We start from the raw sequence: 230,686 nt of genomic DNA on the forward strand, positions 1-230,686 counted from the left end.
GGGTTACGTTCTCAGAAACATAATCTGCAGGCAGGTTTTCTTTATTTTCCCACAGAAAAGCCACTGCCTGGCTATTATTTATTATAGTCCTGAGCAGTTTCTGCATCTCAAAAGATTCCCTGAGGGCTTCCTCCTTATCTTTCCTTTCGGTTATATCGAGGACAAGCCCCTGTAAGTGGGTTATCTCTCCTTCTTTGTTTCTCTGGATAAATGCTCTTTCATTTACCCAGCGCAGGTCTCCGGCTTTTGTAAATATTCTGTACTCCATATTGAAGTCGACTTCACCCCTTCGGATACGTTTTTCAAGCGCTTCTTCGACCCTATTCCGGTCATCAGAATGGATGATATCATCGTAAAGGAAATTGCCGGAAATAAAATCCTCAACTGTATATCCGAACTGAACAACATTTTCCGAAACAAATTCCGAAGGCCTTTTTTCTTCATTTTTCCACAAAAAAACAACTGCAGGGCTGTTATTAACCACAGTCCTGATTATTTCCTGCATCTTAAGGAGAGAAAGGAGATCAACGATTCCTATTGCTGCAATAACTCTTCCGTCCTCAGAGAATATAGGAGAAACAACCACATTTCTGCCGAGGTATGTACCTTCCTTCGGGACTCCACGCACAGTCTTTCCGGTCCTGAGCACTTCTTCGAGTACCGGTCCTGTATAGTCTCTGTCAATTATTTTTCCATTTTCCAGACGAAGCCCTTTTTTCTTTGAACTGCGGATTGTGGTAGGAAGCCCGATAAGGGAATGTACTGCCACTGCTATTGCTTCAAGTTCTTTGGGTCCTGCGTCTTCGGATATTAATGAAGTAATTCTCTCACCCCCGGGAAAGATTCTGATATGTCTTACAACTAATTGATTGAAGTATCTCAGAAAATAATGATAATAACTAAATATTTTTTTTCTGGCTTTATTTTTTCCCTATTTCAGTACCTTTTCTAATGGTTATATAATTACTCTTAATTTATATAATTGAGATTTCCTTTGAATTTTCAGGTTTCCAATCTTTAAGAAACTGCTCTTTCTGGTTTATTTTTGAAAATAATACTACAGTTAAATACCGTATCAACGAGTTTCACGTTTCTGCAACTGGTTTCAGGTTAAATCAAAATACTGTTTCAACCTAGGGATTGCTGAACTTCAATGGATCTGGAGTTATAACATGAGTAGTAAAATTTTGAAAGTACAAAATAAAATAATTGACAAAGTAACTGCATTGTTATCTTTACTTTTATTTCTGTTTGTACTTATTACGTTTATTTGTCCAGCTACTGCTGCCGAATCTATTGAAATTATAAACATTAATGAATTTAATACGGGTGAATTTAATGGCAATAAATGGCTTGAAGAGAACATTAACTTATCCGCAAATGAAAAAATAGAACTGGGAAATTATGTTATAAGTTATTACCGTAATTTCCAGGAAAACGGAACCAGTTTTGTTGAGCTGGTTACGTTTGATAAAAAAGTCGGTTTTAAGGGTTCTGAAAAATTTTACCAACTAAGGTCCTTTAGCGGGTCTAAGGAAATTAGAGAACTTGAAGACAAGATCATTTTTTTAAATTCGTCAATTGCCCTCAATGCCGATGATGCAGGACTTGGCAAACTCAAATTGAAAGTCTGGTCAAAAAAAGATCTTTTTTCAGAAATCAACATGTCAACAACTGCTCCTGAATTTCTACTCACATATCAGGACGAGATTATCAATATCCCTCTAAAAATCAGCAACGATGGCTGTATAGACGAGTTAATTTGCCTGGATGCAGGTGAATCGGAGTTTTATACACATAAGTTTACTTATGGAGATTACAGGATTAATAAAATAAAATTGAGTCCGAAAGAAACAAAAGATGTTAATATTGAGCTGAAAATCGATAACGATTGCACTCCGGGAGAACATAATTTTTCTGTAAATGCTTCCGGAAGGTCATCAGCTGTTCTAACTTTTCCTTTCATTGTAGAAGAGAATTCCAGCAAATCTATTGAAAAAATTGCTATTCAGTTGTCAAAGCTCTATGTTTCAGGCAAGAGCGGATCCGAGATTGTGGTACCTGTAAGGATCTTCAATTCCGGTGATGTAGACCTGAAAGATATTGGACTTGATATCAAATCGCCAATGGAGAACTGGGAAATCGATGTTTCAGAGAAAAAAATTGATCTCATAAAGTCAAAAGAATATGAAACTGTAGATTTGACAATTCGTATACCCTCTGAAACCGAAAACGGGGATTATTTTGTGGACATAAAAGGAGTGGCTGATAATGTAAAGACTGAAGAAACGAAGTTAAGAGTTAATGTAAACTCGCGATCAAACTCAGCCTGGATTGGAATACTAATTATTGTTTTAGTAGTCTCAGGCTTGTTTTTTGTGTTCAAAAAGTACGGGAGGAGATAAACATGGAGAAAGTTCTTGAAATTAAAAATCTCACCAAGAGATATGGGGACTTGACGGCGGTGGACAACGTATCACTTGATATTTACGAAGGTGACTTGATCGGGCTTTTAGGCCATAACGGGGCAGGTAAAACAACACTTCTTGTAATGCTTGCAGGATTAACGATGCAGACTTCCGGAAGTATAAAAGTTTGTGGTAAGAGTATTGAAAAAAACATGATGGAATTAAAAAAGAATATAAGTTTTCTTCCGGACAACACTCTTTATTATGAAAATTTAACCGCAAAACAAAACCTCGAATACTTCTCTGAGCTTGCAGATGCTGATAAATCCAGAATCCCCGAACTTCTTGAAATTGTCGGTATGAGCAGGTGGGCAGATAAAAAGGTTGGTGAATTCTCGAAAGGAATGATACAGAGAATCGGTTTTGCACAAGCTCTTGTTAAAGATCCGAAGGTAATCTTTCTTGATGAGCCTACATCAGGGCTTGATCCCAAAGCTCGAATAGAGATGAATATGCTTTTAAAAAGTTTAAACGAGAGAGGAGTTGCGATAGTAGTCTCTTCTCATGTTTTGTCCGAGATTAAAGAAATCTGCTCGAAAATTGCTATTATGAAGCAGGGAAAATTAGCAACATATGACACACTCGAGAACCTTTGTAAGCATGAAAAAAGTAATTGTATACTCCTAGAGACTAAAAACATTGAAAAAACGGCATCAATTCTCAAATCCATAAAAGATATCTCATTTTTTCAAAGGGGTACTGTGTTTAAAATCACCTCCGATACAGACATCAGGGAATCTCTTGATTCCTTGCTGAATGAAAATAATGTTCATGTTCTGACTCTTGAGTACGAGAAGGAAGATATGTATGATATTTTTGAGGAATATTACCAGGTGGCTTAAATGGTAAATAATAAAATCGCTGTAATCGCAAAAAAGGAGTTTTTTGATAGTTTAAAGAGTAAAACATTCCTGATTATATTTGGAATATTCTTAGTGCTGATGCTGGTATCTTCTATAACGGGTATCAATAATTATGACAAGCAACTTGACCAGTATCAAAAACTCCAGGCTGACACTCAGGGTATCGAAGAAAACGATGTCTTCAGTTATTTTCCCGAGCCTAAACTAACAGCAGTGATATTTCGGGAAATGGTATCAAATATAGGGATAATAGGGGCAATAATGGCGATAATCCTCGGATATAATGCAGTTTCAGGAGAAAAAGAAAGAGGCAACTTGAAATTACTTTTGTCCTATCCCCTGTACCGGGAAGATGTTATTAACGGTAAATTCCTTGGGAAAATCGGGGTATTAATATTAACACTTGCCATCACATCCATACTTTCAATCGCTTGTGCGCTGGTTATGGGGGTGAACTTAACAGGATCTGACCTTATTTCTATTACGCTGTTTATGGTAATATCAACACTGTATCTCATTACTTTTTTAGGAATAAGCATATTCTTCTCAACTGTTTCTAAAAATGGGACCAGCTCTATACTTTACTCATTCATGTTCTGGGTAGTAAGTACAATGATAATAACTTCCTTTTCAGCCGTGGTTTCAGATGCAATGGTTCCAATAGATGATACGGTATTTTACGGTGGAAAAGTTACTTCTACTGATTCTTTTTCGATTACCTTTAGCAATACCGATGGAGAAAATGTAAGTGAAGATGGAGGAGAAAGCTCATTTAATAAATATCAAAAAAAATGGAAGATTCAAAACACGATAGAATCTTTCCTATCCCCAACTCAAAATTATGAGCAGATTTCCGGTGCTGTTTTAGGAGATGATTTTGTAAATATAATGGTGACCGATTCTTCGATTCAGAGTGAAACCGATATGTTGGAAGTTCTATCGGGCAAGATAAGCAATATTATCTCTATGCTTGTATGGGCGATAATTTCGCTTATAGCAACATATCTGGTTTTCATGAGACAGGATATCAGATGAGTTAAATATAAAGATGAAAAGTACTGCAAAGATGAAAAATACTGCAAAAATGAACGGTACTGCAGGTTCTGAGGCTATTCAAACTTTGCAGATCCTTTATATTTTTGAAAGAGCGGTTAATAACGAAATATATACAGTATTCTTACATATTTTAATCATATCTATATTCTTTTTAATTATTGTATATAAACATATGAAAATTAATCTTGCTTGCCAACTGTTACGATATTTAATATCTGAGAGATGATTTTGTTATGAAAGCATATAAAGCTAGTGCGGTAGTCTTTTTGCTGGCAATATGTATAATTGCTATTGCACTTGGTTATGCAGGTAGTAAAAGCATTCCTGAGGAAAACAGCACATTTGTTGCGATAGAAGCAAATTCTGCCGGAATGATTATTCCACAGTATCTTATCACCAGTGAAGTGAAAAATGTATTGTCGGAAATTAAAAATAAATATCCTGACAATGTTTTATTAGATGACAATGAGGTAACATTGATAGGTTCCGAAACTGTAGATTCCTTTAAAAATTCCCTAAATGAAAACAACATCTATTTTGATTGGACTGCTGTATATTCATTCTATCAGCTGGAATCCCCGCTTGTTACGGCTGGTCCCTACATAGTATATTCAACATCATGTTTAGCATCATATAATTCGGTAACTATTTCGTATGATGAACTGGAAAAGATACTAAACGGTGACAATGAAACAGTTTCATATTACAGAGAACTTTTGAATAACAGTGACCGCGAAAATAACAGCGAAAGCCGCATTCGTGTAGAAGGCGAGTATGCTCCTGTGGTCTCTGTAGTCGTACTGGATAAAGATAACTCCTCTCTCCAAGCCAGCGGATTTATAACTATCAGTTCATCGGGGAATTACAGTGAATAAGAAAGAACTTGTGTATGCAATAATTCTTGCAGCTTCATTGTTTTCTCTCTCTTTACTTCTCTTTTCTCAAGGAATCACAAGTCTTTCTGTTTCTTTGAGCGATGAACAGCCTTTTGCCGTTGCTGTCCCAACAATGTTCACAATGAATAAAGTACTCATCATGCTTGTTCTAACTTCTATAGGAACATATAGCCTGACCATGCTTACTGCAAGCATGGAAGTAACTCAAAAAACAACAAATCCGACAGTTACAGAAACAGTAATTGGAAATCAGTTTCCACTTTATCAGGAAGAAGATACAAATAAAGTAGACTATAACAAAGCAGACTATAACAATGTGGCTGGTAACAACGATACTCCTCAAGAAGAAACCGAAACTCCTGAAGAACCGGAACTTGACTTTGAAAAAGCAGTATCATTACCATATAAAGCTGATACATTTTCATTTCATGAAACTGGTCAGTTCTCATTTAATAGAGCCGAACACAAAAGAAAAATTGCATCCGACCTGCTTGAAGGAGATGAAAAAAAATTATATTTAATCGTTTACGAAAAAAAACAGATACTGCAAAGCGAACTTGTACTTGAGTCCGGTCTTTCAAAAGTAAAGGTAAGCAGATTATTACAAAAACTGGAAAACAAATCACTCCTTATAAGAAAACCTTATGGTAATACTAATAAGGTAATGATTATCGAATAAACTTGAACAAAAGTAAAGTTTGAAGATTGTATCTCCAATCATGGGAAGTCCTCGAAAAAGCAATACTTATCGTGCGGCCAAAAAATAGAAGAGTATTGCAAGATCTGGGCAATATTGAATTCGAATATCTGATGCTCAAAGATGCGGATCTGTCTCAATGCCACGGCTGCTTTGTCTGTTTTACGACCGGTGAAAACCACTGCCCGTGTAAAGATGATGCACCTGCGATTGAACAAAAGATGCATTCTGCAGATGGAGTAATCTTTGCAACGCCCGTATATGGTATGAATGTTTCCGCACTCATGAAAACTTTTATCGACCGTTTCTCTTATATTTTTCATCGTCCTCGCTTTTTCGATAAAAAAGCCCTTCTTCTCTCCACTACCGGCGTTCCGGGCCTTAAAGAAGTCCTGGATTATCTGAAACTGGTAGCCGGAGTATGGGGATTTGAAATATCTTCACGTTCGGTATAGTAACTCCTCCTGGGCCAATATCCGGGAAAAAGAGCAGGAAAATAATCAGAAGCTTGAGAAAGCTGCAAATGTATTTTATAATTCCCTTTTGAAAGAACGCCGCTCTCCGGGGCTTAAAGATATATTTATTTTCCGTGCCCAGAAGGCAAGTTTTGGTGAACCTGGCCAGAGTTTTCCTGCTGATTATGTATGCATACTGGAAAGAAAAAGGCTGGCTCAATCCGGAAATAAAATATTACGTGGACGTACCGGTTAATCCTGTAATATAGTATAAAAATGAGGAATGTTCTGGATTTCAAGTAAAGGAACTTCCGGGCTTTTTGCTTATTTCACAGGAATCAACTTTATTAAAATCAACCTTTTCAAGATGATTGCGTTCCTGCAAGCAATGCTTCACTCCAAAGGAATTCTTTTCTCATAGGTTCATTCTGACTTACCTGTTCAATATATCCGTTATCAACATTAACATCGGATGTGGAATTTGCATATAAATAATTTCCACCTGTGTTGTTTGAAAGACAGTTGTTTTCCAGGATAAACGAATGGGTATTGTTCAACTTATTAAATATAGCATATCCTTTTCCGGCTGCATGGCTGGGCTGCGTATTAATTATTATATTGTTTTTTACAACAGTAGTATACCCTGATTCGGGAGCTGAAAATGCTCTAACTCTTTTATGGGCAATGGCTGCACCATAGCATCTGTCGAATAGATTGTTTTCTATGATAGTGTTCTGGAACCCGTTGAGTACTATGCCTCCTGCCCAATCAGCACCCTGATTGGTGCCGGTTTTGTAAAACCGGTTATTATGGATGTATATATCTTTTGCAGTGTCTTTAGAATATTTGGACCCGTAACCTGTAATCCAGATACCTGCAGCATTGGTTTCATACAGCAGATTATTGAAGATTTCTATATCATCCATAATGACTGATGAGCCATCTTTCTGGATCTGAATTCCTGCTCCTCCTTCTCCCTCGGAGTTAATAGTGTTGTTGTAAAATTTTACTTGGTTTGAGTTGTAAATCCTCAATCCGCTGTTTGTTCTGCATGTTATTCTATTGTTCCAGGCTTCTATGTTTGAAGAATAGATGACATAGAGGGCATCATGGCCTAGCTTATACACTGCATTGTTGTAGAACTGAATGTTTGAACAGCTTGTAACTTTCAGCCCGTCTCCGTGGCTGTCATGCATGTATACATCGTATACCTGTATATTTTCGGAATCAAGGAAATAAATCAGATTATGATATCCCTTTCCTCTCTCTTTTTCTGCATTGCCGTCATGATTCCCATCTATCTCAAAACCCCTTATAATAATATTATGATTTCCATAGCTGTTCATCTGCGTAATCATAGGCTTTTCTACTGGCCAGTCTGCTTCATCTTCAAGTTTGATTACAGCTGTGGAGTCTCCTTCCAGGACTGTGTTACTTCCAATAAGAATGCTGTCTGATATTATGTATGTAGTATTTCCTTCCAGATGAACAGTCTTGAACCGAGGGTTTTCTGCCACGTAAGCAAGGGCTTTGTTTATCTCAATCTGATCATCGATGCCATCGCAGTTGAACTCTCCACTGCCATTGGTAGTTACATAAACAACCTTGCCAGAAGGTTCAGCTGATAGGAAGAGAATTACAATTGCTATTAAAAGAATCAAAGTTAAGCTGGAAATTATTATTTTTTTTCTGTTTTTCCATCTGTCGACTTGCACCTTTTCTTCCATTTTGCATCCCCAAACGTGTTAAACTATAACTTTCATATATTAAAAAAATCTATCTGTTGAAAGTTACAAAATATCTTTTAAAGATGCCAGAATATGCAGCAGGTACTGGACCGGTATTACTGACCGGTAATAAAGTAAGTTCAGGGATTTAGCGCTTAAGGAAAAACTTGTGACATGGCCTGCAGTTCATGGTGGATTTGCTCGCAATAGCATCAAAGTAAATTAACCCTCACAAAGCATCACAGGATGTAAACTGCTTAATGCTGCCATCTCGTGCCGTGGATCAAAATAGAACTCGATATTTACTGCCGAATAAAAAGTGTTTATTTCTGCTTATTGCAAACATTTTAACTAACTAGTTTATGAAAATAGATTTACAAAGTAATAATGATAGTCCTGAGCGGATTCGAACCGCTGTCCCGGGCTCCAAAGGCCCGAAGGATTGACCACTACCCTACAGGACTGCACATGAAAGCTTTTACTAATAGCTTAATTCATGTACTTAATTTTTGTGCCATCTAGGAACTTTTTTGTGAGATTTTCAGGTCAGACACTAGATTTTACAAAAGTCGTGTACTGGCTTTAAAACTTTTCACATGGCAATACTTTTTGTTTCAAAACAATTTTTTGTATAATTAATTTAAAGTAATTTTACATTATTGGTATATTCTGGAGTTGGAAGAGATAGGTATGACTGAATAGCGAAGTATTAGCGGATTGTGAAAGAATTGCCCGGAGTTACCTGTTCCTGCTCTGGTAGCATGTTTGATGGGAACATATTTTCAGAGCTACTGTGTTGGGGGATGCAGTAAAGGATGAAGGTGGCACCGGGCTTCTTCTTGCATCAGGCATTTTTTATTTCTATCGTTTTTTTATCTGTAATTAATTTTTGATTAATATCGCCCCGTTTTCTCTATATCCATTTTTCTCTATATTTTTAGTACTCTTTTCTCTTCTATTGTTTTCCAATTTAAAACTAAAAGAGATGCATAACTTATGTTAGCCTCGAAATTTTTAGCGTAACAATATAATTTGCTATAGAACAATTTTTGGCATAATTAATTTAAGAGCCTATCCCAAAAGTAATATTATGCTGAAATTATAAATATAGTTATATGTCATTCCATGAAATCGATGACGTTCTATGGGAATCAATAGAGCCTTATCTTCCTCCTCAGAAACCACATACAGGAAGACCACGTGCAAATATGAGGAAGTTAATGAATGGTATTTTGTACGTTGTTATGACAGGTTGTACATGGAAAGATGTTCCTCGCCGCTATGGTTCTAAATCAACCGTTCATAGATTCCACCTCTACCTCTGTGAACATGGAATTTATCAGGAAATCTTTAATGAACTTTTAAACAAAGGTTATGATTTGAAGAAAATAGATCTCTCTCATTGTTTTACTGATACAAAGGATATTCCGACTAAAAAAGGGGGAATATCGGCTACGACGGTCATAAAAAAGTAAAAGGAATGAAATTAAGCGTTTTAGTAGACTTACAGGGTCTACCTCTCTATAATTGTTGTTCCCGCAAATGAGAATGATTCAACACTTTATATACCTACACTTAAAAATTTCAAGATAAAAAGACCTGTAGGAAGGCCTGTTAACAGGCCTTCAAAAGTAACAGCTGATGGAATGTATGATACAGCTAAAATTAGAAAATATAACAGAAAAAGAGGAATAAAGTCCAATATACCAGTAAATAAAAGAAATAGGAAGAAAAAGAAGGGCAGTGTGCCTGAATTTCTGTAAAATTCTCTATACCTTTTTCCTCTTCTTTTTTGATTACTGTTCCATTATTAAATACTTATTTCCTGTAATCCACTCTTCATTAATATCAATCAGTATTGAGACTCGGAGTCTCAGTACTGATTCCTGACTCGGGAATGCCCCTACTACCTTAGTTCTTCTTTTTATCTCCTTGTTAGTTCTCTCCATGATATTTGTTGTCCTTATTCTTCTCCAATGATTTTCCGGGAACTGCATATAATTCATTACATCATACTGGAAACTTTCAAGTGTATCAGCTGCGCTTTTATATCCCATTTTATCCAGTTCTCTAATCAATTCCTGTAACTTCTGACGGTCTACCAATGCTTCTTTTATTTTATCTGCTACTTCTTTTTGCTTCTTTTTTGGAACCTTTTTTAGGGCTTGTCTTATCAGATGGACATGACACATTTGCCAGCTTGATCCAACAAAGGACTCTCTAACTGCTTTTTGTATTCCTTTATGACCATCAGAAACAATTAACTTGACACCTCTTAACCCTCTTACTTTAAGGTCTTCGAATAGATCTTGCCAGAATAGAGAGTCTTCACTGTCTGCTAATCTTGCTCCAAGAATCTCACGATAACCGTCGTCCCTGACTCCGGCAACTATGAAAAGAGCTTTATTTTCATAGTGAAGTCCATCTCTCACTTTGAGATAAGTCGCATCGATAAACAGATAAGGAATTTCGTGTTCTATTGGCTTTGATAAGAACTCTTCAACCTTTTGATCAAGTTCTTTAGTAATCCTGGAAACAGAAGAGGCTGAGATTCCCTCTACTCCTAAAGCAGTCATGATCTTATCCACCCTTCGGGTGGAAACACCTTGGAGATAAGATTCACTCACGGCAGCTAAAATGGCCTTTTCAACTCTTGAATACTTCTCAAAAACCTCTGTTTCAAAGGGAAACTCACGGAACTGAGGTTTTAATAATTCAAGTTCTCCATACTTGGTCAGGAGAGTACGGGGTTTGTAACCGTTTCTACTAGCTTTGCGAGAATCAGTCCTCTCATGACGTTTTGCACCAGATTGGAGGAGGGCTTCCTCCTCCATTACAAGGTTTAAAAACCAGGTAATTAACTGGCGAATTCCATCTTCCTGATCGAAAAGATAATCTTTTATAAATGAGACGACATTAACCATTGACTCTGCATCCTGTTTTTTTTGTGGTGAAAGGAAAAGGATATAGAGTCAATCATATTTTACAGAACTTTCGGTACACTGCCAAAAGAAGATAGGAAGACCAATAAAGGTAGATCAGAAAGAATACAAAATGAAAAGTATAGTAGAAAGGTTCTTTAGCTGGATAGAGTCATGTAAGAAAGTATTTCCAAGATATGAAATAAAAGAGGAATCATATCTAGGAGTCGTAATGGTAGCAGCAGTAATTAGATTAAATGAAGTTTTGGGATAGGCTCTATTACTATATGTTGTAGGGAAATGAGATGGGGTAAACCAGCATAATCTACCACCAAAAAACCGCTTGGAGACCACTGATATTCTCTTCGAATAAATATGTTTGGGGAAGTGCAGAATTTCGAAGAGGCTGTGTTGGGGGACGCAGTAAAGATATGCAGTGTCTCCGGGCTTTTTCTCACAACTTTTTCTCACAACTCTTTAATGCTCTTTTCGACTGCTTTTTCTTTGATCTATTTCTAAGCAGTTTTTACGGACCCCGGACAACTGGATAGTTTCGAACCATTTTTAAGAGTTGTTTTGCTATTCCAGGCTCGAGGATAAATTCCAAACTTTAAAACTCAGCTAACTTTACTCGCTGTTCTTCTAAATCGTGCATTTTCTTGAGAATTGATGCAGTTAAAAGCACACTTATTGTTAAATTCTTTTCAAGCTCTGAATTGTTTTGTATGAAATAATATTTTTTCAGGAAACAATTTTTGATATAATTAATTTAAAGTAATCAAGAGCCAATTATATATTTGCAACGAGGAGTGAATAGATAGAACGAGTGAGTAATGGGTATAAATGAGTAAGTAAAAGAATTGCCGAAAGCCGCTGATCCTGTTCCGGACCACTATGCTTGGGGGAGCGTAATTCTGGGACAACTGTATCGGGGGCTACAGTCGGAACATAGTGCTTTCGGGCATTTTCTTACTTCGTCTCCGTTTGTTTTGCTTCCAGTTTTTCTTCCTGATTTCACTTTATTTCTCTTCTTTCTCTGCAGATTTTCTATTTTTTACATAAATCTGTAAGCTCTCCTTGAAATTTTCAATGTAAAATTAATTTTTTTTTAAATACAAAATTTAGAGTAATTAATTTAAAATAGTAATGATATAATGTTATACTTGTGGAGTTGGGAAGTGAGTAGGGTATTACAAAAAGAACTGCTTGGGGGCCATTGATCCTGCTCTGGACCACTATGCTTGGGGGAGCGTATCTTCAGGGCTGCTGTGTTGGGGGACACAGTATAAAGGATAATAGTGCCTCTGAGCTTCTTCTTACACCATATTTTTTATAGTGTCTTTTTCTCTTCAGAGCATTTTCCTCTTACTTTAAATGTTGTCAGAAACGGGCGTTTGATCGGAAGGGTAATGCCTTCTTTTTCGATATGAAACTCAACTGCTTCTTTCAGGTTTGAAACTGCTTCTTCAATCGTTTTTCCCTGGCTCGATATGTCCAGTTCCAGGCATGAGGATACATACCACTCGTTCTCCTTTTTCACCACTGCAGAAAACGTAAACATTTCTGTCATATTTTGTAATACTTCGGGTCTGTGTTAAAGATTTCGCAGCTATTATTCTCTTTTCCTGGACATGTGAAAGTCTAACTGGCACTTCCGAGAATTACTAAAAATAAAAATTTCGATTATTCTTTTTCGAGTTTCTATCCTTTTATGTTCCTGCAGGTTTGAATCCCATATTGTTAGACGCCGGATACGATTGAATCCGATAAAGGAGATCCTCTTTCAGTTAGAACTTCTGAGGCTTGTATTTATAAAAGTACTTTTATAGTGATATCTGGAAGCTTAAAAAAGGAGATCTTATTTGTGGAAACAAAAATGACATCAAGGGAACGTTTTATTGGCGCACTCGAAAGAAAAGATGTTGACAGGACCCCTTACGGCTACCTCTGGTTCGGAGCAGGGAACGCGGTACTGGAGCGAATGGGAGCAAGCCTTAAAGCTGTATACTGCTCTGCAGAAGGAATTGCAAGAGCGCAAATCCTTGCAAAGGAGATGTATCACCACGATAACGTGATGTCCCCCTGGGGGTGCCTTCTGGTGGAAGCCGAGGCGCTCGGGACGAAGGTAAATATAAAGGAAAATGCTTATCCCGTGGTTGCGAAATATGCCCTCAAATCCGCAACCGAGCATGAACTGATAAACCCAGATAACATCGACAGTTCCGAGCGAGTAAAGACTATTGCCGGATCGATTGAAATCCTGAAAAAGGAAATCGGGAATGAAGCCTTTATCACAGGAGCAGCAATGTCTCCCCTTATGCTTGCATCTCAGGTCATGGGAGGGAGCAGGCTCTGCATTGACATGCTGAAGGACAGGGATAATTTCCATGCCCTGCTGAAAAAACTCACGGAAAGTTGCATCCTGTTTGCTGACTCCCTGCTCGAATCGGGTGCAGATGGTATTTTTATTGAAAACGGGGAAAACACCGGCGACCTTTTCAGCCCGCAGATGGCTGAGGAATTTATGCTGCCATATACAAAGAGACTTTACGATCATATCAAAGCCGAAGGAGGATACGTAATCTCCCATAACTGTGCACCCCATGCCTTTTATGACCTGGAAATGAGACTTGAACCTCATGCCCTTAACTTTGCCTTCGGGGACGTCAGGCTGCTTGGGAAAAATTATGGGGTTGAATGTAAAAAACTTCATAATCACAACAATATCGGGTGTGGTCCGAGGCACTGCTTCAAGGAGTTTAAGGAATTCTCCAATGCCGGCATCTGCCTCATGGGAAACATTATTCCGGATTCCCCTCCCACCGGTTCCAGGATTGAGATCGGGCATGAAGTAAAAAGCTGTCTCTCCGCAGCCCCGGAAAAGGGTTTTATCCTGTCAACGGGCTGCGAGATCCCTCTGAATACGCCACTTGAAAAGATGGAAATGCTCTGGGATGAGATAAAAACAGGGATTTAAGGCTTTCCCTCATGGCTTTTAATTTTAAAATTTTTTCTCCAAAACGAGTCATAACGTTACAAAATATCCGATTATCTGATAAAGTCCGGTTACTCCATAAAAGTTCCCAGTTTACTAATATATAATTTAGTAATTTCTAATTTTCATATATATATTTCGAAAATTCCTGGGATAACTCTTTTTCCAGAGTTTTTTTTGAGATCTTTTTTCAAGTCTTAATTCTGAGAAAGTATGTATGGAAAAAAACAGACTTGTATATTTTTAAGATGACATTAGATACAAAATAGAATTACGTAGTTGCATTTTTTTCCCAACGTTGCATATCATTAGATGCCCATCTATGTACGAAATATTAAAATATAGTTTACCTTCTTTTTAAAACTGTGATTTAAACCCCGAGTAGATTTGAACCGATTCCGTTCTTGAAAATCTGCTCCCAACCCGAGGAATTTTCATGGAGAAGTTAAGAACAAAAACCCTAATAAAACTTTTAAGTGTTTTCTTCATTTTGCTGTTGACCGCCTCAGCAGCTTCCGCTGCCTGTTCGTACCAGCGTGGAAAACACTACTATAATAATAATTATGAATGGAATAATTCCCAGTATTCAGACTGCAGACAATACTCAGACTGGGACTACAAAACCTGTAATTCCAGAGAAAACACCGAATGTAGAACTTGTAACCAGTGTCCGGACTGGAACTGTGTAACTTGTAATTCCGGAGAAAATACCTGTCCCGGAACCACTGATCCTGGAATCCCTGATCCCGAGCCCACTGATCCCGGAACCACTGATCCTGGGAGTTCTGTCCCCCCTGTCACTCCAACAAATGCAACCGGCACAACTACTGTGAAACTATGTAGTAATAATGTCTGTACAGTTGGAGGAAATGGGCAAGTCCTGACCCTTACAAACTATAACAACGCGGTAAACCCTACCTATGACCAGCTCCTGGCTTTCCTGGAAGCTGACAAGACCGACGAACGACCTTATACTTCAACATATGTCTGCAGTGACTTTGCAAAAGCCCTCCACGATAATGCAGAAGCTGCCGGTATAAAAGCCGGTTGGGTGGGTGCAATCGGAGCTAATCACGCGTTCAATGTGTTTGAAACAACTGATAAGGGAACTGTGTATATAGACTGTACGGGTGTTCCTGGAGGAGCAACACTTCAGGATAAGCAACTGAATGTGGTAATTGGTCAGCCTTTGAGCGGAAAGTACCTGTTCAGACAGGGAACGCTTAATGGTATGGAAGGAACTGTTACAAGTTTACTGGTTTACTGGTAAACTTTCCTTCCTTTTTCTTGTTTCGTATCAGATTAATATGAGAAATTGTGAAATTCAACCTTTTAAAAGAGAAGTAAAAATTGTTAAATAATCTTCTTCTAGTTATAATTCTAATTTTCTTGTTCATGACTAAATTTCCATCATATGTTATCGATTAAGCATTAAATTATTTCTCTTGTAGACGTTTTTATAATTGAATATTCTTGGCATGAAGAAAAATAGAGTATTTTGTTCAGGAATTAAATAGAATACGGATACTGTTATTGTTTACTTTAGACTAAGTGCCTGGCAAAATGCAAAGATTTCATAGGAAAGTCTGTCAATGAATGCGTTGAAGGTTCTAGTAAGGTATAAAGGGAAGGATATAGACGGATATTTTCCCAGACTCCAGGTACTGCAAAATAGAGTTATATAGCTGCACTTTTCTGACATTGACTATCGTCCAATATATATTTTATATGTGAAAAATTCAAATACAGCTGGCTTCCTCTTCAAATTTGAGATCTAAATTCTGAGTATGGTCTGAAATTAAGCCTGCTCTTAAGAATCCGCTCTCAGTTTGAGGAATTTTCATGGAAAGCAAGGAAACAAACATTTTGCTGACTTTTTCCATCATAGGACTTTTACTGCTTGGAAATGTTGGTTCTGCAGTAGCTGTGAAAGACAATTTGAATAACAACTCTGATTTCAACGATTCCGTTAAATGCAAACCTGTTGCAGGGTCGGAAGCCAAAATAAAAAACGTTATTGTTATGGTCCCTGACGGATGCTCTCAGAGTGTCCAGACCCTCGCACGCTGGTATGGCGGAGAACCACTGCAGCTTGATGAAATGGTGGCTGGAACTGTATCCACTTACAGCGCCGATTCCGTTATCACGGATTCTTCTTCTGCCGCAACGGCATTTGCTACCGGGTTCAAGACAACTAACGGTTTTGTAAGTGTGGGTCCCAGAAATGATACTCTTCTGAGTATTGTCGCAGACCCGGCAGAGGAGTACAGTCCCCTTGCAACAGTGCTCGAAGGCTCAAAGCTCGAAGGTAGAGCTACCGGGCTTGTTGCAACCTCCAGGGTGACCCATGCAACACCTGCAGCTTTTGCATCTCACGTTGATAACAGGAATAATGAAAGCGAAATTATGGAACAGATGGTGTATGAAGACATCGATGTTGTTTTCGGTGGTGGTTCACAGTACCTCCTTCCCGTTGCCGACGGCGGCAAGAGAACTGACGGGGAAAACCTTACTGAAGTCCTTCTCGACAGAGGCTACCAGTATGTTGACAACGAGACCGAGATGCTCGCCCTGAGTTCAGGGAATGCATGGGGGCTCTTTGCCAGCGGCCATATGCAACCGGACATCGACCGCGCTGAGTTTGCACCTGAGGAACCTTCTCTTTCAAATATGACTGAAAAAGCCATCGAACTCCTCTGTGAGGACAAAGACGGCTTTTTCCTGATGGTGGAAGGCAGCCAGGTAGACTGGGCAGGGCATGCCAATGACCCGATTTACGAGGTAACTGACTTCCTGGCTTTTGACGAGGCTGTCAAAGTTGCGGTTGACTTTGCCAGAGCTGACGGGCACACCCTGGTCATAGTCTTCCCTGACCACAATACCGGCGGGATGACAATAGGGAGTTATTATGATTCGGAATATGATGATACCAGCATAGAAGACGTGGTAACCCCTCTTGAAGGTATGAATATCACTGCGGCAGGAGTAGCTAAAAAAATAGGAGAGGATCTTTCTTACGACAACATTAAATCCCAGCTGAAAACCTGGTGGGGAATTGATGCAACCGACGATGATGTAACTGAGATTCTTGAGCTATATAATAATGGAAAAGATCTTTCACTTGACTATGCAATCAGCAAGGTCATTAGCCGGAATCACACCGTAATCGGCTGGACAACCAACGGGCACTGCGGAGAAGACGTCCCCCTCTGGGCTTTTGGTCCTGATTCTCCTGCAGGGTATATGGATAATACCGAAATTGCGGAATATATTGCCGACAAACTTAAATTCGATCTGGCTGAGACAAACGAGCATCTCTTTGTTGAAGTCGGAGAGGTACTTTCTGAAGATAACGGGGATGGAACCCTTGAAGCCGATGAATATCTGCTTGACACAACCGATCCTGAAAACCCTGTACTCAAAATCGGGGATGCTGAACTTCCGGTAAACAAGAACCTTCTGATCAAAGACGGCGTAACCCATGAGCTCGATGGAATAGTTGTCTACGCTATGACTGATAAAGTCTATATCCCCACTGAAGCACTGTCACTTGTCTAATACAGTACTTCTGCAAATAAACCACAAATCTGTATAATAATATACATAACATACAATTTTCGAAAAAACCTGGGACAGCCCTTTCCCCAGGAATTTTTCGACCTCTTTTTTCAGGAGGCGGTATGTGCGAGCGCAGGAAATTTATACTTGCAAATATATCACATTCAAAGTTTATATTAATAGAATTCCGAAACTTATGTTAACCAGCTTGCGGGATTTATGGCAGCAGAGTCTTTGATCTCCTCTTTTGTGTCTTCGCCCGATCTTTCGGTGCTCGTCCTCCTTTGCGTCCTCCTGCTTACTGCTCTGAGGCAGATAGGGTCTTTGAGGCTGCAGATCTGGCAGGTTATGACTCTTGGGGCTCTCTCGGTGCTGCTGCTTGGAGAAATCTCGCCTCAAGAAGCTCTCCGGGCAATTAACCTTGATGTTCTCCTCTTTCTTTTCGGAGCCTTTTGTGTGGGTGAGGCACTTAACAGGAGCGGGTACCTTGCCTGGCTTGGGGGTCGGATAGTCTCAAAGGCGAAAAACACGGATCAGCTTGTTTTGCTTGTAATTTTCTCCACCGGAATTCTCTCTGCAGTCCTTATGAACGATACCCTTGCTATTATGGGTACTCCTCTGGTCCTTCGTTTTTCCCGGAAGTACGGGGTATCCCCAAAACTTATGCTCTTTGCCCTGGCTTTCGGAATAACCACAGGCAGTGTCATGAGCCCTATAGGAAACCCTCAAAACCTTCTGATCGCAATTGACGGAAAACTTGACTCCCCATTTGTGACATTTTTAAACTCGCTGGCTCTGCCAACTCTTATAAATCTAGCACTTGCTTATGCAGTTCTCAGACTTTTTTTCAGCCGTGAATTCGGGAGACCAGCTCTAGTTCATTCTGAAGAGGTCATCTCCGATCCTGACCTTGCAGAAATCTCAAAAAAAGCTCTTTTGCTTCTGCTGGCTCTTATTACCTGTAAGATCCTTCTTGTAGAATTTTTGCCTGCATGGGATTTCAGTTTGAGCTGGATTGCCCTGCTCTCAGCTTCTCCCATACTGCTCAGCAAAAGGCGAACTGAGGTCGTAATGAACATTGACTGGACAACTCTGGTTTTCTTTATTTCAATGTTTGTGATGATGGAAAGTGTCTGGATGTCAGGGACCTGCCAGGAGCTTCTCTACAGGATGTCTCCGCAGCTAGGCTCGGTTCCGACCATCCTGGCTCTTAGCATAGGACTCAGCCAGCTTATTTCTAATGTCCCCTTTGTTGCGCTCTATCTTCCTGCAATGGGAAGCGAAGTTTCTCAGGGACAGTTGATGGCGCTCGCTGCCGGAAGTACCATTGCAGGAAATCTTTTAATCCTGGGGGCCGCAAGCAACGTTATAATCCTCCAGAATGCAGAAAAAGAAGGTGAAAGCTTCTCTTTTATAGAATTCGCCAGAATTGGGATCTTAATTTCATTTTTAGATGCTATTATTTATTTTATATTTCTTTAAGCCTTAAAAGCAATGATATTTCTATAAATGGAGCTAAAAAACTCATTTTATCCTGAAATGCCGTTCTAAAATCTGTTAATCCTTTAATAGATTTTTCTAGTTAACCTCCTGAGTATATAAACGCTTCTTAACCCTCCGATAAACTTGATATACTGAAAGCACATACATTTTTTTCGGGAAGATATCTTATCATGACCCAGAATAATACCGATTCAAACTCAAGGCGCAAACGCGCTAAAGGTACCGTACAGACGAAAACCCTCGGGCCTGTTGAAGACCTTGAACCTCATGTCCGGTCCGACTGGTGGCAGACTCTTTTTAATTCCCTCTATCTCAAGACCGATGCCGATCTTCTGGATGACATGGACGTTACAAAGAAAGAGGCAGATCTTGTTGTCTCTATCCTTGGACTCGAACCTGAAGATGCGGTTCTTGACCTTTGCTGCGGTCAGGGTAGACATGTCCTGGAACTGGCAAGGAGAGGTTTTTCAAATGTTGAAGGTTATGACAGGTCCCAGTACCTTATCCGGAAAGCACGAACAAGATCTCAGAAAGAAAACCTGCAGGTCAGGTTCAGGGAAGGGGACGCAAGAAAACTGCCTTATCCCTCCGATACTTTCTCTGTGGTTACCATCCTTGGAAACAGCTTTGGATATTTTGATTCCACCCTGCAGGACCGAAAAGTGCTTGAAGAGGTTTTCAGAGTACTGAGGCCAGGAGGGAGGGTCTTTATTGACGCGGTAGATGGAGACCACATGAAAAAAAATTTCCAGCAAAGATCATGGGAATGGCTGGACAGGAAGTATTTTGTGTGCAGGGAAAGGGCTCTCTCTTCTGACGGTGAACGTCTTATCTGCAGGGAGGTTATAAGCCGCATTGATAGAGGAATAATTGCGGATCAATTTTACGCTGAGAGGCTGTACAATAGAGAAAGTCTTTTTGAACTGCTTACAGCGTCTGGTTTCAGTAGCCCGACTTTTCATACGACCTTTAGCCCTGTATCAACAGGCACCCAGGACGCAGGAATGATGGAACAGAGAATTCTCGTTTCAGCTACGGTTGAGAAAGCCTGGCCGTCTATGGCTTCTCCAGGTGCTGAGAGTAAAAAACCCCTTAACGTTATTGTAGTGCTCGGAGATCCGAGGAAGGAAGACCAGGTCAAACCTGCCTGTGTGTTTGATGATGATGACTTCGAAACAGTTAACAGGATGAAGAAAGCGCTTGCTGAAATTCCTTATATGAAATTTACTTTCCTTGACAGGCACGAAACCCTTTTCGAAGACCTCAAAAAGAGAGCAGGAAAATCTGACCTTGTACTTAACCTCTGTGATGAAGGTTTTTATAACGACCCTACAAAAGAGCTCCATGTCCCTGCCATGCTTGAGCAACTTAATATTCCTTATACAGGTGCAGGTCCTCAGTGCCTTGCTTACTGTTATGATAAGTCTCTTGTACGGGGAGTCGCCCGTGAGATGCACATTCCTGTTGCAAAGGGAGTTTTTGTTACCGGAGACTCTGATATTTCAAGGCTTAACCTCTCTTTCCCTCTGCTCGTAAAGCCCAATTCAGGGGACTCAAGTTTCGGAATTACGCAGAAAAGCATAGTCCACAGCAGAGAAGATATATTTGATATCATGAAATTGACTCGGGAAAAAATAGGGGCAGATAAGCCTTTCCTGCTGGAGGAATTCCTTCCGGGAAAAGACATCAGTGTTGGAATTATCGGAAACCCGCCTTTCTGTACTGTGCTGCCTATCACGGAAGAAGATTACTCTGCGGTTCCCGAGGAACTTCCCAGGATCTGCGGGTATGAGGCTAAATGGCTCCCGGACTCTCCTTATTGGAAGATCAGATCCGTACCTGCTGGTCTGCCTGAAAAGATCGAAAAGGAAATTGTAAGGAGCTGCCTTGCTCTCTTTGCAAGGCTGGGCTGCCGCGACTATGCTCGCTTTGACTGGAGACTTGATGCCGAAGGCAGGCCAAAGCTGCTTGAAGTTAATCCGAACCCTGGATGGTGCTGGGATGGACATCTTGCAAAAATGGCAGCTTATGCAAACATTTCTTATTCCGGTATGCTTGCAGCAGTTATTGAGGCTGCAAAGAAAAGATATGGTATCGGAACAGGTGGAAAGGTTGTTCTTCAAATGAAAGATCGTGAACAATCTCAAAGGAAAAGCCCGGCTGAATGTGCTGCTGAGTTCGAAGAAGAAGTCGAAGCTAAAAACTCTATTGAATCCGAGGACGATAGAAAAAGAAATATTTTCTCAGGCAGTTCTGAAACATTACGGGCTCTCTAAAAATAAATAAGCTCAAAAAATTGTCCTGAAAATTAAAGTGTCATAAAACTCCAAAATATCGGTTAAGAAAAAGGTCTGATTTGATAAAGTTGGATTTAAGAAAACTGGGTTTGGAAAAATAGTTAGATCTGAGTAAAATTTGATCCGTAAAAGATCAAACCCTTAAACGTTTTAAGAAATTCAGAAAAACTTGAACAAAATAATGGGATGCGAAAGATTGATCTCTTTTTTTCTTTCGCCTTCCTTTTTCTTTTACTTTTAAATAACTTTACGATAATCAAAGGCAGAATACCCGTCACTTTAGTGGCGGGATGAATGCCGTCAACTTTCCACAACTACTTTTGTAATTTACCCATGTTATATATGCGTGTAAAACTAATATAACTTTTAATGTTAAAAGCCTATAAGTACAGATTGAAACCTGCTAAAAAACAAGAAACGCTAATAAATAAGCACATCGGTAGCTGTCGGCTTGTCTACAATTGGGCTTTAGAACAGAAAATTAAGACTTATGAACAGACTGGAAAATGTATAAATCACATGGAGCTGGATAAGCTTCTTCCTGCCCTGAAAACTGAAAAACCTTTCCTGAAAGAAACTAGTTCTCAGTCATTTCAGGGAATGACAAAACATGTAGATGCGGCTCTTGTTAGATTTTTCAGAGAGAAGAACGGCTTTCCCAGATTCAAATCAAAGAAAAATCCGGTACAGTCTTTTCCTGTACCTCAACACTACTTTGTAGACTTTAAAAAGGGCATAGTCAAGCTCCCTAAAATCGGAGAGGTTGAAGTTCTATTTCATAGAACGTTTGAAGGTACTCTGAGAACAGCAACAGTTTCAAGATCATGTACTGGAAAATACTACGTCAGTATCCTTGTTGAAGATGGGAAAGAACTTCCTACAAAACAGAAGTATTCTGAATCTACTACAGTGGGTATAGATGTCGGGATTAAGGATTTTGCTGTACTCTCTACAGGCGAAAAGATTGAAAATCCAAAATACCTGAAAAATTCTCTTAAAAGACTTAAATGTCTCCAAAAAAGAGTGTCAAGGAAACAGGTCGGTTCAAAACGCAGAGATAAAACAAGAAAACTACTCTCAAAAATCCATGAAAAAATTAGTAATCAGAGAAACAATTTCCAGCACAAACTCTCTTCTAAACTTATCCGCGAGAACCAAGCTATTACACTGGAAACTCTGAATGTTAAAGGTATGGTCAAGAATAACTATTTAGCACAGGTTATAAGTGATTCTGCATGGCATAGCTTTTGTTTTATCCCGAAATTATTTCGCGCTAACTATGTTGGTTGCAATCCCTTATCTATCGTGAAACTTAACGGGAAAAAGATACGTTGGATCATTGCTCAAAAGTTGAAAGGAGAATCTACCTCGACGATAGCTGAGATCCAGGGGATCTCAGCTCGTCGAGTTCAGCAGATATATAAAGAATACGTTGACATTGATCAGCTTCCTCAAGTTGGTAATAATCTTGGAAGGCCACGTAAACAGTTATCCTCCGACGATAAGGAGATAATTGACCAAACTTACTCAGATTATAAGTTTGGAGCCTGTTATCTTGAAATTCTCATAGAAGGCAAGTATAATCGTAAAATATCTCATAACAGAATCCATAACTATCTACTCAGTATGAACCTTGCCAAGGAAAACCGAAAAAAGAAACAGAGAAGAAAATGGTGTAGATACGAACGTGAACATAGTATGTCTGCTGCACATATCGATTGGCATGAAAACCCTCTATTAGGGTTGCAAGTCTGTGCCATTCTTGATGATTCATCAAGAATGGTAATTGCAGGAGGAGAGTATGCTCATTGCAACACGGAAAACACCATTAAAGTGATCGATGAACTTGTCAGAGAGTACTGGGATATATGCCCTTTAAGGGAGCTCATCATGGATCATGGAAGTGAATTCGGAGCGCACAGGATTAATGAGGATGGTTCATGGGAAAGTGAATTTAAAACGAGAATTAGAGAACTTGGGATTAAACCAATACTTGCAAGGGTCAGACATCCTCAAACAAACGGAAAAATAGAGAAATGGTTCGATACATATCAGAGGTTTAGAGGAGAGTTTCAATCGTTCGAGGAATTCGTTCAATTGTATAACCAGAGACCTCATGGAGCTTTGAAACTTGAACAATTAGAATCACCACAAGATGCATTCTGGAACAGACTCCCAATTGAGGCAAAATTCAGAATAGGAACGAGATTGTTTGGGCTGTGAAAATATGGACAAAAGGAAAAAAGTTTCAAAGCGAAATTATTTCAGGATAAAACAGCATGGCATAGCTTTGTAACGAAGCTAGAATAATAAGGCTAAATGGTTCGGGAAAACGGTACTAAGGATTGGACAATTTGAGCCTTCTTCTAAACTTTGTAATGTTTGCGGTTATCATAATTCAGAATTGTCATTAAAGGATAGAGAATGGATTTGCCCTGATTGCAAGACTCCGCATGATAGGGATATTAATGCTGCAATTAATGTCAAAAAGTTCTCTCTCCTTGAGCAAAATCTAATAATTAATTGACACCTGCGGAACGCAGGGAAGAGCCTGGGGACTTGCTCTCAAAAGAGAGAGGGATGAACCAGGAAGCCTGCTATTTCAATGGCGGGTAGTTCACTTCTGGATGATTATCGTAAGGATATCTTCATCTTCCATCATATGCTCAAGCCCAACTCTCTGCCCCGGGTGTTTTGCAGATGGACCCCAGACCTGGGCATAGCGGAACTTCCTGCGGAAATCACGGTGCAGGCGGTCACAGATCTGGCCTATGTTCGTACCACCCATAACTATAAGTGGCTCTTCCATATCTGCTGGTTGTCCCTGAGGTTTGAGGTATACTCGAATAAAGCCCAAGCAGTCGTAAATAGCATCTTTGAGAGCCTCGATATTGGTGCCTTTATGGGCTGAGATAAAAATTGAGTTCGGGTACATTCGCCGGCATTCTTCTATCAACTGAGGATATGCAAGGTCGACTTTGTTGACCACGATCAAAGAGCGGACATAACTCCGGTTGCCCAGGACAACATCGATAAGCTGGTCTACATTGATATTTTCCCTTATCAGGACATGGGCATTGTGGATTTTGTATTCATCAAGCACAGCTTTGATAGTCTCTTCATCAAGGTCAAGCTCGATGGTTGAGTTAATCTCAATTCCACCCCTGTCTTTTCTCCTTATGGTAACGTCAGGGGGTACTTCATCTACCCGTATTCCAGCCTGATAAAGTTCATCCATAAGCACTTCATAGTGCTTTGGCTGGAAAACATCGAGCAAAAAGATAACCATGTCAGAGTTTCTGATGACTGAAATTACTTCTTTCCCTCGTCCGCGCCCGGAGGATGCACCTTTTACAAGACCTGGTACATCAAGGAACTGGATTGTTGCGCCTTTGTGTTCAAGCACGCCTGGCACGACAGTAAGAGTGGTGAATTCGTATGCGGCTACCTCTGATTTTGCGCCCGTAACCTTATTCAGAAGAGTGGATTTCCCTACCGACGGGAAGCCTACGAGAGTTACGGTACCGTCTCCCGACTTTTTTACCGAATAACCTTCTCCTCCACCCTTTGAGGAAGCTTTCTTCTCAATTTCGTCCCGCATGCGGGCTATTTTGGCTTTCAACCTGCCTATATGGTGAGAAGTTGCCTTATTGTACTGGGTCTTTCGGATTTCGTCTTCTACTTCCTGTATTTGCTCCTGTATGCTGCTCATCTGGAACCTGCCGATTTCGGGACTGAAGAAATGATTTTCATATTCCGTGAAAAAGAAACCGCATTCAAACGGTCTCTATAAACCTTTTTTGATCTAAAACAGATCCGTTATCTGGATATTTTATCCTGAATAGTTGGATGCAATATATATACCTATGGAATGGCTTTATTTACTGGTTTGGCAATAGTAATAGCATTCCGGTAAAGATACTCCAGTCTATTTGTATATCTTTATAATTATAATAATATTTAAAGTTTATTGAAAAAAGAGTTCCTGATAAACATTGCAAGCAGGACTTATGCGATCGAATTGGGAAGCCAATAGTACAAAATTTTCCCATATGATTGGAGTACTTCTTCCTTGTTTCTGTAGGAAACAGGGAGGGATGAGTTCACTGTTCCTGACTTTGGGACTCAAGTAAGTAAGTCCCATACATGAAAAATGAATAATTGCTTACTATGCAAACTATGGAATCAAGTATCTGCTGTAAGAACTATTTGATAGGCAAAGCTCGCTCATAGCAGCAAATGTACTCCAGTTGTCTCCGTTTATTCAATTTGCTTCATTCTGTCGCTTTACTTTCACGACTTTCCGGTGTAACTGAAAACCAGCGTACGCTTCGAAGTGGAATATGTCTGTTTCTATTGTCGGTTAACTTCATCCACAGAAGATCCAAACCAAATCTAACTTCTGTACAATCGAATGACTCATAATAGCCATCGATCCACCTGACATTTACCTTTATACTATCCATATATTGAGTCTCCTTTATCGCATTCTTTTCTCGATCCTTAGTTCTCTTTTTTTGGTTTTTTTCTTCTTTTTCGTACTTTTTACCTTACTCGATTTTCACATCAACTAATTTTTCTAAGGGCTGTTGATAAGGTACTGTGACTTTGAGTACGCCGTTCGAATAGTTAGCCACTGCTTTTTCCGGGACTACCGGGCAGTAGATCGGGTAGCTGTCTGTATATTCGACTCCTTCTTTGGTAGCTTTTATATAAAAGCCATTTTCGGAGATCTTAAAAGAGATATCTTTCTTTTCAACTCCCGGAAGAACGACTTCAATTTGAAGATTTTCACATTTATCGTCTGGATATGCGCATATAGCCGGCGACAATCTCAAAATATCTGCCATTTATATTACCCCCAAATAACAAACGTAGTTTCATACTTTGTGAGCTAGACCTGATGGGGATTATTTTCCTGAGTACAATTCCTGAATCCTGCGAAAAAAATCCCCGAATTTTTTCCACAATATTTTTTATTAATTCAACGAATAAAAGACGGATATATTTTTGGAAATTAAGTTTCTGAGATAATGTTTATTATAACCGGGGCTTCGTTCCCGGGCAATTTTACTTTCTCTGAAGTGTTGACATCCTGCAGGAACTATATTACCTGTGGAGTATGGGGAGAGCTTGAAACCTGTCTTTAAAAAAGAAAGAAGTGAACTCGGAAGCTCGTTATATCTTTAGATTTAGCGGGCAGTTCACTCAAAAGGAATTATCTCTCCTGTTCTCTCATAGACCTGTAGCCCTATCGGGAGCTTTGAAGCGAATTCTGCGGAGTTCAGGACTTGAAGGAACTTTTTGACTTCAGGAATGTCAAGAACCTCTTTTCTGATGAGGAAGTCATACTCTTCTTCTGCGAATTTTACGAATTTCAGGTCATTATTCTTTTCTGCACAGTTCCTTATACCCACTCCGGCATCAGCCTTTCCTGAAAGGACAGCCTCGCAGACTGCAACTTCGGATTTCGCTCCGGAACCGTACCCAGGGACTGATTCAGTCAACTCTTTTTTGCTGATTCCCTTTTTCTCTGCAAGTTCCTCTATTTTCATCTCAAGAATAGCCCTTGTGCCCGAGCCTCTGTTCCTGTTGATCAGCCGTTTACCGGGCAGGCTTTCAAGTCCGGAAATTTGGCTGTCCTGCTTTACAAGTAATCCTACTTCCCGCCTGTACCCTTTGATAAGTACGACTCTTGAAAGCCCCATATTCTCGATTGTCGGGGTATTGTACAGGATTTCGCCTGGTAGAGTCTCTTTCCGTCCTTCGGAATATCTGGAGGGCATGTTCACGCCTGCGATATCTGCCGTGCCTGCGGCAATTACACTGAAACCCCCGCTTGAACCGGTGTAAAGGGTTCTGAACCGAAGTCCGGTAAGGTCTTCCAGGACATCAAGTCCGGGGCAGAACCCGCCTGCTATGAGCAGATCCGGTTTTTCAACTTCTCCAAAAAGAGTTACTTCCACTGGAGTTCCAGCTTCCATAAACTCTGTCTCAGGTGGGATTTCTATAAAGCCGTCGGCTTCGGAAAGAGAGGTTATGGCCCCTGAGCCCCGGTCTGCAGGATAAACCCGTCCCCGAACCAGGCCTACGGGAAGGAGCTGCTGCCTTCCTTCGGAGCGGAGGGTCGTACTCAGAATTCCTGCTTCCGTTTTTCGGATTCCGACCTCTGCTCCAAGGGACTTTCTCAGGAAAGGTGCCACAAATTCATTAAAAATCAATAAGGCAGATGAAGGATTTCCGGGAAGCCCGATAATCGGGACCCCTTTTATCACTCCTATGACAACGGGTTTTCCCGGTTTTATGTTGATCCCGTGGGCAAGGGTCTCGCCTGCTTCGTCTATTATCCGGTACATCACATCCCCTGCCCCGGAAGATGTGCTGCCCGAAGTCAGGATCAGGGCACACTCCGAAACTGCGGTTTCAAGTGCCTTTCTCATCACAATTTCATCATCCATTACGATCCCGTAAAGCAGGGGAAAAGCTCCGCATTCCTGAACTCCTGCATAGAGAGTGTAAGAATTTGCATCATAGACTTTTCCTCGAGCCAGATTTTCTCCGGGATTGACAAGTTCGTCTCCGGTCGAAATTATCCCGACAGGCAGCCTGAGTACTGGAACTTCTTTTTTCCCTATGGAAGCGAGAACCCCGATTTCTCTTGTGCCCAGCTTCCTTCCCCTGCGTAGCACTCTTTCTCCTTTCAGAATATCAGAGCCTGCTTTCATGATATTTTCGCCCTCGGTCACGGGTCTGGAAATGAGTACAGTCCCGTTTTCTTCGGAACTGTACTCGACCATAACCACAGCATCAGCCCCTTCAGGGACAGGAGCTCCTGTTGCAATCTCCACAGCTTCCCCAGTCGAGACCGTGAATCGGGCGTCCGAACCTGCAGGGATATTTCCAAGTAGCTTCAGCTTTACAGGCTCCGTTTCACTGCAGGCGTAAGTATCCTCTGCCCGGACTGCATAGCCGTCCATTGTTGCTCTTGGGAAAGAGGGGACATTAATTTCGGTAACTATCTCCTCTGCAAGGATTTTTCCGTAAGCGTTTTCAAGGGCTGAGCTTTCTTTCTCAGGCCGGACTTGAAGGCTGTTTATTATTCTCCGCGCCTCCTCCACAGGGACAAGTTCCCGAAATTCTTTGCGTTTCATGAGAATCAAACCTGAAATCTTATCGGTTTTCAGATGGATTTTTCACCTTAATAGCGTTTTCCGGTGCATATCAATCTGTTCTTGCATTCGTAAACTCTCTTACAGTTGAAATGTGCCGGAACCCGCAGGAAAAAAATATACGGTTTTGATTGGAATGACTGGTTCGGAATATCGGAGAAATATAGGTATATAACTAAAACAGGTCTTAACCAAGGTTGAAAAAAGGTTTATGGCGGGAGGAGTCCCGCAGTTCTTATTTTTTTTCTTCAGAGTCATGCTTTTTTATTAAGCAAACTCTTGTTACTCAAATTCTTTTATTTATAAATAGGGGTGCCCGTACTCCGGGTTATTCTGTCAAAGGCTTCGACCATCTTCATTGTCAGGGGCCCGGGTTTGCCTGTACCTATGAGTCTTCCGTCAAGTTTGGTAACTGGAGCAGATTCGGCTGCAGTTCCGGTAACGAAAATTTCGTCTGCAGTATAAAGATCAAAGAGGCCAAGGTTTGCTTCGATAGCTTTGTATCCCATCTCGTCCAGAAGTTCGATAGCTGTAGCTCTTGTGATGCCTTTTAAATTGCTTATTGTAAAGGGTGTAAAGACCTTATCGTTTTTGACGATGAAGATATTGTCTCCCGAACCCTCGCACACAAAGCCGTTCTGGTCAAGGAAGATAGCTTCATCTCCTCCTTTCTCATTGGCTTCTATTTTTGCGAGAATATTGTTCAGGTAGTTCAGGGACTTGATGTTCGGGGAAAGTGCATCTGGCGCATTTCTGCGGACACAGACACTGACTCCTGTGAGTCCGACTTCGTAAAGGTCGCCGTACATGGCTCCCCAGCCCTGGGCAATAACGATGATGCTCGGCTTTTCACACTTGCGGGGGTCAAGCCCGAGATCACCGATTCCTCTTGAGACGATAGGGCGGATGTAAGCATCTTTGAGGTTATTTTTCCGGAGGGTCTCAAGGATTATCTCGGTCATCTCTTCTTTTGTAACGGGTATGTCCATTGCGATTGCTTTTGCTGAGTCATAAAGCCTGTCGACATGTTCCTTTAACTTGAAAACACGTCCGTTATATGCTCTTATGCCTTCGAACACACCGTCTCCGTAGAGGAAGCCATGGTCATAGACCGAAACTTTAGCTTCGGCTTTCGGGACAAATTTCCCGTCTAAATAAATCAGTAACTCACTCATTTGCAAATCATCCTTTTCAGTTTTTATTGCCTGTAGGGGTACCTAACCGGAGCTTTCGATCCGGTTCAATCTTTAATCTACAGGCTAATAGCCCATTTAACTTTTTCACTCTTTAGCAGTAAATACGTTCTATGCGAAGATCTTAAAAGAACTCAGAACTCGAGAAGAGCTGCCATTCTGAGATTCTTAAGAGACACTCCAAGTAAAGTGGGTAGATACTGAATATATATTACAATTCCGCTTCCACATAAATATTTTAAGATTTTATACTACCCGAATTCAGATGTTCATACAAAAGGCTTTTATCTTAGAAGGCGCATTTCGTATTCCGCAGTAGAATAAGCAAATAGGGCTCGTGGCTTAGCCAGGATATAGCGCTGGGCTTCTAACCCAGACGTCGGGGGTTCAAATCCCTTCGAGCCCGCTTTATTCTCCTTGCTCACTTTTTGATTAATTCTGATAACCAGGTAAACTTTCTTCCTGATATTCCGTACGTTTTACTAAAAAGTCTCATTCTTTATTGAGATTCTCGACGCTTTTAATTTTCTATATTTTACACTCCAATACTTCGGCGTTTAAACCCTACCATGCCGATTCCAGTAAATACTGCTGACAATAATATCAACCCCAGCAGTGAAGAAATGGACAGCTCATTGATTGGAATACTATAATGTGCATAGGCAAATGGAGTAACCTGCAGCACAGACCATCTTACAAGTCCGGCCTCCCAGAACATCTCTATAACAATAAACGAACCCAGTATAATCCAGCTTAAGACAGATGACGTGCGGGGTAGCCATCCGTAAAACATTGCGGAAATCCCAATAATTATCCAGACGGGAGGAATTTTGGAAAGGCTCATTATCAGGGCACGGGACAACAGTGCCGTATCTCCTGAGGCTAGACTCCATCCGAGTCCTGCAGCCATCCCAAGTGCAAAAAGTATAACAATACTTCCCGCAAATGCCATAATTAAGTAGCTGCCCATCCATTGGGTCCGGCTGACAGGTCTGGCCAGTACCATCTCAGCAAAATGCTCTGTTTCTTCCTTCTTTGCTTAAGGGCACAATAGGGCCAAGCCAGGCAGAAGCCAGGGGATTGGCGGAAAGTTCTGTGATGAATTCCTGCCAATCCGGCATTGCTCCTATAAAGGAAAGTTGCCCGGCAAAAATTAGCAGAGGAAGCAAGACCCAGATGGGCATTACAAGGCGGTCACGTCGAAATAATATACTGAGAATGACCCCTGTACCGGTGAAATTTCCTCCTTTTACTTTACTTCCTTTTACCTTGCCTTCTTTCACCTTAAAGCGCCTCCTTTAATCCATCGCCGTAATGACGCATGAATAATTCTTCCAGGGTCGCCGGTTCCGCTTTCAAGGATTTCAGTCCAAGAGGGGCCAGGATGCGCATAACTCCTTCCATGGCACTGGCGTCTACTGAAAATCGCCATTTTTCTCCTTCTTGGCTTGTATCGTATACACCGGGCAGCTGATGTAAATCGATATTTAAATTAGCAAATTCTGCAGTAACCGTAGTTCGGGTTAAATGCCGTAAATCTTCCAGTGTTCCCGATTCCACAATCTTGCCCTGCCGGATGATGCCCACGCGGTCACAGACAGCTTCGACCTCTGCCAGAATATGGCTCGATAAAAATACGGTTTTTCCGGCTTTCTTTGCTTTAAGAATATACTCCTGAAAAATGAGCTCCATAAGAGGGTCCAGGCCGGAAGTCGGTTCATCCAGAATCAACAATTCAGCGTTTGAAGATAATGCAGTTATCAAAGCTACTTTCTGGCGGTTACCTTTTGAATAGGCTTTAGATTTTTTTCTGAGGTCCAGTTGAAATCTCTCTACCAGTTCTCTGCGGAAGGACGAATCAAAGCCTCCGTTTAAGCGCCCTAAAAAGTCAATCACTTCGCCGCCTGTCAGGTCTGGCCACAATGTAAAATCACCGGGCACATAGGCAATGCGGCGGTGTAATTCTACCGCATCATGCCAGGGGTCGCCTCCCAGCAGTATAACTTCACCTGAGTCTTTGCGAAGCATGCCTAGAAGTATACGAATTGTGGTAGATTTACCTGCACCATTTGGTCCGATAAATCCATACACTTCTCCCTGTTTTACACTCAGGTCCACACCTTTTAACGCTTCCTGTTTGCCAAATGACTTTTTCAGGCCCCTGATCTCGATAACATTCATTCCGGCAGCTCCATTTTTATTTATAGAAACTTTTTCTAAGTTCGTCCAGGTAACTGTCAAATTCTATCTGTATCTCTTCAAAATCCAGGTCATTGATTTCTAAATTCCGGATTTCTTCCAACCGATAAGTCGAATAACCCATAATGGCCCAGAAAATAAGCTTTTTACATTTTTCAACGTCCAGCCCTTCTCTGAATTTAGAATCATCAATATTTTCAAACATTATTTCATAACCTGATGATTGCCCCGTTTTTTTTCTTTCTTCCAGCTCTTTTTTTACTTCATTGGTTTCCGTTAATAGAGCAACCTTGATAAATTCAAAAATCCGCGGATATTTATGGATCACATCAACTTTCAGAAGGTATGTTTGGCGGAATCTTTCAAGTATATCTCTTTCATTAAAATTAATTAGGTCAAAATACTCCTCTTTTAAAACCTGATTGCAGTAATCGAACAGAAACAGAAACAGATCCTTTTTGGTATTGATGTAATGGAACAATAAACCCTTAGAAATTCCGGATTCTTTTGCAATTACATTAGTTGATGCATCATCATAACCCTTGGATGCAAATTCCTTTAATGCAGCATTTATTATTGCATCTCTTCGTTTGGGTTCTAGATGTAACAATTTTGTAAACATTTTGTTCCCTTCTTTAAAATTTCTTTAACTGCCAAAAATAATTTGCCTGGCCGGTCAATGCTATCGGTCAACACTATAATACTGCTATTTATCTGATTGGTCAATACTATCATATCAGCATTTATCTGATAGGTCAATATTGATTGGAAGTGTTTACTCATAAAATTTTCGATATAAATGATCGCCGATCAAAATGCGCTAAGCATCTAATCGATGGTCGTTTTTCACCTGATTACATTAAATACTGTTTCTGCAAAAAAATTCAGGTTAACAGGCTGGAGCATCTCGAAGTTAGGGGTGTGCTGGATGGTTGGCCCGAAGAGGTCCTTGACTCGCAACCGTCGCCATAGAGGGGGATGGGGGGCGTGCTCCAATGGGACAAAAATAACAGCATGAACCCGCGGGCCAGATCAGGAGCAAGTTTTCGCTCCTGGACAACGACGGTATCTGGCGAGACAGGATCTGGCGATATCGTGTCCAGGTGTGTTCGAATGTTCTGTCGCTCTGTCACCCCTCTGTCATGCTTATGGCTCCGATCAATCTGATGGTCATAAAGGAATACAAAAAGCAGTTAGAAAATCCTTTATTGGATCAAGCTGGCAGATGTGTCACGTTCATCTGATAAGACAAACTCTGAAAAGGGTTCCAAAAAAGAAACAAAAAGAAGTAGCAGACAAAATAAAAGAAGCATTGGTAGACCGCCAGAAATTCAATGATCTGATAAGGGAACTGGATAGTATGGGATATAAAAGTGCAGCAGATACTCTTGAGAATTTTCAGTATGATGTAATGAATTATATGCAGTTCCCGGAAAGTCACTGGAGGAAAATAAGAACAACAAATATGATGGAAAGAACTAACAAGGAGATCAAAAGAAGAAGCAAAGTTGTGGGAGCATTCCCGAACCAGAAATCAGTATTGATATAAATGAAGAATGGATCACAGGAAACAGGTATATACTAATCGAACAATAATCAAAAAAGAGGAGAAAAAGGGTATAGAGCAAACTTTACAGAAAATTAGGCACACTGCCAATTTAGGTTAAATAGAAGATTTGCTAAAATAAGAGTAACGATTATGAAATCAAAAAAATCTGCACTACTACGAATGGACAATGTCGGCATTGTTGTCGACGACCTCAAAACTGCTATCGCGTTCTTTACAGAACTTGGTCTGGAGCTAGAAGGCGAAACGACAGTTGAAGGACGATGGGTCGACCGAGTCGTCGGGCTCGATGGTGTCCGAAGCGACATTGTGATGATGCGGACCCCCGACGGCCATAGCAGACTTGAACTGAGCAAGTTCCGGACGCCTCTGGCGCAGAGCGCCGAGCCAAACGCGCCGGTGAACACACTCGGTATACGTCGAATCATGTTCGCCGTCACGGACATCGACGACGTTGTTGCTCGCCTGCAGAAGCGCGGGGCCGAACTCGTTGGCGAGGTGGTACAGTACGAGGACATGTACCGACTCTGCTACCTCCGCGGTCCCGAGGGCATTCTCGTCGCGCTGGCCGAACAACTCGGCAATAAATCGGTAGCGGATGTTTTAGGAAATTTTTAACGAAGAAGTTGCTGCCAGAGAATTAACAATTAAATGAAGACATTCTGATCAAATCTAACCATCTTATTCTCTCCTAACTCTAAATTAACTCCTGCTCTTCCAGAAGGAACTTTATCAGTAGTAGAATGATTTTCTATAAAGTTATGCTGAATGACTATTGCCGTCATTAGAATGGGGACAGACCATAGAGCTTTCAATCCTCTAAATTGGTCGCGTAGCATATATCACCAAAATGCATGATGGAGCAGTATTGAGTGACGATATGATTCGCTTAAGGATTCCAGATAAAAAAACTCGTTTATACGTATATCATTTCTTACAAACTATGTATGCACAAGATCAAATGAAAATTAATGAGTATGGAGCTGTACAACAGCATTTAGAGCCTGAGCATTTAAGAGACTTACAAATACCGATTCCTGAAGACTGGAATACTGTTGGAAGTTTAATTAACGATATGAAACAACCGGTTGAGGTTAAAAATACATATTATGACTTGAAAACTCAAATTGAAAACGATTTAGATTCTAAGCTTAAAGAATTAATATCCGTAAACTCGAAAAATTTTGAAACCGATACCGAATCCGGTACCGAGTAGTCTATTGGAGATAAAATTTTTTTCAGCTATTGTCAGCTTATAAATAGTCTATCTTTGTATTCAATCTCTTGTTTCTGTTTTTCTCTTTTTCATTAACTTCTCTTCCGGATTTCGGGCATTACCTGACGCTATCTTCCTGGGGCATGATTATTGCCAGAATAATATATATGACAATTCCTATCCCGTCTATCAGGGCAAGAAGAGCAAAGGCAAGCCTTACAAGAGTAGGATCGACCCCGAAATATTTTCCAAGCCCGCCGCAGACTCCAAAGAGCATACGGTCAGTTTTACTTCTTGTCAGGCGCTTTTCCTTTGTATAACCCGTACTTTTCTCTTCTCGGGTTTCTTCCCCTGTCCCTATTCTGGCTCTCTCCCCTGTTCCTTCCATTGTTTTCTCGGGTTTTTCCCATGATTTCTCTGTGTAGCCAGTTTCAAGTTCCCCCGGAGGCTTGAACTCGCTTGCTTCTGGTTCTTTTCTTTCCTGGTAGGTGGACTCACCGGCTACTCCTGTTTCCATCGTCTTTTCAGGTTTTTCCCATGACTTCTCTATATAGCCAGTTTCAAGTTCCCCTGGAGCTTTGAAATCACTTTCTTTCGGTTCCTTTTTTTCCTGGAATTCGGGATTTTCCTGCATATTGATTATTTGGTCTATAAGGATTTATATTATTCTGGTATTTATCCCACTTTTTTTATTATTTTTCCACTTCCGTTTTTCTCTGCTCTCCCTGTTCTCCTTCAGTGGCATTCCGTACAGCTACACTCCTGTTCCCTGCGGAAGGCTCCGTAGGTCATTAGAGGGAGCAGGATGGCCGCAAATCCTAACTTCATGCTTTCGGGAAGTAGTTCTCCTGCACTTCCGAGAGTTGCAGTCACACTTATCCCCAGTTTTAAGTAAAGCCAGTCAAGAAGAAGTCCTGCCTCAAGTGCGCACAGGGAGATTACTCCCAGGTAGAGGGCTGCTGAACGCTTTCCAAGAAATCGGGCAACCATAGTAATGGTTGCCGCATTGGTTGCTGGCCCTGCAAGCAGGAAAACAAAAGCTGTGCCAGGGCTCATTCCTTTAGCTACAAGGCTTGCGGCAAGAGGAGTTGAAGCAGTAGCACAGATGTAAAGCGGGATACCCACTATGAGCATAACCAGCATTGACGCGATCCCGCCGCCGAGGTACTCCTGGATCAGGGTCTCGGGAACAGCATAGGAAATTATCCCTGCAAGCAGAATTCCAATAAGCATCCACTTCGAAATCTCTCCCGGAAGTTCTATGAAAGCATATTTCAGGCCTTTCAAAAACTCTTCTTTTACGGACTTTTTAATTCTTTCATCCGGAAATGGTTCGTTTTTCTCCTGCCCGCAGTGACCGCAACCGCATGAGGAAGCACTGTTTTCATAAACACATTCGTGTACATAAATTCCAGGTAAGAGTGTAAGAGGTCGGGTTTTTTCTCCTGATCCGTTCTTTAACTCCAGAGGTCTGGCTTTTGAGGGCACCATATTCAGGGTAGTATGTTCCCTTTTTCCGGGTTTTTCCTCTCTTCTTCTTTCTTTTTCTGGCTCTTCCCCTATCAGCAGGTTATCGGCAAGCCCTGCAAGAAGTGCGGTTGCAAGAGTTGCAAGAGGACGAAAAACAGTCATCAGGGGGTCAAGGAGAGCATAGGTAATTGCAATAGAATCCACTCCTGTCTGGGGAGTCGAAATCAGGAAGGACAGGGTTGCACCCCGGTTTGCCCCTCTTTTCCTTATAGACATGGCTGTTGGGATCACTCCGCAGGAGCACAGGGGAAGGGGAAGTCCTGCCAGTGATGCGTTAATTACAGAACGAATTTTTCCTGCTGACGTGCCAAGATAATCCACGATCTTCTGATCAGGTACAAGGACATTGAGGATACCTGCAACAGCAAACCCGAAAATCAGGTAAGGAGAAGCTTCTACAAAGATTTGCCATGAAGAAAGCAGGATTCCCGAAAGCAGGTCCGGGACAGAGCTGAGTATATCAGGGCTCATGCTTTTTCCTCCACGTGTTCAAGGCACATCTCTATGAGTGTGCGTACATGTTCGTCTGCAATATAGTAAACCGTAAATTTTCCTTCCCGCCTGACCCTTACAAGGTCAAGCTGCCTGAGGGTCCGAAGCCCGTGAGATATTGCTGATTGCGTGACTTCAAGCGCCTGCTCGAGTTCACATACACACATCTCTTTCTGCCTGAGTAAAAAAAGGATTTTCAGGCGGGTATCTGATTGAAGCGCCTGAAAGACCGCAGACATCCGTGTAATAATTTCTGCATCAGGAATCTTCTGCAATAGGGTTTTTGTCTGCTCAGGGTTTACTCGTTCGCACTTATCTTGCATGAATATATGAACAGTTGTTCATATATTAATCTATTTCTAAGAACTTCTCCGGCCTGAGATTACAAGATAAGAAGAATAGGACGGAAGAGAAGAGCAAAAGAAGAAATTAAGATTTATTATACGGGTATCTTCAGATAAACAGAGTTTACAAACACAGATTGCCTGTTCAAGTATTTCTTTAAAATCTTAGCATAAAAGCTGTAAGCAATCCCAGAACTAAAAGAGATATCCAGTCTCTTCTTTGCATTAAAAGCTCATGCATCGAGGTTCTGCGGGTTCCCTGATACCCTCTGTTTTCCATTGCGAGGGAAAGTTCTTCAGCGTCCCTAATCACACCTCTTATAAGGGGAACGGTAAGGGCAGGAACCGAATTGAAAGGGTTTTTCCCGAAATACATGCCCCTTGAAGCTTGGGCTGCTTTTGTCCGCTCAACCCTATCAAAGAGAAGGGGAAGAAATGCTATCGAGAGGTTCATCATTGTCGCAAGTTCATGGGAGTTCACACCCAGCCAGCGAAGGGGCAGCGGGCGCAGCATTCTCTCTATCCCGCATGTGATCGCGGACGGGTCAGTACTGGCTGTCATAAGGGCTGCAAAAAGCAGGAGAAGTATAAACCGTGCAGAAAGCCTGAACCCGTTCTGAAGCCCTTCCAGGCTTGGGCGCAGGATCCAAAAAGAAGCCAGCACCCGTCCTTCAGTGAAAAACAACTGCGCGAGGAAAATGAATATAATAAATAGTACCATGGGCCTAACTGCCCGAAAAAACACATTTGCTGGTAGCCCGGAGAATAAGGTAAGGGCAATAAAAAAGGTGAAGAGAATCCCTATTCCGAAAAAACTTTCAGTCCTGAAAGTCAGAATGCCCAGCAGCATTACAGCTGCAAGTTTTGTCCTTGGGTCAAGTGTATGCAGAAAGGATATCCCGGGCACGTAACTGAAAACAGGTTGTTGCATTCTCTTTCCTTGTCTCCTTACTTCTCACTTTTTACACTTTTTCTACTTTTTATAATTTTTAGACTCTCTTTTTGGGCTGTTTTTCAGCCTCTTCTTTTTCAATCGCTGCTTTCACTCTCAATATCTCTTCAAGGGCTTCCTCAACAGTAAAGACAGCAGGGTTTACCGGCACTCCTCTGGACTTAAGTTCTCTCATCATTGATGCCACTGGGGGAAGAGGCATATTTTCGGTTTCCAGGTACTCTTTTCTGCTTCCCTGAAAATTTATCCTTCCTTCCCGAACGAGCACTATCCTTTCCAGCAGGGGGAAGAACCCTTTAAGGTTATGAGTTATAGTAATAACTGCAGTTCCCTGATCCTTTACTTTTTTGAGAGTATCCAGAATTTCTTTTTTTCCGGCAGGGTCTAGCCCTGTTATGGGTTCGTCCAGCACAAGGTAGTCCGGCCTGAGGGCAAGGGCGCCTGCAAGGGCAACCCTCTGCATCTCTCCCCCGCTCAGGCTAAAAGGATCTCTGGACAGCATTGCGCGATCAAGAGAGACAGCTTCAACGGCTTCAAAGACCCTTTCTTCAGTTTCTTTTCTGGAATATCCAAAATTTAGCGGCCCGAATGCGATTTCCTCGTATACAGTCCTGCAAAAGAGCTGGTCTGCAGCCTGTTGAAAGACCATCCCTACCCTGCTTTTAACCTTTTTCGAGGAAGGGTCAAGTCCATCAACGGTTACTTTTCCCGAATCCGGATGCAAAAGTCCGTTAAACAGCTTTATGAGGGTGGATTTTCCTGCACCTTTTTCTCCCAGGATCCCTACGAATTCCCCTTTTTCTATGCGCAGATTAACATCCTTTAAGGCTGCAATTTCAAGAGGGGTATTCCTTGAATAGAAAACACTTACGTTTTCAAGAATAATCGGCATATTTCCTCCGCAAAGCTGGAAGGGGAAGAGGTCTTTTCCCAGGGGATAGGGACTCCGTGATTTTTCAGCTGCTCTGCAAGTTCTATAAGGGAAGGCGGAATAAGTCCGAGACTCCGGAGAGAAGGATCTGATAGCACATTTTCGGTTTCTCCCTCAAGCACTATTCTGCCTCTGTCCATTACTATAATTCTGTCTGCTGTATGAAGCTCTTCAAGATTATGTGTGGTGTATACTATGGTTTTTCCTTTTTCATGCAGCCTTTTTACGCGCTTAAGGACTGCTTCTCCGGAAGCAGGGTCAAGCATGGAGGTTACTTCATCAAAAACAAGGCACTCTGGCTCCATGGCAAGGATTCCTGCAAGAGCAATGCACTGTCCCTGTCCGCCACTCAGGGTTTTTGGAGAATGATATCTGTATTTCTCAAGTTTTATTTCAGCAAGGGCTCTCTCCACCCGCCTCCGTATCTCCGCAGGAGGAAGGCAAAGGTTTTCAGGTCCGAAGGCAAGGTCTTCTTCTACGGTCCTGCCAATAAATTGAGTTTCAGGGTTCTGAAATACGATGCCAACAATTTTCCTGATCTCCTGGAGCTTTGAAAAATCTCCTGTATCCATTCCCTTTACCATGACCTTTCCTTTCTGGGGTCTAAGGAGTCCGTTAAGATGGAGAGCAAGAGTGGATTTTCCGCTCCCGTTTCTGCCTATTATCCCCAGATACTCCCCCTTTCTTATTGCAAGATTTATGTTTCTGAGAGCAGGGGTTCCACCAGGATAATTGTAACTTACGTTTTCGAGCCTGATCATGCGGAATCGGGTTTAATTCTTTTTTTGGTTTAATTCTTCTTTATCAGTTAAATGAAATCACGGGACTCATTTCTTAGATACTGAGTCCCGAATTTTAGAGCTCATAGGTCGAAGCTATATATGCTGCAACTGAGGTTTTTACTATTTCTCCAGGAATGAAGGGAATGGCTCCAAGGGTAAGGGCTGTCCCAAGTCCTATTTCAGCTACCAGCATTAACTGGAAAACCCCCAGGGCATATATAATCAAAATTCCTGTGCTCATATTAAGGGCATTGATTGCAAGTCCGGATTTTTCGGTATCCTCTGCTTTCTCGGCAAGCTTGCCTGTAAGGAAGGCAGCCAGTATAAATCCGAAGATATATCCTCCTGTAGGTCCGAGGAGCACTCCTAACCCTGAACTGCCTCCTGCAAAAACCGGAAGCCCTGCAATACCAAGAAGGGTATATACAACCATGCTCAGGCTTCCCCATTTACTCTTCAACATGCTTCCTGCAAGCAGGACAAAGAAAACCTGCAGTGTAACAGGAACAGGTGAAAAGGGTATAGGGATCTGTATGTAAGCTCCTGCGGCAGTCAGGGCTGCAAAAAGAGATGCAAAAACCATTTTCCTGAGTTCTGGGGTATGGACGGAGTAAGAATGATTCTTTCTTATATGCATGCTTTTTCCTTTCTTGTTAATTTATTTCTTTACCCGGCTTTCTGTCAGGTTTTTCTTGTTTTTATTATTTGTTTGGATTTTTCTACCTGAAAAATGTCAGGTAAGTATTTTTTAAATATAGGTTAGATTGAAATTCAACAGTTTTAAGATATATTCGGAATAATAATTCAGCATATTGTTAACCATATTTTCCGTTAATCTCTGCCAGATAATTCTCTGTAATCCGAAACTCTTTGTTAACCTTACTGTAATCTAAAATTTATTGTTAACCTAGTGGTGTTACATGGTTTACATTGGATTTAAAACTTTCCAGAGGTATTCTCTGTAAGATATTCATCATAATGATAATGGCAGACTTTCTATGCTTCGGAGCGATAATTAAATATATATCTTATGCCGGTATTATGGATACTTCACTTGAAATACAGTTTTACTATACTGTTGTATCTGTGTTCAGGGAGTATACCGTGGGCGCGTGGCCTAGCCCGGATATGGCGGCAGCCTCCTAAGCTGTAAATCGGGGGTTCAAATCCCTTCGCGCCCGCTAAATTTCATCTTTTTATTAAATTTCGTCTTTTTATTTGTTGTCTGTTTTACCTGTTTTATCTCGTTTTTGTTCCACTTTTCTGTTTCACTTTATCTATTTTGTTTTCTGCTTTTGCAGGTATGTCCTGTAAATTATGGAAAAATTTCTTATTCAGAAATACAGTTATCTCCTATCTGCAGTACAGTAAATGTTTGTGAAGTAGAATAATTTCTATTAAAAAACACAATTACCGCCTCAGAGGAAACAGGAATTGATCAGAAAAGCCAGGATAAGTGATGTTGTTGAGATGAAACAGATCATCAACACTTACTCCAAGGACGAGCTTATGCTTGCTCGTTCCCTGAGTGAGATGTACGAAAACATAAGGGACTATTACGTATGTGAGATCGAAGGTGAAGTTATTGGATGCTGTGCCCTCCATGTTGTCTGGGAAGACCTTGCTGAAATCCTTGCTCTCGCAGTTAGACCTGACTGTTCAAGAAAAGGAGTGGGCACAAAGCTTGTCTCAGCCTGTCTTGAGGACGCAAAAAGCCTCGGCATGAAAGAAGTCTTTGCCCTTACTTACGTGCCTGGTTTTTTTGAAACCCTGGGCTTTAATATCGTTGACAAAAACAGCCTTCCCAGGAAAATCTGGTCTGGTTGTATCAGGTGCCCCAAATTTCCGGACTGCAATGAGATTGCGGTTCTTAAATCTATTGAAGTCTGAAAACATTTACAGTAGCTCTAAGAGAGTTTATGCTTCAAGGCTAAGGAAGCCTTTTGTTTTTTTCCTTTTCTTGCTGAGCTCAGGTGATAAAATCAGGTTTTAAAGTCTTTTTAGCCAGTGTTCATCTTAACAGGCAAAAAACAAAAACTATTTATTCAGTAATTATGTTTTTTAGGTTGTCCTAATTATCTGGCCTGAAGCGTTTCGGGTGTGCGCTGGTGCGCTTGTGGGATGGTGTTAATGCATACAGATCGACTTGAAGAGTATCTTGAAACTATTCTTTACCTTATTACAAAAAACCGGAGCCCTGCAAAAACCAAACAAATTGCAGAAGAACTTAATGTATCTTCACCCAGTGTGACGGAAATGATAAAAAAGTTGCATTCGATGGGGTTTGTCGAATATAAGCCCTATCAAGGGGTTGAATTGACTGAAAAAGGGACTGAAGAAGCCGTCCGGATCAAAAGGAAACACCAGGTGCTTGAAACTTTCCTGGCTGATGTCCTTGATTTTGACAGAAAGGAAGCTCACAGGGAAGCCTGCGAGCTTGAGCATGCGGTATCGGACTCGGTGCTTGAGAGACTTTACGATTTCCTTGGAAACCCTGAGTACTGCCCTGACGGGCACCCGATAAATATCGATAAAAGCAATTTGCAGCGAGAAGAAGGATTCATCCCCCTCGATGAGATGAGAGAGGGAAGTTCAGGCACGATTGTCAGGGTAACCCTTCCAAGAGAAACAAAAGAGCGTTTAACCTCTCTTGGCATCATAACCGGAGAGGATATTGAAGTCAGACGCAAGCAGAAACAGGGCTGTATTTCGGTGATGGCTGTCGGGTCTGAAATTGCTCTTGGAAGAGATATAGCAAAAAAAATTTTCATCACTCCTAAAGGCAAAAGCCTGTAAAAAATGGATAAATAAGCCATAATTTGCATGGAGCACATTTAACGGAGACGTGATAGAGATTTCCAGCTCATGCTGTAATTCAGGCGATAGAGGTAAAAAGAATTCTCCTTATGAAAAAAATCCTCCTTATGATTTGACACTTGCTTTTATAGGTAACCCCAGCGTTGGAAAAAGTGTTTTCTTCAGCAGGCTTACAGGAGTCGGAGTCGAGGTATCCAACTATCCGGGAACCACCGTTTCGCTTAAAACAGGAAATGTGAAAGTAAAAGACAGGACTATTGAAGTAGTTGATCTTCCTGGAATATATTCTCTTGGGGTTGCGAACGAAGATGAAAAAGTAACCAAAAGATTTCTTATTGAAGATTCACCGGATGTTATTATCAATGTCCTTGACGCAAGCAGGCTTGAGAGAAACCTGTATCTGACCCTTCAGTTGCTTGAACTTGATATCCCCATGGTTATTGCCTTAAATCAGGTAGACCTGGCCGCAGAGCTGGGGATTCTTATTGATACGGACAAACTTTCAGAACTCCTGGGCCTGCCTGTAGTTCCAACTGTTGCAACCTGGGGAGTAGGGCTTGATGAGGTAGTGCTTGTGGCTCTTGAAGAGGCAGGAAAAGTCCAGAAGCACCACAGGGTAAGATACAGCCAGTGGATTCGCCAGGCTTTATCCGGGATTGACCATGCTTTTCCGAATACGTCTCAAAGTGTTAAGATCGCAGCCCTATTAAACGATGCCGAATTTGTTGAACTCTGCTGCATGCCGCCTGAAGCCAACGCAATTCTCTCTTCTGCCAGGCGATTCAGGCAGAACCTTGAAATCGATCATGGAATTTCAGTTCCTGATACCGTTGCAAGGGATCTGTATGGAGAATCCGGGTTTATAGTCGACAGCGTGGTCTCAAGTTTTGAGCCAAAAAAAAGATTTCGCGACAGGATAGATAGAGTTCTTACCTCTCCTAACTTCGGGATTGCAGTCCTGATATCCGCGCTGCTCCTTACGTTTCTTCTCGTCTTCAGGATAGGGGGCTTTCTTGAAACCTGGATTGTGAACGACCTTTTTGAGCCTTACATAATCCAGCCCATCGAAGAAATGACTCTTGGCATGGCACCTGTCCTTAGAAACCTGATTCTCTATTCCTTGAGGGGTGTAGAGGCAGGATTTGCAATTGCAATCCCCTATATTGCAGTTTTCTATGCTATCCTTTCCATATTCGAGGACTCAGGCTATCTGACAAGGGCAGCTTTTATCCTGGACAACCTGACCCATAAACTCGGGCTTCATGGGAGAGCTGTTATCCCTCTGGTCCTGGGTTTTGGCTGCAATGTCCCTGCAATAATGGCTGTACATGCCCTTGGCACAAGAAGGGAAAAGCGGATAGCTTCGCTTCTCATCTCTCTTGTTCCCTGCTCTGCAAGGACAGTTATTATACTGGGGCTTGTAGGAACTTTTGTTGGTTTCTGGCCTGCTGTTTCTATTTATGTACTGGAGATCGTCATCATTGCTGCAATGGGCTGGATTCTCGGAAGAACCCTGCCGGGCCAGAAAAGCGGTTTCATTATGGAAATGACCCCCCTCAGGAAACCTGAACTTAAATCAACCCTCAGGAAAACCTGGATGAAAAGTCGTGAGTTTTTATACATCGCTTTTCCGTTGCTGCTTGCAGGAAGCGCAGCCCTTGGAATTGCCGATGCCCTGGGACTTCTTTCTATCTTCCAGGACTTCGTAGAACCCATATCTGTAGGACTTCTAGGGCTTCCGGCTTTTGCCGCAACAGCGCTTGTTTTTGGAATTCTCAGAAAAGAAATGGCACTTCAGATCCTGGCAGTGCTTGCAGGGACAGCCAATTTTGCAGCTGTAATGACCCCTCTTCAGATGTACCAGTTTGCGGTTATAACAACCATTTATGTCCCGTGCGTGGCAACGATTGCAGTCCTGAAGCATGAGCTTGGTACAAAGGATACGGCTATGATTGTCACCTTCACTATAGGTCTCGCTCTTGTAGCGGGTGTTTTAATCCGGATTTTCGGGCCCCTTTTCCTTTAACTTTTTTCCTTTTTTTAATTTTTCTTTTTTCCTTATCTCTCTTCTTTTTCCCCCTCGGACTTATTTCATGGAATAAACATCTGTACATCAGGCACAATATTTATATATTAAGAAACTTGTTTACCTCTTTTTCTTTTGTTCTCTTTTTATCGTAAATTATTAATACTTCATAGATCGTGTTTACTTCCGATGACTCGGATTACCGATCACTTACACAAAAACGTGTTCAGTGTTATTATGGATATCTTCGAAATGGACCATTTCCGAGAGCCAGAAGTTGAAGAGGTTCAACTTTTCCTCGAAAGCACCGGGACTCACGGTTCTATTGTTAACGAGAGTGCTCTTGAGATGGACTGCAGTACGTCCCCCAAAATTCAGGCGAGGCAGAGTGTACTTCTCAATTTCGATGAATCTATTCCATCCATTCAGTAACACTTTCCTCTAAAAAGTTTCCGACCCCTATTGAAATCCAACTCTTTAACTCCTTTTGTTTTAGAGTTAATTTTGGGTTTCATTCTCTATTTTGTAAATTTTCGGTTTGGATCTCTATTTTGTTTACATTAACTATCAGTCGTATCCTGCTTTCTGGGTTTTGTCGTGAATCTTATTTTCAATATATGGCCTTTATCATCTGCCTTTTATCCGTTTTTCCTAAAACCTAAACCTAACCTGAACACCTATTTAATATCTTTCATACAGACTTCATCGAAAAATATTTATTCTATTTTTCGGTTCCTTTCTTTCCTGAAAAATTATTTTTCTAGGGAATTCCCTGACCCTGGCCTGCAGTATTAAATACATCCTGAGGTGAGATATTTTATTATGCATATAATTATTCTAAGAAAAACTTAAGGAAATATATTTATTCTTTTTCAGAACATTTCCGAGCTGCCTCTCCTGTTTTTAATCATTTCCCTGATTCAAATCTTCTTTCTTCGGAAATTTAATGCTTTATGCTCTTTCTTCTGTTTTACTGTTGGTCTCTGTAATCGGTTTCAGAAAAGTTAATAAAGTTATCTTATTATAATATAATTTAAAGTCATTTAGAACCAGCTGAATACTATCGATTACCATATATATATAAAGTAAGATTACATCTACTTTATACATATTATTTAAATTTGTCTGACCGTATCAATTTAATTATATTATAATGACGTTTCACGCTAGCAGAAAGCTGCATATATAAAGGAAACCCGGGACCCGAATCTTTGCTAGAGGTATTTTTCATGAGAACTGGACAGAGAGATATGCACAATACACCGCTTAAAAGGCGACTGTCAATTACCTATGAGGAGCTCGAAACTCTCAAAAAATCAATCAAGACTTCGGTTCTCAATGAGTTACAGGCCGAAGTAGAAAGTAGTTCCGATCTTGATGCTTTTAAGGATCAAATTCTTTCCGAAATCAGAACCGAACTGAGGGAGTTTCCTGACTCTGCATCACTCAAGGCTTCAATCCTTGGTGAGCTGAGATCCGAATTAGTTTCCGGTAAAAAAGACGAATCCGAAGCAATTGACCGACGAGTGAAAGAACTTGCAGGAATTCAGGATGGGCTCGTCAGAGAACTGCTCGATCAGAAAATGCTTATAAAGAAGCTGGAAGCAGAAATTGAAAGACTTTCAAGAGCATCGGAAGGTACGCAAAGTACTATTGCCCATTCTCCTCCTTCTCCCTCTATTCCAATCCTTGAAGACCCACTTGACCTTCCTCCTCTTTCCAGAAAACCGAAGCGTAAACTTGAGTTCAGGAAAGAAGGTCCTTCCTCACACGAGCTGACCGATTTCAGAGAAGCTCCTGCGTCCCTGCCAGGAACAAATGCAAAAGTACAGCTGAAGATCAGAGAGGTTGAGCCAAGAGAGCTTGATGAGCGTGAACCTGTCGAAACAAAGTGTGAATATATTATCGCCGAAAGTGGAGATAGGAAACGGTTTAGAGGCACTCTGAGGCAGTCAACTCCAATAATAGAGGCTCCTTCGGGACAGCTAGTTCCACCAGGGCTGCCAGCTTCTAAGAGATCTCGGTCTCCCGTGAAAGCAGAGCCTGTAAGAGCCCGACCTGATGAAGATTATAAATGCGAATACATTATCGCCGAAAAAGTTCCGAAAAAGCATTTAATTGACGAATCCGTGGACCTCAGAGATAATGAGGACGCGGAAATCATAACCTGCAACCGAAAAGACCCCAGGGTGAAACGAGACTGAGAAAAACGAAAATTTCCTCAAAAACGCAAAACCTCAGAGGCATTCTGTGTACATAAAAGAGATTGAGTTCGTTAATTTCAAGTCCTTCGGAAAGAAAGTAAAGATTTCCTTTTATAATGACTTCACCACTATTTCCGGGCCTAACGGGAGTGGAAAGTCAAATATTATAGACGGGATTCTCTTTGCACTCGGGCTCACGAGTTCCAGGACACTGAGGGCTGAAAAACTTACGGACCTTATTTATAATGGAGATGAGGCAAAAAAACCTGATTTTGCCCAGGTTACTATCCGTTTTGACAATACTGACCGCAAACTGCCTTTAGAGCTTGATGAGGTTGAAGTCTCAAGAAAGGTCCGGCGAACAAAAAATGCCTACTACAGCTACTTTTACTTTAACGGAAAAGCCGTAAGCCTGGGAGAAATTCATTCCCAGCTTTCAAAGGCAGGGATAACGCCCGAAGGTTACAATGTCGTGATGCAGGGAGATGTCACACAGATTATTTCCATGACCTCTGTGGAAAGGCGGAAGATTATTGACGAGATTGCCGGAGTTGCGGAGTTTGACGAGCGCAAGCAAAAAGCACTAGGGGAACTTGAAATTGTCAGGCAGCAAATCGAACGTGTGGACATTATTCTTGAAGAGGTGCGGACGCAGCTTGAAAAGCTCTCTGGTGAACGGGACCAGGCTCTGAAATATCAATCTCTTAAATCTGAGAAAATTAAATTTGAAGGTTATGTCCTGCTCTCCAAACTCAAGGATGCCAGAACCGAACTGGAAAATGTGGATAAAGAACTTGCAGGGAAAGAAGAGCACCTTGAAAAAGTACAGGTATTGCTGAACGAAAGGGTTCAGGAACTGGAAGCTCTTGAACAGACTCTGGAAAACCTCTCCCTCGAAATCCGAAAAAAAGGGGAAGATGAACAGCTGCAGGTCAAAAGGGAAATAGAAGAAACAAAAGGAGAAATCTCCCGCTGTGTTGACAGCATCGAAGTTTCCGAGTCCGAACTCGAAGAAGCTGATTCAAGGCGCAGAAAAGCATTTGTTGATATTGACTCCACAAAGGGAAAGGTCAGAGAACTCGAAGAGAAAATAGAAGCTGAAAACGTAAGGAAAGAAAGCATCTCTGCAGAGCTTTCAGAAAGAAAAACCGAGCGCATGCTGCTTCAGAGCAGGATTGCTGATATAGATGCAAAGTTTGCGGCAACAAGGGATGAGCTCATGGCTGCCCGCAAAAAGCTTGAGGATATTAAAAACGAAAAGAACGAGCTTATTCGGAACGAGGACAGGCTTCTCGATGCTCTCAGGAGAAAGTCTTCGGAACTGCGGGAGATCGAAAACCAGATCAAGGATGCACAGGCTGCAGTTACTGCCTCGGACAGCGATACCCTTTCTGTCCAGTACGAAATCGAAAAACTTACAAATAACCTTGAATCCCTCATAAAAGACCGGGACGACATAGAGAGCAGCCGCTCCAGAATCAAAGAAGACATAAAGAAACTTGAGAACAGGCTGCACACCCTCCAGCAGGAATATGCAATTGCCGAAGCGAGGGTCCGGGCTTCGGAACAGGGAGGAGGTTACTCAAGAGCTGTCGAGATGGTAATCGGGGCATCGAAGCAGGAAGAACTCTTCGGAATTCACGGGACAATTGCCCAGCTCGGAAAAGTAGACCGCAGATATGCGGCAGCCCTTGAGGTTGCTGCAGGGAACAGGATGCAGGCAATTGTTGTAGATACCGATGCTGATGCAGCAGAAGCGATCGAATTCCTGAAGCGGAGGAAAGGCGGTAGAGCTACTTTTCTTCCGCTTAATAAAATGAAGGATTCCAGAAGGCTTGAAAATCTCAATTATGAGAACGGAGTAATAGGGTATGCAATCGACCTTATTGAATTCGATCCAGACTTTGAGCCTGCTTTCTGGTATGTTTTTCAGGACACTCTGGTTATGGAAGACCTTGCCAGTGCCCGCCGCCTTATGGGAAGAGCGAGAATGGTCACCCTTGAAGGCGAACTCCTTGAAAAGAGCGGGGCAATGGTAGGAGGTTCTCTTTCTTCAAAATCCGGGATTTCTTTTGCGGCAGCGGAAAAGGACAAACTCCTTGAACTTGCAGAAGAGATAAGATCCCTTGATGCAAGCCGGAATGCTGCTATCAGCAAACAGGACAGCATTGAAAGCCATGTTTTTGAGCTGAGCAGAAAGATCCGCGACTGTGAGGCTACTATTTCCAGAAAGGAGCTCGAGCTTCAGGAAATCGCTGGCAGGGAAGCAAAACTTGCAGAACTCCTTGAAGCCAAACAGGCAGACCTGAAGGCAATCGAAGAATCGAGAACCGAACTCAGGGCTGAGATGGACAGGGTAATTGCGGAAAAGGTGGAAAAAGAAGGTATTGCGGCTGAACTTGAGAGTCAGGTTGCCGAATTTGAGGCAAAGCTTGCCGATTCTCCCCTTCCCGAGATAAACAAAAAAGCCGACTTTGTAGATGAAGAAATCCGCAGGCTTGATGGCAGAATCAGGGATACAGAAGCCAGTCTGAATGCTCTTCAGCTTGAAAAAGAGTATGCTGAGCAGAAAATTGCCGAAGCCAAGGAGCTTATAAAGGAACTTGATGAAAAGAAAGCTTCAAGGCGGGAAAGAGTAGATTCCCTTAAAGCAAAAATCGCGGAACTTGAAGCTCAGCTTGAAGAAAAACAGAAGCGTGAACTTCAACTTTCCGACGAACTTATAAGGCTTCAGAAAGAAAGGGAAAATGTTCAGGCAGAACATAGTGCGGTAAAGCGCAGGGTCAGTATAGCTGCAACCACCCTTGAAAAGGCAAAACAGCAGGTACTTACGCTTACAGCTACTAAGAGTGCTCTTTTTGACCAGGAAAAGCAGCTGGTTGAAGAGATACAGAGAAGGGGAATTGAGGAGACCTCGGAGGTTCCGAGTTACGAAACCGTTTACATGCGGATTCAGGCAATCGAAGAAGCCATGCGCAGGCTTGAGCCTGTAAACATGAGGGCAATAGATGAATATAATGAGGTGGAACTCAGGCTTTCCGACCTGCAGGGCAAACGAGATACTCTCTTTACCGAAAGGGAACAGCTCCTTGAACGCATTGGCCAGTACGAACAGCTCAAGCGGGACGCCTTTATGGAGGCTTATACAAGCATAAATTCCAATTTCAAAGAGATCTTTTACGAACTTTCTGACGGTATGGGAGAACTCCTGCTGGAAAACCCGGACGACCCCTTTGCCGGAGGAATGACCTTGAGGGCCCAGCCGAAAGAAAAAACCCTCCAGCGCATAGAAGCCATGTCAGGAGGAGAAAAAAGTCTTACCGCACTTGCTTTTATCTTCGCAATCCAGCAGTACCGTCCTGCTCCTTTCTATGCTTTTGACGAGATTGACATGTTCCTTGACGGCTGGAATGTAGAGAGAGTCTCAAGGCGTGTTAAAACCTCAGGCTCAAAGGTCCAGTTCATAGTTGTTTCCCTGAGAAAACCCATGATCCAGGCTGCAAGCCGGACAATCGGGGTTACGATGCAGGAGAATAATATCACGAGTATTACCGGAGTGAAGCTCAATGGCTGAAATTATAGATAACTCAGCACTCGATATTTCCGGGCTCCCTTCTCCAGAGATTTGTGAGCCCGGAGAAAAGGATTCTCTTTTTTCAGACCCTGAAACTTTCGGGCTTCCGACAACTCTTTCTTACCTCGGCATTGACTGGGCACTTTTCGACCTCTCGGAATTTAATACCTATGAGCCCCTGGGCATTCTGGTTGAACTTGCAAAGGACGGAAAGATCGATCCCTGGGATATCGATGTTGTGCAGTTAACCGATACTTTTCTGCACAGGATAGAAGAGCTCCAGAAAATGGATTTAAGAATTTCTTCGAGGACTCTCCTTTATTCGGCTATTCTCCTCCGCATGAAATCTTCAATGATTCTCGGACCAGAAGAAGAGGAAGAAGAGGACTTTGACCCTGGCTTTTTCGATGGTGAAGAGCTGCCTGAGCCTGATGAGTTTCCTGTTCCGAAGCTTCCTGTCCGTCGCCTTTCCACAAGACCTGTCACACTGAATGAACTGATTGTGGAACTTAAAAAAGCTGAAAAAACACTCTCTAGAAAAAACGAAAAGAAAGCCCGTCTGGCTGCAGAAGAGCCTGATATCCCTGATGCTCCCCTGGCTACCGGAGATGTGCTCGGGATTGCCCACGATGAAGCCATCAGCTCGAGATTGGCCCTTATCTGGGCAAGGCTTGTTGAACTCTTTATGAAGCAGTCTGTTGTGGAATTCTCTGCTTTAACTCAACTGAGCGAAGATCGAATCACAGACTATCTTTCTCTCCTTTTTCTTGCTTCGAGCAGGAAAATCTGGCTTTTCCAGAGTGAGCTTTTCGGAGAATTGTATATTTATCCCGGAGAAGAATCCGGGTTTTCCACGGAAGGCAACCCGCCTCTTTTCCATCAAATAAAACAGGGTTTAACAGGAGATCTTTCAGAGCCTGGAGAAGCCGGGCATCCTGAAGTTTTTTCCTTTGAATCGGAATATACAAACTCGGACTCTTCTGAAGAAGCAAGTTAACTTACCTGATGAATAACTTAATCCTTTTTTCTGGTCGTGAAATTTATGAGTGAGCTTGAAATTATCGAAGCGGCTCTTTTTGCTGCGGGCAGGGCAGTAAGCCTTGAGAAACTTATGAAAATTACCGGAAAGCCGAAAAAGAATGTGTCTTCGGCGGTGCAGGAGCTGATGGAGGCTTACTCTTCACGGAACTCAGGCATCGAAATTCTGGACCTTGGAGACCGCTACGTCATGCAGGTCAAGCCGGAATACTCCGAACTTATGAGGGATGTTGCCCCAAAAGAACTCTCAGCCCCTAAACTCCGGACTTTATCCATGATTGCTTATCATCAGCCCCTGCTCCAGTCCGACCTTATTGAAATGAGGGGCAGCGGAGCCTACGACCATATAAAAGACCTGATTGAGAGAGGTTTTGTCGATTCCGTGCCCTGCGGGAGGAGCAGACAGCTTTCCACAACCCCGCTATTTGCAGATTATTTCGGGCTTAAAAAGAACGACCCTAAAGCCATAAAGGAAAAAATTATTGATCTATTAAAGGCACAGGGCGGGCAGAGCGAAATCAACCTCTGGGTAGGGAGAAAAACCATTGCTGTGACTCCGATGTATGAGTCCCTTATGGGCATGTGCGGGATTAAAGATTATTTTGTTGCGAATGCTTATTGCCCTTCTAAAGAGGAGATTTCTCGCCTGCTTGAGGCCGATGTGCTTGTGGTCACTGCAGGTTATCTTGATACTGTGAAGCAGCACTGTGATGGTGAGATCCTTGAGGTGCGCTCAACAACTTTTGAAGACCTTGTTGAGGCGATCTCTTTAATCTCAGAAGAACTTTCCGATGAAGTGGATCCCAAAGTTGTGGACGAGACTCTCCGGAAGATTCGGGAGACCAGGGAAAGATATGTAGCTTCAGCCCTGCTTATTGAGAGGAAGGTAAAGCCTGCAACTGATATGGTCTCAAGGATCGTTAATGATCTTAATATAAGGATTTCTACGGACGGCATCCTTGTGTCTCCTGATTACGGGACTTCAGGTGAGGGAGTGAATATAGGGAAAGGGGCTAAAATTCTGGTACCAACTCACCGCAGTGTAGAAGGAGATCTTCTTGAAAGAGTCTGCAAAAAATATGATTCTATCCTTGAAGGTTTAAAAAATTCTGAAGATTGACGGTTTTCAAAGCAGATGCGGATGCCTTTGTCTCCTTTAATTTTTTTCATTTAACTGGCGCCCATAATTTAAGCTTTTCTGTCGCATTTATATTCTTTATATATAGTATTTATATACTATGCGAGGCATTTAACTATAGCTTTATATAGTGGTTAGAGGATATTACTCTTGCTTTATATACTGAGGGTTGACTAATGAGCGAATCTAGCATCAAAATTGAAAACGTGGTCGCATCCACCAAACTCGCAGAAGAGTTTGATTTAACTTTGATCGAATCCCAGTTCGAAGGGGCTGAGTATAACAAACAGAAGTTCCCCGGGCTTGTCTACAGAGTTTCAGACCCTAAAGCTGCTTTTCTGGTCTTTACTTCCGGAAAGGTTGTCTGTACAGGAGCAAAAAACGTTGCCGACGTGCACACAGTTATTGGCAATATGGCAAAAAAGCTGAACAGCATCGGGATCAAAACAATAGAAAACCCGCAGATTACTGTCCAGAATATAGTTGCCTCAGCAGACCTGCACACTATCCTTAACCTCAATGCAATTGCAATCGGGCTTGGACTTGAGAACATCGAATACGAACCCGAGCAGTTTCCGGGTCTTGTTTACAGGATTGATGAACCCAAGGTGGTCGTCCTTATTTTCAGTTCCGGAAAACTTGTAGTTACAGGCGGAAAGTCCCCCGAAGACTGTGAAAGGGGTGTAGAAGTAGTCCGTCAACAACTCGATAATATGGGACTTTTATAAGATCCCTTATATCTTTATATCTATTGTATTCATTTTAATCTGCCTCCCTGCGGAAGGGGCATGGATAGAATATTCAGTACAAAAACGGATTCTGCGGTATGCGTAGAGGCTCCGACGAAGGATATGTGTGAAACGTGAATTACACGGACGTTTGCATTCTCATTCCTACCCTTAACGAAGCTGCAACGATAGGGGATCTCATTAAAGATTTCAAGAAAGTAGGGTTTTCCAATATTCTTGTAATCGATGGAAACAGCAAAGACGGGACAGCGCAGATTGCAGAGTTGGAAGGTGCAAGAGTTGTCTTGCAGACCGGAAAGGGCAAGGGTCAGGCAATGATCCAGGCTTTCGAACTCATCGAAAGTCCCTATGTAATAATGGTTGACGGAGATGGGACTTATCTTGCAAAAGAAGCTCCTTCCCTTCTTGAGCCGATTCTGGTAGGAAAAGCCGACCATGTTATAGGTAACCGGCTGGAGAAATATTCCCCTGGGGCTTTTACAAAGCTAAACCTGGTTGGCAACCGCCTGATAAACTTGCTTTTTGATATCGCTTACGGAGTGCAGTTAAGAGATATTCTTTCAGGCTACCGTGCATTCACGCTCGATAGTATTAGAGAACTGGAACTTAATAAGACCGGTTTTGAAATAGAAACCGAAATCTCTGTTGAGTGCATCCTGAAAAAACAGTTAGTCGAAGAGGTGCCGATTACTTACCTCCCCAGAAGTGAAAAAGGAGAAACCAAGCTAAATCCTGTAAAAGATGGAATAAGAATCGGGTCTACCATCTACAGGCTTGCAAAAGTGCATAATCCTATGTTCTATTTCGGGATTATTGGTTTTGTCTTTATTATGGCGGGTTTGCTTACGGGAACCTATGTGGTAATCGAGTGGCTAGATGGAACCACCCGTATTCCCCTTTCGGTTCTCACGGCTCTGTTTATTATATTCGGTCTTCAGATGTTTATCTTCGGGATGCTCAGCGACCTTATAGTAACTCTTCACAGGCAAACGGTTAGCTTAATCCAGGAGAAAAACAAGCAGAGAGAAATAACAAACAGGGAAAAAATAATAGATGGAGAAGATGGTAAGTAAAGAAATAATCAGGAAATGATCCGGAAATCTCTCAATTTCCTGGTAGCCTGCTAGCAGCCTCCTGGCCGTCTCCCGATTTTTTCAAATTTTTCTCGGACCTCTTTGAAGGATATTTTAAATAGATATCATTTTTGCATTCAATTCATCAAAAAAATCGTTGTGGACATTTTTGAAATTGTATTGTCCATCTATTGTTTTAATTGAAAAATTCCCTTTGTCCTTGCTAACATCAATTATATTACTTAGATGAATCTTGATATAATCAAAATGCTCGTCTGATGGATAATATTTTGTAAATAATTGTTCGTACTTCAATTTTATCAGAAAATCGTTAATAAGCCTGAAAAAGAGAAAGGAAAATAGTAGCAGTAAAAATAAAATAATTAGCATTGAAAAAATAGCCCAACCAAGAAAATATGGAAATTTTTTACCAAATTCATCGTATAATATTGTTATAAAATTGCTCGATGCACCTGTAAGTATCAGTATAATTACATACTCAAAATATCGATAAACTCTTTTTATTTCGTGTTTTGAAATAAACAACAAATCATCCATAAGAATGAGAGAAACATCTATACTTGATCCAAGAACAATCATCCGACATCTATAGTATTTGACGAATTCTTCAGAACTCATTAAATCCCCATACAAAAAAATAATAGTAGGTAAGGGAGAATAATTCCATCCCAAAGTTTTTCTTACCAGACAATGCTGAAACTGTATATTTCACATATCCCCAATCATCGAGGTCCCACGGGCCAGCATCACTACATGCATATCCGACCCCATATGTACTCTCTGATCCAGTTACTTTTAAATAAACTATATATTGATGGCCGTCTTGCAGGTAGTAAGTACCTCCTACACTAAAATTGTTATCCATTCTGTCATATTCGATAAGACCAGCTGAGCCATCAAATATTGTCACGGAGTTAAGGTAAGTCTTATCTGTAACATAATCCTGCCTTTGGGCGCGTGAGGTTCAAATTGATTTGGTAGGTCCGTTTGAATCCCATAAAGTTCCTTATAATGTAGCTCACTTATAAGTTCTTCTAGCCAAACCATCAAACTTATCTTATCTCTAAAACAAATTTACTTGTTTACAACTCAACTTAACTTCAAACTATCTTTATAAAAAACTTATTTTAATCGCAAGCTTTATATTTTCGCTATCAACTGGCACTCAAGTAAAGTAAAATTGATTTAGGTTAAAGTTAGTTTTTTAAATAGTGTTATATATAATTACTTTCCTTCTATGTTCTAACTCACAATCCCTTTACTTACGTATGAAATCTTCACGATAATCTTACAGACAAATGAAAGCTTGAGGTAATAAATATGACAATTGTGGAAGATGCACAAAAAGGTATTATCACCGAAGAGATGAAGATCGTCGCAAAGGATGAAGGACTTGACCCTGAATTCGTCCGCCGCGGTGTTGCAGCCGGAAGAATCGTTATTCCAACCTCCCCTTACAGACAGGTTAAGATCTGCGGTATCGGAGAAGGGCTCAGGACCAAAGTCAATGCTTCTATCGGTGTATCCTCGGACATTGTGGATCCAGAGATGGAAGTCAAAAAAGCAATCGCTGCAGAAAAAGCAGGTGCTGACACTCTCATGGAGCTCGGGACCGGTGGAGACTTCCTTGCAATCAGAAAAAAAGTCATTGACAGCATTTCCCTTTCAGTCGGATCAGTTCCCCTTTACCAAGCTTTCATTGAAGCTGCCAGAAAGTACGGTTCAATCGTCCACATGACAGAAGACGAGCTCTTCAACGCAACAGAAGCCCAGGCAAAGCTCGGAACCAACTTCATGGCAATTCATACCGGGATCAACAACATCACCCTTGACAGGCTTAAAGCCCATGGAAGGTACGGCGGACTCTGTTCCCGTGGCGGCGCCTTCATGAGCTCCTGGATGCTCCACAACGAAAAGGAAAACCCTCTTTTCGCAAACTTCGATTACCTCGTTGAAATCCTCAAGGAACACGAAGTCGTCCTCTCGACAGGAAACGGAATGCGTGCGGGTGCAGTCCATGATGCAACCGACCGTGCCCAGATCCAGGAATTGATCATCAACTCCGAGATGGCTGACAGGGCACATAAGCAGGGCCTGCAGGTCATTGTAGAAGGTCCTGGCCACGTTCCACTTGACCAGATCGCAACCAACGTGAAGCTCATGAAGGAAATGAGCGGTCACAAACCCTTCTACATGCTCGGTCCTCTCGTTACTGACGTTGCTCCAGGCTACGACCACATCGTAACCGCAATCGGTGCATCTGTCTCTGCCTCCTACGGCTGTGACTTCCTCTGCTACGTAACACCCGCAGAGCACCTTGCACTCCCGAACCTCGAAGACGTCATCACCGGTGTCAAGACCTCCAGGATTGCAGCCCACGTCGGAGACATGATAAAGTATCCTGACAGGGCAAGACAGTGGGACCTTGATATGGGCAGAGCCAGAAGGGAACTCGATTGGGAAAAGATGTACTCCCTTGCAATCGACCCCGAACACGCAAGAGCAGTCAGGAACAGCAGGGCACCCGAAGATACAGATGCATGCACGATGTGCGGAAACTTCTGCGCTCTGAAGATCGTCAACCAGAACTACAACCTTGCAAAATAAGCTTAAAAAAGTAAAGTAAGGCCTCAGGGCTTTACTTTTTCACCTTTTCTTTCATCCTTGCAAATTGATTCTGCAACTTTCAGCAATTCATCTTTTTCCAGGGAAGCGGTAAGGCTCAGTTCAACATCCCCTATTTTCCACCTCAGGATTTTCATGTTCTCGAAGGCAAGGTATTTTCCATCCTTCCCGTTAATGGTAATGTCTTCTGCAGTATTCATTATTGCAGCATCTGGGGCCTGGCTTTCGTATACGGTTTCCGTGATCACTATATTTTCTTCTCCTTTTTTGTAGGTCAGGACGACCTTTTCAGCAGCCTGGCCTTCAGGGGTCGTCTCGCTGGTATTGTAGGCTGTAGCATAGCTGAACTCGCAACCTTCCGGCAGGTACTCAGGGATCAGGATTTCAAACCCGACACGCTCCTCAGCTTCTTTGAGGCTTAATTCTTCAGGGAGTTCAATCTCTTCGAGGTCCATGGTCTTTATGGTTGCCCCTTCCGGGATTTTGAACATAAACTCGGAATCCGGAATCCCGGTGTTTACTTTCAGGTCCCGGATTTCTACTTTTGAAATCAGCGTCTTACTGCTTTCATTGCTATCGTACATCTCGTACCCGAGGAACATCCAGGTTTCTTTGTCTATCCAGACTTTCATACTGTATTCAGGGGTCTGTTCTCCTGTCTTTTTCGGAATCGCCTCGAGCAGGTAGGCTTTCCTTCCTTCAACTTCCTCTGTTCCCAGCAGGGATACGTTCGTATCATTAAAGGTGGTTTTTATGAGTAAGAGGTAGTCGTTTTCAGTTAATTCCGGGGTCTTGGGAATTTTTGTTTTCATGACCGTATTCGTTCCCTTGGCATAGGTCCACCTGAATTCCCCATCCGATAGCACGAGCGTCTCTTCTTCTTCTCCCGGCTTTTCTACGAAGTTTTTCATCATGTGTGGTTTTTTGTACATTGTCTTAAATTCGTTTTCCACAACCTTCTCCCCGATGTAGTAGGTCATGTGCATCGTATACGAGTAATCTTCAATGCTGTTCTGTTTCTCCAGCAACTGGGCTGCAATCTCTTCGGCATTCGGTTCTTTTTCCGTACAGCCCGATGCGAAAAGGGCCAGAATTACGAGGGCCAGCAGGAATAGCATTTTCTTTGTTGACATATTCCTCACCTTTTTCCGGCTTTAACTGCCATTAAATGAGTTTTTCAGGCATTTTCCCGCAAGGATTCCGCAATTCTCAGCATTTCGTCTTTTTCCAGGGAAGAGGCAAGGCTCAGTTCAATATTCCCTATTTCCCAGTTCAAGATCTTCATATCTCCCAGGGTAAGGTACTTCCCTTCCTTCCCATTGATCGAAACTTCTTCTGCAGAATTCATGATTGGAGCTTCCGGAGTCTCGGTTTCGTACACGGTTTCCGAAAGGGAAATGATGTCTCCCTCCTCGTTTTCGTATGTCAGGGAAACCGTCTCGAAGGCCTGGTTTTCAGGGGCTATCCAGCTGTTATTGGAAACCATCGAATAGTTGAAGGCATACCCTTCTGGGAGGTATTCCGGAACCAAGATTTCAAATCCCGCAGATTCTCTGGCTTCTTCTAAGGTCATTTTTTCGGGAAGTTTAAATGAGTCGAGGTCCACTGTCTTTACGGTTGCCCCTTCCGGCACCTCGAATACAAATTCGGAGTCCTGGATGCCTGTATTAATTTCCAGGTCGTGGATCTCGAGTTCCATCACCAGGTCTCCGTCACTGTCATACATTTCATACCTGAGAGGCATCCAGGTCTCTTTGTCCACCCAGATTTTCATCCCGTCTGCAAGCTTGAATCCCTCTTCCTCTTCTTTTGGGCTGGTCTCAAGCAGGTATGCGGGCCTTCCGTCGATTTCCTCCATACCAAGCAGGGAGACATCCGTTTCGTTCAGGAACTCATCAATAATTCCTACGTAATCTATCTCCCCCAGTATCGGGGTATCCGGCATTTCCATTTTCGTGACCGTATTTGTTTTGGGGTCATAGGTCCAGATAAATTCTCCATCCGAAACTACAATGGTGCCTGCTTCTTCTTCAGGTTTTATTGTAATTGTTTTCATCTTATCCGGTTTCTTCTGCAGGGTCCGAACCTCACTTTCCTGTGTCTGATTTCCAAAGTATGAAGTCATTTGCATCGTATATGAATAATCCTGGATGTTGGCTTCTTTTTCCTGCATCTGTTTTGCGATTTCTTCTGCACTGAGATCCCCGGTACAGCCCGATATAAAAAGAATCGGAACAAGCAGGGCCAGTAATGTAAGTGTTGTGAGTGTTTTCCTGTTTGTCATTTTCTTCACCGTTCTATTTCCCGGATTTTTTCCGAACTCTCCGGTTTCTATCGTTACCCCTTCCGGGACCTGAGTTCTCTTTCCAGGATGTTCTCTTAAAAAAATAAATTAAAGTGTGCATGAATGAGTTCAAGTGTGCTATACATGAGTAATTTTTTGATATGGAAGGAATACAAGTAAACATCTAAATGTTGACTACTTATAACTTTCTCTTTTCGGAATTTTTTTGGAGCTTCTTTATGAATATTTTCTTCAGATGGAGGGGATCATGAAGTTTTCTCAGGAATTGTTTGATGATCTGGCCATAAAAGATATATGTAAGAAGGATAAAATTAGTTCCAATATGAGTATTGATGAAATATTATAAAAATAGATATTATAGTAGGATAATAAAAACTAGGAACTGAAGATTAAATGAGGGTCTGATACGAGGACAGAGGATAATTCAGAAAAAAACCTGGAAACTCTGTTTCTTCCGGAAGATTCCCGAAAATTGACGCAGATTCTTTCCAATGATTCGGTTTCTAAATCTTTCTTAGAAAAATAACCATATGTCTGCCTATATTTTTTAAATTTTTCAATTATTAAAAATCGGCAGTTTTTTATTATGTTTCTTAAATCTCTACCTAACTTTTATTCTATTTCCTGGAACGTTGGGACCTGTTTTTTTCAGGAAATGGGATTGAGCCTGCTCATATACAAGTTGAGGTAGAGGTTTTATGAAAAGGGAAGTTTTTACATGGGTTGCGATTCTCGAGATATCGCTGTTATTTTTTGTTTTTCCGGGGTCCGGAGTCCAGGTTGGGGCCAAGGCAGGAATCTCCTCTGAAAGTACGATAGAGAAATACGAATTTGAAGAAATCAATCCAGATGAGATTACCACAGTATGGAACGACTCATATCTCTTCAGCAACAGAGAAACTGCTCAGGAAGAACTTGAGAGGTTGAAGCAGAGTTCTGCGGAGATCAGCGAAACCTTTCGTCCGGAATTTGAGGAGCTTTCGGGGCCTGCTTTGCTGGCCTACATTGAAACCGAAAAGGAGTTTTCAAAGTCCCTTGATATTCTGTATATTTATGCATACACAGGGCTCAGTAAAAACGTAAACGATCAGTTCTTTTCATCCCTTCTTGCGGACACCCAGGATCTGGCTACTGAACATGGAAAAGCCGTTGCATTTGCTGCTGTAAAGCTGACTTCGCTTTCAACGGAGGAATGGGAACAGTTCTTTTCCGAGGAGCCCGGGCTTGAAAAGTACAGGCACTATCTAGAAGCTTCATATCTCCGGTTTGCAGAACACAGACCAGAAAACGAGGCTCAGGTCTCATACCTTGCAGATATGGAAAACCAGCGCATGAAACTTCAGACTGAGGCAATTTCACAGATTACAAACAATGTCACAAATGCAGGGAATATAACCCTCGATAACGGAGAAGAATATTCCGTCAACTCCCAGTCCTACTATACTCTACTTTCAACGGACTCCAGCAGAGCTAACAGAAAAAAATGCTATGAGCAGAGGTTTTATCACCTGATTAACGAATCGGACTCAATGGCAGCTCTTTATTCCGAAAAAGTTAGGCTTGATGACCTTGCTGCAAAGGAGTTGAACTATACCGATTCTTACGAAGCCTGTTTTTACGGTCTCTATCTCACCGATTCTCAGGTTGATGAGATGAATTCGGTCTTCAAGGAACGAAAAGATGTGTTTGAAGGCTATAACGACTTCAGGAAAACAAAGTTAGGGCTTGAAACCCTGAAACCCTATGACCTCTTACTGGAGTTAACTGAAGAACTGGGAGAAGAGTATGCTTATGCGGATGCTCTGAAAGACATTCAGAAGTCCTATTCCGGAATGGACCTCCTTTTCAACGATATCTTTCTGGAGATGGCTACAGGGAATTTCATAGACGTATACCCTGACCCCGAAAATGGAAAGCAGCCCGGCGGCTACTGTTACGGACTCGAGGCCCTGCAGGCCCCAGCCCTGATCTTTATGAATTATAATGGCCTGATTTCGGACCAGAAGGGTCTCACGCATGAACTGGGGCATGGAATCCATTTCTATCTGATGGGTAATTCCGTGGATTACCTCTACTGCTCCGGCCCAACTTACGAAATGGAGGTCCCTTCCACTTTCAACGAAGAGCTCTTTGTCGATTATGCGGTCGAGAACTCCGATCGTGATACCGCTGTTGCGGTACTTTCCCAGCACATAGGAGAGTATCAGAACTATTTCTCCTTCCAGCCCATGATTACGGAATTCGAATATAAGGCACACAGCTTATGCGCTGAAAAATATGCTGAAAACGGAACTGTCAGCGGAGCTGAACTCAATGCCCTCTGGACAGATCTCTCTAAAGAATACAGGAGCAACTCTATCGAATACTATCCCGAAGACTCTGCGGAATGGACCTACATCAACCACATCTATTTGACAAATAACTACTACACCTTCAACTATGCGGTTTCGAAAGCAATAACTCTGGCCCTGTTCAAGCAATATAAGGAGGATCCTGAAACCTTCAACAAAAACTATATCGCCTATCTCTCTGCAGGCTCGGCACTGACTCCCGAGGAAAAACTGAAAAAATACTTCGGGATCGAAATCAACAGGCAGCTTTTTGAAGATGCCATGAATGTCGTGGAGTTGAGGATCCAGCAGCTCGAGGAGCTGGAAAGGGAGAGGAACAGTCCTAAATTTGAGTCTGCCGCAGAAAGCCTGAACGTCTATTCAGGTTCCTTCTGGAATGCTCCGTAAGAGAATTATCAACTGGAAGGTTTAATGAATTGAAAGCTCTGGGTCATTTGGATATTTAAGTGCCTTTTGCCTCCGGATTCTTTTCTTTTTCGCCTCTTTTTACCACCTTAAAGATTTTTTCTTCCTTTGAAGTGCCCTGCACTTTCTGCGGGTCAGGCATTGGATAAGCATTTCTATCATAAACGATAGAACTACCTGTAACCGGCAGGAGAATACAAAAATGTACTATCATATAGTCGAATCCCCAATCGGTCCCCTACTCCTTGCAGGAGATGAAGAAGGGCTGAAATATGTAAACTTCGTGAAAGGCAAAAAGAAAATCGAAGTTCCGGACAGCTGGCAGGAAAACAAAGAGTTTTTCAGGGATATTTCTAGGCAACTTGAAAAATATTTTGCAGGGAAACTCAAATCTTTTGATGTAAAGCTAGCCCCAGAAGGCACGGAATTTCAGAAATCCGTCTGGAAGGCTTTATGTGAAATCCCTTACGGAGAGACCAGGACTTACGGGCAGATCGCAAAAAACATTGGAAAGCCGAAGGCTTCCCGGGCTGTGGGGCTTGCAAACAACCGGAACCCAATTGCAATAATCGTGCCCTGCCATAGGGTCATCGGAGCAAATGGGAAACTTACGGGCTATGCTAGTGGGCTGGATATAAAGGCATTCTTATTAAGGCTTGAAGGTGTTTGTTGAGTGAAGGTGTTTGTTGAGAAATGACATTCTTTTTAATATCACAAAATAATACCGGAAGGAAACAAATTAATATCAATAACATCTGATACATTTACAGTATATATCGAATATTCTACTGTATATGTCGAAAGAATGATGATGGGTTATCTTATAGGGATTCGGGTAAGTTTTGCTCCGTTTTTCTGGATAAGTTCGATGGTCTGACTGTTAGATTATACAAAGCTTCGAAAGTTGATACGGAACGAAGGATATGTATTTCAGTGACGTGAGGCAGCCGGTGGTACTCTGGACAAAGCGATAGTTATTGAAAATTTGTCTAAAAAATATGGCAGTTTCGAAGTTGTGAAAAACATCTCGTTCAGTGTCAAAAAGGGGACAATATTCGGACTTCTGGGCCCTAACGGTGCGGGAAAATCCACTACCATTAAGATTCTCACCTGCCAGTCTCCTCCCACTTCAGGCGTTGCATACATTGGGGGATTCAACGCCGCGGTAGATGCAGCAGAGATAAAAAAGAGAATAGGCGTTGTTTTTGAATCCCAGAACCTGTATGAAGAGCTGTCTGTCTTTGAAAACCTTAATTTTTTTCGTCAATTGTACGGCGCCCCAGCGGAAAAAATTACTGAGGTTCTGGAAGTTGTGGGCGTGAAAGGGAATCAAAAGGACAAAATAAAGACTCTCTCAAAAGGTATGAAGCAGAAGATAATGATTGCCAGGGCCTTAATCAATGATCCCGACATTTTGTTTCTGGATGAGCCCGGAAGCGGATTGGATCCGCATTCGGCAAGGGAAATAAGGCAAATGATCCTTGGTCTTAAAGGCCGGGGCAAGACAATCCTCATAACGACACATAACATGGAGGAAGCGGACTTTTTATGTGACTGTCTGGCTATCATACATAAAGGCTCCATAATAGCTATGGACGCGCCCGGAAATCTGAAAAAGAAGTATGGGGAAGACGTTCTCAGGATCAAGACCGTAACAGGAGATATTTACGAATCGCCACTGAATACGAAATCAAGTAGTGATATTTTTAAGAAACTCTCGGACGATAATCAGATATTCCTTGTACATTCAAAAGAGGCTACAATTGAAGATGTTTTTATAAGATTAACCGGGGAGAGGTTGACCGATGAATCTTAGTGTTATCCTGGCTATTTTCAGAAAGGACCTGATATCGTCGGTAAAAAACAAGAACATATTGATCATATTACTAACTCCGGTCCTTTTGTCTATCCTCTTTAACTCTACGGTCTCATTAACTGATGACATCGCCGTACCCATTGCCGTGTATGATGAAGGTTACAGCGGCGATTTTGTTGAGCATCTCGGTTCCACGGGCAGTTATGAAGTAACCATTACGGACTCTGCCGGTAGATCAGAAGAATTACTTTACAATGAAAAAGTTGCGGCTGTTGTGATTATTCCGGAAGGCTTCAGTGCCGATGTTGAAAATGGACTTACTTCTTCCCTGAATATCACGGTCAACCCTTATGATGCGAAATCGGTTGTATTTTTGCAAACTTACAGAGACGTAATTATGGACTTTGCAGGACAGGAATACCCGGTGCACGTTTCTTTAAATATGCTCCCTGCAGGCTTGCAGTCCAGGTTTTACATCCCGGTATGGCTCATGTTTACGGTGATATTTGTTGGAATGATGGTTTTGCCCAATACGCTGACTACTGAGAAGGAGAAAAAAACTCTTGATGCAATACTTGTGTCGCCGGCTTCGGAAAAAGATGTGATTTACGGCAAATCTTTTTTTGGGCTATTCCTGACAGTATTCATATCTCTAGTCATAATTTTTATTAATGGGGGATTTGTCGGGAACTTCCCTGCGGTCCTGTTTTTCATAGTCCTCGGTTCTACAGCATTCACAGGCCTCGGGCTTCTGATTGCCAGCTATTCTGACAATTATTCTTCGGCGTCTCTGCTTTCCACTATCTGTATGGCACCCCTGATTTTACCGGCTCTACTGGCCGATTTATCCGGAGAGATCAGGTATATCTCTTATCTCATACCGAGCACCTACATGTTTAATGGCATAAAAGATGCTATGTTGAATAATTCCGGAATCTCTGATTTGTATCCTGAGCTTGGAGTCCTTGTTATATTTAATATTGCCGTGTACGTGCTGACAGCTTATATTCTCAAGAAGAAAAACTATGTATGAACTTTCGATCGGGTTTTGCAGAAAGACTTTTGTAAGACCTGCCTGAAAAGCCGGTTTTGAATTTATTTCATTAGCAGGTCTCAAAAGTGTAAGTTCAAGGAGAATGTATTATGGAGCTCAAAAACAAGATTGAGAGCGTTATTAAAACAATGGCCTCAAATCCGGGTACTGAAACTCGATACCGTGAACCTCTTGTCGGCTATGCTTCTGCTGACGATCCGATATTTGATGAAATGAAAGAAATCATAGGTCCTCACCACCTGCACCCAAAGGAAATCTTCCCAGGGGCAAAAACAGTTGTCTCCTTCTTCCTGCCGTTTGAAAAAGAACTGGTAAAGTTGAACTGGCGGTCTCCTGGCCCTATAAAGGAATGGATTCAGGCCAAAAGTGAAACCGACTGTCTAATCGAAAAAATCAATGAAAAACTGAAGGCTGAGCTGTCAGAAGAGGGTGTAGAGGCAGTTGTTCCCGGAATTGTTTTTGATTACAAGAGTAAAGGGTTTGATGTTGTCTGGTCTCATAAGAGTGCCGCTTATGCTGCGGGTCTGGGCACTTTCGGAGTCCACCACATGCTTATCACGAAAGCCGGGTGTGCGGGCCGCTTCGGGACTCTTCTAATCTCTGCCGAAATTCCTCCCACTCCACGTCCGACCGAAGAATTCTGCCGTTACAAAAAAGGAGAAAAATGCCTTGTCTGTGTGGACAGGTGCCCGGCGGGAGCTCTCAGTATAAAAGGGCTCGACAAGGAAAAGTGTTTCAAACTGCTCCAGGAAAACGCAAAAGTTTTTCCCGAAATTAGCCAGCTTGCCTGCGGGAAATGTGCAACCGGACCCTGTGCCCTCAGGTCTCGCTGAAACCAAGCAACTTCTCCATTTTTTCGGATGCCGATTTCGTAATTTTAATTATTTCGTTTTTTTCGAGATCGGCAGAGTCCAATGTTAAGGAATAAAGAAGATACAATTTCATGATTTTGTTATCGGTATTGTCTTCAGCAATGGCTATGAAGTCACTCCCAAAGTGAATATTTGAAATTATACTTTATCATTCCTAAATTTCCTTCAAGTAGATCGCTTATATCGCTGTTATCGAAGTATTCTCCGAGATATTCTGCGATACATTTATCCATAGGAAGACGCCTCTATAAGGCGTACAGAGACCTCCTTCAACTATATTTTTCTCGCCTTCTTTGTAGAGCGAAAAATCAAGCGCCATGTGCGTTCCCTCAAAGGGAGGAGTTATGGTAACTGCTTTTTCCCAGGTCTTGTTGTCCTCAAGACTTATATACTCCTGATCAGGGGGTAAAGGTAGAGGTGTGCCTTCAAGCTTAACTTCCAGTGTATAATTGATGGGCTTCTGCTCATGGTTTACAATTCCTACTATTACGGTCCCGTTCTCTCCGAGTACGTAATCTGTTGGATAGTTGTCAGCTTTCCCTTCAGGCCCCAGAATATATAATTCGGTATCAGATTCTTTTAAAGGCTCTCCCATCAGTTCAGCATTCTTTTTTTCTTCGCATCCGGATGCAAGAATAGTCAGGCTTATGAGAATCAATATGAATAATATTTTTTTATGTTTCATTTTCTCCACGCTTCTTATATTTCCTTCTATATTTTTCAATTTTGGACCGTATTTCCTTGCTTCCTAATATTTTTTTCCAATTTAACATACCCTGAAATAGCAAAAAAGCCGAATAATATTCATGTCTATCATTTCTCTTACCAACGATTTCGGAGACCTCTATCCTGCAGCCATGAAAGCCGTGATTCTTGGAATTAATCCCGAAGTGCGGATATTGATGTGACCCATTCCATCCGGCAGGCAGGAATCAGGGAAGGCGCTTTTGTACTGTATTCACTTGTTCCTTATTTCCCGGCTAAAAGCGTGCATGTGGGTGTTTTTGTTAGCCCTGATAATGGTTTTATGATTCCTGCAGCCCGTCGTCTGGAAAATATGGAAGTGTACGAAATCACAAATAAGGAAATAATGCTCAACTCAGGAATTTCTGCAACCTGCGGTCCTGAAGTTCCGTAATTTCGGCTCGCAGGTGGAAGTAAACGGCAGGAAAGTTTCTTTTGTTCAGACCTATGGTTTTGTCAGACAGGGAGATGCGCTTGCACTTATAGGTAGCCACGGCTTTCTGGAGCTCGCAGTAAATAAAGGAAACGCAGCTCTGCAGTTCGGGCTCAGAAACGGGGAACCTTTGGCAATAAAGGTTCCTTAAAAAGGCAGCTTCAGGAAAATGCCAGGTTTTTTCCCGAACTTAATCAGTTTGCCTGCGGGAAATGTGCAACCGAACCCTGTGCGTTGAAATCCCGCTGAAACAGTTTCTCTTATCTTTTTATTGATTCCTATTATTCCCATTATTTTTTCCATCATTTTTCCATTATTTTTCCATTATTTCCCATCTTCGTTATTTTTATTTTCGTTATTTTTTAGTTTTTCTCGGAGGCAGGTTCCGGAATAGATTCTGCAATTTTCAGTATCTCGGCCTTCTCAAGGGAACCGCTCAGGGACATTTCAAGTTCTCCAAGATTCCACTTCAGGATCTTGAGGTCACCGAATGCGTCAATGTATTTTCCTTCCTTTCCGTTAATACTTACATTTTCAGCCATCTGTGTAAGCATAGCGTTTTGTTCTGGCTTACTTTCGTAGATGGTCTGTGCTATCTGGAAACTTTCATCCCCTCTCTGGTAGTTAAGAATTGCAGTCTCTGAACCCTGACCTCCAGTGGCTGTCTCGTAGTTATCATATACCATTGTGTGATTAAGTACATAGCCTTCAGGAACGTACTCCGGGACGAGTATTTCAAAACTGGCTCTCTGTCTGGCTTCTTCAAGGCTCAGTTCTTCGGGAGCTTTAAAATCTTCTTCCAGGTCAAGAACTCTTATCTCTGCTCCTTCCGGAACCTCAAACTCGAATTCGGAATCAGGAATGCCGGTGTTTACTTCCAGGTCGCGCATTTCCACTTCAATTACCAGGTTTTCTTTGCTGTCATACATCTCATATCTGAGAGCCATCCAGGTCTCTTTGTCCACCCACATTTTCGTCCGGGAAACAAGTCTGTAACCTTCTTTCTCAGTTTCGGGCTCAGCTTCAAGGACATATGCGCTCCTTCCGTCCACCTCTTCTACTCCCAGGATGGAAACATTTGTTTCATTCAGGAAATCCTCTATGAGCCTTACGTAATCACTTCCCTTCAAAAGCGGTTCCTCAGGCAGTTCAATCTTGGTAACTGTATTCGTCCGTGGATCGTAGCTCCACACGAACTTCCCGTCCGAAACTGCTGCAACTTCTTCTTCTCCCTGTTCTATTACCAGGTTCTTCATCAGGTTCGGCTTTTTGTACATCATCCTGATTTCGTTTTCCATAACCTTTTCCCCGTTGACATAGGTTGCCATGTACATTATTCCGGAGTAATCTTCGAGGTTTTCCTGTTTTTCCTGCATCTTTGTTGCGATCTCTTCTGCACTCAGCTCTTCCTCACACCCTGATGCAAAGAGAGCCAGGCTTATCAAAATTATTAAGGCTAATGCTTTCGTCCTTCTCATTTCCCTTTCACTTTCCTGGACTTTTCTATATTTTCTAATGTCAGCCTGTATCTACTCACACCTTAATATTATTTTTCAATCTAACATACTCTGAAATAGCAAAAAAGCCGAATAATATTCATGTCTATCATTTCCCTTACCACTGATTTCGGAGACCTCTATCCTGCAGCCATGAAAGCCGTGATTCTTGGAATCAATCCCGGAGTGCAGATTGTTGATATAACCCATTCTATCCGGCAGGCAGGAATCAGGGAAGGCGCTTTTGCACTGTATTCACTTGTCCCGTATTTCCCGGCTAAAAGCGTGCATATAGGAGTTGTCGACCCAGGAGTTGGAACTTCCCGCCGGGCACTTACCCTGAAAGCCGGCCCGGAAGGAGAAGAGCAATTTTTTGTAGGTCCTGATAACGGGCTCATGATCCCTGCAGCCCGCAGGCTTGGGAATATGGAAGTGTACGAGATCACAAATAAGGAAATAATGCTCAACTCAGGAATTTCTACAACATTTCACGGCAGGGATATTTTCGCACCTGTGGGGGCAAGGCTCTCAAAGGGTATGTTGATCGAGACTGTCGGGCACAGGATTTCGGATTTCGTAGACCTTGATTTCGGAAATGTAGGAATTGACGGGCCGTTTCTTGTAGGGGAAGTTGTTTTTGCTGATAGTTTCGGAAACGTGATTACGAATATTCCTGAAGCTGCGGTCCTGAAGTTCCGTAATTTCGGCTCGCAGGTGGAAGTAAACGGCAGGAAAGTTTCTTTTGTTCAAACATACGGTTTTGTCAGACAGGGAGAGGCACTTGCACTCATAGGCAGCCACAGCTTTCTGGAAATCGCAGTAAATAAAGGAAGCGCGGCTCTGCAGTTCGGTCTCAAAAGCGGGGATCCTGTGGCAATAAAGGTTCTGTGACTACTCCTATCACTGACAGACATCTATCGGAATTCTGAAGAGGTATAGCCTTAATCTATAGATTTATAAGATACTTTTCTATCTCTTTTCCAGCTCTCTTCTTACCCGATAAACGCCGGAATTATTATATAATTCTTCGAATACAGACTGGCCGTTTAGAATGAGATTTAGTAGCATGAGGACTTACAAACTCGAATTTCTTTTCCTTTTTGTTCTGGCAATTTTGAGTTTTTTAACGCTTTTCGGGAACGAAAGTACAGGTACTGCCAGTGGAAATTCTTCAAACACTTTCTGGCTCCCTTCTGCAGTAATGCAGTCTACAGCTGCTTTATATGCGGTATTTATTGCAATTTTCATCCTTTCCCTTCAGAACAACAGAGAAAATATCAATTCCATTGCCAACCGCATAAAACCTACCTTGAAGGTCGTATCCTATACGGCAGCAGGCACGATTTATTTTAACGGACTGATACTGATCGTCTTTAGCCTGGGCACTTTTTCTGAGGGTAAAATGAAAATCCTGCTCCTCTTTTCGCTCTTTTCTATGGTAGCGTCACTAATAGCTATTGTCTATTCCTCGATGAACCTGTTGAGCGATATCTCAGGTCTGAAGACTTCATCAGAGAAATTAACCTACATTTCAGATCTTGTCAGAGGACTGGAAGGACCTGATTCCGAAAATCTCTTAATGAAAAACAGTAAAAATATCGATTTCTGTATTCAGTCTCTGGATGACGAAAATCCTGAAGTCAGGGCAATTGCCGCCGAAGCTCTGAGTCAGGTAAGGGAGAAGAAGGCTGAAAAGGCACTTATCGAAATTCTTGAAGACCGAAGTTCCACTGTAAGGATTGCGGTGATTAAAACTCTTACTTTGATAGGAAGCGAAGACGCCGTAGAACCTCTGATTAAACAGCTGGCTGACAAAGACCCGGCAATAAGGGCCCGTATTATAGAGACTCTCGGAAACCTGCAGGACAGGAGGGCTACGGGACCTATTATAAAAAATCTGGATGACAAAGTCCCTGAAGTCAGATTTGCAGCAGCCCGGGCACTTGGAATCCTGGGTGATGAAAGGGCAGAAGAAGCCCTTATAGCAAAGCTTGATGAAAGCCCTGTGGAGTTTCGTTGCCAGGTGGTTCAGGCTCTCGGAAAAATAGGAAGTGAAAAGTCAGTTTCTGCGCTTATATCCAGGCTGCAGGATAAAGATCCTGAGATTCGGAAACACACAGCTGAAGCTCTTGGGAAGCTTGGCAGTCCACAGGCTGTTGAGCCTCTTCTCAGGTGCCTGAAAGACAAAACTGCTGAAGTAAGAAACGCCGCTGCATATTCTCTTGGAACACTCAGAGCTGAGAAAGCAGCAGCCCCTTTAATAGAAATGCTGCAAGAGAAAGACCCTGAACTGAGAATCACATCGGTATATGCCCTTGGAGAGATAGGCAGCTGCGAGGCAGTTGAGCCTCTTCTTGAGCTCCTCGATGACAACAACCCCTGGCTTAGACAATATGCTGCCGAAGCCCTGGGAAAAATCGGAGACATAAAGGCAACGAGTTCCCTTATTAAAAACCTGGATGACCCGGAACTGAAAGTAAGGTGGGCTGTGGCCGAAGCTCTAAGGATGCTGAATAAACGGAATCTGGTGAAAGAGCCAGGTGGAGGTATCTAAAGGTAAAGAAAAAGCCGTTTTAAAAGCCCTCCATTATGCCCTGGGTGGACTTCCTGAAATTTTCACTGGCAGGACTGATATCCAGACTTCAGGGCAGTCTGGAACTGGCAATTGCTTCTGGGTTTACAATATTCTGAGGTCTTCCGGCTACGAATCTCTCTACATTTTCCACGCAAACGTGTGTGCACTCTTCAAGGGATTCTTCCGAGAGAAAAGCTATATGCGGCGTAAGTACAACGTTTTCCAGTTCAGTCAACGGGTCATTTGCTGGCAGCGGCTCTTTTTCAAAAACATCCAGACCGGCTCCACGGATTTCTTTCTTTTTCAGAGCTTCCACAAGAGCAGCTTCATCTACCACTTTTCCCCTGGCAGTATTTATCAGGATAGCACTTTTTTTCATTTTTGCAAGTTCTCTAGCCCCGATCATTTTTTCCGTGGCAGGAGTTAAAGGGACGTGAAGGGTAACAATATCCGACTCTGCGAGCAGTGTGTCAAGATCAACAAATTTTACTCTCAGCTTTTTTGCTTTTTCCTCACTGGGATGGCCGGTTACGGACAGTACGTTCATATTGAATCCATGAGCTATCTGGATTACCCTCCCTCCTATACTGCCAGTACCTACAACTCCTATTATTTTTCCCATAAGCTGGTTCCCTATGTAGTCCCTCCAGTCGAATTTTCCCTCCCGCAGCCTGCTGTCTGCAACGTGAACTTTTCTCATGAGATTCAGGGTAAGGGCAAAAACCATCTCAGCAACTGAATCAAAAGCATAGTCAGGGACATTGGACACAACTATACCCTTCTCAGTTGCTGTTTTAATGTCTATGTGGTCATATCCGGTCTGCCATACCGAAACCATTCTGAGGTTCCGGGATGCATTAAATGCCTCTTTTGAAAAGCCGTATCTTCCTGTTATGACTATGTCCGCATCCTTTACCCTATCTATGAACTCCCTCGTTGATGAGGGTATTTTTTCATAGACTTCCAGTTCTCCGAGGTTCTCCAGCCTTTCTCGATACTCTCCGGGCAGGAATATAGGATCTGAAACCACTATTTTCATTATACCGCACTTTCCTGACTATGGAAACTAAGGTACTTTTCCGGATTCTCTTCGAACTTTTTCATGCAGTCATACGAACAGAAATAATATTCTCTACCTCTGTAATTGACTTTGTACTCTACGTCCCTTCCTGTAACATCCATGTTGCATACGGGATCAAGTCTTGTTCCGGTTCCTTTTACTGGCATATTTTTCCTCCTACAATCAAATCTCGACTTTTAATCCAATGTCGACTAAGGGTTCCAGTCCGCAAAGAGGGAAACTGCAATAGAAGCGAGAGGAGCTGCGAATTTCACATGGTGAAGAACCAGTTTACAGTTATAATTTTCTCTATATTTCTTCTCCAGTGGGATTTCTTTCTCCTGTAAGATCCCTTTAATGGAGATGTTTTTACTTTTATAACGGCAAAGCTATTTTTTAACGGAATTTTAAAAACCGAAGATTGTCGGCAACTTTCCGTTCTCCTATAACTGCACTTCCCCCAGATAGATTCAGTAAAAACCCCAATAATTGATTATTTTTATAATATTTAGCAATTTTTATACAATTATTTTTTGGAGAGCATATTTACCCTTCCTGTTTTTTACTTCATGGACTAATTTCTAAATCATACTCATGGTAGTTTTAAGGTTACTTTGTATGAACTTTGGAAAAAGTAGACTTGTTTTATGTTTTCTTAGTAAATTTCAACAAATTTTTATATCGCTTTCTAATAAACGGTTAAATTACGTTGGTATCCTTCAGGCCTTGTGTTTGAAAAACTTGCTTTTCATTAAGTTTTCTCTCAATGTTTTATGATATTGAACCAAAAATGGAGCTAAATTCCTTTGGCAGGCGATAAGTCTAACTCAACTTCTTGCTACATGCATAGTGACACTGCAACAGGAAAAGATTCACTCGGATTCAAACCTTATGTCGAGGCTATCGCAGAATTTCTTACCGCTGAGGGAACTTTAGCTCCGATTACTCTTTCTATTGAGGGGCAATGGGGGTGCGGTAAATCTTCTTTCATGAAGCAACTGAAAGAGGAAATTGAAAAGGGAAATATATGCGATATATCTATTAGAGAATTTTTGAAGTATCTATTCTTAAATAAGAAAAAAGCAGGTCTTCCTGAATTAAAATCTCTTATTTCAAAACTAGAAATCCTTTTTTCTTCCATTGAAGAAAAATTCTCACAAAATAATGGAAATGAGCCAAATAATCAAGATGAAAATTTTGATCTATATTCCTTCGAAAATAAAATAAGAGCAATTCTAATATATATCCCTTTAAAAATTAATAGAAGAAAGTATTTTACAGTATGGTTCAACTGCTGGAGATATGAGAAAGAAGACGAGTTATGGGCTGCTTTTGCACTTAATTTTATGGAAGAGTTATCAAAAAAACTTCCTTGGTACTACAAAATAATTTCACAGTTTAGGTTAATTTGGCGAAGATATTATATTAAATTTAGTTACACGTCCGTTATTCTTATTTACCTTTTATTGAGAATAATTTCTTTCATAATTATTTTCTTATTCTTATTCTTAGTAATCAGTTATATCTTGAAATTTTTTGGAATAAGTCCTTCAAATGGTTTAGGCATACTGTCATTGAGTCCAGAAAATATCGTAGAGTTTTCGGGTATTATTACACTTTTAACTTCTTTTATAATTGTTGTAAACCACTTTTTCAGTAAAGAACCGTTCACAGATCTCTTTACAGATCCCTTGGGTCTGAAAAAACTTGAGTCAAATACTAATTATAAGGAACGCCTTCCTTTCAGAGAGCATTTTTATTCTGACTTTAATGAAATAATTAAATCATATGTAAGAAATTCGAAAGTTTATGTTTTTATTGATGATCTTGACCGTGCCGAAGTTCCAAAGGCAGCGGAGCTGATGCAAGCAATTAACCTCATGATTTCTGAGGATTCCAAGGTGTATTTTTCAATAGGTATGGATAGAAAAATTATCTCTGCAGGACTTGCGGCTAAACACGAAAAAGTTATCGACTACTTGGGTATCGAAGGACTTGAATATGGTTATGATTTCATTGAAAAATTTATCCAGCTTCCGTTTAAAGTGCCCAGTCCAAAAAGCGTCGATTTTTTAAAATTTTTAGTATCAGCTAATGAAACCGGTAATTCTTTAGGTATATCCGAGCCTATAAGTGAATACAGTATCTTCGAAGATTTTACTTCTGATAAACTTCCTGAAGAAGATATCGGATCCTTCCCGAATGAAAATAGCAGACAAGAAATAGGAACAGATACTTCTAACAATGTTGAAATCAAATCTAATTACCCAAAAATCCTGAACGATATGGATTGTATCGAAGATTTTGAAACCTCAAAGATGATTTTGGAAATGGTTTCTCCTGCTTTGGATAATAATCCTCGTAGAATAAAACAATTCATTAATCAGTTTCGTTTTCAGAGAACTATAGGAAAAAGAACAGGTCTATTTTGTTATGATGAGGATACCAATTTTGAAAACATGTGGAATTGTAGAAAGCTTGCAAAATTCGTGGCAATAAACATAAATTGGAACTCTCTCATTTCTGCTCTGAATTCAAACAAGGCACTTCTTACCCTTTTACAGGAATATGCATTGAATTCGGAAAATGAAGATAAAAATCTGGAAAAATGGACTCGAGATGAAAGATTGATAAGGTTATTGAGATACGGTTGCATAGAAGAGGACAATCTTTCGCAAACTGTAGATGATTATACTCTTTCAGGTCTTGATTTTTCTAAGTTGTTGCAAATTTCACCTATAGTCTTATATCTTGAAGACGAAAATGTACTTAGCCCCTTGCCTGAAGCTATAGGATTTATGGGATTTTTCTTGATCCCTGAAGGGGAATTCATGATGGGGTCCCCTCAGGATGAATTGGGTAGATCCTCCGAAGAAGGGCCTGTCCACAAAGTAACGATTAAAAATTCCTTTTACCTTAGTAAATATCCTGTGACTCAGAAGCATTGGAAAAAAGTTATGGGGAATAATCCTTCTTCTTTCAAGGGTGATTACCTTCCTGTAGAAAATGTTTCATGGGACGATGTTCAGGAATTCCTCAAAAAACTCAATGAAACTGAAAGTGTTCATAAGTATCGTCTGCCTTCTGAAGCTGAGTGGGAATACGCCTGTAGGGCTAAAACTATTTCAAGATACTCATTTGGTGATGATGAATCGATGCTCAGGGATTATGCTTGGTACCGTGGTCAATCTGAAGGTAAAACTCATCCAGTTGCACAGAAAAAACCTAATTCATGGGGTCTTTATGATATGCATGGGGATGTCTGGGAATGGGTACAGGACAAGTGGCATGATAACTATAATGGTTCTCCTTCCGATGGTAGCGCTTGGGAAGATGGAGATAGTCCTAAACGTGTAATACGGGGAGGTGGATGGCATAACAACGCTAGTTACTGTCGATCGGCGAACCGCTCCGGGGACATCCAAAGCAATCGCGACGCCGATATTGGCTTTCGTCTTCTGATGGAATTATAACCATTTTCTTCTTTACCACTTTATCGCTCCAGTTAGTTATTGAAGTATAGTTGAATTCCAACTGGTGAAGCCCGAAGGCGCAAAGCGTGCGCAGCCACCGGAGCTTGAGATGTGAGCTCCTTACTTTAAAAATAGTTGTGTTTATTCAGACAATGAAGCTTTTTTGATTTTCTCTAAATATAGTTCTCATGTAGCGATTTAATGTACTTCTTAAGTGTCATTTTCTGGGTTTCACATCCACTCATAATGCATCAAAACTTCAGGATTGAAGCTCTGCATTAAACTGTTTTCCGTATACCCAAAAAAGAGGCAGCCTTTGCAATTATTTACAATTTCTTCCCTGCGCTGTGTAGAATCTTTCCAGACCTTCTCAAAGCCGTCCTTCATAACGTTCCCAAGAGGCTCTTGATGTACTCGGCAGGTTTCGGCATTGCCGTCGTGAGTTATGTTGATAATAATGCCACTTGCCCGGCATTTGTAATCCATTTTCCCGTCCCTGACCATTCCCAGGTAAGTCTTGGAGTTTATTATAGGATAGCCCTGTTCCTTCAGTTCGATTATTCGGTTTACAGTGATGTGGAATTTTTCCTTATCCCGGATACCTATTTCGCTCCAGATCTCCTGACTGATTCCGGGAAATTCATGTACGGGCTCGAAAGAAACTTTTACATCCAGTTTTTCTGCAAGTAAAATGAGAGTTTCAATGTCATCCAGGTTTTTTCCTGTGAGTACGCAGTTCATCAGGATTGGGTTTTCCTGTTTCTGGAGTTTCCTTACCTCAATAGCTTTTCTTAAGCCTTTCAACAGGGTTTCGAAATCCATCCTCCGGATTTCTTTGTAGCTTTTTGTTCCGTCTACTGAAACCGACAGGTAGTCCACGTCCTCAAGCTCTTCCACTCTTTCGTAAAGCAGCTTTCCGTTCGTGACCATGGATGTAACCATCCCGAGTTCCTTTGCATGAGCCATTATCAGGGGCAGGTCTTTCCTGAGAAGAGGCTCCGTGGTCCAGGCATTATAAACTCCGATCCCGAATTTCTTTGCATTGTCAAGGAGCCTGAAGACTTCGTCTCTTGGAGGTTCTTTTCCTGTCTCTTTCCAGTATTCGCAGAATTTGCAGCGCATATTGCAGTTGGCATTTACACCGTGAGAAAGGACAAACGGGCGTTTTTTGATTCTTATTTGCCAGAGGGCTTTTGAAGCCAGGATGGGGTCAAATCGGGACATGGGGATCTCTTTTTGTTTTTCTAAAAAGAAAATTTAATTATAAATGGAAAGGGAGCTATTTCATTTTTATGTAATCTTCTACTGTCAGTTCAAGGTCACTTATTATTTTATGGATCAAACCTCTTGGCAGTATTTTTCCCGGATGAACTGGTATTGTTGTCGTCCTCACGTTGGGTGCGGCCATATAGTAGACTTCCTCGTTGCCGAACCATCTCAAAACCCTGTTTGAAGGCAATCTTACACATTTCTTCTCCCAGGGTGAGTGGCAGTTTCACTGGAAATCACTTCAATCTTAAGCCTCAATTTCAATTTTTTGAATTCCCTGGAATTTAATGAGTGGCAGATTCGTTTTTCGATTTTAAGAGCTCTAGATGGGCCAGGATAGCTTCCCGGATTTTTCCATTAACTCGTCAAGCGTATCTCCATAGCTGTAGCATCCTTTTATTTCAGGAACGGTCCTATATAGATCCCATCTTCATCTTTTTCAATTAGAACGACAAACTTTTGTTTTGTCATATTGACTATTTCATACTCTCTATTTTATTCTATAAATAGGTAGATATGGCTTTAAAGGTGGGTTCGGAATCTGCTGGAACTTATAATGCTAACTCTATAGTATTAATTCCACAAGTATTAATGCCACAATTGGACCACAAAAAGAACATATAAGCATAAATTGAAAGCATAAATTGAGTCATTTGCTGGTTTAATTACAGCTATTTTGAGAAGATCTGACAGTTAGAAGTTCTTTACCATTGGAATTAATCCAAAAATTTACAATAATCAGTAAAAATAGAGAAATATACAACGGGACTGCCAGATATCATTTGGGCAGTACTTTCCTTGTTTCCAACAAGAAAAGCATGGAACCTAAAAATGAAATAATACTCAATAACTCTATCAAGTCCCCGAAAGAAGGTGGTGTGATAGACATCGACCGAAGTAGATAAGATCCTATTAAGATCTCGGCCCAAAAAAACATAAAGATAGCAGACATCAATGCCAGTGCGATTTTTATCCTCATCAAATCATCGCCATAAAATATAAAATTGGGTAAAAATTATTCACCCTATCAAGCCATAGAATTCGGTTATTGATCCTTCGTCTCCTGCTGCACCATCTACAACCCTCAGCCACCAGTTGTGTATGTTTTTGTACGCCTTCCGCATATACTGAAAGCTGGAGGTTATCATCACTTCCTCCCTCATGGTCCCATAACTTCAAAACTACAATTTTTTTCTACTGTCTAAAATCAATTCAATGGCGAAATAAAAACAAAAGGTTCGTTTCAAAATTTAAGTTTGTATTCTTTTGAAGAGCATACCCCATCAGCTCTCTATTAATTTCTTTGAATATTGGATTTTAGAATCAACCTTATTTTAGAGTAAGAAAACTACTCAAAAATTTTATTGACTCAATGGACTCAATGAGCAGAAGTGAAATTGCTTTTGGGATAAGCTCACTGTTAAATTAAATTGAAAAAAAGAAGCCCGCCCTGAGGCGAGCTGAGATAAGTTTTTGAATGTATTTATCCGAAGAGGGCGCCGAGACCGGCCATTCCGTCTTCTTCAGAGGTGTCTTCTTCTTCCTCTTCAGGCTCTTCGGCAGGAGCTTCTGCTGCTGCGGGTGCGGCTGCTGCGGGTGCGGCTGCTGCTGCAGGGGCTGCGAATGCTGCCTTTGCGATAGCTTCTTCAATGTCTACGCCTTCAAGGGCTGCGACAAGGGCCTTTGCCCTGGCTTCGTTCACTTCGATACCGGCTGCCTGAAGAACGGCAGTGATTGCTTCTTCGGTAATTGCTTTACCAGCGTTGTGCAATAAGAGAGCTGCATATATGTATTCCATCATTAATCACCTAACTTTGTATTAGCGTAAATGTAAGTACGTTTATCCGAAAAGGGCACCGAGTCCGGCCATTCCGTCTTCTTCGGCATGGTCCTCTTCTTCCTCTTCAGGTTCTTCTTCCTTCTTTTCTTCTTCTGCTGCTGCAGGAGCTGCTGCTGCTGCTGCTGCGCTTGCGGCTGCCCCAAGAACTTCTCTCAGGCCTTCATCCACGGCATTTGCATCCTTGTCTGCGGCTTCGGATGCAACGGATGTCATCTGGACGTGGGCTTTTGCCAGCAGGGCATCCATAACTCCGGGTTCAAGGATAACAGCATTGACACCAAGGTTCTTTGATTCTGCATAGGCTTTTGCCAGCAGGGTGCCGATTGTTGCGCCTGTCGGGAATGCGGTGTTGACTGAGAGGTTGAAAGCGTTCTGAGCTGCCCTGATAATGTCAGAGAAGTACTTGCTTTCATCAACTGCAAGGAGTTCAGGCTCGTAAATTGTCCCGTCATCGTAGGCTGCTCTAAGGTCAAGCCCAACAATGAGTGGGTATATCTCCAGCTTTGAGAGCATGGTAGCGAGCTTCTGAGGGACTGCCTCGCCTGCTTTACAGACAACTTTCGTTTCCTTTACTGCCACCTTTCCGGCTTCGATTGAAGCGGGAATTCCTGCGCTCTGGAGTTCACCCAGAATCGGGCCAGGCGGGAAACTGGTGGGCCCCTTCTGGACAGTTATGTCAGCAGGAGCTATTGCGCCTCCTTTGATTGGAGAAGGAGTCTTTGTCTGCTCGAGCAGTTTGTAAAGCTTGAAGGGACTTTCATTGGTGAATATCAGAGCAGTCTGCTTGTCCAGATATTTGTTCATGTCGGGAATGGTTTCCCCGAGCTGGTCTAAAGCACGCTCTGTGAGGGTGTTCCTGGAGACTTTGAGCACCGCAACGTCCTTAAGGTCCCGGCGAATCTTCTGGATCTTGGTTGCGAGGATGCCTTCGATCCCTACCATCCCGAAAACCTTGTGAGACTGGATGAGTTCCTTAATGTTTTCGATTTCATCCTTTTTCCACTGCGGGACGTGCTCGGTGTGATGCCTTTCTTCTGCCATTTACACCACCCTCTCTGATTTTCCCATGGTTGTCGTGACATAGACCGTTCTGAGGTTGTGCTTGCCCTTATCGAGGACACGCTCAAGCCTGGCCATAATAGTCTCAATATTCTCGGCAAGGTCATCGGGATTCATATCCCTTCTGCCGACAGCCACGTGGAAGGTAAGTCTGTCTTTTGACCTGAGCTTGACCGCATTTTGTTTGCTCTGAATCAGTTCACCGATATCCTTGTTTGGCATGAGCGGGATAGGCATTTTACCTCTGGGTCCCAGAACAATACCAAGGTTCTTACCGATAATCGGCATGAACTGAGTTTCTGCAATAAAAAGGTCGCATTCGTTTGCAAGAACTCTAGCTTTATTTTTGTCAGCTGCCAGTTCCTCGAGCTCAACGTCAGAAATAACATACGCAGCACCGGCAGCCTTTGCCCTCAGGCCAACGTCACCTTTTGCAAAAACGCCGATCTTTAGCTCTTTTCCGAGCCCGTGCGGAAGAATTACTTCTTCATCGACTCTGTTCTTTGGTTGGTTCATGTCAAGGTTCTTTAAGTTTATCGCCAGGTCCACGCTTTCCGAGAAATTGCGCTTTGGCGACTCCTCAATAACTTTCTTGACAGCTTCCAGTATAGTTCTTTCTACCATCTTGTTCCTCCCCGTAGTGTTTGAACCGAATGTCCAGACAGCCGTTTCGGCTTACTACGGTGGTCGTAGGGGCTCCCCTTTCCGGGTTCTGTTACTCTTAACAGTAAGCCACCAATAACTTCCTTTTAGTTATTCTAATAGAAAACTGTTCAAGGCTCTTGTGCTATTAGTGGTATCCGATTTAAAACTATTGGTGTGTAGCCAGATCCCGGATTTAAAGGTGGGAGGGGATAAAAGGCTTACCACTCCTCGCCTGCAAGCATATCGTCAAATTTGCCTGCATCGAGTGCTTTCTGGCAGTCTTTTGCCTTCATTCCCTCTACGTTCACGCCCATAGGGACACAGGTACCCATAACCTCTTTCATTGTAGCTTTGAGGTCGTAAGAAAGTACGTCTTCCTTTTTCATCCGGGCGATCTTTGCAACCTGCGGGATGGTGAGGTTTCCAACAACCTCGCTTCCTGCATTTCCTGATCCTTTCTGGATCCCAAGCTCTTTCATGACAAGGGATGCAGTTGGGGGAGTGCCTACCTCGATCTCGACATTTTTCTTGTCGTCAACAATTACTTTCACAGGGACCTGCATTCCATTGTAGTCCCTTGTTTTTTCGTTGATCTTTTCGACCACTTCTTTTATGTTGACCCCGAGCGGACCAAGTGCCGGACCTAATGGAGGTCCGGGATTCGCTTTTCCTCCGGGGACAAGTGCTTCAACAATACTTGTCATCTGAGTCTCACCGGTTTTTATAAGTATGAGTTTTGTAGATTTGTTTCAATCCACTCTGAGTACTGGTGATTTTGTTTATTAATAAGCTTGAATTTTTGGAATTCCCATCCGATTCTGGCTTATTCGTTCTCTTTTTTGAGTATTCTCACGGTGTCACCGCGAATAGTGATAGGGATCGGAACCACAGCATCGAAGAGTTCCACAGTAATTTCCTCGTGCCCTTCATCAACCCTTTTAACCCGGGCTTTTTCTCCCTTAAAGGGTCCAGAGGTGACCTCAATTATAGCCCCTTCTTTGATTCCGGTCACTACTGGTTTGGGCTTAAGGAAATGTTCGATTTCAGAGATCGAAGAACTCCCCTTAACAATGGCTCTTGCGTGCGGGATCGTCTGGATTGCCAGTTCAACAATTCCGGATTTGGGAGCCTCGACAAGAACATATCCTTTTAGCTCGTCAGGAGCCAGAATTGCCCTTATGTCCAGTTTCTCCTTTTTTGCGACCCTGGCAAGCGCCATTGCAACTGACCTTTCTTGGTTTGCTGTGGTTTTGATTACGAATATCTGGGAATCCTCACTCATCGGGCCACCCACTGGGGCAACATTGTCAGCAGTACGTAGATAATAAATCCGATTGCGCCCACAGCCAGAATACCGGCACCTGCAACTTTGGCAATGGTCAAGAACTCTTCCCTGGACGGTTTTTTCGTAAGTTTCAGGACCCTCAGGTGTGCCCGGATTGCCTGACCAACGCTTTTTGTGGTTATATTCGGTTCAAATGTGGAATCTACCAATTAATTCACATCCAGGTTTTGTATACATATTTAATTTTATCTGGAATTTCGCACACAGCTCTTCCTGTGTATAGTATATCCCCGAAGTTTGCTTTTTATCTCGCAGAATATCGGATTTTACTTCCAGGAAGAACGGGCGGATTATATTATTAATTCCTATTATATGAAGATATCACTGGCACGATCTTTGATACATCCTAAAATTTAGACGCAGGATTATTAATTACATAAAACCCCTAATCATGTCAGCAAAAGCTTTCATTTCTGGTGCCGAATTGTATCGGCATCATACTGCATTTACCATAAAAATAGTTTTCGATTGGATTTATATTCCTACGTTCCTTCTTTTTAGTTTAAGAGGAGGAAAACAGTATTTTTCTCCAACCGAACGTTTTTACCCATTTTTACCGTTTAATTTTCCTCTGATCACTCTACGAAGTCAATTCCGTACTTATATGTGATGTTCTTATCGTTTCCGTGTCCATAAATCTGGGCAGAGGTAACTCCTGTGACCACAATCATGGTACGTACTGTCTTTTCGAGGTCAGGATCAACCTGGGCACCCCAAATCAGGCGGGCATTGCTGTCTATGCGGCTGTAGACTTCCTGCACTACACACTCGGCTTCCGAAATGGTCATGTCAGGGCCTCCCACCACGTTAACAAGAGCAGAGGTTGCACCTGAGATGTCCACATCAAGGAGCGGGCTGCGCAGTGCTTTCTGGACGGATTCGACAGCTTTGTTCTCGCCGTCTGATTCTCCAAGCCCTATCATAGCAACGCCTCCGTTTTGCATAACAGTCCTGATATCTGCAAAGTCAAGGTTGACAAGTCCGGGTTTTGTGATCAGTTCGGTTATACCCTTTACTGCTCTCATAAGGACTTCATCCGATACCTTAAAAGCGGCCTGAAGCGGAAGCCTTGGGACCACTTCGATCAGTTTATCGTTAGGGACCACAATCACCGTATCGGCAACATCTCTCAGGCGCTCGAGACCGGCTTCTGCATTTGTTCTTCTTACATGCCCTTCAACACTGAACGGAAGGGTTACGACCGCAATTGTAAGGGCGCCTGCATCTCTGGCTGCCTCAGCCACTATAGGTGCGGATCCGGTTCCTGTTCCTCCTCCAAGGCCTGCGGTAATAAAGACCATATCCGAGCCCTGGACGATTTTGTTAATCTCATCAATACTCTCGATTGCAGCGTCTTCTCCTATCTGGGGGAGGCTACCGGCCCCAAGTCCTCTGGTTTTCTTTCTCCCGATGAGAATCTTTTTGCCGGAGCGAATATGAAGAAGGTGCTGAGCGTCAGTGTTTATGGCAACAAGGTCTGCTCCCTGAATACCTTCGCCCATCATGCGCTGGATACTGTTTGAACCGCCGCCTCCACAACCTACTACTTTGATGGTCGTTTTAAGACTTCTCAGTATTTCTTCAAGTTCAGCATCCACTTCTATGTCTTCATTGGAGTAATCTGAGTTTGAGTTCTCTCCCTGCCCGATACGTCCTTCCAGGGCAGATCGAGCAAGGGCTTCTTCCACAATGGATCTCATGCTACTGTTTTCCTCCATTCTGCTGGGGTGATCATTTAACGGATTGTATTAGAAACAAGTATATTACAACAAGGGACAAATTATTTTAACCATCACATATACAGTTTCCAATTTAATAGTTTTCCTTTTCTAGTTTTTGAATTTACACTATATATGTTTAATAATTTTATTAATGTTACTCTATCTACTGTCTGAAGTTATATTTCTTGCTCTTGGAGACTATCTGGTATCTTCTTTTTTCTGCCAGATCTTCTTTAATTTCTTTGTCTCAAATGTATATTTTTTTATTTTTTATATTTTTTTGAGGCTGGTTCCTATATTTTTAGCTTTCCCTTTTTTCCTGATTTTTTTTACAATGATTCCTCCTAATTTTACATTGAGCTCAGCCTGTTTGCACTCAGTCCTTCACCGGGTTTCTGTTCAGGTTCCTGTCAGTTCTCCTGCTCGGGTTCTCTCTTTGAACCTGGTAAAACTAATTATATTTCCAGTTATGCTCTTCCTCTCGATTCCCCTAAAATTATCCCAGTTGCAATCAGATGGGCGACCCTGAGAGGCTCTGGAATACTACTTCTTATTGAAGTAAGACGGATTATCTTTTCTGCACTTTTTGCTCCTATCCCGGTTTTCTGGATGTATATCGAAGCCTCGTTTCTTCCAGTGAATAGTTTTTCTATTTTACCTGCTTTTTTTATTATGTTCCAGCGCTCCTCACCATCTGAGAAATGCCTGAGAGCAGATCGAATCTTTTCAAAATCAGGGTAGGAGCGCATGACCACAATAACAGGAAGTCCTGTCTCCCTGTAAAGCTCTTCTATGTCGACAACGTTAAAGCCTCCATAGGTGATTCCATCAAGCATGATAATCCTTAGCTGGCCGTAGTGCCTGCTATTCTTTATCATCGTGATCATAGTCTCAGTAGCATCAAGCCCGTCTCTGGTAATCTCCGAGCGCAGGACTCCGTCTATCCAGTCTCCTCCTCTGAAAACAGTCCCTATTATCATTACCTTTTCATTAAGAAGCGCAGAGTCGTCTATGCCCAGAATTCGGATTTCGGGTTTTACATGAAAATCTGAATTCACAGCTACCTGTATGTCTGAATTACAAAAATAGTTTGCCGGTTTCCCATGAAGCCGCTTCAAGCGAAAATCAAAGGGAAACTGGAATTTTTTTTCGGTAAAAAATGGGCGCCTTTGAAAGGCTTCTTTTCTTATTTATCGCATTTCTTACACGAACATGGTTTCAGGAAGGCTGACAGGCATCATCTTCTGCGTATCCGCAGCCATGGACACCTTTTCCACTGCTTCGAGGAATTCTTCCATCTCAACCATTTCCTTATCTTTTCTGACCGCGAACATACCTGCTTCGGTAGCTATAGCCTTCAGGTCTGCTCCGCTCATCCCTTCTGTAGCTTTTGCAAGCTTCTTAAAGTCGATGTCTTCTGAAAGAGTCATCTTTTCACAATGGATCTCGAGGATTTTTCCTCTAGCTTCCACCCCGGGCATCGGAACATGGACAAGCCTGTCAAAACGGCCTGGCCTGAGAATTGCAGGGTCAAGGACATCCGGTCTGTTTGTTGCTGCAATAATCCGAATGTTCTTTCTCTTGTCAAAGCCATCCATTTCTGCAAGAAGCTGCATCAAAGTTCTCTGAACTTCTCTATCTGCGCCAGTCGTCTCGTTTAAACGCCTTGCAGCTATCGAGTCCAGCTCATCAATAAAGATGATACTGGGAGCTTTTTTCCGTGCCATCTCGAAGATTTCCCTGACCAGTTTGGAGCCGTCCCCTATGTATTTTTGTACAAGCTCAGAACCCACGACTCTGATGAATGTCGCATTTGTTCTATGAGCTACGGCTTTTGCAAGCAGAGTTTTGCCCGTTCCCGGAAGCCCGTAGAGTAGTACTCCTTTCGGGGGCTCAATTCCTATCCGGGCAAAGCGTTCAGGTTCGGTTAGCGGAAGTTCGACTGCTTCCTGAAGTTCCTGAATCTGCTCATCTAGACCGCCTATCTGGTCATAGTCCACTTCCACACTTTCGATAACCTCCATTGCAGCGACAAAGGGTTCTTCCGTGGAGGGGATAACCTCTGCAATGGCAAGTGTATGCTGGTTCAAGGCAACCTTTGCCCCTGGCAGCAGTTTTTTCTCGTCAATATACTGTGAGACGTTAACCAGAAACTGAGGTCCGTTACTGCTACGGACAATTATACGATCATTCTTGATCACATCAATAACCGTACCAATGATCAGCGGAGAGGTTTTCATGCGATCGAGCTCTGACTGCAGCTTTCGTATCTCTCTCTCATACTTGATCTTCTGGTTCTCCAAATAGCGTTTCTCGGACTCTATCTGGCTACACTGCTCTTCCAGAAAACTGTTGCGGCTTTCGAGTTGCCTCACTCGGTCCTGGACGCTTTCAGTTGACTCCCCCAGCTCTCCAGGCTCGATTCCGTCATACACAGATCCGGGCTTTACAAGGTGACTGCGCATGCTTTCATCCTTACTTTTGGTACTATCCGTCATGGAGCTCCGAATATTATTTAAGTTCATACCGTATATAGCGTTTTCGAAGTGATCAATATGCAGTGCGAAATATGTGGTGCAGAGATCCGCGGAAAGCCTATATGCATTACAATTGATAACAGCGAACTCCAGGTCTGCCAGAAGTGTGCTCCTTACGGGAAGCCCGTTGATAAGCGGACCCCCGTATCAAGGAAAGTCTCTCCGGTGGTTCGTACGGTACCACGAACTGAAAAGAGGCCAAGAAAGGACTTTTTCGATATTTTAAAAGATGAGCTCCTGGACAATTACGATCAGATTATCCGGGAAGCCAGAGAATCCAGAGGCTGGTCTCAGGAAGACCTGGCTGAAAATATCAAGGAAAAAGCATCTCTCATCAAAAAGATAGAACGAAGAGAAATCGTACCCGAAGATTCCGTTAGAAAGAAACTGGAACATACCCTTAATATCAAACTTACCGAACGCGTGGATGTCGCAGAGCAGGAAGTTTCTCACATGAGAAAAGATACCACTCTGGGCGACATAGTAAAAATAAAGCGCAAATAAGCTGTGAGTTTTGACTGTAAAGCTTTAAATTGAGGTTCTGTTTCCAGCAGCAGCAACTGTTTCCGGCAGTTTTTCTCCTTCCGAAACAAATAGATGGAGAGAGCTTATGTCCGAAGAGGCTCAAAACAATGCCTCTTCGAATATCCGCTCGAGAGGACTTTTTTATCGATACATGCGGTCTTTTCGTGCCTCTCTGTATTTTTCCGTGGTTCATCAGGAACTTTCTGCCTTTTTATATTTTTTTTACGATTTTTATGGCACTCTTTTCAGAATCGGTTTTTCCAGGGACTGTTAAAGTTCGATTTCTATATCGTAAACCTTTTCCGGATTTTCTTTATGGATGGTCCAGAATGGTTCTTCTCCATAATTTTCCATCAGTTTCAAGGTCCTTTTCGGGATTGTTTTTGGGCCAAGTACAGCGCCAGGCCTATCAGGGTCATCGATATAGTCCGTTTCCATCATAAAACGAGTTCCCTCCTCAATTGCCTGCTCGATTGCCCCTTTAACCGATATTACTCCTGGAAAAATCCCGAGTTCCTCGCAGGCTTTTACAAGAGGCGGAGAGTAATGTTTGACTACCCTGTACATTTTTATCCCTGTTTTTTTTGCCCTTTCAGCTATGTCCCGAAGCTCGGGTTCCCCCACACTTTCGGTATGAAGCTGGACTGCGCAGTCCTGTTCTTTTCCGAGAGAAAAGGCATGTTCCATTATCTCGTTTGAAGCTTCCCAGACATCTGCGGGCACAGGATAATGCGGGCGTCCTGACTTTATTCCTACTGCAAGACCCCTTTCTACATATCCAGCAGCAAGTTCAAGCCCTTTTTTCATGGTTTCTCTGGCTTCTGCCAGTTCCATGTACTCCGTAAGCTTTGAGATCTCAGCAGGATGAACCCCGAGAACCGGAAAAGCACTAACTCCTATATCGCAGATTTTCGATGCAATTTCTACTGTCTCGTCAAATACTGCAAGGTAGTCTTCGGGTTTTTTGACCGCAATCCCAAGAGACCAGCTTGGTTTGGTGACCAGAATTATATGGGTTCCACCTGAATTCTTAAACTCCTTTACAGCTTCAAGGCCTCTAGCCCTTGGGTCTATATGCATATGGTTGTCGGTAATCGGAATTTTTGCAGGCATGATTGTTTCCTCGAATGTTTTCTGAGAACTTTCTTCAAGACTATCTATTATTAAAACCAATTCTATTAGAGTAGAAGGAAGGGTTATATTCTGCAATCCCTTATCTACTTCAAGGAATCCAGTATCTATTTCCAGGAAGTACTACTCTATATTATTACCCAAAAGTTGAAATATGAGCCTTACATTGAGTACGCGGCAAGATTCAATTATACTTACCAAGTTCTTAGAAAAGTTCCCCCTTTTTTAGCTTTTCATCGCTACGGTTCTTTTAACACGAACCCTATAGATCTGGTGATAACATGACTAAAACCGCAGCAGTAATCAAAGGTGACGGGGTAGGCCCCGAACTCGTGGACGCAATGCTTAAAGTTGCAGAAGCCGCTGGCACCGATGTCGAATTCATAATGTGTGAAGCAGGAGCCGGCTGGTGGGAGCAGCACGGAGGCAATTCCCTCATTCCTGAAGAAACCTGGCAGGTCCTTGACAGTTCCGATGCCTGTTTCAAAGGCCCGACAACCACCCCCGGTGGAATTGGTTCCCCCCGAAGTGTGGCTGTATCTATCAGGAGAAAGTATGATCTTTATGCAAACGTCAGGCCAATAAAAACCTTCCCTAACTCAAGTGCACCTCTCGGAGATGTCGAAATGGTCTGTGTTCGTGAAGGGACAGAAGGTCTTTACATCGGAGAGGAAATTCAACTAACAGATGATGTATCCATTGCAATCAGGAAGATTACCCGCACAGCTTCCAGCAAGATCGCACGCTATGCCTTTGAAGAAGCTAAAAGAAGAGGCTACGATGCTGTTGTACCCATCCATAAAAGCAATATCCTGAAACTGACCTGCGGCTCTTTCTTAGAAGAAGTCGAAAAGGTTTCACAGGACTACCCGAACATTGAGGTCTGGCCCTATCATATTGATAACATTGCCCAGCAGCTTATCAAGAACCCCCAGATTTTCAATAAGAAAGTCCTCCTTTCCACCAACCTCTTCATGGACGTAATCAGCGAGGAATGTTCAGCCCTTGTTGGCAGTATCGGGCTTATCTACTCCGCAAATATCGGGGACAACTTTGCAATGTTTGAACCGGCTCACGGCTCAGCCCCGAAGTATGCCGGTCAGGACAAAGTAAACCCTGTCGCAACCGTGCTTGCAGGCGCCTGGATGCTGGACTACCTTGGAGAAAAGGAAAAGTCCGAGGCCATATTCAGAGCTGCTGAACATGTGATTTCCGAAGGCAGGTATGTGACCTACGATCTCGGAGGCAGTGCAAAACTCAGTCAGATGGCTGATGAGATCGCAAGGCAGACTGAAAAAATCCTGAAATAACAATTTTGGAAATTAATAACTTGAAAATCCAAATACGTCGAAGTAAAATAAGTGGTAAAAGCTGCTAATAAGACATTATAGCCAATGTAAGGTTTAAGGCTGATATAAGGTCTGAAGAACCTTATACCACTTAATTTAATGCTTTCTCTTTTTCTTTCTTCTTTTGTGTCTTTATTCATTTTCTTCTGCCGGTTCCTGGATTTTCCCTTTGCTTTTGAGTTTTCCTCCGCCAGTACGTGCCGGATCACAGATTGGCTGATAAAGGAAATATTTTTCAACATAAGCGAGGAGCTCCTCATCTGAGATGCAGGAAACTCTCTCTTCTTTATCGTAAAGTTTCTGTATCTCTTTCTGGATTTTAAGCAGTCTCCGGTCATCTTTTTCCACTATTGTTTCGACATCAAGGAGATTGTTTAAGGTTTCCTGGACCTTGTAACGTATTACTTCAAGTCCTGAAGAGTCACCTATGAGGAGAAGCCTGGTGCCTCCTACCAGCTCGGGCGGATAGGGTTCATAATTGAAGGGATTTTTCAGGACACCTGCGGCATGGATACCTGACTCGTGGGCAAAGATATTTTTTCCGACAACAGCTTTATTTCTCGGGACCCTGAGCCCAAGCTCTTTTTCCATAAATTCCGCAAAACGGGTCACAGGTTCAAGGTTGTATTTCTCAAAACCTTCAACCCTGTCTGCCAGGAAAAGCAGGATTTTTTCCATTTCACTGTTTCCTGCACGTTCCCCTATGCCAAGGAAGGTCACACTTGTCCAGTTAGCCCCATGCCAGAAACCTGCAATCGAACTTGCTGACCCGAATCCGTAATCGTCATGTATGTGAGTTTCTATATTTTTGACTCCTATCTCCTTTTTGAGGTGCTGGACAATTTTCGGAATGCCATAAGGTTCATCAATGTTCATGAATGGCATCCCATATCCAACGGTATCGCAGACTCTTATAATGCAGTCAGGGTCGATTTCCATAATCCGTTTTACCAGGGGGAAAACAAAGCCGTAGTTGTCAGCTCTTGTCATATCTTCCAGATGAGCCCTTGTGCGGAGCCCGTGGTCCACTGCATACTGGAGGGCATCAAGATATTTCTCTTCAGCCTGTTCCCTGCCTGAAAGCCTCATTTTGGAATAAATGTGCGTATCCGAGACAGACATCAGAATCCCTGTTTCTTCAAGCCCGTCAACTTCCAGAATTTTATCTATATCCGCCCTTGAAGCCCTTGCCCATCCTGTAATTTCCGGGCACTCGTATCCCCTGTCAAACATGAGTTCGACAGCATCTCTATCTCTTTTATTGAATACAAAGGCCTCAAGTTTCTCAATCCCTATCTCGTGAAGGTATTCGTAAATTTGAACTTTATGTTCTCTGCTCAGGACTATTCCCGGCATCTGGGATCCATCGCGGATTGTGCTGTCACTTATGAATACCTCGTTTCCATAAGGTAGCTTTAACTTTGGCAGGTCCTCGTATGATTCATAAATTTTCATATATTATCCTCCTATCTCTTCCAGGCGGCGGGGCCCTGTATCGAGGAAGTGGGCTTACACTGCTGGTGTGTTTCTGTTAAAAAATACTGTTATTTATGCAAACCAGAAAATCAGATATTAAACCGAAGATGTTCCTCTTCTTGTTTAAAAAACATTTAAAGATATTTACTATGGGGAATATCTGTTTTTTTACTTCAAAGAGCACTTGATCTTTCTCAAAAAATATTCTGCAAGGTTCCTGAAAATTTAACTATTATATGCTGTAATAGTTAAAATCTCTTTCTTTTGAAATATTTTATACATACTCTTAAATTTATAATTATAAATATGTTTCTAGAGTGCAGTCAATAGAGAGAAGGTTATATTCTCATCTCTCTTTAAAACTTATTTCTATCACTTTATGAATATTTGCCTGAGAAAAATGTCACTCTAAGAAGCATAAATACTGATTTTCGAGGAATTCTTGTTCAATTTCGAAGAGTCGTATTTAAGGTTCAGCCTATACGCAGTACAGACTTTTTATCAGTTTTCTCCATCTCTTTCTTGAAGTTCATTAAAGTTTACTTTCCTTTATTGCCCTTCTTGCCGATAATAAGGTATATCTATAGCAAGTTATATTTATAATCGGGTAGATCTGGAATATCTAATTTATAAAAGTCTCTCTATATGCATCTGCATATGGTTTGTACCTGATAAAAGTCGTATCTTTCAGCTCTAATTGCTGCATCCAAATCTAATATAATTTCCAAATTATATCGCCATATATTTAATTTATATTCGATATCTTTGCTTTACTTTTCCCGAGGTAGAACATGTCCGAAATAGTAAGCGTTAGCGGCGGTCCGACTAAACCGGAAATAATTGCAGTGTCCCTTTCCAAACTCGGACTTAAGGATGGGGACCGGTTCGCAGATGTGGGCTGTGGTACAGGGTCGGTTTCGATTGAAGCATCCCGGATTGCTCGGAACCTGACTATCTACGCAATCGATGCCCGTAAAGAAGCCCTTCTTGCCACGGAAACGAACTTTAAGAATTTCAGGATCGAAAATGCCACAATTTTAGCCGGTGAAGCTTCGGATCTCCTTAACTCAGCAGAGCCTATCGATTCAATTGACTGCGCATTTGTTGGCGGGACGAAAAACATTGGCTCCATACTTGAGAAACTTGTTGAAAAAAAAGCCCGGAGCATTGTGGTAAACGCGGTCCGAATCGAAACCGTTGTCAGGACGATTGAGGCTATGAAGAGGCTGGGGATTTTTGATGAGGTAGTCCATGTAGCAGTCTCGAGAAGTGCCCCGATTGCCGGAGAGACTATGTTCAAACCCGAAAATCCCGTGTATATAGTTGTTGGAAAAAAACAAACTTGAAAAGTTACTCTTAAATCACTATCAGACTAAATCACCATCAAGTTAATCAAATCACCAATATTTACCTGTAAATTTGTGGAGCGATAGTATGTTAATAGGAGTAGGACTTGGTCCCGGAGACCCCCAGCTTTTAACCCTCAAAGCAGTGGACGTTTTGAAAAACAGCGATAAGGTATATGTTCCAGGCCGCCTGGCAAAAGACCTTGTAGCTCCTTATGCGGATGCCGAAATTCTTGAATTTCCCATGATAAGGGATATTGAAGTCCTGAATACTCTCTGGAAAGAGAATGCAGACCGTATCGCAGACGAAGCAAGAAAAGGGACAGTAGCTTTCGGGCTTATAGGTGACCCTAACTTTTTCTCAACTTTCACTCACCTGAAAAAAGTCATGAGCAGGCATTATCCTGATGTTGAAACCTCAACAGTGCCGGGAATAAGTTCCATCACATCTTTTGCCGCAAGGACTGATGTGGCTGTAGAGAGTTCCTTTGAGGTAAGTGACGGTTCTGAGGTCGGGTATAAAATCCACCTTAAAGCCACACAGCCCAGAAAAATAATGGAACAGCTCGAGACTGAAGGGTACAGGGAGTTTATTTTTGCAGAGAGGCTTTTTTCGGACAATGAACTGATTATCAGCAAAAAAGAAGAAATCCCGGAAAAAGGGAACTATTTCAGCATCATTTACGGAAAGAAATGAAGCCACCTGAAAAGAACTTCTAACAGTCATATATGGTCGAGTATTGTGTGCAAATTGAATTTCAACACACAACTTAACCCTCTATAGTCAAATTAACTTTCTATAATTTTCGAATAATGTGAAAAGCAAAGGGAATGGTCAGATGGAAAGAAAAGTGTATTTTGTAGGAGCAGGCCCCGGAAACCCCAAATTGATTACTGTTTTGGGGCGTGAGATGCTTGAGAAAGCAGACCTTGTTATGTATGCGGGCTCCCTCGTAAACCCGGAAGTCCTTTATTACACAAGAGGAGAGACAGTTGACAGCTACGGGCTTACCCTTGATGAAACCACTAAAATAATTGCCGACGCCGTGGATGCAGGAAAGTTCGTGGTACGACTTCACAGTGGAGACCCATCTCTTTACGGGTCTGTTGTGGAGCAGATGGAAGAGCTGAGAAAGTATGACATCGAAGTCGAAAGGGTTGCCGGCGTTTCCTCGGTTTTTGCAAGTGCAGCTGCTCTTGGGACCCAGCTTACTCTTAACGGTGTTTCCGATACCCTCATCATTACTCGCCCTGCAGGAAAAACCCTGGAAAAAGACCTTATCCCCGAGCTTTCTGCCTATAACACCACCATGGCAATCTTCCTTGGCACCCAGAAGATCAGGGAAATCATGGAAAAAGTCCGGTGCCCGAAGGATACGCCTGTTGCGGTTATTTTCCATGCGTCCTGGGAAGATGAAGAAGTCATTACAGGGACTGTGGAAGATATTGCAGATAAGGTCAAAGATGCAGGAATTATACGCTCGGCAATGATTATCATCGGCGGGGTTGTCGACCCTAAAAACTACAGGAGGTCCTACCTATACGGAGTGGCCCAGGAACCGCTGTAATTACCTTTGAAAGGAACAGGGAAGTTGCATCAAAGATAGCAGAGCATCTTGAAGCTGACCTTCTTCTCTATGAAAAAGGCATTTTTAGGAAAGCCTTTCAAAAATACGGGGCAATAGTTGCAGTCTTTGCTACGGGTATTGTGGTAAGGGATATCGCCCCTCTTCTCGATAATAAATGGTCGGACCCGGCAGTAGTCGTTGTGGACTCAAACCTTAATTTCGCAATTCCTCTTCTCGGAGGACATCACGGGGCAAATGAGATTTCCCGAAAGATTGCAGAATTGGGGGCAGTTCCCGTGCTCACCACAGCTACTGAGGTTCACGGTAAACCCTCTGTTGAGGGGATTGCTGACAGGTTTGGCTGTGAGGTCTTCAATAAGGAATCCACAATTGCTGTAAACTGTGCACTCCTCGACCAGCAGATAGAGGTTCTTGAGGTTAAGGGCCCCAGGATTGTTATTGTGGATGAAGATGTTTCCGTCCTCGTGAGAAAAAAACAGGCTGAAGCAAAGGACGAAAGTGCCGGAAACAGCTAATAATGAAACATCTGATAATAAATACTGATTATTAACACTAACAGTCGATTAATACCGAAACTGCATAAAATAGCAGTGGATAAATGATTACTGATGATTCTCGGAATCGGAACCCGCAGGGGCATTACAAAAGAAGAAGTTCTTGAAGCCGTAAATCAGGCGCTTGATGAATGCGGCCTGAATCTTCAGGAGATTACGGCTTTTGCTTCTGCGAAACTTAAAGAAAACGAGCGAGGTCTGCTGGAAGCAGGTGAACTGCTCGGCATTCCGGTAAACTTTTTGCCGGATGAAGTGCTGAACAGCTACAACCCTCCTTCGTCCTCCCAGGCTTCTCGCTTCGGATTAAAAGGGGTTGCAGAGCCTGCTGCGCTGGCCCTTTCGGAAAAACACGAATTGATTTGCAGGAAGAAAGTCTATGGCAGAGTCACAATCGCAATCGCAAGATAAGGCATCCGGAAAACTCTACGTTGTAGGGATAGGACCGGGCTCCGTGGAACAGTTAACACTCAAAGCCCGGGATGTAATCCTCAATGCCGATTATGTTCTCGGGAACAGTACTTACCTGGACCAGATGGAAAGTCTTCTCGGCACCCAGGAGGTAATCCGGAGTTTTATGGGAAAAGAGGTTGAAAGAGCCCGGAAAGCTGTGGAACTTGCAAAAACCGCAAATGTGGTCATGATCAGTGGTGGAGATACCAATGTCTACGGTATGGCAGGCATCGTGCTTGAGGTTGCTGAACACGAGAACCTTGATGTGGACATCGAAATCCTGCCAGGGGTCACAGCAGTCCTCGCCGGAGCAAGCATTCTTGGTGCACCCGTGGTTACGGACTTTGCAGTGATCAGTTTAAGTGACCTCTTAACTCCCTGGGAAGTCATCGAAAAGAGGCTTAATATGGCTGCAGATGCTGATTTTGTGATCGGGCTCTACAACCCAAAAAGCCGCAAGAGAAAGTCTAACTTTGCAAGGGCAATCGAAATCATCCGCAAGTACAAGGCTGATTTCGTACCTGTGGGGCTTGTTAAGAATGCCATGAGAGGCGAGGATGAGGACCAGATCGTGACAACCCTTGGAGAAGTCATGAATTATGAGGACTGGGTGGACATGAGCACAGCCATTCTCATAGGCAACGGGGAATCCAGGATCTGGAAGTCTCCGAAAAAGGATATTATCATAACACCTAGGGGGTATCATAAGAAATATGACTACTGAAAAAAAAGCGAATGAAAACGCAGGAAACCTCGAAAATCTCGAAGAATTTACCGAGCTTACAGTGGAAGTAGACCCTGAACTTGTAAATATCTGCAATGACTCCGGGGCAAGGACTGACGAGGCAAAAGCCATCTACATGAAAAGCCGGACAATGATCCGGGAAATTGTCGGGAACTCCACGCCCGAAGACCGCTTCCGCCAGCGCTGTGTAATTGCAACCGGCGACCTTTCGGTTGCTGATATCATGCGTTTTACGAACGACCCCATACCTGCGGGTGTAGAAGCAATTAAAAAAGGCGCTCCTATCTTTGTGGATATTAACATGGTAAAAGCCGGGATCACAAAAGCCGGGCACAAGTCCGAAATCATCTGTGTGCTTGATGAAGACCCTGATGCCAGAATCGCCAATAAATACGGGATAACCAGGACATCAGCAGGCTTCCTGGCGGCAAGGGAAAAACTCGATGGCAGCATTATAGCAATCGGAAATGCACCTTCTGCTCTCATCATGGTCTGCAAGCTTATTGAAAAAGGTGTAAGGCCTGCCCTTATAATCGGGCTTCCTGTAGGTTTTGTAAATGCAGCCGAGTCAAGGGAAATGGTCAGGAACCTGAAAATCCCCATCCCTTCAATCAGCTGTGTAGGGACCAGGGGAGGAACTCCGATGGCCGTTGCCTGCGTAAACGAGCTCGTAGCAATCGCAAGAGAAAGTGAAGAATAATATTCGCTTTCTTTTTTTGGCTTTTTTCTTTTATCTTATCTCACTTTTGTTTTCTCACACCTTTTTAGTTACTGCTGCAGGATATTATTTTTCTTTTGAATTAATTTATATTTGTTGTCCCCCTTTTAGTATAAAGCTCAAGAACAAATAACAAGAAACAACGTACATATTTTTTTACTTTCTTCTTGGGGTGAACTAATTGGGTAATAATTTCAATAAACAGGTTATTTCAGGTATCATTATTTTGATAGCTGTTTTTATTTTTTTATGCCTTTGTTTCCTTTATTTTAGAGGATCAGCAGCGCCGCTTTTCGTAATACACAATCACGATGTTAAGAACCATGAAGTAGTAATCGAGGTACTTGATCAGAATAACAACTCAATCATAAACGAAAGATACATTCTGGAGCCTGAAAGCGACCCGTCACGACCTCGTCCTCTAAGTCTACGGTTTCATCGGGAAAAAAGAGAGTATACATTTAAAGTAACTATGGATAACCAGATTACAAATGCGGTTAAACTGGAGATTCCGAATAGTCATGCTTTAGTCGATATATGGTTGTACAGCAAGGAATATGAGTCCAGTGAAGCTGTTCCTATTTCCATGGAAATCGCAGAAATGGTATGAGAAGAATCATGTCAATTTACTTTTTTTTTGCCAAAATTGCATTTAAACATGCAGTACTTCTGAGAAATTTAAAATAGCCACCAGAAGTGGTTCTGGTAGACCATCCAGAGTCCTACAAGGATGAGCACTATTCCGGCTCCTTTCTTGAGTACTGCATCATACCTTGATATAAGTTTTATTTTCGAAGTTGAAAGGTGGGCTGAGTATGCTAGCAGGAGCATGGGTACCGCAAATCCTGCAGAATAGATAAGAAGAGTTAGTGCGCCTTTACTAATGCTTCCTTCCAGAGCTACCATTGTCAGGATTGAGGCAAGGACCGATCCAACGCAGGGGATCCAGAGGACTCCGAGGGAAAGCCCTAACAGAAGACCTGAAACCGGGCCTTTGTCATTCATTCCTGCAAGCATGGGGAATCTTGAAAAGGCATTAAACAGGCCTATTTCAAAGAGCATTGCAAGGCCCATTGCAATGATAAGAATCTCTGCCACGATCTTCAGGTAACCTGTATATGCCTGAAAAGCTGCTCCGAAAGCGGAGGTCACAATTCCCATAAGGGTAAAAGATATGGATACCCCAAGCACTATGGCAAGAGGCCTTAACCTTCCTTTTCCTGTCGAACTTGCCAGAACTGCAGGAAGAAGGGGGAGGATGCACGGGGACAGGACACTGAGAATTCCTGCACCGAATGCAACCGCAGGGGAAATAGCTTCATTAAACATGGTTCTGCTTCGACGTTTTGTAATTCAGTTTTCTTACGACGCTGTTTTTTGTCTGAAAGTTTGATTTTGAATCCAGGATCTACCGAAAATCTGAGTTTTTCAGCTGATAGGGAGAGCTTGAAGTTCGGCTTTCCGATAAGACCACTTCTTATTCTGCATTTACGTTTTCATGGTAAAGAATAGCTCTGTCAAGAAGTTCTTCGTACACCTGCTTTTCTCTAAGTCCCATAATTCTTGCCTGGAACCTGTCTGTGGTAACACTTCCGTCTTCCCGCATGTAAACATATTCTCCGTTTTCAATGCCCACAATCACAAATGAGTCAGGGATATAGTTTATTCCGAAGTATACTGCGATTTGAGGACTCTGATCTATATCTCCAGACATGACCGTAGCTTTTCCTGTGTATTCTGCTGCCAGATCGCTCAGGATAGGTTTCATCTGTCGACATGGACCACATCTTTCGGACCCGATTTTCACAAAGACCGGCCCTTCCTGAACGGACGCGTTAATCTGTGCCAGATCGGTCATGTTTTCAACAACACTTATTTCCTGAGTTTCCTCCTGAGCATCTCTGAAATCTGGGGAAATCTCGTTTATGCCATTTTCCGAGTCTTCAGTACAGCCTGCCGTAAAGAGTACAGCCGCGAGCAGGATCAGTAATATAACTAACTTTTTCATGTTCTCAACGTTGATTTTTCATTTTGTAGTTCTTTTAGGCTTTTTGTACCAGTATTAGCTTTTTCTTATCTTTTAGCTCTTTTCTATCTCAAATAATTTTGTTCTATTGACTCTGAAAGCCCTAATTCTGCAATTGAATTATTTATGATACACAAATAATTAACTGTAAATAATGTAACAGGTATCTACTTCCCAATTTAAGGTATTTAATACAGTAAAAATCAATAACTATATTAGACTCCTTAAGCCTTAGATTCCTTAAGCCTTAGACTCCTTAAGCCGGAATGGAAAAAGTACGTAGAGAAATGATGGAGTCAAAAAAGAAAAAAAGAGAATAAAGATGAGCTTTACTCTTTTTCAAGGGTTTTTTCTACGGCGCTTACTACGTTTTCGAAATTCTTCTGCCATTCCGTGCTATGTTTAAGATAGTCCTGAACCACCGTGCCCTTATCTTCCATTTCTGCAATTTTGGGCTCTATAGGGAGTCTGGCAAGAATTGGGACATTGAAGTCTTTTGAGGCTTTTTCAACGCCTCCGCTTCCGAATACATCTATAGGCTTGTCACAGTGGGGACAGATAAGCCCGTGCATATTGTCCACAAGCCCTATTATAGGCACGTTTAGCTTTTCCGAAAATGTGATTGATTTCCGGACACTGACAAGGGCTACATCCTGAGGGGTTGTAACAAGTACGGAGCCGTCGCAGTTAGGAATAAGCTGCGCTACGCTCAGGGGCTCGTCTCCAGTTCCCGGGGGCAGGTCGATAATCAAAAAGTCAAGCGCTCCCCAGAATACTTCTTCCAGGAACTGCTTGATTGCTCCCATTTTGGCAGGGCCTCTCCAGATTATGGGTGAGTCTTTATTTTCTAGCAGAAAACCAATAGACATTACTGAGAGATTAGGAAGCACCTGAATCGGGAGAATTCCTTCTTCGTTTACTTCGGGTCTTGCGGACTCCAGTCCGAAAATCGTGGGGATGGTCGGGCCGTGGATATCACAGTCCAGAAGACCTACCCTGTGCCCGCGGAGAGCAAGCCCGACAGCGAGGTTTGCAGCAATTGTGCTTTTCCCTACCCCGCCCTTACCGCTCATTACCATGATCTTGCGTTTTATACGCCTGAGGTTGACTACGATTTTCGGTTCCTCGGGCTTTTTCGATAAGCTTTCCAGTGGTTGAACCTTATCTGTCATTTTTATCGCCTGTCCAAAATTTCCGCAATTTTATGTTTTTCCCCTTTTCATAAGTCTCTTTCACGCGTCAGCATCTTCATTAATGTCAGCACCCTCAGCCCTGATATAGTTACCGCCTTTAATTTCTATTGCCTTTCCTGTGCTCAGGGCAAGAGCTACTTTCATTCTGGCAGCTTTCAGATCTTCCCAGAAAGCCCTTCTGGATACTCCTACCCTGGCGGCTGCGTCTTCTTGCCTCAGATCTTCGACATCTACAAGCCTGAGAGCCTCAAGCTCCTCTACCGTGAGGGACACCACTTCAAGCTCTGACAGTGGAACCCCTCTGGGCTTGAAATATGTGACATCAGGAGTTTGTTCAACGCGCCTCGGGCATTTAGGTCTTCCTCTGCATTTTTTCATAGGTTACTTATGCACATTGTAGAATAAATATATAACAATTTCTCTTTTCAAATGGAAAATTATAAATATTTACGCACATATGTGTGAAATTATACTTTGCATATCTCTGACTTCTCCACGCTGTGCGGGACTGAGTGCATTCACCCACTCTAAAGTTTACAGATGAATGCTCAATTGAGAGTCAGTAGATTACATAGGAGCATAAAATATGAAAATCTGCATAAGTGCCTGTGGAAAGGACCCTGATTCTGAAGTAGACCCTCAATTCGGGAGATGCAATTATTTCGTAATTATTGATCCGGATGCAGGTTCAGTAACATCAATCAAAAATCCAGGCTCAGAAGCTTCCAGTGGTGCGGGAATCAGGGCAGCAGAGGCAGTTGCGGGTGCAGGGATAGATACGCTCTTAACTGGAAGTGTGGGACCGAATTCCTTCTCTGTACTCTTTGAAGCAGGGATTGAAATCTACTCTGGAATCAGAAACACAGTCTCCTTTGCCCTTCGAGAGTATCAATCCGGAAAACTTCCCATTCTTAAGAGCCCGAACGTTTCCAATTATAACGGTATGAATAAGGTTTGAATTAAAGGTTCAAACTGAAAATTAAATCTTTCAAATATACAAAATTTTTTAGTAGTATTTCATTTTTTAGTAGTATTTCATGCGAAGTAACTGTAAAAATAAAAGGTGATCTGTATGAAAGTATGTGTACCCACAAGAGATAACAACGGCATGGAAGGGGCTGTAGAACAACACTTCGGAAAAGCTCCTACTTATACTATTCTGGATACTGATAGTGGAGAAGTTTCCGTGATCCCTAATACCAGCGATCACATGGGTGGAACAGACCTGCCACCTGAGTTACTTTACAAGAATGGTGTGGAAATTATGCTTTGTTCAGGACTGGGGTATAGAGCTGTCAAGATTTTCGAATCCTATGGAATCGATGTTTTCGTAGGAGCAAGAGGTACGGTTCAGGACACGATAGAAGCCTGGAAAGCAGGTCAGCTCAATAATGCCAGTGCCGAGAATACCTGTGCGGAACACGACCACCATCACTGAGATAGCTTCTTAATTTGTGTGCATAGCAGAAGGCACAGTTCATGAGAATTGCAATCGCAAGCGGCAAAGGCGGTACCGGAAAAACTACAGTTGCAGTGAACCTTGCCCTTGCTCTCGAAGACGTGCAGCTTCTTGACTGTGACGTGGAAGAGCCTAATTGCAACCTGTTTCTTGGGTTTGAACTGGAGCCCGTAGAAGAAGTGAACTGTCTGGTTCCTGAGATAGATCCTGATAGGTGTACACTATGCAGGAACTGTGCTAGTTTTTGCAAGTATAATGCTCTGGTTTCCCTTCCCAAAAAAATCCTTTCATTTCCTTCCCTTTGCCACGGCTGTGGTGGCTGTAGCCTTGTCTGTCCGGCAGGAGCTATAGAAGAAAAGCCCGAGCCTATCGGAGTTATCAAAAAAGCGCCCTGTGGATCTCCTCTTACATTTCTGTGCGGTACTCTGAACATAGGGAAAGCCATGGCAACGCCTGTAATAAGATCGCTTCAGAATCATATCGATGAGAGCAAACCTGTAATCATCGATTCCCCTCCGGGGACGGCATGTCCTGTCCTTGAAGTTATGGAATGTGCAGATTATTGTGTGCTTGTAACAGAGTCCACACCTTTTGGTTTTCATGACTTCCTTCTTGCTCTGGAGGCTGCAAAAGCTCTTAATGTTCCCGTAGGAGTTGTTCTTAACCGGGATGGGCTTGGGGATTCAAGGGTGGAAGATTTTTGCAGGGCTGAAGGGATACCTGTTCTTCTCCGCATTCCTGATGATAGAACAATTGCCAGGCTCTATTCGGAAGGCATTCCCTTTGTTAAGGAAATGCCTGAATGGAAAAAGAAATTCGAACACATGTTCGGAACCATAAAAGGACTGGCTTGCAAAAATACGGGGGTACAATGAGGCAGCTGGCTATTATTAGCGGAAAAGGTGGTTGCGGAAAGACCACTCTTACAGCTGCCTTTTCATCTCTCTCGGAAAATGCCGCACTTGCGGACTGCGATGTTGATGCATCTGATCTGCCTCTTATCCTTAAGCCTCAGGTAATTAATAGAGAGAATTGTCCGGGACTCGAGCTTGCATCCATTGACCCGAATCTCTGTACCGGTTGTAGTATTTGCCGGGAGGTGTGCAGATTTGGAGCAGTCCTTGAAAACTTCACAATAAACCCGTATGGCTGCGAAGGCTGTGCAGTCTGTACTGTCGCCTGTCCTGAAAATGCGGTATCTTTAGTACCTAGAGTTTCAGGGCAGGCAGTTTCCTCCATAACCCGTTTCGGGCCGATGGCTCATGCAAAACTGGATATCGGAGAGGAGGCAAGTGGAAAACTTGTGAATATGGTTAGAAAAAAAGCAGCAGAACTTGCAGATCAATATTGCTGCAAACTTATTCTTATTGACGGCCCTCCAGGTACCGGCTGCCCGGTTATGGCAGCAATTACCGGAACTGACCTTGTCCTTGTAGTCAGCGAACCCACTGTTTCAGGACTCCATGACCTGAAACGGGCAGTCGAGCTTACCGCTCATTTCAAAATCCCTACTGTTGCCTGCATTAACAGATATGATATCAACAAAAAAAAGAGCCTTGAAATTGAGGCTTTTTGCAGGGAAGCCGGAATTCCTCTTCTTGCCTGTTTACCTTATACGGACATAACTACAAAGGCAATGGTAAAGGAAGAAACCGTGATCGAATATGCCGCTCACTGGATGGATTCCGGGGCTGTGGAATTCGCAAACATTGTCCGTAAGCTCTGGGAAGAGATCGAAATGAGGCTTTCAGAGTCTTTCGAAAAAGAAACGTGTTCAAGAGCTCTCAAAATCAGGAAATCTTAGCCTTCTCGAATAATAGGAAATCAAAAGTTAGAAAGTTAAATAATATGGCAGCTGTTAATTAGTATAGCAGTTTCTTCTTTTTACATTGCTTGTAAATTGTAGATGATTGAGCAATAATTTGGTAGTGAGTTCAATAAATAGTGAATTCAATAGTAACGAGTTCAAAAGTTAACGAATTTAATAGATAGTTGGTGAGGGAAGAACATGGATTATAATCAGCTTGCAGAGAAACTGGTCAAGTTCCTTGACCTTAAGTGTGAACCGGTAGCAGTCAAAGTTATTAAAAAAGGAGAGCCCATACCCGAAGGGTATCACGAACCCGATAAAAACCTCAGACACTGCCAGTCAATTATGAGAGCCAGGAAAGGGGAGTCTTTCGTAATTCCTGCAGATAAACATGCCTGCGTAGTAGGCGCCTCAAGCCTCGGGATTATTCCTACACCTGAAAAGGTAGCCTCAGGGGAGTTCCACTACAACCTGGGAATGTTTGACAGCGTGGAAGCTGCAGCCGCAATGATATCACAGCGTCCGGCTTTTGAACCCGAAAGCAGGACTGCAACCGTTGTAGGGCCTTTGAAGGATGCAAAAGTCGAGCCTGATGTGGTTGTTCTTGTGGACAAACCGGAAACTATTTACTGGATCATCCCTGCAAGTACCTACCATAAAGGTGGAAGGGTTAACTTTAGCAGCGCAGCTTTCCAGGCAACCTGTGCCGACACAACTATCCTGCCAAGCCTGACAGGAGAAATAAATGTTTCTTTAGGTTGCTTCGGATGCAGGAAAGCTACTGATATAGAAAACAATGAAATGCTTATAGGTATTCCTTTCAACAAGCTTGAAGAAATCGTTAATGCTCTTGAAAAACTCTATGAAGGTCCTATGCCGAAAGCAAGGAAATAACTTCCGGAGTTTTTAATTTTTTCTTATTTCTCAAACGAGAGTTTTTCTTTTCTCGTTAAGTTTTTTTAATCAGGTCTGCTCGTTATGAGTTCTACCAGTACATTTCTTATTTTCATGGAAATATTTATACCTGCAAAGTTTATTTATGATTGTAATACCTATGCATATTAAAAGCTCCGTGGAGAAAAAGTGTGCAGTGCGCGTTGTGCAGGAATAAGGAATGCCTTACAGGCAAAAACTGCTCCGTTATAAAATCGGGACTTGGTTATAATGGCGAGAATCTTAAGTCAATCCAGATTTCCGCCTGGCTTGAATCGGACCCTGTAAAGAGAACAAAGCTAGAGGAAATTGCAATTTACTCAAAAAGGCTTGGGTACAGAAAGATAGGAATTGCTTTCTGTATAGAGCATGAGAGGGAAGCCAGGCTGGTCTATGACATCCTCTCAAGATACTTTGAGGTATTTTCGGTTTGCTGCAAGGTTTGCAGTATTGAAAAAGAGAGCCTGAACATCAAAAAAACCGGTGACCTGGAGTTTGAGGCAGCTTGCAATCCTATCGGGCAGGCGCTGCTTCTTAATGATGATCGAACTGACCTGAATATTATGCTCGGCCTTAAAACAGGCTACGACATACTATTCTCTAAATATTCTGAAGCCCCTTCAATAACACTTCCTCTTCTGGAACTTCCCTATCAAGGGGATTCAGAAATTGATTTTATAGAATAAACTTCGTATCTGGTTTTTAATTTGTGATATTCAAGCCCCGGAGAAATGCATGTCAGAAAAATCCAAATCCAAATCGGAAACTGATTCTGAACACGACTCTCAACTAATAAAGATCAGGGCTCATCACCTTTGCTGTATTCAGGGGTTCCAGGGGTATGGATACAGTCCTGCCTTTGTTGCCAATATGCGGGCTGTGATTTCGGATCTTGAAGCTCTTCCTTCCAGACTTCTTAAACTTGTAACCGAGTGTGATGCAATCTGTATTTCCTGCCCCAGCAAAAGGGAATGCACTATTCAGGAATCTGTCCTTTCGCGCAGGATCAGACAGATGGATCTTACTGTTCTGGAAAAACTAAAGATAGAAGATGGAACTTTTGTAAAAGCAGATGAAGCTTTCAGGCTCATAAATTCCAAACTTAATAACGCTTCTGATATTGAAGAGGTCTGTGGAACCTGCAAGTGGAGGCAAAAATGCCTCTGGTACATGCAGGCCGGCAGATAAGAATATGGCAGGAAGGCGAGAATCCAAAATATTTTCTTTCGGCCTTACTTTCCTGTGATTTCACCTTAAACCTGCACTTATCTCATAGATTTTTGCAAGAAACTCGATGTTCTGAACTGCGTTCTGCTCTATTCCCAGCTGGTCCGGGGAAAAGCCGAGAGCAAGGCCAAGGAGCTGGGAGTAATGGAGAACCGGGATAGAGTAGTCTGTTTCGAATTTCTCATTGACGGCAAGCTGCCCCCTGTCAAACTGAAGATGGCAGAAAGGACAGGCATTAACTATACAGTCCACTTCTGCTTTCCGGATGCAGGCAAGTTTATGTTCAAGCATTTCCAGGGATTCGGCAGCGTACCCTGAACGGACTCCTCCTCCTGCTCCGCAGCACATCATTTTGTCTGTGTAATCCACACTTTTTGCGCCGGTGGCTTCAACCAGTTCATCAAAGAATACAGGTGATTCCGTTTCTCCGAGATTCCTGTCCTTTGAAGGTTTGATCAGATGACATCCATAGTGCAGGGCTACTTTCAGGTCAAGTGGAGTTGTAATGTAACCTTTGAGTTTTTCAGGTCCGAGTTCCCTGTATAGAAATTCGATTATGTGTCTTACCTCGGCAGTCCCTTTAAACTCCATACCTATTCCTTTGAGACAGCTGTTTGTACAGGCTTTCATTTCAGGATCTTTTTTAAGTTCCATATTTGCATCTGCCAGAGAGCCATAACAGCCGTTGCAAACTGTCAGGATATCTCTATCCATTCTTTCCGAGAGGACTATATTCCGGCTGGCAAGGGCAAGCCATGTTGCTTTATCAAAAGACTTGAACACTCCCGGGGCAGGGCAGCAGGAAGCTCCGGGAAGGTCTGAAGCATCGATTTCAAGTCTCTCCAGGCAGAGTTTAGTTGCTTTCTCAATTCCCGGGTAGCGGTTGGGTACGATACAGCCAAGAAACAGCGATAATTTGTTCATTATTTCTGCCTCCTTATTTTTCAGCCGTCAGTTCATCGAATTTACAGGTTTTGAGGAGAGCTTTCAGCTCTTCAAGGGCTTCAGGATATTTCTGGACGGTCTCTGGTATGGGATCCAGCCCGAGTTCTTCCCTCTTTTTCTTTGTTTCTTCATCAAGGGGAACTGCATGTCCGCATTCAAGAACCATTTCCGAAACACGGCGGTGCTCGGGACGCATAAACCCTTGCCTGACAGCCAGTCTCCTGAGCTCAAGAAGGGCATCTGTAATTGGTATTCCGCGCGGGCAGCGCTCCTGGCAGGTATAGCAGGTTGTACAGAGCCACAGATCGTCGTCTGACAGAACAGCAGGTCTGTTCTTGCGTGCATCCCTAATTATTCTCCGGGTATTGAGCCCGGTATGCCGTCCCGAAGGACAGCTGCCTGTGCATGTACCGCAGTGCATGCAGGAAAGTACATCAAGCCCTGCAGCTTTTAACACTTTTAGCAGTTCTTCACTCATACAGGTTCACTGTCTGGTTTTGATATTGATTCTTCCGTTTTAGAAAAAGTAAAGTATAATCGAAAGAAGCATGTCGGATAAAACCCTGCGTTTAAGGGCAGAATATGATGGCAGAGTTTCTGATTTTTCAGAATGGATAACTTACTTCCATCGGATTTTTCCAGATAGTTTTTCAGTTAGATTCTTTAATGATGAACTCTTTACTAAAATAATTCTTCACTAAACGAATCCTTTATTAATTCTTTATTGTATGTTCGTATTACTCTTATGATATTTAACATGAGCTAATCTACTGGGTTAAAATTCGGATCAAAGGTAATTACAAATAAGGGTAATTACAAATTCTGATAGCTCTTTAGAAATCTTTTGAAAACAAAGATCTGATTCCTTCAGAGATCTGATGTCTTCAGGGGTGAAACTAACTCTATTTTTTGTTTTGCATCTCTATAGTTTAGTGACCTGTTTAATGACCTGGAGCAAAAGTTTTTTTTCTCTTCCGTATAACTCTCGTTTCTTAATTATATGTCTGATCTTATATATAAGATAAGTCATTTTGAGTAAATCCAACACCCCAGAAGTTTATTTTTCCCTGCAATCTTTTTCCAGATGTACGTTCTTCCGACCCTTTTAATCTGATATTTTCAGGAGAAGTTTATTCCGAGGTCTTTAAGCCCATTCAGTTTTGCAAGATTGATGAGCAACGGTGTCAGAGATTCCATTGTACTTGCCTGTTTAAGAGGGCCTCCGTCAAGGGGTTTGAGGCATCCCATATGCCTTGTAAGTTCCATCACAAGCTCCTTTGCTTTTGCATCGTCACTGCAAACAAGTGCATCGTGCACGGCTTTGCATTTAACAACATCTCTGAGTTTCCCTGCAGGGATGTTATGGAAGGCGGCAACAACTCTGGTGGACTCCGGGACATTTTTCTGAATTGCAAGGGCTGCTGAACCCTCTGCAGGAGGCCTGTATGCCATAAAGCTTCCTTCTTTTACCATCGGAACAACAGGCGAAATAACGATCTTATTCTCCAGAGCCTCTTTTATTTCTTCTAGCAAAGGCAGAACGTGGTCAAAACGAATCGTGAGTATTATTACTTCGGCTGCCTGTGAGGCTTCAAGGTTGCCCATGCCGTTAATTGTCATTCTGGATGTATCGAACCCGCAGTTTTCAAGTTCTGATAATGCTTTTTTTGCGGCTTCATCCGCAGTTTCCAGAGATCTGGACCCAATAATTATCTCATTCTTCACACCTTCAGGCATAAGGTTTTGAAGGGCAAGCCTTAACACCATTCCTTCTCCTATATTACCGGTTCCTCCAAGAACAGCTATTTTCAGCTTTTCAGAATTCAATTTGAACAAGACCTCCAGTTTGCTATGTCTTTCCATAACATATGTCAGGAAGTTAATATATCTTCTGTCTTCAATCATTAAATTATAATATTTAATGTTATAGCAAAATTATTTTGTTCAGTTTTAATGCTTTTTTCATGTTTTTGAAAAACAAAAATATTCAGATGCTACTGTTTAATCCTTTTGCTTTCGTTTTAACTGCTGTAAAAATTGATAGAAATATTTATAATGTATCTCGTTATATGTTAAAATAAATTAATTCCGTTTAAGTATTGCTTCATGAATTACTTCGCATATACCTGTGTCCTGTTTACAGCGTTGAGTACTACATAATCACTATTGGGGGTAGTGTATCTGGGGAGTTACACCACAAGAGTATTGTACCTGTTGACTTTGACCGCAGTCTTTACAGGCTTGTTTTCTTCTACCAGTTTTATGGTATATGGAGAAAAGGGATTTACAGGATCTGAACATGAAATTTCTGATTCTCAACTTTCAGGGTCTGCTCTATCAGACTTAGAACTACTTTACTCAGATTCATCTATTCTAATGTACTCAAACTCATCTGTTTTGAAACCCGTGGAGAAAGATTCTGGAACTATCTTTAAAGAAACAATAGAAAACCAGGAAGAAACAGAAGAGAACCTGACTGCATATATCCGTCTTTTTCCCGACACAGATAAAGAAGTCCTGACCTCCTGCGCCACAGTTAAAGAGTGGGATGAAGACTCCGGTACTGATGCAGTAAGTGTCAAGCTGGAATCACTTGAGACAGTATCCTCCCTTAAAGGGGTGTGTTCAGTCCAGCCGGCTATTTCTCCTATTATTAGAAAAATAGACAGAGGAGAAAAAGGGCTTTTTTCTTCAAGGAATTTCCGGAAACCTGATAGTTTTACTGGATCTGGAGTTAAAATAGGAATAATTTCTGATGGTGTAGAAGATATATCCGAAGCCGTAGCACTTGGAGCTCTCCCTGAAGATGTGCATATACTTTCCCCAGGAAAAGGAACTGAGGGTACAGTAATACTCGAAGTAGTCCATGAGGTATCTCCGGGTGCAGAACTGTACTTTCATAGCGCAGGCGATAACAAGCTTGAGTTTAACAGAGCTGTTGATGCTCTTATTGCCGAAGGCTGCCAGATTATCTGTGATGATGTGGGATGGCCCGACGAACCTTTCTTCGAGGACGGAATTGTAGCTTCTCATGTCAGAGAAGTTATAGAAGATCAGGGTATTCTGTATGTAAGTGCAGCAGGTAACGATGCAGGACGACATTACCAGGGAATGTTTTTTGACAACGGATCGGGCTGGCATGATTTCAGTTCAGGAACCAGCACTTCCAGAAACATTTACATAGATATCCCTCAAGGGGAGAAGACGACTGTAGTCCTCCAGTGGAATGATTCTTGGAACAGTTCCGAAAACGATTATGATCTCTACCTCTATGACCTCTTCAGTGGGAAAGAACTTGCCGCAAGTAAAAAGGTTCAGAGCGGTACAGGTACCCCTCTTGAATATGTCAAGTACACCAACACGGAAGAAACCTTAAAGAAAGTCAGTGTTTCCGTCAAAAAACATTCCGGAAAAGATAGGATACTGGAAGTTTACATTTATGCGAACTCTTCAGTAAAAATCCATCCTGATAACCTTGTTGAGGAGGACTCTGTCTTCGGGCATCCTGCCGTCCCGGAGGTTATTTGCGTTGGAGCTGTTGATTCGGGAAATCCACAAATTACAGGTATAGCATCCTATTCTTCGCGCGGTCCTGTAAGCATTTACTATCCCGAGTACGAGCTCAGGAACAAGATAGATTTCAGTGGGCCAGGTAGTGTGAGAGTTTCAGGCACAAATGGGATGGACAGCCTCTTTGCAGGTACAAGCGCTTCTGCTCCCTCTGTTGCAGGGATTTGTGCTCTTGTCTGGAGCATACATCCTGAGAAGAACAGCAGTGAAATCCGTGAAATTCTGTGCTCTTCAGCCGAAGACCTTGGAGAACCAGGTTATGATACTGTCTTCGGGTATGGTTCGGTCAATAGTAACACAGTCTACCTTCTTGAAAACCTTTATACAGGCAGCAGCTTATCATCGGAAAAATCCGGAATTTCACCCGCGGGAGCAAAAGGGATATTTACACTGAAAATTTCCGTGCCCCTTGAACAGATCTGCTACGTGGCAAAATTACCCTCCGGGGAAAAGTAAAAGTGTTCCTTTGATGACTTCTTATGGAACAGACAGTTACCTCGGCTTTAATTTCCTGTTTTGAAGTTTTAATTCCGGCTTTCCCGGTCATACTTCACTCTAACAACAGAATCCCGACACATGAGGTCTTTTCCGGTTTGCAGAATTCAAGAACAAGTCCTGCTTCTTCCATTGCTTTCTGGACATTTATTCCAACAGCCTCGGGTGCAAAGCGCCTCATTTCAGGCTTTATGCATTTTTCAAGGTTGCAGATCTCACATTCATTGCAGGAGCCGGGTCTCAGGAGGTGTGCAAAGGTAAAGCCTTCCCTGAAAGCTTCCTGTTCAAGCTCTAACATCTTATGAAAGGAATCCTTCCGAAGCCCTGACCAGGCTTCAAGAACGTCCTGAATTCCTGATGTGTCATATTCGTCTACAAGGAGAAGGGCACTGCTGTACTCCCTTATGACTTTCCTGAACTCATCAATCGACATGACATAGGGAGGGCAGCTCAACCTCTTTCCATAACCTCTGCATCCGTAAGCACACTTCAATGCAATCCTATTCTCAATAGGAATATCTCCTGCTTTCAAAAAATAAGCCTTAATTCCCATTTCCGATGCCTTTTCAACAAGGTCCTCATATTTCCCAAGCATGATAACCCCTTTTCAAGCCCTGTCTACTTTGTTTCTGTTTATTTTACTTTTTGTTTCCTTTTAATTTGTCTCCCTTCTAATTATTTTTTCTGTTTTAGAAAAAAATGGGACTTACAATGTAATGATATTTCTTTCATCTTTTTACAGGGTAAATCTGAAAATCAAGTACTCTTACATATCTATTCATTAGTTTCTGTTAATCTCATTTTATGGATACATTTTCTATAGATTTAGAAAAATGGGAGATAAACCTGAAAAACTTACAAAAACTTCTGGAAAAATAGTGATAGTGGTAGAACAACCACTATCAAATGCGAAGGTTACATGTCAACTGCACTTAATTCTAAATTTGCACGTATAGGGTTATAATGCAAAAACATCCCATTGGCTGATTAATGAAATAATCAGGTTAAATCTCTAAACAAGTGGCATGAACCTTTATACTATCTAAATCATGATATTTACGATATGTTTCTAGCGCTTACTTGCTTTCGAAGCACATAAGTTCTATCCGTTTTCAGGCGGCTGGTCTCCAGAAGCCGGGGAAGTAATGTGGTTTATAGCTTATCTTCGATATAGTTTTCTTCTGTGTCGTCCCTGTCCAGAAACCTGGTATATAACGAGTTTTGCTCTCTATCCTTGAACTTTCCTTCGTTGTTCTCCAGAACCCTGGAATGTAGCGAGGTTTGTAGCCAGTTCTTGATGGGACTTTTTTTATTGTTATTCCTTTCCAGGATCCAGGGATATATCTGGGTTTACTCTCAACCTTCGGACTTTCCGTAACTGGACTCCAGAAGCCGGGAGTATAGCGAGGCTTATAGCTGAGCTTCGATATCTTCTTTTTCTCTGTTATTCCTTTCCAGAAACCAGGGATATATCTAGGCTTACTCTCCGGAGCCGGTTTCCAGAATCCCGGAATATAACGAGGTTTATAAATGATCTTAGATAACTTCTTTTTCTCTACGGTTCCTTTCCAGGAGCCGGGAGTATACCTGGGTTTACTTTCTGCTGCTGGTTTCCAGAATCCGGGGACATACCGGGGTTTGTAGCCAGTGTTCGATATAACTTTCTTCTGCGCTGTACCTTTCCAGGAACCTGGAATATAATGGGGCTTACTCTCTACTTTTGGAGATTTATTGACCTTTATCTCTGTTTTCTTAGCTGTGTTATCAGCCTTTGGTTTTACTATCTGTTCCTTAACCAAGATGCCGACCTCATAATATAATTTACTTTCTTTGACTATTAAATAGCATGTAAAAACATTAAATGCGTCAAATAACGCACTTAATAAGCTAGAATATGCTCTTAGACATATAAATAAATATTTAACAGTTTCTGTCGGCTTCCTGGCTATACTCAGAGTAATTTTCTGGCCAATGAATTTGATTTTGATTTAATTGAGTTCATACAGACAATATATTATTGCTAAAAAATGTCATTAAAAAAGGCATTTTTTTTATAATTTCTGCTAAACTGGCTATTGTGGGTTACACTTCTATAATTGAGGGCAGATAAACCTAATAAAGGGATTCCCATGATTAAGAAAATACCTTTAACCGAATTGAAAAACCGTATGAGATGCTTCAGAAAACAGATGGACTTATCAAACCCTGATTGGGAAATCGCTGTTATCTTTAGCAAAATCAATCTTTATTACTTTACCGGCACCATGCAGGACGGAATGTTAATCATTCCCAGGAACGAAGAGGCGACATTATGGGTGCGGCGCAGTTATGAAAGAGCGGTGGACGAATCATTGTTTTCCAGTATAGAACCAATGAACAGTTTCCGTGATGCTATCGGGAGTGTAAGTAAAGCAAGCAAGCTTCCGGATACGGTATATCTGGAAACTGAAGTAGTCCCTCTGGCTTTATATCAAAGGTTTCAAAAATATTTCCCCTTTAAGAACGTTAAACCCGTTGATGCTCAGATTTGCGCTATCAGAGCAGTAAAAAGTGAGTATGAACTGTCTTTGCTGCGGGAAGCCGGCAGGATCCATCAGCATGTTCTTGAGAACCTTGTACCCGGGATGTTGCGGGAAGGAATGAGTGAAGCTGACCTGTCAACTGAGCTGTTTTCAGTTCTTGTAGAGAAAGGGCACCACGGAGCATGTCGTTTTGGCATGTTCGATACGGAGATGATCCTGGGAAATGTCTGTTTCGGGGAAAGCTCCATTTATCCGACTTACTTTAACGGACCCGGCGGAAAGTTCGGGTTGTGCCCAGCAGCACCCGTGCTCGGAAGCAGGGATCGGAAATTAAGAAAAGGTGACCTTGTCTTTGTTGACGTCGGATGCGGAGTTGACGGTTACCACACGGACAAGACAACAACGTACATGTTTGGATCTTCCCTCCCGCAGTATGCGATAGACATCCACAATAAATGTGTGGATATACAGAATGAAGCTGCATCAATGCTGAAATCCGGAAATACTCCTTCCCAAATCTATGATGCCATAATGAATAGACTCGATAAGGAATTCCTGCAAAACTTCATGGGCTTCGGCAACCGTAAAGTTAAATTCCTCGGGCATGGAGTCGGCTTATTAATCGATGAAACTCCTGTAATTGCCGAAGGATTTGATGAGCCCTTGCAGGAAGGAATGGTATTTGCCCTCGAACCTAAAAAAGGAATTGAAAATATCGGTATGGTCGGAATCGAAAACACCTTCATAGTAACTGCTGAAGGTGGAGATTGCATTACAGGAGATAATCCGGGTTTGATTCCTGTATATTGATTATTACATACTGAATAAAAGCCAGGGTTTAATAGCTAATAGAAAATTGATAAGTGAGAAAGTACAGTTCTTAAGAACAAAGTATGGATTGCTTTGATAGTTGCTATCTCTCTTTGCAGCTATCTAATTTCTTTTTTAACACAGAAAGAAAACCGTCTCATGCTTTATGTTTTAAGCCATTTTAGTAGATCTGGTTCCACAGCAGGGTTTATAATATATTTTGTGAACTTCCATTCTGCTTCGGAAATAATAATATCGTCTTCCCGTAACTTTTTTATATGCCAGTGAGTAGTACTTTTGTCTAAACTCAGCTTTTCTGAGATTTCCTGATTTGTAATCCCAGGATTTTCCAGAATATTAAGAAGTATTTGTTTTCTTGTATCGCCTTTAAGATGTGCTATCATTATTTTTTCGTTGTTTGTTAAAACATAGGAATTTTGAAAAGCTCTTGTGAACTTTCCTCCACTCATTAAAGTCAATTTCTCTTCACCTTTGAGTGCCTTCAGCTGATACCTCACAGATCCCCGGCTAATATTCAGGCCTTTTGAAATTTCGGATGGTGTGCATCCCGGCTTGTTCAGCACGTAATTAATAATTTCCTTTCTCTTTTTATATTTATTTATGTTCTTTATCTGGCCCAGGACTATTGGAACCAGTTTAAAAAAAGAAATAAAAGCAATCAGATATCCCACGATGTAAGCTATCTTGAATGATAAAGGGAATTCCCAGAAGGTAAGAGTCCTATCCGCCCCGCTCATATCGACGGTATCGCCCAGCTTTTCGAGCTCTTCATCAGGTGGGCAGGGACCAACAGTATATCCTCCAGCATCTGCACTAGCTGTGCCTACGGTACTCAAAACGAGAATAAAAAGTAAGCTCGCCTTCCACATAATTTGATTAATTCAATTTCTATATTCAGATTGTATAATCTTCTGTCCCGGTTACCTTGTACCCGTATACTTCATACTTCCAGGTTCCTGGTTCAATTCCGTTTGGATTTTGAATATTCAGGCGAATCCTGCCGTCAGTTGTGCCGTCTGCATTGTCGTAGTAAGGACCTAACACTGAGCCACTAGGTGTGTATATCTTAAGCCGAAGCGAATTAGTTTGGTATCCCCAGTTAAGGTCCACAACCAGAAGGGTTATGCTGCTACTTACAGTTTTTTCATGCAGGTTTGTCTCTCCCTGCCTGATCGTATCATATATTGTCTGGATACCAGTATCCCCGTCAACTGTCTAGGTTTCAGTGTCAGTTACAGGTGTTACGGTATAGTTGCTTGAGATTTCTTCTTTATCTATATTCTCAGTTGTTGCTGCTGCAGTGGAAGATAAAAAAAGCAAAGTTGTCAACATAATCAAAAATATCTTTCTTGACATTGTTAGCCCTCTTTTTAATACTTGTCAAGATAGTTTACTTAAATTTTATGACCAAATCGTCCAACTGACAATTTAATAGCCCTATAAATCTCCAAAAAACTCGGATTTAGGTTCACCTATACTCTCAGTTGGATGATTTGGCCACAAATTAATTATAAGAGTAAATTCATGAAAAAAATGAACATTAAAAAGATGTTTAGTGGAGCTCAAATTCTCTCTGGAAAAGTCTATTTGAACCCCACGTCGCCCGGAGGCATGAGTTAGTGTTAGCCTTGCAATTATTTAAGGCTTGCTTGATCCGCCTCCTGGGAAATAAACAGGAGTGATTGTGACAATGAAGAAGAAATATTGGAATAGGAATATTGTTTTTGACAATATTCCTGATGAGCACGGCCTTTGTGCCGGTGGCGAGTGCCGAAATATTATCTGAAGATGCTATTGATATAGCAGTTGCAGAGCCAGGACTAATTACATCAGAGGAGCTAAACTCGATAATCAAACAGATTCCTCCAACAGATTCCCATATCCTGGAAAAAATGAGTGAAAATGAGGGCGCTTTAAGAACGTATGGCAAAGTTCCTGAAATTACAACAGGTACTGAAGTTTACAAATGGCTTAATACGTTGGATTGTATCAGGGTTAACCTGAATGAGAGCAATGAAATGAAGCCATACTTTTACCCTGCAGGCCCACTTGTAGCATACGGTACACATGCAGACGGTTATTTTTGGATTATTGTCGACGAAAGGTATGATATTAAAAACGAGGATTTTGATGCCATTGTCGATCTAATAAATAAACAAGCAATAAAACTAAACATTAAAGATGTGCCAATTGTTTTTTCTACTGGCACCCCAATAAATATTACTTCTGCTTCCATTAATCAAGTTTCAACAAGTTCTGTAGACCCGTACCTTGTTTATCGTCGCCCTATTACAGGAGGGATAGCGCTTACTATAGTTAATGGGGGTTCTGGAGCTGACGGGACTATAGGATTTGCTGCTAAAAGAAATAGTGATAATGCCAATGGATATGTAACTACTGGACATACATCTTGGTTCCAAACGGGCTTACCATCATACCAGCCAATATACGGCTCTGGAAATCAGGCTGGAACAGTTTCAAAAATCGGTACAAATACTGATGCAGCTTTTGTACCATATAGTAATGTTGCGGCTCGAATACATACCGGTGGAGGAAATTTTGTGAACGTAGATGGTTACTATTCGGGCGGAATTTCAGGCATGACTCTTACAAAATCTGGAAGAGCAAGTGGATCTGTGACAGGACAATACATCGGAGTTTTGACAGGTCAGACCATTGGTGGGCATTATATGGATAAAATAGAATTAATGACTACAACATGCACAAGTGGAGATAGCGGTGGACCTGTATATGCTTATTATAATGGGAATTATAAGATCGTTGGAATAATATGTGGATGGACGACAGTAAATCAATCTATACCAGCCACTGTTTATATTCCATGCGGGGAAGTAACGTCTAAGCTCGGTGTAACTCCTCTTACAGCATAAACTTTAAGACGTAAATATTTGCGTCTTTTTCATTTTTAAAGAATTTCCGCGAGGAAAATCGGCAAATAAGTTGTACGTTTGTGTACGTCTGCGGAGTTTGGATAGAAGATATCAATCGGATCTCAGAAACTGAGTTTAGAGTAAGTATAATAGTTTTCTTTCAGTGACTCTGTAGAAAACCTACCTAAGTCAGTTTCAGGAGGACGAAAATAACTAAGTAAAAATGAATCCGACCATTCAGTTAAAATTAATGGAGATTCATTGTATCAGAGGATTTCTACAGAGCCCTTTCAGTCGCAATAATTAAAAATCTGCAGTTATTTGTGTTTTTTTATTTTTTAATTGTTTCTGAATTTGCCTGCATAAGTTAAAAATGGAGGGACTTTACCTGAAAATCAGAACATTGATAGTTATCTGCCTGCTTATGGTGTCACTGATACCTGGGTCGGGCTGCATTGACAGTAGTAGCGAACCAGTCAAAGAAGCCAAACTGGATGAAGTAACAGACAGTCAGGACACTTCATCCAATGCTACAGTAGAAACTGCTCATGAGGAAAACTTCTCGGAAGAAAGCAAAGCTATCATTGAGTCTGAAAAAAAAAGCTCTTTTTTCGGATATTACAGTAAAAAAAGCCTACAGTTTGAGGCAGATGTTCCTCCTTATTCTTTACCTCTAAAAGCTTCTGAAATTGCAAATTATGAATATTTCTCCCAGAAAATTCCCCTGACAAACGACAGCAGGAATTTACTGTACAAAAATGGATTCGTTGTAATTGAAAGTGGAGCAGCCGGAGGACTGTTCGAAGCAGAGCCTGTGAGAGTAAACGAAACTTACAAGGATCTAAAAATGGCTGGCGTTCCTATCTTCATCACGACGGATTCTCTTCTTCATCTTTATCACATCCAGTTTGATGAAACTTTAAAACGGGTCGAAGAAAAGGAATTTTACGACATCCTTTGGAAACTTGATAAAGCTCTCCTTGAAGCCTCCATCGAGGATTATAACAGGTCGGTAGAGAATAAAGCTTCTGACGAAGTAGTAGAAGCTGCTAGAAGAAATGTTGCCTACTTTGCCGTAGCTTTGAGCCTACTTGAACCGAAACCAGAGCAGATAGAAGAAAAACTGGTAATTCCAGGGAAGAATTTCGATTCTCAGGATGCAAAACAATACAGTGTTGGAATCCCCTCATTTGTAAAAGATGATGTAGAGGCCGAAATACGCCTGATAGAGGCTCGAGAAGGTTCTGCACTTTCTCCGATTTTCAATTACGATGAAGATTACTCTCAGTACGCCCCACGGGGACACTATACATCTTCTGAGAAATTGAAGAACTACTTTAAGGCCATGATGTGGCACGGTAGAATAAGTCTGCTACTTCAACCGGACATGATTACTGCAAAAGAATTAACGACGGAATATTCGGTTACAGAAAAGTCAGCTGCGGAAAAATCTGAAAAGCAGGCCAGAATTCAGACCATTCAGGCCCTTTTGATTTCTGACCATTTTGACAGGGACAAAAACCTTCAGGCTGAATGGGACAGAATCTATGACGTGACAGCTTTCTATGTCGGTTTTTCCGACGACCTCGGGCCTTATGAATATGCAAAAGCTCTGGATACTGTCTTTGGGAATGATAGAGAAGAACCAAGCTTGGATAGAGAAAACCTTACAGCACTGAAGACCGAGCTGGAAAGATATGAAAGCCCGAAAATCTATGGAGGTACCGGAGAAATAATTCCAGTAGGTTCAGAAACTGAAAACAAAACTCTTGAGGCCACGAAAGGGTTCAGGTTCATGGGGCAACGCTACACTCCAGACTCTTATATTCTACAGAAACTCTATCCTCCAGCCCTGAACATCATGGATCTCCTCGGTTCTGAAAGAGCCAGAAAACACCTGAAAAACCTGAATGTTTCCGAAAACGAAGAATACAAAATGCACTATCTATCTCTGGAAAATGAATTTGGAGCTCTTGATGAAGATGACTGGAATAAAAACCTTTACTGGGCCCAACTATACGCCTTAAAGCCTCTCCTTGTAAGTTATCCAGAGGGCTATCCTACCTTTATGCAGACCGAAGCCTGGGAAGATAAACAGCTGAATGCGGCTCTTGCTTCCTGGACCGAACTCAGGCACGATACTATTCTCTATTCAAAGCAGGCCTATTTCACAAGTGCATTCTATAATCTGGAAGAAAAGCCTGTTCAAGGATATGTGGAGCCAGTACCTGAATTCTATGCCAGGATGCTTGCCCTTACAAAAATGGCACACAGCGGGCTGGCGGAAATGAAGGTGCTTGATGAGCAGTCGGATAAAGATTTTACAACTCTTGAAAGCACCCTTGAAAAGCTGATGGAAATCTCGGTTAAAGAGCTTGAAAACAAAGAGCTGACAGATGAAGAGTACGAATTCATCAAAAATTTCGAACAAAATATAGCCCCGATGCTTGAGAACGTGGAAGAGGACGCCCAGAGCTCTGTCATGGTCGCCGATGTCTATACAGATGGGGAAGGGAGGGTTTTGGAAGAAGGAACCGGAAAACTGGACCTGATAGTAATAGCTTATAAACAGCCTGATGGCAGGATTGTACTTGGAGCAGGTCCTGTAATGAGTTATTACGAATTCTGGCAGCCCTCAGGGGAAAGATTAACGGATGAAGAATGGAGAGAAATGCTAGAAAGTAATCCTCCTGGAAGGCCGGAATGGGTTAAATCCTTTAAGGTGTAAAAGACGCTATCTTGAATAGCTTGTCTTTTTTATCCATTTTTTTCTTTTTAAGAATCTGTTGAAATACAAAAAATACCTAAATTGGGGAAAAATAAATGAAGAATAGATTCAAAAGACATTTACTGCTCACCTTGTTCCTGATAACCTTCTCCATTTTTATTTCAGGTTGTGCAGAAGAGTCCGGTGCCGAAGAAGTTTCATCTAACATTCAACCCAGTGCTGAAGAAATTGTGTCTAACATGCAGATGGAAATGGACAGTCTCGAAGACTATTCTTTTACTATGTATGTAAATTCAACTTCAAGGCAGCAGAATCCAGAAGTGCATGAAATTATATGGAAAAAACCCGATTTAATGAAAATGACTATTTTAAGCCCGGATAAAGATACGGAAGTAATTATGGCATTGACGGAGATTTCCAATGGATCTATAATTCCGAATCCAGGACTGTTTTCAAAACGGAGATTTCTGATGATTTTAATGATTTGAAACTCTTCGAGCCTGATGTTTATGCTGAGTTTTTGAATGGTATTATTCTTAATGGGAAGCTACCTTCCCTCCTCGGGACCGAAAACATCGATGGGAATAACGCATATGTACTTGAGCTTACCCCTTCCGAGAAAAACGAATCGCTCCAATGGAAATCAAAAATATGGGTTGACGGAGAAAACTGGATGCTCATCAGGTGTGAACTGTATGACAATGAAGGGAATCCTTATCTTGAGATAGAAATCCGGGATGTGAAATTGAACGCTGGAATTCCAGACTCTGAATTTAAAGTTCCAGATGGCGCGCAGGTAAAAGTACTGGGATCGGAAGACTTCAAAAATGAAACCGAAAAAATGACGCTTGAAGAAGCAAAACAGTTTATTGATTTTGAAATACTCACTCCTGAATATCTTCCGGAGGGCTACGAATTTAATTATTCAATGGTCTCTTCCAGTAAGGATATGCCTTATTCGACTTTTGTCCATAGTGGTTTCAGCGTTTTTGCAGGGCAGCATTACGAAAAAATCACTCTCGTGTATACAAAAGGAGATAATGAAATACGTATCATTGAAGGCGTTTCTGAAAAAGGCTTACCTGAAATTCAGGATTTTGAAAATGAAGGAGAATATATTCAGGTAAATAACATGAACGGTACGATTTCTCCAATATTTGGTGGAAATATGAAAGCTCTGACTTGGCAAGATGAAGAGCTTGAAGTCACTATCATCTCCTCTCTTGATAAGGCAGAGCTGCTTAATATAGCAGAATCTTTTCCTGAAGCTTAATGAGTTCTCAAAAAAGAATGAGTAAAGATGAAGCTCAAAGCTTCATCCTTCAAATTTATTCTATTATTGTTCCTGTTTTCTTGCCATTTTCTTCTTTGCAAGCTTCTCAATAATTCCGAGGCTAACCTCGCTGCCACCTACGCTCAGTTTCCGTTGGCAACTGCGCTGTCAAGGAAGTGTTGTTCTGTCAGAATGCGGACAACAAGAGAGGTATGTCTTCCGGGTCCTGACTGTTTCTCGTGAGAAATCAGATAAAGAATGATTTTGCGGGTTTCTGATTTAACCACTCTATGGTGATGAAGAGGCGGTATTAGCCTAATTTTTGCTTTACTTTAAAAAGCTCCATGATAAAAAAGCTCATATATCTTAATCAGTAATTATCTTAATTATTAAGATACTTTTTGATTAAGAGGATATACCATGAAAAGAAGATCCCAAGGTGTAAGCACAGAAGTTCTCATCATTAAGATGCTTATAAAAAAAATTAGTAGTTTTGTAAAGTGCAACGAACATTTACGAAAAGTCTCAAAATTGATGATATTACTAAACAATCTGCGAGAAATCCCTCTCTGCATAAGTCACAGGGTGGGTGAACGGTCATGAATCTGTCGAGAATTTCAATTAAGATAGCAGTGGTTATGCTCATTGTTATCTCAAATATAAATGTGGTTAGTGCAGGGACTTATGAGCCATCACCAAATGCAAATTTTGAAATTCTCTCAGCTGAGGTTAGTCCGCAGCCGGCCAGACCCGGACAAGATATGTTTGTAAAAATCAATATTGAAAATTATGGAAGAAAACCTGCTGAAGGTATTGTTTTAGAGATAGAAGATAACTATCCATTTCATTTCAAATATTCAAATACAGAATACAATGTTTCAAAACATTATACTGAACCAATCACAGTTATTCCGAAGATTTCCGAATACGGTAACTATGAAGCATTTTATCATTTCACTGTCGACCCAAAAGCAAAATCCGGAGAATATGAGCTAACATTCAGGATCTCCAGTAACGAGAATAATGCAATATCCAGAATGAAAAATGGTGAGGCAGGCTATATAAAAAATATAAAAATTTATGTTGAAGGGAAACCTGATCTTGAAATTGAGTCCCTGTTATCCGATGAGGTTATCCAGCCGGGAGAAAATTTTAACTTGTCAGTTAAAGTGAACAGTGTAGGGACAGGAAATGCAAAAAATGCACGTATTAGTTTGGATCTGGATGAACTCCCGGAGATAGCCCCTCTGGATGACAACAGCAAATTTCTTTCTCTATTAGATGCGGGAAAGTCCGAGACTGTGAATTTCCATTTGCAGCTCAGTAAAGAGGCTGAGGCAAAAACATACAATATCCCGATTAGAGTATCTTTTACTGATGAAGCTGAACAGTTAAACCTCTCTACTATAGAAACAATAGGGTTTCTGTCCAGGGGCAGAGCAGAATTGAGTTTTGCTTCAATTAAAACTGACCCTGTTTTACCAAAAGAAGGAGATTCGGTCGAACTCACTCTGCGGGTGGAAAACCCGGGCACTGTATCTGCAAAATCAGTTCAGGTCTATGCGGATCATCCTTTCAGGGGAAACAAACAGTCATTCGTTGGAACATTAGAATCCAATGAAGACGGACCTGCTATCTTCACTTTTATCATCGATAAAGAGGGAAAGTATGAATTTCCTATCGCTATCACCTACAGTGACGATTTCGGAGATCACGAGTTAAAAACCAATGTAACTATTTATGCGTCAGAAGGCGGTTCAAACACTGGAAGCTCTATAGCTATTATATTTATACTTCTCATTATTGGCGGTCTTCTTTATCGCAACTCCCAAGCCGGAAAAGCAAAGGACAGGATTATTCGGTATTTGCACAAAGATCGCCACTCGGATAAAGAGAACACCAAATGACCGGAAGATGGTGAAAATGCTGAAGGATAATGTCAATGTCGGTTTTGTCAGTGCATCAACTTCCATCCGGAGAGGGAACAAAAAAACTACTATCTTCATTATTCTTGTTCTCACTCTCATTTACCTGAATCTCGTATTTCTGCCTTCGCTGACACAGGGCATGGTGTACACTTTCATATTACCTATTAGGGACTATGAATTCGGAGACATTGTTGTTGAGCCCACAGGAGATAACGCCTATATAAGCGATGTTGATAATGTTTTGTTAAAAATAGAAAGTATTGATGGAGTGGAAGGAGCCACAAAGAGACTGGGTACCGGAGGTTCGCTGCAATATCGGCAAAAGGTTGTTCCGAGCGCCAGAATTTTGGGAGTTATCCCCTCCGGTGAGGAAGCAGTATCCAAATATCCCGATATTGTGACCCAGGGAGAGTTCTTAGGTAAGCTCGCCAGGGATGAGATCATGCTTGGCGCCTCACTGGCAGGCATTGGCGAATCGTCAGAAACCCTCGATACTCTTGAAGGTGTTACTGTCGGTTCGATAATCACTGTAAGATATAGTAATGGTGTTGAGAGGGAATACAAAGTCAAAGGAATTCACGGTAAAGGGACTGGGGATATAGAAGCTAAAGATGTAACTGCATTAGTCCACTATCAAGAACTTGAGTCAGTCCTTAATATGTCCGGTGAAGGCAAAGCATCTTCTGTGATAGTAAAAACTGCTGTAGGAGAGGAAGACAGGGTTAAGGAAAAGATCATCACTGTTGGAGTAAAAGAATATGTATCCACATGGCAGGAAAAAATCGAAGTCTCTATCGATCAAGGTCTGCAAAGTATGAGAGTCATTGATCTGATGTCAACTGTAGTCGGTTTAATTGTGGGTGCTGCACTGATCTTTATCATCATTTACATTAATACGCTAAACAGAAAAAGAGAAATTGGCATACTAAAAGCTATTGGAATCAGTCCCGGATCAATAATTATTTCTTATTTTTTTATTAGTCTGTTTTATGTAATCTCCGGAGTTGGCCTGGGTCTGGTCTTATTTTTGGCCGTTGCCCTTTACTTACGGGCAAATCCTCTGATATTCTTCGAGACACTTGAACTGGCTCCGGAAATCAACATTTCGCTGCTGGCTCAAAGTGCATTTGCCATGATCTTCATGGGAATAGTGGCGGGATTCCTCCCTGCGTGGTTCGTTACAAGGCAGAAAATGTTGGATGCTATATGGGGCAAATAATATGATAAAAGTAAAAGACCTGAAACGGTACTATGAATCCGGGGAAGAAACTATAGCGGCTCTTGACGGCGTTTCCTTCGATATCGGGAAGGGGGAGTTCATCGCAGTTATGGGGGCAAGCGGGAGCGGTAAAACAACGCTGTTGCGAATCTTAGGTTTGATCGATGGTTATACCACAGGGGAATATTTCATTGACTCTCTTGACACGGCTGGTCTGTCAGACACGGAAAAGACTAACTACAGGTTAACGCAACTCGGTTATGTTTTTCAGGACTATGCATTGATCAATGAGATGACCGCACTGGAAAACGTGTATATCCTTTCTTTAATGGAAGGAAAGCCAAAAAAGGAATCGATAGAAATTTCACTGGAAGCATTAGAAAAAGTCGGTCTGGGAGGTAAAGCGAACAGAGTGCCAAACCAGCTCTCAGGAGGAGAAAAGCAGCGTGTTGCCGTTGCACGGGCTATTGCGAAAAATCCGGGTGTTTTATTTGCGGACGAACCCTGTGCAAATCTTGACACAAAAACCTCCGAAGAAGTGCTGGAATTATTTAAGGAATTAAACACTAAATACAGGCAAACGATCGTTATGGTGACCCACGAACCCTGGCACGTGAAGTATGTTTCCCGTGTCATCGAGCTTAAAGACGGTATCATCATCTCGGATGAGAAGACGGCAGACCGACATCGAAATAATGATATGGACGGATAATATTTGAGATAATTTACCATTTAAAAATGAAACTGCATTTTAAGGATGAATAACCCGACTTTGACAGTTTTCACTCCTTAATTTACAGTAATTCTGGTACACTACCCGTCCTCTCTTCCTGATCAATCATATATCTCAGCCCCATAAGCGTTACTATATCGACGAAAAGGTCAAAGAGTCCATAGAGCTGAATGTCAAAGAAGTCGAAGACATGGACGAAGAATAGATCAGCAAAAGAAGAAAAATTACAGGTAAATGTGAAAGACATTACTGAGTCAATCAAGAAAGCAACTGCGAAAATCGAAGAAGTCAAGGACATCATAGAGTTGGTTCACAGCCAGAATTATTCCGATGGGAAAGCATATATTCTCGTTGGGAATAGTGTCAAATGTCCTTAATTTTGCCTGCATTTTTGGTTGAACACAATAAAACTAAGAACACTTTTATTACTTTTGACTGTCAAAGTTGGGTAACTATGATTGACTCGAAGCGTGATAAATTATTTGAAGAAATTATGCAGGCTGGCAGAGAAGAATCCCGTCTATCAATTCTTTTCAGGAACTTAATAGCAGAAAAAGTTGGAAGTAATATAACCGACCAGGAATGTATGGATTTTCTTATGGAAATGGGAAAAGCAACTCCCGGAGATCTGGCCAGAATAACTGGTCTGACAACAGGAGCAATAACAAGCGTAATTGATAGGCTGGAAAGAGCAGGTTTTGTGAAAAGAGAAAGAGATACAAAAGACCGAAGAAAAGTCTTTGTCAAACCAATAGCTGGAAGCGCTGAAAAAGCAGAGAAGGTTTATAGTTCTTTTGTTGAAGATATGCTTCAATATATGGATAAATATTCTGATTCGGAACTCGAGTTAATTAGAGATCACTATCAAAACATGGCTAAAATTTTTGCCAGGCAAATCGAAAAACTGAATCAGGAAAAGTAAAAGAGTAAAAATAGAATGAAATAAAGATGAAGCTCAAAGCTTCACCCTTCAAGTTTATTCTATTATTATTCCTGTTTTCTTGCCATCTTCTTCTTTGCAAGCTTCTCAACAATCCCAAGGTTAAGTTCTGCACCGTCTACACTCAGTTTGCCATTGGCAACTGCACTGTCAAGGAGATGCTGTCCAACAAGAGTACGGACGATAAGAGTCGTGTAGCCGTCCGGGCTTCCTACGGCTCCGGCAGAGATGTCAGCTTTGAGGGCGGTAAAGTCCGTGCATACTCCACAGCCCGGGCGGACTGTATCCTCAAGTTCTGCAAGTGGGATCACATACTGGGTCCCGTCGTTGAGAGTGATTTCGAGCTTGCCTTTTACATCAATGCGGCAGACTTTCATGGGTTCGAGTGCGTACTCGCTTTTTAGCTTGCCTGCGATGAGCTTTTCGTAGTCGAAGTTTTCAGTACAGAAGAGCCCGAGCACGAAACGTATGGAATTCTTGTACGGGCGCACAAGCTGGTGGTCGGTCTCAAGCATCTTGCGGACTGCCTGAACGACACAGGGGACTCCGACAACTGCAATGTTTCTGTACTTTCTCTTTATTACTGCTTCCTTGAGGGAAGAGACAAGAGGCACCCACCAGTTGTACCGGCTTCCTGCCTGACCGATAAGAGCTTCACTTTTAGTAATTACCATGGAGTGAGGCTTGAGGGTCCAGGGGTCTTCGGTGACTGTCACAACTGCATCAACAAGGCCGGTATCAAGGGCATTTGCAAGGATTGCAGTAACTGCTCCTCCGCTCTGTTTTTTCGGGATCTCGAATTCTGCTTTGCCGGCAGTGATTTCCAGGTAGTCTCCGAGCAGGCTTGAAGGCTGTTCATCTAACCTCGGGCATACTTCATAGCAGGCTCCACAGGGTACATCGTCAACAGCAGCCTTGCAGTAATTGTTGCTTTTCGGGTGTGTGGAATTGCCACCGGTTTCGAAGTACAGGGAATCAGCAGGGCAGACTGCAACGCAGGCTCCGCAGCCTGAGCAGAGTCCTGTGTCCCAGACTTTTGATTTGAGATCAAGATAACTTTTACTGATTGGTTTCTTTTCTGCCATTTCTGATCACTCCCAGACATATTTGCTTGCGAAAGGCCGGCTGCTTGCAGGTCCGATCCTTGTGTAGTTTGTGTCCAGGAACTCTGCGGGGTCAAGATCAAAGTGTTCGCAGAAGCTCTTTATAACCGGGGAGATGCGCTCAAGGTCGCTCTCGGTGAACTCAAATTTCTTGGCTCCTACTCCGAGGAGGTAATCATCCACATCACCGCGGATAATGATTTCTCCCCCGTGAATTCCGCTTCCTATGCCTCTGTCGGTCATGGCTTTTTCTTTGCCAATGCCAAGCACGAGCACAAGGCCGCCTGCCATATATTCTCCGAGGAAGGAATGGGCTGTTCCGCCTACTACGAGTATGGGTCTTGCTTCAACCTCATACTGTTTCATGTGGATGCCGCCGCGGTATCCGATGTTGTTCTTTATAAAGACCTTTCCTCCGCGCATCCCGTGAGCAACCGCATCTCCTGCGCTTCCGTGAATTACAAGCATGCCGCTGTCCATTGTGTTTCCGGGGGCGTGTTCGGCGTTCCCGTTTACTATACAGGTGGGACCACTCATGAACATTCCCAGGTCTCCTCCGGGAACTCCGTTAATTGTGATGCGGACATTGCCCCTTAAGCCATCTCCTATAAAGCGCTGTCCGAGTATATTGTCAAGGATAATCTCTTCTGCCCCGTCCGCAACTGCAGCTCTGATCTTCTGGTTGAGGGGGGTGTAGTGCATACCTTTTGCGTCGATTCTTACCGTCTTCATGTTCAGGCCCCCGCTGGCAGTACGTCCAGGATCTTAAGCATTCCTTCATCCAGCATATATCCGCGCAGGCGGTCCCTGTTTCCGCGCAGGCTTTCGATACTGTTGATTCCTGCCGCACCCATAAGTTCGCTGAGTTCCAGGGTCCAGCCGTGTATCAGGTTTGAAACCTGTGCTGCTCCGGCTTCGGGGTCAAGCCTGCTCACAAGGTCAGGACGCTGGGTTGCAATGCCCCAGGGGCAAAGGTTTCTGTAACAATTGCCACAGACCCTGCATCCCAGAGCAACCAGAGCTGCAGTTCCTACGTAGACTGCGTCAGCCCCGAGAGCAATGGATTTGGCAAGGTCGGCGCTACTCCTTATCCCTCCGCTTGCAATGATGGAGATCTCGTTTCTTACTCCCTGGTCTCTGAGTTTCTGGTCAACGCTTGCGATTGCGGCTTCAATGGGAATTCCCACGTGGTCCCTGAATACTTTCGGGGCTGCTCCGGTACCGCCGCGGAACCCGTCAATAACTACTGCGTCTGCAGATGATCGGGCAATGCCTGCGGCAATGGGAGCCACGTTATGCACGGCTGCAATCTTCACAAAAACCGGCTTTTTCCATTCGGTTGCTTCTTTCAGGCTCCTGATGAGCTGGACCAGGTCTTCAATGCTGTAAATGTCATGATGAGGAGCAGGACTGATTGCATCGCTTCCGAGAGGGATCATACGGGTCTTTGAGACTTCTTCGTTTACTTTTTCTCCTGGGAGGTGCCCTCCTATGCCCGGCTTTGCTCCCTGCCCTATCTTGATCTCAATTGCAGCGCCCCTTTCGAGGTAATCAATGTTCACACCGAAGCGACCTGAAGCGACCTGGACAATCATGTGGTCCTGATAGGGGTAGAGCTCCTTGTGCAGACCTCCTTCTCCGGTCCCCATAAAAGTGCCGGTCTCTGCTACGGCTTTTGCCATGCTGAGCTGGGAATTCAGGCTGATAGCTCCGAAACTCATATGCCCTATCATTATCGGAGTGTCAAGCTTGAGGTTTGGAGCAAGTTTTGTATCCAGTTCCACGTCTCCACTTTCGGTCTTTCTGAATTTGAGCTTTGACGGTTTCTTTCCGATGTAAGTCCTGAGCTCCATGGGCTCTCTCAGGGGGTCAATGCTCGGGTTTGTGACCTGGCAGGCATCAAGGAGAAGGCGATCATATATAACCGGTAAATCCCTGGCATTTCCCATTCCTGACAGGATGATTTTTCCGCTGCGTGCCTGGTTAATAATATCTTCTCTGGCTTCCCTTGTCCAGAGAGGGTGGCTGCGGTAATCCACTGGCTTTTCTGTCAGGGTTATTGCATCTCTAGGGCACATGGAAACACAGCGGAGACAGGCAGTACACTTTCTGGATTCTATCAGAATCCTGTCGCCTTCTCTCCTGTATACTCCATAGGAGCAGTTTTCAATGCAGCGACCACAGTCCATGCATTCATCGCGGTCAATGGTAACCTTAAATTTCGGGGGTACACTTCCGAGCGTCATTCGATAAACCTCCCTATAATGGGTTCTCCTGCCCTGGGAGTGTAAATGTTTTTAACTTCGGGGTCAAGGACCCTTATTGCGGCTTCTTCACTGGAGATGTAAAGCTTGCTTCCGTTTTCGCCGACTACCAGAGGGCGCAGTTTAATCCTGTCAGTGAAGCCAACAATGCCGTCATCAGTGCCAACAACGATTGCAAAAGGTCCGTTCATAAGAGCAGACCCATAGGTCAGACGGACTGCCTTATTTAATTCTGCTTCTTTTTCAGGCATGCGGTCTATGTCGTCCCAGAATGGCGGAGCAAGAGCCCGGACAACCATTTCGTGGGGAAGTTCGTGCTGCCTTCCAAGCAGGTCAAAGAGATAAGCTACAACCTCTGTGTCGGTAAAGAGAGTGCATTTGTATCCGTAGCCTTCGACATAACGCTGGTTTGTACCGTATGAGGTAATTTCTCCATTGTGTACTACTGACCAGTTAAGCAGATTGAAAGGATGGGCTCCTCCCCACCAGCCCGGAGAGTTTGTCGGGTAGCGGTTGTGAGCAAGCCAGATATAGCCCTTGTAGTTCTCAATCCTGTAGAAGTTTGCTACATCCTCGGGCCAGCCTGAAGCCTTGAAGACTCCCATATTTTTGCCAGAGGAAAAGATTGTGGCGCCTTTTACATTGGCGTTTACTTCCATGACTATATACGTGACAACATCCTTTTCGGAATCCATTCTTCCTGCCATCAGGTCTCCTGAGGGTTTGAAGAAGTATCTCCAGGGGGTATGGACTTTTCTTATTCCCGGCTGGGGGGTAGTCGGGATTTCTTCCTGGTGAACAATTTCTCCCCACTGCTGGAGGAGTTCATCAACCTTCTTTTTCGGTTCTGCCAGGTTGTCAAAGAAAACATGAAGAGCATAGTAGTCTGCATATTCAGGATAAATCCCGTATGCAGCATAGCCTGCCCCGTCTCCACTGCCTCTTTCATTCATGAGACTTAGGGCGGCTTTTATGCTCGACCCGTCCATTCTGGACTTTGTTCGATCTATAAAGCCTATTATTCCACACATTTTGATCACTCTAGAAATGAATAGAAATGAGTGTGATGCAAGTAATTTTCTGGATAATCTCCTGATTTCCAGGTAATTTCCCCCAAAACTTACGTGGCTCATTTTTGAGAAATAGTTCAAAAAGTTTGCCAGCTGGATAAACTGGGTTTTCAGGGGGATATTCTATAAGTTTTCGTAAGTTAAAGGGAAATCTTACTTAATTTTATCGATTTTTAATTATATAATTATCTTGAACTCGTGATAGCTTTCCTGCCTCTGCTTTTTTATCTTCTGTAAAAATTGAGAGGGTCGCCGCTAAGGGAAGTAAGTAATTTAGTACCTATTTGACAATATATATATGTTTCTTTTTTTAGAACCGGAACTTCCTGACATAACACTGCGAAGCAGGGCGTTTTAAACCTTTAATTTTCTTTTTTGCCCCCGCTTTTCCCCTTACTGCAAGTCTATTTTACAGTTTACACTGCTTTTTTATTTCAGGGTTATAATCTCCTTCCCGGGAAGACATATCCTGCTTTTTTCCCTGCCAAATAATATCGAAAAAAGTAATGACTGAGTTAATAATGAATCGAGATAAAGTGATTTCCCAGGGAAAGCATTTTTATATAGAAATTCTTTTTCGGTTCTTTTTCCCGAACGTAAAAAAGACGCTTCTATTTAATATATTTATAAAATTCTCTGAAGTTCCTCAAAAAAATAGGGATACAGCTGCCGGAAAGCGCATCCCCGAATAACGTTTTTAAGACCTGAAGCAGATTCTTCCGACATATTTTAAGTTTAAGGCTCTTCCTGTATGCTTACAGCGTAGGAAGGTATCTAGCAAGTTCCCAGGGGTGAACCATTGCTTTGTATTCGTCCCATTCTATCTCTTTTGCACAGAGGTAGTGGCTGAAGACATGTTCTCCGAGAGCTTCTTTTACAAATTTGCTGCCTCTCATTTCATCGATTGCTTCCTTGAGGTCTGCAGGCAGGGAGCGGATACCTCTCTCTTCGCGTTCTTTTTCCGTAAGGTGGAAAATGTTTACGTTGGTAGGCTCTCCGGGATCGATCTTGTTTTTAACTCCGTCAAGACCAGCTCTGAGCATGAGAGCAAATGCAAGGTAGGGGTTGCATGCCGGATCCGGACATCTGAGTTCGACTCTTGTCCCATTGCCTCGGGTAGCAGGAATACGGATCAGAGAACTCCTGTTCTTTGCAGACCAGGTGATATAAACCGGAGCTTCGTATCCCGGGACAATCCTCTTGTAGGAGTTTACTACCGGGTTTGTAACAGCTGCAAATTCTCTGATGTGCTTCAGCAGTCCGCCAATGTAATACATTGCGTCCTGGGAAAGCTGAGTAGGAGTGTCAGGATCATAGAAAGCGTTCTTTCCGTTCTTGAACAGAGATTGATTGCTGTGCATACCTGACCCGTTTACACCAAAGAGGGGTTTTGGCATGAAGGTTGCATAGTAGCCTTTGTGGTAAGCAATTGACTTTACAACATATTTGAAGGTCACCACATTGTCTGCTGTGCAAAGTACGTCACTGAATCTGAAGTCAATTTCATGCTGAGAGGGTGCGACTTCGTGATGGGAAGCTTCTATCTGGAATCCCATGTGTTCCAGGGCATAGTCAATGTCTCTGCGGACATCCTGTGCACGGTCGAGGGGTGCGAAGTCGAAATATCCGCCCTGGTCAGTAAGTTCTGTTGTCGGGTTTCCGTTTGCGTCAAGCTTGAAAAGGAAGAATTCAAGTTCCGGTCCTACGTTCATCGAGAAGCCCATCTTTTCGGCTTCTTTGATTGCGCTCTTAAGAACGTATCTGGGGTCTCCCTCGAAGGGCTTTCCGTCAGGAAGGTATACGTCTCCGAGAATCCTGGCGACTGCACCGGTTGCAGGTCTCCAGGGTAGGATTCTGAATGTTGAAGGGTCAAGTACGAGTTTCATGTCAGACTCTTCAATCCTTGTAAAACCCTGGATTGAAGATCCGTCGAACATTACACCGTTTTCAAAAGCTTCTTCCAGTTGTTCTGCAGGAATTGCCCAGCTTTTGATGATGCCGAGTGTATCCGTAAACTGAGTCCGGATAAACTTTACGTCTCGTTCTTTTACAGCCTCTAACACATCTTCTTTAGTCGTACACTTTTTCATCTGCACCATTTGATTTCATCCTCACTAGGCATTAGGTAACCATTTACCTATCTAATCTTATTTATAATTTTCTATACTTCTATGACATAAGATACTTATGAAGCTCCCAGACAGGACTGCACAGACTTCAAAAATCTTTATGTGTTCATCCCCACTTCACTATGTATATTTCTCATATCCTGTATATAAATCTCATTCCAAAAGGGATGGATTCCTCAATAAAGCTTAAATTTTAATTCTTTGACCTTGAAAATTTGCCAAAAGGCTTTAACATGCAGGAACAGGAGATTAAAGCTTTTTTTCCGCCTTAAAATTAATGAGTCTTGGGATTTAATTTTTTATCGATGTCTTATATACTTCAGAAAGTTAACGTATTTAAAACAGAAGTTTACCTTTTCGGACTACAGCTTGGCCTTAACACAATCTGATCTTTTCTGTTCTTCGGATTGAGATCTCCTTACTATGCCTTTGTTGAGATTCTCTTGCTCTGGGTTCAATCCTGTTGACAATTATACAATTCTGGAAGATTTCAAAAACAGCGTCCCTCCTACTTGTTCCTTATATACTCTGAGTAAGTTTTGCGGTGCTGCTTAATTATCAGATCTGAGTATTCAATCCATGAATGTATGTTTCCATGGATATTTTCCACGAATGTATGTTTCCATGGATATTTCCATGAATGTATGTTTCTATGAATTAGTATCTCACGCCAAAATTAAATTCCCAGTATAGAGTTATGGCTCTACTGAATTCTTTTTTTGACTGAACCTGCATTTATGAAAGAGTTCTGAAAAAAGACCGTACCCGGATTCTCCGGGTAAACTTTGAGTTAAAAGGAATCTTCAGTATGGAGAGCACCGCAGCCGCAGCTTCTTCCCAGAAGGGTTGAAATCCGATGCTTGAGATGGTTAATATCATCTTCGGACATCTTTTCAAGTTCTTCTTTGTGTTCTTTTTCTATGTGGTCAAGCATGGTTTTTTCAACCTCTTCAAGTTCATTACCGGCAGCCATAAAGTTGCACTTGAACCCCAGGTCGCCGCATTTAACAATTTTCATAGTATCTCCTCTCGCAGAAAACTTCTCAAAATAGCTCTTCCATTCAAAGTAAATATAATAAAATTAATTGGATATAAAACTAAGTCTTCCGGACTTTTTCTTTATGCGGCGCTTTTGTCGTCTTCAAGTTTTTAATCTATAGGGACAAATCTTGCGCAAGCAAAACCTTCTTTGTAAGGGACTTTTATCGTAAGCATTCCACTCTTGTTGACTGCAATAGCTTTTTCTGGGTCAACTGGCCCGTCCAGGAAGAAAGACCCCAGGTATTCGACAGTTTCACTGTAAGCTTTGATGTAAAAACTATTTTCATGCATGATAAGAGTTATATGCTCATCCATGACGTCCGGAAGTTCAACCTCTACTGTAAGGCTTTCATGCTTATCATCATGATACATGGCTATGAGCGGGGTTTTCATTATTCTGGGCACGGGATTCTCCATTGACTGCCCCCTGAGAAAGTTTCTCAATCTTGAGTTTCAAAATGAATTTGTCTCAAACAACCATTTAATCTATTTTTACGTCCACTGCTTTTTCAAAGGGCTGCTGATAAGGCACAGTGACTTTCAGGACTCCGTTTGAATAGGTTGCAGTAGCTTTTTCAGGGCTTATAGGACAGCATACCGCATAGCTATCTGCATACTCAACTCCTTCTTTAGTTGCTCTTATATAGAATCCATCTTCCACAACCTTAAAAGAAATATCTTTCTTTTCCACGCCCGGAAGAACTACTTCGATTTTCAGGTTTTCATATGCATCGTCCGGATATGCACAAATAGCAGGTGATAATCTCAAAACATCAGCCATAATATTCCCCCAAATAAAATCGCTGATTAAGATATTTATATTTATCTTATCTATTTATTTAATTATTCGGGATCGGAAGCAGCATTTTGTACAGCCGCCAGTGTGGTTTTGATGCTTATCACAAATTAAACTAGAAAAGTTCGGTGTATGAAAACAGACTGCAGCATGGAAAGAAAAAAGTATTGAAAGATTGTATATTGGAGAATCTTTTTCAGATTTTCAGGATTCCCAGATCAAGGCTTAGGGACAGGGCAATTGCTATTACTGAGAATACTGAAATTACAAAGTAATTTGCACGCTCTTTTGATACGGAAAGGCTCCAGAGGAGGTATTCCAGTCCTTCAAGTTCTTTTTCTGAAAGTTTCTGTCTGGTCCTTACCTTCTCAAACAGGTTCAAATCTTTGATTACGCCAAACCTTCTCTTTGCAATGTGGTATCTGTGTGTGAAGAACCAGAGGTAACCTGCAACTCCAAGATACCATATTGCCTTTCCCCAGAAAATACTATAGTGGTCAGCTACGATTATACTTCTCAGCAGGATTGCGGAAATAAGTCCTACCCAGAAATACAGGTTGATAACGGGCATGCCGTATCCTCTGGGAATCTCAAAGCTTGAGGTCTCTGATTTTAGTTCGGTCATCATGTATATTGCCTTGATTCCGGGATCGTTTCCCTATTTAATAATAAACTAAGATTAAAGAGAAAAAAGAGGTGCCAGGTTAAAGGGCATCTCCATTTCTTTCTCCGGTTCTTATCCTGACTACAGTTTCGATCGGGATTACGAAGATTTTTCCGTCTCCTATTTCTCCAGTATAGGCCGTGCTCTGGATCACCTGTATTATTTCTTCGACCTTCTCTTCCGGTATAACCACTTCTACTTTGGTTTTTGGAAGGAGATCCACACAGTATTTTTTACCTCTCCACTGCTGCACGATCCCTTTTTGCTGGCCACGCCCTTTGACATCGGTAACTGTCAGGCTTGGAAAACCGGCTTCTTCCAGGGCATCTTTTACCTGATGCAGTTTCAGGGGTTTTATGATTGCTTCTACCTTGCACATTTTAGTCATGTTATTCCTCCCTCATCAGGTACTCGGGGTACGCTCTGATTCCGTGTTCGCAAATATCCAGACCCATAATTTCTTCTTCTTCACTAACCCTCAGCCCTATTACGGCATCAAGGATTTTGAAGATTATGAACGAGATTCCAAATGCCCAGATTATGGTACACAGTACCGATATCAACTGAATAAGCAGCAGGCTTATTCCTCCCCCATAGAAGAGTCCGGGAACTGCGGCAGCGTATGAGGCGTCTGCAAGGATGCCGTTTCCGATGCCTATCGAGAAAAGCCCGACAGAGATCAGACCCCAGCTTCCACAGTATCCGTGTACGGCAATTGCACCTACAGGGTCATCGAGTTTCAGTTTGTTTTCATTGAACATGACTCCGGCATAGATGATTATTCCGGCGACAGCTCCGATTAACAGTGCAGCCCAGTTGTTAACCGATCCGCAGGGAGCAGTAATTGCTACAAGTCCACCGAGAAGCCCGTTTGCACTCAGCGAGGGATCTGGCTTTCCGGTCTTCATCCAGGTAATGACCATGGTCACAACTGCACCGGCAGCACCTGCCAGGAAGGTGTTGACTATGACAAGGTTCATGTAAGCATCGTTCCCGCTGAGGGTACTTCCACCGTTGAACCCTATCCACCCGAGGGCAAGGATCAGAGTTCCCAGGAAAGCAAAAGTAAGGTTGTGACCCGGAATTGGGACAGCTTTTCCATCCCTGAATTTACCTATCCTGGCACCCACAAGGAGCACGCCTGCAAGAGCCGAATATCCTCCGATTGAGTGCACGACTCCAGAGCCTGCAAAGTCATGGCTTGCGACTCCTATTGCCCGCACAATAGGGCTGTCGGCTCCGCTAAGGAGGGCAAGGTCAGCTCCGCTCCATATCCAGTGACCATATACAGGGTAGATTACGGCTACCATCAGGATACAATATACAAGGTATGCCTTGAAATTAGTCCTTTCAGCCATTGCTCCCGAAACTATAGTAGCTCCGGTGGCTGCGAAAACCATCTGGAAGAACCAGCTATTCCAGAGCGCGTTGTCGGCACCTGCAAGGAAGAACTGGTTCGTTCCTATAAGTCCTGCTGCATCGGCTCCATACATTACACCCCAGCCCACAGCCCAGTAGACTAAGATACCGAGGATTACGGTCATGAAGTTTTTCATCAGGATGTTAGCTGTGTTTTTACTTCTCGTAAGCCCGGTTTCTACCAGAGAGAAACCAGCATGCATAAAGAATACCAGTCCACTTGCTACAAGCAGCCATACGAATGTAAGTGCAGTTTGCAATCCTTCAATTGCTTCTGCATTTTCCTCTACCGTTGCAGCAAGTGCCGGCGAGGACAGTGCTATAAGTAACATACAGATAATTATCAGGAATTTTCCTATTTTTTGTACATTTTTTAACATACTTTTCTTTTGCCTCCTTTTTTTCCATCGGCAACCGGTAAGTGCTTGTCGACTTTATTCTATTTATAAGTTTCGCTAAACTTTTATAATTTTCTTATTTTCTTCTCTGAAAACAAACTGCTGAACGCTCTATTTAAAAAATATTACATAGATATCTTCTTCTATAATATAATAATGTTTAGCTTTCAAAACCTGCAGGAGATTAAATGCCAGAACCTTTTATGGAACGTTTCAATTCCGGAATCAGGCAGCTGCAAACTTAAGCCGATCAGCTTCTTAGGGATCTGATCGGATTCTAATAGGCAGTTATGGAGCTTATATTCTTGAAGAGACCCTTAAAGTTCAGCCATTTTTTACTTCAGGCTAATTAAAAATAATTTTTAATTTCGGCTCTTATGAATGTATTTTTTACTTTTTCTTCTTTAACAGACCTGATTAAAAATTAATAGGAAGAGGACAATTTTTAAGTAATTATATTACTTTACTAAATACTGACAGTAATGAGTAATTGAATAACCGTTTATGAATCGGATTGACTGGGAATCTATTAGCGTTTATCAGCAGATTACAAACGCTTACTGACGAAACACAATGGCGAAACACATTGATATTATACAGCAATCAGTAAAACAATGTTCAAATTCTGGACAATAACGGAGCGGATATGGAGACTAAATCATTTGATCATAAGGTTGAAGAGTCTTTTAACTGCGAGTTGCCCGGTTCCAGTCGCTCGGACAATGATAGTGGAGGAAAAAATCTGCCCGGAGCTCCGGTAATTGAAGTTATCAATGTCAAAAAAAGTTATACTCTGGGAGATATGGAGGTCCCTATTCTTCGTGATATCAACCTGACAGTAAACGAAGGAGAATTTCTTGCTATAATGGGTCCTTCCGGGTCAGGAAAAAGCACACTTATGAACCTCATAGGTTTTCTTGACAGACCTACAGATGGGAAGATCATGATTAAAGGTCTTGATATCAGTGAACTGTCCGATAAGGAAGTTGCCAGGCTCAGAGGGCTTGAAATAGGTTTTATTTTCCAGACCTTTAACCTGATCCCAAGGCTTACTGCTCTTGAAAACGTTGAGCTGCCCACCTATGCCAATGCAAGAGAGGGCGTGGATACGCGCAAAAAGGCAAAAGAACTTCTTAACATGGTCGGACTTGCGGACCGCATGCACCATAAGCCAGGCGAACTTTCCGGAGGGCAATCTCAAAGAGTAGCTATTGCCAGAGCTCTTATCAATGACCCGGCAATCCTTCTTGCCGATGAGCCCACAGGAAACCTGGACTCCAGAACAGGCTGCGAAATCCTTGGAATGTTTACCAGGCTTAACAAGGATGGCAGGACTATTGTAATGATTACTCACGATCCTGAAATTGCGAAGTATGCTGATAGGATAGTGCTCGTAAAAGACGGGATAATCCAGAGCAATTGGAGTAAGTTAGAATAAACTCTGAATATTCGATACAATCAAAATAATAAATTGCTCAGAATACAATTCCGATATTTAGAATAATTCGGGACATTCAAAACAATTCTGAGTAAGAAAGCCCTTGATAAAAAGCCTTTGATAATTAAATCTTTTATCTGGCCAATTAGGATGAGTTAGAATGAAAGGACTGAAAACCTCAATTACTTTTGTTGTTACATTTCTGCTTTTAGTTTCATCTGTTTTTGCAGCACCTGCATCTGCGTCGACTGCAGGTGCTAACCTGAAAGTTACAATAATTGAAACAAACCCTTATCCTGCTAAAATAGGAGAGTATCTGGATCTTACAGTTCAGGTCGAAAATATCGGTAGAGACAGGGCAGAAAACGTTGATATTGAAATAGTTCCTGAGTACCCTTTTTCCCTTGATTCCCAGAAAAACGCCGTGCAGAATATCGGGTCCCTCGCTCCTGAAAAATTCGCATCCAAAGAGTTTCACCTTTTCGTGGATAAGAATGCTCAGAAGGGAGTCCGGTCAATTGACATTCGCACGCGGATTGATAAAAACAGCCCATGGAGTGAGAGAACTTTTGATTTAAGGATAGGTACTGAGACTTTTGACAGCAAAGGAACTGTCGAGCTTTTGGAAATTGTCTCATCTCCTGAAGTCTTTATGCCCGGAGACCGGGGTACAATCACAGTAACACTGAAAAATACCGCAACAACTCCTACTGTTACTATCGATGGAAAAGATTACGACACCAATGCAAGGGTCCAGGCCGCAGTTCTAAGAACACTTTCTGATGAAGTAATCGTCCTTGATGCTCCTTATGAAGAAATGGGACTTCTTGGTCCCGGGGACAGCATCAAACTGACATTCAACGTTATGGCTTCTGAAGATGCAACAGAGGGGACTCACAACCTTGAACTTGCACTTGAAGGCAATTCTTTTGATTATAACAGCCGGAAGAATATTCCCCTTAAAGTTGACTCCTCAAACATAAAAGTAATTCCTTCAAGTCTCCTCAAACTCGTAAACGGTGAAGCTACCCTCAAGTTTGATGTGGCAAACACTCATCCTAATGGTTTTAGCTCTGTTAGCATAAAGCCCGAAGCTGAAGGTGTAGACTTTTACCCGGCCGAATACTTCATCGGGCCTCTTGATCCTGATGAACTTTTCACAATAGAGTTTGATGCTGTAGCAGATTCGCCTTCGGAAAACAAAAGAGGGTCCTCGGAACCTGTAAATCTCAGCCTTTCTGCAAGTTACGGCAATGGCATTAACAAACACGAAAATCTGGTAACCAATCTCCGCATTCAGCAGGTTGAAGAAAACAAGGGAGGTAACTCAGGTCTGATCATAGCTGGCATCCTGCTTGCCGCCCTTGCTGCTGCCGGTATACTGATTTACAGAAAAAAACAGGGGAAAAACAAATAAGAAATATGAGAGAGCCTGCAGTTATCTTCTGAAATCACTGTTAAGAGACTGTGAAAATCCAGGCGTTCATAAACAGGCTTTCTCCTTTTAACAGTATTTTTAATTTCGATTTACTTTTTTAAACGGTTCATTGAAGAATTTCAATTTTCAGCTTCGGTTGATGAGTTTGCTTTTTTCGACTTTTTTCCTTTTGGAGACGAGCCTGTTTTTTTATTTTCATCTTCTCGGAGGGAGAAATTCTCCGATTTTGTTGGAATGGTAAAGGTAAATGTACTTCCCTTTCCTACCTCAGAGTTCACATAGATCTTCCCTCCGTGAAGGTCTACAAAGTTCCTTACAATAAATAACCCAAGGCCTGCTCCTCCATATCCACGGGCTGCAGAAGAATCTGCCTGTGTAAAAGGCATAAATATTTTCTCATGGCTTTCTTTTGAAAGCCCTATTCCGTTATCCGAAACCTTTACCTCGAGAACTCCTTCCTTTTTGCAAGCACTGATAACGACCTTTCCTCTCGCCGGAGTAAACTTTATGGCATTGCTGACAAGGTTATAAAGGATCTGTCTGAGTTTCGTAATGTCTGCCTGAACGGTTCCCACGGAGGGATCTATCTTCAGTTCGACTGTAATCTTCTTGACCGAAGCGGGAGAAAGGAGGCTCATTCTCACTTCTCCTATGAGGCTTGCAATATCTACATCCTCATATTTGAGGGTCTTTTCCCCGGCTTCAAGCCTCGATATGTCAAGCAGATTATTGATAATCTCAAGCAGGCTTTTCCCGCTTATCAGGATATTGTTGACATATTTTGATTGTTTTGTATTCATGGGCCCGAAAGCTCCTTCCAGCAGTAGATCCGAAAAGCCTATTACTGAATTGAGAGGGGTCCTGAGCTCGTGGCTCATATTCATTATAAAGCTGTTCTTTGCCCTGTTTGTAGCTTCAGCATCTTTTTTTGCTTTGAGAAGGGTCGTTTCAAGCTCTTTTTGCCCATTCAGGTTGCATGTGTACACCAGATATTCCCATTTGCCTTTTCTTTTAACGAGAATACCCTTTTCCTCAACCAGTTCAAGAAGTTTACTGCCTGATAGCTCTTCAAGGGGGAAAGTACAGAGGCATGTGAGTTTTCTTTTGCCGTCTTGGTTAATTTCTTTAAGACTTTTTTCTAACTTATCAAAGTCAGACTTGAGGGAACCTTCCATTCCAGTAATATCGAGATTTGTTCTTAAGCCGGAAAATCCTTCGGAAAAGGCTTTTTCATTCATCCCTCCAATGAGTTCTTTTATTGTTGACTCTGATAGAGGGGTGTTTTTTGAAAGTGCGCCGGCTGTAAGAATCTCCAGTTGAGATGAAGTTAGGAGATTTTCGAAATCCACTCCTGCTTTCTCAAGTTCATTTTTTACCCTTTCGGCTTCGAGTGCATCCGTGACATTCCAGAGACAGAACTCTCCCTGCTCAATTCCCTGCTTAAAATAAGCAACAAGTAACTCTGTAAGTTCTTCGATATTACTATATACGGCAGAGAGCTGGGGGCTCTGTGGAATGCTTGAAAAAAGTTCGAGATATTTATCAGTATTTTTTATCAGAATCTTTCCCCCTGCGTGTGTTTACAGTAAGCGCATCTTCAGCGCACAGTCCGGGTTTGAATGGGGCATGAAACAGAGGCTGCGGAGACATATGATAACTTCCGGCGCTTTAAATTGGTTTAAGGTATACTTGGAAATATTTCTAAACTTTCAGAATAATTTCTTATTTAAATCTTTTAGTTTCCTTTAACTTTTTAAGTTTCATAAATATGCTTATATTTCTATCATATTACATCAGCATATATAAGAAATGTGCTAATTTATAATGTTGTGAAGTTTGCCAATTTTTGATGCCTGTACCAAACAGAATGTCTGGAGAAATTTTTCCAATTTTTCTTATAGAGGCCTATTATATACTTATCAATAAATATCTACTTGGGTCCTCTGAATAATTAATATTGAACTGTCTGAAGATACAGGTTCTTAATATTTTTTACGTCTGCTTGAAGCTTCATTTTCATTTAGTGTGGGAGGTTGTATGCTGAAGGTGCGGCAAGCTGTAGGTGTATCTCTAGGGAGTATAGCAAGCTCAAAACTTCGCTCAGGTGACAACCCTTGGTATTGTCATAGGGATTGCTGCAGTAGTTGCAAATGTCTCTCTTGTGGAGAGTTTCAATGTTTTTTTGAAGCGGAGATAAATGCCCAGGGCTCCAATTTTATTATTATTTACAGCCAGGAACCTAACCTTTTTTACTCCAATAAGCTTCAAATAATTGAAAAAATTCCTGGAATCAGTGCGGTTTTTCCCATAAAACAGCAACTTGGGGATGTGACCTATTTTTCCCAGAGTAAAAACATCGATATTGCAGGGGTAACAGGTGACTATGAAGATACCGCTAATATCGTTATGGAAAGCGGCAGTTTCATAAGCGACCAGGATGCTTTTTCCGCAGCCATCGGGTTTGAAGTTGCAAACGAAATTCTACAGGAATATTTCTGCCCGCAGTTCAATAGACATCACCCTGCTACTGGAGGGAGGCAGGACGGTAACCCAGGTTTTCAAGGTAGGGATTCTGGTTGCAGTCATTGTGGGAGTTACTGCAGGAGTTTATCCGACAAACAAAGCAGCAAAACTCGCTCCTGTGGACTCGCTGAGGCATGAGTGAAAGAGGGCTTAAAACTTAAATTATTATAATTCAGAAGTTCCTTCTCAGTATTTTTGTTTTTACCTTTTGCTTTTGTCTCGTTTCCAGGTAAGTGTTTTTTTTCTCGAATTTTTATGCTCTCACTCCAGTGGGCACTTGTATCCGGATCATTTGTATCTTTAATCCGATTGTATCTTATCCGGTTGAGTCTTAATTTATAATCGAACGAAAACCGGAATACTAATTACAGGTCTTGAGGATACTTATAAAAAAGTACATTTATCTATAAATTCTGCCGCAGGTTCGTGGAAGTTGCCTATAAATGGATCAAACTTTTGTTTATGTAATTTTGTGGAGGATGAAGAAGTGGAAGCCGGAGAGAAAAAAGCTATCGGAGCCAGAAATTTCCTTTACCCTATGCCCACTACCCTTGTAGGAGCCGATGTGAAAGGAAAGCCAAACTACCTGACAGTTGCTTTTTGCGGAATCGTTCAGGCAGGTCCCCCAATGATTGCGGTTACTCTGGGGAAAATGCACTATACAAATGAAGGAATTAGGGAAAACAAATGTTTCAGCGTTAATATTCCTTCCAGACACATGCTTGAAGCTACGGATTATTGCGGCATAGTTTCCGGGAAAAAGACTGATAAATCGGGTATTTTTGAAACCTTCTACGGAAGGCTCGAAAAAGCTCCAATGATCCGGGAGTGCCCTGTAAACCTTGAATGCAGGCTGGTTGATACTCTGGACTTTGGCGGGACCAATGAGGTTTTCATTGGTGAGATAGTGGAAAGCTATGCAGAAGAAAAATACCTCTGTAATGGGATTCCTGATATAGAAAAGATCGAACCTATTGTCTTTTCAATGTACGACAACAACTACTGGGGAATTGGCGAGCATCTTGGTAAAGCCTGGTGTGCTGGAAAAAAATTCAGTCAGAATATTAATGAGGATAGAAATGAAAGTAACAGGTAGAGAAAAATCCCTTTGAAGAAAGCTCTCTTTGGTGAAGTTAAAGAGTTTAAATAATAATTTTGAGAATTCCCGGGCTGAAATTACAGCTCGCACCAATTTCGGTTTTTATGGGACAACAGGGGGTTGTTATATGAAAGTAACAGTATTCAGCGGTAGCCACAAGGGCAGAGAAGGAAATACTCTCATTATGGTTGAGGAGTTCCTGAAAGGGGCAGAAGAAGCCGGGGCAGAAACTGAAAACATTGTCCTTACCGAGAAGAATATTAAATACTGCAGGGGGAAATTCGAGTGCTGGCTTAAGACACCCGGAAGGTGTACTATTCATGATGATATGGATGATCTGCTTCCAAAATTTATGGCTTCGGATATCGTAGTATTTGCATGCCCGGTATATTTTGATAATATTCCTTCCGTAATGAAAAATTTCGTAGAGAGACTCGCTCCTGTTCTTCTACCTCAATTTGAAGAGGACGAGAAGGGTGAGTACAGGCATGCCAAACGTTATGAAAAATATCCGAAATTAGTTGTAATTTCGAACGCAGGGCTGCCAGGACAGACAAATTTCGAGGTAGAGAGTCTTTTCTTCAGGCGGCTGGCAAGAACATTTCATACCGAACTTATTGCAGAAATCTACAGGGGAGAAGGGGAAATTTTCAGAGGCCAGAAGAATATCATGCTGAAACCTCTAATCGGGAAATACAAAAAACTGCTCAGATCTGCCGGTAAAGAGGTTGTTGAAAATCAGGAAATCTCAGATAAAGTAGTTGAAGATCTTGAAAAACCAATTGTACCTCCGAGCCTGTACATAAAATTCGGAAACGAAGAATGGGACAGGCTTATAAAAGAGTGCCAGAAAGAAGAAAAATAATTTAATCTCTTTAATTTTTGTCTGTTCTGAATTTTTAAGATAAACTGCAAAAGTCTTCTTCAACTGGTAACTATTCGTTATAGAAGCAAAAATAAGAAAAGAATCTGGAGCAGACTCTCAAATTACTAACTTTTCCGGTTGATTACTTACTTTCCAGGTTGCCTTCAACCAGATCTTCCAGGCTGTGTTCCATATAGGGAGCATTGCTTCTGTTAATCAGTTCCTGGCAGACTTCAATCGGCTTTCCGTCCATTACAAGAGCTCCGTTTTCTATTAACACGGCCCTGTGAGCAACTTCCCTGACAAAGTCCATATGGTGGCTTACGAGTACAATGGTCGTGCCAAAACGCTCGTTAATTCTTTTTAATGAGTTTGTTACATCTCTCAGGGTTACGGGGTCGAGGTCTCCGAAAGGCTCGTCAAGCATAAGGTATTCCGGAGAGGTTGCAAGGCTCAGGGCAATAAAAGCTCTGACATGTTCTCCTCCGCTAATCTGGTAAGGAGTTTTGTCAAGGACTTCCATTGGCAGGTCAAGAGCTTCGAAGACCGGCTTTGCATAGGTATCAACATCAGTTACAGGGATAGCCGGGAAGAGTTCGAAGTAGATTGTATCACTAAGGTTCAGCTCCCTGAGTGCGTCGGTCTTTTCCTCTTCTGGCATATCGGGCAGGCGGTAAACAGTATCCAGAGTCTCATCTGAAAGTCCCATTTCTCTGGCTTTGTTTCTCGCGTATTCGATTGCACCCTGTTTTTTCATGCTCAGCCTGAAGCGGATCTGGTCTCTTACGGTTGAGTTTACGGACATTGAGAATTCCTGGTTCATAATGCTCATAATCCTCCTGAGTTCCATGCGCTTCGGACTATACTCGGTGACGTCCACCCAGTCACCCTTGCAGAGATACTCTACAGACCCGTTTTTCGGTTTGACCAGCCCCTCCATCAGCTTCATAATGGTTGTCTTTCCAGCTCCTGAAGGCCCGATGAATGCCAGAATTTCTCCTCTGTAAACGTCCAGAGAGAAGTTTTTGATATTAAGGACTTCACCCATACGGATAAGAGAATAACGTTTTGATATATCCCTTACTTTAATGCAGACTTCTTTATTTTCGGGCACTGAAAGTTCTTCCCTGGGTTTCATATCTCTCAGGAAGTTTTTAAGCACCCAGGCAGGTTCTCCGTCAGCTGCTATTTTCCCGTTTTCGAGGAAGATAAGCCTGTCTGCGAGATAGGCGTGAATTTCAGGAAGATGGGAGACCACTATAATCGGAATATTCAGTTTTTTTTTCAGGCTCCTTATTACATCAAGGACTTCCTGTTTGGTATCAGGTCCTGTCATTGTTACGGGTTCGTCCAGCAGAAGGACTTTTGGTTTTGCGGCAAGCTGCCTTGCCATTACAACCCTCTGCTTTTCCCCGCCGCTCAGGAGGTTGGTGGAATGAAGGGCTTTGTGTTCCAGGCCCACGAGTTTCATGTACTCCATTGCCTCAGCAAAAAGTTCATTGTAATCGTCAGTCTCATTATGCGGAAGGGCTTCGTGCCCTATTCTGAGGTAATTCAGTTTTCTTATAATATTCTCTATTGCAGGCCCGTTCCAGAGCCCGAAATTTCGCTGGAGGTGTATTGCGGTTACACTTTTCAGAAACTTCTCTCCTTCAAATCCTGAATCCGGGGTTACAGTTTCTCCATCAACCTCTACACTTCCTTCATTAAAAGGTTCAACTCCGCGGATAATCCGCAACAGGGTAGATTTCCCGCTTCCGCTTCGACCTGTAATTCCGAGGATCTCTCCGTCCTCCACCATGAGGTCGATATGGTCTAACACCCTTATTTTTTCGGAACGTACCTCATAATCTTTTACCAGATTGGAAACTCTGATCATAATCATACCTCTTAGTGTTGATTGCAAGTTAGGGTCCGATACTGGGGTTTGCAGGCTTCCTGCAAGAGCCTATTTTTTTGCCTGCTTTTGGACCCTGTTACATTATTAAACATTATATATTAACAAAATATGTTACTAAAATAGGAGCAAATATTACTTTTAAATCTATTTATTATAATTGGCTACTTGTGGGCTACCTGCAAACTGCTGATCTTACATATTCCAGAAAGTTAGCATCAGGATAGTTTCCAAGTATAAAAAAGGTTTAAGAAATAAAAAGTTTCGGTAAAGTAAAGATTATAGTAAATAGAAATCCTGTTATGTAACAGGTACCCTCAAATTTAGAGCCCTGCTCTTTCTACCAGGAGATCTGCTATCTGTTTTGCATTTTTGAATGGAAAATCTTTTTCAGTAATCAGGCTTTTTGCCTCTGCTGCCGTGACTTCAGTATCACCTATTATGCATGTGGTATCCAGCCCTTCGGGTAAAGCAGCTATCAGCTCATCAAGTGAGTTAATTGGAAATCTTGCATCTTTAAGGATTTCGATGATTTGTCCGTAAACTTCCTCTCTTACGTCCATCTTTCCTCCGATTTCGATTTTTTTTCTGCTGGTTCCGGGCTTTCTTAAGAGCCCATGTCCTCAGTTCTTGTTGGCAGGTCATTGCTTTATATTTAATCTTTAGTGTAAATGAACTATAGAATGTTATTTCGTTTACTCATCTGGGAAGGGCAGAAAATCAAAAGAGCTAAAGCTATCCAAAATTGAAACTCAAAAAAATAATGTTTAAAATTGGTTGAGTCAAATGAATCTTTTTGACTGCTGAAAAGCAGGCAGCACACCCCGAATTCCTTTTCAGAAACTCATCTTTTTATGGCTGATACAATCTCAGCTACTTTTGCAGCAACGTCTTTTACTTCTTCAACGATTGTGCCGGTGACGATCATATCCGCACCTGCAGAGGTACAGAGCTTTGCTGTTTGCGCGTCTCTTATCCCGCCGCCAACGATAAGCTTGTTTTCTCCGAGTACGTGTTTGACAGCCCCTATCATTTCAGGATTGACTGGCGCATCGGCTCCGGATCCTGCTTCCAGGTAGGTATAGTGCATGCCAAGGTATTTGCCTGCAAGGGCATAGACCGCAGCAATTTCAGGTTTCTTCTTGGGAATCAGTTTTGCATCCCCTACCCAGCCAACAGTGCCTCCTGGCTCGACTATAAGATATGCCATGGAGATTGGCTCTATCTGGCTTCTGTATACTAGCGGAGCTCCAAGCACCTGGTTTGTAATTACATATCCTATGTCCCTTGAGTTCAAAAGGCTCATGAAGAATACTGCATCTGCGTAACTGCTGAGCCCGGCTGAACTTCCCGGGAAAAGGATGGTAGGGACGTTTACATTTTCTTTGATTTTTATTACAGTTTCATCTAATAGGGTTCCCGACGCTCCGGTTGAGCCCCCTATCATGATGGCATCAGTGCCTCCTTCAACTGCTGCAAGAGCAATTTCGGCGGCTCGTTCAGGCATCTGGGACGCCGGGTCGATAAGGGTAAGATGAACTTTTCCGTCCTTTTCAATAATCTTCTGGAGGTGTATTTCCACCTGCAAAAAAGATCATGCTCCCTTGGATTCCTTGGATTTGACGCGAAGAGCACTGTAGCCGCATTTTCTGCAGCGGGTTGCCCTTATGGCGTTTCTGGCATTACACTTCATGCAGATTTTTTTGTTTAATAGTCTTTCTTCTGCTTCTGGAAAACGAGCCATTTTTGTCACCTGCTATTATTTTTTATTATCAATACGGTATATAGCCCGCTTAATGGATGTTAAGGCATATAATGTTTTTCATCAAAAATCTCCGCTGCTTGTTGAGTTTCTAACTCTCTTTTTCTCTTCTTTCATGTACTCTGATTTTTCTTTCTATTCTGCAGACTCGAAGCCTATTTATTGGTCCACTTGTTTATTCCGTAGCCTGCAGGCTGAAGTTCTAGGCTGAAGATCAGTAAGGTACCTTATTTGAAACAGTGATCTTATTAATACAGGTAATTCTGGCAGTAAGTGTGCTGTTAAGCACCTTGTTTCACTTCCAGTTGCAGGTTGATTTTAATATTTTCCAAAATTAATATCGAATGTATAGTGAGTATTCAGGCTAAGGGTAATTTAGTCTAAGGGTAATTTAGTCTAAGGACAATCTTAGGCTAAGAATAATTTAGGCAAAAAATATTAAGTCCAGACTATTAGAAAATTAATATTGATTTAAGGTTCAAAGCAGACCCGGGATTAAATTTAATTCCCGATTCCAGTAAGGTGATTAATGTGGCTATCCATCCTATAGAATACCGGTACGGTACAGCGGAAATGAAATATGTATGGAGTCAGGAAAATAGACTAGCTAAGATCTTACAGACCGAGGCAGCCCTTGCCCGGGCAGAAGCGGATATGGGACTTATCCCGGCAGAAGCAGCTGAAGTTATATCCGAATGTATTACATCTGTAAAGGCCGGAAGGGTTGACGAAATTGAAGCCGAAATCCATCATGATATGATGGCTGTTGTTGTTGCGATTTCAGAAAAGTGCAGAGATGATGCAGGCAAGTGGGTTCACTTCGGAGCGACTTCAAACGATATTCTTGACACGGCAACGGCTCTCCAGATAAAGGATGCAATTGATATATTGGAAGATAAACTCAAAATTCTGCTTAAAGTTCTGGTAAACCAGGCAGAAGTCCACAAAAATACGGTTTGCTGCGGAAGAACGCACGGGCAGATAGGCGTTCCAACAACCTACGGACTTCGTTTTGCAATCTGGGCTTCCGAGATTTCAAGGCACCTTGATCGTCTGTACGAACTGACTCCAAGAGCTACCGTAGGGCAGATGACCGGAGCTGTCGGGACTCAGGCAGCTTTTGGAAAATCCGGGGTTCTGATCCAGAAACTTACAATGCAACATCTTGGTATCGGGGCTGTGGACGTCTCAAACCAGATCATCCAGAGGGACAGGCATGCCGAATTTGTTATGTGGATGGCAAATACTGTTACCACTATGGATAAAATCGGGATTGAAATAAGGACGCTTCAGCGCAGTGAGATTGCCGAGATTGAAGAGAGCTTTGGGAAAAAGCAGGTAGGTTCTTCTACCATGCCTCACAAGCGCAATCCTATAAAGTCCGAGCAGATATGCGGGCTCGCGCGGATAGTAAGGGCAATGGTTGAACCTGAACTTCTTAACAACACATTATGGGATGAACGGGATCTGACAAATTCTTCTTGTGAACGAGTTGTTTTCCCTGAAGCCTGTGTGCTTACGGACCATATCCTTAAACTCGGAATCAGTGTTCTTGAAAACCTCAGGTTCTATCCCGAAAATATTCGTAGAAACCTTGACCTGCTAAGAGGTCTGAATATGGGCGAAGCTGTAATGATAGAACTTGCAAAAAGAGGTGTAGGCAGGCAGGAAGCCCACGAACTTGTCCGGACTGCAGCAATGAGAGCCCATGACACAGGCCAGCACTTCAAACAGGTTCTGCTGGATACTCCATCTGTTTCAAGGTATCTGAGTGCCGGAGATATTGAAAACCTTGTAAACCCTGATAAGTATATAGGAACAGCAGTGGAACAGGTTGAAGGGCTCGTTGTAAAACTTCGTGAAACTTACTCCCTCTAACCTTTTCTTTTTTGCCATTTCTTTGTCAAGAAAGACTGTTTGATATTTTTTATATACATATTTCCTGAGCATTATATTCATTTGGTTATCTTTTTTTACAAAAAACGTAATTTTTGCATACTGACGGCTCTATTTATTTAAAAAGCATATTGAATTACACAAAAATGTAAATGAATTTATACAAAAGTAGATAATTATTCATTACACTGCATATTATAGTCGAGATTAAATATAAATATTTATATCCGATGAATTCTATCTATCTAAAACCTTTATCAAAAGTCTATCCGAATTGGGTGATGAGGCATCTAAAAATAGGCGTTGCGTAATTTAAAAATCTATTTGGGCTAGATGTGGTAGATGATTTACGGTGCGAAAGTGGATTAGATGCCTCCTTTACTCCTACGTACAGGTTATTTATAAAATTTGTGCTAATCTCACCAGTGATTCTTCTTAAAAAATTCCCTCTCCCCTTACCTATTTTTATCATCTTTCATATCTTGTTTAGCCAGTAGAGTTTTATTTTGAAGCATTGGTCTTTACTGATCCTTCCAGAGTAAAGATTGCAGGTAAAGTTTTCTTTACAAGCAAGATTTTTCTGATTTTTATTCCTATCTGTATTTTGCAAAATATTTACCTGTCTGGATTTGCGGAATAATATCAACAGTATCGCTCTTACTAGTAATTCCAATGGGTTCTTTATGCCCTGACCCTGGTGAGTCGAGAAAAAGAGAGAAACAATTTTTGTAGGGATATTAAAGCTTTTGATTCTTCACAGGTTTTAATGCTCTACTCTATACAAAATTATTTCTTTTACTTTAAAAGAAGACTGACTTGATATTTTATTTTACGAAAAAAATATAAATATTTATATATGATAATTCTCTATCCAAGTAAGCACTGCTTTGTGTGGTATTGAGGCATCTAAAAAACGGCGTTGCATAATTTAAAAATCTATTTGGGCTAGATGTGGTAGATGATTTGTGGTGTGAAAGTGGATTAGATGCCTCAATAATTCCTTATGATGAGGTTATTTATATAATTTGTGTTTATTCTGCACACAACCGCCCAAAACTTCCTTCTTGTTAAACCTTACTTTTCTCTTTTGTTTTGAATTCATTAAATGAGCTTCCTATCCCGAATTTTTTCCCAGTGTTTATATATAAACAGAACAATACTTAACGGCACTTTTAAATACCTTCAGGCGGATTTGCCCACATCTATTACTCCAAAAATATGTATTTGCCAGTTTTAGACTGACATTTTTCTACACTATCAGGATCTTGGAATGCCGGTTCAGTGGTGATAAAACAGTTTCACTCCTGTTGCTCTGGTTTGAACACCTCAAGGTTCTCCCAGCTAAATTTGTCCGGAGGGCAAGCCCTTATGCATTTCTGGCAGTGTGCGCCCTCGCAAAGATCTGTACTTATCATAACCCTGTTTTCTTCATCAATTGTGATGGCTTCGTTAGGGCAGACTCTAATACACTTCCTGCATTCCGGGCAGTCAGCAACGACCATGGTCATATAGGTCCCCACTCTCTCAAGCACATGCAGACCTTCTTCCCCGAGAATAGGAATATCTCTCTCCACACGCTTATCCACAACAGGGTTGCTTATGGGTTCATCAAGTGATGGAAGTCCTTTCTTTTTAAGATACTTCTTAAACATCTTGAACGGCATTCCCTCTTCCCAGTACGCAAGTTCAAGGACATAAGCATCCCGGAATTCCGGGGCAGTAGCAAACATTATGTGAGTGCCTATTATCTGGCTTGCAATGTCCTGAAGTTCCCAGAGCCTTTCTTCCGAAAGCAGGATCTCCTTTGCAACTGCAAGCGAGGTATTCCCAAGCTGGGCAATTTTTCCTGTTGAGTAAGGGATTAGGCCAATTTTCTGGGCTTTTTCTGCATCCATATATGTGCCGGCAGCTCCTGCCATATACGCAGTGTCAATATCTGTCAGTTGAATGCCCGCAGCCGCACAGAGAGTGATATGTCCTGCCCTGATTGCACCGATTGCTTTTCCTGCCTCTTTAAGGTCTCTTTCCGAGAAGGTTATTCTGTCCTGCAGGTGAATCAGTCCGTCAGGAGTCTTGATTTTTGGGAGCTCAACCAGATCGTGCCCCATGGCTTTTTCTATAAGAGCAATAACTCCCGTGCCTGTGATTCCTTTTGCCCTGATCTGCCCCTCATCAAGAACTTCTCCGGTTTTAGGGTCGATAAGGTCTCCTGGATCTGATTTCATCTCTTCACTCAATACGTAATTTCTCAATGCTCCGTTCTCGAATTCAAAATCCGAAATTGCAAAGGGAGATGCAAGGGTTCCGTGCTTTATCTGTTGCCCTTCAAGAGCAGGACCTGCAGCTGCCGAGCCTGTATAAATGATATCTTTTACTTTGAGTGCCATCTCGGCGTTAGTTCCATAGTCTGTTGCAATTGAAATCTCATCGCTATCAAGCATTCCTGATTTAGTTATCAGAGCAAGGGCATCGGCTCCTACTTCATGTTTTATTGCAGGAGGGACTACAACTTCACAGTTGAACTCCTCAAGCCCTGAAATTTCGGAGCTGGATATTATTCTTGCATCCCTGTTCTGTTCCTGTATATTGTACTTCTTTTTCTTACGTTCCCCTGCATAAGCCAGGTCTTCAATACTGATTCCCTGAAAAATGGATAACTGGATCGGGTTTCCGCAGATAGAAAGTCTGTCCAGTTCTCCGCTTTGCACATCAAGTGTCTGGAACAGATTTTTTACTGCATTTATTGAGAGTCCATGCGCAAGATCCTGCCCGTAATGAATTGCGAAGTCCATGTGATCCATCACATTCGCTCCTGGAAGGGGGTTTCTCAGTGTTATTACTGTCCTTTTGATTTCTTTTGTATCCAGGTCAATCTTTTGAGCTCGATATCCACTTGTTCCCAGGTCAACTGCAACTCCATATCTCATACAAATCCCCTCATTTTTTACTTTGCCGAGTACTTACATCTCACTTAAGCCGTTTGAGATTTTATGTAATATTACTTTGAAAAATGACATATAAATAAATACGGTGATTTATTCATCCTCGCATATTTTAATCCCTGGTTGATTTTCTCTTATTGCCTGATCTTATTTTTAAAAAAACGCCTTCTCTAGCTTTGTTTTCTCTGTTTTCTTTTTTGCAGGCAGATTGAATGTCTGGAATCATTTGCTAAAAAAACAGATATCGGGAGAGATACGGGTAGGATATTTTTATATACTACAAATGTCTTTGTATAGCTGATGAGCTAGTCCGGGTAGCCCGGCGTTACCTGTAACCCGAAATCGCCGATACGCGGGGGACGAAGCCAAAGGAAGATGCGCCAGAGAGATTCCAGCCTGAAATCTCAACTGAGAAGCCCCGTCCTGCTTGGATGGTGCAGGTATGCGGACTTGCTGGAAAACAGGTTCTCATGCCCTAATCGTGGAAACCGGTCGAGGCCCGGAAGGGAGCAGACTTACCGTGGGCAACCGTCGCTTGCGGGGTCGCGGGGTGGAGAAGAGATTTCAGTCTACTGGAGCCTCCGAGGTACAACGACCTGAGGCGTGCTCATCACTATACATATTATTAGATCTTTTTTATATTAGATCGTTTTTAATAGCTTGGCTTTATAATATAACTGTGATTTTTCTGGATTGACTTCTTAGACATGTTTTCTCTCCGGAAAAGGTTAAATATATGAAATGCATTTTAGGGGACGCGTTTCTAAAGTTCGATATGACGAGATAGCCAAGCCCGGTATGGCGCGGGATTGCTAATCCCGTGATGCCCTGCATCCCGGGGGTTCGAGTCCCCCTCTCGTCGTTTCTTTTTTCATAGATTCTTTTGTCTTAATTCTTATTTTTGTTTTTGTCTATAACTCTTAGTCTTCTGTATGTAAATTTTATATAAGATCTCACCTTATACCCTGTAATTAAAACTTCAATCTTATGCCTATTTATCAGTCTGGAAACTCAATGAGTTTAAGGCTTTATCGACAAAATAGATCGAGTCAAAACAATGAAACGGATATCATCAGGAATACCTGAACTTGACGAAAGAATCGGCGGCGGATACCTGGCAGGCCGAGTCCTCCTTATCACCGGAGATACAGGGACCGGTAAGACGACTTTTACCATTCATTTTCTGCACAGGGCATGCCTTGACGGCAAGAAATGCGTTCTGGTCGCAACAGAGGAACTTCCTGAAGATATTCTCGACCAGTCTGAAATGCTGGGCCTCGGACTTACTAAATATCATGAAAACGGTCAGCTTACAATTGAGAGGTCTTTTCAGAACCGCTCAGAAAAGGTTCAGACTTCAAAATTTGGTTTTACTCCTGAAGGTCTGGAAATAGAACTGCCCACGCTCTCAGACTTTATACCTGAAGGAACCGATGTTGTAGTTATCGATAATATCGGGGTTTTTACCCTCAGGCTTTCTATTCAGGACTTCAGAGATCAGTTTGATGCACTTAATTTTATTTTGAGCACCAGAGGTGACTGTACGTCAATGTTTGTCATGGACGACACCGCATGCAAGATGACTCATAACCTTGCTGAATACTCGGTAAGCGGCTCTCTTCGGCTTATGGTAGATGAGAACCCGTATACGGGAAATATTGAGCGTTACATAAGGATTCCTAAAATGCGGAGGACATGCCTCAGTTTGAATCCCATCAGGTTTGAAATAACTTCATCAGGGATTAAACTCCTTTAAAAAATCTGGTTCTCTAAGACTTTAATTTTTTTATTTTTTTCATTTTTCTTCTGCTTCTTCTTTTGTCCTTAATTTCTTCTCCATCTTTCCTGATTTTCTGTCCTTTTCAAACGTCTGTTTCTTGTGCTTCAAACTGATTTCTTTTTTGTTTAATTTTACGCAAAATTTCTATCACATAATAAATATACTAAATCTAATATTATATTTTTTAATCAAAAGATTTATACTATTAAATCCTATTTCTTATTTGATTAATAATCAAAAGTTCAGTGGTTTTTTATTTTTGTTTCTCTAAAATGAGTGAATGCAACTTAAATTAATACATAAAAGTATTTGGTAATATAACTGATAATGTCGGAAAATTATCAAAAACTAAACCAAAAGTTTAGGAAGAATTTAGATTATTATTTTATACTGATGGTCACTTTGTGAGGGGAATAATCCTCAGTGGGGTGAGCTTCTATGGTTTCTAAAAACGAGAAATCTCCAGATGACTCAGAAAAATCAGATAATAATGTGCGTATAGATGAGGAAGAAGATATTCTGGCAGGAAACTCCTATCTTTTACAGGTGCCTGTCAAAAAAGTTCCTTATGACAGTACTCTTAATACCTCTATTATTGACAGCCTTCAAGCTGACAACAATAAAGATACAGACAATATCATTCAGGAAGTTTCAGAGGATGAAACTGCAGTAAATGAAAATGAAGTAGATGAAACTACAAAAAACGAGAGTATAGGAAATGAGACTGCAGAGAATCAAAGTACAGAAAATGAGAGTACAGAAAATGGAAATACTCACCTTCCTGATATGAAAATCAAGATTGAAAATCGAAAAACTAAACCCGTACTCGAAACTGTCCAATTCAAGAGCTTTTCTCCAGAAATTGAGGCTGAGGAGAATTCGGGAAACGAACTCATACCGGAAGCTCTTCTATTTGTGGATGAACAAGAAAGTAAAAAAATAATCTCACTTGAAGGAGACGTAGTTCCTGAACCTGCACCTACCGTTTCCACAGAAGTCACTCTGGAGCCGAAACCTGAAGTCTCTACAGAGGCCACTCCTGAAAAGAAAGTTGAACTTATAATTGAAACAGAAAACAAAGGCATTTTTCCACCCCCAACCGGATCTCATAGCGAGGGAAGTACAGATCATAAAGGCGGGGAAGGGAAGTTAAAGACTTCTCAGAAGACAAAAGAGGAGAAAAAAGCCCGAACTTCAGGTAAAGCTAAAAAAGCTCCCCAAAAGGCAAAAGTCAAGAAAAAATCCGGATTCGCCGGAAACATGAGGGATCTGACCCGCGATATAGTAGGAATCAAAGAAGGCGAAAAGTTAAGTGATAAGCTCAAAGAATTCTTCGAGGAGGTAAAAACCTCCGAAGGGGCAAAAAAAAAGTTTGCAGAAATAATCCGGAGTTTGAAGGATGAGGAAATAAGGGTTCTTCCCCCTTATGACCCTGAAACCTGCGGTCCGCTTCTTGAATACGAAATTCCGGCGGGATTCACTGAAATCGAACGCTACTGGGTAGAAGAACCTTATGCCTTTGTCAGCATAATTGAAAACAGGGAAATGAGATATTATTATGCTGTTGAGCCAACACTGACGACCTATGAAAAGACTGTTCTTGAAAGGGTCAGAAATAACCTGGAAGACGTTCTCACGCAGGAGGATATGATCTCCGGAATAGAGAAAGATGTCATCCTTATTAACAGGGGCATGCGGCTTCTTGATCAGTACTACAGTACCCTTGAAGTCTCCTCTATCCATAAAATAATGTATTTTCTTAGAAGGAATTTCATCGGATATGAACGGATAAATCCACTGATCCTTGACCCGAATATTGAAGATATTTCATGCTCTGGGATTGAGATTCCCATTTATCTTTACCATAGAAAGCACAACAACATTGTGACCAATATCCACTTTGGGGAGAAAGAACTTGACTCCCTGGTTGTCAAGCTCTGCCAGAGGAGCGGCAAGCACATCTCTATAGGAGAACCGATTGTAGATGCAACTCTTCCTGATGGGTCAAGGATTCAGGCAACCCTCGGAAAAGAAGTTACGACAAGAGGCAGTTCTTACACTATCCGTAAGTTCAAAGGAGACCCGATAACTCCTATTGATCTGATCAGATATAGTACATGCAGTGTCGAGATGATGGCTTACTACTGGATTGCCATTGAAAACAATATCAGTGTACTCTTTGCAGGAGGTACTGCTTCGGGTAAGACATCTCTTATGAATGCTATTTCCCTTTTTATCCCGAGGCTGTCAAAAGTAGTGTCCATTGAAGATACAAGGGAGATTATGCTCCACCACGAAAACTGGATCGCAGGCGCAACCAGAAAATCGTTCACTGTAGGTGGTACCGGAGAGGTCTCCATGTATGAGCTTCTGAAAGCTGCCCTCAGGCAACGTCCTGAGTATATCCTGGTAGGTGAGGTCCGCGGTAAAGAAGCTCTCACTCTTTTCCAGGCGATGTCAACAGGGCATACTACCTATTCAACAATGCATGCAAGCGATGTGCAAACTGTGGTTAACAGGCTTGAAAACGAGCCTATCAATGTTCCTCATGTAATGATGCAGGCTCTCGGAATAATCTGTATCCAGATGCAGACCTATGTCAATGAGACCAGAGTGAGGAGAACCAAAACGATTGTGGAGATCACAGGGCTTGATGCAAGGACCGGAAGCCTCAGGATTAATGAACTTTACCGCTGGGAACCTGTTCATGATACCTTCAAGCGGGCAGGAGATTCCTATGTGCTCAATGAGATTATGAAAGCAAGGGGCTGGAGCCCTGATAAACTTTTCATTGAGTTCAAAAACAGGGAACAAATCCTCGCCTATCTCGCGGCAAAACAGATTCGTGATTATGTAAGCGTTTCTCTTATAGTACATATGTACGCTACAAACCCGCAGCTTGTAATGGAAGCGATTGGAAACGATACCTTGCGGGACATGATAATGCACCACAGTTAAATGGGGATATCCATGAGCGCTATAAATACCCTGGCATTCAGGATCTTCGGAGAAAAAATTCTTGAGAAAGAAGACCGGTTTGCGCTTCTCAAGATAAAGCTTCGTCAGGCTCAAATTCCTCTGCCTGTGGAACAGTATGTCTCAACTGCAGTTTTATTTTCCCTGCTTACGGGAATTTTTGGCGGGCTTGCAGGTTTACTTCTCGGAAGAGTGCTCTTCAGGGGCATTACTCCGGAAAGTATTGTCTCAACATTTGGCATCTCACACAGGGTGACCAGGGCGGTCGAGACCCCTGCGTTTATTGAATCTCATCTTCCCTTTCTCCTTACGGCTGTAGGTGGGCTCATTTTCTTTTCGATAATTGCTGCCCTTACCTACGGACTTATTATGGCGTACCCGCCTATGAAAGCTGACAGCAGGAAGCGGGCTATCAATGCAGCAATGCCTCATGCAACAGCTTTCCTTTACGTACTGCAGAGGGGCGGGGGCATGACTATCTATGATATAATGAAGTCACTTTCGAAGCATTCTCATCTTTACGGAACCACTTCCCGGGAGTTCGGAAATATTGTCAGGGACATAGAGTACTTCGGAAAGGACCTTCAGGATTCTCTCTGGGATGCTGCTGACAGGACGCCATCCGAGCAGTTCAAAGACCTTGTTGACGGCCTGATTTCAATAGTGTCAAGTGGAGGAGATATTACTCTTTACCTGAAAAACAAGACTGACCTTTATAAATCGAATGCAAACAAAGAACACAAGCGTTTTCTTGATACCCTCGGGCTCCTGGCAGAGGTCTATATTACAGTATTCGTTGTAGGTCCTCTTTTCCTGATGGTCATCCTCGTAGTCATGAATATGATTGACAACGGAGGAGCAACCAATCTATACATCCTTGTATACGGAGCAATTCCTTTCGGGACCACTATCTTTCTTGTTTTCCTGGATATGCTCACCGGAGATGCGGAAAAGATGCCTGAGGAGAGGATCTCTGCAATTAAGCCGGATTATTTCAGTGATGTCAGGGTAAAGCCGCCAACAGAAGAAGATGAAGAACTGCTCCAGAAAATGGAGTTTTTTGAGAAAGTATCAAGAGTTAAGAATGTGCTCCTGCACCCTATAAGGGCTATGCTTGACAGGCCGGTATATGCCTTTGCAATAAGCGCTCCTGTTGCGATAGGATACTTTGTTTTCGCTTTTCTGGAACACAGACCTTATTATGGAGGGTTCGTTGAGACTGCGTCTACTCTTGATGACTATCTCTATGTAACTCTTCTTGTCCTTTTCATTCCTTACATTATTTTCCACGAACTCGAAGTCCGGAAGATCCGGCAAATTGAAGATCAGGTCCCTGAATTCCTCAAAAGGCTTGCAAGCATTAACGGGACAGGGATTTTACTTGCCGACGCCATAGCTATCACAGCCCAGTCAAACATGGGCAGACTTAAGTCAGAAATTAAACGTACGGTTGCAGACATCCGCTGGAATTCGAACCTTGTAGAAGCCCTGAAGCATTTCGAAACCAGAATACGGACCAACATGACCCGGCGCAGCCTGACCCTTATAGCAAAAGCAAGCGAGTCCACAGGAGATATTCATCAGGTTATCAGCACTGTTGCAGATGATGCCGATATTGAGAAAAACCTCAAAAAAGAGCGTTCTGCAGAGATGTTCATTTATGTCTTCATCATCTTCGTGACCTTCTGTGTTTTCCTGGTAATTGTATATGTGCTTGCTGCGTTCTTCCTGCCTGCTCTTGACGGTTCCAGCAACCCGGCAATGTCTATGGGAGGTTTTGACCTGAAGGAGTATACTCTCCTTTTCTTCCATGCAGCTCTCCTCCAGGGCTTCGGCTCCGGACTGGTTGCAGGTAAAATGGGTTCGGGAAGTATCTCTTCCGGGCTCAAGCACTCTCTGGCCATGATGTCAGTATCCTATGTGCTATTCATTGTGTTTATCTGAGTTTCCGGGTTTCAGGTTCGACCTTCGGATTTTTTTCTCCGAGGGTTTTGCCTGAGTTTTTAATTTGTCTTTTTACCCGCCTCTTTTTTAATATTAGAACTAAGTTTTAGAAATATGTCTGAAAATCCGAAAACAAAAAAAGTACTCTTGACCCTGCTTGTCTTTGCATTTGTCCTTTCTTCCTTTTATATCCTGGACTTCAAAGCGTCACAGAGCGAGACTCAGGCAAATTCGGGAGTAAGCGCTTATTCCTCAGGAAGTCCCGAGATCAATTTTTCTGGCAGGATTCACCTTTATATCGAAGGGGATGATGCGCTTACAGTGCATTTGAAAGAAAAACTCGAGGAAAACCTTAGAGCGGCAGGTATGGAAGTCATAATTGTAGATACTATAGAGGAAAAATACGATTCTCAAGCTCTTCTGGTGAATATTAGCAGAAATAACTGGCTGTATACTCCTGTTTATGCTTCTTCAAATCTGAATTTAGTATTTTTTTATACGTCCACAGGTAAAGATACAAAATATTTCGAACAATTCAAAAATGGAAACAAGACCGTTGTTTTTGTAAACGACAGTTCAGTGAATGGGCAGAAGCTGATGGATGGAGAAATCAAACTTCAGGACTCTACAAAAGGTCTGATCTCTTTAAAAGCCTACAAAAAACATCTTGCTTCCGAAGCGGCAAAAGAAGTTGTCGACATGCTTGAGCAGAATGTCAGGAACCTTCCTTAACTGCAGGTAACTTAAATTAAAATTTAAAAAAATTAGAAAAGAAAATAAATTAAAGAGTAACTTTCCGTTTGGGAAGGGTCGTTTTTTCTGTCAGTTCTCATGAGCGGTTTTCTGACAGTTTTTCTCCTTTCCTCTCCTACCTGAAACCCGGTTTTCTCTCAGGACTTTTTCTTTCCATCCCTTTTCTTTAATTTATTCCTCAGTTAGTTTCTCTTCACTGAGCATCCTGCACCAGATATTCATGTCCTCGAACCCACTTTCTATCCTGCAGTTTTTCACAAGCCTGCCTGTATAAGTATATCCCAGGGAAGCAAAGGCTATATTGATGCCAGAGGATGAAGCCCTGCAGAGGGTATAAGAGCTCAGGAAGTTCCTGGCTGAAAGTTCTTTTTCCAGGGCTGCTATAAGTTCTTTTATCAGCCCTTTTCCTCTTTCTGAAGGAACCGTAAGACAATCAGTTATTTCAGCGCTTCCGGTTTTTGGGTCCATTTCTGCCGAGGCAATGCTCACAATTTTCCCATGCTTTTCTATAAGGAGGTAAAGGACATTGGAATCCATTGTTTTGAGCAGGTAGTTTTCCATGTGCAGGGGAGCAGGATACATTTGAAATCCTTCCCTGTAGAGTACTGCCATTGCAGTGGCATCTGCCTGGACTGCGGGCCTGAGTGTGTACTCTTCCGAAAGCCGTTTTTTCTCTTTTTGTTTTTTCCAGCTCTCTTTTTTCCGGAAACCTCTATCTTTCTGCCGGGTTTTTCCTATCTTTCTGTCTTTCTTCAGACAGCTTTCAATTATCTGATTTTCTTTTTCTTTATAGAAAGAAATCCCTCTGGAGTTTTCAGGGTAAATTGAGAATATATAACAATCCTTCCCGGCATAGTATCCTTTGATAGTCCCCTCTTCGATGTACCCGCAGGTTTCAAGTTCCTGCCTTTTTTCCGGAGGAGTGTATACGATTATTTTTCCCACTTCTTCTGCTTCGGCAAGAGCTTTGAGGGTTTCGGATACCTCTTCAAAAAGTCCGGTAAAATCCATGACTTTTATTCTTCTATTGTAGTAATCAATTACAAGCTCAGCCTTTTCCGTGCCGGAGATCTTTAGATGTGCTTTTCTCCAGTATCCGGGGAGTTCCTCTTTTATTTCAAGCGTTAAGGGAACGTTTTTTTCCGTAGCGACCCCTCCTTAGTTTTTAAACACATTTTTTGCTTCCAGAACACTATTTTTTCGAGATATTTTCCTTTCAGAAACGCTGTTTTCTTTCAAGGCCTTCAGGTTCAAGGGCGATGATATCATTTTCTTCATCGTAGAGTTTTGCAAGACCTGTATCACTTTTAAGCCCGGGGTGCTTATCGCAGATGGAACATTTTTGCTGGCACTTCGCAGAGTACTCTGCAGGTTCCGGGTACATACAGATAACCCCTTCATAATTCCTGAGGGTTACCCCGGTGTCCGAACTTGAGATCAGGTAACTGGGTCCGACAGGGATTTTTCCTCCCCCTCCAGGGGCGTCAACTACAAAGGTGGGAACAGCAAGTCCTGAGGTGTGCCCTCTGAGCATCTCTATTATTTCTATACCTCGTGCAACCGAGGTCCTGAAATGTTCAAGTCCGAAGGAAAGGTCGCACTGGTAGAGGTAGTAAGGCCTGGTCTTTATCCTCAGGAGTTCATGGCAGAGATTTTTAATTATCACAGGACAGTCATTTACCCCCCTGAGGAGTACGGACTGGTTGCCTAGAGGAATTCCGGCACGGGCAAGCATGTTCACTGCCTTTCTTGATTCGGGAGTAATCTCTTTTGGATGATTGAAATGAGTATTGAGCCAGACCGACGGATATTTTCCAAGGATTTCGCACAGTTCCGGGGTTATGCGCTGGGGCAGGGTGACAGGCACTCTTGTACCTAACCTTACGATCTCTACATGAGGAATACTAAAGAGTTCCCCTAAAAGCCAGTCCAGCCTTTTATCCGATACAAGAAGGGCATCTCCTCCCGAAAGCAGGACATCCCTTACTTCAGGATGCATCCTGACATACTCGATCCCTTCCCGGATTGCTTTTTCAGAATAGTCATATTCTCTGTTGCCGACTCTGCGCTTGCGGGTGCAGTGCCTGCAGTACATTCCGCAGCGGTTTGAAATAAGGAAAAGCACCCTGTCAGGGTACCTGTGTGTAATACAGCTCTCTTCTGATGGTGAATCCTGGTCTTCACAGAGAGGGTCTTCAAGTTCCCAGAAAGATTTTTGAAGCTCGGCTGAAATGGGGACAGCCTGCATCCGAATAGGACAGTCAGGATCTTCCGGATCTATAAGGGATGCGTAATAAGGAGAAATTGCCATGGGAAAAACTTCCAGGGCCTTTTTTATATCTTCTTTCTCAGACTCCGAGAGAGGAATAAGTTTTTCAAGTTCTTCCACAGTCGTAATTCTATGTCTGTACTGCCATTTCCAGTCTGAAAATTCTTCTTCAGATACGTTAAAACAGTCTTTAATCTTGGATCTCACGTTTGAACCTCGTGAAAGCTGGATGAAAAATTAGGGACAGATGTCCAAAATATAGGAAAAATTGATTCCTGTTCAGTAAATTAATTTCTGTTTTTTCCAGCTTATTTAAAGAAAATGCGTCTTTAATTGATTAATGTTAAGAGTAAACACATATATTAAATACTTTTTTGTCTAAAGGAGTTCTAATATTTCTTTTATTGAGATAATAAGCTCCAAAAAACCTCGTTTTATAGCCAGTTTTTCCGTGTTTAAACGTATCTGATCTTTTTATTCTCGTATAATTCCTTGAAGTCAAGATTATTTACTTTTTAGTCCTTTCTGAGCAATTTTGGTATTAAAAAGAGGATTTTTATACCTTTAAAACTTATTTTAGGCTTCTAAAATGAGTGAAATAACAAGAAGATCACTATTAATCTTATACTAAGAACACATTTTTACAGATAATTTTTAAGCTTATGGTTTAAGATGGACTTAAAAACGGGTTAATTTGATAATCCTCGGCATGGTTTGTTTTCCCAACTTTTTGTTCGGGTGGCATAATGACATTTATATCATTTGAAAATTAAATATATATTGATGACATCGGATCTTTTGACTGATCTGCTAATCATTTTTGGGCTCTCAATTCCTGTAGTGTTTACTTTCTCAAAGCTAAAGATAGCCCCGATAGTGGGTTTCTTGCTCGCGGGAATTCTTTCCGGTCCTTTCGGATTAGGGCTGGTTAACGATATAGATAATATTGAAATGCTGGCTGAAATAGGAGTCGTACTTCTGCTCTTTACTATCGGCATGGAATTTTCCTTGAGGGAACTCCTGCAACTTCGCAGAATCGTAATCTTCGGAGGAGGGCTACAGCTTTCTATAACTGCTATTGCTGTTGCTTTTATTTTCCTCCTGCTAGGAAGTTCCAGGGAAACTGCTATTTTCCTCGGGCTTCTGGTGGCATTGAGCAGCACTGCAATTGTCCTTAAAATACTGCAGGAAAAAGGAGAAATTTACAGCCTCCATGGAAGAACCTCTCTGGGGATACTGATCTTCCAGGACGTGGCTGCAGTAGTAATTATTCTTTTGATCCCTCTCCTTGCAGGAACTGAGGGAACGGAAAAATCCTTCTTAGAGCTTATCCTGCAAGGGCTTGGACTCATATTATTTACCATTTTCAGCGCCAGATATGCAGTTCCTTTCATTATGTACCAGGTAGCAAAGACGCGCAACAGCGAGCTCTTTCTCCTGAGCGTTGTAGCAATAGGGCTCTCGGTTGCCTGGTTGACATCCATGGTTGGCCTTTCTCTGGCTCTCGGAGCTTTTCTTGCCGGCCTTATCATCTCAGAGTCCGAATATTCTGTCCAGGCACTCGGGAACTTAATCCCTTTCAGGGATATGTTCATGAGCATTTTTTTCGTTTCGATAGGGATGCTGCTTGACCTGGATATATTGAGAGAGCATTTGTCCTTTATACTGGCTGCGACTCTGGCAGTGCTGATCCTGAAAGCTGCAGCAAACTCTCTGAGCACTTTCCTCATAGGTTTCCCTATGCATACAATGATTCTGGTCGGTTTTTCCCTATCTCAGGTAGGGGAATTCTCACTGATTCTTGCAAAGACAGGCTTTACAAGCGGGTTGATATCTTCCGAAATTTACCAGGAATTCCTTGATATAGCCGTTATTTCCATGGTACTCACTCCTTTCATAATGGGCATGGGATACAGGACTACCTCTTTTGCCGAGTCGCTTCCCATTCCTTCAATAATAAAATCCGGGTGGTACAGGCATTTTAAGGAACACGAATCTCAGGAAATTCCCGAAAACCATGTGATTGTAGTAGGTTTCGGGGTAAATGGGAGAAACGTCGTGACAGCTGCAAAGTCAGCTTCTATCCCTTACAGGATAGTAGATATCAATCCAGAAACCATCAGGAAGGAAAAACAAAACGGAGAACACATCCTTTATGGAGATGCTGCCCAGAAAGCTGTGCTGGAACACGCAGGTATCCTGACTGCAAAATCAGTTGTCGTGACCGCAGGAGACCCTGCCAGTGCGAGAAGAATTATTGAAGCTGCCCGGAGGCTAAACCCGGAAGTCCATATTATTGCCAGAACACATTTCCTGAGCGAACTGGATAAGTTTTATGCTGCCGGGGCGGACGAGGTCATCTCTGATGAGTTTGAAAGCTCGATAGAGCTTTTTACAAGAGTACTCCACAGGTATCTGGTTCCAGGGAGCGAAATCGATTCTCTGGGTTCAACCTTACGTGCGAACCATTACAGGATGCTCCGCAGCCCTGATATCCTCCGGAAAAAGTTCTGTGACCTGGCTCTTGATTTTGCAGATGTAGAAATCAGGAGTATAAGAGTCGGGAAACTTTCCATGGGAGCAGGAAAAACGATTGGAGAGCTCAATATCCGGAAAAAGTACGGTGTTTCCATACTTGCAATTTCCAGACATCATAAACTGATCTCCGGGCTGCAAGCTGAGACTGAGATCCTTGCAGATGATATTCTGCTTGTAATCAGCCCGCCGGAAAAGCTTGATGAAGTTAAAAGACTTTTTGAAGATGGAGTGAAGTGATGTCTCCTTCCTCAATATTTTTTGTTAGATGGTATTGAGAATAAGCAGTTCTAAAGAAAATTCCAAAACTCTGGATACGCTAATATTACTTATAATATTATTACTCATTTACTTATTAAATTAGTATTTATTTTATTAGTGTTAACATTAATTATGTGTAATATCATAATTCGGTGGGGTCAAAAACTTCAATTTCAATCCTGATAATGGCAAATAAGATTTCAACTATACCTCTTTAATTTAAGTTTGCTTTCACATATCTTCGATTTGCAATATTTGTAAAATATTTTACTTTATAATTTGGTGGAAAACTCTTATGATGAGGGATTTTAAAGAAACCTTTCTCGAAGTTATTCAGGCAGTATTGCCTTTAACACTGGCAGTGATAGTGATCATGCTAGTGTTCACAGGTTCAAACCCGGTTCATTTTGTATCCTTTTTATCCGGCACAGTGCTGGTCATAATGGGAATGACTTTTTTCCTTATGGGTGTCAAACTGGGGATGCTGCCAATAGGTGAGGCAATCGGAGCTGATTTGCCAAAGCATGGTTCACTGATATTTATTGCAGTAGTAGCGTTTTTACTCTCCTTTCTTACAACGATTGCAGAGCCTGATGTAAGAGTTCTGAGCAGTATGATTGATTCAGTTTCAGAAGACAGCATAGACCGTAATTTACTGCTCATATCAATAGCTTTCGGAGTAGGATTCTTTGTGACCGCTTCCATTCTCAGGATAGTCTACGGAGTCTCGATAAAACATCTGTTTGCAATAAGTTATCTAATCATAATCTTACTGTCCTTTTTTACACCGTCTGAGTACCTTGCTATTTCCTTTGATGCAGGAGGCGTGACCACCGGACCTATGACCGTACCTGTAATTATGGCCCTGGGGATCGGGACAGCTTCGGTGTTGCAGGAGAGGTCTCAACTTTCTGAAGGTTTCGGGCTCATAGGTTTTGCATCGATAGGTCCCATACTCAGTATAATGCTGCTGGGGGTGCTTTCTTCATGAATTCTGCGAGTACAGAAGGAATATTGCTTGTGTTTCTCGAAGTTATTCAGGCACTTGCCCCTCTCGTGTTATTTTTTATAGTGTTCCAGTATTTTTACCTGAAGCTGCCTAGATCACAGTTGATCAAGCTCTTTACAGGAATATTTTTTACTGCAACCGGGATGATCTTATTTTTACACGGAGTCTATAGTGGTTTTTTCCCTGTGGGGATGGAAATAGGTGAATTTTTTGGTAATTCTAACAAAAAAAGCCTGTTAATCCCTATAGGTTTTGTCCTTGGATTTCTTGCCACCTTCGCAGAACCTGCCGTAAGAGTATTATGTTACCAGATTGAGGAATCTTCCAGTGGTTATATCAGTTCGAAACTTATGCTCTATACACTTTCTTCCGGAGTTGCTGTATTTGTTTCCATTGCGATGACAAAACTTGTTTACGGAATTCCTTTCATTTATATTATAGTCCCAGGATATTTGTTTGTCCTTGTTCTGTTATGGTTTTGCGACAAGGATTTTATTGCTATTGCATTTGACTCAGGAGGGGTTGCAACGGGTCCTATGGCTGTGACATTCCTCATGTCAATGGCAGTCGGAGTAGCCTCGGTGCAGGAAGGCGGAAATCCCATTGTAGACGGTTTTGGCCTGATTGCAATGATAGCACTTGCACCTATTATCTTTGTTATGCTTCTGGGTGTTTATATAAGATTTATCGGAGGTAGAAATAATGTCGAGTGAAGGAGATTTTGTATTAGTCGTAACGATTGTAAAAAAAGGATGGGGCGATGATGTAGTCAAGGCTTCCAGAAAGGCCGGTGCCCAGGGTGGAACAATTTTGTTTGGGCGAGGTACAGGTATACATGAAAACAAAAGTATCCTTGGTCTGATGATAGAACCGGAGAAAGAAATCGTACTTACCATCGCAGAATCGGATATGGTAGATATTATCCAGAGTTCTATTACCGAGGCAGTAAAACTTGATGAACCTGGAATGGGTATAGGATTTGTGCTTCCTATAGAGAAAGTGTTTGGCATTTCTCGCTATTTCTGTGACGTCCAGGACACATTACAGAAAAATCTTAAATCACAATAACCTCTTACCTGAGGGTAAATATGAATACCTTTTTCCCATTTGTGTTTATTGAAGCATCAAGAAAAACAATCTCATCTGTTGTGTCTTTGTGTATAATTTAATTATATCTGAGACATTTATTGACTATTTAATAATCTTGACGAGAATCAGGTTTGGTGGTTTTCATAAATGGAGAGAAAATTGAGAAAAGGATCTTCGAAGAACTTAACTTTATCAAAAAACAACTTGGGGAAATGAAAGAACATATGGTAGACATAGATGCCCTACTCACTGCAGAAGAAAAGGAGATTGTTTCTAAAAGCTTTGAAAACGAGAAGAAAGGAAAACTCATAAACTTTAAAAACTTTTAATAACCGGAGTTTAAAATGTTTGAAGTTTTCCTTGACACTCAAGTTCAAAATTTTTTGAGATCTGCAGACGGAATTACTTTTGCACGGGTCAGGGAAGTCTTTCAAGAGCTTGCCCTTGATCCTGTCCCTCGGGGTGCAAAAAGAACAATTGAGAGTCCGGAAAAACTTTTCAGGCTGAGGTCCAGACATTTAAGGTTACTTTATAGAATTAATTATGAAAAAGAAGCAGTTGTAATTCTGATTATCGAACCTTTGATTCGTATGTATCGCTAAATAAGATTAACGGGAAAAAGCTTAATATAGGCTAAGTTAAAATAAAGTTTAAAAAAGCATGCTTTAACGTGCAGAATACATACTACAGATCTGTTGTAATAAAACAGGAAACTTGAGACTAACGATACAGTTGTGACTGTGGAATAAATCCGGTGAGATTATATCTTAAACATTTATCCAATCACTAATTTTTGCAATTCTCCTCTTTGCTTTCTCCCCTTTCCTGAATCAGAGCTTTTTTGTTTCTTGATTGGTTACTTAAAATACGGGATCAAAAGAAGCAAACTTTGAGTCCTGGGGCCGGCTCATCTACTATATATTATTGAAGAAAATAAAAAGACTTTAAATTTGCTCTCTTACCATAGCACTTATAATTCTGCTTGGGTTGCTTAGCATGTTTTTCCCTAATTTATGAGACGATCAACGTTCTACCTTTTCCTATTATAGCCTGTTGCATCAATCATTTCATCCAGGACTGGCCGCAGAAAATCAAAAGAAGTACAAAGAGGCAAATACAAAATATTATTTCAGCCTGTCTTAAAAAATTGTCAACCATAATACTATACCACCAACATATTTTGTATATTATCTCCTGTTTCATCTTTTAAATGTATTTTATATTGTCTCGCATTAGTTTATACATCTGATGACATATCAATTTAATTGATATTGTAAATCTAGTTTTTTCGGCTAAACAACTAAATTAATTTACTAATGTTTCTTTGCATATTTCACCTCTCTGGCTTCCAAAATATAGAAACCTCGCTTCTATCTATATTGTTTTTTTCTTCCATTTCTCTTTGAATATTGATCAATTTTCGCAATCTTCCGGCGGTCTCTTTGAGATTAGTCGGACACTGTGATTGAAGAGCATCTCTTCTATATATGGAATCTTTTCCTATTCCTATACCATTATTGCCGGATCATTTTTTTTATTACAATATTTTTAAAATTAAAAAGTATCTTTGTAAAAAAAACAAAACATTTTTATATTTCACTGCCCTGTTATTAATGGTGTCAATGAAATCCAAAATAAGCCACTATTTTGCATCGATGGCGCTACTGTCCGGTTTTCTTTTGGCGCTAACAGGTATTGTTTATGCTCTTTCTGTAAATCTTACCAGAAGATCCGATCCCGGAGAAATAGCCATCACTTATGGTTTTATCGGTTTCGGGTTATCCCTGATTCTTACGGGTATCAACCTGATGATCAAGAACCCGAAAGAATATCATCTTCATATTGTAGGAACAGGGCTTGTCCTTAACTGTATAGGGATTGGAGCTTTTCTTGTACTTTACCCGCAGGGTTATCCGGTTTGGGTATACCCTAACGTTACTTATGTGGCAGCTGTATATGCTGGGGGTGTCTGCCTGCTTGCAGGAAATGCCTTTGCAAATACAGTTCTGAATTTGATTGAGGAAAGAGCAAGACAACTTTCTGAAATAGAGTCTGAAAAGATAAAAAGTCACAGTGAACACGAAATCGAGAAAGAAGTCCAGAGAACCCTCGCTAACTCCTTTACGAAAAAAGATAGTTTTTCGAAGTTTAATATGGACTTAAAAGACACCGAATATGATTTTATTCTCGGAAAAGGGCTCTTGGAGTCAGAGAAGAAAATCACTATTCAGGATGAAATTCCTGAAGTTGAGAACCTGAAGTTTGCCAGTACCGGCAAGCATGTAGCTCTCGATGAAGGGCTTGATTCAGCGTCACTGCTACTTGCCCGGGCAACCAGTACGCCTTCCAGAGGCAAACAAACTAAAGGATTACTCCATAACAAAACGAAATTTTTGAGGAGACGTTAAAATGGCTAAAGGCCTTGATGTAGGAACAATGAATATCATATGTGCTACAAAAGGAAATGGCTCAATTTCCTTTTCCCAGCAGAGAAACGCATTCCTTGAAATGGAATCAACTGACCTTACAAAACAAATGCTAGATAATGGAAGAGTACTATACACCCAGAGAGGAGGCGTTATTAATGTTCTCGGAGAAGATGCCTTTAAGTTCTCAAACGTATTTAATAAGCATATCCGAAGGCCCATGAAGCAGGGAATTATAAGTCCTGAGGAAAAAGATTCCATTCCTATGATCAAGCTCATTATTGAAAGGGTACTCGGACTCCCTGACAAGAAAGACGAACTTCTGTACATTTCCGTCCCTGCAAATCCTGTGGATAATCAGCTAAATGTGCTCTACCATGGAAAAACCGTAGAAGCCCTTGCCACAAAACTCGGGTATACTGCCTGCCCTATTGATGAAGGACTTTCAGTCGTGTACTCTGAACTTAGCGATTCCAATTTCACAGGAGTCGGGATAAGTGTAGGCGCAGGCATGACAAATGTAACCGTAGCCTACATGGCAACCCCGATTGTTTCCTTCAGTATAGCACGCGGAGGGGACTGGATTGATGAGCAGGTCGCAATTGCCACAGGCATGGCAAAGGAAAGAATCACCTACATAAAAGAGACGGACTTTTCACTGTCTGGAGAACATGAAATAGGAAGTGTCCAGGGAGCACTTGCTGTTTACTACGATGCTCTTCTGACATATGTACTGCAGCATCTCAAGCGCAAACTCTCAGAAACCGCTCCGCCAGATGCTGAATTCCAGATAGCAATCGCAGGTGGAAGTACAAGGGTCAAAGGCTTTACAGAGCTGTTTGAGGAAAGATTAAAAGAAACTGATCTACCTATCAGGATTTCGAGCATTAGAAAGAACAGGTTTAGCACATCAGGAACGGACTCAAAGGACCCCCTCTACTCAATTGCAAGGGGATGTTTGATTGCTGCTCTCTCCAAGGAGGCAACTCTCAACCCGGATTCCTCGTCCTCATCTGAAGCCCACGATTCGAAACACTCTTCTCACAAGCCCGAACCTATAGTGGTCACTAACCGAAGCTGAAATATCAAAACTGATATCTGTGCATTCGAAGGAGGGTAGAAACCCTTCTTCAAATCTTTTCTTCAAGACCTTTCTTCAAATTCTACCTGCGGAATTTTTTCAGTTTTTTAGTTTTCTTCCTGCTCCGATATCTTTAAATAACGTATTCTCTATTCTACATAACGTAAATAAAACATTACATTATGTATGCTTAACTTGACTATATGTCTTTAGAACTTTACTTAGGAATTTAACAAAATCGATGTTAATTATATTAATTAAAATTATAACTGAAAAATATCCAGGCAGGTTTTTCAAATGAAGCAAAAACAATTCAGGATAATCTCTCTCCTGATCGTAATGGTCATGGGAGCCGTAGTGGGTTTCTCGGTATCGATAGGAAATCCGGTACTTGCAGTAGGCGTCGTACTTGCAGGCATGGCAGTTATGTACAATTTGAAACAAATGCTGGAAGATGTGGTCGAAGATGAGAGAATTCACCAGATCAGCCAGAAGGCTTCGCAGGTTACTCTCCAGATAGTTATGACAGGGCTTGCTCTTGGGGGTGCAGCCCTGATAGCGATGAGAGAGGTTTATCCAACATATACCGATCTTGGTTTCTTCATGGCATACGCAGGCTGCGGGGTTCTTGTACTTTATTCCCTGTTTTACAGATATTACAACAGGAAATATGGTGGCTTTGATGAAGAATAATATCAAAGTTTACAGGGCGATGCACGACCTTACCCAGGAAAGTTTGGCTGAGAAAGTAGGAGTAACAAGACAGACAATACATGCTATTGAAAAAGGAAAGTATGATCCCTCTCTTGACCTTGCTTTCAAGCTTGCCAGACTTTTTAACGCAAATATCGAAGATATTTTTCTCTATGAGGGTAACGAGAACTGAGGACTTCCCTTAAAAGGGCTTGTTCCCTAAGTTTCCGTCTTATTTTTCTCAAAGGCCTATATCATAACATTTTTTCCAGCTAAACTTAGCTTTCCCGAACTCTTCCACACAAATAAACCTGAAGTAAAAGATCATATAATCAAGATTTTATTTTTGTAAAACCACTGTCCGGCAAAGAAGTGAGATTTCAGTACGTAAGTTAATTTTCTTAATAAGGATTTAAAGCCGCCGCATCCGGAAAATCAAAATTAGTTTTTAAATAAATTTATAAGGAATGAACAGGTAGTTAATACAGGTATCTGTTTCCAGAATCTCGGTTTGAAAACCGATATATCTAAAGCAGTGGTAGACAGGTAACAGACAGATAAAACAGCTACTAAAATAAGAATCTCAACGGGAGTCAAGAAATATGATGCAATCTTTTATAGTGGAGCATTATCTCAATAGTGCCGTAGATGTTTACTGTGGTGGGCCAGATATCTTCAGGGGAACCGTAAAAGCCTGTGCAGACAATGTACTCACCCTCGAAAACGAAGGAAAACTGACACATATAGCTATAGATAAGATTATAGCTTTGTGGGCTCAGTAAATTCGAAAATTGCAGATCTCAAACAATTGTATAAGAATCAACCGGGAGCAGAGAAAGGATATTAATGATCCTTTTCTGAACCTTGTTACAGTCGAATAATTTTCTGGACTGAAGGATTAGCTTAGTTTCTTCATTTTAGCTCAGGCTTTTCACTTAGCTCAGGCTTTTTGTTCTTCATACTTGGGATGGAAACTGATCCTGATTCACAGAACCAAACATGAAACACATTGAGGTGTAAAAAAATGCAATCTTTTATAGTGGAACATCTTCTTGGTGAAGTTGTGGATGTCTATTGCGGAGGTCCCGATGTTTTTAACGGAAAGGTGGAAGCCTGCGCAGACGATGTACTCACTCTCGAAAATAAAGGAAAATACACGCATATCACAATTGATAAGATCATAGCTATCTGGCGTACGTAAGATGGGAAAAGAGTGTAATCAAGTCAGATCTTTTTGAACAGAGAGCTGTCATAATAGAGCAGTTAAATAAAAGAGCTTGGTAGAGGAGAAATCCATAAATGGATACTTAAATCTATAAATGGATACTTCATCCTTTTCCGCAACTTTTAGCAAAAAGCTGAAATTGCTCTATCGCAACAGTCAACTGTATATGTTTATGTTTTGATGCAGCTTTTTGCATGAGAGGCGATGAACTCTCTCATAAGTTTTGCTCCAAGCATGGCTGTCTGTCCTGAATCATATTCAGGGGCAATTTCCACGATATCAAAAGCCATTGAATAAGGAGCAAGAGTTCTTATCGCAGTCCTGACATCCCTGGCACTGAGCCCGAAAGGTTCAGGTGTGCCGAGTCCGGGAGCGTAAGCAGGATCTATTGCATCCATATCAAGGGAAAGATAGATCTGACTGCAGTCCAGCCATTCAATAACTTCTTTAAGGACTTCTACCATGCCTATGGATTCGACGTCATCTGCCGTGTAGTATTTAAGGTTATTCTCCCTGGCAAAAACCCATTCTTCTTCGGGTCCGCTCCTTATGCCTATAGAAACAAGATTCTTTGTAACATTCTCCAGAATATTTCTGGATACACAGGCGTGGTTATGCTTGAATCCCCTGTACTCCTGCCTGAGGTCGAAGTGGGCATCAAGGACAAGGACTCCGAAATCATCTCCTGCAAACTCGGCACATGCCCTGACCGTAGAATAAGTCAGGGAATGCTCGCCTCCTAGCATAATAGGAAGCTTTCCGTCGTTTAACAGAATCTTTACTTCTTCGTAAAGATCCCTCAGAGTTTCATCAACCAGGGCTGAAGTCTCCAGATTTCCTGCATCATAAATCGGAAGGTCTACAAGATCTATGTCGAACACAGGGTTATAACTCTCAAAATTTGCAGAAACCTGCCTCATCGCGTCTGGAGCCCAGCGGCTGCCTGCACGGTACGAAGAAGTGTTGTCAAAAGGTACACCGAAAATAACATATCGTGCAGATTCGTAGTCTGCAAGAGCGTCTATAAAGGAATTGGGTAAAAACATATTCTTACCTGATGTAATTATTTATTAAAAAAAGAGCTCAGGCTGTTAACCTGAGTTTTTGCCTGTTTTTCAGGGACTTATGTTCTTATATCGAGTTTGACTTTTCCGAGGGCTGTGATATAAGACACCTCTTCACCCTCTTTTACTCTGTCCTTGTATTCATCGGGGATTATAATCTCAAAGGTTGAGAAGTCTCCCATGTCCATAAGCTGGGCAATGTTTCCAGTAATTGAGATTATCTGAGCGCTCTTCCTTTCCACGATCGGGACATAGATTTTATTTGCAACGGAGCCTATGTAGGAACGTTTCTGGCCGTCAAAGAGGCCTATAGCCTCTACCCTTGCCTTTGCAGCTCCATGTTTCCCTGGTTTGGACTTGGTAATGCTTTTTATAACACATGCTTCGTCGTCAATAATTACATATTTCCCTTCTTTAAGGTCTTTTACTTCTACCTGCTGTTTCATAGTGATTCTCCCTTACGTTTTAAGATCTATAATAAGCTGTAAACGCCATACCGGATTTGATCGAAAGTTTTTCAGTGTCAATTCCGGCGAAGTGGTATAAGAAGGCTTTTCTAATTTTTAAGCCTGTCTACCCTTTCATCCATACTTTGCTTAACTGCTCTGTATAGAAAAGCTGGAAAGTAGTTACTACCTGAATGCCTGTATAACTTCACAGGTCGAGACTAATACGATTAATTATCCTAGAGTATATAACGCTTATGCGAGATTTTGTTTTTTCGGGCATAGTTTCAGATAAAATATTTCGAAATATTGGTCAATTGCTCTAATTAGGGTAAGCAGTTAAGGTTTAAAGGACAAAAAAGACCATTTAAATAAAATCTGTATGGACTCTATTCCGAAAAATATTCCGATGAATATTCCGAATATTTTTCCGTATGTAAAATCCTTGACTACGCTCATTTTTCTTTAACAGCCGATTTCCAATTCTCCAAGTTTTTCCCGAAGGGGTACCCCCTCTTTATCCCAGCCCCGATAATGGTAATACTCCTCAAGGGCTGCCTCAAATTCCTGTCGTCTTAAGAATCCATTTCCTTTTTCTGCACTGCCAGCTTCGAACAGCCTTTCAGGAAGGGTATCGTCTTTTCGCGTGAAACCCGCTTTCAGATTATAAATTCTCTCCAGATTCCAGATCCTTTCTCCCGTTTTCAGGAGTTTGGCAGGTGAAATTTCTATCTCGGCACCGGAGTGTAAAAGGGCTGAACAAAGCTCTTCGTTGATGGCAAAAACCGAGAACGGGCAGAGCACAAGTGAATCAAGTACAGCAGTCAGGTTTTCAAAGACCTGCAGAATTCCAGCTTTTCCTTTAAGGGCGAAACGGTCGAGAAGTAAAGGTTTTCCGAGAACCTCCGGTCCTATCATAAAGGCTGTAAGGTAATCTCCACCATGACAGGAGGTAGCATAAGCAAGAGCCTGTCCTTTAATCCTCCTGGGATCAAAACCTGCAATTTCAAGTCCTTTCACGTCCATACTCAGGTCTTCTCTCTCCCGGGCTGAGAAATATCTCCGTGCTCCTTTCCCAGGCTCGTTTCCTTCCCCTATTTCTTCAAGCAAGGTTTCAATTCTCTTTGCTTCGATTTTCTCTGACTTGAATTCTGCAAGAGCACCGAGTACGGAACCTGCAGAGATAGGGTCAAGTCCGTAATCTTTACATATCCTGTCTGCCAGGAGCACCGAGTTAAAATCCGGATTTTCAAGGTTAAACCCGAAAGCCCATAGAGAATCGTAGTCAGGTAGAATTTGTCCTGTCTTCCTTATCCTTCGTTTACAGCCCAGGGGGCAGGCAGGGCAGCTTTCCTTCTCAAGTTCAAGGCTGGATTTAATATACTCTCCTGAGAACATATCCGCAAAAGGAGTTCCTCTCACGGAAAAGTTTCTGCAGGGAATGAGGTCCATATAATCCAGAAGTTTTACAAACGCAGGAGTACCATACTTTGCAAGTCCTTTGGAGAGTACAGGATTTGCTTCAAAAAGTTTCAACGTTTTTGTCTTAAGGTTTTCAAAACTTTCGGGGCTGGCAGGTAAGAGTTCTTTTTTTCCTTTTACGGCCACTGCTTTCAGCAGCTTTGAGCCTGCAACCGCTCCCAGGCCTCCCCTCCCGCTGTGAATGGAATCGATCACAAAAGAAGAAACAAGAACTTCTTTTTCTCCGGCCCTGCCTATGCAGGCAACGCTTCCTTTATCTTTCAGGGCATCAGTACATGCTTCTGTGTTTTTTCCCCAGAGACTTCCTGCATGTGCAATTTTTATTTCTTCTCCCCTTATCTCTACAAAGGAAGGACTCCCTGCTTTTCCGATAATAACCAGGGCATCGATTTCAGCTTTCCTTAGTTCCCTCCCAAAACCTCCACCTGCATTCCAGCTGAACACCGTGCCTGTGAGAGGGGATTTTGATGTAATAACCGCCCCTGAGGACATGGGAACAAGACCTGTAAGCGGTCCGGAAGTAAAAACAAGGGGATTTTCCGGGCTGAGGGGGTCAATGTCAGGTTTTGCAAGCTCGCTAAGCAGTTTTACTCCCAGTCCCCTGCCGCCTATGTACCTGCGAATTAACTCTTCATCGGTACTCTTAACAGTAATCAATCCCGAGCTAAGGTCTATGTATATTGTTTTTCCTTTCCAGCCAGTCATATCAAAATCCCTTTTTCAGATCTCTTTACCTTTTCAAATCTCTTCATCTTTTTCGTAATTATTTCTGGTGCTTATCTATTGAAGATAGCCTTTAATTAGAATCCGTATCGTGAAAATCTTGAAAGAGCCAGTCTTTAAGAGAAATAAACCTTAGATAATATTACATGAATCTGGAGAAACCTTATGTTGTTTCTGTATACGCCCTTGTCCGGAACGAGAAAGGAGAATTCTTACTTCTCAGACGCTCGGAAAACTCCCGCACTAATCCTGGAAAATGGGATCTTCCAGGCGGAAAGGTGAACCCGGATGAGGCGCTTAAAGAAGGGGTTACACGCGAGGTATGGGAGGAGACCGAAATTTCAATTGTCCCGGGGGATATTGCAGGGGAGGTAAACTTTGAGCTTCCGGAAAAAAAGGTTATTGCTATTGTATTTGATGGGGGATACGTTGTCTCTGATGTTAAATTAAGTTACGAACACATGGAATACGCCTGGCTCTCTCTTGAAAATATTCTTTCAATGGAGGAGCTTCCTATTTATTTCAGAGATTTCTTCAAAGAGTTTGCTAATGAGAATAAACCTCCTTCTGACCTTCCTATCTAACTGGAAGGCTATTCGTTAAAGACAATTTTACATTTTTTCCGGAATATTTCTAATTTTTTGAGATTTCTTAAGATATTCTAAACTTTCCAGATTATCTGAAGCTTTTCAGGAATACGTTTCTCAGCGTCTACTCATGTTTCTTCATTGAAGCACTCATCCTCAAGTTTTTTTCTTTTTCTCCGGCTGTACTGCCAGCTTATTCCAAGGAACAGGAGAACTATAAGAGCCAGAAAACCCGCAGCACGCAGCAAGCTCCCGTACTTGCTCAGCAATATGGGATTTATATTATCTCTCATTTCGTACTCTGGGTACATTATATCCCTTGGGTTATTGCTATGTCCGAGACCAAGAGCATGCCCTAACTCATGCTTTGAAATAGTAAGCATTGTCGAATCTCCATACTGGCGCCATCCTCTGCCCTGATAGTTTCCAACCTCAAGGACCATATCTACTTTAACGAAACGGTCTCCAGATATTCTTGGTTTTGCATAACCTGCCACGCCCGAAGGAGCACCTTCGATACTCTCCAGGTTTTCAATCCATCTTATTCTGATGTCTGCTTCTTCGGAGTCAACAATCTCAAAAACAGGGGTATAGTCGAGATTCCCGTTTCCTCCTTCTTCCCAGTATTTGAGGGCTTTTTCTATCTGCTCATAGTACGTAGGACTGTAATGGAGTGGGGTATTTTCATCGTCTATGTATACTGTAATTGGGGAATGATCCCAGGGGTTATCAAGAATCTTTTCCGAACCTGTTCCGGACACAGCTGAAACGGCAGGTATAAAAACTACCGTTAGTAGTACGAAGGATAAAGTTATTAGATACTTATTGTTCCGGTTAATGCGAGTAAACCCCCGTATCGTTAATTAATTTAGTTTATTTTTCTTTCAGGTAATCCTGCTGTACGGGTATGAGGTATAATTTCTGTGCTAGTTTTAATAGTTTACAGAGTGAGTTTACTAAACCTAAAAACGTCTTTCCAAAAATAAGTTTTAAAGTTATAAGAACCTTGACCCTGAGAACCTTGCAGCCATCTATTTAATGTCTATCTGGATCCAGGCTTACAACGCGATTTTTAACTTTAAGCAGATAAAAAGACCTTTTTTAAAAATAAATCTTGAAAATTGAACTTCTGATAGGTGAACCCTGAGAAGTTAAACTTCCGGAGCTTTGCTCTCTTCTTATTTTACATTCGCTCCGGCTATATTACATACCTCACAATCAGGGTCGCAACATTGCTCTTCTTCTTTTTCTTTATCTTTTCCATTTTTTTTCTCATTTTCATCAGGGAATTCTGAGGCTAAAGCCCTTGTACTTTCTGCAAGTACTGCGGCATTGGATAGGGATGCTCCTATCATTATTGCAGAAAATATTTTTTCTTTCGGAATTCCTTTTCTTTTTGCTATTCTTAAATGCATTTTCAGGCAATGTTCACAGCGAAGGGCAGAAGCCACACCAATGGAAATAAGCTCCACGGTTTCCTGATCGAGATTTTTAAACTCGCGCATTATGGAGTTGTCATAAAGGGTCTTCGGAATGAAGATCTCAGGGAGATCTTTCATAAAATTCATAATATACGGGACTTCTCCATATTGCTTCCGGACATCATCAAGGAGCTCCGGAATGACTTTCTCGGGATCACTTTTCAAAATTTCCACAATATCCTCAAGTTCCATAAGAAACCACCAGCATAGATTAACGTGGAAACCGGGCTAGACACCGTTTTCCGGGTCGGGCTTTACAGTTTTAAGGATAAGTGAAAAGGCACAAACCCAGTAAAAATGTAAAGTAGATACTTTTTAGCTCAACAGAATCCGGGTCAAATTGCAAAACCAACGTCAGACTTAGATTTGATTTTTATCAATATATAATTTTTCATTTTTGACCTGGAAATATTTGCAAGCTCGGAAAGAGTCACTCCTTCATCAAACTCCAGATTTTCTATTTTTTCATGGAATTCGTCATACGGCAGTTTGACTCTGAGTCCATCAAGCTGAAGGGTGAGCGGAGCAGGGGAGAGGACGGTGCGGATTTCCGGAACCTGGTTTTCGATCTCCTTCATAACCCGCGCAGGAAGCACTGCAAGCGGATCTTTTGCCTGCTGTTTGCGGATATTGTCCGCTATCTTTGAGACTCCTTCGTTAAGGCTGTCAAGGGCATTAACTTCCTCGGTTCTTCTTAGTCTGTGAGAAACTCTTCCGATATTACCTATGTAAAGGTCTGCTCCGGGAACATCTTCCGTTTTCAACTCAACAGGCCCTCCGGTAACTACAATAGGTATCTCAATGCCTTCAAAAAGCTTCGGCTTCTTCTTTGTAATGCAGTCGCTGAAAGACCCGAAGGTGAATACCGCAATATCATGCTCGTTAATCAGTTTCCTTTCGTAGTCCATTGACAGGGATACCCTTCGCCCCATTCCTCTTGCGAGCCCTATCATGTTTGTATTGGCTCCGGGGTGGCGGAGGTATTCTGCTACATCGCAGGCTGAGTGAGGAAGATGATGGGAAGCAAGCGTAGGGGAGACAACTGCAATCTCCACACCTGTAAGAGGTGCTTCCATCAGGACTCCGAGAAGCTCGTCCGAGAGCTTTTTTACAACATTAACGTCTTTTTCAGGGATAAGCATTATAAGATTGACTTCAGTCCCGGTAACCACTTTCTGGATTATGTAGCCTCCGAGGTCTTCCATCAGTTCGATTAAAAGCCCGTGCTTATGGACTCCACCGGTGTAAAGATAGGGTAGGAGTACAGCCATTTTATTTTTCCCCTCCTTCCGTCAATTCGTCGAGCATTGCTCCTGCTTCTTCAATCCACTCACGTTTCAAAGCTTCTTCGGATGCTACGAAAACAAAGTGGTTACCTTTATACAGGTGGTAGCGAACTCTGAAACCTTCGGGAGTTGCCCGGATTGCGAAATCCACGAGGTTTTCATGGAGCCTGTGCCTGGGGTCTGCAACCATCATTTCTTTGATAAAAGCAGCCTCTTCCGCAGGCTTATCCGTACTTATGGTTACAGTCCAGCGGTCAGGCTGGCTGATGTTTGCTTTTCCGTAGCGTTCCCAGAGTTTTACGAGCAGTTCCGGGATGTACTGTTCTTTTTTGATCGAGATTACCACTTCACCGGCGACAGGCTTTGATTCTACATCGGCAATATCAATTGTCGTAACCTTGGTGCCTACATCCCTGAGGATGATTGCCATCTGGAAGAGGGAGTCTTCAGGCTTCAGCACTACCTTTATCCTTCCTATTGCAGGGGCAAGCTTGAGACTTGCAAGGTTGTCCTCAATAATCTTCCTGTAAAACTCCTGCTCCGAATCAATTGCTGACTCGACAACAAAGGTCTCAAGCGAATCCATTCTGACCTCACTCCTCCACATAGCCTGAGGCAAGAAGGGCTGCTCCTACCGCCCCTATGAGGTGGGAGTTTTCTGGCACAAGGACATCGATCTTAAGGAGCCTTCCAAGGGCTTTTGGTACTCCCTCGATCAGGGAAGATCCGCCCACAAGGATCAGCGGTTCTCTTACGTCTACTTCCTGTAGCTGTTGCTCATAGATCTGCTCTACCACACTATAGCAGGCAGCAGCTGCCACGTCTTCAGGAGTAGCTCCTCTGGCAAGGGAATTTACAAGGGACTGAATCCCGAAAACTATACAGTAGCTGTTCATGGATACATTTTCATGCATGCCTTTAACTGCAAGAGCCCCAAGTTCGGTAATATCCACACCGAGACGCTTTGAGATCATTTCAAAGAAACGTCCCGACGCTCCAGCGCAGATTCCGCCCATTGTAAACATTCCGGGAATTCCGTCTTCAACCGAAATTGCCTTGTTGTCCATCCCGCCTATATCGATAACTGTTGCAGGACCTCTTTGTCTGTCCGCAAGGTAAACTGCTCCTTTCGAGTTGACGGTAATTTCTTCCTGGATAAGCTGGGCCTTGAAGTGATTTCCTATAAGGAATCGCCCGTATCCTGTCGTGCCCAGAGCCTGAACTTCTTCTCTTGAGACTCCTGCTTCTTCAAGAGCCTGAGAGTATGCTTCTTCGGCGCTTTCAAGGACTTTTGTTGTGGGCACCCAGCCTTTACCTATTATTTTATTGTCCTTCATAACCACGGCTTTCGTGGTTGTTGATCCCGAATCTATTCCTGCGGTCAGTCCTTTTTGAACTTCCCTTGTAAGAAGGTGCCTGCGTCTGACAATTGTGGTCAGTGCTTCCAGGCGAGTGAGAAGAGTACCTGCAGTGGTACTCTCGGTAAAAGAATAGCTAATTACCGGAATATTCGAATGTCTGTGGATGTACCTTCTGACCTCGTTTCGTACGATAGCTCCTTCGGCGCAGCGGAAGCATGTAGTAATGAAGACTCCGTCCACATTGGTCGTGCCTTCAACTACAGCCTTTGCCCGTGCCATCATAAGTCTCAGGTCTCCGCTTGCAACCTCAAGCCCGAATTCCCTGCCAATGGTATCTATGGATGCAACATCAATTTCAGGGAACACGAATTTTGCATTTACTTTGGCTGCTGCCTCATCAAATTCAGGCTGAACTCCTGCATATTCGGAGCCACAGGATACAAGGGCGATCTTGACAACTCCGGAATCTTCAGCGCTCATTTTTTGTCCTCCTTTTCTTCCGGTTTTTCCTCTTCTGCCTTTTCCTCTTCTTCTGATTTTTCTTTTGGCAGCGAACTAAGGAATTCCGCGATTTTGTTTACAAAATCACGGGCTTCTTCGTCAGACTCCGGGTATTTTACTTCAAGTATAGGGACATTTTTTGAGCGGATAAGATATTTCATTAACTCATTTGTGCGATTACAGCCCACGCAACCAAAATTTGTGGGCGGGTTTTCAACTATAATTGCAGCTTCCGTTTCTTCTATCAGAGGTCCAATAAGTGCCATTCTTCCCCTTACTCCAGCCGGCACTTCAATTGCAGCATATTTAAGACCCAATTTAGGATCTTCAGAAGTGATATTGATAGGAGGAGAATCCAGGCTAATGTTTGTAACTTTTTCTCTTATTTGGCTCATCATAGTAAGGGGTTTGTGCCCGAAACGCTCAACCAGGTCGGCAAGAATAAGACTGTTTATAGGGTAAATGAAAACTTTTGCCAAAAAATTCACCTCGAAAGTTCCGCTTCAATAATTTTTTCCAGATCCGAAACTTTAAGCCTGCATTTCTCCTTTGGCTTCTTTTTTACGGACTCACTTGCTTCCAGTTCATCAAGTGCAGCCCCTATGGCAGGGAGCATCTCAACTTCTTCCCTGAGGAAGTGGAATCCTGGTCTCGGACCTCCCCCCCGGCTTGCCCGGCAGCGCCTCTCGTCGCCTGCAGGGAACCCTCTATCTTTTACAAAAATATGATTCTTATCCAGTTGACGGATATTTTCGACCACTGCAGTAACGTCCTCTTTTGGGCCCGTTACAATCAGTCCAAAGCAGGTCTCCTTTACAGTAACCGGAAACTCTGATTCGTATATCCTCATGGCTGCATCTGCAGGCAGCACTTTATCCGAACTGATTACAATATATTTTGTAATCTCTTCATTTTTTGTCTCTGTCATTTTCTGTCTCTCCTTAGCTTCGGGAGACTTCACCTGTAATAAACCTAAATATGTGAATCTGCTCAAGCATCAGATACTTACTTCGTTTATGTATTAATTTTTATTATTGCATTATCATTTTAATTATATGGACATTTTTATATTTTAACAATTATTATTCGTCATGATTTTCAGTTTTCTGGTTATAAGCTTTTCTGTGTGCAGCTTCACTTATGTATATCGCATCTCCTTCTTTGATGCCTCTTAGTCTCTCAGGTTCGATTATCCTGCCGATAATGTTCGTTGAAGAGAACTTTTCTCCTGTGGGGCCGAAAAGGTCGTCATTTACAAGTCTGACTCCTATGGTTCCCATTCTCTTTGCTGCCTGGTTTGTGACCCCTATTTCTCCAGCCAGTACCCTGTCAGCTGGAGTGTTTTCCGGAAGGACCTCTTTATATTTCACTACTTCTTCTTCTGTTTTGAAAAGGTAAGTATCATCATATATCATATAAACAGGGAGTTTTCCGACAGTTTTTGTCTTGAGTCCGAGTGAGTGGCGGAAAAAGTCCACAGATTTCGGAGCTCTTTCCGAGTAAAGTTCAACCTCAACGAGTTTTTCTCTGGATACCGCGTAGGCAGTCACCTTTGCTTCTCCGAGAATTTCGAGGGTTGTTGGCGGGTCCTGTCTGACAATTACTGCATCTTCTCCTGTATACCCATCCCTTATCAGTTCGATTCCTATCGAGGAAAGTACAGGCTCTACCTCTTCAAAGCCGTGCCCGAGCAGGACAATCTGGGGAGGAAGGCTTTCTATTGACAGTTTCTGCCCCTTTTCCGCAAGTTTGATAAGTTCAAGCCCTTTTGTTACCTGCCCCACTACAGAATGAACAAGGCTTGAAGGCCGTTCCTCTCTGGAAATGTAAGTTCTTCCTGTCCCGTATCCTACTGTCCTGACTGAAATTGCACCTTCTCTTCTCTGTTCAAAGTTTTCGTAAGGAACAGATACTTCTCTCAGGCTGTCGTCAGAAATAAATGAACTGGTAACAACATCCACCTTAAGAGTTCCTTCACGGGTCAGGGAATAGAAGTGTTCTGCACCCACAGGAGCATTTCTGGAAAGCTCTACTTCAAAATAAGTGAATACGCTGTCTTCATCCTCGAGAAGAGTCGAAAGGTCAGTTGTGCACTTTTTCTCTGCAATCTGCTCCCATTCTATAACCGGTTCTATGCTCAGGATAGAGTCTTCTCTTGAAAGTTTGGAGATTATTTTTCTTCCGGTTACAATTGTTGCAAAAGCACCATCTTCGGGAGATCCATATTCAGCAGTGTGCTTTTTTCTTGACAGGATAAGATGAGTGTTATGAGGATCAAATCCTCCTGCTCCGAACAGGACGTCAAAAGCTTCAAAACTCCCTTTTTCACGCGAAGGTTTTATGTCAGCTTCAAAAGGTCCGAAAGCCAGAGCTTCAGGACTTTCCCAGTGGATATTCTTTCCTTCGTATTCTTTATAGTGTTCTGCCCATAATTTTCCGGAGGATGATTCGGGATCTTTAATTTCTATTATCAGTTCCCCTCTGGGCGTGTTGATAGCGTATTCGGTGATTTCTTCCGTTCTCTTCTCAGCAGCCTTCTTAAGAATTCCAACTGCTGCACCGGCTATGTAGGGGGCTCCGGAAACTTTAAGGGTGTCTCCAAGGGTAGAGCCTGCGGGCAGAGTATAAATTTGCCCGTTCACCTCTACGCTGATCTCATTACTCGTAATCGGCACCTCATTTTAGTATTTTTCCATACTAAGAGGTGGCAGCATATTTATATTTCTTCTGCAGCTTGGATCTTCTCTTCTTCAGTAAGCTGAGTAAGCACGGTTTTTGGTTTCCCTATATCTACGATCTTTCCGTCGCGCATAAGTGCAACACGATCGCAGATCTCATTTACAAAGTCCATATCGTGGGAAACAACAACAAAAGTCTCTCCTATTTCTTCTCTGGCTTTAAGGATAGAGTTTGTTACCGCGATTTTTGTGATCGGGTCCATGGTCCCTGTTGGCTCGTCCATAATGACGATCCTTGGCTCTTTGATCAGAACCTGTGCAAGTGCAATTCTATGCCGCTCCCCTTCACTCATTTCATCGGTCATTTTGGGTAAAATAGCTTTTGCCTTGTTTTCATCAAACCCGGCAGCCTTGAGGGTGATTATGGCTTTTCTAACCCCGAGTTCGAACGGAAGATCCAGGCTGATGGATTCTGTAAGATTGTCTATTACAGAGCTGTGGGTATAAAGTCCGTATTCTTGGTGCAGGAATCCCATATACTTCGTTGCCCTGCCTTTGTTTTCAACTCCCAGCTTTGTCATGTCCACCCATTCGTCTCCTACACGGACTTCGACTTCTCCTGACGTGGGTGGTAAAATCCCCATAAGGATTTTTGAAGTCGTGGTCTTGCCTGCTCCGCTTACTCCGACAAGTCCGAAGATCTCTCCTTCCTTGACATCAAAAGATATATTGTCCACAGCTCTTACCACACCACGGTCTACTGAGATATAGCGTTTTGACAGGTCCCTTACCCGGATAATAGGTTCACCTACCAGAGAGTTCTTTTCCTGCCTGACCATGGATGCGCTTTGCATGAAGATCGCTGAAACTTCAAGAGGGTTTCCTTCCTGGATGACTTCCCCGTTTTCAAGCAGGATTGCCTTATCTGCCAGTTTCTCAATTACTTCGGGCCAATGAGAGGTGAGTACCATGCTCATGTTGTAGTTCTTAACGGCATTAATAATAGCTTCGTGGACCAGTTTTGCAGTCATGGGGTCAAGAGTACCCGTAGGTTCATCGGCCAGGAGGAGAAGCGGGTTTCTTACAAGCTGTCTTGCAAGCACAACCCTCTGTTTTTCTCCCCCTGACAGCTCCCTTGCCACATGCATCATGCGGTGGCTCAGGTTCACCTCTTCAAGGAGTTCAACCGCTTTTTTCATGGCGTCATTTCCCTTATACCCGATTTCGTTCAGGGAGTTTATGACGTTTACCAGAACTCTTTCGTCCCCGTAAAGGGCAAAAGTTCTCTGGAGCATGATAGCAATGCGTTTGGTGATATCTTTTCTTATAGGGTCGTAAAGAGAAAGTTTTATGAAATCAGCTTCAAATTCATCAAGTGTCTCTCCACACACAGGGCACTTCTGGCCTACCCTGCTCGGACGTTCTATATATCCGCACTTTTCACAGCGGGCCAGATGATAAATTACTTCACCTGAGATATTCTCAAAAGATTCGGTCCCGCGCAACACATGCATCAGGATTGTTTTTCCGGATCCGCTTTTTCCCAGAATTCCAACGACTTCCCCTTCGTTGATACTTAAATTTACATTTTTCAGGGCTTTGAGACCATCGAAGTCTACAGTTAGGTTTTTAACTTCAATAAATACTGGCATGCATTTTCCTCCGCAAATTATGAGCTGCATCTAAATCTGGTGGCTTTCTCCCGCCTGCCTGGGTGTATCGCTCAAGAGTGAAAAGTAATTACTTCAAAGTGAAATCTCGCATTAACATGACCAATAAATTTCACACATATGGGCAACAAGTAGATAAGAATAAACATTACATAAACATAACGCATTATTTTGTCACTGTGAACATCCATAACCAATATCAGTTGGCGAATCTGCCGGATTTTTGTTCTTTATATTCCTTTTACCACATCCACAACTTTTATTATGTCGTCGAGTACCACATCTGCTGCTTGCCTGAGTTCTTCCGGTCTTTTATCTCCCTGCTGGACTGTCATTATTCCCACGTCTGCTGCCCTGAGCGCCAGGATATCATTAATTCCATCCCCTACCATAATTACTTTCTCATATCTGCTTTTGAGTTCAAGCACAACTTTCTCCTTCATAAAGGAATCCGCAAAAGCAAAGACCCTTTCTATTGGGATATTTATTAACTCCGCAAGTTGAGCAAGGGCAGACATCCTGTCTCCGGATGCTATATATGTATCAACTTCCATGGTCTGAAGTATCTGAACGGTCTGCAAAGTCTTGCTGAATACCTGCCCTCCCGTACTGAGCACATAGGGTATTTTTCTTGCCTCCGAGTCTACTATCAGACCTGCCGCAAGATAAATACTGTCAGGGCAACGGGCTGTAACTGCTTTGAGAACATCATGCACATCTCCCATAAAGAGGGAAGCTCCTTTTATGACCTCATACGCAATATCCGGGGTAAACTGTCCTTTTGAACAGCTTACACCTATTGAAACTCTATACTCCCTTATAAATTCAAATAAAGACATCTCCCTTTTTGAGCGCAGGATTATTTCTTTCTCTGTATTAAGAGCTACAAGGCCGCAACCGTTTTTCTTTGCGACAATGGCAGTGCTCTCTATATTTTCAAGAATAATCCCTGTACTGGGATCTTTTGCAACTCTATACATGTGTAGAAGAGTTCCGGCACTGTCAAAGACCACTGCGATTCTTCTGGCCATGTCAAATGATTTATCTGTAAAATAAAAAAATCTTTTTGAAAACAGGAAAAAATAGCCGGGAAAAGAAAATTTATAAAAATAAATGAAGTTATTATGTTAAACTTCTGTTTAGATTCCTTTACAGGATTGAGGCCCCAGAAAGCAGGACTCCGGCAAAAAAACCGAGAATTGCTCCTGAGTTCAGGAAGGGCAACCCTGCCTGAGGCTTTCCTCTCATTACCAGGATAGAAAGGAATATGTGTCCTGCAAGAGTTCCAAGCATTGCCCCGAGTACAGGGTATGATAATCCTCCGTTTTCAATGAATACGTTTGCGGAGACTACCAGCAGGGTGGGCATAACTGCATCGCCGAGGCCCATGAAAAAGGCTTCGCGTTTTTCTCCTCCTTTAAAACTTTCTTTAATAAACGAATAATCCGAATGTTTTGGAATTATGAAAAGAATGGGAAGTTTAAGATCCATCACACCTTCAGCCATGGTTATCATATGTTTTGTCTTATATACTGAGATTGCATCATAGACTGCAAGGAGTACCAGAAGGATTACTACAGGGATAACGGAAAGGGAAATTCCTATCAGGGCACTGACTCCAGCTGCTATGCAGACTCCAAGAATATCTATTATATACCATTCAGGGTATTTGTAAAGCAGGACTGTCAGCCCTATAGATATCAGGATTGAAAGAATATCTTCAAAACCTGAGAGAGAAGGAACCAGGGTGAAAAGTGCGAAAAACACATAATATAGAGTACTTACTATAGCGAGATATATGAATAAGCTGATGATCCATTTCATGTTTTTCTTTATCGCTATCAGGACAAAAAGCGTAAAAATCAGGATCATTACGATATAATAAATTGAATTGGAAACCTGTGTGGGGTCCTCAAAAGCCTGCATTTCATTAGTTTCCATCGGCATTGACAAAAGCAGGGCAAGAATCTGTACTATCAGGATTAATCCTGCCATAGAAAGGATCGGTAAATAATCTTTAAGTGAATGTTCGCTGGAACTCAATTATTAAACTCCTTATTTCTTGACACTATGCATCTTCTATTTTTATTTATATATTTACTCTATCCTCTATCTTAAGTTTTTATTCTCTTTTTTATATTTGTCCATTTAACCGATTATCCATCTTATTTACGTTGTTTCTGCAATTTTACTCCTGATTTGTAAGCTCTCTTGGACTTTTGTTTTATAAAACTCCCAGGATTCTGTTAGTTCACCTTATTCTGTTCCCAATTATTCTCTTTTATATATTTTTGATTTTTACCGGAAAACAGGAAAAACAAATTCGAGATAAAAGATACATAAATAGTTTATGCAAATAATTATATAGAATAACTGTGTAAAAAATAAACAAAAATAGAAGAATAGTAAATAGAGAAATACATTAAAAATTGAAAAACAGTAAATACTTTATGGGGTTATCTCCATCTAACAATTTCCATCCCGATATCGAGAAATTTGTTTTTTACGCGAAATTTATGATTTCATAAGGAAAATTTCCATAAGTACGTTAGAGGTATACAATGGAGACAAGAGATACAGTATTCCTTATTGTGATGGTTCTGTCATCTTTCCTTCTATCCTTTGAGTGGCTTAGAAGGTTTACATACAAGCCCACAAATCCTTTCATTGACCCTTTAATTATCATATCCATCATGGTTCTGACCGGAACCTTATCTCTCATGCTCATCTCTATTAACAACAAACTTCAGGATTTTGAAGATAAGATAGAAGCAAGGGACCGTGCCCTCAGGGTTAATATGGAAAGTTCGGATACAAAAATTGAAGAAAGGATGAATGAACTCTCAAGCAAAGTTGATAATGCAGTATACGAATTCAACCGCAGAAAGTATCACTGATTTCTGCCCATAATCTTATTTTTTCCATTAGGAATAAGTACTGTTAGTGTTCTTCTCATGCCTTTTATCTTTTTTACCTTTCTTTCATGAATAACCTGATCTTATCTGGTTTTTCCAGTTAAATATTATAACAAGTTATTATTTAACAAGTTATTATTGATTTTATCCTAAAACTCAGAATTTATTTCTCAAATCCTACACCCTAAATAATCAATAAAGTTCCTGATCCTAAAAACAATTGTGAGAATTGTTAATAAATAAAAGCTAAATGGATTTTGAAATAAGCTTATTAAGTTAAATATCTTCCATTCCTGTAATCTCCAATAACCTTCTATATATAGGGCTGCTATTCTTTTCTTTTTCTTTAGTTTTTACCTTTTGTCTTTTATTCTTCTTCCGTAAAATAATTTTTTTCCTTTAATCGTTGTTTTCTTTTCACATTAATCATTTATTTTTTCATATCCTTTCTCATTCTTTATTTTACTTTCATACTGTAGTTTTTCTATTTTTCTTTTTAATATGAATACTTTTAAACTATATTATCGTTAATCAACGATTTTTTGTAGTCTTTTAAATATGTTTATTTTTAAATTCTTTTAAAACTGAAAAATACTATAACATATTTAATTAAGTTATTACGTAGGTAATTCCTTCATTACAAGTGTAATTAAAAGGAAAAGTTCATATATGAGTTTTGTTAAAGAGACTTCAACTCACATTTTAACTATGTTTTATTTATTATTTCTATCAGGTATATATTTAAGAACTTATATTACTTGATTGCTCTGGAACGCTGTCTCCTCTAGTATTTTCGGGTACAAGCTCCACGATTTAGCAAAACTTATATACCGGATATACTCTAGTAAAAAGGAATATCTTGGTTCCAGATATTTATAAATATATTCATATTGATATACTGTATCGTAAATTATTATTACTCAGAGTTAGTATATTGAATTACCTTGTGTAAACAGGTAAAGAAGGAAAGCTAATATGCACCTCAATCTTGAACCGATTGGTATTATCAAAAAGGTTGCAAATAAGTCGGAGATTTTGATTTATTCTGATTTTGAACAGGTTATACGAAATATCGTATCCAAAATAGGAGAAGGAGCGGAAATGGGCCAGAAGCTTCTGGTTATCCACAAAAACAATAGCAAAAAGCAAATAGATGGCCACCAGGTCCAGGTTACGAAGGCTACGCTTCTGGAACGAAAAGGGAATTTGTTGACAATATCCAAAATAGAGGCAAACGAAGACTCAGTGATTGATGTCAGACTTGATCTGACCGCCTGATACCCCCAGACTTCGACATATGCCGACAAAATATTGGATTCTTTCGCATTCTCCTTTTTTTCTGGATAGTTTGGACTATAATTACAAAGACTAAACTCTGATTAGAAACTCTGAAAAGAATGATTTATCACCATTCTTTCTATCATAATATTTTAATTCCTGGCAAAGGTTGTCAAATGGAAAGTACAGGTTTTTAAAAGCCCGGCAGGAGACTGAGATAAAAAGAAATACCCTCTGAAATCTAATATTTATTTTTGCCCTGAGAGCCCGGAGATGAGGGAGCTTGAAGAAAGTCCGATCCTCCGTTAATCCGAAGTAACTTTTCTTTAAATCCTTTTTTAATTCTTCTCCAGTTGAAAGAACTTCTATCTGGTAGCGAGCGTAAAACTTCAGTATACATAATGCCTATTGTCAAATAACTGGAGATTCCTGCAGTGATATGCGCCCCTGATAAACTTGCCTGAAGATACCGATTGTCCTGGCGGTTAAAGGGTTAAAGATAAAAGAACAAAAGCAAAGAAACACTGAGGCTTAAAATAGAGTTTTATTACCTGAGGGAAAACATGGGTACGGATATAGGAGATCTGCTCCAGAAAAGAAAAATAGAACTTTCTGACCTCTCAAACCGGGTGGTTGCAGTTGATGCATTTAACACACTGCACCAGTTTTTGAGCATTATTCGCCAGAAGGATGGAAGTCCTCTGGTTAATTCGGATGGAAAAGTAACCTCTCATCTCTCCGGGCTGCTCTACAGGACAGCCAGTCTGGTTGAAGCGGGTGTAAAACCTGTTTTCGTTTTTGACGGCAAACCCCCCGAAATGAAATCCGGGACTCTGAATCGAAGGAAAGAAATCAGGGAATCGTCGCGGGAAAAATGGGAGAATGCAAAGGCAGAGGGGGATCTTGAGGCTGCCTATAAGTATGCTCAGGCTTCTTCAAAAGTTGATCAGGATATTGTTGAGGATTCCAAATACCTCCTCGGTATAATGGGCATTCCCTGGATACAGGCTCCATGTGAAGGAGAGGCGCAGGCTGCCCATATTGTCCTTAAAAAAGATGCCGATTGTGTTGCTTCCCAGGACTACGACTCTTTCCTCTTCGGAGCTCCGGCTGTTGTCCGCAATCTGGCTGCTACTGGCAAACGCAAGCTCCCTGGAAAGAGTGTGTACGTTGATGTCGAACTTGAAATGATTGAACTTGAGGAAACCCTGGAAGCTTTGGGTATTAACAGGGATCAGCTTATTGATATCGCAATCTGTGTGGGTACTGATTATAACAAAGGATTGGAGAAAGTGGGCCCCAAGACAGCTCTCAAGCTCATTAAAAAACACGGGAACATTCATGCCGTGCTCCGGGAGAAAGGGGTGGAGATTGAAGCTGTGGACAATATAAAGGAACTTTTTACCCATCCTGATGTTACAGATGACTATGAAATCAAGTGGAGTAAACCTGACTCCGAAAAACTCATTAAGTTCCTCTGCGAGGAGAATGATTTCTCTGTGGACAGGGTAGAAAAAGCTTCAGAACGCCTTAAAGCAGCTTCGGGGGCAAGGCAGAAAACTCTTGACCAGTGGTTCTGAGGAGTTTTAAGAAATCAGGAAATTCCATTTTATACCGGCTTTGTTTACATTTTTTTATCTAAACCCGTTTCCTGTATGAATCTTCTCGCAGGAATAATACAGGCAAAGAGGTGTGCAACTGACACAACTTGGACCAGGGAATTCAAGGGAGGAACATTCACATTCTCACGCACACGGAGTTGTGGACCCTGAACTTCTTTCCACGGATAGAGGTCTCTCTGCTGTTAAATGGTCCTTTACAGGTCTGATAATAACTGCGCTTTTTCAGATTCTTGTTGTCTGGATTTCGGGAAGTGTAGCTCTTCTTGCAGATACCATTCACAACTTCGGGGACGCCGCAACTGCAATCCCCCTGGGTTTTGCTTTCCTGCTCTCCAGAAAAAGACCTGATAACCGTTTTACATATGGTTACGGCAGGGCAGAAGACCTGGCAGGCCTATTAATTGTTTTCCTTATCTTTCTCAGTGCCGCAGTCGCAGCTTATGAATCGGTCTCCAGGCTTATTTCCCCTCAGCCCGTTGATTTTCTCTGGGCAGTAGCTGCAGCTTCAATTATTGGCTTTCTGGGAAATGAACTTGTAGCAAAATACAGAATCAGGATTGGAAAAGAAATAGGGAGTGCTGCCCTTATCGCCGACGGATACCACGCACGGGCAGACGGGTTTACGAGCCTTGCCGTACTCTTCGGAGCCCTTGGTGTCTGGCTGGGTTACCCTCTTGCAGATCCGATAATAGGACTTCTGATTACAGTTGCAATTCTGCACATAGTGTGGGACGCAGGCAAATCCGTCTTTTCCCGCATGCTTGACGGGGTTGACCCGGACATTGTTGACGAAATCCGCCAAATAGTCAGCCAGGTAAAAGATGTGAAGGATATTACAGAGGTAAGGGTGCGCTGGTTAGGACACAGACTTTATGCTGAAGTGAACATTGCAGTAGACTCCGGTCTCTCTGTTAAGGAAGGGCACGAAATCGCAGTAAATGTGAGGCACACGATGCTTCACGGACTGGATTACCTTTCAAACGCAGTTGTGCATGTAGATCCTCTGGGGGCATCGGGAGAGATTTTCCATCGGCTTCCGGAACACGAACTCAATGCTCCTCATGATAATTCTCATTGAAACCTGAGCTTTCAAATGCTTAAAAAGTATAGATATTCTCTAAGATTTTAATAATCAGATCTGGACATTTCTGCTCCGCTGTTTTTGGCTCGAGTCATCATTGTGACTCCACCAACTGACTCGTCAAGCATCTTCTGAACTTCTGTTTGAAGCTGCTTTCCTTCTTCCCTGTTATCCATGAAAGCATAAACAACGGGACCGAATGAGCTTACTCCAGCTCCGTAACTCCGGCTGCGCATCAAAGAGGCAATGTCCTTAACGAAGCCAGGCCAGATTAGACTCTCTCTTTTGTTAAAACCAACTGTCTGGACATGATTTACCGCAGCTCCGAAGCTTTCGATGTCCCCCTCTATTACTGCAGGCATCATCTTCATGAGCACCATGTGTGCGACTTCCCTGACCTCTTCTATCGGTAAGGGACAGAATTTCTTAAACACATCGATTTCTTCTTGATCGTGCATGCCTTTCTCATTGGGGATCGCGATGACTATATCCCAGTCAGGAAAATCTTCCCTGAACAGTACAGGCCCGGGCGGCACCCTGCTGGCAGCAGAAGGCAGGAAAACTCCCTTATCTTTGAACCTGTGCCCTCCATCGACTATGAATCCGCCTTTCTCAAAAGCGGCTACTCCTATACCTGAGGTTCCTCCTCTTTTTACTGTAAATGCAAGCTCTCTAATACTTTTTCCAAGCCCGTAAAGTTCGTTCACAGCTGCCGCTGCAGCAAGGGCAGACTGGGTGCCTGATCCGAAACCCACATGGGCAGGAATCAGCTCTTTTACCTCTATTTTGATTCCTTTCCCTGCAGGGAGCAAGGCTTCTGCGGCTTTTTTCATGCGGTCAGCAAACCCCTGCAGTCCTTCTATCTGGATTTCATCAGCTTCTTCTGCAGTAACTTTTATGTTGGGGGAGGAAAGGGTCAACCCTGCTCCTCCATCCATTCTTCCTATCTCGCCGTTCATATCGATAAGTGTTACGTGGAGCCGGCAGGGCGTGGTTATTCTGATCATATGTAGTACAACCCAAAAACATTTTAAAATTTTATAATATATTCTTTATCTTTATCTCTTATTATAGCTGCTGATATTTAATCTTTTTAAAAAAATCCTGCACGGAAAGCCTTTGTTTTTTATATAAACGGGTGAGGGATACATGTCATAAAAAGAAATCTACATAGCGTTTATCCTGATGAACAGAGTAGAAACAAAAATAAAAAAGAAATTTACTGAAAAATTAAAAAGTATTGATCTTTTCTTCAATGCTCTCTGTCCTCAATACTTTCCTTCTTTTTACTCCTTTTTGTAGTCACTCTTTTATTATTAATGATTTGCCTGTCATCTCTTCGGGTTTCTGGATCCCAAGAAGGTCCAGGAGAGTTGGGGTAAGGTCTGACAATTTTCCGTTCTCCAGGGCTTTTACTTCGCCGTTTCCTGTGTAAACGCATCTTACAGGGTTAGAAGTATGCGCTGTATGCGGTTCTCCTGTGTGCGGGTTTTCCATCTGTTCGGCGTTTCCGTGGTCTGCAGTTATAAGTGCTGCTCCACCTGCTTTTTTCAGAGCATCTACAATCCTGCCCACACAGTTATCAACGGTCTCAACCGCCTTTACTGCAGCTTCAAAAATTCCTGTGTGCCCTACCATGTCCATGTTTGCAAAGTTAAGTATGATTACATCATACCTTCCCGACTGAATTCTCCTTATGACCTCATCCGTAACCTCATATGCGCTCATCTCAGGCTTGAGGTCATATGTTGCAATCTTTGGTGAGGGAATCAGGCAGCGGTCTTCTCCTTCATAGCATTTTTCCTGCCCGCCGTTAAGGAAAAAAGTCACATGTGCGTATTTCTCGGTTTCGGCAATTCGAAGCTGGACAAGCCCTTGATCGCTCAATACTTTGCCAAACACATCTGTTAATTCCTCAGGTGGGAATGCAATAGGCAAGTCCAGGTTTTCATCATACTGTGCCATGCAGACATAGTGAACTTCCGGGCGTTTTTCCCGTACAAAACCTTCAAAGTCGTCTGTTACAAAAGCCCATGTGAGCTGCCTTGCCCTATCGGGCCTGAAATTAAAAAAGATTATTGAATCATTGTCCTGTATGACTGTCTCAGGATTTCCTTCAGGGTCGGTGACTACAGTGGGTTTTATGAACTCATCAGTTTCTCCTCTGGCATAAGCTTCAGAAACTGCTGTTTCTGCATCTGGGGCTGTATATGGGGCGACTCCAAGAGTCAGGGCATCATAGGCGAGTTTTGTCCTTTCCCAGCGTTTATCTCTGTCCATTGCGTAGTAACGCCCCTGTACTGTCGCAATCTTTGCGCTCCCGTTCTCCTTACAAAAAGCATCAAGCTCCTTAACATCAGCAAGACCGGCTTTAGGAGGAACATCTCTCCCATCCAGAAAAACATGTATATATACTTTTTTTAACCCTTTCTCCTGTGCGAGTTTGATAAGGGCATAAAGATGGGTCATATAACTGTGAACGCCTCCGTAAGAAACAAGCCCCATGAGCTGCAGGCTTGAATCATTGAGCTTTGCGTTTGAAATTGCGTCCAGCAAAACAGGGTTTTTGAAAAAGTCTCCGTTTCTGATAGAGACATTTATCCTTGTAAGATCCTGGTAAACAACTCTTCCTGCCCCTATATTCAGATGACCAACTTCAGAGTTTCCCATCTGACCTTCCGGCAGGCCTACGGCTTCCCCGGAAGTTTCTAAAAAGCACCATGGACATTCTTTAAGCAGGCGGTCAAGGTTCGGGGTTCTGGCTGCCAGGATAGCGTTTCCTTCTTCGGCTTCCCTGTAGCCCCAGCCGTCAAGGATCATCAGCATAAGAGGTTTTCTTGCCTGAGTCATATGAAGGAAATTCCACACATGGTCATAAATAGCTTGTTATGCAACATTTGGATCTTGTTTTACATGATTCTCTGGACTCTTCTTATGAATTTGTATATTATATATTTATGATGTCTTGAAAATTTATCTACAGTCCGTAAATATAAGTATTAATAATTACATACTTCCACAAAAGGTGAAAAAGAGACCTCAAAAACGGCTGAGTGTCTCCACATATTTTTTATTGGAAGTTCAGGCTAAATCTCCGGTTAACGGGAAGGAGGATTGGATTTCATGAGTCAAGAAGTTAGTAGAGATGTTATGAACATTAGTGATGTAAAAATAAAGGATTTAACCGCAAACCCCGCTCCTCTGGGTTTGATGGGTTTCGGAATGACAACTGTGCTTTTGAATATACACAATGCCGGCTTTTATCCGATGGATGCAATGATCCTCTCCATGGGTTTCTTTTATGGTGGCATAGCTCAGATCATTGCCGGACTTATGGAATGGAAGAAAGGTAACACTTTCGGAACTACAGCTTTTACCTCATACGGGCTGTTCTGGCTGACTCTGGTTGGAATTGTTCTGCTCCCAAAATCTTCGGAGAGTTACACAACCCTGGCTCCCGGTTCATTTCCTTTTGCCGCATACCTCTTCATGTGGGGAGTCTTTACCCTTTTCATGTTCGTAGGCACGCTGAAAGGCACAAAGGCTCTTTCTGTGGTTTTTCTGGCTCTTGCAGTCCTGTTCTTCTTACTTGCTGCCGGAAATTACTCAGGCAATGCAGCAATACTGAGGGTTGCAGGTTATGAAGGAATCTTTACAGGAGCTGCCGCAATCTACACAGCCCTTGGTCAGGTACTGAATGAGGCGTATGGGAAAAAGATAGTTCCTCTCTAAAGAAGTATTTTAACCTTGTTTTTTGCCGGGCTCAAACCCGGAATTTTACTATTTTTGATGAGGATAATTTTTCAATCCACTCATCTACTTTTTCATCGGTCGCCTCAATCCAGCCGTTTTTTAATAGAGTCTTTTTATGTTTATGTGCTATTTTTTAGTAAAATACTTATTTCTTAGCACTATTCTATCTTTTCGTAATAACTGCCCTAAAGTCGGTCAAAGTAAGTGAGGAATTAGGATGAACACCAAAATCAACTGGAATGAAGTCTGGAAAGAGAGAATGGAGTTGCAGAGTAAGACACAGATGAACACTGACTGCACAAATATGTGGAAAAACAAAAAGAACGCAAAACGTTTCTGGGAGATGTCCCGGGAAAATAATGGCAGGATTGAAAAAACTCTGACCGGGATGGCTCTTACTCCGGAGTCAAGAGTCCTTGATATCGGGGCAGGCCCCGGAAGCCTGGCAATTCCTCTTGCTGAAAGGGTTACACATGTAACAGCAGTCGAGCCTGCAGAAGGCATGATGGAGATCCTGAAACAAAATATAGAGAGCCATGGAATCAGGAACATTAACTGTGTCTATAAAGACTGGGAATCTGTTGAAGCGGAGTCTGACCTCTGTCCTCCATATGATATCGTGTTTGCATCTTATTCTCTGGGCATGAAAGATATCCGTGCCTCAATCCAGAAAATGATTGATGTATCTTCGGGATATATTTATCTCTACTGGTTTGCAGGAGATACCTCCTGGGATGTACATTCTCGAAATCTCTGGCCTATCCTGCATGGGTGCGAGTACAGTCAGGGCCCAAAGGCAGACATCCTTTATAATATACTCTATGACATGGGAATCTATCCCCATATAAATGTCTTTCCTTTTGAGCATAAAAACCGTTTTGAAAATCTCGAAGAAGCCATTGAGCATTTTAAACCCCAGTATGCTGCTTTTTCTCCTGAGCAGGAAGAGATTCTCAAGTCCTATCTTCAGGAGGTGCTTGAGGAAGAGAATGGGGCTTTAATGCAGAAAGGAAGGAGCACAAGGGTGAAAATCTGGTGGAAAGTCTCTTCTTTTTAAGGTAAGAGACTCAAGGTTATGTTACATATCCTTATTACGAGCAGCTCTTACCCTTTTAAAGACCTCCATTACAGCAATGACACTGCTGGCAATTATGAAAAGGATAAACCAGATCTCAAACGAAACGGGGCTTGCACCAAGAAGACCCTGGAAGAAAGGTATATGCATGGCAGAAATATGGAGTCCCTGCATCATAATTACGCCCATAACCAGGAAATAATTGTTCCTGGCTGGTACGCGGAATGCGGAACGGTATTCAGAACGGCAGTTAAATACATGGAAATTCTCAAAGAGAACCATCAATAGCAACAGGAGGTTCCTTGCCCATTCCTCTTCGTATCCTTCCCCTAGCAGCCACACCCAGACTGCAAAAGCTATTACCCCTATAGCTGCCCCGGAAAGCATTGTTTGATTTATCATGAGTTTATTGAAAACTCCTTCTTCGGGCTTTCTTGGCTTTCGATACATTGTTCCGGGTTCTCCTGCCTCAAAGGCCAGAGCCACCCCTTGAATTCCATTTGTAACGAGATTAAGCCACAGGAGTTGCACCGCAAGCAGCGGGATTGGTAACCCCATAGCAAGCGCGAATATGAAAAGTATCACTTCTGCAAGCCCGGTTGAGATAAGAAGAAGGGTGACCTTCCTGATATTGTCATAGGCAATTCTCCCTTCCTCAACACCTGCAACAATCGAGGAGAATGTATCATCAGTTACTATCATTGACGAAGTATCTTTTGCCACATCGGTCCCTGACCCCATTGCAACGCCGATATTTGCCCTCTGGAGCGCAGGAGCATCATTAACCCCGTCTCCTGTAACCGCAACAAAATGTCCTCTCCTGACAAGTGCGTCTACAATATTCATCTTCTGCACGGGCGTTACTCTTGCAAAAACACGTGCCTTTTCAATTGCAGAGATGAAAGCCGGGAGCTCGGGATCTCCAAATTCTTCCATTTCTCTGCCTGTGATCATTTCCTCTTTGGAATGGGCGATGTCGAGCTCGCTGGCTATCGCAAGTGCAGTTTTCGGATGGTCTCCTGTAATCATTACCACGTCAATTCCAGCCCTTTTACAGGTATGGACCGCTTCAGTAACATCGGGCCTCAAAGGATCTATGAACGCCGCAATGCCGAGAAATGTGAGCTCTGGCTTTACAGACTCGAGCTCAGGAGTGTCTTCAACCTTTCCTGAGACCTGACCTTCAGCCACAACGAGAGCACGGTACCCCTTCTCCATCAGGGAATTCAGTTCCTGGTTCAGGACATCAGGATCAATCGGGACCGTGCCTTCTGATGTATTCATTTCTATACAATATGGCAGGACTGCTTCCATAGCTCCTTTGACAGCTACTTTAACGGGTCCATTTTTATCATCCTTATAGTATACAGCCGCATACATCCTCTCGGACTCGAAGGGAATCTCGGCAACTATTTTCGCCTCCTTTCTGGTCTTTTCCGGATCTATTCCTATCTTGGATGCAAGTGCAAGAAATGCTACATCTATGGCATCTCCATGATGAACCCATATTCCATTTTTCTGAGAGAGGGCTCCTTCATTGCAAATCGCTGCAGCTACTGCAAGCCTTCGAAGCCTTTCCTCATCTTCAGTGCCAGGAGAATCTCCATTCTTTAGCCTTACCTCCCCTTCAGGAGTATAGCCTTCTCCTGAGGCCTCAAAATAGTCTCCTGGGGGAAGCAATACCATTCTTGCTGTCTGCTGGTTGACAGTAAGAGTGCCTGTTTTATCAGTTGCTATTGTGGTACAACTTCCGAGACTTTCAACTGCGGAAAGCTTGCGGACGATTACATTTCTTTTAGCCATACGGGTGGCTGCAATCGAAAGTGCAACTGTGACACCTACGGGCAGCCCCTCAGGAATAGCCGATACAGTGAGTGCCACTGCAAGGAAGAAAACTTCTATAGGTGCAGTTCCCTGTGCAAGAGCAATAGCGCTCATCGCAACACTTGCAGCGATCACAGCAATTCCTACTTTCTGGGCAAAATCTTCCATTCGTATAAGGAGAGGTGGCTTTGCTGACTCTGTTTCCGTAACTGCACGTGCAATCCTGCCAACTTCGGTTCGGCTGCCCGTCGCAGTCACAACACCACAGCCGCGTCCCGTAATAGCAGTACTTCCAGCATATGCCATATTGTGCCTGTCACTTACAGGAGCATCTTCTTTGAGTACGTCCACAGTTTTCTGCACAGCAGCGGATTCGCCGGTAAGGAGTGATTCATCAACAGTCAGGTTTGTAGCACGGAGAATACGAAGGTCAGCAGGGATACGGCTTCCAGATTCGAGCAGGACAATATCCCCCGGGACTATCTCTTCAGCCGGAATCTCCTTCTCGGCTCCCTCTCTTCTGACCCGGGACATAATTTTCAAGATTGTCTGTAGCTGTGATGCGCTCTGTTCTGCTTTCCATTCCTGGATAGTACCGATTACAGCATTGATAATTACTACAAGGAAAATGAACCCCGCATCCCTGAGGTCATCCAGAAGAACAGCGATTACTCCTGCTATAAGAAGGATGTAAATTAAAGGGCTTTTAAACTGGTGAAGGACTATTTCCGCAAGTCCAGGCGGCTTCTTTGCTGGAAGGGTATTTTCTCCGTATTCTTTGAGTCTGATAGATGCTTCTTCAGGATCAAGTCCCCTGGAGGAAGTTTCAAGCTCTTTAAATACCTCATCACTTCTCTGAGAATGCCATGGAGTGATATCTTTATCATGGCTCTCCGGGATCTCTGACTCAGAAGGTTTTTCATGGAATTGGCTGTTCCTCCTTTTTTCTTCCAGACCTCGTTTATCCATGTCTCCTTCAGGGATATCCTGATCTGACGAAAATATACCTGTCACCCCCCAGTCTCTTTTTTTCTAAAAGGTTGTTTTCCGACAAATTTACCTTCCTCTTTTCTTAAGTTAATTTGCAGGTTCAGGTATTCTTCTGCTCAGGAACTGGAGATGCAGCTTGACAGTTTTTCCAGACATGATTTTGTATTTTTTTAAAATAACTGCATCTATTGAACACAGGAACCCCCTTAGTATCAGAGCAATTTTCAGTTTCTGAACTGTTAAATGTCCTGATATTCTCTCAAAAACTTATTTTGCCCGCTGTATCCCCTTTCGCAACATATGTTGCTTATCTTATAAATCTAGTTTCTTTACATTTGAGCAGCTTTTACACTTCTATTTTAACTCAGATAATTCCATTAATATATTTAGTGACAAATTTTAATATCTATTTATTACTGCTAAAAATAGTTTGCGAAACAGATTTATATCGATTTTTTGCATGAGCCCTGCATAGAATTTTTGAATTTAAATGCCTAATAAGATATTTTTCACTATTCATAATTTTTACTCTCTGCTTTGACTCCCATTTTTGCATCAGTAGACCCGATAAATTCAATAAAAAGCTCGACTACGGCCGAAATTCGTTTTTATACAGCTTAGAATACCGGATTCACAAAATTATATTCCATTGTTACGAAGGTTGTCAAACCTGTAATGACCTCAGTTTGAGAGTGTTCTGTTTTCACGAAGTTTAAATAATTTTTTTAAAATATTAATTGCCACCACCCCGAATATCAGTTTGATCCAGAATTACCTATTGTGCGTGAATGTTAAGGTTTTTGTAATCATGTATCCCGTAGTTCTTTTTTCAGTCACGGCAGGATATTTTTTCTGTATAAATATAATTGCTAGTTTATTCTCTCAATCGTTAGTTCAATCATATATAATTTGTATAGTAATTTATTTGTTATACGGATCTGTCTATATTATATTGGATTAATAATATTTAAAAGTCAGACTGTATTAGTTTTATGAGCTCCAATGTATTTTCTGGAAGTTTTGGATCTATTTTCAAGCACAGACGAACGAATTCCCCCAAGTATCCTGAAGAAAATGCCACTCTTGAACTACTTAAAAGTTCTATTTTAGTTGCATTCTCTGGTGCACTAAGAATACATCTCGCGTTTCTACTACTTCATATTCAATCAAGTATACTAACCTGTGTTGCAGGTGGTCTAATTATTTATACTGTATATACCCTTGACAGAGCTCTTGGATCTGAAGAGGATACTGTAAACCGGACTGAATTGAATGGTTCGAATAAAAAAATAGGACTTGCAGTTTCGATACTGGCTTTTATTATAGGAACCTGTATACTGGCAGTAGAGGAAATGCTTTTACTTGCATTCATACCTTTCATAACTGGTTACCTGTATAGTAAAGGCATTAAAATCGGCAGGTTTGCTTTGAAACTCAAAGGTGGACTTGGAATTAAAAATCTTGTTGTAGGACTCACCTGGGGTATTTTCATTGCAGGACTTGCAGGTAGTGGGTGTGGAAACCTGGTTCCTGTTGTTCTGGTCTTTATTTTTTTCGGCGTTAAACTCTTTATAAACTCTGCTATATACGATTTCAAGGACATTAAGGGAGACACTCTTGCTGGTATCAGGACTCTTCCCGTAAGCCTCGGAGCACGAAAAACCCGCAATCTTCTTCTCTCGATGCACCTGTTCTCCCACATGGTAATCGGAATTGCCCTTATCCATGGAGCCCTTGCTTTTGAACCCTTTATAGTCCTCTACAGTTTTGTTTGCGGGCTGATATGCATCCAGAAATTTACAAACTCCGAAAATGCCGAGTTTTCTTCCCGGAAACTCGAAAGAACCGTGCTTGTCGACGGGGAATCTACATCCATTCTTGGATTGAGAATGGTTGCAGTCTCGCTGATTGCATAAAGACTCAATGCCTGAAAATACTCTTATGGAAAGTTCACTCGGATTTTACAGCTGGAGCCTGAAGTTATACCGAAAACAATGCAAAGTTAATATGAAAAATCTGTTATAGTCTCTCAAAGAGACTTCAAACAGGTTAGACTGAAGATCATAGATTCTTCAGTCATACTTCTAATTTGTTTTTCAGCTTTTTTCTTTTCAGTCTCTCAGATTAAGTGGACTTAAGATGGTTGTGAATCTTCGGCTTACAAAGTCTTAATCTCGACCGCATTTTCTTTGTAATACTTAAAAAGGTCTTCTCCCCATTTAATTGATGAAGAATCAAAGCCCACAAGATCACTCCTGGGGTCAAATGTTCCGTTTTTGAAAAAGAGTGATAGTGATACAAACCTGTCTGTTACGACAAAAGCCACTTTTGCAGTGTCGTACACATGAAAACTTGTGTGTTTGTGATTAAGAAACTCTTCAATTTCAGAGTTATGCTCGCTTTTTATTTTGAAAAACACATTTGGTGTAACAATTATAGAAATCGGGATATTCTTGCGAGCCATATCAAGAAACATCGATGGGTAGCTGGGAAGGAAAATGGACGTAAAACCCATAAAACGTCCAGAGGCAGGAACATTATCCATAAATGTTTTATGAGAATCGTAAATATGTTCGTGTTCGTCTTTTATAACCCTGCATTCTTTTAGCTCTTGAATTCTGTTTAGCAGCATCTCTGGGACTGCTGTGATGTCATGATCTCTCCAGAACTCTTCGTTTGTTTCTATGGCTGTCAGAGTGTCAAGGAAAGGTTTGTAATGTATAGCTGAAACTTTTCCCAGGGAAGTTAATCGATACATCCCTTCCTGCCTGACAATCATATTCGCGGTCTCCATTTCTTTCAGGCGAGGTAAAATCTCCGGTGATCTTACATCGAAGTAGTCTTTGATCTCCGAAAGGGTTTTAGGGCTCTCCTGAAGTAAAAATAGGATATCTTTTCGTTTTTCAGAAAAGGTTAGGATGCTTAAAAGTCCAGTTGATTTCACAAATATCAGCCCATAGTTCTTATGCTGTTTCTGGAGTAGTTTGAAAGTAATTATACAGATATAAGCTCTCCATCTTTTATTTACAGGGGAGGCAATTTGATTTTTTTAATTCCTTTCATCTTTTATATTGAATTGAGGTTGCAGTTATGTCAAGGTGATATAATATTGCTAGAATGGTATACGAATTCAATATATATTATCTTTTTCAAGAGTATATCTAATCTTTAATAAATTTTTCTAATATTTAGATATTCTGTGTACCGGTCTTTCGAAAACGAAAATTTCCGGTCAAAAAAGCACCCGTAAACTCCGTAAAATAATCTATTATCTGAATGATATAAAATTATTCTATTAATATATGACTTAATACTGCATATTCGGAGTGCAGGTTGAAAATCATAGATAAAAAATTGATATTTAATATTTAGCCGTTCGATAAATTCTTAGTAAAAGTACATCTATCTAATATGACCTGAATGCCTGCCAGATGTATTAATTATTTACTGAAGTATGTGAGTTAATTTGTGGTATAGATATCCAGTTCAAGATTTGCAAAAATAGCAATCTGGCAAATTTTTTATCTTTTAAACCTGGCAGTCTGGAAACAAATTTAAAATGAGGATGTACCCTGCCTTATGCAGGAGTACTCGAGTTTTATATGGACTCAGTTATGTATCTGGGTCCCTCTTTGTCTAAGCTTCTTATTTTTCAGTGAAGGAAATGCCGCATACCTGTGAAGACAAGGGCGACTCCAAGTCTGTTTGCAGTAGCAATAACCTCACTGTCTCTTATGGAGCCGCCTGGAGAAACAATGTAGCGGATGTTATTTTCTGCTGCATAAACCACACTGTCATCAAAGGGGAAGAAAGCATCTGAAGCCATTACACATTCGGACATAATCTTCTTGCAGTATTCTTCAAAAGATTCAGCAGGCTGCTCACGTTCATATATTATCTTTAGATTTTCAACTGCTTTTGTGGCTGCCAGTTTACGGATCGAGTCTACTCTGTTAGGCTGTCCTGCTCCCATACCCAGTACCATGAAATTTCCTGGTTCATACTCGTGAGCAAGAATCACGGCATTGGATTTTGTGGCTTTGCAGGCTTTAAGGCAAAACTCTGAGAGCGCACGCTTGTTTTCAGGATAGGGAATTTCAGTAACAGACTCCCATTTTTCGTAAATGCCTATATCACGGCTCTGCTTAAGCATACCTCCTATTACGTATTTGTAGGTATACTCCGTTCCGAAAACCTCTCTAAGTTCAGGAAGTTTCAGGAGTCTCAGGTTTTCACTTTTATTTTTCAGATATTCCAGGGCATCGGGTTTGAAGTCAGGGGCAAGGATAATTTCTACAAATTTCCCGTTCAGAAAAGTTGCAGCTTCGAGGTCAAAAATCTCGTTTGTACAGATTATGCTTCCGTAGGCAGAAATGGGGTCTCCGTCCCAGGCAGCCTGCAAAGCCTGGAGGAGGGTTTCTCCGGTAGCAAGTCCGCATGGATTATTGTGTTTTACAATTGCCACGGCGGAGGAAGCATTTCCGAGTTCTTTAACCGTCTGGAGGGCATTGTCCGCATCTACATAATTATTATAGGAAAGCTCTTTCCCATGCAGCTGGACTGCCTTTGCCAGGCTCGGGCCTTCTATTGCAGGGTCTTTATAGAAATAGGCCTTCTGATGCCAGTTTTCTCCATATCGAAGTTTTACCCCGTCTGTAAATTTTAGGCGGAGTATCTCTTCTCCAAGCAGGGTCCTGCTCAAATAAGTATCAATAGCTGCATCATAATCCGCTGTGTGCCTGAAAGCTTTGACTGCAAGTTCAGCCCGGGTTTTTTCTGAGATTATTCCGCTTGAGCGCAGTTCCTTAAGGACGTGCCCGTAGTCAGAAGGGTCGGATAATACCGTTACCGAGCGATAGTTCTTGGCTGCAGAGCGGAGAAGAGTAGGACCTCCGATATCTATGTTTTCAATAGCTTCTTCAAGCTCTACATTTGCTCTGGAAACCGTTACCTCAAAGGGGTACAGATTTACGGCTAACAGATCGATAAGGGAGATGTCTTCTTTTGCAGCCTCCTCCATCTGTTCCTTGCTGTCCCGCAGACATAGAAGCCCGCCATGAATTCTCGGGTGGAGGGTTTTGACTCTTCCTCCCATCATCTCCGGATAGCCTGTGACTTCCGTGACATCGGTGACCTCGATGCCGGCATCACGAAGGATTTTCGCAGTCCCGCCGGTTGAGATGATCTTCACGCCAAGTGCTTCAAGCCCGCGTGCAAATTCCACAATTCCTGTCTTGTCTGAAACGCTGAGCAGTGCCCTTTTTACCAAAAAATCACCAATATACTTGGTTTAAAAATTATTAGCTATAAAACTTATGGTTTACGCATTATTTTATTGGAAATAGATTTTTTCCGTTGAAAAATCAGAATTTAACTCCTTAAGTACAACATTTCTGTTAACATCCTGATTAAACCTTCAGATATGTAGTTCTTTAATCTTTTGGTATTTTTGCATGAACGTTTCCATAATTCTTCTATTTCCATACTTTTTCAGGAAGAATGTTCAGGTGGAATACTTATTCTTTGGAAATAGAAAGAATAAGGAGTACTGGGAGTGGGGTTTCTCAATATTATCCATTAAGCCTGCTCCTGATTTTCTGCTCATTTTTTTATTTTACGTTCTGCTCATTTTTTTCAAGAAACAAGTAAAAAGGTTGAGTAATCAATGCAAAAGGAATACGACATCATAATCATCGGGACAGGTACTGCAGGCCGAACTCTCGCAGGCAGGGCAGAGTCATCTGGATTGAAGTTTGCTATTATTGACTCGAGGGAGTACGGAGGTACCTGCCCTCTTAGAGGGTGCGACCCCAAAAAAGTTCTTGCAAATGTATCGGAAGCTACAGACTGGAATAACAGGCTTATAGGCAAAGGCGCAGGGACAAAAGAGCCTTTAAATATTGACTGGCCTTCACTTATCAAATTCAAAAGAACATTTACCGAGGGCTATCCACAGGAGACCGAGAAAGTGTTCGCAGATATGGGGATTGACATGTATCACGGGAGAGCTTATTTTGAAAACGAAAATACCGTGATTGTCGGGAAATATACACTCAAAGGGAAATATATTTTTCTTGCGACAGGGTCGAAGCCTCGAAAACTGAGCATTCCTGGTGAAGAGTACCTTACAACAAGTGAGGAGTTCATGGAAACCGAGAAGCTCCCTGCAAAGATCGTTTTTGTCGGTGGGGGGTATATCTCTTTCGAGTTTGCACACATTGCCCGGCGAGCCGGAGCCGAGGTTTTAATCCTTCACAGAAGCGAAAAGCCCCTGGGAGGTTTTGACTCCGATATGGTAGACCTGCTTGTCAAAGCCTCAGAGACGGCAAGTATAGGGGTTCTTGTAAACAGGCCGGTAGTAGCCGTTGAAAAAGGAAGCAACGGATTCCTGGTCAGAACCGAGTATAAAACAGAAGCAGGACCCGAAACTCAGACTTTCAATGCAGATATGGTGGTAAACGGAGCAGGCAGAGTCCCTGATCTTGAAGACCTGCACCTAGAGAGTGCCGGAGTTAAGGCCGAAAAAAAAGGGATTATAGTTGATAAACACATGCGGACATCAAATCCCTGTGTTTACGCAGGTGGAGACTGTACTGCCGAGGGCATACAGCTCACTCCGGTAGCAACTCTTCAGGGAGAAGTTGCAGCTGCCAACATTCTTGACGGAAATGAAGCTGAAGCCGATTATACAGGCATTCCCAGTGCAGTTTTTACTATTCCTGTCCTTGCTTCCGTTGGAAGCAGTGAAGAGAAAGATTATGAGAAATATAAGGTAATCTTCAGTGACCGAAGTAATTGGAACACTACCAGGAGAACAGGACTTCAGTTTGCAGCCTCAAAGGTAATTCTCGATGAAACAAATGACCGGATAGTGGGAGCTCACATTCTGGGCCCGCATGCAGAAGAGGCTATTAATATTTTTGCCATGGCAATGCGACTTGGTCTCAGGGCATCGGATATAAAGAAAATGGTGTTTACTTATCCAACGATATGTTCCGATATTCGTTATATGTTTTAAAACCCGGCTTCATGGCAAGACTGCCAATTTTATATTGCTTTGAACCAAAAAAGAGAGACAAAATATGGCTGCATACCTTCAAGTATATTCGTTCTTATGATTGAGATCTGGAAAACAAATCTGATGCCGGAGTTCTTTTGATGCCTGAAAAAAAACCTGATAAATTGACTTCCAATGAGTTCCTCAAAAAGTATAATATCCTTGATAATAGACATAATTTTGACCGGATATGGGCTCTATTAAAGAAAGAATACCCGGATGCTAAACCTTCTCTTAACTACAGTAACCCTCTGGAACTTCTTGTGGCAACTGTCCTTTCTGCTCAGTCGACTGATGTCCAGATTAACAGGGTGACTGAAAATCTATTTAAAAAGTATAGGACTGCCCGAGATTATGCAAACGCAGACCTCAGGGAGCTCGAAGAAGATATTTATTCAACTGGATTTTACAAAAGCAAAGCAAAAAACATCAAAGCTGCTGCGCAACTGATTGTCGAGCGCTATGGAGGGGAAGTCCCGCAGACAATGGAAGAACTGGTAACCCTTCCCGGAGTAGGAAGAAAAACCGCTAACATAGTGCTTGCCAGAGCTTTTGGAATAACAGAAGGAATTGCCGTGGATACCCACGTAAAAAGAGTTTCCGGAAGGCTGGGATTTACTAAACATACAGATCCTGTAAAAATCGAGCAGGACCTTATATCCCTTGCCCGAAAAGAAGACCTGGATTCGATTTCAATGACCCTGATTTATCACGGGAGAAAAATTTGCCAGGCAAGAAAACCAAGGTGCCGTGTTTGTGTTGTGAAAGATCTATGTCCTTCGAGCATTATATTTATTGGGGAGTAAGCAGCGAATTTTTTCTGAGGTTTGTAGAAAATAGCTTGGTTGAGATGAATCCGGAAAGAAGCCTGTTGAAATCCTTAATAACAAAAAACTATATGGGGTAGCCGCTTCTTCCATCTCTGGAAGAAATAGGCTTTAAAAAAAGGTAAGAATGTTTTTTTGCTCAGGCTTTTTTATTAAAAACTTTGCCTAGCCCGAAACTGATTGCCAGTACTGCTATAGTCCCTATGGCAATCGCCATTATTTCTCCGCTCTTCCCCATACCTTCAATTGCATAATCAGGCATTGGAGAACTTACTGCGGGTTCCATTTCTTCAAGTTCTGACATTTTCGATTCTTCAATTACCCCTCCCGCTGCACTTTCCAGCCCGTCAGGGTCGGGAGATGCAAGGAAAGGAGCAAGGATGGAAAGCAAAAGTGCAATTGCAATTCCTGCGTAAAGGAATTTCATATTCGAATTCCCGCTCATGCATGAGCCTCCTTCTTTGACTTCTCTGGTCTGGCAGTAAAGCTGTCTTCAAGGAGATCAGGGCGGGATTTTGCAATTGCTGTGATTACAACCGCAGTGATCAGCCCTTCTCCTATAAAACCAATTATCAGGTGATAAGTACCCATTGCAATGAGACCCGGAACCAGGGGGAAAGTCCCTGCAATCCACATCTGAACTGCGCAGACAACAGCCGAAATGAAGAGCCCTAGCCAGGCACCTCCAAAGGCTGCAATGCTTGTGCCTGTGCTCCTGCGAAGAGCAGCATAAGTATAATATCCTACAAAACCGGAAATGATGCCCATGTTGAGAATATTTGCACCCATAGTGGTTATCCCGCCGTCACCAAAGGCGAAACCCTGTACTAGCAGTACAAGTGTGAGTACCAGTACTCCGGCCCAGGGGCTTCCGAAGACAATGGCAACAAGGGTTGCTCCTACCATATGTCCGCTTGTTCCCATCCCTATGGGAATGTTCATAGCCTGGATTGCAAATATTCCTGCCGCAAGGGCGGCAAGAACAGGCACTTTCATTTCGTCAAGATCATTTTTTGCCCATTTCATTGACATAAAAATAAACGGAATAGCAATTACCCAGTAGACAACTGCCTGCGTTAACGGAATAAAAGAATCAGGTATATGCATTTTTGTTTCCTCTTTTACACCTTATTTTTAATTTTCCCCTTTTTCACTGTGAACATTCCAGCTCCCATATTTTTCAGATATCCGTCATATAAAGAAGGAAAACACTCAAAAAGTCAGAGTTTGCTGAGTGCTGTTTTATAAGTTAATAATAATTAGAATTCTGTTATGACTGTTCCTAATGAGTATTTTTGAGGTTATTTCTGGAAGATTTTTCTGTATAATCTTAGATATTTCAGTATTACATATATACATTTTGGTATTATTTTTTTTGATAATTTTTTTATGAAATCTTCTTCTGTGTCGGCATTTTTACTTTTTAGTCAAATTAAGTATCCTATAATCTTCCATCAAGTCGAATTGATTCATCCCGGAAAAGTTGGTGTTAATCCATGTAAGCCCAATTTTAACTGTCTTTTTGGTTCCTTGTGGATTGCTTCTATTTGCACTTAAGTAATATGTACTCATCAAATTTCAATCTTTGGTAATATTTATTATGAAAAAACTGTATATTTGTATATTACCTTCTTTTCAGTGTTATAACATGGATTTGGATATTGATTCTTTGATAAGATTTGATACTTTGAGACTACGCAATTGAATCCTTGAAAACTTAATATTACTCTAAAATAAATTATTCTAAAATGTAATGAGTATTACAATAATGGCCGGAGTTCTTTCTTTAAACTTGCCGCCGTAAGTCCTAAGTTGGAGAGATATGGATGGGAACGAACACTAGGAGTTCTGGTATTGATGTTATTGGGGATATTCACTGGGGAGCCCACCTGTGTCAGTTTTACCAAACCAACGAAGATTTGATGGATATACTTGTTCCTTATTTTAAAGCAGGGCTGAAAGCTAATGAATTTTGCCTCTGGATCACATCACAATCTCCATACGTAGAAGAGGCAAAAGAAACTTTAAGGAATTCTTTCCCAGGTATTGATGTTTATCTGGAGAAAGGTCAAATTGAAATCCTTCCCTATACGCATTGGCTTCTCGAGGAGGGAATTTCTGATCTGGAGAGACTATTCGAAGGATGGGTCGAAAAACTTAACGAAGCTCTTGCCAATGGCTATGATGGTTTGAGGTTGACCGTGAATATTTCCTGGCTGGAAAAAGAAAACTGGAGTGATTTTGTTAACCTTGAAGAAAAACTGGGCAGCCTCATAGAGGATTACCGGATAATTGCTCTGTGCACTTATTTTCTCGACAGGTGCAGTGCAATCGAGATCATTGACATTGTAGCAAATCATCAATTCTCTTTGATTAAAAGAGAGAGTATATGGGAGCATATTGAAAGTCACAGGCGCAGGAAAATAGAAAAAACAGCTATTTGCACCGTACAGGACGAAGAAGTTGAGGACACAGAAGTTGAATTGAGAGAATCCTACGATCATCTGGAAGAATTAGTTAAAGAAAGAACAATGCAGCTTGAAATGGCTTACAAAAGACTGAAAGAGAGTGAAAGAGATCTTTCTGAAGCTCAAAAAATGGCTCATATTGGAAGCTGGAAATGGGACATTATAACCGGTGAACTATACTGGTCTGATGAAATTTATCGTATCTTTGGACTTAATCCTCAAGAATCCAAAGCAACTTACAATGCATTTTTTAATTATATACATCCCAACGATCGAGACTTTGTGGATACTACCATTAAAAAAGCTTTGTATGGAGAGCAGCCCTATGACACTGACTATAGGATTATCTCAGCTGATGGAGAAGAGCGCATAGTCCATTCACGTGGAGAAGTTATTTTTGATGAAAACAATACTCCTGTCCAAATGAGAGGAACACTCCAGGACATTACGGAGCGTACTAAAATTGAAGACTCGCTTTTATTAAGCGAGGAAAGGTACCGTTCTTTCATACAGAACTTTACAGGGATTGCTTTTCAGCAGGACAGGAATCTCAACCTGGAGTTTGTAAAAGGAAATGTAGAAGAGATTACAGGGTACAGCGAAGAAGAATTAATGTCTAAAAAGCGGTGGAGAAAAATTGTTGAGAAGGAAGATTTGCCTTTGTTCCTCAAAAAAGAAAGAGAGATTAAAAACGCTCGTTCTCCGTATTATGGAAAAATTAGCTACAGAATAAGATGTAAGGACGGAAAAATAAAATGGGTACATGAAGTATATCAGAAGATTCCGGGCAAGAACGGGAGATCCGATTATCACCAGACCACAATAACCGACGTTACCGAGAGAATAAAGGCAAAAGAAACCCTGGTAAAAATTGAGGACGCTAGGAAAAAAGAAATCCACCACAGAATAAAAAACAACTTACAGGTAATCTCTTCTCTTCTTGACCTTCAGGCTGAAAAGTTCAGTCATAGAGAGGCAGTTACCACTCCGGAAATTCTAGAAGCTTTCAGGGAAAGTCAGAACCGGGTAATCTCAATGTCCCTTATCCATGAAGAACTCTATAAGGGAGAAGGAACCGATACACTGAATTTTTCTGCATACCTTCAAAAGTTAGCTGAAAATCTTCTACAGACCTACAGTCTTTGTAGTAAAAATGTTCACCTGTACATGGATCTGGAAGAAAATGCTTTCTTTAATATGGATGCCGCTGTCCCTTTAGGAATAATTGTTAACGAACTCGTTTCGAATTCTCTCAAACATGCTTTTACTGAAAAAGAAGGAGACATTCGAATCCGGCTTTGCAGGGAAGAAAAGAATAACAAAACACATAAGTCCCTTTTCAGCCTGACGATTTCAGATGACGGAAAAGGAATTTCTGAAAACATAGAATTAGGAACTGTTAAATCACTAGGACTGCAGCTGGTTAGCATTCTTGTTGACCAGGTAGACGGAGAAATCGAACTTAAGAGAGTAGAAGGGACGAAATTCCGAATTACATTCCGAGTAGCAGAAAGATTATAATCCTGGACAAAAAGGCACTAAGACTGGATAAAAAGTTATTGGTATCATCAAAGCCCCGAAGTTCTAGGTAGTCGTTGATTGCTGGAGGTTAACTGCAAGGATCAAAATAATAAGTACGGTCTTTTTAATGACTGTACTTCTCAGTCTCAGGGATTTCATGCAGCAGATCGTTATTTCAAGCAGTAGATCGTTATTTCAAGCAGTAGATCGTTATTTCAGGCAGTAGATCGTTTAGACATAAAGATGGATGTATAACATGCAACCTGCACTCAGGAGCAAAAAAAAGACATCCCAAGTTCTGATTTTGGTCCTGTAATACGATTTTTCGTGTCCGCTCCCATATCCCCGGCAAAGCATGCTGATATAAGTCCTTTCTCCCTGCTCATAGGAGCGAATAAAGATTGAGCTCATACTGTTTCCTATCTGTTCGATGACCCATTTTCTCGACACATCTTTGTTCCAGATATCAAAGAGCCTGGTCTGCTGTGCAATCCTTATCCTTTTGAGGACGGCCCAGAAGAGAAAGAGGTAGCGCACCATCATGCTCAAAAGCAGAGTGAATTCCCTGGGGATGCCTATCCTATCGGCTGCTGCAACCATATCTCGCAGCCTTGTGGCGGATGATAGCAGGACAATGGATGTTATGCAGACAAGAAATTTCGCAAGCAGTGTGCTCCCAAAGGCAAGCCCCTCATATGTTATGCTTAGCCCTAAAGGCAGGTCGAGAGGATAAACCGTATAGTTTTCAATAAAGGAAGGTCTCAGAAAAGGCTGGATAAGGGCAATTCCGAGTCCGAAAGGTAAAATTGCAAGGATACGAAGGAAAAAGTATCTTAAATCCAGTCCGGCAACAAGTACAAGAAGCAACAAATAGACTTCTATGGCAAGAAGGCGAACTATGTTTTTATCATGAATTCTGGGCAAGCTAACTACATAAACAATTACGGTAAGTGCAAAAAGCAGTTTTACTCTGGGGTCAAGCCTGTGTATCGGGCTATTTTTATATGATTCGCGCTCGATATCAGTAAGTGTTACCATCAAAAATTCTCCTCAAAACGCCCCGTAAAATTTTCATGATTTTATTGTTGATTTTATTTTATCCCTGCTTTCTGATGCGCAGAGCCTATAACACGCAGGATCTCATCTCTGGCAGTTTCTGCTGTTATCTGTATGTTAACGTCAACACCTTCCTGCTGCAGCATCTCGAAAACTTCCGCAACTCTGGGGAGCCTTAAGTGTGCTTTTCGGAGTAGTTCGGGATCATTGAAGATCGCTTCCGGAGTTCCGTCAGCCTCAAGTTTTCCGTGGTGAAGTACGAAAACTCTTTCTGCAAAATAGGGAACAACATCCACATCATGGGTTGAAAGCAGCATGGTGATCCCCAGTTCCCTATTCATCTTCGTAATAAGCTCCAGGACTCGGGATGAGCTTAAAGGGTCAAGCCCTGCTGTGGGTTCATCAAGCACGATAACTTCCGGGCGCATGGCAAGAATACCTGCGATTGCTACAAGTTTCTTTTGCCCTCCGCTCAGGTGATGCGGGGCTCTTTCTTCAAAACCCTTAAGTCCTACCATCTCCAGGGCTTCTTTTACCCTCTTTTCTACTTCCTCTCTGGACAGCCCCATATTGATCGGCCCGAAAGCCACATCTTCTTCAACACTAGGGGCAAGTACCTGGTCGTCGGGGTCCTGGAATACTATTCCTACTGTTTCCCTGCACATCCGGACGTTCTTTTTAGTTATCTTTTCTCCCTTTACCAGAACTTCTCCGGAAAGAGGGCGTAGGATCCCGTTAAGGTGTTTGAAGAGGGTGGACTTTCCTGCTCCGTTAGCTCCGAGCACCGCAACTCTTTCTCCACTGTATACTTTGAGGTTTATCCTGTCAAGAGCATTTGCCTCCAGGTGAGGATATCTGTGACAGAGATCTTTTACTTCCAGGATAGGAGTGCCGGTTCTTTCACTGGAGCCATCTGTTTTTCCCGAATTTTTCCCGGTTTCAGGGCTATTTTTGCTCTCTGTTTGCTCCGGAAGATCTGCTCTTTTTCCGGGATTCCGTGGGGAGGTTGACTTGCTCATAACTGAAAACGTCCTCTAATGAGACCACATTTACCTTTTTATATAATTTTTTTAAAAATAGTGTTACAGCTAATGAAGTTATCTTTTTTATGTGTTATGGTTTGTACTTTCCGGTTTGCGGTTGATATCCTCACTTAATTCTGTTTTTGATTCTGTTTATTTTTCACTTAATTCTGTTTAAGGTCAGTCCTTAAGTTAGCATTTGTTTTTATATCTTTCCTTCTTCTTTTTCCGGCTTAAAAAGCTAAAGGCAAACAAGCCCTAGAAATTACCTGAGAGATAATCCAAGAGATAATTATACAAATCTTCCCTGCATCTTTTCCTTTGATGCAGCGAGTCGTCCTTCATATAGACATGGATTATTTTTTTGCAGCTATCGAAGAAAGGGAAAATCCCGGACTCCGGGGAAAAGCAGTTGTAGTCTGCATGCTTTCAGGAAGGAGTGAGTTAAGCGGAGCTGTAAGTAGCTGCAATTACATCGCGCGAGAATTCGGAATCAGAGCGGGAATGCCCTGCTCAAGAGCTAAGAAACTAAATCCTGAAGCCGTTTTTCTACCTGTCAGGAAAGAATTTTACACTTCGGTTTCGGACAGGATTATGGAAATCCTCCGCAGCTATGCAGACCCTGGGGTAAATGGAGATTTTTTTGAGCAGGTAAGTGTTGATGAGGCATTCCTTGAGATCTCCGAAAGGACAGATGGAGACTTTAACCTTGCTTTTGAGCTTGGGATGCAGATTAAAAAAGAAATTAAAGAAAAGGAGAACCTGACCTGCTCTATAGGAATAGGCCCGAACAAGTTAATTTCCAAAATGGCTTCCTCCGCAAAAAAACCTGATGGAATAACAGTCGTGAGCTCGCAGGATCTGGAAGCTTTCCTCTGGCCTCTAAAAGTATCCAAACTCTGGGGGATCGGGGACGTAACTGCAAGAAAATTACAGGAAATGGGCGTAGTTACAGTAAAGGACCTTGCAGAGCATGATGTTATCGAACTTATCTCCACCTTCGGGAAGTCCAGGGGTACCTGGCTTAAACAGGCAGCTGCAGGAATCGATAACTCTCCACTTAAAGAAAGAGACGGCTCGGAGCAGATAGGAAGGATTGCGACACTACCTGAAGATACCCTGGATAAAGAGCTTATCTCTTCTTTACTTGAGAGGCTCGCAGAGGATGTTATCAAAAAGCTGGACTCTAGAGAACTTTCCTTCAGGATTGTAACCGTTACTGTCATAAACTCAAATTTCAGGATGTATACCAGGAGCCGCACGCTCAGTCATCCTGTCTCTTCAAAGGAAGTTCTTCTTCAGGTAGCCAGGGAAATTCTCGGGGAATTCCTTGCGGAAAACAGGACCGAATTCAGGCGTGTGGGAGTAAGGGTAGGAGGACTCCAGAAAAGCAAAGGCCAGAAAAGCCTTTTTGATTATTAAGTATAACGTTTGAGTTATATTTGAGTTTGAAAATTTACGTTTACCTTGTTTAATATTGAGCTTGAGGGTTACGTTTACCACATTAAACCCGTATGGAACTAAGGCTCCCGGCATGATTTATATTTATAATTATTATATAAATAATATCCTCCTCAGTCTAAATTATTTCATTTGCTGTTCCTGTTTTTTGTTAACCTATCAGATAATTTTTTTTCATAAAATTTATCATACAAGAAATGTAATAATAATATGGCTAATATACAGAAATTGCTTCCAGAACCTGAATTTCTATCCCCATTTTTTTTGAGCCAGGCTATTTTTCATGTAGATCATCTCTGCATGCGGGTTTCTTCAAAACAGCACTTTATTCGAAATTCACTAAAAATGGCGAAAAAATTTGTAAATTGGGTAAGGAAGGACGGCACATAAGGACGGTCAGGAGAGGGACAGAATGATTAAAAAACCGTTTACAATCCAGTTTCCGGAAAATCCGGTCAGCGGATTCAGCTGGAATATCGCGACCAGTAACGGGTTACAGATAACGAGGGACAGATTCATTCCTGAAGATGAGGAAAAGACCGGCAGCGGAGGATACCGAGTATGGGACATCCAGGTAACTACCCAGGGCAGTCAAAAGATAACAGGTACATACCGGAAGGGTAACCAGATAGCAAGTTGTTTTGAAATCAATATTGATGCCGAATAACAGTTTTTACAGGCCGCAAAGCCTGAGAATCCTGGAAAGGTCGCCTTCTCTGGTAAAAACCCAATCCGCCCTGCCTTTCCAGGTTTGCTTACTTTTTTCCTGCTTTCTCTTAATTTTTCCCCTTTCCAGTTTTCTCCAGACCTTTCCCGATTTTGCAATATTTTATCAGTCTGCTATTACTTACATGAATTTCACAAGTGGGCAGACTTCTATACAGGCTCCGCAGTGAATACAGCTATCCTTTATCCATGCTCTCTTTTCTTTCATTTCAATTGCACTGTGCTCACAGTGTCCTACACAGACCCCGCACCCCTGACAGAGAATAGCTCTCCTTACCGAAAATTCAACCTTTCGCATGAGCTTCTTCAGCGTTTTTTCATCTTCACTTCTTCCGTTCACATTCCCTGAAGCAAACACCTGAGCTCTTGATTCTCCCATAGCAACAGAAGCAGCTCCTTCAATAAAGGAAACTTTACCTGCAGGCTTAAGCATCCCGCTTTCTTCCAGGGCTTCTATGTCTATTGCCTGCCCGAAGCTTCCATCCGCAGAAATCCCACCTGCTTTACAGGGCCTGTATCCTGTAGCAACCTCGAAATGGAGTTCTTTTAGTGCTCCCTGGGAAGGGAGCAGGGAAATTCCCTTTCTGTCCGCAAGCTCCTGCAGTACCTTTGGATAGCGTTTGAAGCGCCATAATCCGTACTTTACCCACTCAGAGGAAAGTCCCATTTTTTCTGCATAAGCCTGGAGATGAGAATTGAGTTTTTTCGCAAGTTCAGGATGGCTTTCCTCAAGCTGGAAGAAATCGGACAAAGACGAAGACGGGCAGAGCCAGCACCCCATCCGGTCGTACCCTTTCTCATATGCAGGATTATAAGGAGCTTTTGTTCTGAATAAGTAGAGCCAGACATGCAGAGCCGTCCACTCCTGTATAGGAGATGCTCCTACCTGGTTTCCTACCCAGGGATTTTTCCATACCCTTTTGCTGATAGAGCGAGCATGGGACTCGTACTGCCGCTGTCCTATAAAGCTCAGGCAACCTCCCTCATAATTCTCGTCAATCAGCCTGGTAATGGGTCCCAGTTTGCATATCTTGCAGCACCAGCGTGTGTCCATTGTAGGGGGGCCGAAAACTCCTATGGACTCCCAGAAAGAATCTCCCGCACTCGCTGTCCTGAGAGTTTTTCCGTAATATTCCGCAACCTCTTTGACATTTTCAAGGGTTTCCGGAAACTCAAGCCCTGTATCTGCAAACATAAGTTCGTAATCGTCCAGAGTTTCGTCCACCAGCTGCAGGACTGCAAGGCTGTCCTTGCCTCCTGAATAGGATACGCTGACCTTCAAATCCATACTTCTCGAAACGTCCTTTATGAAGGCATGAGCTTCTTCTATCATGAGGTTCAGGATTTTCTCATTGGCTTTTACGGCGTCGTCCCAGCTTTTTCCTGACTCAAGGGTTTTTGCAGCCGCTGGCTCTGCGCTCCATCGAGGCTTCACTGCATTTCCGCGCTTTTCCTCTATCATCTCTTTTCCTGACATACGTGCGCGTCCGCAGCAGACTACTTCTCCAGCAGGGTTCAGGACAACGACTTCGTCCTCTCTTTTGATTTCAGTGTCTGCATCAAGGATTCCGGGAGCCAGAATACTTGCCCCTTTTTTCAGGATAAAAGGTAAAATTTCCTCTTCAATAACGACCCATTTTTTCAGGTCTTTTTTATCCCTGCCCTGGAAAAGCCGCCTTGCCCCTTCGAGGCGGGGGAGAAGGACCCATTCGCAACTCTCTATTTCAAACCTTATGGATGCAAGGACTTCCCCGTCCACTATAATTTCATCCATCCTGTCTTCATAAGGGGCTTTGTTAAGTACCACAAGGTGCCCTTCGGGGATAAGAGGAGCACTAAATTGTTTTTCAGAAACGGAATTTATGCGTCTTATATCGTAATCAAAAGCAGGGCGAATATCTCCTGGAGGAGTTACTTCAACTTTTTTTGTTCTTCTGCCGCACCCGCACTGTTTTCCGAGCACAGGCACATTGCAGGCCTCGCACCAGTGAAGGAGCATTTTGCCAAGGTATGCTGGTCTGGACATATCATGCAGATTGAGAGGGGTTCACCTTTAAAAGGCTTTGGCTCAAGCTTTTTAAAAAAAAGCTTGACCAAAAATTTCTGTAGAAAGCTTTGGCTTTTACTATGAGAAAGTCTTAACATCGAGTTTATTTTGAAGCAGCAGAAGGACTTGCGTATTTGAACTGGAAATATAGCGTTAAAACGTTAAGTATCTAAGATGTGAATCAAATTATATTGATTGCTATATTTGGCTTTTAGCTTGAGTGCGCAAATCCAATAAGATAAAAGTATCCTTAAGGTCAACGTGTACCCTAATTTCGGAAAAATTTACAATCTGATTTAATGTTAACCTTGCCTATTATCTAATTGTAAGAATAGTTTGAATTTTAAGGCAGTCTTTTTTTTAATAACTTTGTTTTTTTGAATATTCTGCTGCAAGTACTGATAGCAAGACAAATATCAATACCAGAATTAATAGGTAAGAATTTCTTGATTTGTCTATCCAAGATATGCATTATAGAGTGCTATAAAAACAGCTATCAGTGCTAATATACGTGCTATTATGTTAGCTGATTTTGCATTTATATGAACTCTCCTAAAACGTTAGTCCATCCATAGTGAACCAAAAATCCAAAAAGCATATACGACATTCAAAGAAACAAATATTGAGTTTTGGGATCAACAAATTAAGTCGGTCTTTAGGATGGTCTGCTGTCATGATTTATTATGTGTAGGATCAGAATTATAATCAAATACGGGATGAGAGATCCCATTAAGGATACAAGAGTTACCGCTATAAATATCGAAAAATCAAGCTCTCTCGAAAGTAATATAGTTGGAATGAAAAAAATTGCAAAGTAAGCGATAAACAGTTTAATATAACTTGATTTTCTCATCAAAATAATACACATCCTTATGCTGTCAGTCAACCTGGAAAGTACAATGGGCGTTCACTGAAGTGAATATGACAATAGAAAAACTTCTCAACCTTAAGATTATATTTTTCCAGTATCGCAAGAAAATTTTTATCGTTAATAGATTGTTCAGAAAATGCAATTATGTAGTCATTTTCTTTTTCAATTATGTAATAATTTCCTTTTTCGATAGCTGGAGTAGATTCGGTCCAATTTTCTTTTCTTAATTTGTCTCTTATATCTGTTATTTTCTCTTTATTTACTATTATGTAGTATTTGTCCAGCATATCATAAACATTGTAATCTATCTTATACTTGGTCAAACTGTAGTTTTCAAGAACATTTTCTGCTTCCTGTTCACTAAGTCCATCTCTAAACTGAATTATCAAGCCAGCTACTTTTCTCTCTTCCGGTTGAGGGGCTCCAGTTGGAGTAAAAATTGTACCTTTACAAAACAATCCAATAAGTACTACGAAAATCAGAAAAACAATAAAGGAGGCGATTTTTTTGTTTTCTATTCATATCAACCACTCAAAACACGGAGCTACTACTTTTCCAGAGTTTCCGCCCTACATAAATACAAGTCAAGCTTCCCAATAATCCGAATCCCGGAGTAGAATTATTTTTGTTCGATTCATTTCTACTTGGGTAACTACCTCTATCAGGTTCAGAATCACTGTTGTTTGAATAAGCAGAATGATCAAAGCTAGGATCGTCCAGGTCTTCAGCTAAATTTCGAGCATAAATACGGTACGCAGATCCATCAAAAGTATAAAAGGCGAAGTTTTTATGAGGGATGGCTGCCCACCTGATTTCATAAGAGCCCCCGGAACTACTTGCTTCACAATTATCTGGATGGTCAACTCCGGGTTCATTAAGATTCATACTTGCAATTAAACGTTTATCCGTAATCTCAGCCACATCACGCAGCACAAGATTATCAGCAACCACAAACTTATCCGGATACCTCTTCCAGATGTCCTGCAGATCAGCTTTTAACTTTTCTTTATCTTCCTTCTCAAGATCAGATTCGTCAATCGCAGTCAGATAAGCAATCTGACTCTCGTTATCAGTCGCAGCAAAGGCAATCGAGCTATAAGGAGATGCCTTTACAACATCTGGCAAAGAAGCCTGTAGCTCCAGGTAATCCGCAACTTCCTTCATTCCTTCTTCACCCAGCTCAGCCTCCAGAGCCTCCAGCTTTAACTGGGCAACGTCTTTAGTCTGGTTGGTTTGCTGTTCTTCTATCGATGCCGCTGCTGATAATATCAGACATAAATACAATATTATAGCAACATGTAGCACTAATGTTCCATCTTTACTATTCATCTGCTCTCTCCAAATCCAGTCATACAAACTTGGATATGCCAATTTGCGGAGTTCGTAGGAACCTGGAAAGTACTTTCAAACTTCATAAATTTCTCTTACATGACTCTTTATAAGTTTTCTGACCAAATCATCAAACAATTTGGAAGAATGTCATATTTTTGATCATTTTTTCCAGAATTATTACTTAATAGGACGAATAGTTCGATGATTTGGTCAGAAAACTTATATATTCCCATTCAGCACGAGCGCTTTTTTGAACTTAAAAAATGAGAGATGCTATTTTAAAGGAATACGCAAACTCTTTAGTCAAATCTGAATCAGTATCTTACAACTGTATCTTACAACTAATATTACAAAACAATAACAGAGAAATAATTTTGTTTTTGACCCTTCACTAGTATTTTTGTAGCTAGCTCTGGAAATATTTCCAATTCAGAACTCGTGTAGCCGATATATACTCACTATAGCAATCGATTAAAAACAGAGGTTTAAGTAAATCTTTCTTAATTAATTCCTAACTTCACAAGAGTCCAGTAGGCAAGAAAGCCAAAAAGAAAAAAGCCTCCAAAATAAATTTTGATTAACAGATGGTCATGTACTACATTTTTAGCCACAACTTCGCTAAGTAAGTTCAGAGCAGTTACTATAATAATTGGAACTAAGATCCTTAGTTTCTGTTTTCTTTCCATGCAATCATCAAATAAAAAAATGGCTGAGTTCCTAATTATCCAAGACTCAATTAAACTGTATCAATGACTACCAATTTTCGTATAAATATAATTTATTATTGAACTGAGACCATGTTTGCGTTGATATGCATAAATAAAAGAAAGGAAAAAATCAGTCATAGCTAAATTGCTGGAGAGATGCGGGGAGGATAATTTACCTCGAGTCAGTTATTCAAACTTCGCATTATTATTCAAGCTCCACATTACTTCTTCCAGAGTTTCCGTTCTCCATACATGCATGCCAAGCTTACCAGTAATCCGAATCCCGGAGTAGAATTATTTTTGTTCGATTCGTTTTGACCTGAGCTACTACCATTATTAGATTCTGAATTATTAGTATCGTTGTAATTATTATTGTTTGAATTATTGAATTCGACAGTGTTTTTTTCTTCAGATGATGATAAGTTAATTTCTTCTACTCCTATCTTTTCTGTTGCATTTGAAGTTGCTATTGTGCTCTGGTCAGGCTCATTGGCTGTTGCTCCTGTACTTTTTTCGTTCCTGTTAGAACCTGTAAAAGGCCCGATTACAACTCCAACAGGACCGTTCATAGTGTATTTTCCTGTATTCACGGTCGCTGTAACAGTGTTTGTGGCCGTGTCAATTACAAAGACAGTACCAGTATCGATTCCTATAGTCGTCACATATGCAAACGGAGCTGCACCTGCGATACTCACCAGTACGAAAACCGCAAGTACTGATACTCTAAAAATTTTTATGAACATATCTTCTCTATGTAGTTTATTAGACATCGCCAGTCATGCCTCTTGACGTATTTTGTAGAGCTTGGTTTTTACAATATTTAGAAAAAATGGCTTCTTTTTATATTCCATGTCAAGACTTTGTGACGTACTCTGGTTTTGGGATCAGCTCCCTAAAAAATAATAGTTATATTTCTTTGTAAAGTTATGTTAAACTAAATATTTGGCAGATGAACGCCTTTTAAGATGATCGGCTGTCACGGTTTATTATGTATATAATCAGAATTATAATTAAATAAGGAACGAGAGATTCCATTAAAGCCGCAATAATTATTGTTATAATAATTGGTAAATCAGGTTGTCCAATCACATTTAGATAATTTATAATGAAAAAAAAGGCAATGCAAGCGAGAAATAATATTTCATAACTTGATCTTTTCATAGTAAATTCACATCCATACTTCTTATAGACGTTTCAAATTGAGCTGATCTCAAACCGGGTTTCTTCCTAAACAATAGAAATTTTAGAACTATTTTTTTCATGATCATAAACTCAATTGATGGTTCAAAATTCCATGTATAGAGGACCAATTTCGAGTTTTTGGTTAAGATCAGTTATAGAATAGTGAGTCTCGTAATTTCCATTTTGATCGCACGATAAATAAATTTTGACGTAATAGTTCTGAACAGTTATGCTGTTGCTCTTGTATTCAAAACCATAATGGAAATTTCCCTGGGCATAAACTTCTGCAGTACTGCTGGAAGTTAGATCCTCACCTTCTTTCCAGTTAGAAATCTGCCAGAGATTAAAAGGCATATTATGTACGTACCATGAATCTATATGATAAGGCTGTACAGATTTGTGGTCATACCCAAAATATCCTTTTGTGGTGACTGTAAACAATTTCCAACCAAGGAAATTATACTCACTTACGGAATGTGTAAGAATAGGAGTATAGTCCGGGTTCTCCAAAGACCGTGAATTCACTTCACTTTTTTCATTAGTTGATTGGATTGTACTATTGTTTACTTCTTCTTTCAAGTTATCAATTAAAAAATAACCTTGATCTGTGAAAGTTATATTTGATCCATCTTTCAGTCGATATGTCCTTGAATTATTCTCATCTGAATCAGTATCGTTCTTTTGCATTGAAATTTTATCTTTGTTTGCTTTACAATAATTTTCAATAACATCGTCTGTGGACAAGTTTTCGGTGTTAGAGTTTAGAGCATCTATTAGACCTTGCTCAAATTCGGAAATATTTTCATTTGTTTCCAAATTTTCTTGTGCACTTACAGCTGGCACAAACACTGAGCATATAAGTAATATCGCCAAAAACAACATTTTTGTATCAGATTTTTTCTGAAAGCGCATTTTAGCTCCACAAATTCCTTTTTACCTAACTCTTTATAAGTTTTCTGTCCATTCCATCAAACAATCACAAAATACGTTGGATTTATGATTTCTTTTTTTAGAAACATTACATAATAGGACGAATTGTTTGATGGTTTGGCCATAAAACTTATTTGTTCATGCTCAACGTAAGTGTTTTCTTCGACTCGAAAAATGAAAGATGTTATTTTTTAGAAAGATATAAACCGTTCATTTATATTCAAAAAAAATCTTACAACTCATTACAGAACAACAGGTTCGTTTTTGGCATCTTCATAGTACCTTTGAAGCTGGCTCTGTAGAAATTCTTAGTTTAGGATTCCTGCAGACCGAGATATAAACTCATTATCTCAACCGGCTAAAAACAGAGGTTTAGCAAGTCCTCTTTAACTTCTCTTTAATCAATTCCTAACTTTACTAAAGTCCAGTAGGCAAGAAACCCAAAAAGAAAGAATCCAATTAGTGATATTGTTATTAATGGATAGTCGTGTACTCCATTTTTAGTTACAGCTACTCCAAGTTTTTGGGATGTAACTTGCGCAAGTACGGTCATAGCAATAACCGTAAAAACTGGAATTAAAACCCTTAATGTCTGTTTTCTTTCCATGTTATCACCAAATAAAAAATGGCTGACCTTTTTATTCGCCAAGGCTCAATTAATTGTATACCAATTAATTCCAACTTTCATGTAACTCTGATCTGTTAATAGCATTGAGGCTATTCTTTATAAGGTATTTCTACCTCTAAACCGCTATCGGAATTTAGTCCCCGTTTAAATCTTCGTATTCTCTATTGTGTGAATTTTTGAACCGTTGTTCATTAATCCGAAATTTGGTTGATCATTTGAGATTCGAAAATTTGGGATCTCAATTTGATTTTGGGATCAGCTCATTATGTGATTCAATCTTTACATTTATGATTTGGAACCTGCATCTTTTAGAGGTTAAAATATGATCTCTCCACCTGAAAGTTAAAGGTTTATTCCGGTGGCATTAAAAAATGCATCTTCCAATGAGAGAGAGTTTTCTATAAGTTTGAAAACATGGCCTCCACTTTCAACAATTAACCTGTTGATTTCCGGTTTTACATCTGTCCTGGAGTTTACGAGAATTTCAAGAGTATGTTCGGCTTTCAATTCGGTTTTTATGACAAACTCCAGATTCTCGATTAAAGAAATCATCTCAGAGGAGAGATTGTAGACTCCAATCGTAATAACCCCGTTTGACTCAAGGTGACGGATTTTTTCAATTGTGCTTTCGGCAATAAGTTTGCCTCTATCCAGAATTCCGACATGAGTACAAATCTCCTGTATTTCCAGAAGGTTATGGGATGAAAGAAATATCGTGATTCCCTTGTTATTGCACTCACGAAGAATTTGCCGGATTTGCCGGATTCCAACAGGGTCAAGGCCATTTGTAGGCTCGTCAAGAATCAGTACTTTTGGATTATTCAAAAGAGCCTGCGCAATCCCTAGCCGTGTTTTCATACCATGGGAAAAATAGCCCACTCTTTTGAACATTTCATTGCCAAGCCCAACCTTGTCCAATAAAATCCTGGATTGTTCCAGGCTCTCTTTTTTGCTCAGGCCTTTTAATCTGCCGTAATAGACCATGTGGCTTAAGGCGGTCCGTTCGTCATAAAAACCGGAGTCCTGAGGAACCAGGCCCAGAATCTGTTTAATCTTTCCCGATTCGGAAGACAGGTCCATGCCATCAACAAAAATTTGCCCCTGCGTAGGTGTCGAGAGTCCTGACAGTAATTTTATTGTAGTTGTTTTTCCGGCACCATTCTGGCCCAAGAAACCGTAGATGTTCCCCTTTTCCACATTCAGGGAAAGATTTTCCAGAACAAAGCGAGAGCTGTATTTTTTGTACAGGCCTTTGGTAGAGATAGCTGCAGTAATTAGAAATCCCTCCTTTTAATGGCTACCAAACTCATGGACAAAAAAACCAGCATGTACAGAAATATTGAAAGTAGACTTTCAAAAACCTTGAGGTATTCACTTTCAACCGGGAAGCCCTTCATGAACTCCATATTTTTAATCCCATAATAGAAGGGGGTGATATATTTCAGATAACTCTCATTTCCCTGTAAAATGAAAAATATCAAAATCCCAAGAAAGACTACAGACATTGTAAATGAAATTTTATTGTTTGCAGACAATGTTGAGATGAATATAAAAATACCTATGAAGCACCCCAGATAAAGGCTTGAGGAAATCCAAAATAAAATAATACTTTCGAACTGCAAAGCGCTTCCTGCGGAATACTGATATATCAGGCTTATAAGTGCAATTCCAAAGGAAACAGATGTAAATACCAGAAATAGAAAGAAAAATTTTCCTAAGATAAAAGACGACCTGTGGACCTTGGAGAGAATGTATCTTATTGACCCGGTTTCAGTTTCACTACTTACGATATCAAAAGATGTTATCATAGTCATAAAAGGTCCGATAAGCAATACCACCTGATAAGAAATCAAAGTATATGGAATGCCGCCGTAATTTGAAAAGAAAAGGAATAGGTAACTGGTACTATAATGCATTATCAGGAAACAAAGAAAGATAAAAATTCCGCCAAAAAGCCATACATATCTACTTTTTGAACCTCTAAAGATTTCATCTTCCCCAATAATCCGTATTTCAGAGAAATTCATAATCCTTCATCCTGTTTGTTCCTGCTCAGGTTGGAGGCAACAAATGCTCCAAAGGACCCGATTATTGAATAGAAACAGACCATGATAAGCGCAAAACCGATGAGAGCAGATAAAGCTATACCCCCATATTGTAACGCAAGCTTTCCATCGGAAGTAAACAAAAATACTAGAATCCAGCCAATCAGGTTATACGTAAATATTGAAAAAAAAGCATATTTCTCCGAGCCTTTGCCTATTTTTGTACCAATTAACGTACCTACAATAACCGCGCTTATAATTCCTCCATATCTCGGATCAAGCCCTAAAAATTCGAAAAATCCAAATAATACAAGCCCGACCACTATTCCTATAAATAATAAATTTCCGGTTTTCATGATATCACTTTTGAAAAAATGGTAAGAATAACGAAAATAAACAGAGAAGAAAAGGAGAATATTCTCCTCCTTTGTTGTTTGTATTACTTTATTCAAATTGCAGTTTCTGTCACTCTGTTTTTCCTTTCCTGTTGGCAGGTACTCTGGAATGAGGATTTCAAAAACTGGTTTTCTCTCTTGCTTCTTTAGGGTTCGGTTTTTCAGAGGATTTGATTTCCTTAATATCCAGTGTTTTTACTTCTACACCGTCCGGAATCTCGAATTTAAACTCAGAGTCCGGAATTCCATAGTTGACTTTCAGGTCCCGAATTTCTATTTTCGCGGTCAGATTCCCATCGCTGTCATATATTTCATATCTCAGAGGCATCCATGTTTCTTTGTCTACCCAGATTTTTGTCCTGCCTATCATCGGATAAGCTCCATCTTTTTCTTTCGGACTTGTCTCCAGCAGGTAAGCAGTCCTTCCATCTATGTTTTCCACTCTGAGCAGTGTTACATTTGTAGAATTCAGAAATTCGCCTATGGCATTGATGTAATCATTTTTCGTAGGTTCGGGGATATCGGGAAGCTCCATTTTTATGACTTCATTCGTAGCCGGGATGTAATTCCACGTGAATTCCCCATCCGAAACAATAATTATCTGATCTTTTTTCCCGGGTTCCGTTATAATATCTTTACTCATGTTCGGCTTTTTGAACATGGTCTTATATTCGATTTCCGCAGTCTTTCCCTCTGTGTAGGAGGTCATGTACATTGTATACGAATAGTCTTCAGTGCTGTTCTGTTTGTCCAGCATCTGGGTTACAATCTCTTCTGCACTCAGGTTTTCTTCCGTGCAGCCTGAGGCAAAGAGGATCATAGTTACAAATGCCAGCATGAGTATCGATTTGAATCCTTCCGTTGTCATCATGCTCCTCCTTCAACGAGTAATTTTTTCTTTAATTCATGTTGTAAAACCCATTTTTTATTGAGTGCAGAGCTTAGGGATAAAAGCCAGATGTTAAGCAAGAAGCGATCTATGTGTCTTCATCGGCAACTGTTAATTTTTCAAGAAGATAGCGTATCCCGAACATGCCGGTTCTGCCATAGTTGCCGAAATTTTAACTTATTCCTTCAGCCATATACGAAGTTGTAACTATTTTTTATATTGTTAGTTTATATAGTATAATTTTTTATTTTTTTAAATCCTCTATTAAAACATAGTTCATTGGCATATTTATAATAAAAATCGATAAAAAATAAACTGACTATCCAGTAAAATATTAAGTTCGATAAATGCTTTGGAAAATATATTTAAACTCTATAAACTCCTATGTACTCTTCTTTATTGACTCCTTATAAGTTTTCTGCGTAAATTCTCGAACAATTGTTTTTTCAGACTCGAAAAGAATCTGAAATTAATCCTAGTTTTTGATTGTTTGATGATTTGGCTAGAAATTATATATATGATCAAATTGCCCTAACTCATACTCAAAAATATATATAAAAAATATCAGTACTATCTTACAGTCTTATAGGTCGATATTCAAATTAATCTATGTAAATTCTGGACTGATATATTCTCAAAATTGCAAGATTCAGAGGAATAAGTGCAGGTATAAAGATATTTTATGATAAATTGCAGGCTCAAGGTTGAGAGGTCAATCCATCCTTGCAAATCCCTACAGGCCAGGTTACTAAGTCCTAAAAAGCTTCTAACAAATTCCAAAAACAACAGCAAGAAAATTTATTGAAACCTATTTATATTTATAGGATTCTCCTGTCTAATTTTCTAAAGCATACTTTTCCCGAACCAATTTACGTGCGCGATATAATACATGCATGCGTTACGTATGTATACGTGTAGACATTACAACCGACTAAAAACAGATACTTTGCGAAATTAATCCTTATAAATTCCCAGCTGATCTAAAATCGCGCAATAAGCAAGCCCTAAAACAAAGGACCCCATAAGTGAAATTTTGATTAACCGAGAGTCGTGTACTATAATTTCACCAATGACTTCGCTAAAGTAAAAAATAGTAAGACCTGTAAGACCAGTAATCAAATAAAATATTATTTTTCTTCGCATGTTATCGCCATATAAAACATGGGCTGTATTCGGCCTGTCAATATTTTAAGGAAATTTCTTATTACGGAGTTTCCTCAGCGCCTTGAGGTTTACCTTCTATTACCCTGATGTTTGTTTCCTTCTGGTTTTTGCCTTCTTCATCGTGCTGTACTTTTTTTCCATTCCCGATTTAGAAAAATTTGGACAGAAGAGAAGAATTCGAAACACAGTGCTCTGAAAAGGTGCATTCCGTACAGAATTTTTCTTCCGTTTTCTCAGGCATGAATCCGGATTTTATTTTTTCCACACGCCTGCAGGTTTTTAATACTTCTCTGCGGTCCGAGCTTCTGATAACCACCTTTCGGAGTAGCCCGAAACTTACATACTCGACAAAGGCGAAGGAAACTTCTTTTCCGGACTCGGCTTCAAGGAGGAGGGCAAGTGATGCAGCGTGCATTCTGTCAGACGCCCATACACCCTGGAGAGGACAGCTACCAGGCTTTATAATTGATGGAACGTTAACGCCCTCAAAACAGACTATCTTGGATGGTGATCCCTTCAGGTTCAGGCGCTCTGAAGAAATAATAGGTTCTGTTTTAACGGGGGTAAGTGCCGCAAGCATGGAGTCTTTCCCAAATTCTTCAAGTCCTTTAAGGAGGTTAGTCGCAATTTCGGGAATTTTAGCTCTTGCCCGCGCGCTCCCTTCTTCCAGAAGTTCCTTTTCTATCCGTGCAAATTCTCTCGGAAACATTAGCGGGAAATCTTCATAAGCCTGGTTAAGGGAGGCTTCAAGTTCTCTGCACAGGTTATCGGCGTTTAACGAACACTTTTTCACAATTTCAGGATAATTTAGGGAGAGTTCTTTCAGTAACATTCTCTCGAGACGTGAAGCGTTTATTTCCGGAAACAGTTCAAATCCGCGGCTGACAAAGTATACACGTCGCGGGCAATTGATATATAGGAGGAGATCTGAGATGCTTATTTCCGAGTTCCGTGAATTTGCAGGCATCACATTCTAATTTCTCTTGCACATGTTATAAATTTTTTGATACAGATATGCTTTTCTTCAGCGGTTAACGCTCTGCGACAATTGCCGAACTCGCATTCGTTAGATATATATGCTAATGCTTCCTCTTAGATTAAGTAAGTCATGACATCCAACGATTCCTCAGAAAATCTGCGCAACCGCCTGGCGGAAAAAATGGCTGGAGATATTACACTCTCAGAAAAACCCGGAGAGTCACTGAAGAAATGGAGATTAAACTTTGAGATATCCCAGACCGATATTGCAAATTACCTTAAGGTTTCTCCCTCCGTTATCAGCGATTACGAGAGCGGGAGGCGAAAGTCTCCAGGGACGCTGATTATCCGGAAGATCGTAGAGTCCCTGCTTGAAATTGATATCGAGCGGGGAGGCAAAAAGATCCACACTTACGAATCAATCCTGAATGCTGAAAACAGCTCAAAATCCATCTACTCAACCTACGAGTATACACTCCCGATACAGCTTGCTAAACTGGTTAACCTTATTGAAGGCGATATTGTTTACAAAGGGATTGAGAAGCCTCTATATGGTTTTTCTGTCGTCGACAGTCAGCGGGCAATCCTGGAACTTTCTTCACACGAGTTCCAGAAGCTCTATGGCTGGAGTACGGACAGAGCCATGATCTTTACAAAAGTCACTACCGGAAAATCCCCTCTGGTAGCTATTCGGGTAACCAACCTGAAACCCGGAGCTGTTGTGCTCCACGGACTTCGTAAAGAAGAGGTAGAACCGGTTGCAGTCAAGATGGCGGAAGTAGACCGTATCCCCCTGGTCGCAACTACAATGGATCTCGATCAGATTGTGCAGCTACTGAAAAAATACAGTCAATACTACGCAAGGGAATGACCCCTGGAAAATACCCTAAACACTTAAAAACAGGTGAAAGCATGACCATTGGAATCGTATCTTACGGTGCATATGTTCCGAGATACCGCATAAAAATTGAAGAAATCGCCCGGCTCTGGGGTGATGACGCAGAGGCTCTCAAAAACGGTCTCATGGTATACGAAAAATCCGTACCAGATATAGACGAAGACGCAGCAACGATCGCAGTAGAGGCTGCAAGAAACGCGATGGCAAGAAGCGGTGTCGCTCCATCCAGAATAGGGGCAGTGTATACAGGTTCGGAAAGTCATCCCTACGCTGTAAAACCGACAAGTACTATTGTAGCCCAGGCTATTGGCGCAACCCCCCAAATGACTGCAGCAGACTTCGAGTTTGCATGTAAAGCAGGAACAGCAGCAGTCCAGGCCTGTATGGGGCTTGTGGGTTCCGGAATGGTCGATCTTGGCCTTGCTATAGGAGCGGACGTTTCCCAGGGAGCTCCAAGTGACGCCCTTGAGTACACTGCCGCAGCAGGAGGAGTCGCCTGTCTTATCGGAAAGAAAGAATCCGAACTTGCCGCTATCATTGAAGATACATACTCTTTTACAACAGATACCCCTGACTTCTGGAGAAGAGAAGGAATGCCTTATCCCGAGCACGGAGGGCGTTTTACTGGAGATCCGGGGTATTTCAAACACGTGACAAACGGAGCGAAAGGTCTGCTTGAAAAACTCGGGACAAAGCCTGAAGACTACGATTATGCAGTTTTTCACCAGCCAAACGGAAAATTCCCGAGCAAGGCTGCAAAAATGCTTGGGTTTACAAAAGTTCAGATTACTCCCGGACTTGTTGTTCCGAAAATAGGGAACACCTATTCAGGTTCCTGCCTGATGGGAATAGCTGCAACCCTTGACCAGGCAAAGCCAGGAGATAGGATATTTGCAACTGCCTTCGGATCTGGAGCAGGATCTGACGCATTCAGCATAACAGTTACAGACAGGATTGAGGAAATCCGAAACAGGGCTCCGACGGTTTCCGAACTTATCAAGGATCCTGTATACATCGACTACGCAAGATATGCCAGGCATAAAGGCAAGATTCGCCTGGCCTGAAAACGGGGTGAATATAATGAGAGACGTAGCAATTATCGGAGTAAAGAACACTAAATTCGGAGAACTCTGGGAGCGTTCCTTAAGAGACATAGTTGTAGAAGCCGGTATCGGAGCAATCGAAGATGCAGGCGTAA

215 protein-coding genes, 4 tRNA genes, 1 other RNA gene and 4 pseudogenes (2 of these 224 only partly in view) are annotated in these 230,686 nt (G+C 41.8%); 113 read left to right on the top strand and 111 right to left on the bottom strand.

What is annotated here, in order from left to right; translation table 11 throughout:
* Nucleotides 1-769 carry the 5' portion of a PAS domain-containing protein gene (locus MSHOH_RS01665; RefSeq protein WP_239451155.1) on the bottom strand. Its footprint begins 758 nt before the window's first position, so only the first 769 of its 1,527 coding nucleotides appear in the window; the start codon lies at nt 767-769; the stop codon falls past the left edge of the window.
* Between the two features lie 403 nt (nt 770-1,172).
* On the opposite strand from MSHOH_RS01665, the gene MSHOH_RS01670 reads away from it, so the two are divergent.
* The 7 genes from MSHOH_RS01670 to MSHOH_RS21850 all read left to right on the top strand — a co-directional run bounded on the left by MSHOH_RS01670 (nt 1,173) and on the right by MSHOH_RS21850 (nt 6,691).
* Complete coding sequence (locus MSHOH_RS01670) at nt 1,173-2,405, top strand: COG1470 family protein (RefSeq protein ID WP_048136854.1); 1,233 nt, start codon at nt 1,173-1,175, stop codon at nt 2,403-2,405.
* Nucleotides 2,406-2,407: 2 nt separating this feature from the next.
* On the top strand, nt 2,408-3,310 hold the full coding sequence (locus MSHOH_RS01675; RefSeq protein WP_052730664.1) for an ABC transporter ATP-binding protein: 903 nt from the start codon (nt 2,408-2,410) through the stop codon (nt 3,308-3,310).
* Nucleotides 3,311-4,366 carry an ABC transporter permease gene (locus tag MSHOH_RS01680; RefSeq protein ID WP_048136855.1) on the top strand — a complete coding sequence of 352 codons (1,056 nt, stop codon included), beginning with the start codon at nt 3,311-3,313 and terminating at the stop codon, nt 4,364-4,366.
* Between the two features lie 254 nt (nt 4,367-4,620).
* Complete coding sequence (locus MSHOH_RS01690; RefSeq protein WP_048136857.1) at nt 4,621-5,262, top strand: hypothetical protein; 642 nt, start codon at nt 4,621-4,623, stop codon at nt 5,260-5,262.
* Nucleotides 5,255-5,962 carry a helix-turn-helix transcriptional regulator gene (locus tag MSHOH_RS01695; RefSeq protein WP_048136858.1) on the top strand — a complete coding sequence of 236 codons (708 nt, stop codon included), beginning with the start codon at nt 5,255-5,257 and terminating at the stop codon, nt 5,960-5,962. Before MSHOH_RS01690 ends, MSHOH_RS01695 begins: the two co-directional genes overlap by 8 nt.
* Before the next feature lie 26 nt (nt 5,963-5,988).
* The gene (locus tag MSHOH_RS21845; RefSeq protein WP_052730665.1) at nt 5,989-6,435 is read left to right on the top strand and encodes a flavodoxin family protein; all 447 of its coding nucleotides are present in this window, start codon (nt 5,989-5,991) and stop codon (nt 6,433-6,435) included.
* Nucleotides 6,410-6,691 (top strand): hypothetical protein, encoded by a 282-nt coding sequence (locus tag MSHOH_RS21850; protein WP_052730666.1) that lies wholly within the window; start codon nt 6,410-6,412, stop codon nt 6,689-6,691. Before MSHOH_RS21845 ends, MSHOH_RS21850 begins: the two co-directional genes overlap by 26 nt.
* A 106-nt stretch (nt 6,692-6,797) precedes the next feature.
* Here MSHOH_RS21850 and MSHOH_RS01705 read toward each other — a convergent pair whose 3' ends face one another.
* Nucleotides 6,798-8,096: a right-handed parallel beta-helix repeat-containing protein gene (locus MSHOH_RS01705; protein WP_239451157.1), complete on the bottom strand. Its 1,299-nt coding sequence runs from the start codon at nt 8,094-8,096 to the stop codon at nt 6,798-6,800.
* Nucleotides 8,097-8,553: 457 nt separating this feature from the next.
* A tRNA-Gln gene (locus MSHOH_RS01710) sits at nt 8,554-8,626 on the bottom strand.
* 651 nt (nt 8,627-9,277) lie between these two features.
* On the opposite strand from MSHOH_RS01710, the gene MSHOH_RS01715 reads away from it, so the two are divergent.
* A complete protein-coding gene (locus MSHOH_RS01715) occupies nt 9,278-9,637 on the top strand; it encodes a transposase (RefSeq protein WP_048136859.1) in 360 nt (119 codons plus the stop codon).
* Between the two features lie 48 nt (nt 9,638-9,685).
* A complete protein-coding gene (locus MSHOH_RS25910; protein ID WP_082089199.1) occupies nt 9,686-9,925 on the top strand; it encodes a transposase in 240 nt (79 codons plus the stop codon).
* Between the two features lie 33 nt (nt 9,926-9,958).
* Here MSHOH_RS25910 and MSHOH_RS01720 read toward each other — a convergent pair.
* Nucleotides 9,959-11,138: pseudogene (locus MSHOH_RS01720) on the bottom strand (IS256 family transposase).
* A gap of 78 nt (nt 11,139-11,216) precedes the next feature.
* Here MSHOH_RS01720 and MSHOH_RS22470 point away from each other — a divergent pair.
* A complete protein-coding gene (locus MSHOH_RS22470; RefSeq protein ID WP_239451159.1) occupies nt 11,217-11,357 on the top strand; it encodes a hypothetical protein in 141 nt (46 codons plus the stop codon).
* Nucleotides 11,358-12,413: 1,056 nt separating this feature from the next.
* Here the strand turns inward: MSHOH_RS22470 and MSHOH_RS01730 are convergent.
* Nucleotides 12,414-12,653 carry a type II toxin-antitoxin system HicB family antitoxin gene (locus tag MSHOH_RS01730; protein ID WP_048136861.1) on the bottom strand — a complete coding sequence of 80 codons (240 nt, stop codon included), beginning with the start codon at nt 12,651-12,653 and terminating at the stop codon, nt 12,414-12,416.
* 294 nt (nt 12,654-12,947) lie between these two features.
* On the opposite strand from MSHOH_RS01730, the gene MSHOH_RS01735 reads away from it, so the two are divergent.
* The 8 genes and pseudogenes from MSHOH_RS01735 to MSHOH_RS22480 form a co-directional block, all read left to right on the top strand.
* Nucleotides 12,948-14,060: a uroporphyrinogen decarboxylase family protein gene (locus tag MSHOH_RS01735; RefSeq protein WP_082089201.1), complete on the top strand. Its 1,113-nt coding sequence runs from the start codon at nt 12,948-12,950 to the stop codon at nt 14,058-14,060.
* 454 nt (nt 14,061-14,514) lie between these two features.
* Nucleotides 14,515-15,348: a hypothetical protein gene (locus tag MSHOH_RS01740; protein WP_048136862.1), complete on the top strand. Its 834-nt coding sequence runs from the start codon at nt 14,515-14,517 to the stop codon at nt 15,346-15,348.
* 572 nt (nt 15,349-15,920) lie between these two features.
* Nucleotides 15,921-17,636 (top strand): alkaline phosphatase, encoded by a 1,716-nt coding sequence (locus tag MSHOH_RS01745; protein WP_052730667.1) that lies wholly within the window; start codon nt 15,921-15,923, stop codon nt 17,634-17,636.
* 219 nt (nt 17,637-17,855) lie between these two features.
* Nucleotides 17,856-19,118 carry an anion transporter gene (locus tag MSHOH_RS01750; RefSeq protein WP_048136863.1) on the top strand — a complete coding sequence of 421 codons (1,263 nt, stop codon included), beginning with the start codon at nt 17,856-17,858 and terminating at the stop codon, nt 19,116-19,118.
* A 191-nt stretch (nt 19,119-19,309) separates the two neighbouring features.
* On the top strand, nt 19,310-21,415 hold the full coding sequence (locus MSHOH_RS01755; RefSeq protein WP_048136864.1) for a methyltransferase domain-containing protein: 2,106 nt from the start codon (nt 19,310-19,312) through the stop codon (nt 21,413-21,415).
* A 390-nt stretch (nt 21,416-21,805) separates the two neighbouring features.
* Nucleotides 21,806-22,684 (top strand): annotated as a pseudogene (locus MSHOH_RS24475) (RNA-guided endonuclease TnpB family protein); the annotation flags it as partial.
* Nucleotides 22,685-22,741: 57 nt separating this feature from the next.
* Nucleotides 22,742-23,659 carry an IS481 family transposase gene (locus MSHOH_RS24480; protein ID WP_082089262.1) on the top strand — a complete coding sequence of 306 codons (918 nt, stop codon included), beginning with the start codon at nt 22,742-22,744 and terminating at the stop codon, nt 23,657-23,659.
* 51 nt (nt 23,660-23,710) lie between these two features.
* Nucleotides 23,711-23,963: pseudogene (locus MSHOH_RS22480) on the top strand (zinc ribbon domain-containing protein); the annotation flags it as partial.
* A gap of 90 nt (nt 23,964-24,053) precedes the next feature.
* Here MSHOH_RS22480 and MSHOH_RS01770 read toward each other — a convergent pair.
* The 4 genes from MSHOH_RS01770 to ilvE form a co-directional block, all read right to left on the bottom strand.
* Nucleotides 24,054-25,148 (bottom strand): OBG GTPase family GTP-binding protein, encoded by a 1,095-nt coding sequence (locus tag MSHOH_RS01770; RefSeq protein WP_048136865.1) that lies wholly within the window; start codon nt 25,146-25,148, stop codon nt 24,054-24,056.
* 838 nt (nt 25,149-25,986) lie between these two features.
* Nucleotides 25,987-26,286: an Hsp20/alpha crystallin family protein gene (locus MSHOH_RS01775; RefSeq protein ID WP_048136866.1), complete on the bottom strand. Its 300-nt coding sequence runs from the start codon at nt 26,284-26,286 to the stop codon at nt 25,987-25,989.
* A gap of 354 nt (nt 26,287-26,640) precedes the next feature.
* Nucleotides 26,641-28,587 (bottom strand): molybdopterin biosynthesis protein, encoded by a 1,947-nt coding sequence (locus tag MSHOH_RS01780; protein ID WP_048136867.1) that lies wholly within the window; start codon nt 28,585-28,587, stop codon nt 26,641-26,643.
* 314 nt (nt 28,588-28,901) lie between these two features.
* Nucleotides 28,902-29,780, bottom strand: coding sequence for a branched-chain-amino-acid transaminase (gene ilvE / locus MSHOH_RS01785; RefSeq protein WP_048136868.1), 879 nt, complete (start codon nt 29,778-29,780; stop codon nt 28,902-28,904).
* 349 nt (nt 29,781-30,129) lie between these two features.
* On the opposite strand from ilvE, the gene MSHOH_RS01790 reads away from it, so the two are divergent.
* Nucleotides 30,130-30,204, top strand: a tRNA-Arg gene (locus MSHOH_RS01790).
* A gap of 129 nt (nt 30,205-30,333) precedes the next feature.
* Here MSHOH_RS01790 and MSHOH_RS01795 read toward each other — a convergent pair.
* Genes MSHOH_RS01795 through MSHOH_RS01810 form a run of 4 tightly spaced genes read right to left on the bottom strand, consistent with a single transcriptional unit; the run spans nt 30,334 to nt 32,619 of the window.
* Entirely contained in the window at nt 30,334-30,750 is a 417-nt protein-coding gene (locus MSHOH_RS01795; protein WP_158024019.1) for a hypothetical protein, read from the bottom strand.
* A 55-nt stretch (nt 30,751-30,805) separates the two neighbouring features.
* Nucleotides 30,806-31,081: a hypothetical protein gene (locus tag MSHOH_RS01800; protein WP_048136870.1), complete on the bottom strand. Its 276-nt coding sequence runs from the start codon at nt 31,079-31,081 to the stop codon at nt 30,806-30,808.
* 1 nt (nt 31,082) lies between these two features.
* Nucleotides 31,083-32,039, bottom strand: a complete 957-nt coding sequence (locus MSHOH_RS01805; protein ID WP_275425546.1) for an ABC transporter ATP-binding protein — start codon at nt 32,037-32,039, stop codon at nt 31,083-31,085.
* Nucleotides 31,996-32,619, bottom strand: a complete 624-nt coding sequence (locus MSHOH_RS01810) for a TetR/AcrR family transcriptional regulator (protein WP_048136871.1) — start codon at nt 32,617-32,619, stop codon at nt 31,996-31,998. The genes MSHOH_RS01805 and MSHOH_RS01810 overlap by 44 nt, the downstream gene beginning before the upstream one ends.
* A 540-nt stretch (nt 32,620-33,159) precedes the next feature.
* On the opposite strand from MSHOH_RS01810, the pseudogene MSHOH_RS01815 reads away from it, so the two are divergent.
* Nucleotides 33,160-33,593 (top strand): annotated as a pseudogene (locus MSHOH_RS01815) (transposase); the annotation flags it as partial.
* A gap of 133 nt (nt 33,594-33,726) precedes the next feature.
* A complete protein-coding gene (locus MSHOH_RS01820; RefSeq protein WP_048143028.1) occupies nt 33,727-34,182 on the top strand; it encodes a VOC family protein in 456 nt (151 codons plus the stop codon).
* Nucleotides 34,183-34,211: 29 nt separating this feature from the next.
* Here the strand turns inward: MSHOH_RS01820 and MSHOH_RS24180 are convergent, their stop codons facing one another.
* Nucleotides 34,212-34,349 (bottom strand): hypothetical protein, encoded by a 138-nt coding sequence (locus MSHOH_RS24180; RefSeq protein WP_162197595.1) that lies wholly within the window; start codon nt 34,347-34,349, stop codon nt 34,212-34,214.
* A gap of 38 nt (nt 34,350-34,387) precedes the next feature.
* Between MSHOH_RS24180 and MSHOH_RS01830 the strand changes: the two genes are divergently transcribed.
* A complete protein-coding gene (locus MSHOH_RS01830; protein WP_269848438.1) occupies nt 34,388-34,780 on the top strand; it encodes a restriction endonuclease subunit S in 393 nt (130 codons plus the stop codon).
* Between the two features lie 118 nt (nt 34,781-34,898).
* On the opposite strand, the gene MSHOH_RS25810 is transcribed toward MSHOH_RS01830, so the two are convergent.
* The 7 genes from MSHOH_RS25810 to MSHOH_RS01865 form a co-directional block, all read right to left on the bottom strand.
* Nucleotides 34,899-35,414, bottom strand: coding sequence for a PspC domain-containing protein (locus tag MSHOH_RS25810; protein WP_048136874.1), 516 nt, complete (start codon nt 35,412-35,414; stop codon nt 34,899-34,901).
* A 101-nt stretch (nt 35,415-35,515) separates the two neighbouring features.
* Nucleotides 35,516-36,781: an SO_0444 family Cu/Zn efflux transporter gene (locus tag MSHOH_RS01840; RefSeq protein ID WP_048136875.1), complete on the bottom strand. Its 1,266-nt coding sequence runs from the start codon at nt 36,779-36,781 to the stop codon at nt 35,516-35,518.
* Nucleotides 36,778-37,125, bottom strand: coding sequence for an ArsR/SmtB family transcription factor (locus MSHOH_RS01845; RefSeq protein ID WP_048136876.1), 348 nt, complete (start codon nt 37,123-37,125; stop codon nt 36,778-36,780). The genes MSHOH_RS01840 and MSHOH_RS01845 overlap by 4 nt, the downstream gene beginning before the upstream one ends.
* 178 nt (nt 37,126-37,303) lie before the next feature.
* Nucleotides 37,304-38,077 carry an energy-coupling factor transporter transmembrane component T family protein gene (locus tag MSHOH_RS01850; protein WP_048136877.1) on the bottom strand — a complete coding sequence of 258 codons (774 nt, stop codon included), beginning with the start codon at nt 38,075-38,077 and terminating at the stop codon, nt 37,304-37,306.
* 58 nt (nt 38,078-38,135) lie between these two features.
* On the bottom strand, nt 38,136-38,990 hold the full coding sequence (locus MSHOH_RS01855; protein WP_048136878.1) for an energy-coupling factor transporter ATPase: 855 nt from the start codon (nt 38,988-38,990) through the stop codon (nt 38,136-38,138).
* Nucleotides 38,966-39,790, bottom strand: coding sequence for an energy-coupling factor transporter ATPase (locus tag MSHOH_RS01860; RefSeq protein ID WP_048136879.1), 825 nt, complete (start codon nt 39,788-39,790; stop codon nt 38,966-38,968). The genes MSHOH_RS01855 and MSHOH_RS01860 overlap by 25 nt, the downstream gene beginning before the upstream one ends.
* A 94-nt stretch (nt 39,791-39,884) precedes the next feature.
* A complete protein-coding gene (locus MSHOH_RS01865) occupies nt 39,885-40,448 on the bottom strand; it encodes a biotin transporter BioY (RefSeq protein WP_048136880.1) in 564 nt (187 codons plus the stop codon).
* Between the two features lie 469 nt (nt 40,449-40,917).
* On the opposite strand from MSHOH_RS01865, the gene MSHOH_RS01870 reads away from it, so the two are divergent.
* From MSHOH_RS01870 to aglJ, 11 genes are all read left to right on the top strand, one after another.
* A tRNA-Arg gene (locus MSHOH_RS01870) sits at nt 40,918-40,992 on the top strand.
* Between the two features lie 253 nt (nt 40,993-41,245).
* Complete coding sequence (locus MSHOH_RS01875) at nt 41,246-41,701, top strand: N-acetyltransferase (protein ID WP_048136881.1); 456 nt, start codon at nt 41,246-41,248, stop codon at nt 41,699-41,701.
* 240 nt (nt 41,702-41,941) lie between these two features.
* Nucleotides 41,942-42,607, top strand: a complete 666-nt coding sequence (locus MSHOH_RS01880; protein ID WP_048136882.1) for a metal-dependent transcriptional regulator — start codon at nt 41,942-41,944, stop codon at nt 42,605-42,607.
* A 49-nt stretch (nt 42,608-42,656) separates the two neighbouring features.
* Nucleotides 42,657-44,654 carry a ferrous iron transport protein B gene (gene feoB / locus MSHOH_RS01885; RefSeq protein WP_048136883.1) on the top strand — a complete coding sequence of 666 codons (1,998 nt, stop codon included), beginning with the start codon at nt 42,657-42,659 and terminating at the stop codon, nt 44,652-44,654.
* Nucleotides 44,655-44,843: 189 nt separating this feature from the next.
* Nucleotides 44,844-45,086, top strand: coding sequence for a hypothetical protein (locus MSHOH_RS01890; protein ID WP_048136884.1), 243 nt, complete (start codon nt 44,844-44,846; stop codon nt 45,084-45,086).
* Nucleotides 45,087-45,883: 797 nt separating this feature from the next.
* The gene (locus MSHOH_RS01895) at nt 45,884-46,858 is read left to right on the top strand and encodes a hypothetical protein (protein WP_048136885.1); all 975 of its coding nucleotides are present in this window, start codon (nt 45,884-45,886) and stop codon (nt 46,856-46,858) included.
* A 46-nt stretch (nt 46,859-46,904) separates the two neighbouring features.
* Nucleotides 46,905-50,432, top strand: coding sequence for a chromosome segregation protein SMC (gene smc / locus MSHOH_RS01900; RefSeq protein WP_048136886.1), 3,528 nt, complete (start codon nt 46,905-46,907; stop codon nt 50,430-50,432).
* On the top strand, nt 50,425-51,429 hold the full coding sequence (locus MSHOH_RS01905; RefSeq protein WP_048136887.1) for a segregation and condensation protein A: 1,005 nt from the start codon (nt 50,425-50,427) through the stop codon (nt 51,427-51,429). Before smc ends, MSHOH_RS01905 begins: the two co-directional genes overlap by 8 nt.
* A gap of 45 nt (nt 51,430-51,474) precedes the next feature.
* Nucleotides 51,475-52,590, top strand: coding sequence for an SMC-Scp complex subunit ScpB (scpB, locus tag MSHOH_RS01910; protein WP_048136888.1), 1,116 nt, complete (start codon nt 51,475-51,477; stop codon nt 52,588-52,590).
* Between the two features lie 194 nt (nt 52,591-52,784).
* Nucleotides 52,785-53,336 (top strand): TATA-box-binding protein, encoded by a 552-nt coding sequence (locus MSHOH_RS01915; protein ID WP_048136890.1) that lies wholly within the window; start codon nt 52,785-52,787, stop codon nt 53,334-53,336.
* A 134-nt stretch (nt 53,337-53,470) separates the two neighbouring features.
* Nucleotides 53,471-54,430 carry an S-layer glycoprotein N-glycosyltransferase AglJ gene (aglJ, locus tag MSHOH_RS01920; RefSeq protein ID WP_048136893.1) on the top strand — a complete coding sequence of 320 codons (960 nt, stop codon included), beginning with the start codon at nt 53,471-53,473 and terminating at the stop codon, nt 54,428-54,430.
* Between the two features lie 114 nt (nt 54,431-54,544).
* Here aglJ and MSHOH_RS01925 read toward each other — a convergent pair whose 3' ends face one another.
* Together MSHOH_RS01925 and MSHOH_RS01930 are read right to left on the bottom strand one after the other, a co-directional pair.
* Nucleotides 54,545-55,069: a hypothetical protein gene (locus MSHOH_RS01925; protein WP_048136896.1), complete on the bottom strand. Its 525-nt coding sequence runs from the start codon at nt 55,067-55,069 to the stop codon at nt 54,545-54,547.
* A complete protein-coding gene (locus MSHOH_RS01930) occupies nt 55,059-55,361 on the bottom strand; it encodes a hypothetical protein (protein WP_048136898.1) in 303 nt (100 codons plus the stop codon). The genes MSHOH_RS01925 and MSHOH_RS01930 overlap by 11 nt, the downstream gene beginning before the upstream one ends.
* Before the next feature lie 410 nt (nt 55,362-55,771).
* Between MSHOH_RS01930 and thiC the strand changes: the two genes are divergently transcribed.
* Nucleotides 55,772-57,058, top strand: a complete 1,287-nt coding sequence (thiC, locus tag MSHOH_RS01935; RefSeq protein ID WP_048136900.1) for a phosphomethylpyrimidine synthase ThiC — start codon at nt 55,772-55,774, stop codon at nt 57,056-57,058.
* Between the two features lie 23 nt (nt 57,059-57,081).
* Here thiC and MSHOH_RS01940 read toward each other — a convergent pair whose 3' ends face one another.
* A complete protein-coding gene (locus MSHOH_RS01940; RefSeq protein ID WP_048136902.1) occupies nt 57,082-58,209 on the bottom strand; it encodes a DUF4367 domain-containing protein in 1,128 nt (375 codons plus the stop codon).
* A 44-nt stretch (nt 58,210-58,253) separates the two neighbouring features.
* The gene (locus MSHOH_RS01945) at nt 58,254-59,360 is read right to left on the bottom strand and encodes an outer membrane lipoprotein-sorting protein (protein WP_048136904.1); all 1,107 of its coding nucleotides are present in this window, start codon (nt 59,358-59,360) and stop codon (nt 58,254-58,256) included.
* Nucleotides 59,361-60,079: 719 nt separating this feature from the next.
* Between MSHOH_RS01945 and MSHOH_RS01950 the strand changes: the two genes are divergently transcribed.
* On the top strand, nt 60,080-62,119 hold the full coding sequence (locus tag MSHOH_RS01950; protein WP_082089205.1) for a M3 family oligoendopeptidase: 2,040 nt from the start codon (nt 60,080-60,082) through the stop codon (nt 62,117-62,119).
* A 55-nt stretch (nt 62,120-62,174) separates the two neighbouring features.
* Here the strand turns inward: MSHOH_RS01950 and MSHOH_RS23330 are convergent, their stop codons facing one another.
* On the bottom strand, nt 62,175-62,351 hold the full coding sequence (locus MSHOH_RS23330) for a hypothetical protein (protein ID WP_158024020.1): 177 nt from the start codon (nt 62,349-62,351) through the stop codon (nt 62,175-62,177).
* Between MSHOH_RS23330 and MSHOH_RS01955 the strand changes: the two genes are divergently transcribed.
* The 4 genes from MSHOH_RS01955 (at nt 62,340) to MSHOH_RS01970 (ending at nt 65,840) form a co-directional block, all read left to right on the top strand.
* On the top strand, nt 62,340-62,810 hold the full coding sequence (locus MSHOH_RS01955) for a methylated-DNA--[protein]-cysteine S-methyltransferase (RefSeq protein ID WP_048136906.1): 471 nt from the start codon (nt 62,340-62,342) through the stop codon (nt 62,808-62,810). The genes MSHOH_RS23330 and MSHOH_RS01955 overlap by 12 nt on opposite strands.
* A 342-nt stretch (nt 62,811-63,152) precedes the next feature.
* A complete protein-coding gene (locus MSHOH_RS01960; RefSeq protein ID WP_239451161.1) occupies nt 63,153-63,953 on the top strand; it encodes an ABC transporter ATP-binding protein in 801 nt (266 codons plus the stop codon).
* Nucleotides 63,943-64,986, top strand: a complete 1,044-nt coding sequence (locus MSHOH_RS01965; protein WP_048136910.1) for an ABC transporter permease — start codon at nt 63,943-63,945, stop codon at nt 64,984-64,986. The genes MSHOH_RS01960 and MSHOH_RS01965 overlap by 11 nt, the downstream gene beginning before the upstream one ends.
* Nucleotides 64,987-65,096: 110 nt before the next feature.
* A complete protein-coding gene (locus MSHOH_RS01970) occupies nt 65,097-65,840 on the top strand; it encodes an epoxyqueuosine reductase (RefSeq protein ID WP_048136911.1) in 744 nt (247 codons plus the stop codon).
* 217 nt (nt 65,841-66,057) lie between these two features.
* Here the strand turns inward: MSHOH_RS01970 and MSHOH_RS01975 are convergent, their stop codons facing one another.
* Nucleotides 66,058-66,603 carry a DUF1616 domain-containing protein gene (locus MSHOH_RS01975; protein WP_338037908.1) on the bottom strand — a complete coding sequence of 182 codons (546 nt, stop codon included), beginning with the start codon at nt 66,601-66,603 and terminating at the stop codon, nt 66,058-66,060.
* Between the two features lie 82 nt (nt 66,604-66,685).
* Here MSHOH_RS01975 and MSHOH_RS25815 point away from each other — a divergent pair, with 82 nt between their 5' ends.
* Genes MSHOH_RS25815 through MSHOH_RS25825 form a run of 3 tightly spaced genes read left to right on the top strand, consistent with a single transcriptional unit; the run spans nt 66,686 to nt 67,207 of the window.
* Nucleotides 66,686-66,787 carry an SAM-dependent chlorinase/fluorinase gene (locus MSHOH_RS25815; protein WP_332881520.1) on the top strand — a complete coding sequence of 34 codons (102 nt, stop codon included), beginning with the start codon at nt 66,686-66,688 and terminating at the stop codon, nt 66,785-66,787.
* Nucleotides 66,784-67,017: an SAM-dependent chlorinase/fluorinase gene (locus MSHOH_RS25820; RefSeq protein ID WP_338037909.1), complete on the top strand. Its 234-nt coding sequence runs from the start codon at nt 66,784-66,786 to the stop codon at nt 67,015-67,017. Before MSHOH_RS25815 ends, MSHOH_RS25820 begins: the two co-directional genes overlap by 4 nt.
* Nucleotides 67,018-67,030: 13 nt before the next feature.
* Nucleotides 67,031-67,207, top strand: a complete 177-nt coding sequence (locus MSHOH_RS25825; protein WP_332881522.1) for an SAM hydroxide adenosyltransferase — start codon at nt 67,031-67,033, stop codon at nt 67,205-67,207.
* A 211-nt stretch (nt 67,208-67,418) separates the two neighbouring features.
* Here MSHOH_RS25825 and MSHOH_RS01985 read toward each other — a convergent pair whose 3' ends face one another.
* Complete coding sequence (locus MSHOH_RS01985; protein WP_048136913.1) at nt 67,419-68,534, bottom strand: outer membrane lipoprotein-sorting protein; 1,116 nt, start codon at nt 68,532-68,534, stop codon at nt 67,419-67,421.
* A gap of 120 nt (nt 68,535-68,654) precedes the next feature.
* Here MSHOH_RS01985 and MSHOH_RS01990 point away from each other — a divergent pair, with 120 nt between their 5' ends.
* Together MSHOH_RS01990 and MSHOH_RS21855 are read left to right on the top strand one after the other, a co-directional pair.
* Nucleotides 68,655-69,443, top strand: coding sequence for an SAM hydrolase/SAM-dependent halogenase family protein (locus MSHOH_RS01990; RefSeq protein ID WP_048136914.1), 789 nt, complete (start codon nt 68,655-68,657; stop codon nt 69,441-69,443).
* A gap of 175 nt (nt 69,444-69,618) precedes the next feature.
* Entirely contained in the window at nt 69,619-71,106 is a 1,488-nt protein-coding gene (locus MSHOH_RS21855) for a HEAT repeat domain-containing protein (protein ID WP_052730669.1), read from the top strand.
* Nucleotides 71,107-71,194: 88 nt separating this feature from the next.
* Here the strand turns inward: MSHOH_RS21855 and MSHOH_RS02000 are convergent, their stop codons facing one another.
* Nucleotides 71,195-72,166: a 2-hydroxyacid dehydrogenase gene (locus MSHOH_RS02000; RefSeq protein WP_048136916.1), complete on the bottom strand. Its 972-nt coding sequence runs from the start codon at nt 72,164-72,166 to the stop codon at nt 71,195-71,197.
* Entirely contained in the window at nt 72,166-72,354 is a 189-nt protein-coding gene (locus MSHOH_RS02005) for a YHS domain-containing protein (protein ID WP_048136918.1), read from the bottom strand. Before MSHOH_RS02005 ends, MSHOH_RS02000 begins: the two co-directional genes overlap by 1 nt.
* 639 nt (nt 72,355-72,993) lie before the next feature.
* Between MSHOH_RS02005 and MSHOH_RS02010 the strand changes: the two genes are divergently transcribed.
* Nucleotides 72,994-75,660 (top strand): SUMF1/EgtB/PvdO family nonheme iron enzyme, encoded by a 2,667-nt coding sequence (locus MSHOH_RS02010; RefSeq protein ID WP_158024021.1) that lies wholly within the window; start codon nt 72,994-72,996, stop codon nt 75,658-75,660.
* Between the two features lie 231 nt (nt 75,661-75,891).
* Here MSHOH_RS02010 and MSHOH_RS02015 read toward each other — a convergent pair whose 3' ends face one another.
* The 12 genes from MSHOH_RS02015 to MSHOH_RS02065 form a co-directional block, all read right to left on the bottom strand.
* Complete coding sequence (locus MSHOH_RS02015) at nt 75,892-76,884, bottom strand: radical SAM protein (protein WP_048136922.1); 993 nt, start codon at nt 76,882-76,884, stop codon at nt 75,892-75,894.
* 107 nt (nt 76,885-76,991) lie between these two features.
* On the bottom strand, nt 76,992-77,159 hold the full coding sequence (locus MSHOH_RS02020) for a type II toxin-antitoxin system HicA family toxin (protein ID WP_204245374.1): 168 nt from the start codon (nt 77,157-77,159) through the stop codon (nt 76,992-76,994).
* 789 nt (nt 77,160-77,948) lie between these two features.
* Nucleotides 77,949-78,077: a hypothetical protein gene (locus MSHOH_RS25510; protein WP_269848361.1), complete on the bottom strand. Its 129-nt coding sequence runs from the start codon at nt 78,075-78,077 to the stop codon at nt 77,949-77,951.
* A gap of 335 nt (nt 78,078-78,412) precedes the next feature.
* Nucleotides 78,413-78,727, bottom strand: coding sequence for a 50S ribosomal protein P1 (gene rpl12p, locus MSHOH_RS02025; RefSeq protein WP_048136926.1), 315 nt, complete (start codon nt 78,725-78,727; stop codon nt 78,413-78,415).
* A gap of 42 nt (nt 78,728-78,769) precedes the next feature.
* Nucleotides 78,770-79,810: a 50S ribosomal protein L10 gene (locus MSHOH_RS02030; protein ID WP_048136928.1), complete on the bottom strand. Its 1,041-nt coding sequence runs from the start codon at nt 79,808-79,810 to the stop codon at nt 78,770-78,772.
* Nucleotides 79,811-80,452, bottom strand: coding sequence for a 50S ribosomal protein L1 (locus tag MSHOH_RS02035; protein WP_048136930.1), 642 nt, complete (start codon nt 80,450-80,452; stop codon nt 79,811-79,813).
* Nucleotides 80,453-80,691: 239 nt separating this feature from the next.
* Nucleotides 80,692-81,177, bottom strand: coding sequence for a 50S ribosomal protein L11 (locus MSHOH_RS02040; RefSeq protein ID WP_048136932.1), 486 nt, complete (start codon nt 81,175-81,177; stop codon nt 80,692-80,694).
* 119 nt (nt 81,178-81,296) lie between these two features.
* Complete coding sequence (locus MSHOH_RS02045; protein ID WP_048136934.1) at nt 81,297-81,755, bottom strand: transcription elongation factor Spt5; 459 nt, start codon at nt 81,753-81,755, stop codon at nt 81,297-81,299.
* Nucleotides 81,752-81,967, bottom strand: coding sequence for a protein translocase SEC61 complex subunit gamma (locus MSHOH_RS02050; protein ID WP_048136937.1), 216 nt, complete (start codon nt 81,965-81,967; stop codon nt 81,752-81,754). Before MSHOH_RS02050 ends, MSHOH_RS02045 begins: the two co-directional genes overlap by 4 nt.
* Before the next feature lie 426 nt (nt 81,968-82,393).
* Nucleotides 82,394-83,518 carry a cell division protein FtsZ gene (gene ftsZ / locus MSHOH_RS02055; RefSeq protein ID WP_048136939.1) on the bottom strand — a complete coding sequence of 375 codons (1,125 nt, stop codon included), beginning with the start codon at nt 83,516-83,518 and terminating at the stop codon, nt 82,394-82,396.
* Between the two features lie 488 nt (nt 83,519-84,006).
* Nucleotides 84,007-84,597 (bottom strand): endonuclease dU, encoded by a 591-nt coding sequence (locus MSHOH_RS02060; RefSeq protein ID WP_048136941.1) that lies wholly within the window; start codon nt 84,595-84,597, stop codon nt 84,007-84,009.
* A 144-nt stretch (nt 84,598-84,741) separates the two neighbouring features.
* Nucleotides 84,742-86,037: a proteasome-activating nucleotidase gene (locus MSHOH_RS02065; protein ID WP_048136943.1), complete on the bottom strand. Its 1,296-nt coding sequence runs from the start codon at nt 86,035-86,037 to the stop codon at nt 84,742-84,744.
* A 57-nt stretch (nt 86,038-86,094) separates the two neighbouring features.
* Between MSHOH_RS02065 and MSHOH_RS02070 the strand changes: the two genes are divergently transcribed.
* Nucleotides 86,095-86,580 carry a multiprotein bridging factor aMBF1 gene (locus MSHOH_RS02070; RefSeq protein ID WP_048136945.1) on the top strand — a complete coding sequence of 162 codons (486 nt, stop codon included), beginning with the start codon at nt 86,095-86,097 and terminating at the stop codon, nt 86,578-86,580.
* Between the two features lie 291 nt (nt 86,581-86,871).
* Here MSHOH_RS02070 and MSHOH_RS02080 read toward each other — a convergent pair whose 3' ends face one another.
* Nucleotides 86,872-87,714 carry a TatD family hydrolase gene (locus MSHOH_RS02080; protein WP_048143036.1) on the bottom strand — a complete coding sequence of 281 codons (843 nt, stop codon included), beginning with the start codon at nt 87,712-87,714 and terminating at the stop codon, nt 86,872-86,874.
* Between the two features lie 299 nt (nt 87,715-88,013).
* On the opposite strand from MSHOH_RS02080, the gene MSHOH_RS02085 reads away from it, so the two are divergent.
* Nucleotides 88,014-89,042, top strand: coding sequence for an isocitrate/isopropylmalate dehydrogenase family protein (locus tag MSHOH_RS02085; RefSeq protein WP_048136949.1), 1,029 nt, complete (start codon nt 88,014-88,016; stop codon nt 89,040-89,042).
* A 171-nt stretch (nt 89,043-89,213) separates the two neighbouring features.
* Here MSHOH_RS02085 and MSHOH_RS02090 read toward each other — a convergent pair whose 3' ends face one another.
* Nucleotides 89,214-90,536 carry a homocitrate synthase/isopropylmalate synthase family protein gene (locus tag MSHOH_RS02090; protein WP_048136951.1) on the bottom strand — a complete coding sequence of 441 codons (1,323 nt, stop codon included), beginning with the start codon at nt 90,534-90,536 and terminating at the stop codon, nt 89,214-89,216.
* Nucleotides 90,537-91,348: 812 nt separating this feature from the next.
* Here MSHOH_RS02090 and cbiT point away from each other — a divergent pair.
* The 8 genes from cbiT to MSHOH_RS02130 all read left to right on the top strand — a co-directional run bounded on the left by cbiT (nt 91,349) and on the right by MSHOH_RS02130 (nt 96,569).
* Complete coding sequence (gene cbiT / locus MSHOH_RS02095) at nt 91,349-91,903, top strand: precorrin-6Y C5,15-methyltransferase (decarboxylating) subunit CbiT (RefSeq protein ID WP_048136953.1); 555 nt, start codon at nt 91,349-91,351, stop codon at nt 91,901-91,903.
* A gap of 88 nt (nt 91,904-91,991) precedes the next feature.
* Entirely contained in the window at nt 91,992-92,600 is a 609-nt protein-coding gene (locus tag MSHOH_RS02100) for a cobalt-factor II C(20)-methyltransferase (protein ID WP_048136955.1), read from the top strand.
* 142 nt (nt 92,601-92,742) lie between these two features.
* Nucleotides 92,743-93,471: a cobalt-precorrin-4/precorrin-4 C(11)-methyltransferase gene (locus MSHOH_RS02105; protein WP_048136957.1), complete on the top strand. Its 729-nt coding sequence runs from the start codon at nt 92,743-92,745 to the stop codon at nt 93,469-93,471.
* An 80-nt stretch (nt 93,472-93,551) separates the two neighbouring features.
* Entirely contained in the window at nt 93,552-94,007 is a 456-nt protein-coding gene (locus MSHOH_RS02110) for a cobalamin biosynthesis protein CbiG (protein WP_082089207.1), read from the top strand.
* A 93-nt stretch (nt 94,008-94,100) separates the two neighbouring features.
* A complete protein-coding gene (locus MSHOH_RS02115) occupies nt 94,101-94,454 on the top strand; it encodes a cobalamin biosynthesis protein (RefSeq protein WP_048136962.1) in 354 nt (117 codons plus the stop codon).
* The gene (cobJ, locus tag MSHOH_RS02120) at nt 94,423-95,220 is read left to right on the top strand and encodes a precorrin-3B C(17)-methyltransferase (protein WP_048136964.1); all 798 of its coding nucleotides are present in this window, start codon (nt 94,423-94,425) and stop codon (nt 95,218-95,220) included. The genes MSHOH_RS02115 and cobJ overlap by 32 nt, the downstream gene beginning before the upstream one ends.
* Nucleotides 95,210-95,941 (top strand): precorrin-8X methylmutase, encoded by a 732-nt coding sequence (locus tag MSHOH_RS02125; protein ID WP_048136966.1) that lies wholly within the window; start codon nt 95,210-95,212, stop codon nt 95,939-95,941. Before cobJ ends, MSHOH_RS02125 begins: the two co-directional genes overlap by 11 nt.
* A gap of 199 nt (nt 95,942-96,140) precedes the next feature.
* Complete coding sequence (locus tag MSHOH_RS02130) at nt 96,141-96,569, top strand: hypothetical protein (protein WP_048136968.1); 429 nt, start codon at nt 96,141-96,143, stop codon at nt 96,567-96,569.
* Nucleotides 96,570-96,637: 68 nt separating this feature from the next.
* On the opposite strand, the gene MSHOH_RS02135 is transcribed toward MSHOH_RS02130, so the two are convergent.
* The 4 genes from MSHOH_RS02135 to MSHOH_RS02150 form a co-directional block, all read right to left on the bottom strand.
* Nucleotides 96,638-97,288, bottom strand: a complete 651-nt coding sequence (locus tag MSHOH_RS02135; protein ID WP_048136970.1) for a cytochrome c biogenesis CcdA family protein — start codon at nt 97,286-97,288, stop codon at nt 96,638-96,640.
* A gap of 148 nt (nt 97,289-97,436) precedes the next feature.
* Nucleotides 97,437-97,967: a thioredoxin family protein gene (locus MSHOH_RS02140; RefSeq protein ID WP_048136972.1), complete on the bottom strand. Its 531-nt coding sequence runs from the start codon at nt 97,965-97,967 to the stop codon at nt 97,437-97,439.
* Between the two features lie 347 nt (nt 97,968-98,314).
* Nucleotides 98,315-99,157: an Mrp/NBP35 family ATP-binding protein gene (locus tag MSHOH_RS02145; RefSeq protein ID WP_048136974.1), complete on the bottom strand. Its 843-nt coding sequence runs from the start codon at nt 99,155-99,157 to the stop codon at nt 98,315-98,317.
* A gap of 60 nt (nt 99,158-99,217) precedes the next feature.
* A complete protein-coding gene (locus tag MSHOH_RS02150; RefSeq protein WP_048136976.1) occupies nt 99,218-99,556 on the bottom strand; it encodes a DUF134 domain-containing protein in 339 nt (112 codons plus the stop codon).
* Between the two features lie 208 nt (nt 99,557-99,764).
* Between MSHOH_RS02150 and MSHOH_RS02155 the strand changes: the two genes are divergently transcribed.
* The 7 genes from MSHOH_RS02155 (at nt 99,765) to MSHOH_RS02185 (ending at nt 104,568) form a co-directional block, all read left to right on the top strand.
* Nucleotides 99,765-100,136, top strand: coding sequence for a NifB/NifX family molybdenum-iron cluster-binding protein (locus MSHOH_RS02155; RefSeq protein WP_048136978.1), 372 nt, complete (start codon nt 99,765-99,767; stop codon nt 100,134-100,136).
* A 114-nt stretch (nt 100,137-100,250) separates the two neighbouring features.
* A complete protein-coding gene (locus tag MSHOH_RS02160; RefSeq protein ID WP_048136980.1) occupies nt 100,251-100,616 on the top strand; it encodes a NifB/NifX family molybdenum-iron cluster-binding protein in 366 nt (121 codons plus the stop codon).
* Nucleotides 100,617-100,657: 41 nt separating this feature from the next.
* Nucleotides 100,658-101,512 (top strand): ATP-binding protein, encoded by an 855-nt coding sequence (locus MSHOH_RS02165; protein WP_048136982.1) that lies wholly within the window; start codon nt 100,658-100,660, stop codon nt 101,510-101,512.
* Nucleotides 101,509-102,441, top strand: coding sequence for a nucleotide-binding protein (locus MSHOH_RS02170; RefSeq protein ID WP_048136984.1), 933 nt, complete (start codon nt 101,509-101,511; stop codon nt 102,439-102,441). Before MSHOH_RS02165 ends, MSHOH_RS02170 begins: the two co-directional genes overlap by 4 nt.
* Nucleotides 102,442-102,645: 204 nt before the next feature.
* Nucleotides 102,646-103,341, top strand: coding sequence for a DUF169 domain-containing protein (locus MSHOH_RS02175; RefSeq protein ID WP_048136986.1), 696 nt, complete (start codon nt 102,646-102,648; stop codon nt 103,339-103,341).
* A 191-nt stretch (nt 103,342-103,532) separates the two neighbouring features.
* Entirely contained in the window at nt 103,533-104,066 is a 534-nt protein-coding gene (locus MSHOH_RS02180; RefSeq protein ID WP_048136988.1) for a DUF1847 domain-containing protein, read from the top strand.
* A 49-nt stretch (nt 104,067-104,115) separates the two neighbouring features.
* Nucleotides 104,116-104,568, top strand: coding sequence for a DUF1284 domain-containing protein (locus MSHOH_RS02185; RefSeq protein ID WP_048136990.1), 453 nt, complete (start codon nt 104,116-104,118; stop codon nt 104,566-104,568).
* Between the two features lie 60 nt (nt 104,569-104,628).
* Here MSHOH_RS02185 and hdrB read toward each other — a convergent pair whose 3' ends face one another.
* The 3 genes from hdrB to npdG form a co-directional block, all read right to left on the bottom strand.
* On the bottom strand, nt 104,629-105,531 hold the full coding sequence (gene hdrB, locus MSHOH_RS02190) for a CoB--CoM heterodisulfide reductase subunit B (protein ID WP_048136992.1): 903 nt from the start codon (nt 105,529-105,531) through the stop codon (nt 104,629-104,631).
* A 13-nt stretch (nt 105,532-105,544) separates the two neighbouring features.
* Entirely contained in the window at nt 105,545-106,030 is a 486-nt protein-coding gene (gene hdrC / locus MSHOH_RS02195; protein ID WP_048136994.1) for a CoB--CoM heterodisulfide reductase subunit C, read from the bottom strand.
* A gap of 641 nt (nt 106,031-106,671) precedes the next feature.
* Nucleotides 106,672-107,379, bottom strand: a complete 708-nt coding sequence (gene npdG / locus MSHOH_RS02200) for an NADPH-dependent F420 reductase (protein ID WP_052730671.1) — start codon at nt 107,377-107,379, stop codon at nt 106,672-106,674.
* A gap of 348 nt (nt 107,380-107,727) precedes the next feature.
* On the opposite strand from npdG, the gene MSHOH_RS02205 reads away from it, so the two are divergent.
* On the top strand, nt 107,728-109,578 hold the full coding sequence (locus MSHOH_RS02205) for a S8 family peptidase (protein WP_239451164.1): 1,851 nt from the start codon (nt 107,728-107,730) through the stop codon (nt 109,576-109,578).
* Nucleotides 109,579-109,672: 94 nt separating this feature from the next.
* On the opposite strand, the gene MSHOH_RS02210 is transcribed toward MSHOH_RS02205, so the two are convergent.
* Together MSHOH_RS02210 and MSHOH_RS02215 are read right to left on the bottom strand one after the other, a co-directional pair.
* On the bottom strand, nt 109,673-110,212 hold the full coding sequence (locus MSHOH_RS02210) for a DUF2284 domain-containing protein (protein ID WP_048137000.1): 540 nt from the start codon (nt 110,210-110,212) through the stop codon (nt 109,673-109,675).
* Nucleotides 110,213-110,729: 517 nt separating this feature from the next.
* Nucleotides 110,730-111,416 carry a hypothetical protein gene (locus tag MSHOH_RS02215; protein ID WP_048137002.1) on the bottom strand — a complete coding sequence of 229 codons (687 nt, stop codon included), beginning with the start codon at nt 111,414-111,416 and terminating at the stop codon, nt 110,730-110,732.
* A 330-nt stretch (nt 111,417-111,746) separates the two neighbouring features.
* Here MSHOH_RS02215 and MSHOH_RS02220 point away from each other — a divergent pair, with 330 nt between their 5' ends.
* Nucleotides 111,747-112,949 (top strand): M24 family metallopeptidase, encoded by a 1,203-nt coding sequence (locus MSHOH_RS02220; protein ID WP_048143040.1) that lies wholly within the window; start codon nt 111,747-111,749, stop codon nt 112,947-112,949.
* Between the two features lie 164 nt (nt 112,950-113,113).
* Here MSHOH_RS02220 and MSHOH_RS02225 read toward each other — a convergent pair whose 3' ends face one another.
* From MSHOH_RS02225 to MSHOH_RS24950, 3 genes are all read right to left on the bottom strand, one after another.
* A complete protein-coding gene (locus MSHOH_RS02225; RefSeq protein WP_239451165.1) occupies nt 113,114-113,641 on the bottom strand; it encodes a winged helix-turn-helix transcriptional regulator in 528 nt (175 codons plus the stop codon).
* Between the two features lie 223 nt (nt 113,642-113,864).
* Entirely contained in the window at nt 113,865-114,080 is a 216-nt protein-coding gene (locus MSHOH_RS24945) for a hypothetical protein (protein WP_239451166.1), read from the bottom strand.
* 105 nt (nt 114,081-114,185) lie between these two features.
* On the bottom strand, nt 114,186-114,326 hold the full coding sequence (locus MSHOH_RS24950) for a hypothetical protein (protein ID WP_158024022.1): 141 nt from the start codon (nt 114,324-114,326) through the stop codon (nt 114,186-114,188).
* A gap of 368 nt (nt 114,327-114,694) precedes the next feature.
* Here MSHOH_RS24950 and MSHOH_RS02235 point away from each other — a divergent pair, with 368 nt between their 5' ends.
* The 4 genes from MSHOH_RS02235 to MSHOH_RS02245 all read left to right on the top strand — a co-directional run bounded on the left by MSHOH_RS02235 (nt 114,695) and on the right by MSHOH_RS02245 (nt 119,862).
* Entirely contained in the window at nt 114,695-115,861 is a 1,167-nt protein-coding gene (locus MSHOH_RS02235) for a chymotrypsin family serine protease (protein ID WP_048137006.1), read from the top strand.
* Between the two features lie 424 nt (nt 115,862-116,285).
* Nucleotides 116,286-118,589, top strand: coding sequence for a DUF3160 domain-containing protein (locus MSHOH_RS02240; RefSeq protein WP_239451167.1), 2,304 nt, complete (start codon nt 116,286-116,288; stop codon nt 118,587-118,589).
* A 95-nt stretch (nt 118,590-118,684) separates the two neighbouring features.
* Entirely contained in the window at nt 118,685-119,077 is a 393-nt protein-coding gene (locus MSHOH_RS24955) for a hypothetical protein (protein WP_239451168.1), read from the top strand.
* Nucleotides 119,053-119,862, top strand: a complete 810-nt coding sequence (locus tag MSHOH_RS02245; protein ID WP_239451347.1) for an outer membrane lipoprotein-sorting protein — start codon at nt 119,053-119,055, stop codon at nt 119,860-119,862. The genes MSHOH_RS24955 and MSHOH_RS02245 overlap by 25 nt, the downstream gene beginning before the upstream one ends.
* Before the next feature lie 143 nt (nt 119,863-120,005).
* Here the strand turns inward: MSHOH_RS02245 and MSHOH_RS24185 are convergent, their stop codons facing one another.
* Nucleotides 120,006-120,149 carry a hypothetical protein gene (locus MSHOH_RS24185; protein ID WP_162197580.1) on the bottom strand — a complete coding sequence of 48 codons (144 nt, stop codon included), beginning with the start codon at nt 120,147-120,149 and terminating at the stop codon, nt 120,006-120,008.
* A gap of 312 nt (nt 120,150-120,461) precedes the next feature.
* Here MSHOH_RS24185 and MSHOH_RS02255 point away from each other — a divergent pair, with 312 nt between their 5' ends.
* The 5 genes from MSHOH_RS02255 to MSHOH_RS02275 all read left to right on the top strand — a co-directional run bounded on the left by MSHOH_RS02255 (nt 120,462) and on the right by MSHOH_RS02275 (nt 124,664).
* Nucleotides 120,462-121,769, top strand: a complete 1,308-nt coding sequence (locus MSHOH_RS02255; protein WP_048137010.1) for a COG1361 S-layer family protein — start codon at nt 120,462-120,464, stop codon at nt 121,767-121,769.
* Between the two features lie 16 nt (nt 121,770-121,785).
* Nucleotides 121,786-123,009, top strand: a complete 1,224-nt coding sequence (locus MSHOH_RS02260; RefSeq protein ID WP_048143044.1) for an ABC transporter permease — start codon at nt 121,786-121,788, stop codon at nt 123,007-123,009.
* Between the two features lies 1 nt (nt 123,010).
* Nucleotides 123,011-123,721 (top strand): ABC transporter ATP-binding protein, encoded by a 711-nt coding sequence (locus MSHOH_RS02265; protein ID WP_048137012.1) that lies wholly within the window; start codon nt 123,011-123,013, stop codon nt 123,719-123,721.
* A 191-nt stretch (nt 123,722-123,912) separates the two neighbouring features.
* On the top strand, nt 123,913-124,119 hold the full coding sequence (locus MSHOH_RS02270; protein ID WP_048137014.1) for a hypothetical protein: 207 nt from the start codon (nt 123,913-123,915) through the stop codon (nt 124,117-124,119).
* Nucleotides 124,110-124,664 carry a MarR family winged helix-turn-helix transcriptional regulator gene (locus MSHOH_RS02275; protein ID WP_052730672.1) on the top strand — a complete coding sequence of 185 codons (555 nt, stop codon included), beginning with the start codon at nt 124,110-124,112 and terminating at the stop codon, nt 124,662-124,664. The genes MSHOH_RS02270 and MSHOH_RS02275 overlap by 10 nt, the downstream gene beginning before the upstream one ends.
* 65 nt (nt 124,665-124,729) lie before the next feature.
* Here the strand turns inward: MSHOH_RS02275 and MSHOH_RS02280 are convergent, their stop codons facing one another.
* The 5 genes from MSHOH_RS02280 to glnA form a co-directional block, all read right to left on the bottom strand.
* Nucleotides 124,730-125,767: a Coenzyme F420 hydrogenase/dehydrogenase, beta subunit C-terminal domain gene (locus MSHOH_RS02280; protein ID WP_048137017.1), complete on the bottom strand. Its 1,038-nt coding sequence runs from the start codon at nt 125,765-125,767 to the stop codon at nt 124,730-124,732.
* Nucleotides 125,768-125,773: 6 nt separating this feature from the next.
* Nucleotides 125,774-126,517, bottom strand: coding sequence for a GltB/FmdC/FwdC-like GXGXG domain-containing protein (locus MSHOH_RS02285; RefSeq protein ID WP_048137019.1), 744 nt, complete (start codon nt 126,515-126,517; stop codon nt 125,774-125,776).
* Nucleotides 126,518-126,519: 2 nt separating this feature from the next.
* Nucleotides 126,520-128,031, bottom strand: a complete 1,512-nt coding sequence (locus MSHOH_RS02290; RefSeq protein ID WP_048137023.1) for a glutamate synthase-related protein — start codon at nt 128,029-128,031, stop codon at nt 126,520-126,522.
* Nucleotides 128,028-129,080 (bottom strand): class II glutamine amidotransferase, encoded by a 1,053-nt coding sequence (locus MSHOH_RS02295; protein ID WP_048137025.1) that lies wholly within the window; start codon nt 129,078-129,080, stop codon nt 128,028-128,030. The genes MSHOH_RS02290 and MSHOH_RS02295 overlap by 4 nt, the downstream gene beginning before the upstream one ends.
* Nucleotides 129,081-129,874: 794 nt before the next feature.
* Nucleotides 129,875-131,218, bottom strand: coding sequence for a type I glutamate--ammonia ligase (gene glnA / locus MSHOH_RS02300; RefSeq protein WP_048137027.1), 1,344 nt, complete (start codon nt 131,216-131,218; stop codon nt 129,875-129,877).
* A gap of 493 nt (nt 131,219-131,711) precedes the next feature.
* Here glnA and MSHOH_RS25830 point away from each other — a divergent pair, with 493 nt between their 5' ends.
* Nucleotides 131,712-131,780, top strand: a complete 69-nt coding sequence (locus tag MSHOH_RS25830) for a hypothetical protein (protein WP_332881541.1) — start codon at nt 131,712-131,714, stop codon at nt 131,778-131,780.
* Between the two features lie 258 nt (nt 131,781-132,038).
* Here the strand turns inward: MSHOH_RS25830 and MSHOH_RS02305 are convergent, their stop codons facing one another.
* The 6 genes from MSHOH_RS02305 to MSHOH_RS02330 form a co-directional block, all read right to left on the bottom strand.
* Nucleotides 132,039-132,266: a DUF1059 domain-containing protein gene (locus MSHOH_RS02305; RefSeq protein ID WP_048137029.1), complete on the bottom strand. Its 228-nt coding sequence runs from the start codon at nt 132,264-132,266 to the stop codon at nt 132,039-132,041.
* A gap of 131 nt (nt 132,267-132,397) precedes the next feature.
* Complete coding sequence (locus tag MSHOH_RS02310) at nt 132,398-132,706, bottom strand: Hsp20/alpha crystallin family protein (protein WP_048137032.1); 309 nt, start codon at nt 132,704-132,706, stop codon at nt 132,398-132,400.
* Between the two features lie 64 nt (nt 132,707-132,770).
* Nucleotides 132,771-133,070 (bottom strand): Hsp20/alpha crystallin family protein, encoded by a 300-nt coding sequence (locus MSHOH_RS02315; protein WP_048137034.1) that lies wholly within the window; start codon nt 133,068-133,070, stop codon nt 132,771-132,773.
* A 211-nt stretch (nt 133,071-133,281) separates the two neighbouring features.
* Nucleotides 133,282-133,710, bottom strand: coding sequence for a hypothetical protein (locus MSHOH_RS02320; RefSeq protein ID WP_048143048.1), 429 nt, complete (start codon nt 133,708-133,710; stop codon nt 133,282-133,284).
* Between the two features lie 79 nt (nt 133,711-133,789).
* Nucleotides 133,790-134,137 (bottom strand): P-II family nitrogen regulator, encoded by a 348-nt coding sequence (locus MSHOH_RS02325; protein ID WP_048137036.1) that lies wholly within the window; start codon nt 134,135-134,137, stop codon nt 133,790-133,792.
* Nucleotide 134,138: 1 nt separating this feature from the next.
* Nucleotides 134,139-135,548, bottom strand: coding sequence for an ammonium transporter (locus tag MSHOH_RS02330; RefSeq protein WP_048137037.1), 1,410 nt, complete (start codon nt 135,546-135,548; stop codon nt 134,139-134,141).
* Between the two features lie 664 nt (nt 135,549-136,212).
* Here MSHOH_RS02330 and MSHOH_RS02335 point away from each other — a divergent pair.
* Nucleotides 136,213-137,004: an ABC transporter ATP-binding protein gene (locus MSHOH_RS02335; protein ID WP_082089211.1), complete on the top strand. Its 792-nt coding sequence runs from the start codon at nt 136,213-136,215 to the stop codon at nt 137,002-137,004.
* Nucleotides 137,005-137,164: 160 nt separating this feature from the next.
* Entirely contained in the window at nt 137,165-138,421 is a 1,257-nt protein-coding gene (locus tag MSHOH_RS02340; RefSeq protein WP_048137039.1) for a COG1361 S-layer family protein, read from the top strand.
* 140 nt (nt 138,422-138,561) lie between these two features.
* On the opposite strand, the gene MSHOH_RS02345 is transcribed toward MSHOH_RS02340, so the two are convergent.
* Both MSHOH_RS02345 and MSHOH_RS24960 read right to left on the bottom strand, forming a co-directional pair.
* The gene (locus MSHOH_RS02345) at nt 138,562-140,004 is read right to left on the bottom strand and encodes an ATP-binding protein (RefSeq protein WP_338037932.1); all 1,443 of its coding nucleotides are present in this window, start codon (nt 140,002-140,004) and stop codon (nt 138,562-138,564) included.
* A gap of 538 nt (nt 140,005-140,542) precedes the next feature.
* Nucleotides 140,543-140,710 (bottom strand): hypothetical protein, encoded by a 168-nt coding sequence (locus MSHOH_RS24960; RefSeq protein WP_239451169.1) that lies wholly within the window; start codon nt 140,708-140,710, stop codon nt 140,543-140,545.
* 199 nt (nt 140,711-140,909) lie between these two features.
* Between MSHOH_RS24960 and MSHOH_RS24965 the strand changes: the two genes are divergently transcribed.
* The 3 genes from MSHOH_RS24965 to MSHOH_RS02360 all read left to right on the top strand — a co-directional run bounded on the left by MSHOH_RS24965 (nt 140,910) and on the right by MSHOH_RS02360 (nt 142,929).
* Nucleotides 140,910-141,107: a hypothetical protein gene (locus MSHOH_RS24965; RefSeq protein ID WP_052730674.1), complete on the top strand. Its 198-nt coding sequence runs from the start codon at nt 140,910-140,912 to the stop codon at nt 141,105-141,107.
* A 345-nt stretch (nt 141,108-141,452) separates the two neighbouring features.
* On the top strand, nt 141,453-142,061 hold the full coding sequence (locus MSHOH_RS02355; RefSeq protein ID WP_082089213.1) for a flavin reductase family protein: 609 nt from the start codon (nt 141,453-141,455) through the stop codon (nt 142,059-142,061).
* Between the two features lie 130 nt (nt 142,062-142,191).
* Complete coding sequence (locus tag MSHOH_RS02360) at nt 142,192-142,929, top strand: flavodoxin family protein (RefSeq protein ID WP_048137041.1); 738 nt, start codon at nt 142,192-142,194, stop codon at nt 142,927-142,929.
* A 142-nt stretch (nt 142,930-143,071) separates the two neighbouring features.
* Here MSHOH_RS02360 and MSHOH_RS02365 read toward each other — a convergent pair whose 3' ends face one another.
* The 4 genes from MSHOH_RS02365 to MSHOH_RS02380 all read right to left on the bottom strand — a co-directional run bounded on the left by MSHOH_RS02365 (nt 143,072) and on the right by MSHOH_RS02380 (nt 146,570).
* Nucleotides 143,072-144,808 (bottom strand): ABC transporter ATP-binding protein, encoded by a 1,737-nt coding sequence (locus tag MSHOH_RS02365; RefSeq protein ID WP_048137043.1) that lies wholly within the window; start codon nt 144,806-144,808, stop codon nt 143,072-143,074.
* Between the two features lie 341 nt (nt 144,809-145,149).
* Nucleotides 145,150-145,389, bottom strand: coding sequence for an MTH865 family protein (locus tag MSHOH_RS02370; protein ID WP_048137045.1), 240 nt, complete (start codon nt 145,387-145,389; stop codon nt 145,150-145,152).
* A gap of 281 nt (nt 145,390-145,670) precedes the next feature.
* Nucleotides 145,671-146,414, bottom strand: a complete 744-nt coding sequence (locus MSHOH_RS02375; protein WP_048137046.1) for a geranylgeranylglyceryl/heptaprenylglyceryl phosphate synthase — start codon at nt 146,412-146,414, stop codon at nt 145,671-145,673.
* A gap of 6 nt (nt 146,415-146,420) precedes the next feature.
* Nucleotides 146,421-146,570, bottom strand: coding sequence for a 50S ribosomal protein L40e (locus tag MSHOH_RS02380; RefSeq protein WP_048137048.1), 150 nt, complete (start codon nt 146,568-146,570; stop codon nt 146,421-146,423).
* Nucleotides 146,571-147,119: 549 nt separating this feature from the next.
* Between MSHOH_RS02380 and purB the strand changes: the two genes are divergently transcribed.
* Nucleotides 147,120-148,466 (top strand): adenylosuccinate lyase, encoded by a 1,347-nt coding sequence (gene purB / locus MSHOH_RS02385; RefSeq protein WP_048137050.1) that lies wholly within the window; start codon nt 147,120-147,122, stop codon nt 148,464-148,466.
* Nucleotides 148,467-149,782: 1,316 nt separating this feature from the next.
* On the opposite strand, the gene MSHOH_RS02390 is transcribed toward purB, so the two are convergent.
* On the bottom strand, nt 149,783-151,411 hold the full coding sequence (locus MSHOH_RS02390; RefSeq protein ID WP_048137055.1) for a methylamine methyltransferase corrinoid protein reductive activase: 1,629 nt from the start codon (nt 151,409-151,411) through the stop codon (nt 149,783-149,785).
* Nucleotides 151,412-151,724: 313 nt separating this feature from the next.
* On the opposite strand from MSHOH_RS02390, the gene ffs reads away from it, so the two are divergent.
* From ffs to MSHOH_RS02415, 6 genes are all read left to right on the top strand, one after another.
* An RNA gene (gene ffs, locus MSHOH_RS22505) (signal recognition particle sRNA) lies at nt 151,725-152,039 on the top strand.
* 164 nt (nt 152,040-152,203) lie between these two features.
* Nucleotides 152,204-152,288 (top strand) — tRNA-Ser (locus MSHOH_RS02395).
* Between the two features lie 195 nt (nt 152,289-152,483).
* Entirely contained in the window at nt 152,484-153,182 is a 699-nt protein-coding gene (locus MSHOH_RS02400; protein WP_048137057.1) for an RAD55 family ATPase, read from the top strand.
* 1,284 nt (nt 153,183-154,466) lie between these two features.
* Nucleotides 154,467-156,164 (top strand): type II/IV secretion system ATPase subunit, encoded by a 1,698-nt coding sequence (locus MSHOH_RS02405; protein ID WP_048143056.1) that lies wholly within the window; start codon nt 154,467-154,469, stop codon nt 156,162-156,164.
* A 12-nt stretch (nt 156,165-156,176) separates the two neighbouring features.
* Complete coding sequence (locus MSHOH_RS02410) at nt 156,177-158,126, top strand: type II secretion system F family protein (RefSeq protein ID WP_048143058.1); 1,950 nt, start codon at nt 156,177-156,179, stop codon at nt 158,124-158,126.
* A gap of 114 nt (nt 158,127-158,240) precedes the next feature.
* Complete coding sequence (locus MSHOH_RS02415) at nt 158,241-158,858, top strand: hypothetical protein (RefSeq protein ID WP_048137059.1); 618 nt, start codon at nt 158,241-158,243, stop codon at nt 158,856-158,858.
* Between the two features lie 192 nt (nt 158,859-159,050).
* Here MSHOH_RS02415 and ablB read toward each other — a convergent pair whose 3' ends face one another.
* Nucleotides 159,051-159,995, bottom strand: a complete 945-nt coding sequence (ablB, locus tag MSHOH_RS02420; protein WP_082089214.1) for a putative beta-lysine N-acetyltransferase — start codon at nt 159,993-159,995, stop codon at nt 159,051-159,053.
* Between the two features lie 100 nt (nt 159,996-160,095).
* Nucleotides 160,096-161,355 (bottom strand): lysine 2,3-aminomutase, encoded by a 1,260-nt coding sequence (kamA, locus tag MSHOH_RS02425; RefSeq protein WP_048137065.1) that lies wholly within the window; start codon nt 161,353-161,355, stop codon nt 160,096-160,098.
* Nucleotides 161,356-161,946: 591 nt separating this feature from the next.
* On the opposite strand from kamA, the gene MSHOH_RS02430 reads away from it, so the two are divergent.
* From MSHOH_RS02430 to MSHOH_RS24490, 11 genes are all read left to right on the top strand, one after another.
* The gene (locus MSHOH_RS02430) at nt 161,947-163,923 is read left to right on the top strand and encodes a monovalent cation:proton antiporter family protein (RefSeq protein WP_239451171.1); all 1,977 of its coding nucleotides are present in this window, start codon (nt 161,947-161,949) and stop codon (nt 163,921-163,923) included.
* 316 nt (nt 163,924-164,239) lie between these two features.
* On the top strand, nt 164,240-164,935 hold the full coding sequence (locus tag MSHOH_RS02435; protein ID WP_048137067.1) for a DUF1538 domain-containing protein: 696 nt from the start codon (nt 164,240-164,242) through the stop codon (nt 164,933-164,935).
* The gene (locus MSHOH_RS02440) at nt 164,932-165,666 is read left to right on the top strand and encodes a DUF1538 domain-containing protein (RefSeq protein WP_048137069.1); all 735 of its coding nucleotides are present in this window, start codon (nt 164,932-164,934) and stop codon (nt 165,664-165,666) included. Before MSHOH_RS02435 ends, MSHOH_RS02440 begins: the two co-directional genes overlap by 4 nt.
* Nucleotides 165,656-166,021 (top strand): P-II family nitrogen regulator, encoded by a 366-nt coding sequence (locus MSHOH_RS02445; RefSeq protein WP_048137071.1) that lies wholly within the window; start codon nt 165,656-165,658, stop codon nt 166,019-166,021. Before MSHOH_RS02440 ends, MSHOH_RS02445 begins: the two co-directional genes overlap by 11 nt.
* A gap of 365 nt (nt 166,022-166,386) precedes the next feature.
* Entirely contained in the window at nt 166,387-166,644 is a 258-nt protein-coding gene (locus tag MSHOH_RS02455; protein ID WP_048137075.1) for a hypothetical protein, read from the top strand.
* A 1,020-nt stretch (nt 166,645-167,664) separates the two neighbouring features.
* Nucleotides 167,665-168,450 (top strand): DUF7139 domain-containing protein, encoded by a 786-nt coding sequence (locus MSHOH_RS02460; RefSeq protein ID WP_158024023.1) that lies wholly within the window; start codon nt 167,665-167,667, stop codon nt 168,448-168,450.
* A gap of 1 nt (nt 168,451) precedes the next feature.
* Nucleotides 168,452-169,549, top strand: coding sequence for a cell division protein FtsA (locus tag MSHOH_RS02465; RefSeq protein WP_048137080.1), 1,098 nt, complete (start codon nt 168,452-168,454; stop codon nt 169,547-169,549).
* A 297-nt stretch (nt 169,550-169,846) separates the two neighbouring features.
* The gene (locus MSHOH_RS02470) at nt 169,847-170,242 is read left to right on the top strand and encodes a DUF2178 domain-containing protein (RefSeq protein ID WP_048137084.1); all 396 of its coding nucleotides are present in this window, start codon (nt 169,847-169,849) and stop codon (nt 170,240-170,242) included.
* The gene (locus tag MSHOH_RS02475) at nt 170,232-170,435 is read left to right on the top strand and encodes a helix-turn-helix transcriptional regulator (protein WP_048137085.1); all 204 of its coding nucleotides are present in this window, start codon (nt 170,232-170,234) and stop codon (nt 170,433-170,435) included. The genes MSHOH_RS02470 and MSHOH_RS02475 overlap by 11 nt, the downstream gene beginning before the upstream one ends.
* A 409-nt stretch (nt 170,436-170,844) precedes the next feature.
* Nucleotides 170,845-171,024: an MM0924 family protein gene (locus MSHOH_RS02480; RefSeq protein WP_048137086.1), complete on the top strand. Its 180-nt coding sequence runs from the start codon at nt 170,845-170,847 to the stop codon at nt 171,022-171,024.
* A gap of 242 nt (nt 171,025-171,266) precedes the next feature.
* Nucleotides 171,267-171,443 carry an MM0924 family protein gene (locus tag MSHOH_RS24490; protein ID WP_204245375.1) on the top strand — a complete coding sequence of 59 codons (177 nt, stop codon included), beginning with the start codon at nt 171,267-171,269 and terminating at the stop codon, nt 171,441-171,443.
* 194 nt (nt 171,444-171,637) lie between these two features.
* On the opposite strand, the gene speB is transcribed toward MSHOH_RS24490, so the two are convergent.
* The 3 genes from speB to MSHOH_RS02495 form a co-directional block, all read right to left on the bottom strand.
* Nucleotides 171,638-172,513: an agmatinase gene (gene speB, locus MSHOH_RS02485; RefSeq protein ID WP_048137088.1), complete on the bottom strand. Its 876-nt coding sequence runs from the start codon at nt 172,511-172,513 to the stop codon at nt 171,638-171,640.
* 77 nt (nt 172,514-172,590) lie between these two features.
* Nucleotides 172,591-172,977: a translation initiation factor IF-5A gene (locus tag MSHOH_RS02490; RefSeq protein WP_048137090.1), complete on the bottom strand. Its 387-nt coding sequence runs from the start codon at nt 172,975-172,977 to the stop codon at nt 172,591-172,593.
* 465 nt (nt 172,978-173,442) lie between these two features.
* On the bottom strand, nt 173,443-175,164 hold the full coding sequence (locus MSHOH_RS02495; protein WP_048137091.1) for an aldehyde ferredoxin oxidoreductase family protein: 1,722 nt from the start codon (nt 175,162-175,164) through the stop codon (nt 173,443-173,445).
* 164 nt (nt 175,165-175,328) lie between these two features.
* Here MSHOH_RS02495 and MSHOH_RS02500 point away from each other — a divergent pair, with 164 nt between their 5' ends.
* Nucleotides 175,329-175,766: an NUDIX hydrolase gene (locus MSHOH_RS02500; RefSeq protein WP_048137092.1), complete on the top strand. Its 438-nt coding sequence runs from the start codon at nt 175,329-175,331 to the stop codon at nt 175,764-175,766.
* Nucleotides 175,767-175,897: 131 nt separating this feature from the next.
* Here MSHOH_RS02500 and MSHOH_RS02505 read toward each other — a convergent pair whose 3' ends face one another.
* From MSHOH_RS02505 to MSHOH_RS02555, 11 genes are all read right to left on the bottom strand, one after another.
* A complete protein-coding gene (locus tag MSHOH_RS02505) occupies nt 175,898-176,530 on the bottom strand; it encodes a matrixin family metalloprotease (RefSeq protein WP_239451172.1) in 633 nt (210 codons plus the stop codon).
* A gap of 417 nt (nt 176,531-176,947) precedes the next feature.
* Nucleotides 176,948-177,442 carry a carboxymuconolactone decarboxylase family protein gene (locus MSHOH_RS02510; protein ID WP_048137098.1) on the bottom strand — a complete coding sequence of 165 codons (495 nt, stop codon included), beginning with the start codon at nt 177,440-177,442 and terminating at the stop codon, nt 176,948-176,950.
* 143 nt (nt 177,443-177,585) lie between these two features.
* On the bottom strand, nt 177,586-178,521 hold the full coding sequence (locus MSHOH_RS02515) for a methanogenesis marker 7 protein (protein ID WP_048137102.1): 936 nt from the start codon (nt 178,519-178,521) through the stop codon (nt 177,586-177,588).
* A gap of 1 nt (nt 178,522) precedes the next feature.
* A complete protein-coding gene (locus MSHOH_RS02520) occupies nt 178,523-179,155 on the bottom strand; it encodes a methanogenesis marker 17 protein (RefSeq protein ID WP_239451173.1) in 633 nt (210 codons plus the stop codon).
* Nucleotides 179,130-180,377 carry a methanogenesis marker 15 protein gene (locus tag MSHOH_RS02525; RefSeq protein ID WP_048137106.1) on the bottom strand — a complete coding sequence of 416 codons (1,248 nt, stop codon included), beginning with the start codon at nt 180,375-180,377 and terminating at the stop codon, nt 179,130-179,132. The genes MSHOH_RS02520 and MSHOH_RS02525 overlap by 26 nt, the downstream gene beginning before the upstream one ends.
* Nucleotides 180,374-180,877 (bottom strand): methanogenesis marker 5 protein, encoded by a 504-nt coding sequence (locus MSHOH_RS02530; protein WP_048137108.1) that lies wholly within the window; start codon nt 180,875-180,877, stop codon nt 180,374-180,376. The genes MSHOH_RS02525 and MSHOH_RS02530 overlap by 4 nt, the downstream gene beginning before the upstream one ends.
* A 5-nt stretch (nt 180,878-180,882) precedes the next feature.
* Nucleotides 180,883-181,326 (bottom strand): methanogenesis marker 6 protein, encoded by a 444-nt coding sequence (locus tag MSHOH_RS02535; RefSeq protein ID WP_048137111.1) that lies wholly within the window; start codon nt 181,324-181,326, stop codon nt 180,883-180,885.
* 154 nt (nt 181,327-181,480) lie between these two features.
* Nucleotides 181,481-183,073 (bottom strand): methyl-coenzyme M reductase-associated protein Mmp3, encoded by a 1,593-nt coding sequence (gene mmp3 / locus MSHOH_RS02540; RefSeq protein ID WP_048137113.1) that lies wholly within the window; start codon nt 183,071-183,073, stop codon nt 181,481-181,483.
* A 41-nt stretch (nt 183,074-183,114) separates the two neighbouring features.
* On the bottom strand, nt 183,115-184,728 hold the full coding sequence (gene atwA / locus MSHOH_RS02545) for a methyl coenzyme M reductase system, component A2 (protein ID WP_048137114.1): 1,614 nt from the start codon (nt 184,726-184,728) through the stop codon (nt 183,115-183,117).
* 248 nt (nt 184,729-184,976) lie between these two features.
* Nucleotides 184,977-185,777: an HAD family hydrolase gene (locus MSHOH_RS02550; protein ID WP_048137115.1), complete on the bottom strand. Its 801-nt coding sequence runs from the start codon at nt 185,775-185,777 to the stop codon at nt 184,977-184,979.
* Between the two features lie 118 nt (nt 185,778-185,895).
* Entirely contained in the window at nt 185,896-186,789 is an 894-nt protein-coding gene (locus MSHOH_RS02555; protein WP_048137117.1) for a presenilin family intramembrane aspartyl protease PSH, read from the bottom strand.
* 518 nt (nt 186,790-187,307) lie between these two features.
* On the opposite strand from MSHOH_RS02555, the gene MSHOH_RS02560 reads away from it, so the two are divergent.
* The 4 genes from MSHOH_RS02560 (at nt 187,308) to MSHOH_RS02575 (ending at nt 191,639) form a co-directional block, all read left to right on the top strand.
* On the top strand, nt 187,308-187,643 hold the full coding sequence (locus tag MSHOH_RS02560) for a hypothetical protein (protein ID WP_048137119.1): 336 nt from the start codon (nt 187,308-187,310) through the stop codon (nt 187,641-187,643).
* 993 nt (nt 187,644-188,636) lie between these two features.
* Complete coding sequence (locus MSHOH_RS02565; protein ID WP_011032857.1) at nt 188,637-188,939, top strand: hypothetical protein; 303 nt, start codon at nt 188,637-188,639, stop codon at nt 188,937-188,939.
* Between the two features lie 563 nt (nt 188,940-189,502).
* Nucleotides 189,503-190,519, top strand: a complete 1,017-nt coding sequence (gene fen, locus MSHOH_RS02570) for a flap endonuclease-1 (protein ID WP_048137120.1) — start codon at nt 189,503-189,505, stop codon at nt 190,517-190,519.
* Nucleotides 190,520-190,631: 112 nt separating this feature from the next.
* Entirely contained in the window at nt 190,632-191,639 is a 1,008-nt protein-coding gene (locus tag MSHOH_RS02575) for a cation diffusion facilitator family transporter (RefSeq protein ID WP_048137121.1), read from the top strand.
* A gap of 47 nt (nt 191,640-191,686) precedes the next feature.
* On the opposite strand, the gene MSHOH_RS02580 is transcribed toward MSHOH_RS02575, so the two are convergent.
* Nucleotides 191,687-192,649: a beta-ribofuranosylaminobenzene 5'-phosphate synthase gene (locus MSHOH_RS02580; RefSeq protein WP_048137123.1), complete on the bottom strand. Its 963-nt coding sequence runs from the start codon at nt 192,647-192,649 to the stop codon at nt 191,687-191,689.
* Nucleotides 192,650-192,944: 295 nt separating this feature from the next.
* Nucleotides 192,945-194,492, bottom strand: a complete 1,548-nt coding sequence (gene gpmI, locus MSHOH_RS02585; protein ID WP_048137125.1) for a 2,3-bisphosphoglycerate-independent phosphoglycerate mutase — start codon at nt 194,490-194,492, stop codon at nt 192,945-192,947.
* A gap of 273 nt (nt 194,493-194,765) precedes the next feature.
* Here gpmI and MSHOH_RS02590 point away from each other — a divergent pair, with 273 nt between their 5' ends.
* Entirely contained in the window at nt 194,766-195,374 is a 609-nt protein-coding gene (locus MSHOH_RS02590) for an acetate uptake transporter (protein ID WP_048137126.1), read from the top strand.
* 238 nt (nt 195,375-195,612) lie between these two features.
* Entirely contained in the window at nt 195,613-196,452 is an 840-nt protein-coding gene (locus MSHOH_RS02595; RefSeq protein ID WP_048137127.1) for a class I SAM-dependent methyltransferase, read from the top strand.
* A 21-nt stretch (nt 196,453-196,473) separates the two neighbouring features.
* Here MSHOH_RS02595 and MSHOH_RS02600 read toward each other — a convergent pair whose 3' ends face one another.
* A complete protein-coding gene (locus MSHOH_RS02600) occupies nt 196,474-199,308 on the bottom strand; it encodes a cation-translocating P-type ATPase (protein ID WP_239451175.1) in 2,835 nt (944 codons plus the stop codon).
* A 968-nt stretch (nt 199,309-200,276) separates the two neighbouring features.
* Here MSHOH_RS02600 and MSHOH_RS02605 point away from each other — a divergent pair.
* Nucleotides 200,277-201,200, top strand: a complete 924-nt coding sequence (locus MSHOH_RS02605; protein WP_048137129.1) for a UbiA family prenyltransferase — start codon at nt 200,277-200,279, stop codon at nt 201,198-201,200.
* A gap of 242 nt (nt 201,201-201,442) precedes the next feature.
* Here MSHOH_RS02605 and MSHOH_RS02610 read toward each other — a convergent pair whose 3' ends face one another.
* Nucleotides 201,443-202,228, bottom strand: a complete 786-nt coding sequence (locus tag MSHOH_RS02610) for a helix-turn-helix transcriptional regulator (protein WP_048137131.1) — start codon at nt 202,226-202,228, stop codon at nt 201,443-201,445.
* 708 nt (nt 202,229-202,936) lie between these two features.
* Nucleotides 202,937-204,553 carry a bifunctional phosphoribosylaminoimidazolecarboxamide formyltransferase/IMP cyclohydrolase gene (gene purH, locus MSHOH_RS02615; RefSeq protein WP_048137134.1) on the bottom strand — a complete coding sequence of 539 codons (1,617 nt, stop codon included), beginning with the start codon at nt 204,551-204,553 and terminating at the stop codon, nt 202,937-202,939.
* 396 nt (nt 204,554-204,949) lie between these two features.
* Between purH and MSHOH_RS02620 the strand changes: the two genes are divergently transcribed.
* Entirely contained in the window at nt 204,950-206,302 is a 1,353-nt protein-coding gene (locus MSHOH_RS02620) for a dihydrolipoyl dehydrogenase family protein (protein ID WP_048137136.1), read from the top strand.
* A gap of 140 nt (nt 206,303-206,442) precedes the next feature.
* Nucleotides 206,443-207,147, top strand: a complete 705-nt coding sequence (nth, locus tag MSHOH_RS02625) for an endonuclease III (protein WP_048137138.1) — start codon at nt 206,443-206,445, stop codon at nt 207,145-207,147.
* Nucleotides 207,148-207,307: 160 nt separating this feature from the next.
* Here nth and MSHOH_RS02630 read toward each other — a convergent pair whose 3' ends face one another.
* Nucleotides 207,308-207,613, bottom strand: a complete 306-nt coding sequence (locus MSHOH_RS02630; protein WP_048137140.1) for a PDGLE domain-containing protein — start codon at nt 207,611-207,613, stop codon at nt 207,308-207,310.
* A complete protein-coding gene (gene cbiM / locus MSHOH_RS02635; RefSeq protein ID WP_048137142.1) occupies nt 207,610-208,275 on the bottom strand; it encodes a cobalt transporter CbiM in 666 nt (221 codons plus the stop codon). Before cbiM ends, MSHOH_RS02630 begins: the two co-directional genes overlap by 4 nt.
* Nucleotides 208,276-208,994: 719 nt before the next feature.
* On the opposite strand from cbiM, the gene MSHOH_RS02640 reads away from it, so the two are divergent.
* Complete coding sequence (locus MSHOH_RS02640) at nt 208,995-211,157, top strand: MEDS domain-containing protein (RefSeq protein ID WP_204245376.1); 2,163 nt, start codon at nt 208,995-208,997, stop codon at nt 211,155-211,157.
* Nucleotides 211,158-211,388: 231 nt separating this feature from the next.
* On the opposite strand, the gene cbiQ is transcribed toward MSHOH_RS02640, so the two are convergent.
* Entirely contained in the window at nt 211,389-212,195 is an 807-nt protein-coding gene (gene cbiQ / locus MSHOH_RS02645; RefSeq protein ID WP_048137144.1) for a cobalt ECF transporter T component CbiQ, read from the bottom strand.
* A 53-nt stretch (nt 212,196-212,248) separates the two neighbouring features.
* On the bottom strand, nt 212,249-213,232 hold the full coding sequence (locus tag MSHOH_RS02650) for an energy-coupling factor ABC transporter ATP-binding protein (RefSeq protein ID WP_048137145.1): 984 nt from the start codon (nt 213,230-213,232) through the stop codon (nt 212,249-212,251).
* A 324-nt stretch (nt 213,233-213,556) separates the two neighbouring features.
* Between MSHOH_RS02650 and dinB the strand changes: the two genes are divergently transcribed.
* Complete coding sequence (gene dinB, locus MSHOH_RS02655; protein ID WP_082089217.1) at nt 213,557-214,657, top strand: DNA polymerase IV; 1,101 nt, start codon at nt 213,557-213,559, stop codon at nt 214,655-214,657.
* Between the two features lie 451 nt (nt 214,658-215,108).
* A complete protein-coding gene (locus MSHOH_RS02660; RefSeq protein WP_048137148.1) occupies nt 215,109-215,363 on the top strand; it encodes a protease inhibitor I42 family protein in 255 nt (84 codons plus the stop codon).
* 180 nt (nt 215,364-215,543) lie between these two features.
* On the opposite strand, the gene MSHOH_RS02665 is transcribed toward MSHOH_RS02660, so the two are convergent.
* From MSHOH_RS02665 to MSHOH_RS02725, 11 genes are all read right to left on the bottom strand, one after another.
* Nucleotides 215,544-217,448 (bottom strand): phosphoadenosine phosphosulfate reductase domain-containing protein, encoded by a 1,905-nt coding sequence (locus tag MSHOH_RS02665; RefSeq protein ID WP_048137149.1) that lies wholly within the window; start codon nt 217,446-217,448, stop codon nt 215,544-215,546.
* Between the two features lie 903 nt (nt 217,449-218,351).
* Nucleotides 218,352-218,798, bottom strand: coding sequence for a UPF0228 family protein (locus MSHOH_RS02670; protein ID WP_052730675.1), 447 nt, complete (start codon nt 218,796-218,798; stop codon nt 218,352-218,354).
* Nucleotides 218,799-218,871: 73 nt separating this feature from the next.
* Nucleotides 218,872-219,669, bottom strand: coding sequence for a hypothetical protein (locus tag MSHOH_RS24970; RefSeq protein ID WP_052730676.1), 798 nt, complete (start codon nt 219,667-219,669; stop codon nt 218,872-218,874).
* A 931-nt stretch (nt 219,670-220,600) separates the two neighbouring features.
* Entirely contained in the window at nt 220,601-221,149 is a 549-nt protein-coding gene (locus MSHOH_RS02685) for a hypothetical protein (RefSeq protein ID WP_394297759.1), read from the bottom strand.
* 514 nt (nt 221,150-221,663) lie between these two features.
* Nucleotides 221,664-222,473: a hypothetical protein gene (locus MSHOH_RS02690; protein WP_239451176.1), complete on the bottom strand. Its 810-nt coding sequence runs from the start codon at nt 222,471-222,473 to the stop codon at nt 221,664-221,666.
* A gap of 415 nt (nt 222,474-222,888) precedes the next feature.
* Nucleotides 222,889-223,098 (bottom strand): hypothetical protein, encoded by a 210-nt coding sequence (locus MSHOH_RS02695; RefSeq protein ID WP_048137158.1) that lies wholly within the window; start codon nt 223,096-223,098, stop codon nt 222,889-222,891.
* Nucleotides 223,099-223,461: 363 nt separating this feature from the next.
* Nucleotides 223,462-224,394, bottom strand: a complete 933-nt coding sequence (locus MSHOH_RS02700; RefSeq protein WP_275425571.1) for an ABC transporter ATP-binding protein — start codon at nt 224,392-224,394, stop codon at nt 223,462-223,464.
* Nucleotides 224,394-225,146: an ABC transporter permease gene (locus MSHOH_RS02705; RefSeq protein WP_048137162.1), complete on the bottom strand. Its 753-nt coding sequence runs from the start codon at nt 225,144-225,146 to the stop codon at nt 224,394-224,396. Before MSHOH_RS02705 ends, MSHOH_RS02700 begins: the two co-directional genes overlap by 1 nt.
* Nucleotides 225,143-225,520, bottom strand: coding sequence for a hypothetical protein (locus MSHOH_RS02710; RefSeq protein WP_048143071.1), 378 nt, complete (start codon nt 225,518-225,520; stop codon nt 225,143-225,145). The genes MSHOH_RS02705 and MSHOH_RS02710 overlap by 4 nt, the downstream gene beginning before the upstream one ends.
* Nucleotides 225,521-225,677: 157 nt before the next feature.
* Complete coding sequence (locus tag MSHOH_RS02715) at nt 225,678-226,427, bottom strand: LolA family protein (protein ID WP_052730677.1); 750 nt, start codon at nt 226,425-226,427, stop codon at nt 225,678-225,680.
* A 1,333-nt stretch (nt 226,428-227,760) separates the two neighbouring features.
* Nucleotides 227,761-228,579 carry a CRISPR-associated protein Cas4 gene (locus MSHOH_RS02725; protein WP_239451180.1) on the bottom strand — a complete coding sequence of 273 codons (819 nt, stop codon included), beginning with the start codon at nt 228,577-228,579 and terminating at the stop codon, nt 227,761-227,763.
* A 141-nt stretch (nt 228,580-228,720) separates the two neighbouring features.
* Here MSHOH_RS02725 and MSHOH_RS02730 point away from each other — a divergent pair, with 141 nt between their 5' ends.
* The 3 genes in view from MSHOH_RS02730 to MSHOH_RS02740 are tightly spaced (at most 41 nt apart) and all read left to right on the top strand, a layout consistent with a single transcriptional unit that may run on beyond the window.
* Nucleotides 228,721-229,461 carry a helix-turn-helix domain-containing protein gene (locus MSHOH_RS02730; protein ID WP_048137167.1) on the top strand — a complete coding sequence of 247 codons (741 nt, stop codon included), beginning with the start codon at nt 228,721-228,723 and terminating at the stop codon, nt 229,459-229,461.
* Between the two features lie 41 nt (nt 229,462-229,502).
* Nucleotides 229,503-230,552 (top strand): hydroxymethylglutaryl-CoA synthase, encoded by a 1,050-nt coding sequence (locus tag MSHOH_RS02735; RefSeq protein ID WP_048143073.1) that lies wholly within the window; start codon nt 229,503-229,505, stop codon nt 230,550-230,552.
* Nucleotides 230,553-230,568: 16 nt separating this feature from the next.
* On the top strand, nt 230,569-230,686 hold the beginning of the coding sequence (locus MSHOH_RS02740; protein ID WP_048137168.1) for a thiolase domain-containing protein. Its footprint extends 1,055 nt past the window's final position; the window shows 118 of its 1,173 coding nt (coding positions 1-118); it begins with the start codon at nt 230,569-230,571; the stop codon falls past the right edge of the window.

Source organism: Methanosarcina horonobensis HB-1 = JCM 15518 (assembly GCF_000970285.1).
Classification (GTDB): Archaea; Halobacteriota; Methanosarcinia; order Methanosarcinales; family Methanosarcinaceae; genus Methanosarcina; species Methanosarcina horonobensis.

Excerpts from the sequence above, each read along its gene's own strand:
- MSHOH_RS02135 (WP_048136970.1), bottom strand. The coding sequence starts at position 97,288 with ATGTTTAATGAAGCTATTTCCCCTGCGGTTGCATTCGGTGCAGGAATT.
- MSHOH_RS01770 (WP_048136865.1), bottom strand. The coding sequence starts at position 25,148 with ATGAGCAGCATACAGGAGCAAATACAGGAAGTAGAAGACGAAATCCGA.
- MSHOH_RS02285 (WP_048137019.1), bottom strand. The coding sequence starts at position 126,517 with ATGAAGACGGTAAGAATCGACGCAAAAGGTATGCACTACACCCCCCTC.
- MSHOH_RS01670 (WP_048136854.1), top strand. The coding sequence starts at position 1,173 with ATGAGTAGTAAAATTTTGAAAGTACAAAATAAAATAATTGACAAAGTA.
- MSHOH_RS01845 (WP_048136876.1), bottom strand. The coding sequence starts at position 37,125 with ATGCAAGATAAGTGCGAACGAGTAAACCCTGAGCAGACAAAAACCCTA.
- MSHOH_RS01740 (WP_048136862.1), top strand. The coding sequence starts at position 14,515 with ATGGAGAAGTTAAGAACAAAAACCCTAATAAAACTTTTAAGTGTTTTC.
- MSHOH_RS02500 (WP_048137092.1), top strand. The coding sequence starts at position 175,329 with ATGAATCTGGAGAAACCTTATGTTGTTTCTGTATACGCCCTTGTCCGG.
- MSHOH_RS01680 (WP_048136855.1), top strand. The coding sequence starts at position 3,311 with ATGGTAAATAATAAAATCGCTGTAATCGCAAAAAAGGAGTTTTTTGAT.
- MSHOH_RS24490 (WP_204245375.1), top strand. The coding sequence starts at position 171,267 with ATGCAATCTTTTATAGTGGAACATCTTCTTGGTGAAGTTGTGGATGTC.
- MSHOH_RS02535 (WP_048137111.1), bottom strand. The coding sequence starts at position 181,326 with ATGACAGAGACAAAAAATGAAGAGATTACAAAATATATTGTAATCAGT.
- MSHOH_RS01675 (WP_052730664.1), top strand. The coding sequence starts at position 2,408 with ATGGAGAAAGTTCTTGAAATTAAAAATCTCACCAAGAGATATGGGGAC.
- MSHOH_RS02690 (WP_239451176.1), bottom strand. The coding sequence starts at position 222,473 with ATGCGCTTTCAGAAAAAATCTGATACAAAAATGTTGTTTTTGGCGATA.
- MSHOH_RS01850 (WP_048136877.1), bottom strand. The coding sequence starts at position 38,077 with ATGCAACAACCTGTTTTCAGTTACGTGCCCGGGATATCCTTTCTGCAT.
- MSHOH_RS02560 (WP_048137119.1), top strand. The coding sequence starts at position 187,308 with ATGGAGACAAGAGATACAGTATTCCTTATTGTGATGGTTCTGTCATCT.
- MSHOH_RS02580 (WP_048137123.1), bottom strand. The coding sequence starts at position 192,649 with ATGATCAGAATAACCACGCCCTGCCGGCTCCACGTAACACTTATCGAT.
- MSHOH_RS01840 (WP_048136875.1), bottom strand. The coding sequence starts at position 36,781 with ATGAGCCCTGATATACTCAGCTCTGTCCCGGACCTGCTTTCGGGAATC.
- glnA (WP_048137027.1), bottom strand. The coding sequence starts at position 131,218 with ATGGTGCAGATGAAAAAGTGTACGACTAAAGAAGATGTGTTAGAGGCT.
- MSHOH_RS22470 (WP_239451159.1), top strand. The coding sequence starts at position 11,217 with ATGAAAAGTATAGTAGAAAGGTTCTTTAGCTGGATAGAGTCATGTAAG.
- cobJ (WP_048136964.1), top strand. The coding sequence starts at position 94,423 with ATGGCAGAGTCACAATCGCAATCGCAAGATAAGGCATCCGGAAAACTC.
- MSHOH_RS01890 (WP_048136884.1), top strand. The coding sequence starts at position 44,844 with ATGACTCGGATTACCGATCACTTACACAAAAACGTGTTCAGTGTTATT.
- MSHOH_RS02005 (WP_048136918.1), bottom strand. The coding sequence starts at position 72,354 with ATGCCAGTAAAAGGAACCGGAACAAGACTTGATCCCGTATGCAACATG.
- MSHOH_RS02045 (WP_048136934.1), bottom strand. The coding sequence starts at position 81,755 with ATGAGTGAGGATTCCCAGATATTCGTAATCAAAACCACAGCAAACCAA.
- MSHOH_RS02185 (WP_048136990.1), top strand. The coding sequence starts at position 104,116 with ATGTCAGAAAAATCCAAATCCAAATCGGAAACTGATTCTGAACACGAC.
- MSHOH_RS01965 (WP_048136910.1), top strand. The coding sequence starts at position 63,943 with ATGAATCTTAGTGTTATCCTGGCTATTTTCAGAAAGGACCTGATATCG.
- MSHOH_RS01715 (WP_048136859.1), top strand. The coding sequence starts at position 9,278 with ATGTCATTCCATGAAATCGATGACGTTCTATGGGAATCAATAGAGCCT.
- MSHOH_RS02220 (WP_048143040.1), top strand. The coding sequence starts at position 111,747 with ATGATTAAGAAAATACCTTTAACCGAATTGAAAAACCGTATGAGATGC.
- MSHOH_RS02115 (WP_048136962.1), top strand. The coding sequence starts at position 94,101 with ATGATTCTCGGAATCGGAACCCGCAGGGGCATTACAAAAGAAGAAGTT.
- MSHOH_RS02155 (WP_048136978.1), top strand. The coding sequence starts at position 99,765 with ATGAAAATCTGCATAAGTGCCTGTGGAAAGGACCCTGATTCTGAAGTA.
- MSHOH_RS02410 (WP_048143058.1), top strand. The coding sequence starts at position 156,177 with ATGAGCGCTATAAATACCCTGGCATTCAGGATCTTCGGAGAAAAAATT.
- MSHOH_RS01755 (WP_048136864.1), top strand. The coding sequence starts at position 19,310 with ATGACCCAGAATAATACCGATTCAAACTCAAGGCGCAAACGCGCTAAA.
- MSHOH_RS02590 (WP_048137126.1), top strand. The coding sequence starts at position 194,766 with ATGAGTCAAGAAGTTAGTAGAGATGTTATGAACATTAGTGATGTAAAA.
- gpmI (WP_048137125.1), bottom strand. The coding sequence starts at position 194,492 with ATGACTCAGGCAAGAAAACCTCTTATGCTGATGATCCTTGACGGCTGG.
- MSHOH_RS02660 (WP_048137148.1), top strand. The coding sequence starts at position 215,109 with ATGATTAAAAAACCGTTTACAATCCAGTTTCCGGAAAATCCGGTCAGC.
- MSHOH_RS02070 (WP_048136945.1), top strand. The coding sequence starts at position 86,095 with ATGCAGTGCGAAATATGTGGTGCAGAGATCCGCGGAAAGCCTATATGC.
- MSHOH_RS02340 (WP_048137039.1), top strand. The coding sequence starts at position 137,165 with ATGAAAGGACTGAAAACCTCAATTACTTTTGTTGTTACATTTCTGCTT.
- MSHOH_RS02470 (WP_048137084.1), top strand. The coding sequence starts at position 169,847 with ATGAAGCAAAAACAATTCAGGATAATCTCTCTCCTGATCGTAATGGTC.
- MSHOH_RS02090 (WP_048136951.1), bottom strand. The coding sequence starts at position 90,536 with ATGAAAATTTATGAATCATACGAGGACCTGCCAAAGTTAAAGCTACCT.
- MSHOH_RS01945 (WP_048136904.1), bottom strand. The coding sequence starts at position 59,360 with ATGACAAACAGGAAAACACTCACAACACTTACATTACTGGCCCTGCTT.
- MSHOH_RS23330 (WP_158024020.1), bottom strand. The coding sequence starts at position 62,351 with ATGATAGTACATTTTTGTATTCTCCTGCCGGTTACAGGTAGTTCTATC.
- MSHOH_RS24950 (WP_158024022.1), bottom strand. The coding sequence starts at position 114,326 with ATGTCAAGAAAGATATTTTTGATTATGTTGACAACTTTGCTTTTTTTA.
- MSHOH_RS02335 (WP_082089211.1), top strand. The coding sequence starts at position 136,213 with ATGGAGACTAAATCATTTGATCATAAGGTTGAAGAGTCTTTTAACTGC.
- MSHOH_RS25510 (WP_269848361.1), bottom strand. The coding sequence starts at position 78,077 with ATGATAACCTCCAGCTTTCAGTATATGCGGAAGGCGTACAAAAACATA.
- MSHOH_RS01780 (WP_048136867.1), bottom strand. The coding sequence starts at position 28,587 with ATGAAACGCAAAGAATTTCGGGAACTTGTCCCTGTGGAGGAGGCGCGG.
- MSHOH_RS02150 (WP_048136976.1), bottom strand. The coding sequence starts at position 99,556 with ATGAAAAAATGCAGAGGAAGACCTAAATGCCCGAGGCGCGTTGAACAA.
- hdrC (WP_048136994.1), bottom strand. The coding sequence starts at position 106,030 with ATGAGTGAAGAACTGCTAAAAGTGTTAAAAGCTGCAGGGCTTGATGTA.
- MSHOH_RS02015 (WP_048136922.1), bottom strand. The coding sequence starts at position 76,884 with ATGTCCCGATTTGACCCCATCCTGGCTTCAAAAGCCCTCTGGCAAATA.
- MSHOH_RS01795 (WP_158024019.1), bottom strand. The coding sequence starts at position 30,750 with ATGGCATTTGCGGGAAGTATTGTTATACTTTTTGCACTTGGGATGGCT.
- speB (WP_048137088.1), bottom strand. The coding sequence starts at position 172,513 with ATGTTTTTACCCAATTCCTTTATAGACGCTCTTGCAGACTACGAATCT.
- MSHOH_RS02725 (WP_239451180.1), bottom strand. The coding sequence starts at position 228,579 with ATGCCTGCAAATTCACGGAACTCGGAAATAAGCATCTCAGATCTCCTC.
- MSHOH_RS01860 (WP_048136879.1), bottom strand. The coding sequence starts at position 39,790 with ATGATCAGGCTCGAAAACGTAAGTTACAATTATCCTGGTGGAACCCCT.
- MSHOH_RS02360 (WP_048137041.1), top strand. The coding sequence starts at position 142,192 with ATGAAAGTAACAGTATTCAGCGGTAGCCACAAGGGCAGAGAAGGAAAT.
- MSHOH_RS01915 (WP_048136890.1), top strand. The coding sequence starts at position 52,785 with ATGAGCGAATCTAGCATCAAAATTGAAAACGTGGTCGCATCCACCAAA.
- MSHOH_RS02140 (WP_048136972.1), bottom strand. The coding sequence starts at position 97,967 with ATGAAAAAGTTAGTTATATTACTGATCCTGCTCGCGGCTGTACTCTTT.
- nth (WP_048137138.1), top strand. The coding sequence starts at position 206,443 with ATGCCTGAAAAAAAACCTGATAAATTGACTTCCAATGAGTTCCTCAAA.
- MSHOH_RS02390 (WP_048137055.1), bottom strand. The coding sequence starts at position 151,411 with ATGAGATATGGAGTTGCAGTTGACCTGGGAACAAGTGGATATCGAGCT.
- MSHOH_RS02685 (WP_394297759.1), bottom strand. The coding sequence starts at position 221,149 with ATGTCTAATAAACTACATAGAGAAGATATGTTCATAAAAATTTTTAGA.
- MSHOH_RS02465 (WP_048137080.1), top strand. The coding sequence starts at position 168,452 with ATGGCTAAAGGCCTTGATGTAGGAACAATGAATATCATATGTGCTACA.
- MSHOH_RS02435 (WP_048137067.1), top strand. The coding sequence starts at position 164,240 with ATGATGAGGGATTTTAAAGAAACCTTTCTCGAAGTTATTCAGGCAGTA.
- MSHOH_RS01775 (WP_048136866.1), bottom strand. The coding sequence starts at position 26,286 with ATGGCAGATATTTTGAGATTGTCGCCGGCTATATGCGCATATCCAGAC.
- MSHOH_RS02650 (WP_048137145.1), bottom strand. The coding sequence starts at position 213,232 with ATGAGCAAGTCAACCTCCCCACGGAATCCCGGAAAAAGAGCAGATCTT.
- MSHOH_RS02550 (WP_048137115.1), bottom strand. The coding sequence starts at position 185,777 with ATGGCCAGAAGAATCGCAGTGGTCTTTGACAGTGCCGGAACTCTTCTA.
- MSHOH_RS24180 (WP_162197595.1), bottom strand. The coding sequence starts at position 34,349 with ATGACGGCAATAGTCATTCAGCATAACTTTATAGAAAATCATTCTACT.
- MSHOH_RS02595 (WP_048137127.1), top strand. The coding sequence starts at position 195,613 with ATGAACACCAAAATCAACTGGAATGAAGTCTGGAAAGAGAGAATGGAG.
- MSHOH_RS02240 (WP_239451167.1), top strand. The coding sequence starts at position 116,286 with ATGGTGTCACTGATACCTGGGTCGGGCTGCATTGACAGTAGTAGCGAA.
- MSHOH_RS24970 (WP_052730676.1), bottom strand. The coding sequence starts at position 219,669 with ATGAATAGTAAAGATGGAACATTAGTGCTACATGTTGCTATAATATTG.
- MSHOH_RS02080 (WP_048143036.1), bottom strand. The coding sequence starts at position 87,714 with ATGCCTGCAAAAATTCCGATTACCGACAACCATATGCATATAGACCCA.
- MSHOH_RS02275 (WP_052730672.1), top strand. The coding sequence starts at position 124,110 with ATGTCCTTAATTTTGCCTGCATTTTTGGTTGAACACAATAAAACTAAG.
- MSHOH_RS01895 (WP_048136885.1), top strand. The coding sequence starts at position 45,884 with ATGAGAACTGGACAGAGAGATATGCACAATACACCGCTTAAAAGGCGA.
- MSHOH_RS02515 (WP_048137102.1), bottom strand. The coding sequence starts at position 178,521 with ATGGCTGTACTCCTACCCTATCTTTACACCGGTGGAGTCCATAAGCAC.
- MSHOH_RS25810 (WP_048136874.1), bottom strand. The coding sequence starts at position 35,414 with ATGCAGGAAAATCCCGAATTCCAGGAAAAAAAGGAACCGAAAGAAAGT.
- MSHOH_RS02030 (WP_048136928.1), bottom strand. The coding sequence starts at position 79,810 with ATGGCAGAAGAAAGGCATCACACCGAGCACGTCCCGCAGTGGAAAAAG.
- MSHOH_RS01905 (WP_048136887.1), top strand. The coding sequence starts at position 50,425 with ATGGCTGAAATTATAGATAACTCAGCACTCGATATTTCCGGGCTCCCT.
- MSHOH_RS01730 (WP_048136861.1), bottom strand. The coding sequence starts at position 12,653 with ATGACAGAAATGTTTACGTTTTCTGCAGTGGTGAAAAAGGAGAACGAG.
- rpl12p (WP_048136926.1), bottom strand. The coding sequence starts at position 78,727 with ATGGAATACATATATGCAGCTCTCTTATTGCACAACGCTGGTAAAGCA.
- MSHOH_RS02730 (WP_048137167.1), top strand. The coding sequence starts at position 228,721 with ATGACATCCAACGATTCCTCAGAAAATCTGCGCAACCGCCTGGCGGAA.
- MSHOH_RS01950 (WP_082089205.1), top strand. The coding sequence starts at position 60,080 with ATGAAAAGGGAAGTTTTTACATGGGTTGCGATTCTCGAGATATCGCTG.
- cbiQ (WP_048137144.1), bottom strand. The coding sequence starts at position 212,195 with ATGGTAACACTTACTGATATCGAGCGCGAATCATATAAAAATAGCCCG.
- atwA (WP_048137114.1), bottom strand. The coding sequence starts at position 184,728 with ATGCCAGTATTTATTGAAGTTAAAAACCTAACTGTAGACTTCGATGGT.
- MSHOH_RS01970 (WP_048136911.1), top strand. The coding sequence starts at position 65,097 with ATGGAGCTCAAAAACAAGATTGAGAGCGTTATTAAAACAATGGCCTCA.
- MSHOH_RS02255 (WP_048137010.1), top strand. The coding sequence starts at position 120,462 with ATGAATCTGTCGAGAATTTCAATTAAGATAGCAGTGGTTATGCTCATT.
- MSHOH_RS02295 (WP_048137025.1), bottom strand. The coding sequence starts at position 129,080 with ATGTGTGGAATAATAGGCTTTATAGATCGAACAAAGTCCAGAATGGAC.
- cbiT (WP_048136953.1), top strand. The coding sequence starts at position 91,349 with ATGTCCGAAATAGTAAGCGTTAGCGGCGGTCCGACTAAACCGGAAATA.
- MSHOH_RS02170 (WP_048136984.1), top strand. The coding sequence starts at position 101,509 with ATGAGGCAGCTGGCTATTATTAGCGGAAAAGGTGGTTGCGGAAAGACC.
- MSHOH_RS02480 (WP_048137086.1), top strand. The coding sequence starts at position 170,845 with ATGATGCAATCTTTTATAGTGGAGCATTATCTCAATAGTGCCGTAGAT.
- ilvE (WP_048136868.1), bottom strand. The coding sequence starts at position 29,780 with ATGAGTGAGTTACTGATTTATTTAGACGGGAAATTTGTCCCGAAAGCC.
- scpB (WP_048136888.1), top strand. The coding sequence starts at position 51,475 with ATGAGTGAGCTTGAAATTATCGAAGCGGCTCTTTTTGCTGCGGGCAGG.
- MSHOH_RS02305 (WP_048137029.1), bottom strand. The coding sequence starts at position 132,266 with ATGAAAATTGTTAAATGCGGCGACCTGGGGTTCAAGTGCAACTTTATG.
- MSHOH_RS02270 (WP_048137014.1), top strand. The coding sequence starts at position 123,913 with ATGTCAAAGAAGTCGAAGACATGGACGAAGAATAGATCAGCAAAAGAA.
- MSHOH_RS21855 (WP_052730669.1), top strand. The coding sequence starts at position 69,619 with ATGAGGACTTACAAACTCGAATTTCTTTTCCTTTTTGTTCTGGCAATT.
- MSHOH_RS01820 (WP_048143028.1), top strand. The coding sequence starts at position 33,727 with ATGGACAATGTCGGCATTGTTGTCGACGACCTCAAAACTGCTATCGCG.
- MSHOH_RS02320 (WP_048143048.1), bottom strand. The coding sequence starts at position 133,710 with ATGACCGAACTAAAATCAGAGACCTCAAGCTTTGAGATTCCCAGAGGA.
- MSHOH_RS02710 (WP_048143071.1), bottom strand. The coding sequence starts at position 225,520 with ATGAAAACCGGAAATTTATTATTTATAGGAATAGTGGTCGGGCTTGTA.
- MSHOH_RS02705 (WP_048137162.1), bottom strand. The coding sequence starts at position 225,146 with ATGAATTTCTCTGAAATACGGATTATTGGGGAAGATGAAATCTTTAGA.
- hdrB (WP_048136992.1), bottom strand. The coding sequence starts at position 105,531 with ATGAACAAATTATCGCTGTTTCTTGGCTGTATCGTACCCAACCGCTAC.
- MSHOH_RS01955 (WP_048136906.1), top strand. The coding sequence starts at position 62,340 with ATGTACTATCATATAGTCGAATCCCCAATCGGTCCCCTACTCCTTGCA.
- MSHOH_RS02440 (WP_048137069.1), top strand. The coding sequence starts at position 164,932 with ATGAATTCTGCGAGTACAGAAGGAATATTGCTTGTGTTTCTCGAAGTT.
- MSHOH_RS01865 (WP_048136880.1), bottom strand. The coding sequence starts at position 40,448 with ATGCATATAAGAAAGAATCATTCTTACTCCGTCCATACCCCAGAACTC.
- MSHOH_RS02145 (WP_048136974.1), bottom strand. The coding sequence starts at position 99,157 with ATGACAGATAAGGTTCAACCACTGGAAAGCTTATCGAAAAAGCCCGAG.
- MSHOH_RS01810 (WP_048136871.1), bottom strand. The coding sequence starts at position 32,619 with ATGTTTACAAAATTGTTACATCTAGAACCCAAACGAAGAGATGCAATA.
- MSHOH_RS02415 (WP_048137059.1), top strand. The coding sequence starts at position 158,241 with ATGTCTGAAAATCCGAAAACAAAAAAAGTACTCTTGACCCTGCTTGTC.
- MSHOH_RS02100 (WP_048136955.1), top strand. The coding sequence starts at position 91,992 with ATGTTAATAGGAGTAGGACTTGGTCCCGGAGACCCCCAGCTTTTAACC.
- MSHOH_RS02290 (WP_048137023.1), bottom strand. The coding sequence starts at position 128,031 with ATGACGCTCGGAAGTGTACCCCCGAAATTTAAGGTTACCATTGACCGC.
- MSHOH_RS02000 (WP_048136916.1), bottom strand. The coding sequence starts at position 72,166 with ATGAAAATAGTGGTTTCAGATCCTATATTCCTGCCCGGAGAGTATCGA.
- MSHOH_RS02445 (WP_048137071.1), top strand. The coding sequence starts at position 165,656 with ATGTCGAGTGAAGGAGATTTTGTATTAGTCGTAACGATTGTAAAAAAA.
- MSHOH_RS02165 (WP_048136982.1), top strand. The coding sequence starts at position 100,658 with ATGAGAATTGCAATCGCAAGCGGCAAAGGCGGTACCGGAAAAACTACA.
- MSHOH_RS01880 (WP_048136882.1), top strand. The coding sequence starts at position 41,942 with ATGCATACAGATCGACTTGAAGAGTATCTTGAAACTATTCTTTACCTT.
- MSHOH_RS02620 (WP_048137136.1), top strand. The coding sequence starts at position 204,950 with ATGCAAAAGGAATACGACATCATAATCATCGGGACAGGTACTGCAGGC.
- MSHOH_RS02040 (WP_048136932.1), bottom strand. The coding sequence starts at position 81,177 with ATGACAAGTATTGTTGAAGCACTTGTCCCCGGAGGAAAAGCGAATCCC.
- MSHOH_RS02665 (WP_048137149.1), bottom strand. The coding sequence starts at position 217,448 with ATGTCCAGACCAGCATACCTTGGCAAAATGCTCCTTCACTGGTGCGAG.
- MSHOH_RS02065 (WP_048136943.1), bottom strand. The coding sequence starts at position 86,037 with ATGACGGATAGTACCAAAAGTAAGGATGAAAGCATGCGCAGTCACCTT.
- MSHOH_RS02260 (WP_048143044.1), top strand. The coding sequence starts at position 121,786 with ATGCTGAAGGATAATGTCAATGTCGGTTTTGTCAGTGCATCAACTTCC.
- MSHOH_RS02565 (WP_011032857.1), top strand. The coding sequence starts at position 188,637 with ATGCACCTCAATCTTGAACCGATTGGTATTATCAAAAAGGTTGCAAAT.
- MSHOH_RS01750 (WP_048136863.1), top strand. The coding sequence starts at position 17,856 with ATGGCAGCAGAGTCTTTGATCTCCTCTTTTGTGTCTTCGCCCGATCTT.
- MSHOH_RS02630 (WP_048137140.1), bottom strand. The coding sequence starts at position 207,613 with ATGAGCGGGAATTCGAATATGAAATTCCTTTACGCAGGAATTGCAATT.
- MSHOH_RS02490 (WP_048137090.1), bottom strand. The coding sequence starts at position 172,977 with ATGAAACAGCAGGTAGAAGTAAAAGACCTTAAAGAAGGGAAATATGTA.
- MSHOH_RS01690 (WP_048136857.1), top strand. The coding sequence starts at position 4,621 with ATGAAAGCATATAAAGCTAGTGCGGTAGTCTTTTTGCTGGCAATATGT.
- MSHOH_RS02310 (WP_048137032.1), bottom strand. The coding sequence starts at position 132,706 with ATGGAGAATCCCGTGCCCAGAATAATGAAAACCCCGCTCATAGCCATG.
- MSHOH_RS02460 (WP_158024023.1), top strand. The coding sequence starts at position 167,665 with ATGAAATCCAAAATAAGCCACTATTTTGCATCGATGGCGCTACTGTCC.
- MSHOH_RS02735 (WP_048143073.1), top strand. The coding sequence starts at position 229,503 with ATGACCATTGGAATCGTATCTTACGGTGCATATGTTCCGAGATACCGC.
- MSHOH_RS02265 (WP_048137012.1), top strand. The coding sequence starts at position 123,011 with ATGATAAAAGTAAAAGACCTGAAACGGTACTATGAATCCGGGGAAGAA.
- MSHOH_RS02175 (WP_048136986.1), top strand. The coding sequence starts at position 102,646 with ATGGATTATAATCAGCTTGCAGAGAAACTGGTCAAGTTCCTTGACCTT.
- MSHOH_RS02455 (WP_048137075.1), top strand. The coding sequence starts at position 166,387 with ATGTTTGAAGTTTTCCTTGACACTCAAGTTCAAAATTTTTTGAGATCT.
- MSHOH_RS02365 (WP_048137043.1), bottom strand. The coding sequence starts at position 144,808 with ATGATCAGAGTTTCCAATCTGGTAAAAGATTATGAGGTACGTTCCGAA.
- MSHOH_RS02280 (WP_048137017.1), bottom strand. The coding sequence starts at position 125,767 with ATGGCAGAAAAGAAACCAATCAGTAAAAGTTATCTTGATCTCAAATCA.
- MSHOH_RS25815 (WP_332881520.1), top strand. The coding sequence starts at position 66,686 with ATGTCTATCATTTCTCTTACCAACGATTTCGGAGACCTCTATCCTGCA.
- MSHOH_RS02325 (WP_048137036.1), bottom strand. The coding sequence starts at position 134,137 with ATGACTAAAATGTGCAAGGTAGAAGCAATCATAAAACCCCTGAAACTG.
- MSHOH_RS02160 (WP_048136980.1), top strand. The coding sequence starts at position 100,251 with ATGAAAGTATGTGTACCCACAAGAGATAACAACGGCATGGAAGGGGCT.
- MSHOH_RS01855 (WP_048136878.1), bottom strand. The coding sequence starts at position 38,990 with ATGCCGATTATTCTTGAAAACGTAAGTGTTTTCTATTCAAGGAATACC.
- MSHOH_RS01985 (WP_048136913.1), bottom strand. The coding sequence starts at position 68,534 with ATGAGAAGGACGAAAGCATTAGCCTTAATAATTTTGATAAGCCTGGCT.
- ftsZ (WP_048136939.1), bottom strand. The coding sequence starts at position 83,518 with ATGAGATCCATTGTGGAAGAAGCCCTTGCTCGATCTGCCCTGGAAGGA.
- MSHOH_RS02085 (WP_048136949.1), top strand. The coding sequence starts at position 88,014 with ATGACTAAAACCGCAGCAGTAATCAAAGGTGACGGGGTAGGCCCCGAA.
- MSHOH_RS02370 (WP_048137045.1), bottom strand. The coding sequence starts at position 145,389 with ATGGACGTAAGAGAGGAAGTTTACGGACAAATCATCGAAATCCTTAAA.
- MSHOH_RS02210 (WP_048137000.1), bottom strand. The coding sequence starts at position 110,212 with ATGCTTGGGAAATATGAGGACCTTGTTGAAAAGGCATCGGAAATGGGA.
- MSHOH_RS02105 (WP_048136957.1), top strand. The coding sequence starts at position 92,743 with ATGGAAAGAAAAGTGTATTTTGTAGGAGCAGGCCCCGGAAACCCCAAA.
- MSHOH_RS02125 (WP_048136966.1), top strand. The coding sequence starts at position 95,210 with ATGACTACTGAAAAAAAAGCGAATGAAAACGCAGGAAACCTCGAAAAT.
- MSHOH_RS02715 (WP_052730677.1), bottom strand. The coding sequence starts at position 226,427 with ATGACAACGGAAGGATTCAAATCGATACTCATGCTGGCATTTGTAACT.
- MSHOH_RS02405 (WP_048143056.1), top strand. The coding sequence starts at position 154,467 with ATGAGGGATCTGACCCGCGATATAGTAGGAATCAAAGAAGGCGAAAAG.
- cbiM (WP_048137142.1), bottom strand. The coding sequence starts at position 208,275 with ATGCATATACCTGATTCTTTTATTCCGTTAACGCAGGCAGTTGTCTAC.
- MSHOH_RS02495 (WP_048137091.1), bottom strand. The coding sequence starts at position 175,164 with ATGACTGGCTGGAAAGGAAAAACAATATACATAGACCTTAGCTCGGGA.
- thiC (WP_048136900.1), top strand. The coding sequence starts at position 55,772 with ATGACAATTGTGGAAGATGCACAAAAAGGTATTATCACCGAAGAGATG.
- MSHOH_RS01925 (WP_048136896.1), bottom strand. The coding sequence starts at position 55,069 with ATGAGTTCTGAAGAATTCGTCAAATACTATAGATGTCGGATGATTGTT.
- MSHOH_RS02035 (WP_048136930.1), bottom strand. The coding sequence starts at position 80,452 with ATGGTAGAAAGAACTATACTGGAAGCTGTCAAGAAAGTTATTGAGGAG.
- MSHOH_RS02640 (WP_204245376.1), top strand. The coding sequence starts at position 208,995 with ATGGGAACGAACACTAGGAGTTCTGGTATTGATGTTATTGGGGATATT.
- MSHOH_RS02315 (WP_048137034.1), bottom strand. The coding sequence starts at position 133,070 with ATGGCTGATGTTTTGAGATTATCACCTGCTATTTGTGCATATCCGGAC.
- MSHOH_RS02695 (WP_048137158.1), bottom strand. The coding sequence starts at position 223,098 with ATGGAAAGAAAACAGACATTAAGGGTTTTAATTCCAGTTTTTACGGTT.
- MSHOH_RS02525 (WP_048137106.1), bottom strand. The coding sequence starts at position 180,377 with ATGAGCGCTGAAGATTCCGGAGTTGTCAAGATCGCCCTTGTATCCTGT.
- MSHOH_RS01990 (WP_048136914.1), top strand. The coding sequence starts at position 68,655 with ATGTCTATCATTTCCCTTACCACTGATTTCGGAGACCTCTATCCTGCA.
- MSHOH_RS01940 (WP_048136902.1), bottom strand. The coding sequence starts at position 58,209 with ATGTCAACAAAGAAAATGCTATTCCTGCTGGCCCTCGTAATTCTGGCC.
- MSHOH_RS02475 (WP_048137085.1), top strand. The coding sequence starts at position 170,232 with ATGAAGAATAATATCAAAGTTTACAGGGCGATGCACGACCTTACCCAG.
- MSHOH_RS02400 (WP_048137057.1), top strand. The coding sequence starts at position 152,484 with ATGAAACGGATATCATCAGGAATACCTGAACTTGACGAAAGAATCGGC.
- MSHOH_RS02330 (WP_048137037.1), bottom strand. The coding sequence starts at position 135,548 with ATGTTAAAAAATGTACAAAAAATAGGAAAATTCCTGATAATTATCTGT.
- fen (WP_048137120.1), top strand. The coding sequence starts at position 189,503 with ATGGGTACGGATATAGGAGATCTGCTCCAGAAAAGAAAAATAGAACTT.
- MSHOH_RS02605 (WP_048137129.1), top strand. The coding sequence starts at position 200,277 with ATGAGCTCCAATGTATTTTCTGGAAGTTTTGGATCTATTTTCAAGCAC.
- MSHOH_RS02380 (WP_048137048.1), bottom strand. The coding sequence starts at position 146,570 with ATGGCTCGTTTTCCAGAAGCAGAAGAAAGACTATTAAACAAAAAAATC.
- MSHOH_RS01745 (WP_052730667.1), top strand. The coding sequence starts at position 15,921 with ATGGAAAGCAAGGAAACAAACATTTTGCTGACTTTTTCCATCATAGGA.
- MSHOH_RS24955 (WP_239451168.1), top strand. The coding sequence starts at position 118,685 with ATGAAGAATAGATTCAAAAGACATTTACTGCTCACCTTGTTCCTGATA.
- MSHOH_RS02510 (WP_048137098.1), bottom strand. The coding sequence starts at position 177,442 with ATGGAACTTGAGGATATTGTGGAAATTTTGAAAAGTGATCCCGAGAAA.